This window comes from Amycolatopsis sp. NPDC004772, from assembly GCF_053601215.1.
This window is the reverse complement of record NZ_JBSGBK010000004.1, coordinates 1-210519: the sequence shown is the minus strand read 5'-3', so window position 1 is coordinate 210519 and position 210519 is coordinate 1. Positions and strand designations below refer to the sequence as shown.

Sequence of the window (210519 nt, the reverse complement as noted above, 5' to 3'; positions counted from 1 at the left end):
TCTAGCCGGGGGGGCTCCCGCGCGGGGGCCGCCCGCTTCTCGTCGTGCCCGGGATCAGAACCGCAGGGCGCGGATGATCGAGCACGGGTCGGTGTAGGACTTCCAGCGCACGATCCGGCCGCCGCGGACGGTCAGGCATTCGACGTACTCGATCTCGAACGCCACGCCGGTGCCGCGGGCGATGCCCTTCTCGTGCACGATGCCGACGGCCTGGTCGCCGTCCACCACCAGGCCGCGCAGCTCCTTGCGCTTCACCTCGCAGACGGACGTGAACGCCTCGAAGCTGGCCAGGACGGCGGCCGGGCCGTGGTAGGTGCCGATCCAGGGCATGCAGTCGTGGTGGCCGGGCACGCCGACGAAGTTGACCCACTCGACGTCGTCGCCGAGCAGGTCCGCGGCCTGCGTGACGTCGCCGCCGCACACGCGCTCGAACCACGCCAGCGCGGTGGCCCGGGTGCTGCCGGTGTCCTCCCCGGCGGCCGGGGCCGGCCCGCCGGTCTGCCAGTCCGGGGTGAAGGTGACCGCGGTGATCCGCCAGCCGGTGCCGGTGCGGTGCAGGGCCATCCGGTAGTGGCCGCCGAGCACCCACGGCGGCCCGCCGCCGTCCGGCACGTGCGTGGCCTGGACCTGGCAGCGGCAGACCGCGGTGTCGCCGTCGAGGGCGACCAGGTGGTTGCCGATCAGGTGCTGGGTGGCGGCGAACCCGGCGAACTCCGCCGCCCAGCCCGCCACCGCGTCGGCGGCCGGGACGGTGCCCGCGTCGCCGCCGTGCAGCGCGCGGTAGTCCAGGCGGACGGACTCGGCCAGCAGCCCGGTCATCGCCGTCCAGTCGCGGCGGTCGGCGTACCAGCCGAACCTGTCGCACGCCTCGATCACGTCCAGCCGGTCGTTCGCGGTCATCGCCTGCTCCTGTCGGCCAAGGGCGCCGCGGCCAGGTCGAGCGCCGCGGCGACGGTCGGTTCGTCGTCGTAGAAGTCGAACTGCGTGCCGGTCAGCCAGTGCACTGTGGACGGTCCGGCCAGCCGCGCGAGGAACTTCCGGACGCCGCCGGGCAGGGCCGCGTCTTCGCTGTGCACGAGGACGACCGGCGCGGTGACCCGGCGGGCGGCGGCGATGGGGTCGAACCGCAGCCAGTGCGGCCAGGAGAGCTCGGCGAACCGGTTGGGCCACTGCGGGACGGCCCCACGGGCCGGGTCGAGGTAGTAGGCGAAGGGGCCGGGCATCGCGGCCGTCGCGTCGGTGGTGCTGACGGCGGGGACGTACCGGACGGCCCCGGTCCGCGCGTACTCGGCGGCGGCCGCCTCGCCGCGCCGGATCCGTTCGGCGACCCCGGCGGTGCCGCCGTAGACCTCGCCGACGAGTTCGGCGTCGTGCAGCCAGGGGGCGACCATCGCGAGAGAACCGAACAGGGCGGGCTCCGCGGCCGCCGCGACGGCCAGGTACCCGGCGCCGGCGCAGATCCCCACCCCGCCGACGTGCTCGGTGTCCACAAGGGAGCATCGGCGCAGGAACCCGGCCGCGGCGATCAGGTCCGCCACCTTCCGGTCCGGCAGCTCGGCGTCGCGCGGGGATCCGGCGGAGGCGCCGTGGCCCCGGAAGTCGAACGCCAGCGCGGCGATCCCCCGCCGGGCGAGGCCGCGGGCGTACCGGCCGGCCATCTGCTCCTTGACGGTGGTCCACGACCCCGCCACGACCACGGCGGGTGGGGGCGGGCCGCCGTCCGGTGGGAGGTGGAGGTCGCCGACGAGGGTGTCGCCGCCCGAACGGAACTCGACCTGCCGAACCGTCATGTCCTGCTCCCCTTCGTCTCGCCGCGCACGGCGCACCCCAGCGACGCGCGCCTCACGACGCCTCCGCCAGCACCACGCACCCCAGCTCGGTCAACGCCGCCGGAACCACCGCGCCGGGCCGGGCCGGCCGCACCGGGCCCAGCAGCCCGGCCCGGGCCAGCTCGTGCACCGCGTGCTGGTCGCAGCAGGCCACGCCGTCCACGAACAGGTCCGGCGCGCAGCCGCAGCGCAGGGTGGCGCGGCCGTCGGCCACCGCGCGCAGGATCGCCCGGTCGCGGTGGCTCAGCGGCGTCACCGGAGGTCCCCGCCGGCCGCGGCCAGTGCGGCCCGGGGGTCCTCCCGGGCGATCTCCGCGTAACCGGCGCAGAACGCGTCGCGCGCCACGCCTTCGCCGTCGAGGCCGGTGCGGTCGATCGACCGCAGCAGGCTCGCGACGTCCCGCAGCGGCGACTGCACGGCCGCCTCGGCGTCGAACCCCACCAGCAGCCAGCGGGTCGGCGTGCGCAGGACGTTCCCGAGGTGCAGGTCCCCGTGGATGCGCTGGGCGAGCCCGCCGGACGGCAGCGGTGCCGTCCCGAACCGGTCGGCGAGCGTCCGGTGCACGGACGCGACCGCCCGGCCGAGGACGCCCGCCTCGGCGGCCAGGGCCGGCCCGGCCAGGCGCCGGCCGTCCACGGCGTCCGTGGCGGAGGACTGCAGCAGGGCGAGGACGACCGGAGCACCGTCCAGGTCGCCTTCGATCGAGCCGAGCAGCGGTGCGATGTGCGGGCTGCCGGCCGCGTCGAGGGCGCGGTGCAGCTCCCGGCCGGGGTGGACGAGCCGCCGGCACAGCTTGAGCAGGTAGCGCTCGCCCAGCACCACCGAGGTGGCGCCCCGCTCGGCCGCGGCGGGCCGCCCGGTGAGCCCGCGCCGCGGCACCAGCGCCAGCCCGGCCCGCTGGCGGGGGACGAACCGGACCCGATCACGGGCCGCGCCCGTGCCGATCAGCGCCGTCAGCTCCGCGGTGAGCAAGTCGTCGGCCACGGCGTCGTACACCGCCAGCTCGCCGGTGCTGGTGATCGGGACGACGCCGGGCAGCGGGGTGCGCGGCGCGCGCAGGCCCAGCGGCAGCCCGTAACGCACGACTTCGCCGCCGGTGCGCGCCTCGGCCACGGTGAGCAGGCCGGCTGGACCGCCCCAGGCGAGCTGGTCGGTGAACCGGCCGAGCACCCGGAGCCGGACCCGGTCCACCCGGTGGCCGGCCCAGCGCTGCTCCGGCAGCCAGGTGCGCAGGGCGAGCTCGGTGTCACCGAGCAGGGCGCCGAGGCGGTCGTCGAGGGCGGCGGTCATCAGCGTCCCCTTTCGTCGTGCAGCGAGAACCAGAAGAACCCGTGCCGGGGCAGCACCAACGGGTACGGCTCGGCGCCGATCAGCGGGAAGCGGACCGAACCGGTCAGTTCCACCGGCCGCCGGCCGGCGAACTCGGTCAGCTCCAGCGCGGCCGGCTGCGGGTGCCGGGACAGGTTGTTGACGCACAGCAGCACGTCGTCGGCGCCGTCGCCGACGTGGCGGCGGAGGAACGCCAGCACCGCCGGGTTGCCGGCGTGCAGGTCGCTGTATTCGCCGAGACCGAACGCGGGGTGCGCGCGGCGCACCTCGAGCATCCGGCGGGTCCAGTGCAGCAGCGACGCCTCCCCCGCCAGCTGGGACTCGACGTTGACCGCCTGGTAGCCGTACACCGGGTCGGCGATCACCGGCAGGTACACCCGGTTCGGGTCGCACGCGGAGAACCCGGCGCTGCGGTCCGGGCTCCACTGCATCGGCGTGCGGACGCCGTCGCGGTCGCCGAGCCAGATGTTGTCGCCCATCCCGATTTCGTCGCCGTAGTAGAGCACCGGCGAGCCGGGCAGCGACAGCAGCAGCGCGGTGAACAGCTCCTGGCGGTCGCGGTCGTTGTCCAGCAGCGGGGCCAGCCGGCGGCAGATGCCGATGTTGGCCTTCATCCGCGGGTCCTTGGCGTACTCCGCGTACATGTAGTCGCGTTCCTCGTCGGTGACCATCTCCAGGGTCAGCTCGTCGTGGTTGCGCAGGAAGATCCCCCACTGGCAGCCGGACGGGATCTTCGGCGTGTGCGCGAGCATCTCCGAGATCGGGAACCGCGATTCCCGCCGCACCGCCATGAAGATCCGCGGCATCAGCGGGAAGTGGAACGCCATGTGGCACTCGTCGCCGCCGGCGGCCGGATCGCCGAAGTAGTCGACGACGTCGGCCGGCCACTGGTTGGCCTCGGCCAGCAGCACCCGCCCGGGGAACTCCTCGTCGACCACGCGCCGGACGCGCTTGAGGAACTGGTGGGTCTCGGGCAGGTTTTCGCAGCTGGTGCCCTCCCGTTCGAACAGGTACGGCACCGCGTCCATCCGGAAGCCGTCGATGCCGAGGTCGAGCCAGAACCGCACGACGTCCAGCATCGCGTCGGCCACCGCGGGGTTGTCGTAGTTGAGGTCGGGCTGGTGGGAGAAGAACCGGTGCCAGTAGAACTGCCCGCGCACCGGGTCGAACGTCCAGTTCGACGTCTCGGTGTCGACGAAGATGATCCGGGCGTCGCGGTAGCGGGAGTCGTCGTCGCTCCACACGTAGAAGTCGCCGAAGGGGCCGTCCGGGTCGCGGCGGGACTCCTGGAACCACGGGTGCGCGTCGGAGGTGTGGTTCATCACGAGGTCGGTGATGATCCGCAGGCCGCGCCGGTGCGCTTCGTCGAGCAGCTCGACGAAGTCCTCGACGGTCCCGCCTTCCGGCTGCACACCGCGGAAGTCGCTGATGTCGTAGCCGCCGTCGCGCATCGGCGAGCTGTAGAACGGCGGCAGCCAGAGGCAGTCGACGCCGAGCCACTGCAGGTAGTCGAGCTTGCCGAGCAGCCCGCGCAGGTCGCCGACACCGTCGCCGTCGGAGTCGCTGAACGCGCGCACGAGCACCTCGTAGAATACCGCCCGCTTGAACCAGCCGGGATCGGCGCGCACCGGCGGGATCATGCCGGGCCGACCGAGCCGATGTGCGCCACCGACCGGTGCGGGTCGAGCTTCACGTAGGCGTCGCGGCCCCACTCGAAGATCTCGCCGCTGACCTCGTCGTGCACGGTGTAGCGGTGGTCCGGCGCCAGTCCCAGCGCGGCGAAGTCCCAGTGCACGGTGCCCTCCTGGGTGTGGCAGTGGTCGAGGGTGACCACGCAGAGCACGGTGTCCCCGCTCGCCGGGTCGGTCTTCGAGTAGGCGATGAGGTGGTCGTTGTCGACGTGGTGGAAGCGCAGGGTGCGCAGCTGCTGCAACGCCGGGTGCGCGCGGCGGATCTCGTTGAGCCGGGCGAGCCACGGCTGCAGCGAACGCCCCTCGGCGAGCGCGGCGGCGTAGTCCCGCGGCCGCAGCTCGTACTTCTCCGAGTCGCGGTACTCCTCCGCGCCGAGTGCCTCGTGTTCGTAGAGCTCGAAACCCGAGTAGACGCCCCAGGTCGGCGCCAGGGTCGCGGCGAGCGCGGCCCGCGCGGCGAACGCGGCCGGGTTCCCGCTCTGCAGCTCCGCCGGCAGGATGTCCGGGGTGGTGACGAACAGGTTGGGCCGGGCCTCGTCGGCGTGCTCGACCAGCTCGCGGCCGAAGTCGGTCAGCTCGGCTTTCGTGGTGCGCCAGGTGAAGTAGGTGTAGGACTGGCTGAAGCCCAGCCGCGCGAGGCCGTACAGCCGGGCCGGGCGGGTGAACGCCTCGGCGAGGAACAGGACGTCCGGGTGCGTCTCCTGGACGTCGCGGATCAGCCGGTGCCAAAACGCGGGCGGCTTCGTGTGCGGGTTGTCGACGCGGAAGATCCGCACGCCGTGCCGCACCCAGAGCTCGACGATCCGGCGCACCTCCGCGTAAAGGCCCTCGGGATCCTGGTCGAAATTCAGCGGCAGGATGTCTTCATACCGCTTCGGCGGGTTTTCCGCGCAGGCGATCGTGCCGTCCGGGAGGGCGCTGAACCACTGCGGGTGCGCGTGCACCCACGGGTGGTCCGGCGCGCACTGCAGGGCCAGGTCGAGGGCGACCTCCAGGCCGAGGTCCCGGGCCCGCGCGACGAAGGCGTCGAAGTCGGCGAAGGTGCCGAGCCGGGGTTCGATGGCGTCGTGCCCGCCCTCGGCCGAGCCGATCGCCCACGGCGAGCCGACGTCACCGTCCGCGCCGGTCACGGAGTTGTTGCGGCCCTTGCGGTGCACCGTGCCGATCGGGTGCACCGGCGGCAGGTAGACGACGTCGAAGCCCATCGAGGCGATCCGGTCCAGCTGCGCGTTCGCGGTGGCGAAGGTGCCGTGCACCGGGCGGCCGGTGCTGTCCGTCCCGCCGGTCGAGCGCGGGAAGAACTCGTACCAGGCGCCGTAGCCGCCGCGCACGCGGTCGACGCGCAGCTGGCAGACCCGGCCGCGGGTGCAGAGCTCGCGCACGGGGTGTTCGCGCATCACCGGCAGCACGTACTCCGACAGCGCGGCCGAAAGCCGTTCGCGCACCAGCAGGTCCCGGTTCCGCAACGCGGTGGCCGCGTCGAGCAGCGCCTCCCGTTCGGCACGGCGGTCGGGCCGGTAGGCGACGCGTTCGAGCAGCCGCGCGCCGATCTCGAAGTCGTTGGCCAGCTCGGGCGCGCCGAGCCCGGCGGCGGCCTTGGCCCGCACGGACCGTTCCCACGCGGTCCACGGCTCGCTCCAGGCGTCGATCCGGAAGGTCCAGACCCCGGGTTCGTCGGGGACGACGACCGCCGCGAAGCCGTCCCCGCCGTCGGGCTCCAGCCGGGTCCGCCGGGTGGACCCGTCCGGCCACCGCAGCACCACCGCGGCGGCGACCGCCTCGGCGCCTTCGGCCCACACGGTGGCCGACACCCGCACGGCCTCGCCGACCACGGCCTTGGCCGGATGTTCCGCCGTCCCCACCGTGGGGCGGACGTCCTCGATCACGATGCGCCCGACCACCGCGCTCACCTCCCGCGCCGATACCGCTTCCGGTCTTCAGCGTGACAAGAGCGGTGCCGGCCAAGGGAAAACCCGCGTCGACTTTGGAAACTCGACGCAGTCGGCGCAGGGGTGGATCAGGGCGCGCGCAGGGCGTACCGACGTTCCGCATAGGCCAGGTCGTCCCGCCAGAGGCGGGCGGCGGCCCGGCGCATGAGGGGCCGCAAAACCGGCGCAAACCGTGCAGCGTGGGCGAAACCCGGCCGTTCGGACGCCGCGATCGTCGCCTCGATCACGGCCGTTTCCGGGCGGCCGTCCGGGCCGGGGCCGAGCGGGGTGGCGTGCGTTTCCACGACGCTGCCGACTCCTTCACCGTCCACAATGGTCATCAGGACGGTGCGCGGGCCGGGGCAGGTGAACTCGGCGACCACCGGGACGCCGATCTTCCCGGCCAGGCGGAACGTCACCTCGACGACGAACCGGTCGTCCTCCTCGGCGACGTCGACACCCTGCGGGGCGGACAGCACGCGCAGCCGCGCGAACGAGTACGGGTGGAACCAGGCGCCGTGCCACGGGTCGAGGCGGTTGGCCACGACGTCTTCCGGCTCGCAGACACCGGTGAGCGTGGCGACGGCGTCCACCGTCGTCCCGTCCGGACGGACCGGCACCGGCGGGCGCTCGGTGGGTTCCTCACCGCCGATCCGGTCGAGCCGGACCCACGCGAGCACGCCGTCGTCGAAGGCGGGGAGGGCCGTCCACCCGGGACGGTCCGCGCCGACGCGCAGCCCGTGCCAGCGGCAGACCAGCTCGCCGCAGTGCACCCGCGCCTGCTCCAGCGGAGCGCCGAGGTGGGGGCACGCGCCGGGGCCGACGAGCAGGCCGCCGTCGGGCCCGCGCCAGGCGACCAGTTCGCGGCCGGCCACCCGCACCCCGAACGGCCGGTCGGCGCGCACCTCGCGGGCGGCCGCGAAGACGAACCAGTTGCCGGACGGCCGCGTGCCCGCCCGCTTGACGGCGGCTTCGATGAGCGCGGGACTGCACTCCCGGTAGGTGGGTTCCTGCCGCGCCCAGGCCGGTTCCCGGAACGGCCGCACCGGCCACCGCGCCGGCCAGCGCTCGATCACCTGCCGCTTGAAGTCCACCTGACACACTCCCACCCGAACACGACCGGCCGAGAGGACCGGCTCGCGAGCCATCCTCAGCCATGTGAAGCGATTGCGCAACGCTTCCGGGCCGCGGCCGAGGTCCCGCCGCGAGGGTTCACACGCGGGCGGGACAAGGCCACGCAGTTCAGGTGTACCCGCGGGGTCGCGAAGGGAACCCACGCGCCCGGCCACCACGCCGAGCGGCCCTACGCCTTCAGCCGCTCCGCCGCCACCTCGACCGCCCCGGCCAGATCGTTCACCCACCCGACGTCCCGGCCGGCGAGGTTCGCCCACCCCGGCCCCGCCAGCACCACGTCGACCCCGCGGCCGCGCAGCCGGCGGACCAGGGCGTCGTCGATGGTGCCCGCCGACATCGACCACAGGAACACCGCGGCCGGGTCGAGTTTGGCCGTGATGGCCGCCGTCGTCTCGGCCGGGACCAGCTGGCCGAGGTACACCGCCGGGATGCCGATCTCCACCAGGGCCGCCCGCAGCACCTCCATCGGCAGGCTGTGCCGCTCGTCCGGGCAGCACGCCAGGACCACCGCCCGGCCGGGCGGGATGTTCGCGAACCGGGCGCTGTAGCGCTGGAGCGCCAACGAGATCTCGCCGGTCAGCGCCCATTCGGACTCGAAGCAGACGTCGCCGCGCAGCCAGCGGCCGCCCAGGTGCGCCAGCACCGGCACGAGCACGTCCGTCCAGGCCCGCGAGGGGCCCAGCGCGTCGAGCAGCTCGTCCAGCAACGCCGCCAGCGCCGCGAAATCAAGACCCTCCGCGGCGCCCTCCAGCTCCTCGATGCGCCGGCCGGCCGGGATGTCCGGCAGCGCGTCGGGCAGACCCGAGAAGACCGCCGCGGCGGCCTCGCGGGCGCGCAGGCCCCGGTCGATGAGCCGCTGCATGTGCTGCAGGCGGCGGACGTCGGCGTCGGAGTAGCGCCGGTGGCGCCCGTCGTCGCGCAGCGAGGGACCCACCCCGTAACGCGCGGCCCAGGTGCGCAGCGTCACCGGCGAGACGCCGAGCAGCTCGGCGACCTTGCCGGGCGTCCACGAACCCCGGCCACTCACCGCATCGACGTCCATCAACACCACGTCCTGCCAGCCGAACCCCCGGATCGAAGTTTATCCGGCACGCATCCGGCGACACCCGGGGTGGAGACCCGGGCGCCGCCGGATGCCGGACCCGCGCCGAGGGGAGGACGGCGGGCCCCGCGGGGTGGCGTGTGGCAACACCACCCCGTCCACAGGAAAGTCGCTTCGATGCGGCAGCGATCGGTTCGGGCCGCCGCTGCGTTTTCACTCGTTCAAGTGGACAAGCTACACCCCATATGCAACGGTTGCGAATCGAATAGCCTGAACGTGGGAGGGCGGCGCATGACCGCGACGATGACGCCGGCCGACCGGCTGGACGCCTGGGGCCGGCGTTGCCTGGCCGAGGCGCACGGGTTCGTGACCGAACGGGCGGCCGAGCACTTCGCCGGGCGCAGCGAGGGAGCGCTCGCGGCCACGGCGGTGCCCGAGTTCGTCGCGGGCGGGAAGTGCCTCCGGCCGCTGTTCGCCTACGTGGGCTGGCGGTGCGGGCAGCCGGACTCCGACGCCGCGGTCCGGGCGGCCGCGGCGCTCGAGCTGCTGCACTGCTTCGCCCTGGTCCAGGACGACGTGATGGACGGTTCCGCACTCCGCCGGGGCCGGCCCGCCCTGCACGTCCGGTTCGCCCGGTGGCACGAGGAGCAAGGCTGGGCCGGCTCGGCCGCCCGGTTCGGCGAATCCGCCGCGACGCTGTTCGGCGACCTTTTCCTGGTCTGGTCGGAGCAGCTCCTGCGCGAGAGCGGGCTGGACCCCGCACACCTGGCCCGGGCCTGGCCGCACTACGACGCGATGCGCGCCGAGCTGGCCGTCGGCCAGCTCGCCGACCTGGTCAACGACGCCCGCGCGCTGCCCAGCTGGGACACCCTGCTCGACGTCCTGCGCCGCAAATCCGGCAACTACACCGTGCGGCGGCCGCTGGAATTCGGCGCGGCACTGGCCGGCTGCGGCCCGGAGCTCACCGCCGGGCTGTCGGAGTTCGGCGGCCTGGTCGGCGAGGCGTTCCAGCTGCGCGACGACCTGCTCGGCGTGTTCGGCGAACCGGCCGTCACCGGCAAGCCCGCCGGGCAAGACCTGCGCGACCGCAAAGCCTCCAGCGTCGTCGTGCTCGCCGCGGCGATGGCCGGCCGGCGCCACCAGGCCGAACTCGCCGAACTGCTCGACCTCCCGGTGATCGACGACGAAGCGGTCGAACGCTGGCGGGACCTGATCGTGGCCACCGGCGCCCGGGACCGCCTGGGCGAACTGATCCGCGAACGAGCCGACAAGGCCCTGGTCGCGATCGACCCCGCGGTCGTCCCGCAACCGGCCGCCGACCTGCTCGCCGCGCTCGCGATCCGCTGCACGGACCGCGTCCGATGAAGACCGTGCCCGGACCGGTGGACCGCGTCGTCGTCGTGGGGGCCGGGCTGGCCGGCCTGGCCGCGGCCCTGCACCTCGCCGGACGCGGCCGCGAGGTCACCGTCCTCGAGCGCGACCCGGGCCCGGGCGGCCGCGCGGGCCGCGTCGAGCGCGCCGGCTACCTGCTCGACACCGGCCCGACCGTGCTGACCATGCCGTCGATCCTGCGGGACACCTTCGCCGCGGTCGGCGCCCAGCTCACCGAGGAACTGCCGCTGACCCGCCTCGACCCGGCGTACGTGGCGCAGTTCGCCGACGGCAGCACACTGCCCGTGCACGCGGACGCGGACGCGATGACCGAGGCCGTCCGCGAGTTCGCCGGCCCGGCCGAAGCCGCGGGCTACACCCGCCTTCGCGCCTGGCTGACGCAGCTGTACCGCGCGGAGTTCGGCCGGTTCGTCGACGCGAACATCGACTCCCCGCTCGGCATGCTCCGCCCGGAACTGGCCCGGCTGGTGGCCCTGGGCGGGTTCGGGCGGCTGGACAACCGGGTCGGGCGGTTCCTCTCCGACGAACGGCTCAAGCGCGTGTTCACCTTCCAGGCGCTCTACGCGGGCGAGTCCCCGATGCGGGCCCTGGCGCTGTACGCGGTGATCTCGTACATGGACACCGTCGGCGGGGTGTACTTCCCCACTGGCGGGATCGCCGCCCTGCCGCGGGCGCTGGCCCGGGTCGCGGCCGACGCCGGGGTCAAGTTCGAGTACGGCGACACCGTGGCCGACCTCGAACGCCGGGGCCGCCGCGTCACCGCCGTCCGGACCGCCTCGGGGAGCCGATACCCCTGCGACGCCGTCGTCCTCACCACCGAGCTGCCCGAGAGCTACCGGCTGCTCGGCCGGCACCCCCGGCGGCCGGTGCCGCTGCGGGCCGCGCCGTCGGCGCTCGTGGTGCACGCCGGCGGCCCCTCGGCGCACCCGGACGTCGCCCACCACACGATCTCCTTCGGGCACGGGTGGCGGTCGACGTTCGACGAGCTGATCACGCAGGGACGGCGGATGAGCGATCCGTCGCTGCTGATCACCCGGCCGACCGCGTCCGATCCGGGGCTCGCGCCGCCCGGACGTCAGCTCTACTCCGTGCTCGCGCCGGTGCCCAACCTCGACCGCGGCCAGGCGGACTGGGCGGCCGGGAGCGGCGCCTACGCCGAGGAGGTCCTCGACGTCGCCCGGGCCCGGTTGCTGCCCGGCTTCGAACCGGAGTTCACGTACGTGCTCGGCCCGGCCGAGTGGGCGGACCGCGGGCTGGTCGCCGGGACGCCGTTCAGCTACGCGCACTCCTTCGCCCAGACCGGCCCGTTCCGGCCGCGGAACCTCCCGCGCGGGACGGACAACGCCGTGCTGGCCGGCGGCGCCACCGTGCCCGGCGTCGGGGTGCCGACCGTGCTCATCTCCGGCAGACTGGCCGCCGACCGGATCACCGGAGGGACCCGATGACCCGACGTGAACTCGACGCCGCCGGCATCCGCGCACCGGGCCTGCGCTCGGCCTACACGTGGTGCCGCGAACTCAACGCCCGGCACGGCCGCACGTACTTCCTTGCGACGCGGCTGCTGACCCCGGCCCAGCGGCCGGCGATCCACGCGCTCTACGGCTTCGCCCGCTGGCTCGACGACATCGTCGACGAGCCGGCCGCGGACGCCACCCCCGCCTCGCTCGACACCCGCCTGCGGGAGGTCGAAAAACGCTTCCTCGCCGACCTCGACGCCGGCGCGAGCGACGACCCGCTGCTCACCGCGGTGATCGACACGGCCGCCCGGTACACCCTCGCCAAGGCGTACTTCGAAGCGTTCTTCACCTCGATGCGGATGGACCTCACCGTCACCGGCTACGCCACCCGCGCCCAGCTCGACACCTACGTGCACGGCTCGGCCGAGGTGATCGGGCTGCAGGTTTTGCCGGTGCTGGGCACCGTCGCCCCGCGCGAAGAAGCCGAGCCGCGGGCCGCCGCGCTCGGGAAAGCCTTCCAGCTCACCAACTTCCTGCGCGACGTCGCCGAGGACCTGGAGCGCGGCCGCGTCTACCTGCCGGCCGACGAGCTGGCCGCGGACGGCGTCGACCGCGACCGGCTGACCTGGTGCGCCCGGCAGGGGCGGGCCGACCAGCCGGTCCGGACCGCGATCCGGAACCAGATCGCCCTCACGCGCGAGGTGTACGCCCAGGCCCGGCCCGGGATCGCCATGCTACACCCGGTTTCCCGCCCGTGCGTGGCCACGGCCGCGACCCTGTACGGCCGGATCCTCGACCGCATCGAGGCCGCCGGCCACGACGTCTTCGCCGGGCGGGCGGCGGTGTCCCGGGGGCAGCAGCTGCTGGTCGCGTGCGGGGCGGTCGCGCGGACGCAGTGGGCGCGGGTCCGGCACCCGGCGCCGGCGCTCCCGGTGGCGGTGGGCTGAGGTGGGCCAGCTCGAATACCTCGTCGTGCTGGCGGCCTGCGTCCTGGTGACGCTGCCGCTGGAGCTCGCCGGAGCGCGCGTGTACCGGCAGCCGCGGCGGCTGGTCCGCACGGTGCTGCCGGTGGCGCTGGTGTTCCTCGTCTGGGACGCGCTGGCGATCGCGGGCCGTGTCTGGGACTACGCGCCGGGCCGCGTCACCGGGATCCGCGCGCCGTTCGCCGTGCCGCTGGAGGAGGTCCTGTTCTTCGTGGTGATCCCGATCTGCGGGCTGCTGACCTACGAGGCCGTCCAGCTCACCACGGTGTTCGTGCGGCGGCTCGCGAAGAAGGAGGCGCGCCGGTGATCCCCTGGGGCTACACCGTGCCCGCGGTCGCCGCGGTGGCCGTCGTCGTGCTGCTCGAGGTCTTCGTGCTGCGCACGGGCCTGTTCCGCCGTCCGGCCTACTGGATCGCGATGGCCATCGTGACCGCCTTCCAGATCCCGGTGGACGGCTGGCTGACCAAACTGTCCGACCCGATCGTCCGTTACTCCCCCGAGCACATCACCGGCTGGCGCTTCCCCTGGGACATCCCGGTCGAGGACTTCCTCTTCGGCTTCGCGCTGGTGACCGCGGTGCTGCTGGTGTGGGAACGAACCGGCCCCCGCGAGGAGCGAGCATGAGCCAGCTGGCCAAGGACGGCCTCCCCCGCGGCACGGTGCCGTCGGCCTTCGACACCGAAGCGCGGTGGTACGACCGGCTGGTCGGCGCCAACCCGGGCTACCACGAACACCTCCGGCTCTCGGCCCGGCGGCTGGAGCTGCCCCGGGCCGGGGCGGGCCTGCGGCTGCTGGACGCCGGCTGCGGCACCGGCGCGTCGACGGCGGCGCTGCGGTCCATCGCACCCGGAGCGGAGATCACCGCCTTCGACGCCTCCGGGGAGATGCTGGCGCAGGCCCGGGCGAAGGACTGGCCGGGCAACGTCACCTTCGTGCACACGCCGGTCGAGGAGCTGGCCGGGATTTCCGGCCCGTTCGACGCGATCCTGGCGGCGTACCTGTTGCGCAACCTGACCGACCCGACCGCCCAGCTGCGGCGGCTGCGCGGGTTGCTGCGGCCCGGCGGGCGCATCGCGATCCACGAGTACTCCGTCCGGGACTCGCGGCGCGCCCGGTGGGTGTGGAACGCGGTCTGCGCGGGCGTGATCATCCCGCTCGGGAAGGTCACCACCGGGGACGCGACCCTCTACCGCCACCTGCGCCGCAGCGTCCTCGAGTTCGACGGGATCGCCGCGCTGGCCGGCCGGCTCACCGACGCCGGCTTCACCGACGTCCGCACCGGCACGATGCCGGGCTGGCAGCACGGCGTCGTGCACACCGTCCTCGGCACCAACCCGCAGGAGCAGTCGTGACCCTCGGCACCGACCGCCGCATCGAGACCCGGCCGGCGCCGCCCGGCCTGCCCGACGCCGGGCGGCTCGGCCGGCGCCCGACCGCGGCGGTCGTCGGCGGCGGCATCGCGGGCCTCACCGCGGCCACCGGGCTGGCCGAGCGGGGCGTCACGGTGACGCTCTTCGAGCGCGACACCCACCTCGGCGGGCGCGTCGGCGGCTGGGCGGACCGGCTGCCGGACGGCACCGGCGTCACCATGAGCCGGGGCTTCCACGCCTTCTTCCGCCAGTACTACAACCTGCGCGCGCTGCTCATGCGCACCGATCCCGGGCTCGACCGGCTGGCCCCGCTGGCCGACTACCCGCTGCTGGACGCCCAGGGCCGCACGGACACCTTCGCCGGGCTTCCCCGGACGCCGCCGTGGAACGCGCTGGCGTTCGCCTGGCGCAGCCCGACGTTCACCCCGCGGGACCTCGTGCGCCTCAACGGCCGCAACGCCCTGCCGCTGGCCACGGTGAGCGTCCCGGAGACCTACCACCGGCTCGACGACATCGACGCCGCGAGCTTCCTCGACGCGATCAACTTCCCCGAAGCGGCCAAGCACCTGGCGTTCGAGGTGTTCTCGCGCAGTTTCTTCGCCGACCCGCGCGAGCTGTCCGCGGCGGAGCTGGCGACCATGTTCCACCTGTACTTCCTGGGCTCCAGCGAAGGTCTGGTGTTCGACGTGCCGACCGAGCCGTTCCCGCAGGCGCTGTGGGATCCCCTGGCCGGCTACCTGGCCGACCGCCGGGTGACGATCCGGACCGGCACGCCGGTGGCGTGCCTCGAACGGACGTCCGACGGCTTCGCGGTGACGACGGCCGAGGACACCGCGCAGTTCGACAGCGTCGTGCTCGCGTCTTCGGTGCGCGGGCTGCAGGCGATCGTCGGCTCGTCGCCCACGGTCGGGACACCGGAGTGGCGGGCGGCGGTGGCCGGGTTGCGCACGGCACCGCCGTTCCTCGTCCGCCGGCTCTGGCTCGACCGGCCGGTCGACGCGGCCCGCCCGCCCTTCCTGGGCACCGGGAGCGTCCCGCCGCTGGACAACATCAGCCTGCTGGACCGCTACGAGGGCGAGGCCCACCGCTGGGCGGCGCGCACCGGCGGCTCGGTTGTCGAGCTGCACGCGTACGCGGCCGCGACCGACGACCGCGAGACGCTGGTGAAGGCCGTGGACGACCGGCTGCACGCGATCTACCCCGAGACGCTGGGTGCGGGGGTGACGGCGTCGATTTCGCTGTGGCGCGAGGATTGCCCGCTGTTCGGCTTGGGCGACTTCGCGCGCCGCCCGACGGTCTCCACCCCGGACCCGGCGCTGGTCCTGGCCGGCGACGGCGTGCGGATCGACCTCCCGGTGGCGCTGATGGAACGCGCGGCGACGACCGGCTGGGCCGCGGCCACCACGCTGCTGCAGGGCTGGGGGCTCGCCGGGCACCCGCTGCGGTCGGTGCCCAACCGCGGCCGGATCGGCGTGCTCAACCGGCTCGCCGCGACGAAGTTCTTCAGCCGATGACCGCCGTCATCGTCGGCGCCGGGCTCGCCGGGCTGGCCGCCGCCGTCACGCTGCACCGGGCCGGCGTGCCGTGCACGGTGCTGGAGGCCTCGGACGACGTCGGCGGCCGGGTCCGCACCGACGTCGTCGACGGCTTCCGGCTGGACCGGGGCTTCCAGATCCTCAACCCGGCCTACCCGGCGATCCGGCGCCTGGTCGACGTGGACGCCCTGCAGCTGGGCCGGTTCTGGCGCGCGGTCCGGGTGGCCGACGACGACCGCGTCTCCCTGCTCGGCCACCCCCTCGACACGCCGAAGGCGTTGCGCGACATCGCGGCCCGGCGTTATCTGTCGGCGAAGGACCTGGCGGCGCTCGGCGCGCTCTCGGCCCGCGTCGCCGCCGGACCGGCCCAGGCGATCATCGACCGCGACGACCGCACGACGCTCGCCGAGCTGCGGCACGCGGGAGTGTCGGCGCGGGCGGTGGAGACGGTGTTCCGGCCGTTCCTCTCGGGCGTGTTCCTGGAGGGCGAGCTGGGTACGTCGGCCCGGTTCTTCCAGCTGGTGTGGCGCAGTTTCCTGCGCTCGGCCCCGTCGCTGCCGGCGCTGGGCATGGGCGAGCTCCCGAGGCAACTGGCCCGCGGCCTGCCGACGTCGGCCGTCCACCTGGAGACACCGGTCGAGGAGGTCCGCCCGGGCGAGGTCCGCACCGCCGACGGCACCCGCTGGCCGGCCCGCGCGGTCGTCGTCGCGACCGACGGTTCCACGGCCGCGCGGCTCGCAGGGGTGGAGGAGCCGCGCTGGAACAGCGGGACGACGTGGTATTTCGCGCCCCCGCGGTCCCCGTTGCGCGAGCCGGTGATCGTGATCGACGCGCGCGGCGGGCCGGTGGTGAACACGAGCGTGGTGAGCGAGGTGTGCCGGACGTACGCACCGCCGGGGACGGCCCTGGTGAGCGCATCGGCGTTGACGGCCCTGCCGGAGGCCGAGGTGCGCCGGGCGCTGGGCCGGATGTACCGCACGGACGCGACGCGCTGGCCACTGGTGGCCCGCTACGAGATCACCCACGGCCTGCCGTCGATGCCCCCGCCGCACGCACTCCGGCGCGACGTCCGGCTGGGCGACGGGGTGTACGTGTGTGGTGACCACCGGGACACGAGCTCGCTGCAGGGGGCGCTGGCATCCGGCACCCGGGCGGCGCGCGCGGTGCTCGCGGATCTCGGCCAGGCGGCGCGCCCGGGCCGCTGAACGGCGCCTCGCGCGGCCGCCGACGCGAGACCACCATCCGAACCGCGCCGGGTCAGGGGCGGCGATCCCGGGACAGAAACCCGCCGCGCACCAGCCCTGCCTCCGGCAGCCGGGCGGCGCGCGGTGCTCGCCGACCTCGGCCCGGGCGGCGCGGGCGGTGCTCGCGGACCTCGGTCAACCAGCGCGCGCGGTGCTCGCCGACCTCGGCCAGGCGGCGCGCCCGGGCCGCTGACCCCGCCGCACGAGCGGGACCGGCCGGCCGGTCCCGCGTAAAGTTTGTCCGGGGCGCCCGGGCCGGAGGATCGCCCGGCCGGGCGACCGAAGCAGCGCTGCGCGTTACGACATTCGGGCGGAAATTCGCTCCCCGCGCTGCAAAAATCGACGCGAGGCCCAAGATCATCCGGCACCGGCCGTGCCAGCACGTCACTGAACCGAGTGAACGCCACACCACGGCCTTCGGTGCCCCGGCTCATCCGAACCATGGTTTCCGTAGCCCGGGGCCGCCCCCATGCCCCGTTGAGCGCCTTGACATGCGGCGCTCCGAGTGACGCTCTCCCTGCCTGCTAACGAAAATCCGCGCTTTCCGTCTTCCCGAGGCAACCCGCAGTAATCCGGCCTTCGGAAGGGAAGTCATGTCGCGGAGATCCTTGTTCGTCGCGCTGACCACGGTCAGTGCGTTGCTCACCCCGGCCGCCGTCGCGGCCGCGGCGCCGCCGGGTGTCGATCCGGCCACCGTCGATCTCACGCTCTCCGCCGGGCAGAGCACCACCGTCACCAAGCACGTCACCACCTCCGCCGTCCCCCCGAACCCCGACCTCGTGCTGCTCGCCGACACGACCGGCAGCATGGCCGGCGCCATCGCCAACGTCCGCACGAACGCCGGTGCCATCACCGGGGACGTGCTCGCCGCGCAGCCGACCGCCCAGTTCGGCGTCGCCGAGTACAAGGACTTCACCGACTCCGTGCCCTTCAAGGTCAACCAGGGCATCACCGCCGACACCGCCGCCGTGCAGGCCGGCATCGACCAGTGGTCGGCCAGTGGCGGTGGCGACCTGCCCGAAGCCGACCTCAACGCGCTCTTCGAACTGGCCAGCGGCGCGGTCACCTTCCGCCCGGACGGCACCCGCATCATCGCCTGGTTCGGCGACGCGCCGTCGCACGATCCCAGCGGCGGGCACACCCTCGCCCAGACCATCGACGCGCTCAAGGCGGCGAAGATCCGGGTCGTCGCGGTCAACGTCGGCGCGCTGGACGCCGACGGCCAGGCGAGCGCCATCGCCACGGCCACCGGCGGCGTGCTGCTGAACAACGTGCCGTCGGACCAGGTGTCGCAGGCCATCCTCGACGGCATCAAGTCCATCGAGGTCACGGTCGCCCCGAAGGTCACCAGCTGCGACCCGCAGCTGACGCTCACCAATGCCCCGGCGAGCGTCAAGGTGCCCAGTGGGGACGTCGCGACGTTCACCGAGACCGTCGCCGCCAAGGCGGACGCCGCGCCCGGCACCTACCACTGCACGGTCGACTACCAGGTCGACGGCGTGTCCCGCGGGTACGTCGAGACGACGACCGTGCGGGTGCTCGGCCTGAGCATCAACGACGTCACGGTGAACGAGGGCTCCGGCGGCGCGCCGGTGCCGGCCACCTTCACCGTGTCGCTGCTCGGCGGCGCCGGCCCGAACCCGGTGTCGGTGCACTACGCCACCGCGAACGGCACGGCGACCGCTCCCGCGGACTACCAGGCGGCGAGCGGTGACGTGACCTTCGCGCCCGGCGAGACGACCAAGCCGGTGACCGTCCTGGTCAACCCGGACACCGTCGACGAGCCGGACGAGACGTTCACCGTCACCCTGTCCGCGCCCTCGGGCGCCGGGCTGGTGGACCCGACCGGCGTCGGCACGATCGTCGACGACGACCGGGACGGCGTCTTCTCCTGCACCGGCACCGCCGCGAACGTCATCGGCATCACCGCGGCCGTGGCGAACCCGGCGAACCTGCCCTGCGCCGACGACAGCAAGACCGTCCTCGACGCGACGCTCAACGCCGGCCTGATCAAGGTGCAGACGCACGCGCTGACCTCGTCGACCGACCTGGCCCCCGACAACCAGTCGGCGGCTCCGGCGGCCGGTGACCACGCGCAGGCGTCGGCCAAGATCGACAAGACGGTGATCAGCACGGTCGGGCTGACCATCGAGCTGGGCGTGATCCAGTCCCAGGCGGCGGCGACCTGCCAGCCGGCCCCGGGCGGGCTCGCCCCGGTGCTGACCGGCAGCTCGAACATCGCGTCGCTGAAGATCAACGGCGTCTCGGTCACGGTGGGCTCGGCGCCGCTGACCATCGCGCTGGTCATCGGCTCGCTGAAGCTGAACGGCCAGACCATCGCGAACGGCGTCGTGAAGCAGCAGGCCGTCGCGCTGGAGACCCCGCTGGCGAAGATCGTGCTCGCGGAGTCCCAGGCCGACGTGCACGGCACCGCCGCGCACCCGGCCGGCAACCCCTGCAAGCGCTGATCCGGTGAACCCCGGGGCGGGCGGCTGCCGCCCGCCCCGGGCCTCACAGCTCGTGCGACGTCGTGTCGTCGGTCGTCACCAAGAGCGCGCTCCACGCCGCGGCCGGGCTGATGTTGAGCAGCACCGCGCGCCCGCCGAATTCCCCGGTTTCCCGGGCGCTGGAGAGGTTGAAGAAGACGTCGTTGGGCCCGAGGTGGCCGAAGCGGGCCAGGTTGTCGAAGCACGCCTTCGCGATCGGGACGCCGATCGCCTCCGACCAGTTCCGGAACGCCGCCGTGGACAGGTTCTGCGCGAGGTAGCACGGGACGTCGGCGGGACTCAGGCCGTTGCGGCCGAGCAGGCGGGTGACCAGCGCCCGCAGCCGGTTGCGGGTCTCCACGGCCAGCCGGAACGAATAGACCGCCGGGTCGGTGCACTCCTCCCGCCAGCGCGCGAACTCCTCGTCGCGGTACTCGACGCGGAACAGGTCCGCGTAAGCCCCGTTCGTCTCCAAGAGGACATCCCGGATCCGGAGTTCTCCCTCACGCCGCAACAGAAGCGCGCCACCGCTGTCGCCGTTGACCGTGACGGGGTGGCGGTAGCGCCCCGGCGTCGCGGGCTTGCTGCCGTGCAGGACGAGCACGTTCCCCAGCCCCGGATCGGCGCGCAGCAGCCCGTCCGCGGCGAGCAACGCCGGGGTGAGTGACGCACACCCGAGGCCACCGACGGAAAACGCCATCGCCCGGTCCGCGCCCAGCATCGCCTGCAGCCGGGTCGCTTCCGAGCTGACCAGCGTCTGCGGGGCCCGCGGCTCCACCGTCAGGACGACGTCGACGTCGTTCGCGTCGAGGCCCGCGGTGGCCAGCGCCCGCTCCCCCGCCCGGGCGGCGAGATCGGCCGCGGTCAGCGTGTCGTCGGCGGGGACCCGGTCGATGCCGAGCGCGGTGCAGGTCGCGCGTTCGGCGTCGGACAGCGAGGGCAGCTCGGCGACCGGCAGAAAAGTCTCCGGCAGGTACCAGGCCGAGGCGGCGAGCGCGATCACGGCAGTTCGGTGAAGGCGCCCAGGATTTCGTCGGCCAGCGCGTCCAGGCGCTCCTGGCCGACGCCGCCCGCCACGGCCAGCCGCAGTGCGCCGTCCCGCACCGCGCTGGTGACGACCAGCGGGAACCAGGACGCGACCGCGCGTTTGAGGTTCACCGACAGGTCCCAGCGGGTCCGCAGCAGGCGGACGCCGGAGTCGAACGCGGAGGTGTCGCTCGGCCCGTGCAGCACCAGGACCTCCGGCTCGGGCAGGGCCCGCAACCGGGCGGTCCCGGGCGAGTCCGGCGAGAGGTGGCGCAGCATCCCGTAGCCGACGCCGTCGTTCGGCACCGACCGCGCGCGGTCGGCGATCTCCGGCAGGCAGTCCCGGGCCGTGGTGCCCGGCCCGACCGGCAGCACCAGCGGGTGCAGCGTGGTGAACCAGCCCACCGACGGGCCGCGCCCGGCCAGCCGGAACGGGTTCGGCGTGGCCTCCCCCTCGGTCATCACGAACGCGCTCGGCGCGTCCTGCCACCGGGCCAGGCCGCAGGACACCGCGCACAGCGCCGCTTCCCGGCCCTCGGCGCCGCCGGCCGACAGCAGGGTCGCCACCGCCGGGTCGTCGAGGGTCCGGGCGGTGATGCCGTCGCCGGGCGCGCCGCCGATCGCGCCGGCCGCCGCGCCCGCCCGCAGGGTCGCCGTCCAGTAGGTCAGCTCCGCCGAGAGCTCGTCGGAGGCCGCCATCGCCCGCAGGTGCTCGGCCCATTCGCGCCACCGCGGCGGCCGGGGCGTGAGGGCGGGCGCGCGGCCGGCCGCGAGGTCCGCGAGCAGCACGTCGAGGTCGTCGAGGACGACCACAGTGGACATGTTGTCGAAGACGAAGTGGTTGACCAGCAGGACGAGCAAGCCACCGCGGGCACGGCCGCGGTCGTAGTGGCGGACGCGGAACAGCGGCCCGCGCGCCGGATCCATCTCCGCCTTCAGGGCCAGGCAGTCGTCCGCGACGATCGCGAGTTCCTCGTCGGCGGTCAGCGGCGGGAGCACCTTGGTGTCGAACACGTCCGCCGCGGTGAGGTCCGCGACTTCGAGCCGGGCGCCCAGCGCGTTGCGCCGCAGCCGGTACCGCAGCGGTTCGTGCAGGGCGAGGAGGTGCCCGATCGCCGTCCGGATCGCCGCACCGCCGATCTCGGGGGTGGTTTCCACGGTGTGGACGTCGACGAAGTCGCCGACGTCGTCCGGCATCCGGTCCAGGAAGCTGAGCATGATCGGGGTCGGCGGGATCGCGCGCGGCGGCTCGGAAACCGGCACTTCCGCGGGCGTGGCGACGGCGGGACCGTCGACGACCGCGGCCCGGGCCAGTTCGCCGAGCGTGCGACACTGCAACAGCTGCTGCGGGGTGAAGTGGACGCCGTCCTTGGCCGCCCGCGCGGCCACCCGGACGCCGAGGACCGAATCGCCGCCGAGGTCGAAGAAGTTGTCCTTCGGGCCGACCGGGCCGCCGCCGGTCAGCAGGTCCGCGCAGATCGCGGCGAGGACCCGCTCGGCGTGGGCGGCGGTGTCACTGTCCACAAGGGATGGTGTGGTCATGGCGGGCTCCCGGTGGGTGGGGGCGGGGACCGGCTCGCCGTCGACGGCCGGGAGGGCGGCCAGGGGGCGGCCGGGTTCGCGCAGCACGGCGTCGAGCAGGCCGGGCAGGAGGCGGGCGAGCGCGTCGGCCGTCCCGCGGTCGAAGAGGGCGGTCGCGTACTCGAAGTAGCCGTCCATCGGCCCGTCCTGCTGGTCGATGACGCCGACGGTGAGGTCGAACTTCGCGGTGCCCGGCGCGATCCCGGCGACGGTGCCGGCGTCGGAGAAGCGCGAGCACTCCAGCCCGCCCAGTTCGGCGGTGTCCTGCGGGACGTTCTGGTAGGTGTAGGCGACGTCGAACAGCGGCTGGCGGCCGGGTTCGCGCGGCCCGCACACCGCCGAGACGATCTTCTCCAGCGGGATTTCCTCGTGGTCCAGGACGTGGGCGACGGTGTCCGCACAGCGCCGGACCAGGTCGGTGAACGACAGCGCGCCCTCGACCCGGGTGCGGAACGGCGGCAGGTTGTTGAAGTACCCCATGAGGTCGTGCGTCGCCGGGTGCGTCCGGCCGGAGGTGGCCACGCCGACGACGACGTCGGTGAAGCCGGCCCAGCGGTGCAGCAGCGCGTCGACCAGCGCCAGCATGGTGACGAACGTCGTCACGCCGTGTTCGCGGCTGAACCGGCGGGCGGCCTCGGCGGCCGGTTCGGCGATGGTGAACTCGACGAGGTCGCCGTCGAAGGACTGGGCGATCGGGCGGGGCCGGTCCAGCGGCAGCTGCGCGGCAGGCAGGCCGGCCAGCTCGGCGCGCCAGAACCGCAGGCCGCGCTCGAGGGTCTCCCCCGACAGGCGCCGGCGTTGCCAGGCCGCGAAATCGGCGAACTGGAAGGGCAGCTCCGGCAGCGCGGGCGCCCGCCCGGCCAGCCGGGCCTGATACAGCTCGGTGAAGTCGCGGAAGAAGATCGTCGGCGACCAGCCGTCGAAGACGATGTGGTGGTAGGTCCAGATCAGGACGTGGTCGGCCTCGGCCAGGCGCACCAGGGTGACCCGGACCAGCGGGCCGGTGGCCAGGTCGAACGGACAGACGGCCTCCTCGCCGGCCAGCCGGTGCGCCGCCGCGGTGCGCTCGGCTTCGGGCAGCGTGCTCAGGTCGTGCACGACGAGCCGGGGACCGGGTTCGGCGAGGCGGGTGCACGGCACGCCGTCGTCGTCGGGGATGCAGGTGCGCAGGATTTCGTGGCGGTCGAGGAGGTCCTGCACGGCCCCGGCGAGCGCGGCTTCGTCCAGGGGGCCGGACAGCCGGAGGTCGTGCGGGATGTTGTAGAGCGCGCTGCCGGGGTTGAGCCGGTCGAGGAACCACAGCTGTTCCTGGCCGAACGACAGCGGCAGGGAGCCGCCGCGCGGCAGCACGGCGATGGCGGGGACGTCGTCGGACGGGCGCCGCTCGGCCCGTACGGCCTCGATGCGGGCGGCGAAGGCCCGCACGGTCGGGTGGCCGTACAGGTCGGCGAACGTCAGCTCGATGCCGAAGTCGCGCTCCATGGTGCGCAGCGCGGTGATCGCCGCGATCGACGTCCCGCCGAGGGCGAAGTAGTCCGACTCGCGGTCGAGTTCGTCCTCCCCCAGTGCCCGCGCCCAGACTTCGGCGACCCGGCGCTCGGTGTCCACATCGGACACCACGGCGACCGGCTCGGCCACCGGGGTTTCGACGGACGGCGAGCCTGCCGGGCGGCACCAGCAGCGGACGCCTTCCAGCGGGTAGGCCGGCGCTTCGATCCGCGGCACGACCGTCCCGGCGTAGTGGCGGTCCCAGTCGAGCCGGACGCCCAGCCGGTAGAGCGTGGCCACCTGCCGCAGCACCGCTCGCCGCCCGGGCCCGGCGATCAGTTCGACGCAGCCGAGCTCGGGTGCCAGCCGGCGCATCGTCCGCGAGAGCACGCCGCCGGTGCCGAGCTCGACCAGCACCGCGCCGTCCCGGACGAACCCGCGCACCGCCTCGGCCAGCCGGCCCGAGTCGAGCGCCGAGCCGACGGCCCGGCCCGCCGCGGCGGCCAAGCCGTCCTCGATGGACAGTTCGCCGCGCGCGATCCGCACCGACAGGTTGCCCGCGCCGGACCCGACGAGGTGGGTGTCGGGCAGACCCAGCGACCGGGCCAGCCGGTGCAGCGCGTGGTGGACGGCGACCAACCGGGGGGCCGGTTCGCCGGGCAGCGGGTCGTCGCCGAGGACCGGCCACGCCGCGCAGAGGTCCGCCCAGAGCTCGGGTTCGACCCCGCCGTCGCCGGAGAACAGCAGCACCACGGGTGGGTCGTCCGCGGCGGGCGTGTCCGGGACGGCGGCCGACCTGAGGGCCGTGGCGAGCGCGTCGGGTTCGTCGGCGACCACGGCGATCCGGACGGGGTGGTCGTCGCGGCCGCGGTTCATCGCGTGGCCGACGGCGAGGACATCGTGCCCGCTCGATTCGGCGAAGTCCGCAAGTTCGGCGCGGTAGCGGGCGAGTGCGGACGCCGTCTTCGCCGAGACCGTCACCAGGTGTTCGGTCCCGTCCGGGGCCGCGGGCTTCGGAGCCTCCGGGGGCTGCTCGACCACGGCGTGCACGTTGGTCCCGGTGAGCCCGAACGAGCTCAGGCCCGCGCGCCGCGGTGTGGCGCCCTCCCAGGGGCCGAACGCGGGGTTGACCTGCACCGGGCCGTCGAAGTCGAGCAGCGGGTTGGGGGTCTCGAAGTGCGCGGTCGGGTACCGGACGCCGCGCCGCACGCTGAGCAGCACCTTGACCAGCCCGGCGACCCCGGCGGCGTTGTCGAGGTGCCCGATGTTGCCCTTGATCGAGCCGATCGCGCAGGACGGGGTGGTCACCCCGGCGTCGAGGAACGCCTGGCGCAGGGCCTCGACCTCGACGACGTCGCCGAGCGGGGTGGCCGAGCCGTGGCACTCGACGTACCCGACGGTGGCCGGGTCGACGCCGGCGTCCCGCCAGGCCGCGGTGATCACCTCGGTCTGGGCCGCCCGGCTCGGCGCGCTCATGCTGGCCATCCGGTAGCCGTTGTGGTTGACGGCGATGCCCTTCAGGACGGCGTGCACGTGATCGCCGTCGGCGAGCGCGGCGGCCAGCGGCTTGAGCACGACGATCCCGCCGCCTTCGCCGCCGACCGCGCCGGTGGCCTTCTCGTCGAACGGACGGCACCGGCCCTCGGGCGATTCGACCCCGCGGACCGGGACGTGCCCGGCCTCGCGGATCGGCACCGGCCGCACGCTGATGCCGCCGGCCAGCGCCAGGTCGGCGGCCCCGCTGCGCAGCAGGGCGACGGCGTGGGCGACGGCGACCAGGCTGCCGCTGCAGGCGGTGTCGAGGACGAGCGCGGGCCCGGTGAAGTCGTGGCGGTAACTGATCCGCGCGGCGAGCGAAGCCGCCAGGATGCCGAGAATCTGCTGCGGGTCCTCCTCGTCGAAGAGGTCTTCGTAGTCGCTGCGCGAGCTGCCGAGCACGACGGCGGTGCGTGAGCCGCGCAGGGCTTGGGGCGCGTAGCAGGCGTTCTCGAGGGCTTCGTGGGCGAGTTGCAGGATCAGCCGCTGGTGCGGGTCCATCCAGGCGGCTTCGGCCGGTGGCACGCCGAAGAAGCGGTGGTCGAAGCGGTCGATCCGGTCGAGGTAGCCCATCGGCAGGTAGCCGGGGCCGGGCGCGAAGCCGTTCTCCCGCAACCGTTCCTCGGCCGGCTGGCCGGTGACGTCGCGCCCTTCGGCGAGCAGGTCGTGGACGGCCGCCGGCCCGTGGGCGCCCGGGAGCAGGGCGGACACCCCGATGATCGCCACGTCGTCGGTGCGCACCGGTTCCGGCCTCCTAGAGTTCGTAGTCCCGCGGCGGGTTCAGGCCGCGGTCCACGGCCCGGCCCAGCGCTTCGAGCGTGGGGTGCTCCAGCATCAGGGCGAGAGCGCCGACGGTGGGGTTGTCGAACAACGCCCGCGGCGCCAGCGCGGCACCGAAGTCGGCCCGCAGCCGGGCGGTGACCCGCAGGCACAGCAGCGAGTCACCGCCGAGGGCGAAGAAGTCGTCATCGACGCCGACCTGGTCGACGGAGAGGACCTCGGCCCAGATCCGGCTGAGGGCCCGCTCGGTGGCGGTGCGTGGCGCGAGGTAGGGCGGCTCGCCCGCGGGGGGTGCGACGGCCGGGCGCTCGCGCGGCAACGCGGCGGCGCTGCTTGGCACGCGTTGGCCGGCGGGCGAGCGCTCCCCCGGCCCCGTCAACTCGCGCAGCAGCTCCACGAGCTCCCCCACCAAGGCCTCCGCCGGCCCCCGGTCGAACAGCGCCGGGTCATATCCCAGCCTCAGACTCAGCGGCTCGTCGTCGCGCGCGCTGCCGTGGGCGATCAGCACCAAGGGATAGTTGGTGATCTCGACCGCCGTCATCTCCGCCACGTGCAGGCCGCGCTCGGCCAAAGCTTCGCGGTCGAACGGGTAGTTCTCGAAGACCACGATGCTGTCGAACAGCCCTGTCCGGGCCGGCAGCCCGCTCCAGCGGCGCAGCGCCGCCAATGACACGTGCCCGAAACGGCGGGCCTCGGCCTGGTCGGCCTGCAACCGCCGGAACCAGCCCGGCCCGTCTTCCGCGACCGTCACCCGGACCGGGACCGTGTTGACGAACATCCCCACCATCCGGTCCACGCCGGGCAGTTCGGGCGGGCGGCCGGACACCACCGCGCCGAAGCAGACGTCCGGATCGCCGCCGTGCCGGGCCAGCAGCCGCGCCCACGAGCCCTGGACGACGGCGTTGACCGTCAACCGGTGCCGCCGCGCGAACGCGGCCACCCGGCCGGAGTCCACTGCGGACAGTGAGCGTTCCACTGTGGACGTCGAGCGGGCGCGGTGGGCACGGCCCGGCGGGCGGTCGTACGGCAACCGGGTGGGGGTGAGCCCGGAAAGGGCCTTGCGCCAGTGGGTTTCGGCGACCGCCGGGTCCTGGCGGGCCAGCCAGGCGAGGTGGTCGGCGAACGGGCGGCGGCGTTCGGCGGGCAGCCCGGACAGGTGCGCGAGGACGTCGGTGAGGACCTCGAAGACGCTCCAGCCGTCGAGGATCACGTGGTGGAACGTCCACAGTGTCCGGACCCGGGTGTCGTCCAGCCGGACCAGGGTGACCCGCATCAGCGGCGCCACGGCGGGGTCCAGCCCGGCTTCCCGGTCGGCGGCGAGCAGTTCGGCTTCGTCGTACGAGCGCCCGTCGTGCACGGTCACCGGCAGGGTGACGGCCCGGTGCACGACCTGCACCGGCTCGCGGACGCCGGTCCAGCGGATCGCCGTCCGCAGCGCGGGGATCTCGTCGACCGCCCGCCGCCAGGCGCCTTCCAGGGCCCCCAGGTCGTCGACGCCGGTCAGCGTGAAGCAGACCTGTTCGAGGTAGGTGCCGGGTTCGGACAGGCTGTGGAACAACATCCCGGCCTGCATCGGGGTGAGCGGGTAGACGTCCTCGACGTGCCGGCCGTCGCCGAGGACCCGGTCGAGTTCGGCCTGGCTCGCCGCGGTGAGCGGGAAGTCGGACGGCGTGCGGCCGCCGGCGCCCGGCTCGGCGCAGTGGGCGGCGATCTCCCGCAGCGCGGTCAGCGTCTCGCCGGCCAGGCGGGTGACGGTGCCGGCGTCGTGCGCGCCCGGGGAGTAGGTCCACTCGAATTCGAGTTCGCCGCCCGCGGTGACGGCCGCGGTGACATCGAGGCGCGAGGTGCCGGTGACGTGCGGCGCCCGGCTCAGCCCGATGGCCGAGGGAGCGCCACGGAACAACGCACCGGACTCCGGCTCGGCGTCGAAGCGGCCCAGGTAGTTGACCGCCGCCACCGGGCGGGATTTCGGCAGCTCCTCCTCCCCCAGGTACCGCAACGCCCCATACCCCAGCCCCCGGTCCGGGACCGCGCGCAAACACTCCTTCACCGCCTTCAGCACCGCACCCCACCCACCGTCCCGGGGTACCTCCACCGGGCACGGGTACAGCGTCGTGAACCAGCCCACCGTCCGGGACAGGTCGACCTCCTCGAAGACGTCCTCGCGGCCGTGTCCCTCCAGCTCCAGCAGTACCGCCGCCCGCCCCAGCCAGCCGCCCAGGACCCGGCCGAGCGCGCTCACCAGCACGTCGTCGATCCGGGTGCGGTAGGCGGTGAACGTGTCGCGCAGCAACGCCGCCGTCTCGTCCGCGGCGAGCCGGACCGTCACCGCGCGAGGCGGCCGCGGGTCGCCGTCCGGCCCGGCGCCCGGCGCCGTCCGGCGCCAGAACCCGGCGGCGAACCCGCCCGCCGCCACGTGCCCGGCCAGCCGGCGGGACCAGTCGCCGAACGACGTGGTCCGCGGCGGCAGCTCCACCGGCCGCCCGGCGCGCGCCGCGGCGTACGCGGTGCGCAGGTCCGCCAGGAGGATCCGCCACGAGACGCCGTCGACGACCAGGTGGTGGGCGGCCAGCAGCAGCCGTGAGCCGTCCAGGACCGCGGTGAACAACGGGCCGCCGTCCAGCTCGAAGAAATCCATGGTGGACACCGGACCGGCGCGGAAGGCGGTGAACGGTTCCGTGTACTCCTGCCGCCACTCGCGGCCGGCCCGGCGGAAGCGCAGCCGGAGCGCGTCGTGGTGGTCGACGAGCGCCGCGACCGCGGTCCGCAGTGCCGCCTGGTCGACGTCCGCGGCGAGCTCGGCCGACACCCATTGGGTGAAGTGCCCGGGGTGCTCGGTGATCGTCTCGAAGAACCAGTGCTGGATCGGCGACAGCGGCACCGGGCCGGACGGCCGGGGTGCCTCGCGCGCCGCGGGTGCCTCCCACACCCCCGCCGCGGCCAGCTCGGCCGGGGTCTGCCGGAGGAAGACGTCCTTGGCGCTCAGCCGCAGCCCGAGCTGGCGGGCGCGCGCCACGACCTGGATGCCGAGGATCGAATCGCCGCCCAGTTCGAAGAAGTTGTCCCGCGTGCCGACGTGCTCGACCCCGAGGACCTCGGCCCACACGCGCGTCAGCAGCTCCTCGGCCGGGCTGCGCGGCGCCGTGCGGACTCCGGCGGCTCGCGGCCGCGGCGCCGGCAGCGCCCGGCGGTCGACTTTGCCCTGCGGTGTCAGCGGGAACCGGTCGAGCAGCACCAGCGCGCCGGGGACGAGGTGGCCCGGCAGGCTCTTCCCCAGGAAGTCCCGCACGGCGCCGGGCTCGACCGGGCGGCGGGGCACGACGTACCCGGCCAGCCGCTTGTGGCCGGGGGTGTCCTCGCGCGCCACCACGACGGCCTCGGCGACGTCCGGGTGCCGCCGCAGCGCCGCCTCGACCTCGCCCACCTCGATCCGGAAGCCGCGGATCTTGACCTGGTCGTCGGACCGGCCGAGGAAGTCGAGGACCCACTCCTCGCCGGCGCGCCAGCGCACGACGTCGCCGGTGCGGTACAGCCGGGTGCCGTCGCCGAAGGGGTCGGCCACGAACCGGTCGGCGGTCAGGCCGGGCCGGTCGAGGTAGCCGCGGGCCAGGCCGCTCCCGCCGACGTACAGCTCGCCGGGCACGCCGGCCGGCACCGGCGCGAGGTGGCTGTCCAGCACCAGGCAGCGCGTCCCGGTGATCGGCCGCCCGATCGGCACCGGCCGCCCGCCGTCGCCGTCGCGGACGCGGTGGCAGGCGGTGAACGTGGTGCCCTCGGTCGGCCCGTAGCCGTTGACGAGTTCGAGGTCCGGGCACCGGCGCAGGACCGCCGCGCACTGCCGCGGCGACAGGACGTCGCCGCCGGACACGAGCCGGCGCAGACCCGCGAACACGCCGGGATCGGCCGCCGCCACCTCGTGGAACATCCCCGCGGTCAGCCACAGCGCGGTGACGCCCTCGGCGCGGACGAAGGCGCCGAGGGCCTCGACCGACGGCACGTCTTCCGGATCGATCGCCAGCCGCGCCCCGGACAGCAGCGCACCCCAGATTTCCAGGGTCGAAGCGTCGAAGGACAGCGGCGCGTACTGCGTCGCGACGTCGTCGGGCCCCAGCCGGGCGGATGCGTCGGCGCACAACCGGGTCACCGAGCGGTTCTCGATCAGCACGCCCTTGGGCCGGCCCGACGACCCGGAGGTGTAGAGCACACAGGCCAGGTTCTCCGGCCGGGCCCGGCGCGGCGGGGCGTCGCCGGGCCCGCTTCCGTCGTCCGAGAGCAGCACCTGCGTCCCGCGGGGGACCCGATCGCGTGCCGCGCGGGTCGTGACGACCGTCTTGGCGCCGGAATCGGTCAGCAGCAACGCCAACCGCTCGTCCGGGTAGCGCGGGTCGAGCGGGACGTAGGCGCCGCCGGCCTTCAGGATCGCGAGCATGCCGACGACCGCGTCGATCCCCCGCGGCACGCACAGGCCGATCCGGACGTCCGGGCCGGCGCCGCGGGCGATCAGGGCGTGGGCGAGCCGGTTCGCCCTGCGGTCCAGCTCCCGGTAGGTCACCGCGGTGCCGGCGCCGGTCACGGCGAGGGCGTCCGGGCGTTCGCGGACGCGCTCGGCGAAGACGTCGAGGACGGTCCGGCCGGGCCCCTCCACCGGATTGCGGCCGACGGCCAGGAGTTCCCGTCGTTGCGCGGGCGCCGGGAACGGCAGCCGGGACAGCCGCCGGCCCGGGTCGTCGGCGATGCCGGTGAGGAGGGTGCGCAGGTTTTCGGCCAGCCGCCGGATGGTGTCGGCGTCGAAGAGGTCGGTGCTGTATTCGATGGTGGTGCGGAGGCCGCCGTCCCGCGGCTCGAACTCCAGGGTGAGGTCGAACTGGGCCGAGTGCCGGGGCAGGTCGGCCTCCTCGACGGCCAGCCCGGCGAGCTCCGGCAGCGCCGAGGGCGCGTTCTGCAGCACGACCATGGCGCTGACCAGCGGCGACCGGCTCGCGTCGCGGTCCGGGGCGAGCAGCTCGACCAGGCGGCCGAAGGGGACGTCGTCGTGGGCCATCGCGTCGAGCACGGTCGAGCGGACGCCGGTGAGGAAGTCGGCGAAGGACGGGTCGTCGTCGAGCCGGGAGCGGATCACGACGGTGTTGACGAAGAAGCCGACGAGCCCGGCGAGCTCGTCCCAGGACCGCCCGGCCGTGACGGTGCCGAGCGCGATGTCGCGCTGGCCGGTGTAGCGCGCGAAGAGGACCTGCGCGGCGGCGATGAGGGTCATGAACAGCGTGGCGCCGCGCTGCCGGCCGAGTTCGGCGAGCCGGGTGGTCACGGCCGGGGGAACGGTGAAGCGGTGCGTTGCGCCCGCTGTCCCGCGCACGGCGGGCCGCGGGCGGTCGGTGGGCAGCTCCAGTGCCGGGACCCCGGCGAGCTGCCGTTCCCAGTAGGCGATCCGGTCGTCGAGCTCCGGACCGGCGAGCCGCTCGCGTTGCCAGGCGGCGAAGTCGGTGTAGCGCAACGGCAGCGGGGGCAGCTCGGCGCCGGGGTCCGAGTAGAGCAGGCCGAGCTCGTGGGCGAGCACGCCCATCGACCAGCCGTCGGTGATGATGTGGTGCAGGACCAGGACGAGCAGGTGGTCGTCTTCCCCGAGGCGGAAGACGGTGGCGCGGAAGAGCGGGCCGCGGGCGAGGTCGAAGGGCCGGTGCACCTCGCGTTCGACACCGTCGGCGGCGCGGACGTCCGGCCGGATGTCCGGCGGCGGCCCGACGACCTGGACCCCCCGCCCGCCGACGGTGGGGAAGGTCGTCCGCAGCGACTCGTGCCGCTCGGCCAGCGCGGTGAGGGCCCTGGCCAGTGCGTCGACGGAGAGGGGGCCGCGCAGGCGGAATCCGGCGCTGGTGTGGTATTCGGCGCTGCCCGGGGCGAGCTGGTCGAGGAACCAGAGCCGTTGCTGCCCGGAGGAGAGGGGAAGGGCGGCGCCGGGCGTGGCACGGGCGGGCGCGTGCCCGGAGTGCGCGGCGGGCAGGGCCGCGGCAAGCCCGGCAACGGTCCGGTGTGCGAAGACGGCTTGGGCGGCCAGGGCGGTCCCGAGGCGCCGGTTGAGCGTACCGGCGACTCGCATGGCGAGGATGGAATCGCCGCCGAGCTCGACGAAGTCGTCATCGGTGCTGATGTGGTCCAGGCCGAGCGAGTCCCGCCAGACCTCGGCGACGAGCGCTTCGGCGGGGCTGCGCGGGGAGGTGCCGTGGGGGTGGCCGGGGTCCGGCAGGGCACGGCGGTCGAGCTTGCCGTTGGCGGTCAGGGGGAGGGTGGCGAGTTCGACGAACCGGGCGGGGATGAGGTGCTCGGGCAGGCGGCTGCGGAGGTAGGCGCGCAAGTCGGTGCCGGAATTCGGCTCGGTTCCCGTGTTGGTTTCCGCCCCGAGCTCCGGCCCGCCCTGGGGCGCAGGCCCTGCGCCGGACTTCGGCCCGCCCTCCGCCTCGGTTCCCACGGCGGCACCCGCCCCGCCGGTCTCCGAAGCCGTCCTCCGCACGACATAGGCGACCAACCGGTCATCCCGGCCGGTGCGGCGAGCCACCACCGCCGCTGCCGCCAGGTCCGGGTGGGTCAGCAGGGCCGCCTCCGTTTCCGCCGGGTCCGTCCGGATGCCGCGGATCTTCACCTGGTCGTCGGTGCGGCCGAGGTAGTCCAGCAGGCCGTCTTCGCGGTGGCGGACCTGGTCGCCGGTGCGGTACATCCGCGTCCCCGGTGGTCCGGCCGGGTCCGCGATGAACGCCGCCGCCGTGGCGCCCGGGCGGCCGAGGTAGCCCCTTGCCAACCCGGCTCCGGCCAAGCAGAGCTCGCCCTCCCGGGCCGGGCGCAGTGCGGTGTCCCGTACCTCGGCGCGGGTTCCCGCGATGGGGCGGCCGAGCACCGCTCGGTCCTCCGGCACGGTGTCGCACAGCAGACTGTCCACTGTGGTCTCCGTGGTTCCGTACGCGTTCCACACCACGACCCCGGCGGCGCGCAGCTCGGCCCCGAGGTCCGGATCCACGGGCTCGCCCCCGGCGATGACGAGGCGTGGCCGCGCGGGGCCGTCCAGCAGGCCGGCGAGGATGAGCATCCGGAGGTGGGACGGGGTCACGTCGAGCACGTCGATCCGCGCGGCCGCCAGCGCCGCGACCGTCTCCCGCGGGTCCAGCCGGTCCAGGACGTGCAGTTCGTGCCCGGCCAGCATCCACAGCAGCGGCACCCACGAGGCGTCGAACGACAGCGCCGCGGTGTGCGCCACCCGCAGCCGCTCGCCGGCGGTTGCGAAAAGGCCGTCGCGGTGCGCGGCGAACAGGGCGAGGAGGCCGCCGTGGGTGCCGAGGACGCCGCGCGGGCGGCCGGTGGAGCCGGACGTGTAGAGGACGTAAGCGAGATTCTCCGGCCGGATCCGCGGCGGGGAACCAGCCGAGCAGTCGCCCTCCAGGAACACCGGCACGCACCGGCTCGGCAACTCCCCGGCCAGATCCGGCCGGGTCAGCACCAGCGTGACCCCGGCGTCCGCCACCAGCGCCGCCCGGTGCCGCGGCGGGTGCGCCGGGTCCAGCGGCACGTACGCCGCCCCCGCCTTCAGCACTCCGAACAGCGCCACCACCATCTCGGCCCCGCGCTCCAGCAGGAGCCCGACGCGGGTCTCCAGCCCCGCGCCGCACGACGCCAAACGCCGAGCCACTTCGTCGCTGCGGGCCGCCAGTTCCGCGTACCCCAGCCGGGTCCGGCCGCACACCAGCGCGGTTTCCGCCGGCGTGCGCGCAGCCTGGTGGGTCAGCAGATCGCCCACGCTCTCCGATGGTCCAGTCATCCCCAGAATTCCCCGTGCACGATGCCGGAAATCCCGGCGGTGACGAACTCCGGATACTTCCAGCGGCTTCCTGCGGTCGGCAAGCCGCCGATCGAGGGATCGGCCGTCACGGTCCATAATTGCCGCCGATTAGCACGGAAATTGATCGTCCAATGAGGACAACAAAAGCAATTACGCCGTTCGGCGCCGTCCACGCACCTGAGACCGTGTTAGCTTCGGACGAGGGGCATCGCTCGAGGGAGGGCGCGTGACGAGCCGCCAGCCGGTGAACGCCGACGACATCCTGGCCGAACTGACCCGGTTCTTCACCACCGCCACCGCCGGGAACACTCCCGGCCCCGACGAAGACTACTTCGCGCTCGGCCTGGTGAATTCGCTGCTGGCCCTGAAACTGGTCACGCACGTCGAACGCCGCTTCGGCATCGAAGTCGCGACCGAAGACCTCGACCTCGACAATTTCCGGACCATGAACCGCGTCACCGCCTTCGTGCTCCGGAAACGGACCACAATGGACGGCTATCCGGCGGGGTGAGCCGCGATCGGCAGCAGTTCGAGCGTTTCGGCCGCCAGCCGGTCCGCACCTTCCCGGAAATCCGCGTCCAGCTTGCGGAACAACGTCTCGGCCTCGATCGCGGGCCAGTCCCCGGGCAGGTGCCCGGCCGGCAGGTGCGGGTCGCGGCGGACGACGTGCAGCCAATCCGAGTGCAGCACCAGCCGACGCGTCAGGTCGTCCGGGAACGACGGCTTCCCGCCGTCCCACTTCTCCAGGAAGTCGTGGTAGCGCGAGGCGATCGTCGCCGTGTCGAACGCCTTCCGGACGAGCTCGGCCGCCTCCGTCGGCCTGGCCGGGTGTGCCGTGAAGACCGTGACGTGCCCGTCCACGCCGAGCTGCTCGACGATGGCCGTCACGTCGCGGACGCCGGGAGCGACCCACAACCCGTTCTGCAGCAGGCCGAATCCCGCCCAGGTCAGCTGGCGGCGCAGGTCGTGGCGGTCGCCGCGGCGGGTGTCGGGCAGCGAGAAGCCGACCAGGGTCCAGGCGCCGTCCTCGGCCCGGTTGACCGCGCCCGTCTCCCAGATCCGCCGCCTGCCGTCCTCGAGGACCGCGGCGAGGCGCTCGCTGAGACCGAAGTAGACCTTCCGCCCGTGCCGGTGCCGGGTCAGCAACCCGGTGCCCGCCATCCGGGTCAGCGTCGAACGGACCGCCTCCTCCGAGACGCCGACGCGGCCGAACACGTCGATCACGCTGCCCGAGTAGATCGCGCTCGCCCCGCCGAGCAGGTGGATGCCCAGGAACGTGAGCATGACGGACTTCGGGCGGGGCCCGGAGCCGGTCTCGGCGGAAGACGTCACGAGCGCCAGCGTAACCCGGCCCGGCGACCACTTGATGTTGTGCAGAATATTGACGGCCGTCATGGCCCTGACTAACGTTGAGCTCCGCTCCCCCGTCGTCCGCACCCGGACGAACCTGCCCTCCGCAGTGCCCCGCCCCCGAAGACGAGGGTGAACCCCATGAGCACTCAGCTCCGCAGAGCGGTCGCGTCCAGCTTCCTCGGCAGTCTCATCGAGTACTACGACTTCCTCCTCTACGCCACGGCGAGCGCGGTGGTCTTCGGGAAGGTCTTCTTCGCCGACCTCGATCCGGCACTGGCCACGGTCGCCAGCTTCGGCACGTTCACCACCGGCTACCTCGCCCGCCCGCTCGGCGGCCTGATCTTCGGCCACTTCGGGGATCGCCTGGGCCGCAAGCGGATGCTCGTGCTGACCATGACCCTGATGGGCGTCGCGAGCTTCCTCATCGGCCTGCTGCCCGGCTACGACCAGATCGGCCCGATCGCCCCGATCGGCCTGGTCCTGCTCCGCGTCGTCCAGGGCATCGCGGTCGGCGGCGAGTGGGGCGGCGCGGTGCTGATGTCCGCCGAGCACGCGCGGACGCGCCGCGGCCTGTGGGCCGGGTTCACCAATGCGGGCGCGCCGAGCGGCATGGTCGTCTCGACGCTCGTCATGTCCGCCACCGCCGGGCTGACCTCCGAGGCCGACTTCCTCGCCTGGGGCTGGCGGATCCCGTTCCTGCTCAGCATCGTCCTGCTCGCGATCGGCCTGTTCGTGCGTTCCCGCGTCGACGAGACACCCGCGTTCCTGGCCGCCCGCACGGAAGAACGCCGGCGGCTGCCGCTCGTGGCCGTGCTGCGCGACCACCCGCGCGTGCTGGCGCTGAGCGTCGGTGTCGGGCTCGCCGCGTTCGTCGTCCAGGCCACGCTGACCACCTTCGTGCTCGCCTACGGCGTCCAGCACGGGCACCCGCGGCAGGACGTGCTCAACGCGCTGACCCTGTCGTCCGCGTGCGCGGTGGCCGGAATCCTGCTGTGGTCGGCGCTTTCGGACCGGATCGGCCGCCGCCCGGTCGTGCTGGCCGGGGTGGCCGCCATGGCGGTGTTCGGGTTCCTGCTCTTCCCGATGGTCCGCAGCGGCAGCGGGCTGCTGCTCGTGCTCGCGCTGGTGATCGGCCAGGGCGTCATCCACCCGATGATGTACGGGCCGCTGGCCGCGCTGTACTCCGAGCTGTTCGACACCGAAAGCCGGTACACCGGCGCGTCGCTGGGCTACCAGCTCGCCGGGCTCGGCGCCGGGTTCGCCCCGCTGATCTTCGCCGAACTCCAGCGCGCCAACGGCGGCGGTTCGACCATGCCGGTGTCGTGGACCATCGCCGCCTTCTGCCTCCTGTCGGCCGTCTGCGTGCTGGCACTGCGGGAGACCCACCGCCGCGACCTCACGCCCGAGCCGAGTGTGCCGGCGGCCGTCCAGCGGGAAGGACACCGAGGATGAGCCACTGGCTCCGCCGGGCCGGCGCCCTCGTCGCGACGGCGCTGATCGCGTTCGGCCTCACCACGGCGACCCCGGCCCTGGCCGCCACCCCCGCGCACTACACCGGGCAGCTGCCCGACGGCGCGAGCTGGGTGGCGGACGTGCCGGCCGCCTGGAACGGCACCGTCATCCTCTACAGCCACGGCTTCGGCCCCCTGGAAGCGCGCAACGCCCCCGACGAGCCGACCGGGCAGGCCCTGCTCTCGGCGGGGTACGCGCTGATCGGCTCGTCCTACAGCGGACCGTCGTGGTGGGCGCTCGCCTCCGCCCCGCGGGACCAGTTCGCCTCGCTCGACGCGCTCGTCCGGAAGATCGGCGAGCCCCGCCGCACGATCGCGTGGGGCACGTCGATGGGCGGACTGGTCAGCGCCCTGGAAGCCGAGTCCGGCAACCGGCGGCTCGACGGCGCGCTGACCACGTGCGGCCTGGTCGCGGGCGCGCTGAACCTGAACGACTACCAGCTCGACGGCGAATACGCGCTCTCGCGCCTGCTCGCCCCGGCGCAGCCGGTGAAGCTGGTCCGGTACGCGAGCGCCGACGAAGCGACGGCGGCGGGCGCGGCGCTGACGAAGCTCGTCACCGACGCGCAGGGCACGGCGGCCGGCCGGGCCCGGATCGCCCTCGGGGCGGCGCTGATGAACACGCCGCCGTGGCTGACCGGTGACGCCCCGCCCGGGCCCGCCGACTACGCCGGCCAGGAACAGCAACAGCAGCAGGCGCTCGCGCAGTTCGTGCTCGGGTTCGTGGTGCCCGGCCGCTACCAGATCGAACTGGCGGCCGGCGGGAACAGCGCGGCCAACCGCGGGGTCGACTACCGGGCGCTGCTGTCCGGCAGCCCGCTGGCGCGGCAGGTCCGGGCGCTGTACCGCACCGCGGGCCTCGACCTCGACGCGGACCTGGCCGACCTGACCCGCCACGCGGACGTCACGCCGGATCGGCAGGCCGTCGCCACGCTCGCCCGCACGTCCACCGCGACCGGGCACCTGCGCGTCCCGTCGCTGGCCATCCACACGACCGCGGACCACCTGGTCCCGGTCGAGCAGGAGAACTGGTACGCCCACCGGGTCCGCGCGGCGGGACGGGAACCGCTGCTGCGGCAGGCGTACGTCGAGGCGGCCGGGCACTGCGCGTTCCGGCCGTCGGAGACCCTGGCGGCGTTGCACGCCCTGGAATCCCGCATCGAGTCCGGGCACTGGCCCGACCTCCGGCCGGAGCGCCTCAACGCGGCCGCGGCCGAGCTCGGGGAGCCGGGCCGCTACCTCCGCTACACGCCGGCCCCGCTGACCGGCGCGGACCGCCGCTGAGGCAGGGGGCGGCCGCACTCCTCGGCGGCCGCCCCTTGCGTCACGGTAAATCGATTCTTTCCGAACTTGCATTTGATGTTAAGTGCGAGGGTCCCTAGCGTGGTCGGCATGAACCTCACCGTCCTCGCGGCGTCCGGCCGGACCGGACTCGCACTGACCCGGGAAGCGTTGCGGCGCGGGCACACCGTCACCGCGATCGCCCGGGATCCCGGTCGTATCGACCTTCCCGCGTCGGCTCGGCTGCACAAGGTGGCGGGCGACGTCGAAGACCCGGCCGGTATCGCCATCGCCGCCGGCTCGACCGTCCTTTCCGGACTCGGCACGGACCGGGCGGGGATCCTGCTGGCCGGCGCGAAGGCGGTGGTCGCCGCCGGGCCGTCGCGGATCATCTGGCTCGGCGCGTACGGCACGGGGAAGTCGGCATCGGTGGCCGGGCCCGCCGCGGGGGCCCTCACGAAGCTGCTGGGCGACCGGCTCGGCGACAAGGTCGAGGCCGACGAGACGATCCTCGCGGCCGGCGGCACGGTGTTCCACGCGGGCCTGCTCACCGACGGCCCGGAAAGCCCCCACCGGCGCACGGTCGGGCTGGAAGCCGGGCCCCCGCTGGACTTCGAGGCGGTGATCAGCCGGGCGACCGTCGCCGCGGCGATGCTCGACGAGGCCGAGACACCCCGCTTCGCAGGCACCATCGCGCTGCCGCTGCCGGAATGACCGCTAGTCGGTGATCTCCTCCAGGGCCGCCCGGACCTGGCCGCGGAGCCAGGCGTGCGCGGGGTCGGAGTCGTAGCGCTGGTGCCAGGTGCAGCAGATTTCCGCGGCCGAGGACGCTGCCGGGAGCGGGCGGGTGATCAGGCCGAAGGCGTCGATCAGCGGGCGGCCGAGCACCGCCGTGCAGCTGACGAGCGCGTCACTGCGCACCGCCAGCTGCAACGCCGTCGCGAGCGTCGCCACCGAAGCGATCACCTGGCGGCGCAAGCCTTCCGCGGCCAGGACGTCGTCGATCGGCGCCGTGAGCCGGCCGCGGCGGGAGATCAGGACGTGCGGGTGGGCCGCAAACGCTTGCAGGTCCAGGCCACCGGCCGCCGGGTGACCGGGCCGCATCGCCACCACCAGGGAGTCGTGCCCGAGCACCTCGGAGCGGAACTCGGGCAGGTCCGGCCGGGCGCCACCGAGTTCGACGTCGACGCGGCCGTGCCGGAGGTCGTCGGTGTCGGCGGAGTGCTCGGCCAGCACCCGCAGCCGCACCCCGGGCGCCCGGTCCTGGAGCCGGCCGGCCAGCACCGGGATCACCGACGCCGCGAGCGCGTCGTGGCACTGGATCGTGAACGTGCGGTCCAGGCCGGCGAGGTCCAGCTCGCGGGCCGGCTGCAGGACCGCCTGCGCCTGCCGGACCAGCCGGTGCACGTCCTCGCGGACGGCCACCGCGTACGGCGTGGGCACCATCGTGTGGCCGGTCCGGACCAGGATGTCGTCGCCGGTCACCGCGCGGAGCCGGCCGAGGGTGCGGCTGACCGCGGGTGACGACAGGTGCAGCCGCTCGGCCGCGCCCATCACGCTGCCCTCTTCGAGCAGCGCGTCGAGCACCGTGAGCAAGTTCAAGTCGAGTTGCACGAACGCAAGACAACCACAGGAGTCCCGATGAACCAGGACCTGCTCGCCGCCACCACCGCCGCCGTCCGCGACGCCGGAACCCGGATGCTGGCGCGCTACTCCCCCGCGACCCGCCAGCCCGGCTTGCCCGAGCTGCTGGAAAGCCTGCACGACAACGACTCCGCCGTCGCCGGTGTGCTGCGGCCGGCGCTCGCCGCCATCCGGCCGGAGGCGCGCTGGCTCGACGACGAGCACGGCTCCGGGCCGCTGCCCGCCGGCGAATGGTGGCTCATCGACCCGATGGGCGGCAACGTCAACGCCGTGCACGGGATGCCCGACTGGAACATCGGCGTGAGCCTCGTCCGCGACGGCCGCCCGGTGCTGGCCGTGCTGTACTTCCCGGTGCTCGGCGAGCTGTTCACCGCCACCGAAGGCGGCGGCGCGCACCTCGGCGGCGAGCGGCTGCGGGTCTCCGCCAAGACGGCGCTGGACGGCGCCCTCGCGGGCACCGGCCAGGCCCAGCACGGCCACCGCTTCCTCGAGCGGATGGGCCGGTCGTTCACCGCGATGTCGGAAGCGGCGCTGTACGTGCGGATCTCGGTGCCGGTGACCCACCAGCTCGCCCAGGTCGCCGCAGGCCGGATGGACCTGCACTGGCAGTTCGAGAACGTCCGGTCCCACGCCGCCGGCGTCCTGCTGGTCCAGGAGGCCGGCGGCGTGGTCACGGACCTCGACGGCGGCCCGTGGGACCTGACGAGCGCGGGCTACCTCGCCGCCGCGCCCGGCGTGCACGCCGCCGCGCTGAAGGTCCTCAGCGCCTGAGCGATCACCCGCCCAAGCCGAAGAAGGCGATCGCGGAAGCGGCCATCCCGGCCGAGGGCAGGCTGTGCCCGGCACCCTGGATGCTGTACGCCTCGACCTTGTCGGCGAAGCGGCGGCGGTTCCAGCCGGCCTGCGGGGTGTCGGCCGACGTCGGCGTCTGGCTCAGGCCGAAGACGTTGGTCCACTGCTCGACTTCCTCCTGCAGCAACGCGTACGGCACGAGCGTGTCGGCGGTGCCGTGCCACAGCTGGACGCGCGGGCGGGCGCCGGTGTAGCCGGGGTAGGCCTGGCGGACCGCGTCACCCCACTGCTGGGGCGTGCGGTTCGCGCCGCCGTTGCCGGTGCACCTGCTCGACCACGGCGGGAAGTCCGCGGCGTTCGCGAAGCAGTTGAACGGCACGCCCATGAACGCCGCGCCCGCCTTGAAGACGTCCGGGTAGAGCGCGAGCATCTCGTTGGTCATCATGCCGCCGGAGGACGAGCCGGTGGCGAAGACGCGGTTCGGGTCGCCGCCGTAGCGCTGCTCGGCGTAGGTCACCATCGACACGATCGACACCGGGTCGCTGCCGCCGCCCCGGCGCTTCGCCGCGTCCGACCAGGTGTCGAAGCAGTTCCCGAACCCGGCCTGCTGCTGGGCGCTGGGGTAGATCACGAGGAACCCGTAGCGGTTGGCCAGCGAGGCGAATTCGCTGCCGGAGTAGAACCCGGGACCCGAGCCGCCGCACCCGTGCATGGCGACCACGATCGCGGGGTTGGCCGGGCGCGTGTCCGGCACGTAGACGTGCATCCGCATCCCGCCCGGGTTGTTCCCGAAGCCGGTCACTTCCACCAGCGAAGCGGCCGACGCCGGGGCCGGGACCACGGCCGAGGTGACGGCCAGCAGCAGGGCACTGGCCATGGTCACGAACGCCGTTCTGAATCCACTCATCGGTGACCTCCGGTCGGCGATCCCCCTCGGACCTTGAGGTTAGGCAGATTCAGAACGACCGTCAACAATTCATCAAGTATTCTGGGATGCCGAAACTTTCGAACTCGGTGATATCCTCGAATTGCCGGACAAACGATTGATGATCGTCGGAAAAACAGCGAGGAACGCATGCTCGAAGCGGCCGACTGGGCGGAGGACGAGGCCGCGCCGGGCGTGCGGCCCGAGGCCCTGTTGCTGACGCTGTTCGGCGACCACGTCCTGGACCGCGGGATCGCCGTGTCGACCGGCGGTGTCATCGCCACGCTCGAGCGTCTGAGCGTCGGCGAACACGCGACACGGGCGACGCTGAGCCGGATGAGCCGCCGCGACCTGCTCCACACGGTCCGCCGCGGGCGGCAGGCGTTCCTGGGGCTGACGGCGCACGGCACGGCGGTGCTGCGCGACGGTCAGCGCAAGCTCGACGGCGACGTCGTCGACCGGCACTGGGACGGCCGCTGGACGCTGCTGACGTTCTCGGTGCCGGAAACCCGCCGCGCGGACCGGTACGCGCTGCGCACCCGCCTGGGCTGGTTCGGGTTCGGGCCGCTGCGCAGCGGCCTGTGGGTCTCGGCGTCGGCGGCCGACATCGCGCCGGCGCTGGCCGAACTCGACCTGCTGGACCACGCGGAGGTGTTCCGCGCGGAGCCGTTCATGTGGACCGACCCGGCGCGGATCGCCCGGGAAGCGTGGGACTTGCCGCGGATCGCGGCCGGCTACGAGCAGTTCCTCCGCCGCTGGAGCGGCCGGGCGCCCGGTTCGCCCGACGGGCTGCCCCTCCGGATCCGGCTCGGGGCGGAATGGCTCCTGCTGATCCGCCGGGATCCGGTGCTGCCGCCGGCGCTGCTCCCGGCGGACTGGCCGGGCACACGGGCGGCGGCGTTGTTCCGCTCCCTGCGGCAGCAGTGGGCGGAGCCGGCCGGGGAGCTGGCGGGCGAGCTGCTGGAGTTCCTCGTCGAGGAATGAGGCCCGACGGCGGTTGCCACGTTGCATGCCACGTTGCAAACTGGGGTCCCCGCTCCCCACCCCGGAGGTCACCGGTGACCGGCTTCGATCGACGTGACGTGCTGCGTGCCCTGACCGCGCTGGGCGTGACCGGCGTGACCGCGAGCCTGTTCGGCGGCACCGCCGAAGCCGCCGGTACGGGCCCGCTGGACCTGGAGTTCTCCGTCGCCGAACAGTTCCGGCCGTTCGACCTGATCGCGCGCAACTTCGTCCAGCTCGACACCCCGGCCCGGCCCGGCGCGCTCGTCACGACCGGCATCCGGCCGAAGGCGCCCTACGGGACCGTGACCGTGCAGGTGCTCGACGACCGCGCGCCCGTCGTCGCCGGCCTGGCCGGGGGCGGGGTTTCGGTGCTCGGCACCTACCACGCCGGCCAGGCGGCCATCGAGATCACCACGGCCGCGGGCACCGCCGTGGTCAAGACCGCGCCGGCGCAGCTGCGGGCGCCGTTCGGCTTCGCCGTGGTGGTCAACGAAAACGCGGTCACCGTCCTGGCCGACCAGGGCACCGGCTGGCGGCCGCTGCTGACCGAGCGCGACCAGGTCCGGGCCCGGATCGACCTGCGCGACCCGGCGGTCCTGGGCCGGCTGGGCTACGCCTACGGCAGCCGCGGGCCGGCGCGGCTGGGCCGGGTCCGGGCCGGGTACTACGGCCAGGCCGGCGTCCGCGACCCGCACGTCGTCCAGTACGCCGACGGCCGCCCCGTCATCCGCCACGGCAAGCTCTACCTGACCATGACCAACGCCGGTCTCGGGTTCTTCCAGCAGGCGCACTGGGCGGTCTGGACGCTCGACCTGGCGGATCCCACCAAGCTCGAGCAGGTGGCGACGCTGTTCTTCGCGCGCGACGGAGTGGTGCTCGGCGACCACGCGGGCCAGATCGTCGTCGACGGCGACCGGTTCATCCTGCTGATGAGCTCCTGGGGTGACTTCTCGTTCAACGGCGTCCACGTGCGCCACACGGTCACCCGCAAGGACGTGCTGTCGGGCGTGCACGTCCTGCCGACCTCGCCGCTCCCGCTGCCCACGACGGTGAGTTCCTGGGACCCGGCCCTGACGAAGATCGACAGCCGCTGGCACATCGCGTTCGTCGAAAGCCCGGCCCAGCAACCGGCGTTCGTGTTCCACCCGGCCCTGGCGGCGGCCCCGCGCGGCGCGGACTACGACGAGGGGCTGACGATGCTGGGCGCCGACGTGTCGGTGAAGCAGACGGAGGGCACGATCCTGCAGCGCGTGGGCGGCCGCTGGTACCTGTTCGCCAGCGACGGCGACGCGCGCGAATACCCGGTGTACGACTTGAGCCTGCGGAAGCTGGGAACGCTGAACGCACCGTACGGGACGAACATCCCGCACCCGATGCTGGTGAAGATCGGCAACCGCTGGTGGCTCCCGACGTTCGACGGAACCCAGTACGCGGAGGACGTCCTCGGCTACGGCGGCCACGGCGACTTCATCCTGATGCGGTCGAGCTAGACCAGATCCTGCCCGAACCAGGCGACCCCAGGCGTCAGGCCATCGCCTCGGCCCGGCGCACCACCTCGCGGCACAGCCGCCCGACGTCGTCCGGATCGTCGGTGAACTGGGACGGCTTCAGGCAGAACGTCGTGAAGCCGAGCTCGATCTGCTCCGGCAGCGCGGCCATCGCCTGTCCGAGATCGGCGCACGACCGCGCGTCCGGGAACACCGCCCGGGTGCCGCCGATCAGCTCCAGTTCCCGGCCGGGCAGCGCGGCCCGCAACCGGGACAGGTCCTCTGTGGACGGTACGCCGAGCGGGTGGAAGCCGTGCCCGTAGCGGACGAGCCGGTCCAGGAGCCGGTCGTGCAGGTGCCGGCCGCCGAACCACAGCCGCGGGCCGTCCGGGCGGTACGCCTTCGGCTCGAAGTGGATGTCCTTGAAGGAGAAGAACTCCCCGGCGTAGGAAACCGGCGAGGACCGCCACAGCAGGTCCAGGATCTCGAGCTGCTCGTCGAGGATCCGCCCGCGCCTGCCGAACGGGACGCCGAGCGCGTCGTACTCGTCGCGGCTCCAGCTCACCGTCGGCTGCACGACCAGGCGGCCTCCGCTCAGCAGGTCGAGGGTGCCCAGTTCGCGCGCGAGCAGCAGGGGGTGCCGCAGCGGCGCCAGGATCGCCCCGGCGACCAGGCGGATCCGCGAGGTCACCGAGGCGATCGAGGACAGCAGCGACAGCGAGTGCGGCCACGGCGTGAAGGGATCCTGGTTGCCCGGCAGGGCGTACTCGCGCGGGTTGCCCATGACGCCGTGGTCCGAGGCGTCCGGGCCGAGGACGACGTGTTCGCTGATCATCACCGCGTCGAAGCCGGCGTCCTCGGCCTCGCGGGCCCACCGCACCAGCGTCGGCAGGTCCCGGCCCGGGGTCAGCGTCCAGTTCTCGCTGAGGATCAGCAGCATCCGGGGCGCGGTCATGCGCGCGCCGCCGCGTGCCGGAAGGCCGCCACCAGGCCGAGCACGAAGACCACGGCCGCCACGTAGGGCGCGTAGATGATCGGCGCGCCGACCTTGTACACCGCACCGAAGATCGCGGCACCGGTGACGACGATGCCGACCGTACCCGCGAGGTACACCGCCCAGCGCCGCGGGTGGTCGCGCAGGCCGCGGAGCGCACCCGCCGACATCAGCAGGTAGATCACCGCGAGGGAGAACCCGCCGAAGGTCGAGCCCCAGCTGAACACGGCCACGTAGTGCGGCATCTCCGGCTGCGCGAGCAGGCCGGTCCAGGTGGCGGTGAGGACGAGGACCACCGCGTGCACGGCCACCACGACCGCGGCCGCGGCCAGCGGGGTGCCGCGCCGGCTCACCCGGCCCAGTGCCGCGGGCAGCCGCCGGTCTCGGGCGAGCGCGAACATGCCCCGGGACGCCGCCACCGCGCAGCCGATCAGCACCGCGAGCATGTCGAGCAGCACGACCAGTTCCAGCAGCCGCCGGACGAGAACCGATCCGAACCCGCCGTCGGAGACCGGGCCGGCGAGCCCGAACAGCGGTGCGCCGGCGTTCTTGCCGAGGGTGTCCAGGTCGAAGTGGTAGCCGGCGACCTGGCTGTAGGAGCCGATGACGTAGAAGACGGCCACGGTGAGCACCGAGATGAGCACCGCGCGCGGGATGTCCCGCTTCGGGTGCGTCGTCTCTTCGCCGAGGTTGGCCGCCGTCTCGAAGCCGGTGAAGAGCAGGACACCGTACAGGACACCGAAGAGCACGCCGCCGAAGCCCTGCGGTGACGTACCGGGCGTGAACGCCTTGGGGACGTCGTTGGCGGCGCCGACCTTCGCGATCACCACGACGAAGAAGACGAGCACGACGGCGAAGGAGACCAGCGCCAGGACCAGCTGCGCCCGGGTGGACAGGGCGACACCGAGGTACAGCACGACCGAGAGGCCGATCAGCAGGAGCAGGTCCCAGCCGGCCTCGGGCAGCGGCGTGATGCCGAACTCGGCCTGCAGCGTGTCGTGGATCGTGCCGCCGATCATCACCAGGATCCCGGCGCCGAGGGCGAGGATGCCCGCGTAGTAGAGGAATCCGGCCGCGGCGCCGATGCGCTTGCCGAGCCCGTCGGTGACGTAGTCGTAGAGCGAACCGGCGGCCTGGATGCGTTTGGTGTACTCGGAAACGATCCAGCCGAGGCCCAGCACGCCGACCGCGGCGATCGCCACCGAGAGGGGCGCGGCCGCCCCGGCCCCGCTGCCGGAGGCGTTGAGCCCGACCAGGAGCGGGACCAGGAAGGCGATCGAAAAGACCGGCCCGATCACGCCGACGGACTGCGCGATCGCGTCCACCAGCTTGAGGGAGCCACCGAGCCGGTGGCCGGTGGTGACGCTTTCGGGAACGACGTGGTCGACCATGGGTGCCTCCTCGGCTCCGCCCCCGGCGCGGGAATCGTACGGGTTCAAACGTTTGGATCGCAATAGTCAGCTGGCGAAGATCTCGTTCAGGTAGGCCGAAACCAGGGCTTTCGTGCGACACTGCGCGTCCGGCGCGAGACGGTCGGCGTCCGCGACGAGGTCCGCCGGGTGCAGGCCGAGCCCGCGCGCCTGGGCCGCGCCGCCGTTGCCGATCCAGCGCCGGACGCCGGCCGGGGTGACCTCGGGGTGGAACTGCACGCCGAGGCTGCGGCCGGCCCGGTAGGCCTGCGGGGCCGCGGCGTTGCGGGCGAGCTCGACCGCCCCGGGCGGCACGGTGAACCGGTCGAAGTGCCACTGGAACCACGGACCGGACGGCACCAGGTCCGGCCGGTCGGATTCGACGGCCACCCAGCCGATCTCCGGCGACGGCGAGCGCGTGACCGTGCCGCCCAGGGCCCGGGCCAGTGCCTGCGCCCCGAAGCAGACGCCGAACACCGCGCCGCCGCCGGCCACCGCGGCCGCCAGCCAGCGCAGCTCCGGTGCGAGCCACCGGCCGATCCGTGCGTCGTCGACCCCGGCGCTCCACGGCGCGCCGAGCGGCACCAGCAGGTCGTAGGCCGCACTGTCCGGAAAGGACGGTTCGACGTCCGGCGCGTGGTGGCGGTCCTCGGGCACGACGACGAGTTCGTCGACCTGCCAGCCGAGTTCGCGCAGCGCGGCGCCGACGTACCCCGGGTCCGACAGCGCGTCGTGGAGGACGCACAGCGCGCGCATCAGGTGGTCTCGACCCGCACGGGGAACTGCTTGATGCCGTTGACGAAGTTGCTGCGCACCCGCCGGACGTCACCGGCCCGCTCGATGCGGCGCAGGCGCGGCAGCAGGGTTTCGAACATCAGCCGGATCTCCATCCGGGCGAGGTTGTTGCCCAGGCAGAAGTGCGGGCTGCCCTTGCCGAAGGTGACGTGGTCGTTGGGTTTCCGGGTGACGTCGAAGGCGTAGGGGTCGTCGAACACGTCCTCGTCCCGGTTGCCCGAGGCGAACCACATGACGACCTTCTCCCCCGCCTTGATGTGCTGCCCGCGCAGTTCGACGTCGCGGGTGGCGGTGCGCCGGAAGTGGTAGACCGGGCTCGCCCAGCGCAGCATCTCCTCCACCGCCACCGGGATCCGCGCCGGCTCCGCCTGCAGCAGCGCCAGCTGGTCGGGGTGGTCCAGCAGGGCCAGCATGGAATGGCTGATCGCGTGCCGGGTGGTCTCGTTGCCCGCGACCACCAGCAGCAGGAAGTAGTTGTCGAACTCCGTCGCGGTCAACGGTTCCCCGTCGACCGGGACGCGGTTGACGAGCCGGCTGACGAGGTCCTCGCCGTCGCCGCCGCGGCGCTGCCGGGCCAGCTCGCGCCCGTACTCGAACACCTCCAGCGACGCCGGCGAACGGAACGGCAGGTGCTTGTAGCGATCGCTTTCGGCGTCTTCGAGCAGGACGTCGGCGTAGTCGGGGTCGGTGTTGCCGATGATCCGGTTGCCCCAGGCGATCAGCCGCCCGGTGTCGCGCGCGGGCACGTCGAGCATCCGGGCCAGCACCTGGATCGGGAAGTCGGCGCTGACTTCCTTGACGAAGTCGAACTCGCCGCGGCGCAGGGCGGCGTCCACGGTGGCTTCGGTGAGCCCGCGCAGGAACTCCTCGTACTTCTTCAGCGTCTGGCCGCCGAAGTCGCGTTGCAGCAGTTTGCGCAGCGCGCGGTGGCGGACGCCGTCGGATTCGAGCATGGACCGCCGGAGCTCGGCCAGGTCGTCGTCGTGGACCTCTTCGAGGTTGACGTACCCGGTGGAGGTGAACGTCTCGGCGTCCCGGTCGGCGGCGACGATGTCCTCGTGCCGGGTGAGCGACCAGAAGCCGGAGTTCGGCGCCGGTTCCGGGTTCCAGTGGACCGGCGCTTCCCGGCGGAGCACGTCGAACCGGCGCCAGGCCTCGTTGCGCTCGAAGACGCCGAGGTCGGTGAGGTCGACCTGGTCGACGGTCAGGGGGTGCGCGGTGGTCATGGCGCTCCTCTACAGGTGGTAGGCGTACTCGCGGAACTCCCAGTCGGTGACGTACCGGGAGAACCGCTCGAGCTCGTTGCGCTTGTAGGCGAGGAAAGCCGTGACGAACCGGGGGCCGAGCAGCTCCGCGAACGCCGTGTCGGCTTCGAGGGCGTCGAGCGACGCGCCCAGGTCCGAAGGCAGCTTCGGCGCCTTCGCCGGGTCGTAGCCGTAGCCCTCCAGGGGCGCCGGTGCGGCCAGGCCGTCTTCGATGCCCAGGTAGGCGGCGGCGAGCAGGCCGGCCGTCACCAGGTACGGGTTGGCCGTGGCGTCGCCCTGGCGCAGTTCCAGCCGGGCGGCCCGGCCGCGTTCCGGCGGGATCCGGATCATCGCGCTGCGGTTGTCCAGGCCCCAGTCGATCAGCCACGGCGCCAAGGTGTCCGGGCCGAACCGCTTGGCGGAGTTGACCGTCGGGTTGGCGAGCGCGGACAGCGCCGGGGCGTGCGCGAGGATCCCGGCGATGGCGGCGTGGGCGACCTTCGAGAGGCCGTACTCGCCCGCCGGGTCGTCGAACAGCGGCCGCCCGTCGGCGTCCAGCGTCGAGAAGTGCAGATGGAAGCCCGAACCGCCTTCGTCGTTGAAGGGCTTGGCCATGAAGGTCGCCAGCTTGCCCTCGCGGCGGGCCAGCTCCTTGACCGCGGTCTTGAACCGGAAGGCCCGGTCGGCGGCGTCGAGGGCCTCGGAGTGCCAGAGGTTGATCTCGAACTGGCCGCTGCAGAACTCGTGGTTGGCCGTCACCACGTCGATCCCGTAGTCCGCCAGGGACCGCAGCGAGCGCAGCAGCAGGTTCTCCGGGTCGCCCTTGCTGCCGGAGACGTAGACGTTCCCGGTGGCTTCCCCGTACCGGCGCCAGCCGCCGGCTCCGTCCGGCTCCAGCACGTAGAACTCCAGTTCCGGGCCGACGACCGGGCGCATCCCCAGCTCGGCGAACCGGGCCAGCACCTGCTTGAGGACCTGGCGCGGGCTCTCCGGCGAGGGCGTCCCGTCCGGGTTGAAGACGTCGGCGAGGCAGTGCGCGACGCCGGGCTCCCACGGCACGTCGGTCAGGGTGGCCAGGTCGGGGAACGCGACGACGTCGGGGAGGCCGTCGGCCAGGCCGCCCTCCCCCAGCTCGACGACGTCCCCCATCGGGCTGGTGCCGTAGACCGTGCGGCAGAACGCGACGCCGTCGCCGAGCGTCCGGGCGAAGTTCGCGACCAGCACGTCGCGGCCGCGCTCGGTGCCGATGAAGTCGGGGTAGCCCAGCCGGACGACGTCGATGCCACGCTCGCCCAGCGCGGCACCGGCGGCCGCGAGGGCGTCCTCGTCGAAGTGACCCACGACACCTCCCGGGTTCGTTTGAGTCCGAACGATAGCCGCGGCCGGGGTACCTGACAAGGCTTTCCCCCGGTCGGTTGCCGCGGTATCGTGCGGACCCAAACGATTGAGGAGGGCTCGTGGCCGGTTTCTTCTACCCCCGCACGGCGAGCGGGCGGGCGTCGCTGATCCCCGCCCCGCCCTGGTTCTACTCGGGCGACCTTCTGACCGTGGAGTACCGGACCGACCCCGCCCGCGTCGCCGAGCTGCTGCCGGCGCCGCTGTCGCTCGCCGACGAGGACCCGGGCGCGGTCGCGCTGATCTGGGCCGACTGGCAGTCGTGCTCGACCTCGCGGGAGGAGCTGCTGGATCCGGTGCGCGCCCAGTACAAGGAGGCCTTCGTGGTGGTCCGGTGCGCGTTCGAAGGCCGGACCTACTCCCGGTGCGTGTACATCTGGGTGGACAAGGACTTCGCGATCGCCCGGGGCATCCACCAGGGCTACCCGAAGAAGCTCGGCTCGATCTGGCAGACCCGGCCGCACCCCTTCGCGCAAGCGGCCCCGCAGCTCGGCCCGGGCGCGGTGTTCGGCGCGACCCTGGCGGCCGGCGACCGGCGGCTCGCCGAAGCCGTGCTGACCCTGACGGAGGAGTCGCCGACCAACGGGTTCGTCAACGGGCACCCGATGGCGCACCACCGCGTCCTGCCCGGCATCGGCCGCGGCGAAGGCGACGCGCACGCGGAGCTGATCGAGTCCGGCGCGAGCGCGTTCGAAGGCGGCCAGGCCTGGCGCGGCGACGTCGAGCTGCGGTTGTTCGACGCGCCCACCGAAGAACTGGCCCGGCTCGAGGTCCACGAGCTCATCGGCGGCTACTACCGCCAGGTCGGCGTCACCTGGGACGGCGGGCGGCGGCTGGCCGGGCTGCCATCCGTTTGAGGCCGTACGATCGAGGCATGCCGGACGGATACAGCCTCGCCGAAACCGAAAAGGCGATGTCCGCGCACATCGCCAAGCTGGCGCTCGACCTGCCCGCCGCGGCGGCCCTGTCCAGCCTGTACCGCGCGGCCAACGCCGTCCGCAACCACCTCACCAACGCGGTGCTGCGCGAGCACGACCTGAGCTGGACGGGGTTCGTCGTCCTGTGGTGCGTGTGGATCTTCGACGGCCTCGAGACCCGGCACGCGGCGACCGTCGCGGCGATCTCCAAGGGCACCCTGACCGGCGTGGCCAAGACCCTGGAGGGCCGCGGCCTGCTGCGCCGCGAGGTCGACGCCGCCGACCGGCGGCTGGTGCACCTGGTCCTCACCGGCGAGGGCCTGGCCCTGATGGAGGACCTGTACCCGCGGTTCAACGCGGCCGAGGCCGAGGTGGTGGCCCGCATCAGCGGCGGCAAGCTGACCACGATCACCAACGGCCTGCGGACGATGGTCCAGACGGTCGAGGACAAGGCCTGGGAGACCCCTCAGACCGACTGACCCGCGCCCCAATGTGGCGTTGGGTGCGTCCAACGCACCGAACGCCACATTGGGTGCGTTGGACGCAACCAACGCCACATTGGGGCGCTTGGGTCACTGGTCGTCCTCGAGGCGCTCGGCGCGGCGCAGCTGCCAGCGGGCCAGCAGCGCCATCGCCGGGTAGGGGAGGACCGCGAGCATCAGCCAGGACACCGGAATCCCCAGCAGCCGCACGGTGTCCAGGCCCGGGAAGAGCGCGAAGACGCCGGGGAGGCCGAGCAGCAGCAGGAACATCAGGACCAGAGCGGGGATGCCGCGGCGGCGCTGGGCGGCGTAGAGCGCGGTGGCGCGCTGGGTGTCGCCCGCGGGCAGGCGGGGCTGGCGCCAGCGTCCGCGCGATCGGCGGCGCGCGTGGGCGAGGCGCGTCTGCGGGCTGGTGACGGCGACCCGCCGGATCTTGCTCATCGCGGATCGGACCCGAGCTGGCCGCGCTGGGCCGCTTCGAGCAGCCTGTCCCGCAGATCCCGCGCGTGCCGGCGGCTCACCGGGACGTCACCGGCCTCGGTGTGGGCCAGCAAGCCGCCCGCGGTGTCGCTGCGCAGCTCCAGCACCGCGCCCACGGCCAGCAGGAAACCCCGGTGGACCCGGCTGAACCCGGTCCCCTCCCAATACTCCTCGAGCCGCGAGATCGGCATCCGCACCAGGTGGACCCCGCCGCGGGTGTGCAGGCGGACGTAGTCGCCGTGGGCCTCCACGAACAGGACGTCGTCACGGCGGACGTACCGCGTCCGCCCGCCCGACTCGACCGGCAGCGCCGCCATCGCGTCCGGCGTCGGCCGCGACGCCGGGGTCGCCATCCGCAGCACCTTCGCCAGAGCCGCCGACAGCCGTTCCGTGCGGACCGGCTTGAGCAGGTAGTCGACGGCGCCGATGCCGTACGCCGTCACCGCGTGCCCGTCGTGCGCGGTGACGAACACGATCACCGGCGGCTCGCTCAGCTTCGCCAGCAGCGACGCGAGTTCGAGCCCGTCGAGGCCCGGCATCGAGATGTCGAGGAACACCGCGTCGAAGCGATCCGCCTGAAGCAGCTTCAACGCCTTCAACGCGTCACCCGCTCCGACGACTTCGCCGACTCCGGGCGCTTCGCGGAGCATGCGGCAGAGTTCGTCCAGCGCGGGCGGCAGGTCGTCGACCGCGAGCACGCGGAGCCCGGTCACGGCAGCACCCCCGGCTGGAACCGCGGCACCCGCACGATCACCCGGGTGCCCGCGCCGACCTCGGTTTCCACGGTGAGGCCGTACCAGGCGCCGTAGACGTCCCGCAGTCGCCTGTCCACATTGGCCAGTCCGAGCCCGGCCGGGTCGTCCTCGCCGACGCGCCCGGCCAGCAGGTCCGCGGCCCGTTTCGGGTCCATGCCGACCCCGTCGTCCTCGACGAAGATCACGCAGTCGTTCCCTTCCGCCTGGCCGTGCACCTGGACCTGCCCGGTGCCCGACCGCGGCTCGATGCCGTGCCGGATCGCGTTCTCCACCAACGGCTCCAGCACCAGGTAGGGCACCGCGACGGCGAGGATCTCCGGCGCGACCCGCACCTGGACGCGCAGCCGTTCGCCGAGCACCGCCTTCTGCAGCGCGAGGTACGTCTCGATCGCGCGGAACTCCTCGGCGACGACGGTGTACTCGCCGTGGCGGGCCAGGCTGTAGCGGGTGTAGTCGGCGAAGTCGAGCATCAGGTCGCGGGCGCGGTCGGGGTCCGAGCGCACCAGCGACGCGATGACCGTCAGGGCGTTGTAGACGAAGTGCGGCGACATCTCCGCCCGCAGCGCCCGCAGTTCGGCTTGGGCCGCCTGCTCCGCCGACGCCTCGAGCCGCCCCCGCTCCAGCGCCTGCACGACGAGGTCGGCGGCCTGGGCCGCGACCGCGTCCCGGACGTCCCCGACGACCAGCAGCGCCCCGGCCAGCTCGTCGCGGACGTGCAGCGGCAGCACCAGGACGTCCGGCGCCGAGCCGGGTTCTTCGCTGTGGAGCACGCCGTCGAGCACCGTCGCGACGACCGCGTCCGGGCCCGGCCGCCCCGACCACAGCAGGGACCCGGACAGGTCGGTCAGGCCGAGTCCCGGGAAGCCGAAGAGCCGGCGCAGGCGGTGGGCGGCGCGCCGGGCGGGCATGCCGGACAGGCCGTCGCGCAGGTCGTCGGTGATGCGGCGGGCGGCGGCGAGCACCGGCAGCGGGTCGGCGCGGGACGCCGGGCGCAGGTGCACGGTCGGGCCTCCCCTCGGCGGCGGTGTCCAGGGCAGTAGATCCTACGGCTACGCGGGCCCGTCGCGGTCGGCCAGCACCTGGGCGTGGCGGCGGAACCGGCGCCAGGTCCGGTAGTGGTCGAGCGCCGTCACGGTACCCAGGAGGCTCGCGTTCGCCGGGTAGGGCCGGTCCGGCAACGAAATCCACCCGGTCGTGCGAGTCTCCTTGACGGCCACCGGCACCGGCCGGAACGTCGTCGGGTCCAGGCCGTCGCTGTGCCGGACGACCTCGTCGAAGAACCACGCCGAGGTGATCAGCGCCAGCACGCCGCGGGAGCCCTTGAGCGCCTCCTTCAGCGGCTGGGCCTCCAGCAGCCGGAACGTCTGGTTGATCGCCGGTGCGGTGACGCCGTGGTCGTCGTAGGCGATCTCGCCCGCGTGCAGCGCCATCCGCAGCCGGATCCGGGCGCCGGGGTCGTGCGTGCGGTTGTGCCGGTGCAGCGCGACGGCGAGCGCGGCCGGCAGGAACTCCACGAAGAGCCCCTTGGGGATTTCCGGTGGCACGAGGACGAAGACGCCGTCGCCGCAGTCCTCGCGCCGGCAGGCCGCCCACGGGACGCCGGCGTCGTCGAACGCCCGGCAGAGCGCGCGGTACAGCCCGCGGCGCAACGCCAGCCGGTGTGGGGTGGTCCTGCGCTGGTCGCCGTAGCCCTCGACGTCCACGGCGAAGATCGTCCGGTGCAGAGCCGGTTGTTCGTACTTCATCGCACCCTCCCTGCGATCATGCATCAGGTAGTGCAAATGCATGTGCAGATGAGTGTGTCGTGGGACACCCGTCCGGGGAAACGGGTGCTGCGGTGAGCGGTTCCCCCACCGCGGTGACCGGCAGGCGATGTTCACCGGCGGTGAACACGCTGGTCAGGAGCCTGCGGGCAGTGCGCACACCACCCGCAGGACCCTGACGGACGCCTCAGCAGCTCTGCTTGTAGAAGTACTGCGAGTTGGCGTCCATGTCCGCCTTGGTGATCGAGTGCAGCTCCGCGGTGAGGGTCCGCGTCACCGGCTTGCCCTCGATCGCCGCGACCGCCTGCTGGACGCCCTGGGTGCCGATCGAGGCCGGGTCCTGGGCGATCAGGGCCTGGTACTGGCCGTTCTTGAGGCCTTCGACCTCCGACGGGCTCGCGTCGAAGCCGATCAGGTTGACCGCGCCGACCTTGCCCGCGTTGCGCAGGCCGGTGGCCGCGCCTTCGCCGGTGTTGAGGTTGGTCGCGAAGACGCCGATCAGGTCCGGGGTCGACGACAGGGCCGCCGTCACCTTGGCCGCGGCCTGCTCCGGCTCGTTCTGGGTGAACTGGATGCCGATCGACTTGAGGTTCGGCGAGTTCTTCAGCTCGTCCTCGAACCCCTTGGCGCGCGCGGCGGTCGTGGACGTGCCCGCGATCGTGTCGAGCACCAGCACCGAACCGCTCTTGCCGCCGGCCAGCTTGGCCATCGTCTGGGCCGCGAGCTTGCCGCCCGCGGCGTTGTCCGACGAGATCGACGAGACGGCCACGCCGGTGTCCTTCAGCGCGGTGTCGACCTCGACGATCTTCGTGCCGCGCGCCTTGACCTGCTGGATCGGCGCCAGCATCGCGGTGTCGTCGGTGGGGGCGATGAGCAGCGCCGCCGGCGGGTTCGCGCCGAGGGCGTTGACCAGCTGGGTCTGCAGGGGAGCGTCGAACTTCTGCGGCGCCTGGGTGGTCAGCTCGTAGCCGAGCTTCTTCGCTTCGGCTTCGGCGCCGCACTGCAGCGAGATGTAGAACGGCTCGGCCTGCACGCCCGGGATCAGCGCGAGCTTCTTGCCGCCGACCGGCTGGGCCGAGTCGCCGGACCCGCTCTGCCCGACCGTGCCGGAGCCGCACGCGGACAGCAGGGCGGCGGCGGAGACCACGGCACCCATGGCGGTGAGAGTCTTGGTCAGTTTCATAAGCACCTCGTTGTACTTGGGCGGACGGTAGGTGTGGGACTCAGCGGGAATTGCGGCGGCGGCGGCGGCGCTGGTCGAACCAGACCGCGGCGACCAGGACCCAGCTGACGATGAACATCTGCCAGAAGTCCTGGACGTGGATGATGTTGAAGCCCTTGCGCAGCACGGCGGGGATGAACACCCCGATCACCGTGCCGAGGATCGTGCCGACCCCGCCGAACAGGCTCGTCCCACCCATCACGACCGCGGCGATGGCGTTGAGGTTGTCGGTGGTGTGCCCGGAGATGGTGGTCGAGTTGTAGTAGGCCAGCGAAAGGAACCCGGCGATCCCGGCCAGGAACCCGGTCAGCGTGTACACCTTCAGCAGGTGCCGGGTGACGCCGATGCCCGCGCGGCGCGCGCCCTCGGCGTTGGACCCGACGGCGAAGGTGTACCGCCCGAACTTCGTCGTCCGCAGCAGCCACGCGCCGATCACGGTGATCACGATGGCCACGATCACCAGGTTGGGCACGATGCCGAAGGACGTGCCGTAGCCGAGGGTCTTGGTGAGTTCCGCCGGTACGGTGCGCAGGTCGGAGCCGCCGTTGAGCAGGTACGCGGTGGCCAGCGCGGCCCCCATGGTGCCGAGCGTGACGATCAGCGCCGGGATCTTCGCCACCGCGACGAGGACGCCGTTGATGACGCCCCAGATCGTGCCGGTGACCACGGCGACGACCAGGCCGACGATGATCACGCCCCAGCCCGCCTTCGACGCGTCGCCGCCGGACATCGCCTCCATCACCTTGCCCGCGACCATGCCCGCGAGGATCAGCACCGAGCCGACCGAGAGGTCGATGCCCGAGGTGATGATCACGAACGTCATGCCCACCGACAGGATGAGCAGGACCGAGGACTCGATGAACAGCGTCTGGAAGGTGAACAGCGTCGGGAAGCTGTCCGGCGCGATGGCGCTGAACAGCACGACCAGGGCCAGCAGGACGAGGCCGATCCAGAACGTGTTGGCCTCGATCAGGCGCTTGCCCAGCGGCCGCTTGCCGAAGCCCGCGTCGGGTGCTTCCTGGATGTCCTCCTTCACGGGCGCGCTCATGCCGCCTCCTCCTGCACGAGGGCGCCGGTCATCGCGGCGACGAGGTCTTCGAGCTTCGTGTCCGCCCCGGTGAACCGGGCCACGCGCGTGCCGAGCCGCAGCACCTCGACGCGGTCGGCGACCGACAGCACCTCGGGCATGTTGTGGCTGATCAGCACGACGGCGATGCCCTTGTCGCGCACCTTCTTGATGACGTCGAGCACGCGCTCGCGCTGCACGACACCGAGAGCGGCCGTCGGCTCGTCCATGAACACGACCTTCGACGCCCACACGACCGAACGCGCGACGGCGACGCTTTGGCGCTGCCCGCCGGAGAGCGAGCCGATCGGGACGTCGGTGCTCTGTAGCGTCACGCCGAGGCGCTGGAACTCCTCGATCGCCTGCCGCCGCATCTCGTTCTTGTCGAGCATGCCGAGCTTGCCGAGGAGGCCTTTGCGGTGGATCTCGCGGCCGAGGAACAGGTTGGCCGCCGGGTCGAGCTCGGGAGCGACGGCGAGGTCCTGGTAGACGGTCTCGATGCCCAGCCGCCGTGCGGTCGTGGGGGAGTCGAGGTGGACTTCCGCGCCGTCCAGAAGGATCTTCCCCGACGTCGGCTGCTCGGCGCCGGAGAGGCACTTGACCAGGGTCGACTTGCCGGCGCCGTTGTCGCCGATCAAGGCCGTCACCTCGCCCGCGCGGGCCTGGAACGACGCGCCGCGCAGGGCTTCGACGGACCCGTAGTGCTTGGTCAGGTCGATCGCGTCCAGCAGGATTTCGCTCATCCGTGCCTCTCCTCCGGCGCCGGCGGGCGGCAGCGGATCACCGTCGCCGTGCCGGACAGCTCGGTCTGGCCGGCGTCGAACGGGACGACGTAGGTGTCGCCCTTCGCCAGCGCGTGCTCGCCACCGTGCTCGGTGCGCAGCGTGCCTTCGCCGTCGAGGACGACCAGGACCGCGAACGAAGGATCGAGTGACAACGTTGTCGTCTCGTCGGTGCGCAGCTGTTCGGCTCGGAAGAACCGCTCCGAGCCGCCGGCCAGCAGGTCCACAGTGGACGCGCGGTCGCCCGCGGTGCGCTTGATGATCGTGTCCAGGCGTTCGGCGTCCCAGCCCGAGGTGTCGAGCGCCTCGATGGCGGTGTCGAAGCCGAGGCCGAGGTGGCCCTTCTCCGGCGACGCGAGGAAGTCGCGCCACTCGATGGTGAGCGAGAAGTCGGTCGGCTGCTGCAGTTCGACGACGAACACGCCTTCGCCGATCGCGTGCGGCAGCCCGGCCGGGATGTAGACGGTGTCGCCCGCGGACACCGGGATGCTGTTGAGCGCGCCCAGCATCGACGGCACGTCCTGCTCGCGCGTCCACTCGGACACGGTCGCCTTCGACAGCGTCTCCTTGAAGCCCGGGTAGACGCGCGGGTCGTCGCCGTAGGTGCCGACCACGATCCACGCCTCGGTCTTGCCGAAGTGGGAGTCGAAGTGCCGCTTCGCGAACGTGTCGTCGGGGTGGAAGTGCACCGGCAGCCGCTGGCCCGCGTCGAGGAGCTTGACCAGCAGCCCGGTCGACGTCCCGAGCGCCTCGACGTGCTTCGCGCCGAGCCAGCCGTTGGCGTTGGCTTCGACGGCGTCCCGCAGCCAGGCGCCGTCGGGCAGCCTGGTCAGGCCGTTGGTGTCCTGGCCGAACATGGTGCTCACCGAGGCGACCCAGTCCTCCGGGCCGAACTTCTTGTCCGAAGACGCTCCGCGCAGCGCCGCGATGGCGTCGCCGCCGCGGTAGAACTGCGGCGGCTGGTTGGCGGCGAGCCGGATCGGTTCGAGGGTCACGGGGCGACCTCACCGGAACCACGGGCGACGAGATGCACGGGCAGGACTACCTTTCTGGGCGGGGACTGATCTCCTTGGACGCGGGCGAAGAGCAGCTCGGCCGCGGCGTGGCCCAGAGCGCTGACGTCGTGGGCGACCACGCTGACCGGCGGGTTCAGCAGGTCCGCCAGCTCGAAGTCGTCGAACCCGATCATCGCCGGGCGGTGCTCGGCGTGCGCGAGGGCGCGCAGGAGGTGCACGGCGACCCGGTTGTTGCCCGCGATCACCGCGGTGGCCGCGTCCGGGCCGTCGAGCAGCCGCTTGACGGCGTCGCCGACCGAGTCCGGCGTCGGCGTCCCCATCGAGACCAGCGACTCGTCGTAGGAGATCCCGTTGCGCACGCAGCCCTCGCGGAACCCGCGCAGGCGCTCGGCCGCGGTGAAGATGTCCGGGCTGTCACCGAGGAAGGCGATCCGCCGGTGCCCGTGCCGCGCCAGGTGCGTGACGGCTTCGACGGTGCCGCCGAGGTTGTCCACCAGCACGGTGTCGGCCACGATGTCGCCGGCCGGCCGGTCGATGAACACCACCGGCGTGCCCGCGCGCATCTCCGGCACCAGGTAGCCGTGCTGCAGTCCGGCCGGGACGACGAGGATGCCGTCCACCCGCCGCGCGCAGAACTCCAGGACGAGCTCGCGCTCGCGGTCGGAGTTCTCCTCGGACGAGCCGGTGAGCACCTGGCGCCCGAACGACGTCGCGATGCGCTCGACCGCGCGGTTCAGCTCGGAGTAGAAGGGGTTGCCGACGTCCTCGACGATCAGCCCGATGGTGCCGGTCGTCGACCCGCGGCGCAGGTTCCGCGCACCCAGGTTGCGCCGGAACCCCAGCTGCTCGATGGCCGCCATGACCCGTTCGGCGGTGTCGGGGTGCACCGCCGGTTCGTCGTTGACCACGCGCGAGACGGTCTTGATGCTCACGCCCGCCAGCCGGGCCACGTCGCTCATCGTGGCCCGCCTGCTCGCGGTGCGCGTGCTGCCGTCCCGGTCCCGGCCCAGAGGAGACAACGTTGTCATAGTGACCGGGATTGAACTCCCCGTCCGGCGCCTTGTCAACGCTTGGTGCGTGGATTGTGCCGATTCGGCGCCGCGATCGGCTGAATGCGGGTGTCCGGAAGTGGACAGGTCTTGACGTGTCCCTTGACTGCTTGGTGAGCCGCTGCCCAAGGTGGCCCGGCGCGACAAGGTTGTCATGTCACCGGTTTCGGTCGCGCTGGACGAGGTGGAGAGGCGATGGCCATGGCGCGAGCGCGCTTCAGAGCCGGTTTAACTTTCCTGACCCTGGCGGTGACGGCAGCGGTGGCTCCCGCTGTGCCCGCCGCGGCGGCGACCAGTATCGATTACGCGAAGTGGGTCAACCCCTTCGTGGGCACCCGCCCCGGCGGGGCCGACCACGGCACCGGGGGCGGGGCCGGCAACACGTTCCCGGGCGCGGTGGCGCCGTTCGGGATGGTCCAGTGGAGCCCGGACACGGTGAAGTCCCAGCCGGGCGGCTACTTCTACGACGACAACGCGCTGACCGGGTTCAGCCTGACGCACCTGTCCGGCGCGGGCTGTTCGACCTACCAGGACATCCCGTTCATCCCGTATGTCGGTGAAGTGACGACTTCGCCGGCGACGGACCCGGGGCACTACACGTCGAAGTTCTCGCACGCCAGCGAACACGCGACCGCGGGCGCCTACGACGTCACCCTCGACAGCGGCGCGAAGGTCGAGCTCAGCGCGACCCAGCGCACCGGCTCGGCGCGGCTGACCTACCCGGCCGGCGCGTCCTCGACGCTGCTGGTCAACACGTCGGGCTCGGTCAACGGCACCGACGACGCGTCGATCACCATCGGCAAGGACACCATCAGCGGCTGGGCCACCAGCGGCCGCTTCTGCGGCGCGCGCAACAGCTACCGCGTCTACTTCTCGGCCAAGTTCGACACGCCGTTCGCGTCGATCGGCACCTGGAAGAACGGCGCCGTGACGCCGAACAAGGCCGCCGAAACCGGCGGTGCCAAAGCGAAGGTGGCGCAGCCCAACGGCGTCGACGCCTCGATCGCGCGCACTGCCACCGCCAAGCAGCAGAACACCACCGTCAGCGGCCCGGGCAGCGGCGGGTACGTCACCTTCGCGAACCTCAACGGCGCCCAGGTGAACGTCCAGGTCGGACTGTCCTTTGTGTCCGTCGACGGCGCGAAGGCCAACCTCAAGGCGGAGAACACCGGCAAGTCGTTCGACAAGGTGGCCGCGGGCGCGCGCAAGGCGTGGAACGACCAGCTCGGCAAGATTGCCGTCACCGGCGGCTCCGACGCCGACCTGACGACGTTCTACACCTCGCTGTACCACTCGCTGATCCAGCCGAACGTCTTCTCCGACACCGACGGCCAGTACGTCGGCTTCGACGGGCGGATCCACAAGGCCGACAAGGGCCACGCGATGTACACGAACTTCTCCGGCTGGGACATCTACCGCTCGGAAGCCCCGCTCCTGGCGACGATCGACCCGAAGGAGACGTCGGACATCGTCCGGTCGATGATGGCCTACGCCGAGCAGGGCGGCTCGTGGGACCGCTGGACGGTCGCGAACGACTACACCGGCGTCATGAACGGCGACCCCTACCACATCATCGTCTCCAGCGCGTACGCGTTCGGGGCGCGGGACTTCGACGCCCAGAAGGCGTTGCTGCTCATGATCAAGGGCGCCACCCAGCCGACCCAGGGCTACACCGAACGGCCCGGTCTCGACGACTACCAGAAGCTCGGGTACGTCCCGGGCGCCGGCGCGGACACCCTGGAGTACACCAGCGCCGACTTCTCCATCGCCCAGTTCGCGAAGCGGCTCGGCGACAGCGCGACGTACACGACGTTCATGAAGCGCGCGCAGAACTGGCAGAACCTCTACAACCCGGGGACCGGCCACCTGCAGCCGCGCAACGCGGACGGCTCGTTCTCCGGCACCTACGACCCCGCCAGCTCGCAGGGCTGGGTCGAGGGCAACGGCGCGCAGTACGAGTGGATGGTGCCCTACGACCTCGGCGGCGTCGTGACGGCGTTCGGCGGCAACACCGCGACGCAGTCGCGGCTGGACACCTTCTTCACCCAGCTGAACGCGGGCACCCAGGAGCCGTACGCCTTCATGGGCAACGAGCCGAACTCCAACGCGCCGTACGTCTACTCGTACGCGGGCGCGCCGGCCAAGACCCAGGCGATCGTGCACCGCTCGATGGACGAGCTGTACAACCCGCGTCCGGAGGGCCTGATCGGCAACGACGACCTCGGCCAGATGTCGGCCTGGTACGTCTGGTCCGCGCTCGGCATCTACCCGGAGATCCCGGGCCGCGCCGAAACGCTGCTGGTCACGCCGCGCTTCGAGAAGGCCGTGCTCACCACCGGCGCGGGCAAGAAGATCACCATCAACGCGCCGGGCACCGGTGACTACGTGGGCAGCCTGAAGGTCAACGGCTCGGCCGCGGCGAAGGCGTGGCTGCCGGAGGCGCTGATCTCCGGCAGCGGCACGCTCGACTACACGCGCTCGGCCACGGCGACCGCGTGGGGCAGCGCGGCGGCCGACGCCCCGCCGTCGTTCCGCGAGCAGGAGAAGCCGAGCCTGTCCTTCGTGGACCCGGCCCGCGCGGTGACGCCCGCGGGGTCGGCGTCGAAGGCGTCCGTGGGCGTCCAGGACCTGTCCGGCACCGCCCGGACCTGGACGTACTCCGCGGGCAGCGTCGACGGGATCACCCTGACCCCGGCGACCGGCAGCATCGCGGTGCCCGCCGCGGGCAAGGCCCAGGCCGAGCTCACGGTCAGTGTCCCGGCCGGGCTGGCCGACGGCGCCCGCCGCATCCCGGTGACGTTCTCCGCGCCGGGCGTGGCTTCGTCGCAGGCGGTCCTGACCGTGCTGGTGGCTCAGCCGAACAGCTGGCTGGCCACGGTGAACAACGCCGGCATCTCCCCGGACGCGAACTCCGGCGCGGCCAACTTCGACGGCGGCGGCTGGAGCTACTCGGCCGACGCCCTCGCCGCGGCCGGGGCCACCCCGGGCAGCACGGTCACCAGCGACGGCATCAAGTTCACCTGGCCGTCGTTCCCGGCCGGGGACCCGGACAACGTGGTCGCCGGCGGTCAGACGGTGAACGTGAGCGGCTCGGGCCGGCTGGCGCTGCTCGGTTCGGCGTCGAACGGCAACGCGTCGGGCACGCTGACGGTGACCTACACCGACGGCACGACGTCCACTGCGACCATCGGGTTCTCCGACTGGACCCTCGGCGGCGGGGGCGCGCAACCGGCGTTCGGCAACCGGATCGTGCTGTCGACGCCGTACCGCAACGCTTCGGGCGGCGACCCGCAGCAGATCCGCACGATGGTGTTCGGGACCACCCCGATCACTCTCGCCGCGGGCAAGACGGTCGCCAGCGTGACGCTGCCGGCCAACGTCAGCGGCGGTGCCCTGCACGTCTTCGCGATCGGCATCGGTGCATGAAACGCAAAATGCTGGCGGGCTTCCTGACGCTCACCGCGGTCGCGACGGGGCTCAGCCCCGCCGCGGCCGCGGCCGGCGGGGACGCCCTGGACGCGGTCAACACGTTCATCGGCACGCAGGACGAGGGCAACACGTTCCCGGGCGCCTCGGCCCCTTTCGGGATGACCCAGGTCAGCCCGATCACCTCGCACTACGCCGGCTACCGCTACACCGACACCGCGATCCGCGGGTTCGGGCATTTCTTCCTGTCCGGTGCGGGCTGCTGGGAGCAGGGCGGCCTGGTCTCGACCCTGCCGACGACCGGGGAAGTGGGTCCCGGCAAGGCGTTCGACACGAGCAAGCCGTCCACTTTCGACCAGAAGCAGTACGCGGCGCCGTTCACCCACGACGGCGAGGTCGGCAAGCCCGGCTACTACAAGGTGCACCTGACCGGCTACGGCGGCGTCGACGTCGAGACGACCGCGGCGACGCGGGCCGGGGCCGAGCGGTACACGTTCGCGAAGTCCGGTGACGCCAACGTCTTCGTCAACGTCGGGCAGGCCAACGACAAGGAGCCGGTGACCGGCAGCAGCATCCGGGTCGTTGACGACCGGACCGTCGAGGGCACCGTGGAGTCGCAGGCGTTCTGCGGTGGCAAGGCCTACACGACGTACTTCACGACGAAGTTCGACAAGCCGTTCAAGGCGTTCGGCACGTGGTCGCCGTCCGGCGGCACACCCGGCTCGCGGACGTCGGAAGGCGGCGCGGGCCTGCGGGGCGCGTGGCTGACGTTCGGTGGCGGGCAGGTGACCGCGACCACGGCCATCTCCCAGGTCGACGCGGCCGGTGCCCGGGGCAACCTGGCCTCGGAGCGCATCCGGTCGTTCGACGCGGCCAAGGACGCGGCGCAGCGCACCTGGCGCCGTGAGCTGTCCTCTGTGGACATCAAGGGCGGCACGACCGACGACCGCACGGTCTTCTACACCTCCCTCTACCACGCGCTGTTGCAGCCGCTGACGGCCAACGACGCCGACGGACGCTACTTCGGCTTCGACAAGAAGATCCACCGCGCGGTCGGCTGGACGTACTACGACTTCTTCTCGCTGTGGGACACCTACCGCACGCAGAACCAGCTCCTCGCCCTGCTGCGGCCCAGCCGGGCGAAGGACATCGCGAAGAGCATCCTGGCCATCCACGACCAGGGTGGCTGGCTGCCGCGGTGGGCGTACGCGAGCCAGGAGACGAACACGATGACCGGCGACCCGGTCACGCCGTTCCTGGTCGACCTGTGGCGCTTCGGTGCGTTGTCCGGCGAAGAGATGCACGCCTACCAGGCGCTCCTGCAGAACTCGCGGGAGATCCCGCCGGCGTCCTCGCCGTTCCAGGGGCGCTCGGGCAACGCGAGCTACCAGAAAGACGGATTCGTCCAGTACGACCCGGATTTCCCGAAGAAGGGGCAGGACACCGACCCGAACCACGGGGCGTCGGCCACCTTGGAGTACGCGCTCGGTGACTGTTCGCTGTCGCTGATGGCGGCCGCGCTCGGCAAGAAGGACGACGCGGCGGCGTTGGCGGCGAAGGGCCGGACCTACCGGACGCTGTGGGACGCCACCCAGGCCGACCGCGGCTTCACCGGCTTCTTCCGGCCGAAGGTCCTCGGCGGCGCGTGGTTCTCGCCGGCCGACAAGCCGTACAGCCCGCAGAGCCAGGACGGCTTCCACGAGGGCACGGCCTGGCAGTACCAGTGGCTCGTCCAGCAGGACGTGCCCGGTCTGGTGCAGCGGATGGGCGGCCCGGCGGCCACCGGGAAGCGCCTCGACGACTTCTTCGCCTACGACGAACTGGTGAAGGACCCGGCGACCGCGGTCCGCGAGAACTGGGTGGTCGGCCCGTACGACTATTACGACCAGTTCCGCTACAACCCGAACAACGAGCCGGACCTGCACTCGCCGTGGATGTACGCGCTCACCGGGCAGCCGTCGAAGACGTCGACGGTGGTGCGGGCGGCGCACACGCTGTTCACCAACGCGCCCAACGGCGTCACCGGGAACGACGACCTCGGCACCATGTCGGCCTGGTACGTCTTCAGCGCCCTCGGGCTCTACCCGGCCGTCCCAGGGAGTGGGAATTTCGTGCTCAACGCGCCGCGTTTCGCGAAATCCGTTCTGCACCTGGAGAACGGGCGGGACATCACGATCAAGGCGCCGGGCGCCTCCGGTTCGGCGCTGCAGTACGTGTCGGGCCTCAAGGTGGATTCGCGCGCCAGTGACCGCGTGTACGTCGGCGTGGACCAGCTGAAGCACGGGACGACGCTGGACTTCGGCCTCACCTCCGACGCGACGGCGAAGTGGGGGACGGCACCGTCGTCCGCCCCGGCTTCGCCCTGCGCCGGGTAGCCCGGCGACCGCTCACGGCCGTGGTTCAGACCACAGTGGACCACGGTCGTGAGCATCGTCACGGGCCCCGGTGTTCCCGTGAGGGCCGTCACGCCTCACACTGGTATCAGCACGTCCGACAGCGCCGTTGACGTCCATGGCAAGTCCGCCTTGGACGGTGTGTCGGGCGTTTTCTCGTGCCAGTACCAACGTGGTGAGACCCCACAGGAGGAAGCAGTGTCCAGCAAGGCCGCTCTAGTGTTCCGCGTGGCCGCAGTAGCCGAAGCCCTCTCCTGGGCCGGGCTGCTGGTCGGGATGTTCCTCAAGTACGTCGTCCACTCTTCCGGCGAGGGCGGCGTTCCCGTCCTCGGCATGGTGCACGGCGTGATCTTCGTCCTCTACGTGGTGATCTCCCTGTCCGTGGCGAAGCCGCTCGGCTGGCGCCCGAAGACGCTGGTCCTGGCCCTGCTCGCGAGCATCCCGCCGCTGTTCACCTGGCTGTTCGAGAAGTGGGCGCTGCGCAACGGCAAGCTCGACGGCCCTCAGCGGCTGTCCCACGGCGGTGTCGGCCTGTTCCAGGTCAAGGAACCGGTCGCTGCCTGATCCCGGAATGTGAGAAGGGGCCCGCACTCGGCGAGTGCGGGCCCTTTTCCGTCGTCGAGCGTTTACTCGCTGAAGTCGCCGGCGGCGCGGCGGACCTTGGTCAGCAGGTCGGTCAGCTGCTCGGTCTGCCGTTCGGTGAGGCCGCTGAGCCCGAAGTCGATGGCGGTGACGGCTTCGGTCGCGGCCTCGCGGCGCTTGCGGCCCTCGTCGGTGATCTCCACCAGCGTCGTGCGGCGGTCGGTCGGGTGCGGGACGCGCTTGACGAGCCCGTCGCGCTCGAGCCGGTCCACTATGTTGGTGACACTGGTGGGGTGCAGCTGGAGCCGCTCGCCCATCACCCGCATCGGCAGGCTGGCGCTGCGGGCGAAGGTGAGCAGCACCAGCGCTTCGTACCGGGCGAAGGTCAAGCCGTGCGGCTTGAGCGCGCCGTCCACCGCGGACTGGATGATCTGCTGGACCCGCATCACCCCGGTCACCGCGGCCATGGTCCCGGAGGGCCCGATCCGGTCCTCCCAGATCCGGGCCGCGCGGGCGATCGGGTCGAACGGCAGCGGACGGTTCATGACACGCGAAGTTACCAGCGGGTACCGGCGGGTGTCGCACGACTGGCGGAAATGACCACCGAAGAAGGGACTTCCGAGCATGATCGTCGCGTTCAGCGTGAGCCCGTCCGGCGGGGATCCTGACGGCGGGGTGAGCGAAGCCGTGGCCCGCGCGGTGAAGGTCGTCCGCGACTCCGGGCTGCCCAACTCGACCAACGCGATGTTCACCAACATCGAAGGCGAGTCCTGGGACGAGGTCATGGACGTCGTGAAGCGCGCGGTCGAGGCCGCGGGCGAGGGGTCGTCGCGGGTGAGCCTGGTGCTGAAGGCGGACATCCGGCCGGGCTTCTCCGGCCAGCTCGAGGCCAAGGTGGACCGGGTGGAAGCGCGGCTGCGCGACTCCTGACTAGGGGAGGGGCGGGGTGAAGGCGACCGTCCACCGGCCGTCTTCGCTCGTCACGGTCAAGGGGTAGGCGAACGGCTTCCCGTCGCCGAGCGCGCCGGAGACGGTGGCCCGCGTCGGCTCGCGCGCGTCGGGCCCCAGGTCGACGCGCACATCGTGCACCCCCCGGCCGGCGAGCACGGAGACGTAGTCCTTCGCGAAGTCGTCCCCGCCGGAGCCGGGGTAGTCGAGCAGATCGGCGAAGGCATCGGCATCGTGCCCCGAGAGGGCGGCGGCGAGCTTGTCCCGCAATTCGGCGGGCGAGCCCGCCCCGGGGTCCGGTTCGTGCACGATGAGCAAGGTCACCGCGCCAACCCACACAACGGCGGCCGCGATCGACAAGCCCACCTTCACGTCACGCCGGATGTGCACCCGGCCGAGCCTGCCCCAGCGCCGCCGTCCTGCCAAGCGGACGGGCCGGGAGGTGCGCAAACCCGCGGCGCGCGGTCCGAAATCGTCGGTGCCGGTCGATAGGCTGGATACCGGGGGCCGGAGGCGCCCGCGGCTCGGAACCCACGCAGCCGTCGCGAGGAACCCGGCCGCCGCACCCCGCCGCCGTCCCCACCGCCGGAACGTGCCAGACCCTGGACACCCCGGGCACCCGGTGAAACTCCTCCGGCGCCCGTGCCAGGATGGAACCGTGACACAACCACGCGGATCTGCAGCGAAGTCAGCGGCCCTGTCCGCCGCCCTTTCCGGCGCGGTCGACCTGTCCGCGCTCAAGGCCCGTGCCGAAGCGGCGCAGCGGCAGCCGGCCCCGTCCGCCGGCCCGGCCGGTGGGGGTGACGGGCCGCCGCGGCCCGCCTCGGGCGCGGCCGTGATCGATGTCACCGAGGCCACCTTCCAGGCCGAGGTCGTGGAGCGGTCCCTGCACCAGCTCGTGGTCGTCGACCTGTGGGCCGAGTGGTGCGGCCCGTGCAAGCAGCTGTCCCCGGTCCTCGAGCGGATGGCCGCCGAGTCCGGTGGCGCGTGGGTCGTCGCGAAGGTCGACGTCGACGCGAACCCGCGGATCGCGCAGTTGTTCGGCGCGCAGTCCATCCCGACGATCGTCGCCATCGCCGGCGGCCAGCCGGTCGACGCCTTCTCCGGCGCGCTGCCCGAGCCCGAGATCCGCAAGTGGATCAACGCGCTCCTGGACGCCCTGCGCGACAAGCTGCCGGGCATCCGCGACGCCGAGGCGGCCGGCGGTCCGGTCGAGGAGCCGGAAGACCCGCGCTTCACCGAGGCGGAAGAGGCCTTCGAGCGGGGCGACTTCGCCGCCGCCCAGGCCGCCTACGAGCGCATCCTCGACGTCGAACCGGCGAACGAGCTGGCCAAGAACGCCCTGGCCCAGGTCAAGTTCACCGCCCGCGCCGAAAGCGCCGACCCGGACGCCCGCGCCAAGGCGGACGCCGACCCGTCGGACCTGGCCGCCCAGCTGGACGCGGCCGACCTGGAGATCGCGGCCAACGAGGTCGAGGCGGGCTTCAAGCGCCTGATCGACACGGTCCGCCGCACCGCGGGCGAGGACCGAAACAAGGTCCGCGAGCACCTGGTGGCCCTGTTCGACCTGTTCGACCCGGCCGACGACCGCGTCATGAAGGCCCGCCGCGACCTCGCGAGCGCCCTCTTCTAGCACACGAGAAAGGCCCCCACCGCGTGGTGGGGGCCCTTCTCCGTGACACCTAGGCGTAGGACTTCGAACAGACCGACGAACCCTCGAGGTAGCCCTTGCGCAGCGCCTCGACCCGGTCGAAACCGCTGTCCGGACGTTTCCCGTTGACGTCCGCCGACACGAGGCTCTCCGGCTGCAGCAAGTCCGCGATGGCCTCGTCGAGGTCGCCCGCCGACAGGCGCAGGTCACCCGGCCGGTTCGTGAACGCCGCCCACGCCCCCACCAGGCAGGCCGTGCGCAGGCCCGCGTTCGCGTTGTCGATCGACGCCCCGACGCCCTTCTGGATGCCCAGCGCGTAACGCGCCGCGACCTCCGAGAACGCCGCGAAGTCACCCATGCCGCCCGGGTCCTCGCCCTTCATCTCGGCCTCGCGGTCGATCGGCTGGGCGAGCTGGGCCAGCTTGGCCAAGTCGATGCTCACGGTGTTGTCGCCCGGGCAGTACGACGCCGGCGGCGTGGTCTGGCAGCTGCCGCCGTCGGTGATCTCCGGCGCGGCCACCCCGGCGCCCTTGAACGCCTCGTCGAGGCTCTTCTTCAGCAGCGCGACCGTCTGTTCGTTGAACTTCGCGTCGCCCTTGCCCTTGTCGCCCTTGTCGAACGGGCGCTCGGTCAGCCGGGGCTTGACGTTCTGTTCCGTCATCCCCGCGCACTCCTTGGGTCCCTTCTCGAACCCGGCCTGGAACGCATAGGTGCGGTCGAACGCCGTGCCGTGCGCGCCCTTGTCGGCGGCGCTGGTGCCGGCCTGGTCGCGGATCAGGAACATCGACGCCATCACCTGGTTCAGGCCCTCGGACGTCGACACGCGGTAGTACTTGCTCTTGTCCTCGGCGACCCAGCGGAAGTAGCCGCCGGCGAAGCAGTCGGCCTGCTGCTCCTTGACCACGGTCGGGGTGTTCTTCGCGATCCCCGCCTTGTCGCCGAGCCGGTACTGGACGGCGTGGCCGAACTCGTGCGCGAGCACCACGACCACCGACATCGGGCCGAACCGCTGGCGCAGCATCGGCAGCAGCACGCCGCGGTCCCACGCCACCGAGTCGTCGACCGGGCAGTAGAACGCGTTCACGAGCTTCTTCACGCTGCCGCAGCCGGTCTTCTCGGTGTCGGTCTGCGCGTCGTAGGACAGCAGCGACTTCACCGGCTCGAACTGCTGGCCGAAGTTCGCCGGCAGCATCTCGCCCCAGTAGGTCTGGACGTCGTCGATCGCGGCGGTGGCGAGCTTGTCGTCCTCACCGCCGTCGGCGTTGCGGACGTTGAGGCTCGGCGTCGGCGCGTCCGGCTTGAGGCCGCTTTCGAAGTGCGTCACCGGCAGCCCGGAGACCGAGCCCGCGCCGGTGTCCTTGGCCGGGTCCCCGCTCGCGCCGCCCTTGCTGTTGCACCCGCTCACGGCGACGGCCGCGACGGCCAGCAGCGCGACCAGCGCCCGCCGTCCTCCCCCTGGGATCATCAGTTCCACTCGCTCTCGTGCCCACCCGGTACCCGACGGCAGGACCATACCCAGGGCATACGCGCAGCGTGCAGGTAATCCCCGAACTCCTCCCTGCGCACCGGCGCCCGTGGCCCGATATCGTCGCTTCCCATGCGTGCAGTCCGCCGGTTCACCGTCCGCGCCAGCCTCCCGGATTCGCTGTCCGGCCTGGGCGCGCTGGCCACCAACCTGCGCTGGACGTGGCACCCGCCGACGCGCGACCTGTTCGCGTCGATGGACGCCGAGCTCTTCAACGCCGTGCGCGACCCGCTGCGGATGCTCACCGCGCTGCCGCCGGCCCGCCTCGACGAGCTCGCCGTCGACGACGACTTCCTGGAACGCGCGAGAACCGCCGCCGAGGACCTGGAGAAGTACCTGTCGGAGCCGCGCTGGTACCAGCAGCGCGACGACGACGGCCTGCCGCCGGCGGTGGCCTACTTCTCGATGGAGTTCGGCGTCACCGAGGCCCTCCCGAACTACTCCGGCGGCCTCGGCGTGCTGGCCGGCGACCACCTGAAGGCCGCGTCCGACCTGGGCGTGCCGATGGTCGGCGTCGGGCTGCTCTACCGCAACGGCTACTTCCGGCAGTCGCTGTCGCTCGACGGCTGGCAGGTCGAGCACTACCCGGTGATCGACCCGAACGCCTTCCCCCTCGAACTGCTGACCGCGGGCGGGCGGCCGGTGCTGATCGGCGTCGCGATGCCGGGCGGGCGCGAGCTGTGCGCGCAGATCTGGCAGGCCCGGGTCGGGCGGGTGCCGCTGCTGCTGCTCGACACCGACACCGAGGCCAACGACGAAGACCTGCGCGGCGTCACCGACCGGCTCTACGGCGGCGACGCCGACCACCGGCTGCGGCAGGAGATCCTGGCCGGCATCGGCGGCTTCCGGGCGGTCCGGAAGTACTGCGAGCTGACCGGGCACCCGCAGCCCATGGTGTTTCACACGAACGAGGGACACGCGGGCTTCCTCGGCCTCGAACGCGCCCGCGAGATCGTCCAGGCCGACGGCCTCGCGTTCGACGAGGCCATGCCGGCGGTCCGCGCCGGGACGCTGTTCACCACGCACACCCCGGTCAGCGCGGGCATCGACCGGTTCCCGGTCGACCTGGTGCAGCGCTACTTCGCCGACGGCCGCCTGGTGCCGGACATCGACCCGCGCCGCGTGCTCGCGCTCGGCGCCGAGGACAACCCCGGCCTGTTCAACATGGCGCACATGGGCCTGCGGCTGGCGCAGCGCGCGAACGGCGTCTCGCAGCTGCACGGCCGGGTCACGCGCAAGATGTTCTCCCGGCTGTGGCCCGGGTTCGACCACGACGAGGTGCCGATCTCGTCGGTGACGAACGGCGTCCACGGCCCGACGTGGGTGGCCCGCGAGCTGAGCACGCTGCTCGGCCGCGAATGGGGTCTCGACGTCGGCGAGGGGCCGCTGCGCGACGGCGTCTCGGACGCCCAGCTGTGGGAACTGCGGCGCGAGCTGCGCGAAAAGCTGGTGCACGAGGTGCGGCGCCGGGTGCGCGCGGCGTGGCTGCAGCGCGGCGCGTCGCCGCTGGAGCTGGGCTGGGTGGACTCGGTGTTCGACCCGGACGTGCTGACCGTCGGCTTCGCCCGCCGCGTCCCGACGTACAAGCGGCTGACGCTGATGCTGCGCGACCCCGAGCGGCTGCGGACGCTGCTGCTGCACGAACAGCGCCCGATCCAGGTCGTCGTGGCGGGCAAGTCGCACCCGGCGGACGAGAACGGCAAGCAGCTGATCCAGCAGATCGTCCGGTTCGTCGACGGCGCGGACGTCCGGCACCGGATCGTCTTCCTGCCCGACTACGACATGTCGATGGCGCGCTACCTCTACCGCGGCTGCGACGTCTGGCTGAACAACCCGGTGCGGCCGCTGGAGGCGTGCGGGACGTCGGGGATGAAGTCGGCGCTGAACGGCGGGCTCAACCTGTCGATCCGCGACGGCTGGTGGGACGAGTGCTACGACGGCAGCAACGGCTGGGCGATCCCGACGGCGGACGGCGTCGCCGACCCGCTGCGCCGCGACGACCTCGAGGCCGCGGCCCTGTACGAGCTGCTGGGCCAGCAGATCGCGCCGCTGTTCTACGACCGCTCTTCCGACGGCGTCCCGACCGGCTGGCTGTCGATGGTGTGGCACACCCTGGAGACGCTCGGCCCGCGGGTCCAGGCGTCCCGGATGGTCCGCGAGTACGTCGACAACGGCTACCTCCCGGCATCCCGCACGGTGGCGGCGGCAACGGGCGACGGCTACCGCGGCGCGCTGTCGCTGGCGGACTACCGCACGAAGCTGGAGGTGTCGTGGCCGCGGCTGCGCATCTTCGACTCGGAGCTGCTGGTGGAGGCGACCGAGCCGCTGGTGGTGGGCACCGAGGTGACCATCCGGGCCCGCATCGACCTGGCCGGCCTCGACCCGTCCGAAGTGGACATCCAGGCGGTGGTCGGCCGCGTGGCCGACGACGACGAGCTCCGCGACCCGGTGACGGTCCCGATGACCGAGGACGGCATCGGCGCGTTCGCGGCCCGCGTGAAGCTGCCCCGGCCGGGGGCGATCGGGTACACGGTCCGGGTGCTGCCGAGGCACGGCCTGCTGGCGACCCCGGCCGAGCTGGCGCGCGTGGTCCTGGCCTGACCCGCCCGGCGGGGGCGGCGCGGAGGTCACCGCGCCGGGCTCCGCTGAGGCCGCGCCGCGCCGAGCCGCCGCGGCCGTGCTGCCCGAGCCGCCGCGGCTGTGCCACCCGAGCCGCCGCCGCGGTCGCGACCACCGCAGCCGCCCGTGTTCGCTGGTCCTCGCCCCGAGCCGCCCCTGCGCTGCCGGGCTGGAGCAGCTCCAGCCGGGCAAAATCACGCCGCGCACATCGCTGAGCGAAGCTAAGTTGTACGCATGCGCTTCGGAATGTTCGTCCCGCAGGGCTGGCGGCTGGACCTGGCCGGCATCGACCCCGCGGACCACTGGAAGACCATGCTCGGCCTCGCGAAACACGCGGAGGCGGGCCCCTTCGAATCGATCTGGGTCTACGACCACTTCCACACCGTGCCGGTCCCGACCGAGGAGGCCACGCACGAGGCGTGGTCGCTGATCTCGGCGTTCGCCGCCGCGACGGAGACCGTCCGGCTCGGGCAGATGTGCACCTGCATGGGTTACCGCAACCCCGCCTACCTGGCGAAGGTCGCCGCGACGGCCGACCTCATCTCGGGTGGCCGGGTCGAAATGGGCATCGGCGCCGGCTGGTACGAGCACGAGTGGCGGGCCTACGGCTACGGCTTCCCGACCGCCGGCGAGCGGCTCGGCCAGCTCGACGAGGGCGTCCAGATCATGCGCGACCTCTGGACGACCGGAAAGTCCACTTTGGACGGGAAGCACTACCGGACCGACGGGGCGATCCTGAGCCCGCGCCCACTGCAGGACGGCGGCATCCCGCTGTGGATCGCCGGCGGCGGCGAGAAGAAGACGCTCCGGATCGCGGCGAAGTACGCAAAGTACACGAACTTCTTCCCCGAACCGGAGGCGTTCACCCACAAGTCCGAAATCCTCGCGGCGCACTGCAAGGACGTCGGCACGGACTTCGACGCGATCGTCCGTTCGGGCAACCTCAGCGTCGTCCTCGGCGAAACCGAGAACGACGTCCAGGAGAAGCAGGCCTGGCTGAAGGCGCACTACGAGAAGTACGTCCCGGCCGAGGACGCCGCGCGGGCGGTCGCCACCTTCGCGAGCGGCCCGACGGCGGGCACCCCGGAGCAGGTCGCCGAACACCTCGCCGCCCTCGGCAAGCGGGGCATGTCCTACGCGATCCTGAACTTCCCGGAAGCCGCGTACGACCGCTCGGGCATCGACTTGTTCACCAAGCACGTCGCCCCGGCGCTCGCGGGCTGAAAACTGTCGGTCCCCTTCGGTAGCGTGGAAAACGGGGGCTGCTAAGGCACCGCCGGGCTGCCGCCGTCCTGCACGGGCAGCCCGGCGGCCGCCCACGCCCGGAACCCGCCCTCGAGGTCGGTCGCCCCGGGCAGCCCCAGCCGCTGCAGGTCGGCCGCCGCCAGGCTGGACGAGTAGCCCTCGTTGCACACCACGATCACCGTCGACTCCGGGCCGACCGCCGGCAGCCGCCACTCGCTGTCCGGCGCCAGCCGCCACTCCAGGTGGATCCGCTCGACGATCACCGCGCCCGGGATCTCGCCCTCGGCCGCGCGGTTGGCCAGCGGCCGGATGTCGACCACCAGCGCCCCCGCCTCCTGCAGCTCGCGGGCCCGGGCGGGCGTCAACCGGTCCAAGCCGGACCGCGCGGAAGCCAGCAGCGAATCGACAGCGCTCATGACCGGACGATAGCGGGCAGCGGCGGGATTTCCGCCGGAACGTCGGCGAGCGAGTCGTACTGCCGCGTCGCCACCAGCGGCGGCGAGTACGCGTGGACGCTCGCCGCGGGCCGGTCGCCGAGGCCGGTGACCTGGTGGGCGCGGCCCGCGCCGAAGCCCAGGCCCTCGCCGGCCACGTGCGTCCGGCGCCGGATCGGGCCGCCGGGGTAGCGGTACTCCTCGCCGAGTTCACCCTGCAGGACGGTGAACGAGCCGGACGCGCCGCCGTGGTCGTGCGGCTTCGTGTGCTGGCCGGGCAGCCACGACAGCAGCCACAGCTCGACGCCGTCGGTCAGCGCCAGCCGCGCCCACCAGCGGCGGTCCTCGTCGAAGCGCAGGATGCCGCGCAGGCCCGCGGTCAGCTCGGTGGTGACGGTGGCGGTCAGTTCGGCCAGCTCCCGCGGCGTCCACAGCAGCCGCGCCGGGTGCAGCAGCTCGGGCAGCAGCGGGTCGGTCAGCTGCGGGTGGATCTCGACGGGCGGGCGAACCAGGGACGTGGTCAACGCGGGTGCTCCTCGCAACGTGAAGGGGATCGGACGCGGGGACAGCGCGGCACCGCACGCGTCGCACGAGGACGCGAGGGATCAGCGAAGCCGCGCCCGCGTACACCCGGCCGAAGCGACGAGGAGCAGGTCGATGGTGCGACGGCGCCAGAACGAGCCCCGGGTCACCGGGGTCACGGGCGCGTCGGCGGACATGCGGTGATGGTGCCACACCGCGGCCGTCCGGGCGGCCGTGTTCCAGCTCGTGGAACGGACGCCGACCTGCGTGTTCACCGTCTCACCCGGGCGGGTGCGCACGCGCGCGCGACGGCAGACAGAATGGGCCTCGTGAGCGAGCCGATCCAGCCCAGCGAACTTGACGACCTCGTGGTCCGGATGGCCGGTGTCGGCGTCCGCCGGGGGACCAACGACCTCCTCGCCGGCCTCGACTGGACCGTCGAACTGGACGAGCGCTGGGTGGTGCTCGGCCCGAACGGCGCGGGCAAGACCACCCTGCTGCGCCTGGCCGCGGCCGAGCTGCACCCGACCACCGGCGAGGTCGACCTGCTCGGCGAGCGGATCGGCCGGGTCAACATCTTCGACCTGCGGCCCCGCATCGGCTTCACCTCGGCCGCGATCGCCCAGCGCGTGCCGGGCGACGAGCTGGTCAAGGACGTCGTGGTCAGCGCCGGTTACGCGGTGCTCGGCCGCTGGCGTGAGGAATACGACACCCTCGACACCGCGCGCGCGACCGAGCTCCTCGACGCGATGGGCATCGGGCACCTGGCCGAGCGCACCTTCGGGACGCTGTCGGAGGGCGAGCGCAAGCGGGCCCTGATCGCCCGGTCGCTGATGACCGACCCGGAGATGCTGCTGCTCGACGAGCCCGCCGCCGGTCTCGACCTGGGCGGCCGCGAGGACCTCGTCGCCCGGCTGTCCGACCTGGCGCTGGACGCCGAAGCCCCCGCCCTGGTGCTGGTCACCCACCACGTCGAGGAGATCCCGCCGGGGTTCACCCACGCGCTGCTGCTGCGTGACGGCCACGCGGTGGTCTCCGGGCTGGTCGACGACGTCATCACCAGCGAAAACCTGTCGAAGACGTTCGACCAGGACCTCGTGCTCGAACGCTCCGGGGATCGCTTCTTCGCCCGTCGCCGCTAGGGTGGCCTTACCGACCGGTAGCCTGCTGGCAGATCGTCAACGAGGAGGATGGGCGTGGGAGAGTTCGTAACCCTGGAGGTCAAGGACGGGGTCGGCACCATCCGGCTCGACCGGCCGCCGGTCAACGCCCTGAACGCCCTGGTCACCGCCGAATTCGCCGAGCTGGCGAAGGAGGCCACCGAGCGCGACGACATCCGCGCGGTGATCCTCTACGGCGGCGAGAAGACCTTCGCCGGCGGCGCGGACATCAAGGAGATGGCCGCCCGCAGCTACCCGGAGATCGCGAAGTTCGGCGCCACCCTCACCGGCACGGTCGCGGCCATCGCGAACATCCCGAAGCCGGTCGTCGCCGCCATCACCGGCTACGCCCTCGGCGGCGGCCTCGAGCTGGCCCTGGCCGCGGACTGGCGGGTCGCCGGCGACAACGTCAAGGTCGGCCAGCCGGAGATCCAGCTCGGCGTCATCCCCGGCGCGGGCGGCACCCAGCGCCTGGCCCGCCTGATCGGGCCGAGCAAGACCAAGGACCTCGTCTACACCGGACGGTTCGTAAAGGCCGAAGAGGCGCTGCAGCTGGGCATCCTCGACCAGGTCGTCGCCCCGGACGACGTCTACGCGGCCGCGCACAAGTGGGCGGCCCAGTTCGCGAACGGCCCGGCGATCGCGCTGCGGGCGGCCAAGGCGGCCATCGACGGCGGCCTCGACATGGACCTGCCGAACGCGCTCAAGCTCGAATCGCACCTGTTCGCCGCCCTCTGGGCGACCCAAGACCAGCAGAACGGCATGAAGTCGTTCATCGAAAACGGGCCCGGCAAGGCCACTTTCGAAGGGAAATGACGCCTTGACCGACGTGAACGACCCGGCGCCGAACCCGCACGCCACCGCCGAAGAGGTCCAGGCGGCCTACGCCGACCCGAAGCTGGCGAACGTGCTCTACCACGACTGGGAAGCCGGCACCTACGACGAGAAGTGGTCGATCTCGTACGACGAGCGCTGCATCTCCTACGCCACCGACGTGTTCAACGCCGTCGCGGGCGAGGACGGCCAGCCCTACCAGCACGCGATGGAGCTGGGCAGCGGCACCGGCTTCTTCCTGCTGAACCTGATGCAGGGCGGCGTCGCCAAGAAGGGCTCGGTCACCGACCTCTCGCCCGGCATGGTCCAGGTCGCGCTGCGCAACGCCGAGAAGCTCGGCCTCGACGTCGACGGCCGGGTCGCCGACGCCGAGCGCATCCCCTACGACGACAACACGTTCGACCTGGTGGTCGGGCACGCGGTGCTGCACCACATCCCGGACGTCCAGGCGGCGTTCCGCGAGGTGCTGCGCGTGCTCAAGCCGGGCGGCCGGTTCGTCTTCGCGGGCGAGCCGACCAAGATCGGCGACTTCTACGCCCGCAAGCTCGGCCAGTTCACCTGGTTCCTGACGACGCGGGTGACGAAGCTGCCCGCGCTGCGCGGCTGGCGCCGTCCGCAGTCCGAACTGGACGAGTCGTCGCGCGCCGCCGCGCTGGAGGCCGTGGTCGACATCCACACCTTCGACCCGTCGGAGCTGGAGTCGTGGGCCCGCGGCGCCGGCGCCCAGGACGTCCACGCGGTCACCGAGGAGTTCGCCGCCGCCCTCGCGGGCTGGCCGATCCGGACGTTCGAGGCCGCGGTGCCGTCGGAGAAGCTCACCGTGCGCTGGCGGTTGTTCGCCTACCACCTGTGGCTGCGGCTGTCCGCCGTGGACAAGAAGGTGCTGTCGAAGATCCTGCCGCGCGAGCTGTTCTACAACGTGATGATCACCGGGACCAAGCGGCCGTCCTGAATTGGGTTATTCGTTCAGCCTCGGCGACGTCGCCTACCTGCGCTCCGGCGCGGGGGCGGCGGCGCTCGCCGAGGTTTCGGCGCTGCCGCTGACCGACCCGATCGCGTCGGTGGCGGCCGTCCGTCGTCTCGTCGGCGACGAGCGCGCGGCCGCCGTCCTGGAAACCGTGCTGTTGCGGCGGAAAGCCGTCGGCAAACTGTCCGGTGTGGACTGGCTGTTCACCTCCGACGCGCTTCAGCAGGCGAGCGCGTCGATCGTGGCGCGCCACCGGGCTCTGCGGCTGGCTGGTCTCGACGTCCACGACGTCACGTGCTCGGTGGGCGCGGACCTCGTCGAAATCGCCCGCGTGGCGCGGCGCGCGCTCGGGTCCGATGTGGACCCGGTACGGCTGGAAATGGCCCGCCACAACGGAACCGCCGCGGGGGTCGCGTTCGGCCTCGTCCGCGCCGACGCCCTGCGCCCGGTGAGCCGCTCGGGCGTCGTCGTCGCCGATCCGGCGCGGCGGGACTCCGCCGGGCGCCGGGCGTGGAAACCCGCCGACTTCGCGCCGCCGCTGGACGGCCTGGTCGAGGCGTACCCGGGGCGCGCGCTGTCCGTGAAATGCGCCCCTGGCCTCGACTTCGCGCTCACGCCGTGGGCGGAGGAGGTCGAACTGGTGTCCCTGGACGGCCAAGTCCGCGAGTCCTGCCTCTGGCGCGGCCTGGGCACGGGCGTCACCCGCCGGGCGACCGTGCTGCGCTCGGACGGGACACAATGGACGGTCACCGACGCCGAACCGGACGCACTGCCCGCGCGCGAGCCGGGGGAGTGGATCGTCGACCCCGACGGCGCCGTCGTCCGGGCCGGGCTGGTCCGCCACTACGCGGCGCGGCACGGGCTGTGGCAGCTGGACGAACGCATCGCTTACCTGACCGGTGACACGCCGCCGCCGGGCGTGCGGGCCTTCCGCGTCCTGGAGCAGGGGCCGTACAGCGAGAAGACGCTGAAGGCGGTGCTCAAGCGGCACGACGTCGGGCGGCTGGAAATCCTGGTCCGCGGACTCGACGTCGACCCGGACGCGTTGCGGCGCCGACTGAAGCCGCGCGGGGAAGCGGAAGCTTCGGTGGTTTTGACGCGGATCGGCCGCGCGCCGGTGGCTTTTGTTTGCCGGGCCGAGCGCGTGACGTAGGTTCCCCCGGTCGTCAAGTTCCACTGGAGGGTTCCCCGTGTCCGGAAAATGGTCAAACCTCGTCAAGCTCGCCGCCGCCGCGGCCATCGGCGCCACCGTCGCCTCGGGCGCCACCGCGCTGGCCGGCTCGGACGAATCGACCGCCGCGCGCTCGAAGGAGCCCGCCAACATCGGCCAGGTCAAGCTGGACGTCAAGGCCTACTACGGCGACTACGTCGACGCCGCGGGCAAGCACCACTACTCCGACACCAGCCGGTTCGTGAAGGACACCGGCCGGGTCGTCTCGGACGCGAAGCGGTTCCTGCAGCAGCAGCTGGGCCGGGTGAAGAACCCGGCGATCGTGCTCGACGTCGACGACACCTCCGAGGTCACCTACGGCTGGGAGGCCGACAACGACTTCGGCTTCGACCCGGTCAAGCAGCAGCAGGCCATCGACAACGGCACGTTCGTCGCGAACAAGCCGGTGCTGGAGCTGGCCAACTGGGCGGCGCAGCGCGGCGTCGAGGTCTACTTCCTGACCGGCCGCAACGAGCTCCAGGGCCCGCAGTCGCTGAAGAACCTGGCCAACGAGGGTTTCCCGGCCCCGGCGGGCGCGTTCTTCAAGCCGAAGACGACCGCGCCCGACTACCTGCCGTGCGGGCTGACCTGCACCACCGTCCAGTACAAGTCGGGCACGCGGGCGCACATCGAGGCGACCGGCGCGAAGATCGTCCTCAACCTCGGCGACCAGTTCAGCGATCTCGAAGGCGGCCACGCGCTGCGCCCGGTCAAGCTGCCGAACCCGATGTACTACCTGCCCTGATCGCGGAATAACCGCCGGGCCCGGCGTGCTGCTCCCGGTACACGGAACACTCAGGGAGCTGACATGGCGAAGAAGGTTCTGCAGCCGGGCCCGGACCACCCGATCACCGTCGAGCCGACCAAGGCCCGCGTGGTGGTCAAGGCCGGCGGGCGCGTCGTCGCGGACAGCCGCAACGCGTTCACCCTGCAGGAATCCACCTACCCGGCGGTCCAGTACATCCCGCTGGCGGACGTCGACGCGGGCGTGCTGGAGCGGACCGACCACGAGACGTACTGCCCGTACAAGGGCGAGGCGAGCTACTACTCGCTCAACGCCGGTGACGTGCAGGCGGAGAACGCGGTCTGGACGTACGAGAAGCCCTACGACGCGGTCGCGCCGATCAAGGACCACGTCGCGTTCTACCCGAACGTCGTGGATTCGATCGAGCTGGTCGAGGACTGAGCTGGACCTCGACCTGCTGCGCACGTTCCTGGCCGTCCACCGGGCCGGTTCGCTGACCGGCGCGGCACCGTCACTGGGTCTGTCCCAGCCGACGGTGACCGCGCAGGTCAGAGCCCTGGAGGAGCAGCTGGGCCGGCAACTGTTCGTCCGCCGCGCCCGCGGTGTCACGCCGACGTCGGCGGCCGACGAACTGGCCGCCCGGATCGCCCCGCACGTCGACGCCCTGGCTTCGGTGACCGTCGGGGAGGCCGACCCCTTCGCCACACCGGTGCACCTGGCCGGGCCCGCCGAGCTGACGACCGAGCGGGTCCTGCCCGCGCTGGCGGACCTGGTCGCCCGCGGCCTCCGGCTGCGGGTCACCTTCGGCCTGGCCGACGACCTCCTGGCCGGGCTCGCGCAGCGGCGTTTCGACTTGGTGGTCTCGACGATCCGCCCGCGAGGCCGCGCCTTCACGGCGACGCCGCTGACCGACGAAGAGTTTGTCCTGGTCGGCGCCCGCGGCTTCACGGGCGACCCCCGAACGGCGCCGCTGGTGGCTTACGCCGAGGACCTGCCCATCATCCGCCGCTACTGGCGTTCGGTGCTGGGTGCGCGTCCGGCGGCGGCCCCGGCGGTCGTCGTCCCGGACCTGCGCGGCGTCCTGGCCTGCGTGTTGGCGGGCTTCGGCGTCAGCGTGCTGCCGCGGTACCTCTGCACGGCCGAGCTGGCGTCGGGGGACCTGGTCGCGCTGCTGGAGCCGGAGGAGCCGCCGATCAACACGCTCTTCGCGGTCATCCGGACCGAGCCCTGCCGGGCGGGGCCCGCGGCGGTGCGGGACGCACTGCTCGCGGACGCCGCCCGGTGGTGACTCAGCCGGTGTAGCCGGCGAAGATCTTCGCGAACTCGTACTTCGACTGCGGCACGTTGGTGCACTTGTACAGCGCGCCGGTGCACGCGTTGGCGTCCCGGCCCTGCTCCCAGAACGACAGCATGCCCAGGTGGACCGTCTTCGCGAAGGCCACCAGCGCCTTCGCGTCCTTCTGGTAGAAGATCTCGTTCTGCGAGTCGTTGACGCCGATCATCGGGGTGACGCCGACCTTCTTCCACGCTGCCGCGTCACTCAGCCCGTACAGCGACTTGAGCTGGGCCTGGGTCGCCTTGGCCGCCGAGATCGCCTTCGCGCCCTGGTCGCCGGCGCCCTGGTAGTAGTCCATCGCCATGATGTTGACCAGGTCCAGGTTCACCCCGGCGTTCTTGGCGGCCTTGACGACGTTGAGGCCGTCCGCGGTGAGGCCGTTGGGCAGCACCGGCAGGGTCAGCGAAATCTTGAGCCCCGGGTTGTTGTCCTGGAGCGTCTTCAGGGCCTGGGAGCGGCGGGCGATCGACGCCGGGTCCGCGACGGCCGCGCCTTCGATGTCGAAGTCGGCGTACTTGAGGCCGTAGGCCTTGACGACGGCGTCGTACTCGGCCGCCACCTGCGCGGCCGTGCTGCAGGCCTGGGCCAGCTCGATGCCGGACGCGCCGCCGAAGGAGATTTTGACGTCACCGCCCGCGGTGCGGATCTTGGCGATCTCCTCCTTCTGCCACGCCGTGCGCGGGTCGTAGGCGCCGAACCAGCTGGCCTTGCAGCCGTAGGAGTTGACGAACGCGAGCGTGAAACCCTTGACGCCGCTCGCGGCCGACATCGCCGACAGGCTGGGCGTCGGCCACGCACCCATGTCGACGTAGGGGCCGACCGGGATCGGCGAGCCGGCCGCGGCGCCGGCCGGGGTGGCGACCGCGGAGCTCAGCAGGGCGGCGCCGGCCAGGGCGGCCAGCAGGGTCTTCAGGCGCATGGGAAACCTCCACGGCTGGAAGCGCGGCGGCGGAAAGTTGTCCTCATTGGTATAGACCATTTACTGTGGTGTGGACCATAGGCTGATCGAGCTACCCCGGTCACGCTGCGCGACGCCGTCCCCGGCCGAGCCACCATTCGGCGGCCAGCAGCGGGAGAACCCAGCCGGTCCACGTGGTGATCCCGGCGATCGCCTGGCCCAGGGCGACTTCGCTGCCGCCGAAGGTCGTGTCCAGCTGCGGCGTCAGCACGATCGCCCAGACCACGCCCCAGATCCGGTTGCTGATGATCGACATGCAGAGCGCGAAGCTGCGGATCATCCAGCGGCGGTGTTCGCCGAACCGGCGTGCCCGCGCCATCCGGTAGCCCTGCACGGTGCAGCCGAACCAGAGCACCGCGAGCAGTACGTTCGACACGGCCCCGACCGGCCCGAACGGCGCCGCGAGCGCGATCACGAACCCGGCGATCGAGGCCGGGATCGCACCGGCGAAGACGTAGACGCGTCCGGTGCGGCGGTGCACCGCCGGGTGTGTCTGCCGCAGCCACGGCCAGATCTGCAGCGCGCAGGTCACCATGGCGACGGTCGCGAACGCGATGTGCGTGACCAGCACCGGGTAGTACCAGCCGGTGGGGGCCGGGATCCGCGACCGCGCGGGGTCGAGCCCGAGGTAGGGCGGCAGCGAAAAGACCAGGAACGCGGTGACCAGCAGGCCCAGCGGGAACACCCACGGGCGGCGCACCCACGGCTTCGGGCGGCGGACTTCGGTCGTCGTCATGCTTCCCCCTTTGTACGGTGTATTCGCACCGTATTGAGGTGGCTTCGAGCTCGGCAATCCTCGCCGTCGACATTGGGGGAGTACCCTGAAAGTGTTCTAGGTTCTGCCGGCAACTGTTCTAGTACGGAGTTCCGTGACCGAGGCGCCTTACCTCCGGATCGCGGCGGAGCTGCGCCGCCGGATCACCGCGGGCGAGCTGCGGCCGGGCGAGCGCGTCCCGTCGACCCGGGCCCTGGTCCGCGAGTGGGGGGTCGCGATGGCGACGGCGGCGAAGGCGTTGTCCGCGCTGGGTGAGCAGGGCTGGGTGCGCGCGGTCCCGGGCAGCGGCACGGTCGTCGCGGACCGGACGCCGGTCAAGCCGCCGCTGGGCCGGGACGCGCTGGTGCGCGCGGCCATCGACCTGGCCGACGCCGAAGGCCTGGCGGCGCTGTCGATGCGGCGGCTGGCGGCCGGGCTGGGCGTCGGCCCGATGGCGCTGTACCGGCACGTGCCGGACAAGGAGGAGCTGCTCCGGCTGATGGCCGACGTCGCGCTCGGGGAGGCGGAGCTGCCGGAGCCGGGCCCGGTGCCGTGGCGGCCGCGGCTCGAACTCGCCGCCCGCGCGCAGTGGCGCGCGTACCGCCGTCACCCGTGGCTGGCGCCGATCCTGCTCAATTCCCTGGTGCGCCCGCCGGTCCTGGCGGCGGGCCTGCGCCTGGTCGACTGGTCGCTGCGAGCGCTGGCCGGAACCGGCTTGAAGCGGCGGGTGAAGCTGCAGGTGATCATGACGCTCAACGGCTGGGTCGGCGGGCTGGCGGTGAGCAACGCGTTCGAAATCCAGGCGGAGCAGGACACGGGCATCACGGGCGACCAGCGCCTGGAGGCGGACATGGCGCTGCTGACGCGGTTCCTCGATTCGGGCCGGTTCCCGACGCTGACCGAGGTGATGACCGGCGTCGAGGACGTCGGCCTGGACGAGGCGTTCGAGTTCGGCTTGCGGCGCCAGCTCGACGGGATCGCCGTCCTGCTGGGCGAACACTAGACTGACGGCGGTGCTGATCACCACGGAGAGGCTCACGCTGCACGCGTGGTCCGAAGAGTTCTTCGACGACTTGTTCGCGCTGGCCCAGCTGCCCGAGACGGTCCGCTACGTGGGGACGGGCGAGCCGTGGAGCCACGACTACACGCTGGCCAAGCACCGCGCGACGTTGGCGCACTGGGCCTCGCACGGCTTCGGCTGGTTCGCGGTCTCGGCGGCACCGGGATCGTTCGACGGAGTGGTGTCGTTGGTGCGCCGCACGGCCACGGAGTCGGGCCTCGGCCTGCCGGCGGTGGAGATGGGCTGGTGGATAGCGCCGTCGGGCTGGGGCCGCGGGTATGCGACGGAAGCGACTGCGGCGGTGCGGGACCGGGCGTTCGAGGAGGGCTGGGCGGATCGGCTGCTGGCGGTGTACGAGCCGGTGAACAGGCCCTCGGCTCGGGTGGTCGAAAAGCTGGGGTTTTCGGTGCACAGCAAGTTCGTGCTCGACGGGCGGGTGGAGCAGCGGGCGGTTCTGGACCGCCCGCGCTGAGCCCCGTCAGACGGCCGCCGGTACTGGCCCCACCCACCGGTGCACCGCTTCCGCCAGCCCGGCGTCGCTCTCGCCGGGGGTGCCCACCCAGGCGACGTGCCCGTCCGGCCGCAGCAGCACCGCGTCGATGTCCGAAGTGGACGGACTGGCCGCGACGACCACCTCCACCGCGGCCGACCAGGCCGCGAACGACCCCGTCAGGTCCAGCAGCACCGGCCGCCCGGCGTGCAGCAACGCCGCCAACTGCGTGTCCACCCCCGAAACCCGCAGCGGCACGTCCGGCGCCAGCCGTCCCAGCCACGGGTGCCCGCCCGGCTCGTAGCACGCGTCCAGCCCCGTGATGATCTCCGCCAGCGCGCGGTTCCCCGCCGGGTGCGCCGCCACGCGCCGCAGCAAGTCCGCCCACGGCTCCTCGCCGGCTTCCTCCACGGCCACCTGTGCCCGCGTGTTCGCCAGGATCCGCTCGCCCGCCGCGTGCCGCTCGGCGTGGTAGGTATCCAGCAGGCCCTCCGGTGCGGTCCCGTGCACCGTCGCCGCCAGCTTCCAGCCGAGGTTGAACGCGTCGTCGAGCGCGACGTTCACGCCGATCGCCCCGGCCGGCGGGTGGATGTGGGCCGCGTCGCCCGCCAGGAGCACCCGGCCTTCGCGGTACTTCGACGCCAGGCGGGCCGCGTCGCCGAACCGGCTCAGCCAGCGGGGCGCGCTCAGCTCGACGTGGCGGCCGAGGACCGCGTCCACCTGCGCCTGCAACCGCTCCAGCGTCACCGGCGTGTCCTTGTCCGACGGCGGGTCGTCCTCCCGGACCACGATCCGGACGTACCCCGGCCGCGGGATCACGAACAAGCTCCGTCCGTCCGGGCCCGTCAAAGGACCGTACGGCAGGTCGCATTCGACGTCGCCGAGCAGCGCGTACCAGCGGGCGTCCACGCCGGGGAAATCGATGCCCGCCTGCTTGCGCACCGTGCTGCGGCCGCCGTCGCAGCCGACGAGGAAGCGTGCGTGGATCGTCCGGCCGAAGCGTCCATTGTGGACCACCGTGGCGACGCCGTCCGCGGACTGGGTGAACGAGCGCACGTCGTGGCCGCGCAGGATTTCGGCGCCCAGTTCGCGGGCCCGGGCCTCCAGGACCTCTTCGACGCGCGTCTGCGGGATGCCCAGCGAGAACGGGTGGTCGGTCGCCGTGCCGTCGAGCAGCAGCGGCCCGGGCAGGCCGGTGACCGGCGCGTGTGGCACCCGGTGTCCCTCGGCCACCAGGCTTTCGGCGAGGCCACGGCGGTGCAGCAGGTCCAGCGCCCGCGCGTTCAGGTTGAAGCCGCGGCAGTACGGCGGCCGCTCCGGCCGGCGTTCGACGATCGTGGTGCGGACGCCGGCCAGCGCCAGTTCCGCGGCGAGCAGCAGGCCGGCCGGACCGGCACCGGCGATGAGGACATCGGGATCGGACACGGTTTTTCCCTCAGGAGTGTTCGGGCCACGGCAGCGAGCCGGACCGGATTTCGGCCGCCGTGCGGCGGGCCCAGTCGAGCTCGGCCTGCCAGGCGTGCCGGACGAACTCGACCTCGATCATGAACAGCCGCGGCGCGCCCTTGCCGACCGTTTCGGCCAGCGCCGTCTCCGCGCCTTCGATGCGTTCGGCGAGGTGGCGGGCGCGTTCCTCCAGCGCGTCGGCGGCGCGCTCCGGGCCCAACGCGCCGAGGTAGCTCACCGCCGCGACGAACTTCGGGTACTCCGCGACCGGCTCGCGGACCAGTTCGTCGAGCCAGGCGACGAACTCCTGGCGCCCGAGTTCGGTGTGCGCGTAGACGGTCCGCTCCGGCCGGTTGCCCTCCCGGACCGTCTCGACGGGCTCGATCCAGCGATGCTTCGCCAGCGACTCCACGGTGTCGTAGAGCGAACCCGGGTTGATCTTGAACGTCGAGCCCTTGTAGCGCTCGCGCAGCGTGGACGCCATTTCGTACGGGTGCATCGGGCGTTCCAGCAGCAGGCCGAGCAGGGCCAGCGCGAGGGTGTTGCGGATCTTGCGTGGCACTAGTCGCTCCCTATTAGTCGGAACCGACTATACGGCCGTCGTCAAGTCAGGTTGCCGACGCAGGTGCGCAGGAGGTCGGCCAGGTAGCGCCGCTGGTCGGCCGACAGGTCGCCGAGCATCTGGAGTTCGACCTGCGTGATGAGGTCTTCGGCGGCGGCCAGCCGGGTGCGTCCCGCCGGGGTCAGCGTCACCGGGCGGGCGCGGCCGCTGCTCGCCTGCTCGGCGACGGTGACCAGGCCGGCCGACCGCAGGCCGCCCAGGACGTCTCGCAGCGACTGCCGCGTGACGAAGGTGATCCGGGCGAGCTCCGCCGACGACGCGCCGGGGTGGTCGTCGAGCGCGCGCAGCACGGCGTACTGCGACATCGACAGGCCCAGCGGGCGCAGCCGGTCGGTGCAGGCCTGGTGCAGGGCCTGCTGGGCGCGTTTGAGCAGGTAGCCGGGCCGGTCGCCGGTCGAGGGTTCGCTCATGACAGGAACCTTACGCGTTTGTAAGGACCCTGACACGGTGGCTAGAAGCGCGTGTGGTCCAGCCAGTGGCGGAACAGCGCCGCGTCACCCGACACGGTGAGCCGCGGGTCGTCCGCGGCGATGCGCCGCGTCAGCGCGAGCAGCAGGTCGGCCGCGCGGCCCTCGACGACGACGTCGGCCTCGGTTCCCTCGGCCACCTCCACCCCCGACGACGTCCGCCGGACGAGCCAGCCGAGCCCGGGCTCGGTGGAGCGGAACAGCAGCGTCTCGCCGGTGCCCCGCAGCGACGCCCGGTCCAGCGCCGGGTGCGGCTGACGCGCGAAGACGGCCACGAGTCCCAGGCCCTCGGCGATGCCGTCCGCGGCGAGATCGGCATCGACGTCGTACGGCCTGCCTGTCGCGAAGGCGGCGTCCGCGCGGTGGACGACCGTCTCGTGGGTCAGCCGCCGCGTCCAGAACCCGGCGCGCCGATCGGGGGTCCACGTCGACGTCGGGGTTTCGGCGCCGACCTCGGCCACGGCGGCGACGAGCCGTTCCGCGCCGTCGTGCAGCCAGCCGCCGAGGGCCTCGAACGCGGGCGGGTCGTCGATCGTGACGGCCTCGAACGGCACGTAACCCGTCGGCCGGCTCGCGATGATGGCGGCGGACTTGAGGTAGGCGACCCCGACGTGACAGGCCAGGTCCCGCAGTGTCCACTCCGGACACGTCGGGACCCGCGTGTCCGGTGCGGCGCCCGCGATCGCCGTCCCGAACCGGTCCGCTTCGGCGACGAGGGCATCGGCCAGCCGGTCGTGGCTCAAGGAATGCACCCCGCCACGGTAGACCGGGCGACGGCGGCCGTGGGGTCGTGATCGGCTGCCCCGAAGACGGCCTCCCCGGACCTGGACGGCCGTCTCGGCGCGGGCCAAGATCCGTAGGGTGGCGGGGTGACTGGGGAATTGAAACGCGCTCGGCTCGGGGTTTCCGTCGTGTTCGCGGTGTGCGGCGCCGCGTTCGCGACCTGGCTGGCCCGGGTGCCCGCGGTGCAGGGACGGCTCGGGCTGAGCACCGGCGAGCTGGCGACCGGGCTGTTCGGCCTCGCCGCCGGATCGGTGCTCGCGCTGCTGGCCGCGGGCGCACTGCTCACCCGGATCGGCAGCCGGGCGGCCGTCGTGCTCGGGGCGGTGGTGCTGTGCGCGGGGCTGCCGCTGGTCGCGCTCGCGTGGTCGGCCCCGGTGTTCTTCGCCGCGCTCGTCGTGCTGGGCGTGGGCAACAGCCTGCTCGACGTCGCGATGAACGCCCACGCGGCCCGCGTCGAGGAGGGCTACGGCCGCCCGATCTTCGCGGGCTTCCACGCCTTCTGGAACATCGGCGGCCTGGCGGGTTCGGGCGTCGACGCGCTGATGGAGGCCCTGCACGTCCCGGTGACGGTGCACTTCCCGGTGGCGGGCGCGGTGCTGCTCGCGCTCGCGCTGTGGGCGGCCCGCACCCGGTTCCTCGCCGGCGCCGACCGCGGCCAGGGCGACGCGGCGTTCGCGTGGCCGAGCCGGGCGCTGGTGCCGCTGGGCGTGATCGCGTTTTGCGGCTTCGTCGCCGAAGGAGCGGTCAACAGCTGGAGCGCGGTGTACCTGGCCGACGTCACCGGCGCGACGCCCGCACTCGCCTCGCTGGGTTATTTCGCCTTCTCGGGAACGATGATCGCGGTCCGTCTGGTCGCCGACCGCGTGGTGGCACGCACGGGCCCGGTCCGTTTCGTCCGCGTGGCGGCCGCGATCGCGGTGCTGGGCTTTGCCGTGGTCCTCGCGGCGCCGTGGCCGATCGCGGTGGTGTTCGGCTTCGCGGTCGTCGGGCTCGGCGTGGCCGGGATCGTGCCGATCGCGTGGAGCGTGGCGAGCCGCAAGCAGGCGGACGCGCCGGGCCGGGCGGTCGCTGCGGTCGCGGCCTGCGGGTACGTGGGCTTCCTGGTGGAGCCGGCGCTGGTGGGCGCACTCGCGACGAGTGTCGGCTTGCACTGGGCCCTGTCGTCGGCGGTCGCGGTCACCGTGGGGATCGTCTTCCTGGCGCCCTCGCTGCGGGAACCGGCGTTCACGCGGGCCGGCCCGGCCTAAGCTCACGAGGTGGAGAAGGCCATCCCGATCGACCGGGTGCTGGGCCACACGCCCGCCACGGACGGTCGGATCACCATCGAGCAGCTGGCGTTCGGCTTGCTGACCGCGGGCGCGAGCGTCGCCCTGCGGGTGCTGACGGAGCTGGGCGAGGACCCGGCCACGCTGGCGGACCGGTTCCGGCCCCCACCCGACCCGGAACCGTTCACCCCCGAGTCCTTCATGCGGGCGATCGAGGAGCGAAACCGCGCAGAGCTGACCCCGGAGGCCCGGGCCCTGGTCGATCGCGTCCGCGACGAGAAGGACTGCACCCCATCGCTCCTGCTGGCGCTCGCCGAGGCAGGCGTGGTGCCGGTCTCGCCGGACGACGTCCGGAACCAGTTCGAGAAGTGGGGCGTGGAACCCGAGCCCCTGTTCCCGCCGGACATCCGGAAGCTGAACACGCTGATCGCGTACGCGCGGGAGTGGAAGCGGAAAGCCGTCGACGCGGACCTCTACGAGCGAGCCTCCGAGCTCCGGACCCGCGAGCGCGCGGCGATGGGCCGTCGCGCGGAACTCCTGACGGAATGGGCCGGCGAAGCCGAGCTGGTGGCCATGGTGGAAGAAATCGAGAGCCTCCGCGCCACGGTCCGCCGTCTGCGCGGCGAGGCTCAGCAGGCGCCATGAACACCGCCGCGGCACGCCTCGGGAACCGCTCGCCGATCAAGGTTCTGCCGGGACACGCGGGCGGCGACGAGCAAGAAGAAGCACTCGCCACCGCCCGCACGCACGGGATGAGCCCGGTGCAGGTCCGCCTCGCGTGAGCCAGCCCGCCTCGACGCCCTGCACCCGGCCTCACCGCAGCGGTGAGCCGAACCAGCGGGCGAGGTGGTCGTCCAGGTCCCGTTGGTCGTCGCCGATCCAGGCGACGTGACCGTCGGGACGCAGCAGGACGCCCGGAACGTCGAGGGCCGCGGTGGGGTCCGCGAGGTGGTCGACCCGGTCCGCCCAGCCGCCGGCGGTGAGACGTTCGGTGCGGTCCAGCAGCAGCCCGCGGCCGCCGCGCAGCCGGTCGTAGAGGCGGCCCTGCTTGACGTCGATGTCGCGCAGCCGCCGGCCGAGCAGGTCGGGGCCCTCGCCGAAGTCGTAGCGGATGTCGATCGCGGCGATCTTCTCGATCAGGTGACGGTTGACCACGTCGAGGTCCATCAGTTCGGCGAGCAGCCGGCGCACGGCCTGCGGCCCCGGTCCGGGGGAGGTCAGTTCCATCTGAGCCCGCGTGTTGTCGAGGACGGCCTCGGCGACCGGCTGCCGTTCGGCCTGGTACGTGTCCAGCAGCGGCTCCGGCGCCCAGCCGCGGACCCGCGCGGCCAGTTTCCAGCCGAGGTTGAAGGCGTCCTGGATGCCGAGGTTCAGGCCCTGCCCGCCGGTGGGCGGGTGGATGTGCGCGGCGTCGCCGGCCAGCAGCACCCGCCCGGACCGGTACCGCTCGGCGAGCCGGGTGGCGTCGCCGAATCGCGACAACCAGCGCGGGGAGTGCACCCCGAAGTCGGTGCCGGCGACGGCCCGCAGCTGTTGCCGAAAATCGTCCAGGGTGGGTTCCGCCGCCCGATCGGCCACGCCCGCGGCGGGGACGACGACGCTGTAGACGCCTTCGCCGAAGGGCCGGAGCCAGAACCGCTTGTGGATCTCCCCGACCTCGGCCACCTTGGCGGCGATCTCCGCCGGCGGCGCGCTCACCGCCATTTCGCCCATCAGCGTCTCGGTCCGCGAGGGCTCGCCGGGGAAGCCGATGCCGCTCAGCTTGCGCACCGTGCTGCGCCCGCCGTCACAGCCGACGAGGTAGCGCGCCCGGACGCGTTCGCCGTCGGCGAGCTCGACGGTCACGCCGTCGTCGTCTTGCCGGAAATCGACCACGGCCGCGCCGTGCCGGACCTCGGCGCCGAGGCCGATCGCGTGTTCTTCGAGAATCCGAACGATCACCGGCTGCGGGATGCCCAGCAGGTAGGCGTGCGCGGAATCGAGGTCCCGCGGCGCGGGCTTCGGGATGGCGGCGAAGAACCCGCCGGCCGGCCGCTGCCGCCCGTGTTCGAGGAGGCGGTCCAGCAGGCCGCGCATGGCCATCAGTTCGAGACTGCGGACGTGCAGCCCGACGATACGGACGAACGACGCGGGTTCGGTGTCCTGTTCCAGGACGAGGACGCGTACGTCGTGCAGCCGCAGCTCGGCGGCCAGCGTCGCGCCGGTCGGCCCGCAGCCGGCGATGATCACGTCGAACGAAGGGGGCGAAGAGTCCATGGTGGTGCCTTTCGGGAGTGCCTCTGTCCGGCGCTCCCGGCGACACCTACGTCAATCGCCCGGCCGTGACTGGAGGGGGAGCACCCACATCGATCCAGCGTTCATGGGTCTCACCTCCTCGGGCGGTGTCACGGTCCCCGGCAAGTTACAAGCCCGGCCGCCACCCCGTCCAATCCTTTTGTCGCCTGCGCGACCACGCCCTGGTCAGGCCGTCGGCCGGCCCGCTCCCGCGTAGTCGTCGCCGTCCCGGCGGTAGGAGTGGACCTGCACCGCCTGCCCGGTCTGCGGCGCGTCGATCATCTGCTGGTTGCCGATGTAGAGACCGACGTGGTGGATCTTCGTCGCCGGCTCGCCGTAGAAGATGAGGTCGCCCAGCTGCGGGTCGGTCACGTGCGGCACGCTGCGGAACTGCGTGTCGGCCGTGCGCATCAGCTTGATCCCCGCGCTCCCGTACGCCGCCGTCGTCAGGCCCGAGCAGTCGAAGCCCGGGTCGCTGCCGCCGGTGCCGTTGCCGCCCCAGATGTAGGGGAGGCCGATCTTGTCGATCGCGAAGTTGACCGCGCTGAGCACCGCCGGGTTCGGCGGCGTCGCGCCCTGGCCGACCGTGCCGTAGACGTTGACTGTGGCCAGCGTCCGGTGCAGGAACAGCGGCGCCGCCTGCAGCGTGCTGACCGAGTTCCACCACGTCTGGCCCTGGGACAGGTCGTGGCCGTCGGCGCACAGCGCGCGGCCCGTGGTCAGCGCCGCGTCGTCGATATTTTGGACATCTGGTTTCCCGCCGGACGCGCTCGCCTGGTACTTGCCCCAGACCGCCGGGGCGAGCTGCATCGGCCCGGCGGCGTTCGCCGTCGAGACGACCTTGTTGTAGAAGTCGCGCACCTCGATCGTGCCGAGCGGCTTGTCCAGGACCCCGGTGGTGCCGAACTGCCCGCCCTGCGCCCGGCCGTGGTCCGTGGTCACTTTTCCGACCGCGGCCAGCGTGACCCACGAAAGGTGACACCCGGGGACGTCCTTGCTCAGCTTCGTCGTCGCCTTCGCGTAGCCGACCATCGCACGCAACGGGACGTCGAGCCACTGGCTGGTCTTCGACGCCCAGGCGTCGAACTCGCTCGCTTCGGGCACCTTCGGTGGCGTCGAGGTCTGCGGAGGCGCGGTCGTCGGCGGCTTGGACGTCGTCGGCTTGGCGGACGTCGGCGACGCCGTCGCGGCGGCGTTCGTGGTCTCCTGCTGCTTCGGCGCGAGCAGGATGCCGGCCACCAGGGCCCCCGCGACGACGACCACCGCCGCGATCACGACCACGGGCTTCCGCCGGCGAGGCCTGGGCGCGTCCGCCTCGGTCTCGGTGTCGGCCGGGACGACCTCGGGCTCCTCGTCGCTCACCGGGCCGCTCCGGTGAGCCGGTCGAGGACGAAGCCGCGCAGGCCGTCGAGGTCGGTGTCCATCGCGACCTCGATCGGACGGCCGGGGGAGAACTGCGGATCGTCTTCGCCGAGTCGTCGCCGATCGACCAGGGTCTGGCCGCGCGCCGGGCCGAGGCCGCAGTCGACGTCGACCCGGTAGGTCTCGGTGTGCAGGATGCCCGGCGAAATCGCCTCGGCGACCGCGACGGCGTCGTGCATGACCATCCGGTCCTCGCCGAACACGCGCGTGTAGTGCTGCCGGTAGGTCGAGGTCAGCCCTTCGAGGGTGGCGCCGACGGACCCCGACGACGCGAGCTTCGCCAGCCATTCGCCGTCGACGGCGCAGCGGTGCGTGAGGTCCAGCGGGACCAGCACGACCGGGACGTCCTCCTCGACCAGCACCCGCCGGGCCGCCTCGGGGTCGCTCCAGATGTTGAACTCGGCGGCGGTCGTGCTGTTGCCGAACGTCACGCCACCACCCATGATCACCAGCCGCGCGATCTTCGCCGCCGCGCCCGGGTGGGCCGCGAGCAGCGCGGCGATGTTCGTCAGCGGCCCGATCGGGGCGATGGTCACCGGCTCGTCGGCGGCTTCGAGCAGGTCGAGCATCAGCCGGACGGCGTCCCGTTCCTCCAGCGGACGGCTCGCCTCGGGCAGCGTGTAGGAGTGGCCGGACAGGCCGTCACCGCCGTGGACCTCTTTCGCGTCACGCGGCTTGGAGTAGACGAGCGGCCGCGCCGCCCCGGCGGCGACGGGCACGTCGTCGCGGCCGAACAGCGCCAGCAGCCGGCGCGCGTTCGACGTCGTGCGGTCGAGGGGGACGTTGCCGAAAACCGACGTCACACCGAGGAGGTCGACGTCCGGGGACAGCGCCGCCAGCGCGATCGCCAGCGCGTCGTCGACGCCGGGGTCGGTGTCGATGATCAGCTTCGTGCCCATCCAGCTCCCCTTGCCTGCGAACCCGTCCCGCACACAGGTTACGGTCACGGGCATGACGTCGATGTGGGGTGCGCCCGCGCTGTCGCGGGTGCGGGCCTGGCGCCGTGCCCGGCAGGACCCGCGGCAGGCGAAGTTCCTGACCGCCGACTCGCTGCGCTGGGTGCTGCGCAACCGCGCCTACACGCCGTGGTACCTGGTCCGGTACTACCGGCTGCTCAAGTTCCGGCTCGCCAACCCGCACATCATCCTGCGGGGGATGCTCTTCCTCGGGAAGGACGTCGAGATCCACTGCCGCCCCGGTTACGGGCGCCTGGAGATCGGCCGTTGGGTCCACATTGGCGACGGCAACGCCATCCGCTGCCACGAGGGCTCGCTGCGGATCGGCGACAAGTCCGTGTTCGGCCGCCAGAACGTGATCAACTGCTACCTCGACATCGAGCTCGGCGCGGCCACGCTGGTCGCCGACTGGGTGTACATCTGTGACTTCGATCACGTCATTTCGGACATTCACGTGCCGATCAAGGACCAGGGCATCGTGAAGTCCCCGGTCCGGATCGGCCCGGACACCTGGCTCGGTACGAAGGTCAGCGTCCTGAAGGGCACCCGTATCGGCCGCGGCAGCGTGCTCGGCGCGCACGCGGTCGTCCGTGGTGACATTCCGGACTACTCGATCGCGGTCGGCGCGCCGGCCCGCGTGGTCCGTAACCGCGAAGACGACTACGCGGCCGACGCCGTCCGTCGCGAGGCCGTCGCGGACATGGCCCGGAAGGCGAACAAGGCCCTGCAGAAGACCCTCGGCGAGCAGTAGGACCCTTCGGGCCGCGTGGTCGTTTCGGCGACAACGCGGCGCCGCGGGTGGACCTCGTTCTTCGGGAGCTGCCTCGCGCCGGCCCCCTCGGTTCCGCCGGGGCCGCGCCAGTGCGTCGAGGGCGGCCGCGCCTTTCAGGTGTCTGACCTGCGGTTTTCCGGGTGGTCGAAAATCGGCCACGCGTGTTTCCCGGCCGTTCGGCGGCGATCCTCGGCTGATCGGCCGATCTCCACCACCCCGGACCCCGGAAGCCTGGGGCCATGTCGATCACCCGGTTCGCCGTCCCGCTGCTCGCCGTCGCGGCGCTGCTGCCCGCCGTCCCCGCGGTCGCCACCGCGAGCCCGCTCTCCTGGCGGCTCTGCGCCGAGGTCGCGAACGGCTGGGACCCCGACGACCACCGCACCGAATGCACGCTGGTCCCGGTCCCGGTGGACTACGCCGACCCCGGTGGTCAGAAAATCGACATCGCCGTCAGCCGCATCCGGGCGACCGGGACGCGGACCGGCGCGGTGCTCCTCAACCCCGGCGGTCCCGGCCAGTCCGGTCTCACCATGCCCCGCAGCATCGCCGACAGTCGCGCCGGCGGCCTCGGCGTCCACCACGACCTCGTCGGGTTCGACCCGCGCGGCGTCGGCTACAGCGCCGACCTGCCGTGCCCGGTCGAGGTCCCCGAGCCGGCCCCGGGCGCCGTCGACAAGGAGAAGGCCCGCGAAGCCGCCGAACGCGCCGCCGCCGTCAACCGCCAGTGCGTCGACGCCCACCCGGCCTTCGTCCGGAATCTGACCACGCCGACGATCGCCCGCGACCTGGACCGCATCCGCGTCGCGCTCGGCGAGGACAAGATCGGCTACTACGGCGTCTCGTGGGGGACCGCGCTCGGCGCGCAGTACCGGTCGCTCTTCGACGACCACGTCGACCGGATGCTGCTCGACTCCGTCATGCCGCCGGACCTGGATGTCACCGCGATGGACGACGGCCAGGCGACCGCGGGCGAGAACACCTTCCACGACTTCGCGGCGTGGATCGCCAGGTACGACGCCATTTACCGATTCGGGACCACGGAGCCGGCCGTCGCGAAAGCGCTGCTCGGCCTGCGGGACCGGCACGGCGCGACCGTCAACGACCTGCTCGCCGGCCCCCGCCGTGACTGGGCCCGCTCGGCGAAGCAGCTCGCCGCCATCCGCGACGGCGCCCGGCCCGTCGTCGAAAAAACGACAACAGGCGGCCTGGGCTGGGACGGCGAGCCGTACGCGTTCAACCACTTCCAGCAGACGGCGCTGCTCTGCAACGAGTCACCGAGCCCCCGCGACTTCGAGACCGTCTGGCAGCACCGCCTCGACCGGATGAAACGCCTCCCGGTCGCCGGCGGCTACGGCTTCTACGAACAGCTCTGCATCGGCTGGCCCCTGGCCGCCCGGCCGTGGATGTTCGAGAAAGGGACAAGCCCGCTGCAGCTCGCCGGCCACGTCTCCGAGCCCATCACCCCGATCGGCTGGGCGCTCGCGATGCAGCAGCGGATCGGCGGCGCGCTCATGACCATCGAGGACGACGTCCACGGCTCGCTGTCGTCGCTGCCCTGCGCCGACGCCGTGGTCACTTTCTTCGACACGGGCAAGACGATCTCGGCGTCGTGCCCGGGGGCGCCGATCCCGGCGCCGTGAGTCAGACGCGGGCCCGCAGCTGGTCGCGGACCTCCATCAGCGCGAAGCCGAGCAGGTTCAGCCCGCGCCAGTAGTCCGGCTTGGTCGCGTTCTTCTCCTCGCGCGCGAGGCCGGTGCCCCAGACGAGGTCCTTCTTGGACGCCTCGACGAGCACCGCGTCCCCGGTTCCCAGCAGGAACCGGCGCAGGTCGCGGTGTTGCCGGAATTTGGCCAGGTTGCCGTCGACGACGATGTCGAACCGGTGCCGCTCCCAGGTGGCGGCGTCGAACCCGGCGACCTCGCGGCCGAGCACCTTCGCCGTCTTCGGGTCGGGCGTCGACCGGATCAGCTCGGCCTTCTCGACATCGCCGAACAACAGCGCCTTGCCCGCCATCATGTAGTGCTCGGCGGTCGGGTAGACGACGCCGTCGGCCTCGAACGGGTCGGCCCACCACTGGCTCAGGCAGCTCGCCGTGACCCGCCCGGACTTCGAGGGCGTGTGCCCGTAGAACAGCAGGTACTCGGGCTCCGCACCCTCGTGGACTTTTTCGCGCAACGCCTCGACACTGCGGACACCGTCGACCTTCACCATCCGCCTAGTGGACCACGTCCTCAGAGCAGGAAGTGGAACAGGGGGCTGCCCGGCTCGATCCGCTCCACTTGCAACGGGCTCGCGTCCATCCGGGCCAGCAGCCCGGGCAGGTCGGCCGCCCGGGCGATTTCGATGCCGACCAGCGCCGGACCCATCTCACGGTTGGTCCGCTTCACGTATTCGAAGCGCGTGATGTCGTCTTCGGGTCCGAGGACCTGCTCGAGGAACCGCCGCAGCGCGCCCGGCTCCTGCGGGAACCCGACGAGGAAGTAGTGCTTCAGCCCCTCGTGCATCAGCGAGCGCTCGAGGATCTCGCTGTACCGGCTGACGTCGTTGTTGCCGCCGGAGACCAGGCAGACGACGGTCTGGCCGGGCTCGACCTCGACGACCGTGCCGAGCGACGCCGCGGCGAGCGCGCCCGCGGGTTCGGCGATGATCCCGTCCGACTGGTACATCGCGAGCATCTCGGTGCACACCGCGCCCTCGGCGACCGCGGTCAGCTCGGCGCCGCTTTCGCGGATCAGGGGGTAGGTGACCGCGCCGGCCTCGCGGACGGCGGCGCCGTCGACGAACGAGTCGAGCTCCGGCAGCCGCACCGGCTGCCCGGCTTCGAGGGCCGCGGCCATGCAGGCCGCGCCCGCGGGCTCGACGCCGACGATCCGGACGTCGGGATGCCGCTCGCGCAGCCAGCTGCCGACCCCGGCGAGCAGCCCGCCGCCGCCGACCGGCACGACCACGACGTCGGGCACGAAGCCGAGCTGCTCCACGACCTCGAGCGCGACCGTGCCCTGACCGGCGACCGTGCGCACGTCGTCGAACGCGGGCACCAGGGTCGCGCCGGTGCGCTGGGCGTCCTCGTTGGCCGCGGCGAAGGCGTCTTCGTACGTTTCTCCGACAACGATGACCTCGATGTGCGCGCCGCCGAGCGTCGCGATGCGCTCGCGCTTCTGCCGCGGCGTGGTCCCGGGGACGTACACACGGCCGGTGGCGCCGAGCCGGCGGCACGCGTACGCGACGCCCTGGGCGTGGTTGCCGGCGCTGGCGCAGACGACGCCTCTCGCGCGGACGTCCTCGTCGAGCTGGACGATGAAGTTGTACGCGCCGCGGATCTTGTACGACCGGACGGTCTGCAGGTCCTCGCGCTTCACCCAGACCTGCGCGTCCACCCGGGACGACAGCCGGGCGCTCGGCTCCAGCGGCGTCCGGGTCACCACCCCGGCCAGCCGCTCGGCGGCCTTTTCGATGGTCGCCGCGGTCACCGTGTCGATGTCGTGCACCCCGGTGAATCTACGACTCGAGCGTCCCGGGCAACCGGCCGGGCCTCCGGGCGCATCAGAGGGGTGTCGAACGAGATGGGGGTCGCCGATGGACGCCGGATTCACCGAGTACGTGACCGCGCGGGCGGGATGGCTGCGCAAAGTCGCGTACTTGCTCTGCGGCGACTGGCACCGGGCCGACGACCTGGTCCAGTCGGCGGTCACCCGGCTCTACGCGAACTGGCCGCGGGCCTCCCGCGCCGACAACGTCGACGGCTACGTGCGCCGCACGCTGGTCAACACGTTCCTGGCCGAACAGCGCACGTCGTGGTGGCGGCGAGTGGATTTGCGCGAAAACGACCAGGACCCGCCCGCGCCCGGTGGCGACGTCGAATTGGCCCTCGACCTGCGGGCAGCCCTGGAACGGCTGCCGGCCCGCCAGCGGGCGACCGTCGTCCTGCGCTACTTCTGCGACCTCCCGGTCGCGGAGACCGCGCGGGCGCTGGGCTGTTCCGAAGGCACCGTCAAGAGCCAGACCGCGAAGGCCGTGAACGCGCTGCGCGAGCTGCTGGGCGAACCGATCCGGGAGGGACGAGCATGACCGACCACGAGCTGGCCACCAAGCTGAAGGAACTGGCCGACACGCCTGCCCCACCGCCCCGGATCGACCTCGACCGCGCGCGCCGGGTCGGCGGACGCCGTCGCCGTCTGCGGACCACCGCGCTGGTCCTCGGCTGTGCCGCGGTCGTGACGGCCGGCGGAGTGACGGCGGTGTCGCTGTTCCGGCCGGTCCCGCCGCCGGCGACCACGTCGGCGACCACGCCGGTGGCCACCGCGCCCTCGCCCACGTCCCTCACGCCGGTGCCCACCGACAACCCGATGGTGGCGAAGGCGAGCTTCGGCTGGGTGCCCGAGCAGATCAAGGGCGTCGAGTACGCCGTGGGCGCGCACGGCGACACCGTGCTGGCCGTCGGCCAGGGCGAGCTGGCGCCGATGATCTGGTTGTCGATCTACGACCAGGACCCACCCCTCCCGCACAACCTGGGCGGGCAGCCGACCCGGATCTCGGTCCGGATCGGCGACCGCGACGGCTATTGGCTCACCACCGACCCGGCCGATCCGCTGAACCACGGGAACGCCTACCTGCAGTGGCAGGCCCCGGACGGCCGGTGGGCCCGCCTGAACGCGTACTACCTCGCGGTCCCGGACCTGCAGCAGGTGCTGACGCGGGTCGCCGGTGACGTCAGGTTCGGCACCCGGGCGGTGCCCCTGCCGCTGCACATCACCGGCCTGCCGGGCACGTTCCACCTCGGCGACGGTTACCTGCGGCGCCGCGCCGACCAGGACGGCGTCCCGTGGCGGCTGGTGCTGCAGTACACGTCGGACGGCGCGCTGGTCACGATCAACGTCTCGCCGCCCGGCGGCCCCATCGACGGCCTCGGCGAACCGCAGTGCGTGACGAAGAACGGGCTGAAGGCCTGCGTTTCGTTCGACCAGCCGAAGATTAGCGGCATCACCGCGAAGGAACTCCTGAGCCGGATCACCGTGCTCGGCCCGGACGAGGCGAAGTGGACCACGCACGTGATCGGGTGATCAGCGCGGCGGCGCCTGCGTGTGCTCGGTCCAGCGGGTCCCGTCCCACCAGCGCAGGACGCCGCTGGCGCCCGGGTGGGCGTACCAGCCGGGCGGCGGTCCCTGACGCGCGGCAGGCTGGGCGGTCACCGGCGCGGGGTAGGCGTTGCCGCGGCTCTCGCCGCCGCGGTCGTGGAGGCTCAGCTTGTGCCCGCACGCCCGGCAGTTCGGGGTGAAGGCCTGCACGACCGCGACCCCGCCCGCCGTCGCGACGTTCGCCCAGAGCTTGCCCTGCCGGCGCCCGAATTCGGCGACGGCCGAGTTGGTGCAGCGCTTGCAGTTGTTGCAGCCCGTCCGGACCCGTTCGGCCATGGCGACCCCCTGCCGGTGACGTCGCCGGCGCCCGGTGGCTCGTTACCGGGTGCTCAGCCCTTGGGCACCGCCGGGTACGGGACGAAGGTGCTGGTGTTCTCGTCCACGGTGAGCTGCTTGCCGATCGTCGGGAACGCGCGCTGCGAGCACGCCGGGCGTTCGCAGACTTTGCACCCCATCCCGATCGGCGTCGCGGCGGCGGGTTCGTCCAGGTCGAGGCCGGTCGAATAGATCAGCCGCCCGGCGTGGCGCAGTTCGCAGCCCAGCCCGACCGTGAACGTCTTGCCCGGACTGCCGTAGCCGCCGATGTTGCGCGACACCGTGCGCGCGATCCAGAAGTAGCTTTTGCCGTCGGGCAGGGTGGCGATCTGGGTGAGGATCTTGCCCGGCTGGGTGAAGGCCTCGTAGATGTTCCACAGCGGGCACGCCCCGCCGACCCGGGAGAAGTGGAACCCGGCCGCCGACTGCCGCTTCGACATGTTCCCGGCCCGGTCCACCCGCACGAACGAGAACGGCACCCCGCGCTGCTTGGGCCGTTGCAGCGTGGACAGCCGGTGGCAGACCGTCTCGAAGCCGACGCCGTAGTGGTCGCAGAGCCGCTCGATGTCGTAGCGGAACCGTTCGGCGGCGGCCAGGAACGGCCCGTAGGGCAGGATCAGCGCCCCGGCGAAATAGTTCGCCAGGCCGACGCGGGCGAGCGAGCGGGCCGCCGGGCCGGAGAACGCCCACGAATCGGCCAGCTCGGTGATGAGGTCGTCGTACTCGAGCAGGGCGATCTGCGAAGCCATCCGGAACGCCTGCTGCCCGACCCGCAGGCTCGGCGCCAGCCGCAGCACCCGCGTCACCGGCTCGTAGCGGTGCTGCTGGCCGGCGGCTTCGTCGATGCCCTCGCTGGTCACCTCGACGCCGTAGCGCTGGGAAAGCCGCTCCTTCAGCGCGCCCAGCACCTGCCCGCGCAGCAGCGGGATGTCCGCGGCCATCTTCTCGGCGCGTTCGTCCAATTCCGCGACATAGTTCTCGCGCTCGTAGAAGAAGTCGCGGACCTCCTCGTGCGGCAGCGGCGCGGCCGCGCTGCCGTGCAGGCCCAGGCCGTTTTCCGTGGTCAGCGCGGCGGTGCTCTCGACGGCGTTGCGGTAGCTGCGGTGCAGCTTGACCAGCGCCTGGGCGATCGCCGGGAGGTTCGTGGCCAGGTCGTTGAGCTCGCTGGTCGTGACGTCGATGCCGAGGACCTCGTCGAGCAGGGCTTCTTTGACGTCGGCGACCAGCCGGGACGTGTCGTTGTTGGCGAAGAACTCGGTGTCGACGCCGAACGCCTGCGTGATCCGCAGCAGTACCGGCACGGTCAGGGGACGCGAGTTGTGCTCGATCTGGTTGAGGTAGCTCGGTGAGATCTCCAGCACACGGGCGAGGTCGGCCTGGCTCATCGAGCGGCTTTCGCGGAGGTGCCGCAACCGGGCGCCGGCGAAAGTCTTCTCCATCCGAGGCCTCCTTTCCGGAAGGTTTCCGGCCCTGAACGGTTACGTGAACGGTCAAGAACGCGGATTTTCGATCACTTGCGAACCGGCCGATTCGCAACCTTTGCAAAGAGCGTACGTACCCTTCGCACAAATTGGCAAATTGGACGACTGGACCGAGTTTTCGCTGGCGTGTCAGGGTCAGGCCAAGCAAGGCGAGCAATCGCAAACTTCGCAACACCGGGAGAGTCCGATGACGGAACAGGCCAAGCAGGCGGCCGCGGAGCTGGCCGCGCAGTGGGCGAACGACCCCCGCTGGGCGGGCGTGCAGCGCTCCTACTCGGCTGAGGACGTCGTCAAGCTGCGCGGCAGCGTCGTCGAGGAGCACACCCTGGCCCGCCGCGGCGCGGAGAAGCTGTGGGACCTGCTGCACACCGAGGACTACATCCACGCACTGGGCGCGCTCACCGGCAACCAGGCCGTCCAGCAGGTCCGCGCGGGTCTGCAGGCCATCTACCTGTCCGGCTGGCAGGTCGCGGCCGACGCCAACCTGGCGAGCCAGACCTACCCCGACCAGAGCTTGTACCCGGCCAACTCGGTGCCGGCCGTGGTGCGCCGGATCAACAACGCGCTGGGCCGCGCCGACCAGATCAGCTGGGCCGAGGGCAACACCGACATCGACTGGTACGCCCCGATCGTCGCCGACGCCGAGGCCGGCTTCGGTGGCCCGCTCAACGCGTTCGAGCTGATGAAGGGCATGATCGCGGCCGGCGCCGCGGGCGTGCACTGGGAGGACCAGCTCGCGTCCGAGAAGAAGTGCGGTCACCTCGGCGGCAAGGTCCTCATCCCGACCAAGCAGCACGAGCGCACGCTGAACGCCGCCCGTCTCGCCGCGGACGTGCTCAACGTGCCGTCGCTGATCGTCGCCCGCACCGACGCCCAGGCCGCGACCCTGCTGACCAGCGACGTCGACGAGCGCGACCAGCAGTTCCTCACCGGCGGCCGCACCGCCGAGGGCTTCTACGAGGTCCGCAACGGCATCGAGCCGTGCATCGAGCGCGGTCTGGCCTACGCCCAGTACGCCGACCTGCTGTGGATGGAGACCTCGGAGCCGGACCTCGAGGTGGCGCGCAAGTACGCCGAGGCCATCAAGGCGAAGTTCCCGGACCAGATGCTGGCCTACAACTGCTCGCCGTCGTTCAACTGGAAGAAGCACCTGGACGACGCGACGATCGCGAAGTTCCAGCGCGAGCTCGGCCACATGGGCTACAAGTTCCAGTTCATCACGCTGGCCGGCTTCCACGCGCTGAACTACTCGATGTTCGACCTGGCGCACGGCTACGCCCGCGAGGGCATGACCGCCTACGTCGACCTGCAGGAGCGCGAGTTCGCTTCGGAGAGCCGCGGCTACACCGCGACCAAGCACCAGCGCGAGGTCGGCACCGGCTACTTCGACCAGGTCGCCACCGCGCTGAACCCGGAGAGCTCGACCACCGCGCTCAAGGGTTCCACCGAAGAAGCCCAGTTCCACTGATCCCGGCCGCGGCCTGACGACGGCAACCCCCACCGTCGTCAGGCCGCGACCTTCCCCCTTCTTTCCTTCCCTGCCCACAGCTCGCGGAGGCACCCCATGGTTGATCGGCTGAACTACCGCATCGAGGTCACCGGCCCGGTCGAGGGCCGGTTCGCGGAAATCCTGACCCCGGCGGCACTCGACTTCCTGGCCAAGCTGGACAACACGTTCGCCGGTCGCCGGCGCGAGCTGCTCGACGCCCGCCGCGTGCGGCGCGAGGAACTGCAGTCCGGCGAGAAGCCGCTCGGCTTCCTGCCCGAGACCCGCCGGATCCGCGACGACGAGTCGTGGCACGTCGCCCCGACCGCGCCCGGTCTGGAGGACCGCCGCGTCGAGATCACCGGCCCGACCGACCGCAAGATGACGGTCAACGCGCTGAACTCCGGCGCCAAGGTCTGGCTGGCGGACTTCGAGGACGCGACGTCGCCGACGTGGCACAACGTCATCGACGGCCAGCTCAACCTGTTCGACGCCATCCGCCGCAACATCGACTTCACCACCGAAGCCGGCAAGCGCTACACCATCGGCGACGACCCGGCGACGATCGTCGCGCGGCCCCGCGGCTGGCACCTGGTGGAGAAGCACATCCGCATCGACGGCCGTCCCGTGTCGGCCAGCCTGGTCGACTTCGGCCTGTACTTCTTCCACAACGCGCGCCAGTTGCTCGCCCGCGGCGTCGGCCCGTACTTCTACCTGCCGAAGCTGGAGAACCACCTCGAAGCGCGGCTGTGGAACGATGTCTTCCTGCTGGCCCAGCGCGAACTGGGCATCCCGCGCGGCACGATCCGCGCGACCGTGCTGATCGAGACGATCACCGCCGCGTTCGAGATGGACGAGATCCTCTACGAGCTGCGCGAGCACGCGGCGGGCCTCAACGCCGGTCGCTGGGACTACATCTTCAGCCTCATCAAGAACTTCGCCGCGCACGGCGCCGACTTCGTGCTGCCGGACCGCGCGCAGGTCACGATGACCGTGCCGTTCATGCGGGCCTACACCGAGCTGCTGGTGAGCACCTGCCACAAGCGCCGCGCCCACGCCATCGGCGGCATGGCGGCGTTCATCCCGAGCAAGGACCCGTCGGTCAACGAGATCGCCGTCGAGAAGGTCCGTGCGGACAAGGAACGCGAGGCCGGCGACGGTTTCGACGGCTCGTGGGTCGCGCACCCCGGCCTGGTCCCGGTCTGCCGCGAGGTCTTCGACAGTGTGCTCGGCGGCTGGCCCAACCAGCTCGGCAAGCTGCGCGAAGACGTCCACGTCACCGCCGAGGACCTGCTGGACGTGGCCAGCGCCGGCGGCGAAGTCACCGAGGCGGGCGTGCGCGCGAACATCAACGTCGCGCTGCGGTACGTCGACGCGTGGCTGCGCGGCACCGGCGCGGCGGCGATCCACAACCTCATGGAGGACGCGGCCACCGCGGAGATCGCGCGCTGCCAGGTGTGGCAGTGGATCCGCAACGGCACGAAGCTCGAGGACGGCACGGCGCTGACCCGCGAGCTGGCGGTCGAATTCCTGGACGACGAACTCGCCTCGGTGCGGGCCGACCTCGGCGCGGGCAACCGCCTCGACGACGCCCGCGAGATCTTCACTGAAACCGCGCTGGGGGAGAAGCTGCCGAGCTTCCTCACCACGGGTGCCTACGCGCGGTACCTCACGGACGCCCGGTAGCAGGGGCCCCGGCCTCCCCTACCTGACGAGGGGAGGCCGGATTCCACACTGTTGGGATGGTGTGGGTCCGGACCGGTCCGGTGACGGCGGCTCCCCGTCACCGGACCGGTTCACGTCCGTCGCAGCACGAAGACCCGCCGGCGTCACGAAAGCCGCGGGCGATTCGCAGCAGGAGTCGTCACTGACAGGTGTGCCTTCAGCAGGACTTTCGCGGCCTCGCCCGCCGTGTCCGCCTCGCGCGGGTCCCCGGTGATCGCGGCGAGCACGGTCGCGCCCTCCATGAGTGCGAACAGCTGGTCCGCGACGCTCCGGTCCGGCACCAGACTGTGCAGGTAGGCCCGGACCTCATCCTTGTGCTGGCGGATCGCGGCGGCGATCCCGGGGGTGGGCTCGCCGAATTCGCCGAAGGAATTGATGAACGCGCAGCCGCGGAAGCCCGGCTCGGCGAACCAGTTCTTCAGCCAGGCGAACACGGCTAAGGGGTCGTCGCCGCGGGCGTGGACGAAATTGCGCAACGAGCCGCGCCAGCGTTCGTCGCGGCGCAGCAAGTAGGCCTCGACCAGGTCGTTCTTCGCCGGGAAGCACTGGTAGAGCCGCTTGAGCGAGACGCCGGAGCGTTCGCGGACCGCGTCGATCCCGACTGCCTGAACGCCGTGGGCGTAGAAGAGGTCCTCGGCGGCCTCCAGTAGCCGGTCGGTCGCCTCCGTGGAATCCATGTCACCTGCCCCTGGCGCTGAGAATGATCGTTCTCTAGTCTAGCGGGAGCAGCGGAGAACGCACGTTCTCTGCGTCCGGAAGGAGCCCCCATGAGCCCGCGCCCGCCGTTCCCGCCGTTCGACGAGGACACCGCCCGCCAGAAGGTCCAGGCCGCCGAAGACGCGTGGAACACCCGCGACCCGGAGCGCGTCTCGCTCGCGTATACCGAGGATTCGGTCTGGCGCAATCGCGACCAATACGTCGTCGGGCGGGCCCGGATCGTCGAGTTCCTGACCGCGAAATGGGCGCGCGAACTGGACTACGCCCTGCGTAAGGAGCTGTGGGGCTTCCGCGGGAACCGCATCGGCGTCCGGTTCCAGTACGAGTCCCGGACCGCCGAGGGGCAGTGGTTCCGCAGCTACGGCAACGAGCTCTGGGAGTTCAGCGACGAAGGCCTGATGCGCCGCCGCGAAGCGAGCATCAACGACGTCCCGATCGCCGAAGCCGACCGCCGCATCTTCGGCCCGCGACCGGAGTCGGAGCACGGTGTCCTGCTGCCGGTCTTCTAGATCCGCCCTGAGCGGAACCGGCCGCGGCCGGCCAGGTCGGCGGGCATGGTCGGAAAAGTGACGACATCGGCGTTCGGCGGCGAAGTGAGCGAGTTCTACCAGCGGTTCCGCCGCGGCTACCCGCCCGAGGTCGCGGACCGGCTGGCGACGGCGTTCGCGCTGACCCGCGACGACCTCGTCCTCGACCTCGGCTGCGGCACCGGCCAGCTCACCCGGGCCCTGGCGCCCCGCGTCGGGGCGGTGCTGGGCATGGACCCGGAGCCGGCGATGCTGGCCGAGGCCCGGAGGGCGACGGCGGAGCCGAACGTCGCCTGGCTGCTCGGCGCGGACTCCGACGTCGCCGCGCTGTCGGCCGCCCTCGGGCCGGGGCACCTGGCCGCGGTGACGGTAGCGCAGGCGTTGCACTGGATGGACCACGAGCGGCTGTTCGCGGCGGTCCGTCCGCTCCTGCGGCCCGGCGGCGGGGTCGCGGTGGTGACCAACGGCGAGCCGCTGTGGCTGCAGGACACGGCGTGGTCGGCCGCGCTCCGGGACGCCCTCTCCGCCTACCTCGGCACCCCGCTGCACCGGACCTGCGGCACGGACGACGCGAGCCAGGAGCGGTACGCGCACGCCCTCGCGGCTGCCGGCTACGCCGTGAGCTCGACGGTCGTCGAGTACTCCGCGCCGCTGAGCGTCGAGGAAATCGCCGGTGGCGTTTTTTCGGCAATGAGCCCCGACCAGCTGCCCGGCCTCGACGCGAGGCCGGAGTTCACCGAGCGCATCCGGGCGGTGGTCGCCCCGCACGGCCCGCTGCGGGAACGCGTCCGGGTCCGGCTCCTGACCGGAACCCGGTGAGGACCTAGACCTCCGGGATCTCGGCCGGGACCGGCTCGAAGGCGTTGCCGGTGGCGATCTTGGGCCGGGGCAGCTCGACCGGTTCCCCCGGCTTCGTCCGCCGGTAAACCTCGGCGGTCGCCTCGGCGATCCGGCCCCAGTCGAAGTCGGCGGCCAACCGGGACTGCGCGGCCCGCGCCCGTTCGGCTGCGGCCTCGGCGTCGGAAAGCACCGTCGTCACCGCGTTGGCCAATTCCGCGACATCGCCGGGACTGAACGCCAGCCCGGTCTCGCCGTGCACGACGACCTCGCCGAGCCCGCCGGCCGTCGACGCCACCAGAGGCGCCTTCGCGGCCGCGGCCTCCAGGGCGACGATCCCGAACGGCTCGTACCGGCTGGGCAGCACCACGGCGTCGGCCGCGGCGAGGGCCGCGCGGAGGTCGCGGTCGGAGAGGTGCCCGACGAAGTCGACCGCGCGCCGCACCCGCAGCTTCCGCGACTGTTCGACCAGCTCGTCGAAGTGTCGTCCTTTTCCGGCAACGACCACGCGGGTGCCCGGGTGGCGGCGCCGGATGCGGGGGAGAGCGGCCAGCAGGTCCTGCACACCCTTCTCCCACTCGAGTCGTCCGAAATAGAGCAACAGCGGCGCACCGGCCGGGCTGTAGACCTCGCGGGCGCGCGCGATCTCGTCCGCGGGCACCTGCCAGCCGCGCTCCTCGATGCCGTTGTGAATCACCGTGACGTCGTCCGCTTCGACCTCGAAGAGGTGCGCGACCTCGCGGCGCATCGCCTGCGAGCAGGTGATCAGCGCGTCGGCCCGGTTCGCCAGCCACCACTCGACCGAGTGAACTTGCTGGTTCAGCGGGTGCGACAGCCAGCCGGAGTGCCGCCCGGCCTCGGTCGCGTGGATCGTGCCGACCAGCGGCACGCGCGCGGCCTCGGCGATCGCGATGGCCGGATGGGCGACGAGCCAGTCGTGCGCGTGGACGACATCGGGCTGCCAGGTGCGCAGCAGGTCCTGCGCCGCGCGGATCATGGCGTGCCCCATGGCCAGCGTCCAGGCGACGAGGTCCCGTTCGAAGGTCACGTGCATCGGGTCCTCGGCGACCCGGATGATCCGCACGCCCTCGACGACGCGGTCGGTGCGCGGGTGCGTCCCGGCGTCGGTGCCCGCCGCGTGCCGGCAGAGCACCACGACGTCGTGGCCCTGGCGGGCGAGGTGGGTGGCGAGCGCGTGGACGTGCCGGGCCAGGCCCCCGATGGCCACGGGCGGGTACTCCCAGGACAGCATCAGCACTCGCATGGGCAGAGGTTACTCGCGAGTCAGAAGGCGTCGGCGCGCCCGTGCTCGCGAAGTGTTCACATGTGATCCCGATCACTGATCCGGGTGTGGATCTCTGCCACCATCGACCGGGATGACACCTCCCGAGGGCCCCGGCTGGCGCCGGCTCGACCCGCCCCTGCCGACCCCGTGGAGCGGCGACGTCGCTCCGGACAACGCCCTGCCCGAGTACCCGCGACCGCAGCTGACGCGGCCTCGCTGGCTCAACCTCAACGGGGTCTGGGAGTACGCGGGTTGGCCGTCGTCGCCGGACGAACCACGGCCGTCCGGTTACGCCGAGCGCATCCTGGTCCCCTTCCCGCCGGAATCGGCGTTGTCCGGAATTCGACGACGCGACGAAGTCCTCTGGTACCGGCGCCTGTTCGAAGTCCCCGCCGACTGGCGCGGCTCGCGCGTCCTCCTGCACTTCGGCGCGGTCGACCAGACGGCGAAGGTCTGGGTCAACAACCAGCTCGTCGCGACCCACGAGGGCGGCTACACGGCGTTCAGCGCGGACGTCACCGATGTCCTGCGTGCTTCGGGGCCGCAGGAGCTGACCGTCCGAGCCGAGGACCGCACCGACATCGAGCCCTTCCCGGTCGGGAAGCAGCGCAACGCGCCCGGCGGGATCTGCTACACGCCGTCGTCCGGAATCTGGCAAACGGTGTGGCTGGAGCCGGTCCCCGAGGTCCGGATCGAGCGGCTGGACCTGACCCCCGACCTGACCGGCGTGACAGTGTTCCCGCAGGTCACCGGCGGCGCCGAGGTCGTTGTCGTCATTTCGGCAAACGACGTCGAGGTCGCGCGGGCCTCGGGCGCGGCCGGGACGCCGGTGCGCGTGGACGTTCCTTCCCCACGCCTCTGGACCCCCGACGACCCGCACCTCTATTCGCTGCGCGTCCGGCTGCTCGACGAGCGTGGTTCGATTTCGGACGAGGTCGGCAGCTACGCCGGCCTGCGGACGATCGGCCTGGTCCCGGACGCGCAAGGCCGCCCGCGGATCGCGCTCAACGGCCGGGTCACCTTCCTGCACGGGCCGCTCGACCAGGGCTACTGGCCGGACGGCATCTCGACCGCTCCCACCGACGACGCCCTGCGGTTCGACCTCGAGAGGACGAAGGAACTGGGCTTCAACTTCGTCCGCAAGCACGTCAAGGTCGAGCCGGCCCGCTGGTACTTCTGGGCCGACACGCTGGGCTTGGTCGTCTGGCAGGACATGCCCTCGCTGACCGTGTCGTTCGACGGCCCGCCCGGGATCGCGCCGGACCCGGTCCCGCGGGCGCGCGAGCGGTTCAAGGCGGAGCTCGCCGAAATGGTGACCCAGCTGCGCGCGGTCCCGTCGATCGTGGCCTGGGTCCCGTTCAACGAGGGCTGGGGCGAGTTCGACACCGAGCGTGTCGCGGAAATGGTCAAAACCCTCGACCCGACGCGGTTGGTGATCGCGAACAGCGGCGTCAACTGCTGCTTCTCGCGGCCGGATAGCGGCGCGGGCGACGTCTACGACGACCACACGTACGTGGGCCCGGGTACGCCGTCGGTGCGCGACGGCCGCGCGATCGTCGACGGCGAGTACGGCGGTCTTGGTTTGATTTTGGACGACCACCGCTGGCCCGGCCCGCCGAACGCGTACGAAATGACGCCTACCCGGGAGCGGCTCACCGAGCGCTACGCCGAGGTGAGTGCCGCCCTCGAGCGGGTGGTGGCCGAGCGCGGTTTGTCCGGTGCCGTCTACACCCAGACGACGGATGTCGAAAACGAGGTCAACGGGCTGCTGACCTACGACCGTCGCGTGGTCAAGGTGGATCCGGTGGTGGTCGCGAAGTGCGTGCGTGCGGTGATCGAAACGGGTTCGTCCTGATTTCGGCAATTGCGTGACGGTGCCGGGGCGGCGGCCGCCCCGGCACGGCCGGGACCTAGAGGGACAACCGGAGGTGGAGGCCCAGGAGGTGGAGGTGCCTGTGGTGATGGTGGTGGCCGTCGCACACGACGGCCGCTGTTTTCCGTCGATCCGGTGAATTTCGGCGACGGCGGGGGAACGGCGTCCCCCGCCGTGGTTTCACGCCGGCAGCGCGGCCTCGATGGCCTTGACGACCGTCTCGTCCTCGGGCTCGGTGCGCGGCCGGAACCGCGCCAGGACCTCGCCGTCGGCGCCGACGAGGAACTTCTCGAAGTTCCACTGGACGTCGCCCGCGGTGCCCTCGGCGTCCGCGGTCTCGGTCAGTTCGGCGTAGAGAGGGTGCCGGCCCTCGCCGTTGACGTCGATCTTCTCGAACAGCGGGAACGTGACGCCGTAGGTCGTCGAGCAGAACGTCTGGATCTCGTCCGCGCTGCCCGGCTCCTGCCCGGCGAACTGGTTGCAGGGGAACCCGACGACCGAAAAGCCCTGCTCACCGAAGCGTTCCTGCAGCCGCTCGAGACCGGAGTACTGCGGGGTCAGGCCGCACTTCGACGCGACGTTGACCACGAGCAGCGCCTTGCCGGCGAACTCGCCCAGCGAGCTGTCCCGCCCGTCGAGGGTCTTGAGCGGAATTTCGTGGATCCCCATGAAGGTCCCTTTCAGTCGTGCTTCAGTGCCCGGGCGTCGAGGTGCCCGAACGGTCCGTCGTCGGCGCGGTAGGCCGCGGCGAGTTCCTCGGCCCGCGCGCGATCGCCGCGGCGCAGCAGCCCGGCCAGCGCGTCGAAGCGCTCGGTGTGGACCGCCGCGCGACGACGGGCGTAGTCCGCGGCCGAGTCCTTGGTGACCATGAACGCCCAGTCGCTTTCCAGCGCCAGCATCGCCTCGGCGACGGCCTGGTCGGCGACGTTGTCGCGGGCCGTGGTCGCCAAACCGGCAACGAGGTCGAGCAGCCGCTCCTGCAACGCGCTGTTGGCGGCGACCATGTCCTTGACCTGCTCGCCGTCCCACACGCGCCAGTCCTTGCCGGATCCCCACGACGAGGCGGGCAGGTCGATCGGCTCGCCGACGTGGCCGGCTTCCATCGCGCCCTTCAACGTCGTCACCCGCACCCCGGCCTCGGGGAGCGCGCGCAGCACGCCCTCCAGCCACGCCGGTCCTTCGTGCCACCAGTGCCCGAACAGCTCCGTGTCGTACGCGGCGACCACGAGCGCCTCACGCCCGTGTTGCCGCTTCAGCGACCGCAGCCGCGTCACCACCGTCTCGACGAAGTCCTTGACGTGCGTCCCCAGCACGTCCGCGGCGAGCGCCGGATCGTACGGCGCCTTGTCCTGCGGCTCGACCGTCTTGCCGGTGACCCGCGCCGCCTTGAGGCCGACCTCGTGCTGCCAGGTGTGGAAGTCGCGGTAGGCGGCGTGGCCGGGGTAGCCGGCTTTCGGCGACCAGACGCGGTAGGTGACCTCGAGGTCCCGGCCGAACGCGAGCACGTCGGAGCCGCCGACCGGCCGCGCGGCCCAAGTGTCGCCGCGCAGCGACGGGCCGTCGACCAGGAACCGCCGCACGCCGGCGGCGGCGTAGTCGTTTTCCATACCAGGCGCGTAGCCGCACTCCGGCGCCCAGATTCCCTCGGGCCGCGTGCCCAGCCGCAGAGCCGTGTCGGCGAGGCCGGCATTCAGGGCGAACGCCCGCACCCGCGGGTCCAGCAGCGGCTGGAACGGATGCGCGAGGGGCCCGCCGAGCAGCTCGATGGTCGAATTGTCGACCAGGGACCGCAGGACCGGGGAGAAGCCGTGCCGCCACCGCGTCCCGAGCTCTTCGGCCGCGCGGACGGCGGTCCGGTGCTCGGCCGCGGCGAGCTCGCGCAACAGCGGGTCGCCGCGCCACAGCGTCGCCGCGTGCTGGGCGCGCAGCTGCCAGTGGCCGAGCCAGTCGTGGAACGCGCGGATGCTGTACGGGTCGTCGAGCTGCGCGGCGAGCACTGGCGTCACGCCCAGCGTGAGCACGTCGCGGCGGCCTTCGTCGGCGAAGCGCTCCAGGAGTTCGACCATCGGCAGGTAGGAATGCGCCCACGCCTGATAGAGCCACTCCTCACCGACCGGCCAGTTCCCGTGGTGCGGTAGCCACGGCAGGTGGCTGTGCACGACGAGGCAAAAGGTGCCCTCGCTCATCGGCGCACCGCCACGGCGATCAGGTCCAGGCTCGCGTCCAGGTCGTCGCCGTGGATGTCGAACCCGGTGGCCTCGATCGCGGCGACGTCGGCGAGCAGCGCGTCCGGCCACTCGGCCTGCCCCGGCAGCTTGCCCATGACCACGTCGAGCTGGGCGTCGATGATCGAGCCGCCGTACCGCTCGTCGAGCGCGCGCACGGCCTCGCCGTGGTGCAGCCCGTGCAGGGTCTCGACGTCGAAGCCGGCGTCGGTGAGCAGCCCGGCGAGCTCGGCCGGCGCGAGCTCGCGGGTGTGGAACGGGTTCAGCGGCGTGTCGCTGTCTGGGGTGAAGGTCAGCCGGTTCGGCGTCGTGACCAGCAGTTTGCCGTTTTCCGGTAACACCCGCCGACACTCTGCGAGGAAGCCTGCCTGGTCCCACAGGTGCTCGATGACCTGGAAGTTCGCCACGACGTCGACCGCGCCGTCCCGGACCGGGAGGAAGGCCAGGTTCGCCCGCGCGACGGCGACCTCGGGGTAGCGGCGGGCGACGTGTTCGGTGGTCGGGACGTCGTAGTCCAGCGCGAGCACCCGGCGGGCCGTGGCCGCGAGGAGGCTCGCGCCGTAGCCCTCACCGCAGCCGGCTTCGAGCACCGTCGCGTCCGCGCAGTGGGGGAGCAGGGCGGCGTACGCGGCTTCGTGGCGCCTGAACCAGTAGTTCTCCTCGGCGATGCCGGGGACGGTCCGTTCGCCGGTCAGGTGCAGCGCCTCGGCCCGGGTGGCTGGGGTGGTCACCTCCGCGACCCTAGCGGGTGTCACATCCGGTCCGGCCCTCTCGTTCCGTGGTCATGCAACGGACCATCACCCGCGTACTGCTCGTCTTCTTCGGCCTGGTCGAGGCCGTGGTCGGAATTTGGCCACTGGTCTCACCCACCGGCTTCTACCAGGACTTTCCCGGCTTCCGCACCGGCTGGGTGGCGATGGACGGGCCGTTCAACGAGCACCTCCTGCGCGACTTCGGCGGCCTCAACCTGACGCTCGCCGCGCTCCTGATCGGCGCCGCCGTGATCGGCACCACAGCGGTCGCGCGGCTCGCCGGCGTGGCGGGGCTACTGTTCGGCCTGCCGCACTTTCTCTAACACCTCGGCCACGTGTCGCATTTCGAACCAATCGACCAGGTGCTGATCATCGCGACGACCGCGCTGGGCGTCGTGGTCCCGCTGGTCGTGCTGGCGGTCCCGGGACGCCGGGTCAGCCCACCGGCGACACCGTGATGCCGAGCGCACCGGGGCCCAGGTGCGCGCCGATGACCGTGCTCGCTTCGACGACCATGCTCTCGGCCATCGCGGGTACCCGGCGTTCGATCTGCCGGCCGATCTCCAGCTCGTGGTCGCTGGCGCCGAACCGGGTCACGGCGATGTCGGCGCGGAACCCGCCGGACTTCTTGACCGCGAGATCGACCATCTTGGCCAGAGCGCGCCGCGTACCGGGGACGCGGGCGAGCGGTGCGACCTCGCCGTCCTTGACCGTGAGCAGCGGTTTGATCGAAAACGCGCTACCGAGCATCGCCTGCGCGGCGCCGATCCGGCCGCCGCGGCGGAGGTACTCGAGGGTGTCGACGTAGATGAACTCGGTGCTGGTCGCGCACCGGCGTTCGGCGGCCTCGATGACCCGGCCGGCGTCCCCGCCGGCCGCGGCCGCCCGTGCGGCGGACACGGCGGCGAAGCCGAGGCTCATGCCGGTGGTCCGGCTGTCCAGGACGTGCACCGGGATGCGGACCTGCTGGGCGGCCTCCCGGGCCGCGCGGACGGTGTCGGACATGCTGCCGGAGATGTGGATGCTGACGATCGCGGTCGCGCCGGCGGCGGCCGCTTCCTGGTAGGTCCAGAAGAACGCCCCCGGGTCCGGGGGCGCCGTGGTGATCACCTGCCCGGCTCTCATGGCGTCGATCACTTCGCCGCGGTCGAAGCGGTTTTCGTCGTCGTAGTGGCTACCCAGGCTCAGCTGGATCTGGACGACACCGATGGCCCAGCGAGAAGCGACGAGGTCGGGCAGGCAGGAGCTCGAGTCGGTGATGACGGCGATGCGCGCGGGCATGGTGGGGGAGGTTAATGCCTGACACCCACCACCAGTAGGCCGTGGTTGGTCCGATCGGACGAACGGCAGTTCGGGTGGGGTAACCGGTCGACTACCGGGACGATGGTCCCAATAGATTGCGCATCCAGGTGAATGGCGTCACCTCGACGGGTCCTGCGCGCCGATTGGCCCTAATCTACCGGCCAGTAGAGCACTGTCCCGTGGTCGACCGCGGGCCACGAACCGGGAGGTCGAAGCAGACCCATGACCAACATCGTCGTCCTGGTCAAGCAGGTACCGGACACCTACTCGGAGCGGAAGCTCAACGGGTCCGACCACACCCTTGACCGCGAATCCGCCGACGCCGTGCTCGACGAGATCAACGAGAAGGCCGTCGAAGAGGCGCTGAAGATCAAGGAAGCCGGCGAGGGCGAGGTCACCGTGATCTCGGTGGGCCCCGACCGCGCGACCGACGCCATCCGCAAGGCGCTGTCCATGGGCGCCGACAAGGCCATCCACGTCTCCGACGAGGCCCTGCACGGCTCCGACGCGATCGCCACCGCCAAGGTGCTCGCCGCCGCGATCGGCAAGGTCGAGGGCTTCGACCTGGTCATCGCCGGCAACGAGTCGTCCGACGGCCGCGGTGGCGCCATCCCGGCGATCCTCGCCGAGCTGCTGGGCCTGCCGCAGGTCACCTACGTGCGTGAGCTGACCGTCGACGGCTCGACGCTCAAGGCCACCCGCGAGACCGAGGACGGCCTGACCCACCTCGAGGCGAGCCTGCCCGCGATCGTGAGCGTCGGCGAGAAGATCAACGAGCCGCGCTACCCGTCCTTCAAGGGCATCATGGCCGCGAAGAAGAAGCCGGTCGAGACGTTCACCATCGCCGACCTCGGCGTCGACGCGGGCGAGGTCGGTCTCGCCAACGCCTGGTCCGCGGTGACCGAGTCCTCGCCGAAGCCGCCGCGCACCGCCGGCGAAAAGGTCGAGGACGAGGGTGACGGCGGCACCAAGGTCGCCGAGTACCTGGTCGGCCAGAAGCTCATCTGACAACGGCTCTTCGAGGAGGAACAAGAACATGGCTGAAGTACTCGTCCTCGTCGACCACGTCGACGGTGAGGTCAAGAAGGTCACGCTCGAGCTGCTGACCGCCGCCCGCGCGCTCGGTGAGCCGTCGGCCGTCGTCGTCGGCCCGACCGGGACCGCCGCCAAGGCGAAGCAGTCGCTGGCCTCGCACGGCGCCGCCAAGGTCTATGTCGCGGAAGGCGACGACGCCGCGAACTACCTGGTCACGCCCAAGGTCGACGTGCTCGCCGCGCTCGCGCAGCAGGCGTCCCCGGCCGCCGTGCTCGTCACCGCCAGCGGTGAGGGCAAGGAGGTCGCAGCCCGCCTGGCCGTGCGCCTGGGCTCCGGCCTGATCTACGACGCCGTGGGCGTCAACGGCGACGGCGTCATCGACCAGTCCATCTTCGGTGGTGCGTTCTCGGTCAAGTCCAAGTCCGCCAAGGGCGCGCCGGTCGTCTCGATCCGCCCCGGCGCGGTCGAGGCCGAGCCGGCCGAGGGCGCGGCGGCCGAGGAGACCGTCGAGCTCCCCGCGGTCGACGCGGCCAAGGCGACTCGCATCACGGGCGTCGAGCCGGTCACCGGCGGCGACCGCCCGGAGCTGACCGAGGCCTCGATCGTGGTCTCCGGTGGCCGCGGCGTCGGCTCGGCGGAGAAGTTCGACGTCGTCGAGAAGCTGGCCGACTCGCTCGGCGCGGCTGTCGGCGCCTCGCGTGCCGCTGTCGACTCGGGCTACTACCCGGCGCAGTTCCAGGTCGGCCAGACCGGCAAGACCGTGTCGCCGCAGCTGTACATCGCGCTCGGCATCTCCGGCGCGATCCAGCACCGCGCCGGCATGCAGACGTCGAAGACGATCATCGCCGTCAACAAGGACCCGGAGGCGCCGATCTTCGAGATCGCCGACTTCGGCATCGTCGGCGACCTGTTCAACGTCGCGCCGCAGCTGACCGAGGCGGTCGAGAAGCGCAAGGGCTGATTCCCCAGCTCGCAGGGGCCTTCCGGGACTTCCCGGGAGGCCCCTCGCGCGTTTTCGGGACCTGAGAGAAGCCTGAGAACCCGCCATTAACTGAACGTGCACTAATCGGTCATCGGATGGCACTCTCCGCGGCTTCCAACGCGCAGGTACACCTTGACCATGACGACGTCACAGCTCCTCGTCAGCACTGATCAGGCGGGTGCCGAGCTCCCCGCCGACGCCCCCCGGTACTCGCTTCTCGTCGCGCACGCGAACGACGAAGTGGTCGCGGCGCAGAAACTGCGCCACCGGGTTTTCGCCGAGGAAATGGGTGCGCGCCTCCACTCCCCGCGGCCCGGTCTCGACGTCGACGAGTTCGACGAGTTCTGCGACCACCTCGTCGTCCGCGACGACAACACGGGCGACATCGTCGGCTGCTACCGCATGCTGCCGCCGGAGCGCGCCGCCCAGGCCGGGAAGCTCTACGCCGACAGCGAATTCGACCTGACGGCGATCGACGGCCTCCGCCCGTCGCTGGTCGAAACCGGCCGATCGTGCGTGCACCCGGACCACCGCAGCGGCGCCGTCGTCAGCTTGGTCTGGGCCGGGATCGCCCGCTACATGCTCTTGTCCGGCCACCGCTACCTCGCCGGCTGCGCGTCCGTCCCGCTGGTGGACGACGGCTCCTTCGCCGCCGGCGTGTGGGACGTCCTGCGCGCCAAGCACTACTCGGACGAGGGCACGCGCGTCACGCCGCTGATCCCGTGGGACGCCTCGGGCATCGAACGCCCGGCGCGGCCCACGCTGCCGCCGCTGATCAAGGGCTACGTCCGCCTCGGCGCCAAGGTCTGCGGACCGCCCGCGCTCGACACCGACTTCGGCGTCGCGGACTTCTTCGTCCTCCTGGACCTGCACAACGTCGACGAGCGGTACCTCAAGTTCTTCCTCGGGACCCAGGGATGAGCCACGCCTGGATGCCGGCCTCGCCGTGCGGCGACGGCTGCCTGACCACCGACGACCCGGTGGTCGGCCTTCCCCGACGGATCCTGCGCTTCGCGGCGGCGATCTCGGTCGTCGTCGCGGCGCTGGTCTCCGCGCCGCTGCTGCTGGTCGCCCCGGGCCGCCAGCGCCTGCTCCGGCTGATCTTCCGCGGCATGCTGCGGGCGTTCGGCGTCCGGTTGGACATCCGAGGGGGCGCCGACTTCCTGACCGCGCCCGCCGGCCGTGGCGCGCTGGTGGTCAACAACCACATCTCATGGCTGGACATCGTCGCGATCAACGCCCTGCGGCCGATGCGCGCACTGGCCAAGAAGGAGATCGCGGGCTGGCCGGTGCTCGGCGGCCTCGTCCGCCGAGGCGGCAGCATCTTCCTCGACCGCGAGCGGCTCACGACGCTGCCCGCCACGATGGCGGCGCTGGCCGACGCCCTCCGGACGGGTTCCCTGGTCAGCGTCACCCCGGAAGGCACGACGTGGTGCGGCCTGGCCTCGGGTCGCTTCACGACGGCGACGTTCCAGGCGGCCATCGACGGCGGTGTCCCGGTGCGTCCGATCGCGCTGCGCTACCGCCTCGCCGACGGCCGCGAGACAAGCCGCCCGGCGTTCATCGGACCGGAGTCGCTGATCGCGTCCCTGCGCCGGGTCGCGGCCCTGCGTGGTCTCGTACTCGAGATCCACGTCTGCCCGGAGATCGCCCCGGGCCGCGCGGAAACCCGCCGCGAACTGGCCGCCCTCGCCGAGTCGGCGGTCCACTCCGCGCTGGGCACGGTGCAGATCCCGGTCCAGCAGCGCCGCCGGACGCCGCGCCGTCAGGCGGCCCCACTGGCTTCGCCTCCCGCGAAGTGATCCGGGCCCTGTCGCCGCGATCCGGCGACAGGCCCGGATTGGCCCCTCGCTCACCCGACGGCGATGGTCAATTTTCCGCCAGGGTGCCCGCCCTCGCTTTCGACCTGCGCCGCGGCCGCCTCGGCCAGCGGATAGCTCTTGCCCTGCGCGATGCCGACCCCGCGATCGGTCACCCAGCCGGCGATCCCGGTGAGGACCTCCCGGGTCTGCTCGCCCCCGCTGGAGAACGGGATCCCCAGCTCGAACGCGGCGGCATCGGCGATGGTGACGACCCGGTCCTTGCCACCCCGCAGCTCGACGGACCCCGGCAGCACCCCGTGCCCGGCCGCGTCTAAAACGGCGTCGATCGGCCCGGACGCCGCCTCGCAGACCCGCTCCACCCAGCCGTCGCCGTAGAGGACGGGCACGACGCCCAGCGACTTGAGGTCGTCGAGGCTCCGGCTTCCCCCGGTCCCGACGACGGTCACCCCCTGCGCAACGGCCACCTGAGCGGCGAACCGCCCGACCGTGCCGCTGGCGCCGTGGAGCAGCAGCGTCTCGCCCTCACGGACCCCGAGCAGCCCGAGGACGCGAAGCGCGGTCTCGCCGGCGACAGGCAGCGCGGCGGCATCCGCCCACGAAAGGCTCGCGGGCTTCGGCGCGATCGTCTGCGCGAGCGCGTACTCGGCGTAGGCGCCGGTCTCCGACCAGCCGAACACTTCGTCGCCCACGGCGAAGTCCGCGCCCTCCCCGACGGCGTCGACGACGCCGGCGACCTCGAGGCCCGGGATGTGCGGGAACGGGACCTGGAAGTTCTGCTGCATGGCGCCGTTGCGGATCTTCCAGTCGATCGGGTTGACCCCGGCGGCCCGCACGGCCAGCCGAACCTGCCCCGGGCCCGGCTCCGGCGTCGGGACGTCGGACAGCTGCAGGACTTCCGGCCCGCCGTATGCGGAGAAGGTGATCGCTCGCATGGTGATGTCTCGCTCCTTGGTTCGTGACCTTCGGTTCGAATGTCCTCCCCGGGAAGTCAACTCGCCCGCCGGAGCCGCCGAACCGTCCGGACGAGCAGTGTTCACTAGCCGGACGAGCAGGTCGCCGGATCCTGGTCGCGCCTACCTTGGAGGCCATGGACGCTTCCTGGTCGGATCCGCGACACGTGCTGGACGTCGTCGAGCACCTCCTGTCGGCACCGCGGCCCCAGTTCCTCAGCCGGTTCACCGCCGAGCTGGGCAAGCTGATCCCGCACCGAGCGGCGGCGATGCAGACGGGCGACTGTCCCCGCAGCCCGCTCAAGTCCATCGGCGACGAAGCGATCACCCAGGCCGTGACGAGTGTCGAGCTGCAGCGGCTGGCCGACCGCAGCGAGCCGGACAAGGCCCTGCTGATCGACGGCGTCCTCGGTGGCGTCGAGCGCCGCCTGGTCCTGCTCGCTTCGACACCGGCGGTCGGCCAGGGCGCGGTGATCGCCGTGGTGCCGGAGGCCGCCGAGCCGCCGTCCGCCGAGCTGGAGCTGGCGGCCCGGCTGTGGCACATCGTCAGCACCGACGCGGGCCAGCGGGCGACGGATCCGGGGCCGGACGTCCTGGCCAGCAGCCTCGCCGCGGCGTCGGCACGCGCTCAGGCGATCACCGACCTCGGCCAGACGCACGCGGCAACCCTGGTGACACTCCTGTCGGTCCTCCGCTCCGGCCGGCTCTCCGACGCCGTCGCCCGCCGCACCGCGGTCGACCTCGCCGCCGACGCCCTGCTCGAGCTCAAAGGCGTCGTCAACCGTGACCAGGCCCTGTCCGCGGAAGAGACGGCCGCGGCGTTCACCGTCCTCAAGACCCAGCTGGTCGACCTGATCCGGCACACGGAGGTCGACGTCGACCTCATCGACCCGATCGGCGACGCGTCCCTCCCGCAGGACATCGCCCACACGGCACGCACCCTGACCCGCGGCCTGGTGCTCGCGGCCTTGGACCGCCCCGCGACCACCCGCTTGAGGGCGTCTTGGCGCGTGGACGGCACGGTGTTGCGGATCACCGTCCGCGACGACTGTCCCGAAGTCGCCGACGCAGTCCCGCCCCGAGGCCTGACCGAGCGGCTCACGGCCTTGGGCGGCCACTGGGAGGTCGACGCCGTGCCGGCCTGGGGCACGACGGTCACCGCAGTCCTTCCGCTCGGCGTGGCCGAACCGCCGGAGCTGCGTCCGCTCGACCGGCTCAACCCGCGCGAACTGGAGGTCCTGTCGGGCATCTCCCAGGGCTTGCGCAACCGGCAGATCGCCGAACAACTGCAGCTCAGCGAGCACACGGTGAAGTTCCACGTCCGCAACATCCTCGACAAGCTGGACGTGACTTCCCGCGGCGAAGCGGCCGCGCTGGCTCGCGACCTGCCGCTGGAGCCGGTGCACCGGTCAGCCTGAGCCGCCTTGACCTCCAGCGGACTGGAGGTTGCACGCTGCTGATCATGGCCTCGACGATCGACTCCGCACCCCGTCGCCGCAGTGTGCTCTGGAGCGCGGAACACCGGCTGACCACGATCGCGCTGCTGCTCGTGGTCACTTTGGTCGCGTTCGAGAGCATGGGCGTGGCGACGGCGATGCCCACCCTGGTCGCCGACCTCCACGGGCTGTCGCTCTATTCGTGGCCGTTCACGATCTTCCTGATCTCCAGCGTGGTCGCGACGGTGCTGTCGGGCCGGATCGGTGACCGCCGCGGCCCGGCGCCGGCCCTACTCGCCGGGCCGTTGCTTTTTGCGGCCGGTCTCGTGGTCGCGGGGACGGCGACCGGAATGCCGATGCTCCTCCTCGGCCGCGCGCTACAGGGTTTCGGCTCGGGGCTGCTGCTCGTCTCGGTCTCGCTCCTGATCGCGCTGACGTTCACCGACCACGAACGCCCGGTCATCTACGCCGCGAATGCGGCCGCCTGGGTCCTGCCTGCGGTCATCGGGCCGTCGGTGGCCGGAGTCGTGACGGTCAGCATCGGCTGGCGCTGGGTCTTCCTCGGCTTGGTCCCGCTCGTGGCCGTCGGCGTGCTCATGCTGGTCGTGGTCGTCCGGCGCTTATCCGCGCACGAACCTGCCCCGGGCGGCCGACGGGCGAGCGTGGCCCAAGCGATCATCGCCGCACTCGGCGTCGCGGCGTTGACCTGGGCGGCTCAGCACCAGTCGCTGGTCGCGCTCGGCTACGGCGCGGTCGGGCTGATCGCGCTGGGTTACGCGCTCCGCACCCTATTGCCGGCCGGGACGTTGACTGCCCGCCCTGGCCTGCCGACGGTCATCGCTTCCCGAGCCCTGATCGCCGGGGCTTACGCCGGGATGGAGGCATACCTCCCGCTGACGATGAGCGCGGTCCACGGTTACAGCCCCGCTTTAGCGGGCCTGCCGCTGACGATCACGGCTTTGGGCTGGTCCGCGGCGTCGGCGGCCCAAGGCCGCTACCTCGGCTGGTCGAGGGAGGCATCGCTGCGTACCGGATTCTGGCTGGTCGCGGCAGGCCTGGTCTGCTTCGGCCTGGTTTCGCAGCCGTGGTTCCCCGGGTGGATCGCATTCGTGGCCTGCGCGGTGGGCGGCGCAGGTATGGGGATCGCGATGCCCGCGATCTCGGTCCTTCTCCTCCGCTACTCGCCCGAAGGCGAGCGAGGATTCAACACGTCAGCGATGCAGCTCGCGGACTGGGTCGGCTCCGCCCTGCTCATCGGCCTGGGTGGTGTGCTGCTCGGGGTGGTCGGCTCGGTTCTCGACCCGTCGCCGGCGATGGCCCTGCTCACGGTGGCATTGGTCGCTCTCGCGATGGTGGGTGTCCGGCTGACCGGGCGGTGGCCGTCAAAGGTGTGACAGCCCACTTCCAGAGCCAGGGTGGACTTCGTCACGCGCTGGAGCGGACTACCCTGGAACAGCGATGACCTATCTCGACCATGCGGCAACCACTCCGATGTTGCCCGAAGCCATAGCGGCGATGACCGAGGCGCTGTCCACCGTGGGCAACGCCTCGGCGCTGCACTCTTCGGGCCGGAGAGCTCGGCGGATGGTCGAAGAAGCCCGCGAAACCATCGCCGAGGCACTGGGGGCTCGGCCCTCCGAGGTGATCTTCACCGGTGGAGGCACCGAGAGCGACAACCTCGCGATCAAGGGCATCTACTGGGCCCGCCGCAGCGAGCGGAAGCAGCGTCGCCGCATCTTGTGCGGTGCCGCAGAGCACCACGCCGTGCTCGACACCGTGGAATGGCTCGAGGCCCACAGCGGCGCCGAAGTCACTTTGCTCGACGTCGACAGCCAGGGCCGGGTGTCGCCTGAAGGCCTCCGGGCGGCCATCGCCGCGGATCCCGAGGATGTGGCGTTGGCCACCGTGATGTGGGCAAACAACGAGGTCGGCACGATCAACCCGATCGCCGAGCTGGCGGCAGTGTGCGCCGAGTTCGACATCCCGTTCCACACAGACGCCGTCCAGGCCGTCGGGGCTGCTCCGGTGGATTTCGCCGCCAGTGGCGCCGCCGCACTCACCCTCACCGGACACAAGCTCGGCGGCCCATTCGGAGTGGGAGCGCTTCTGCTCGGACGTGACGTGCCTTGTGCCCCTTTGCTGCATGGCGGAGGCCAGGAGCGCAACGTCCGCTCAGGCACCTTGGACGTCCCGGCGATCGTGGGATTTGCCGCTGCTGTCCGAATCAGCGTCGCGACCCGACCTGAGTACGCGAAGCGCGTCGAGGAACTCCGGGACGAGCTCGTCGAGGCTGTCCAACGCGAGGTTCCCGATGCCGTACTGAACGGTGGAGACGGCGAAAGGCTGCCCAGCCATGCCCACTTCACTTTTCCCGGGTGCGCTGGAGACAGCCTGTTGATGCTGCTCGACGCCAAAGGCATCGAATGCTCGACAGGATCCGCGTGCACAGCTGGCGTCGCCCAACCGAGCCACGTTCTGCTCGCCATGGGTGCCGACCCGGCGGCGGCTCGTGGTTCCCTCCGGTTCTCTCTCGGCCACACTTCCACCGCCGCGGACGTCGAGGCCGTGGCTGCGGAGATCGGTGGCGTCGTCATGCGCGCCCGGCAGGCCGGCCTCGCCGGAATGCGCAAGCAGACCCAGAAGCAAGAGGTGTAAGAAAATGCGGGTTTTGGCCGCGATGAGCGGAGGAGTGGACTCGGCGGTCGCCGCGGCGCGCGCGGTCGACGCCGGGCACGACGTCGTCGGCGTGCACCTGGCCCTGTCGGCCGAGCCGGGGACTCTGCGGACCGGCTCGCGCGGATGCTGCACGATCGAGGACTCGCACGACGCCCGGCGGGCCGCTGACATCCTCGGAATCCCTATCTACATCTGGGATTTCGCCGAGCGCTTCACCGAAGAGGTTGTCGAAACCTTCGTCGGCGAGTATGCCGCCGGGCGCACCCCGAACCCCTGCGTCACCTGCAACGAGAAGATCAAGTTCGAAGCACTGCTCGAAAAGGCGATGGCGCTCGGATTCGATGCGGTCGCGACAGGCCACTACGCGCGTCTCGCCGTGGTCGACGGTGTGCCTGAGTTACGTCGTAGTGCGGACAGCGGCAAGGACCAGTCCTACGTGCTCGCGTCGCTCACACCGGAACAGCTCAGCCACGCGATGTTCCCCCTGGGCGGATCGTGGAAGACCGACGTGCGGGCGGAAGCGGAGCGGCGAGGCTTGTCCGTCGCCAATAAGCCGGATAGCCATGACATCTGTTTCATTCCGGACGGCGACACCAAGAAGTTCCTGGAAAACCGGCTGGGGCAACGTCCCGGCGAGCTCGTTGACGCCGAAACGGGTGCGGTGCTCGGCCGGCACACCGGGGTGCACGGTTTCACGGTCGGCCAGCGGAAGGGCCTGGGCATCGACGCTCCGGCGCCGGATGGTCGTCCTCGATACGTTCTTTCGCTCGAACCGGTGTCGGGTTCCGTAAAGGTCGGCTCCGCGGCCGGGCTCGGCGTCAAGGTGATCGAAGCTGAGCGCGCGATCTGGCCCAGCGGCCGGCCGCTGACCGAACCCACCGAATGCGTCGTCCAGGTCAGGGCTCACGGAGGCATCGTGGATGCGGTCGCCGACGTGGACAACGACACCATGACCGTGCACTTGCGCGAGCCGCTGCGCGGAGTTGCTCCGGGGCAGGTCGTCGTTCTCTACCGACCCGATCCCGACGGTGGAGACGTCGTCCTCGGCAGCGCGAAGATTTCAGGCACCCGCTGATCACTTCCGCGGCCGGTTCGACCGTCGGCCGGGGTGCATTGATGGCGGCGTTGTCGATTGGACCTGGCCCGTCGGCGTAGTGACGTTGACAGTGCCGTCTGGCGTGACTTCGTAGTCCCAGCCAGGCAGTCCCGTCAGCTTGCTGTGCCGCGAGCAGAAGGTAACTGCCTGGTCTGCAATGCCTTCGGCCTCACCCTTCGCGGGAGTCGCTTTGACCCCGCAACTCTGTGCAGGACGGGTGCATCCCGGGTGCCGGCACTCTTGGTCGCGAACCCGGATGAACTCGTTCTGATCGATCGGGTAGCGCGTCGGCGACAGTTCGGCCGCGTGACCCGTTCGCGGGTCGGTAAGCACCCGGCGCAGCGTCGTGCCAGGGCCGCCGATGATCTGTCGAGCCAGCGCAGCCGCGATGGGTCCGCGACCGGACAATGCTGCCGGAGTCTGGTTGAGGCCGAGGTAGGTGGCCAGGTCGATGTGCAGGAAGACCTCGGTGCGTTCGCTCGGCCCTCCGGTACCGCTGAGCAGCAGATCGATGGCCACGTCTGCGCGGAGCTGGTCCAGTGTTCGCGGTTCGTCCGGCGTCTTCAACGCCCGGGCGGCCTGGTCGACGCGAGCGTAGGCGGCGGTCGCCTTCTCGGTAGGTGCATTGTTGACCGACAGATGGGTCACGCCGGTGTCCTGATGGTGCAGGGTGAGCCGCCGCTCGACGAGCTTCCGCTCATTGCGGAGCGCTGCGCCCTCGGGGTCGGCCTGTGCAGCTGCGTAGGCCGCGGCACGGCGGACCTGGGTGGCATTCCGGCCCGGAACGCGGTCCTCGAGCGTCTCGTCGACGACGCGCACATGGTCTCCAGACAGCCATGACGTCGCGTCGGTGACCTTCATGGCGCGGTAGAGGTCGAGCCGGCCGTCGTCCATCAGGTTCAGCATGCGGGGAAGGCGGGCGATCAACGCGTTGGCCGCAGAAACGATGGCGCTGGCGCGGTGTTCCGTTATGGACAAGGCCAACGCGACTTCGGATGACGCGCTGGGCGCCCGTCTCCGGCGTACGCTCAGGTCGGCGATCGCTCTCAATTGAAGTGCTTGCAGCTTCGAGATTTCCGCGTCGGTGTCGCGGATCAGATCGACGACCTGCTCGTCTTTCATGCGCTGCAACGTGTTCGGGTTGGCGCGAATCGATCGCAGCACGAAGGGGAGTACGAAGGGAAGCTCGCCGTCGGCGCTCTGGGTGGGTGCAGGGACGAGGTTGCGGATCGGTTGTGAAGATGTCATGAGCACGACGGTACGACGGCTCGCAAGGAAAGTCATCGAAAGGGAGCGAACGGTCCATTCGTGCCATTCGCTTGACGAATCGCCGTTGCTTCGGGATCGTGCGCAGGTATGGACATCCGCTTCGCGAACGAAGGAGTACCAGTGTCCAAAGTGGATGAGCGCAGCCGCTGTGTGCTTGATAGTCGTTGCTGCCTAGAGCTTGAGCTTGAATCCTGTGTGGCTGGGTACGAATCCGAGGCGCTCGTAGAACCGGTGCGCTTCTGCCCGGGACGTGTCCGACGTGAGTTGCACGAGGGCGCACCCGCGCCGCCGCGATTCGTCGATCGCCCAGCGGACGAGATCGGCTCCCAGTCCGGTGCCCCGATGGTCGGCGTGGATTCGGACGGCCTCGATCTGGCCTCGGAGCGCGCCGCGCCTGGCGAGGCCTGGAATGATCGTCAGCTGCAAGGTGCCGACCGGCTTGTCGTCGAACGCGACGACGATCAAAAGCTGATGGGGATCCGCGTCGATCTCGTCGAAGGCGCGTAGGTATGGGTCGAGGTCGCCGGGGTCGTCCCGGGCGGCGCCGAGTTGGTCGTCCGCCAGCATGTGCACGATGGCGCCGATGTCTTCACGCTGTGCCTTGCGGATGGTGTAGTCGGCCACGACGCCAGTATCACAGGACGCGGGTGAATCCCTGGTAGCTGTACTCGAAACCGAAGCGTCCGTAGAAGTCTCGTAGGTCGCCGCGGTTCAGCCCGGAGTCGAGATGGATGCGCGTGCAACCGCGCCGACGGGCTTCGTCGATGCCCCAGGTCAGGAGCGCGCTGGTCACTCCGCGTCGGGCGGCGCGGATGCCTTCGAGCAGGCCGCGGGGCGCGCCGTCCCAGGCGAGGCCCCGGAGCAGCGTCAGCTGTGCAGTGCCCGCGACGCCGTTGTCGTCCTCGGCGACGACCAGCGTGACGTGCGGAGTGTTCATGAGTTCCCGGAGCGCGACTGCCAATGGTTCGCCCGGAGCGCCGAACAGGCGTACGAGCGCCTCGATGTCCGTTGCCCGGGCGCGTCTGATGACCTCCATTTCACCCAGTATGCAGCAGGTTGGAGGGTGGGCCTAGCTGCAACGGGGCGGCTACGCGCAGTGCTGACCGCGTGTCTCAGGGCAGCGCGTAACGGCGAATGCCGTCGACAACCTGGGCCTTCAGTTTTCCTTGCGACACTAGGAGGTCGAGGTGCGCCGCGGTTTCCAGGACCGCGAGCATCTGATTGAACGAGTCCATTTCGGACAGTTTGCGGTTGCGGCGGGTCCAGCCGATCCGGTGCGCGGCCTCGTACGCGCTGGTCGCGCCGGCCACGATCTGCGAGGCGATCGTCTCGAGCCGCTGACGGTGGTGTTCCAGCAGTTCGTCGACCCGAGTGTGCACGCTTTCGGACACCGGGCCGTGCGCCGGAAGCATGCGGCGGTCCGGCATGGCCCGCACCAGGCGAAGGGAGTCGATGAAGTCGTTGAGCGGCAGCTCGGCCGGCACCGGCTGGAACCCGATCGAGGGCGTGATGTGCGGCAGCACGTGGTCGCCGGAGAACAACAGATCGGCAGTGTCGTCGACGAAGACGACGTGCCCGGAAGTGTGTCCCGGGGTGGCGACGACGTCGAATTCGCGCCCGGGCAGGATTGACCTCGGCCCTGGCGTCAGCCATTCGTCAGGAGCCTCCCAAAGGTTGGCTTCCGTGTGCCGGCGGTTTGTGCCGAACTGCTGGGCCAGCGCTTCCACGACTTCGCCGGCCCCGGCCTGGAACAACAGGTCGACCTGGGCTTCCATCGGCAGGCGGTCAGGATTGCCGGACGCCTTGAGCGACGGCTCTTCGTCCTGGCCGAGGGCGATCTTCGAGCCGAAGTCACGACGGAGGACCACCGCCTGCGAATAGTGGTCCCGGTGCACGTGGGTGACGAGGAACTCGCTGACGTCGGCGAGTTCGGCGCCGATCCCGCTCAGGGCTTCGGCAAGCTGTTGCCGCGCCACGGTCAACGCCCAGCCGGAGTCGACCAGGACCAGTTTCTCCCCGTCGGTGACCGCGTAGACGTTGACCGCGCGCAGGGCGTCGTTGGGCAGCGGCAACGGGATCCGGTAGACGCCGGACGAGACCTCGTAGATCCCGGGCTCGGTCCAGTTCCTGTCGCTGCTTTCCGGCAACGGTTCCACGGTGACCTCCGTCCCGGCGAGACTGCGGCGTCCCGGCCTTTCTTCACCCTGAGCCGTGCCGGGCCTGCTGTCCACCGGGAGGAGATGAGACGCCGGTCACTTGCTCAGTCGGTGTCCTGCTTCAAGGCGGTGTCGATCGTCAAGGCCGCGGCGACCACCATGCTGGCGAGCGGATCCGGCAGCGGGTGGGGGATCTCTACGACGTAGTTGTCGGCCGTGGTGAAGGCGGCTTTGAGGAACCCGCCCCAGGTCTTGGTCACCCGGGCGACCTCGGTGCCGGCGTGGTCGCGAATCGAGAAGTTCCAGGCGCGCCAGTTCTCGGCGAAGATCCCGCCGACCGTCTGGCCGTCGACGATGAAGCCGAACCGGATCTTGCCGAAGACGTTCTCCTGGACGATCTCGCCGATCGGCGTCTCGTCAGCGCGGGTGACCAGGAACCGCGACTTGAACACCTTCGCCGGCCGGGTCACCTTGAGGACGGTGCTGTGGTTGGCGTCGCGGACCTCGAACTTGTGGTTCAGGAACTGGTCGTAGTTGGTCAGCAGCCGGATCGCCTTCTTCAGCGTGCTCTGGCCTACCTCGACGACCCCGCCGAGCTGGTTGCCGTGCTGGTCGAAGACGCCGAATTCGTTGGCCATCTCGATCAGCTTGGCGCGCTGGTTGACCACGAGCACCGGTTCGCTGAACAGGGTTCCGCCCCCGGCGCGCGTGCCGCCTCGGCCGCGTGTCGCGCGATTGACCTGGTTCTGGATCCGGGCCGGGTCGTGGGCGCGCTCGATGTCCAGCTCGATCGGCTCGGAATCGCTCGGCGGTGGGAAGGCATGAGCCGGCCGGGTGTCGGCGGTCCAAGCCTGGCCGTCCCACCATCGGTGCAGACGGGGGTCCCGCGCGTCCGGGTACCAGCCCGGCTGCGGTGGCGAACTCGTCATGGCCGGTCAGCCTAACGTCGCGGACGAGCTCATGGTGCCAGTCAAGGGAAATGCGGTGAATGTCCGCATCGCGGTGCCCCGGCCGGTGTTCGTCCTCGGAGATCGACCAGAATCGGTGGTCGTGAGTGAGCGAATCTGGCCCAGTGGAGCCGCGACGGCGATCGGCTCGATGCCGGGCACCGATCCAGCCGAAGCGGCCGCAGTCGTGTTCGGGGAACTGCCCGACTTCCCGCACCTGCCCGAGCTGCCGGCTCGCGGCGTCGGCGCGGACATGCTCGGCCGGACCGCCGCCCTGCTCGTCGACCTGGCCGTCGACGTCGTGCCGAGTGGTTACCGCGTTGCCTCCCGGCCAGGGCACGAGCATCGCCGGGCCGTCGATCTGCTTCGCTGGGATCTCGACGCCGTGCAAGAGGCGCGTGAAAAGGCCGGTGTCACGCCGCCGGTCTTCAAGGTCCAGGTGGCCGGGCCGTGGACCCTCGGAGCCGGAATCGAGCTGCCCCGGGGGCATCGGGTGCTCACCGACCGCGGGGCCTTGCGAGACTTCACGTCGTCCCTGCTGGACGGCCTCGCGGAGCATGTCGCGGAAGTCCGAGCCAGGACCGGCGCGCCGGTGGTGGTCCAGTTCGACGAACCGTCGTTGCCCGCGGTGCTGGCCGGCAGCCTTTCGACGCCGTCCGGATACGGGAACGTCGCCGCGGTGCCGGCGCCCGAGGCTCGTCAGCTGCTCACCACGGTCATCGACGGCGCCCGGCGGATCACCGATCGCCCGGTGATCCTGCACTGCTGCGCTGCAAAACCGCCCCTCGGTCTTCTGCGCGAGGCGGGAGCGGACGCCCTGGCCTTCGACCTCGCCGCGCTCGACGGTGCCTCCGCCGCGTTCCTCGACGAGATCGGCGAAGTGTGGGACGGCGGGGCAACGCTGTTCCTCGGCGCGGTGCCGGCCACGGCGTCCGGGGCCGCACCGAGTCTGAAGGACGTCGGTGAGCCGGCGTTCCGGCTGGCCGACCGGCTCGGATTCAACCGCAGCGTCCTCGCCGAACGGGCGGTGCCGACGCCCGCCTGCGGTCTCGCCGGTGCGACTCCGGAATGGATGCGCCGTGCCCTCTCGCTCACACGGGACCTCGGCAAAGCCTTCGTGGAACCGCCGGAGGGCTGGTGACGAAATCCGGCGACTCACCGACGTTCGCCTTCGCTGGCAAGTAGCGTTGGCGAGGTAGCCGACCGAACGAGGACCACCCGAAACCATGCGTCTGTTCCGCCGCAAGAACGCTCCCGCCGATCCGCCCGACCCGCGCACAGCGTGGCCCGAGCAACCCGTGCCGGACGACCCGGCCGCCGCCGCGGAGGCGTTCTGGCACGGTTGGTTCGAGCTGCTCCCGATGGTGAGCGCGGCTCTCGGCGAGGGGGAGCCGCACCGCGTCGAGTATGAGCTCTGCCAGCTGGTCGAGGCGCTGCACCCGCGCCTGCACTTCTCGCTCGAACGTGGTCGCCAGGCGATCTACGCCCTGGTCGTGACCGGTCAGGAAGACCCCGAAGTACGGCCGTTCACCGACGCGTGGCGCGCTGCCGCGCCGCCGGACGACGCGATCTGGGAGTACCACGACTCGGTTCCACCCGTGCCCGATCCGACCGAAGTCACGGTCAACCTCGGCGAGCACCGGATCGCGCTGGCCGACGTCCGGGTCGTCGCGCAGGTGGACGACGACGAGCACGTGGTCGACGTCGCCGTTTTCCACCCACGCTTCGGCGACCTCGACGACGCGACCCGGCGGACCATGACCTTTCTGCCGCTCGACGCGACATTGGGTGAACGACTCGCCGCCGAACGGTTACGGCGCGTCGAGACCGCGGAGGCCGAACCGGCCGGCTCCATCACCCTTCTGGAGTTCCGTGAACTGGTCCGCGGACTGGGCAGCGGACCGGACGAAAATGTCGGTACCTCCGGCTAGGGTTACCACCCGTGAGCAGCACCGAACTTCCCCAGGACCAGGTTGCGGCGGTCGACGCCCCGGTGGCCGCGGAGGACGTCACCGACGTCCCGGCCGACGTGCGCGAGCGGCACAGCGCTCTCGCCGAGGAGCTGCGCGACCACCAGTTCCGCTACTACGTCCTGGACTCGCCGATCATCTCGGACGGACAGTTCGACGAGCTGCTGGGCGAGCTGCAGCGGCTCGAGGACGAGCACCCGGCGCTGGTCACGCCCGATTCGCCGACCCAGCGGGTCGGGGGCACGTTCTCGACGGAGTTCACCGCGCACGACCACCTCGAGCGCATGCTCAGCCTCGACAACGTATTCGACCCGGACGAGTTCCTGGCATGGGTGGAACGCGTCGAGAAGGAAGTCGGGCGCACCGAATTCCTCGCCGAGCTGAAGATCGACGGTCTGGCGATCAACCTCCTGTACGAAAACGGCCACCTGACCCGGGCGCTCACGCGCGGTGACGGCCGGACCGGCGAGGACGTCACGCTCAACGTCCGCACCCTCGACCAGGTGCCGCTGACGCTGGCAGGCACCGACGAGTTCCCGGTGCCCACCCTGGTCGAGGTGCGCGGCGAGGTCTTCTTCCGTGTCGAGGACTTCCTCGAGCTGAACGCGAAGATGGTCGAAGCCGGCAAGCCGCCGTATGCGAACCCGCGCAACACCGCGGCCGGCTCGCTGCGGCAGAAAGACCCCAAGATCACTCGCGAGCGTCGGCTGCGGCTGATCTGCCACGGACTCGGCAAGCGCGAGGGCTTCGAGCCGCAGCGTCAATCGGAGGCCTACGACGCGCTGGCCGCGTGGGGGCTGCCGGTGTCGCCGCACAGCAAGGTTCTGACCTCGGCTGACGAGCTCACAGCGCACATCGCCTACTGGGGCGAGCACCGGCACGACGCCGAGCACGAGATCGACGGCGTCGTCATCAAGGTCGACCAGGTGGCGTTGCAGCGGCGGCTGGGCACGACCTCGCGCGCGCCCCGCTGGGCGATCGCCTACAAGTACCCGCCGGAAGAGGCGATCACCACACTGCTCGACATCCAGGTCGGCGTCGGCCGCACCGGTCGGGTGACGCCGTTCGCCGTCACCGAGCCGGTGACGGTCGCGGGGTCGACCGTGGCCAGGGCCACCCTCCACAACCAGGAGGAGGTCAAGCGCAAGGGCGTGCTCATCGGCGACCGGATCGTCATCCGGAAGGCCGGCGACGTCATCCCCGAGGTGCTGGGGCCGGTGGTGGACGCGCGCACGGGCGACGAACGCGAGTTCGTCATGCCCACCCACTGTCCGGAATGCGGTACCGAGCTCGCCTATCAGAAGGAAGGCGACAAGGACATCCGCTGCCCGAACACGCGGTTCTGCCCCGCGCAGCTGCGGGAGCGCCTGTTCCACCTGGCCGGGCGCGGCGCCTTCGACATCGAGGTCCTCGGGTACGAGGCGGCGGTCGCGTTGCTCGACGCACGGGTCGTCGCCGACGAGGGCGACGTCTTCGATTTGAACGAAGACAGCCTCGCCGAAGTCGAACTGTTCCGGACCAAGGCCGGCGAGCTGTCGGCGAACGCGCGGAAGCTGCTCGCCAACCTCGATGCCGCGAAGGACAGGCCGCTGTGGAAGGTGCTGGTCGCCCTGTCGATCCGGCACGTCGGGCCGACCGCGGCGCAGGCGCTGGCCCGTGAGTTCGGTTCGATCGAGCGGATCGAGCAGGCCACCGAGGAGGAGCTTTCGGCGGTCGACGGCGTCGGCCCGACCATCGCCCACGCGACGCAGGAGTGGTTCGAGGTCGCTTGGCACCGGGAGATCGTCGAAAAATGGCGACGGGCCGGCGTGCGGATGGAGGAGGAACGCGACGAGTCGATCCCGCGCCACCTCGAGGGGCTGTCGATCGTGGTGACGGGCTCGCTCGACGGGTTCTCCCGCGACGAGGCGAAGGAAGTCATCATGGCGCGCGGTGGCAAGGCCGCTGGGTCCGTGTCGAAGAAGACGGCGTTTGTCGTCGTCGGGGATGCGCCTGGTTCGAAATACGACAAGGCGGTTCAGCTCAAGGTGCCGGTGCTCGACGAGGCCGGCTTCCGCGTCCTGCTGGAGCAGGGCCCCGAAGCGGCGCGGGAGGTGGCGCTGCCGACCGGCGATGAGACCGCCGCAGAAGAAGCTGGGGGAGCGGAGGGGTGAGTCGAGGTCCTCGTCGCAGTGGACGGAGCGGGTGAGGTGCTCGGCACCGTGACCGTCGTGCACCCGGGGTCCGAGTACGCCGAGATCTCGCGTCCGGGAGAGCTGGAGTCAAAGCCGTGTTCGACCGCGCACGCGCCCTGGGGCTCCGGAAGGTGGTGCTGAGCAGCCTCGACCGGATGCACAGCGCGCACCGGCTCTACGAGCGTCTCGGGCTCACGCGCCTGGCCGAACGGGACTGGCGGCCGTTCCCGAACATCACGCTCATCGCCTCTCAAATCGACGTCTGACCTGGGCCTTGTCGAAAAGGGACGAACCCGTGAAGGGTTCGTCCCTTTTCGACGACGCGCGAGGGCTAACCGTCGAGGACGACCGCGACGATGCCGGCGAGGTGGGCGAGTCGGGCGACCTCGGCGGCGCGGAAGTTCGGGCCGCCTGGCCGGGCGACGAGCAGTGCCTTGCCCGGCTTGCCGAGCGGGGTCGCGGCGAGCTCGGTGCCGAGCTCCTTCCACGTCTCCGGGATCCAGGCTTCCTCGCTGTCGAGGACCGTTGCGCGTTCCAGCGGCAGCCAGGGCAGGTCGGTGATCGGGGTCTCCGGGGCCGCGCTCGATGACGCCAGCCGGACCGCGCCGGTCTCCGAATGCTCGACGATCATCGCCCAGCCGGCGCGCACGATGCGGGGGACGCCCTCGGCGAGGATGTCGAGCCCGGACTTCGGCTGCGCGGCGATTTCCTCGACGAGCTCGAGCTCGCGGTGCGTGTCCAGGACGCCCGCGTAGGGACGGACCGCGTCCACTTCGACGCCCTCGACGCTCTCCGCGGCCGTGATCAGCGCGTCGGGCAGGCGGCCCGACGGGAGCTCGACCACCAGGTCGTCGACGGCGACCCCGCTGCCGCGCTCGACGACGTCCACGCTGAGGATGTCGGCGCCTACCGTGCCGAGCGCCGTGGCGACCGCGCCGAGGGTCCCCGGGCTGTCCGGAAGGAGGACCCGGATCAGGAACGACACCACGCGCCCCTCTCACCTCTGGCGTCCCAGCCTTGCCGTGGGACGCTCGATGCCGGTCGCCGATTGTGACAGACCCACCCGGCTCGCGGGACCTGCTGTCCGCCGGGCGGGATGTGAGCGTCGCCGGACGGCAGCCGGCCTGCGCCGGGCGTAACCCAGTCGAGTCCGCCCGCGCCGCCACCATAGACTTGCAGCTTCCGAGACAACCCGCACAGCACAACCCGGGAGTCACCCGCGTGCCCAACATTTCCCGAGACGAGGTCGCGCACCTCGCGAAGCTGGCCAGGCTGGCCGTGACCGACGACGAACTCGACGTCTTCGCCGGCCAGCTCGACCAGATCCTGGACTCGGTGGCCAAGGTGAGCGAGGTCGCCGCCGCCGACGTGCCGCCCACGTCGCACGCCGTGCCGCTGACGAATGTCTTCCGACAGGACGTCGTCGTCCCCGGGCTGACGCAGCAGCAGGCGCTGGCCGGTGCGCCGGCCGCCGAAGAGGGCCGGTTCCGGGTGCCGCGGATTCTGGGGGAAGAGCAGTGACCGAGCTCATCAAACTGACCGCCGCCGAGCTGGCGGGCAAGATCCACGCGCGCGAGGTGTCCGCGGTCGAGGTCACCCGGGCCCACCTGGACCGGATCGCCGAGGTCGACGACCACATCCACGCGTTCCTGCACGTCGACACCGAGGGCGCGCTGGCCGCGGCCAAGGCCGTCGACGAAGGCCTCGCCGAGGGCAAGGCGCCCGCGTCGCCGCTGGCCGGCGTGCCGCTCGCGCTCAAGGACGTCCTGACCACCGAGGGCGTGCCGACGACCTGTGGTTCGAAAACGCTCGAAGGCTGGCTGCCCCCGTACGACGCGACGGTGACGCGCAAGCTGCGCGAGGCCGGTGTCGTCATCCTCGGCAAGACGAACATGGACGAGTTCGCCATGGGCTCGTCGACCGAGAACTCGGCGTACGGCCCGACGCACAACCCGTGGGACCACGCCCGCATCCCAGGCGGGTCGGGCGGCGGCTCGTCGGCGTCGATCGCGGCATTCGAGGCCGCCATCGCCATCGGCACCGACACCGGCGGGTCGATCCGGCAGCCCGGCTCCGTCACCGGCACCGTCGGGGTCAAGCCGACCTACGGCGGGGTGTCCCGCTACGGCCTCGTCGCTTTTTCGTCCTCGCTCGACCAGGCCGGGCCCTGCGCGCGGACGGTGCTCGACGCCGCCCTGCTGCACGAGGTCATCGCCGGGTACGACCCGCGGGACTCGACGTCCATCGACGCGCCGGTGCCGCCCGTCGTCGCCGCTGCGCGCCAGGGCGCGAACGGTGACCTGAAGGGCGTCAAGGTCGGCGTCGTGAAGGAGTTCGGCGGCGACGGTTATCAGCCGGGCGTGCTGCGGTCGTTCGAGGCCGCGGTCGAGCAGCTGCGGACGCTGGGCGCCGAGGTCGTCGAGGTCTCTTGTCCGCATTTCGTCTACGCGCTGCCCGCTTACTACCTGATCGCGCCGAGCGAGTGCTCGTCGAACCTCGCGCGGTTCGACGCCATGCGCTACGGCCTGCGCGTCGCCGACGACGGCACGCACAGCGCCGAAGAGGTCATGTCGCTGACGCGCGAGAAGGGCTTCGGCGCCGAGGTCAAGCGGCGGATCATGCTGGGCACCTACGCGTTGTCGTCCGGCTACTACGACGCCTACTACGGCTCGGCGCAGAAGGTGCGCACGCTCATCACGCGTGACTTCGACGCCGCCTTCGAACAGGTCGATGTCCTCGTTTCGCCCACGACGCCGACCACGGCGTTCAAGATCGGCGAGCGCGTCGACGACCCGATGGCGATGTACCTCGCCGACCTGTGCACGATCCCGTCGAACCTCGCCGGCAACGCCGCCATGAGCGTGCCGAGCGGGCTGTCCGACGAGGACGGGCTGCCGGTCGGGCTGCAGATCATGGCCCCGGCGCTCGCCGACGACCGGCTCTACCGGGTCGGCGCCGCCTACGAGGCCGCTCGCGACGCCGCCGCCGGCGGGGCGCTCATCCACAAGGTCCCGGAGCTGGGAGGAACGAAGTGACTGCCGTGGCCGAGTTGATGGACTACGCCGACGTCATCGAACGCTTCAACCCCGTCCTCGGGCTCGAAGTGCACGTCGAGCTGAACACCAACACGAAGATGTTCTGCGGCTGCCCGAACGAGTTCGGCGGCGAGCCGAACACCAAGGTCTGCCCGACCTGCCTCGGACTCCCCGGCGCGCTGCCGGCGGTCAACGGCAAGGCCGTCGAGGGGGCCATCCGGATCGGTCTCGCGCTCAACTGCGAGATCGCCGAGTGGTGCCGGTTCGCCCGGAAGAACTACTTCTACCCGGACATGCCGAAGAACTTCCAGACGTCGCAGTACGACGAGCCGATCGCCTTCAACGGCTACCTCGACGTCACGCTCGACGACGGCGAGGTCGTGCGCGTGGAGATCGAGCGCGCGCACATGGAGGAGGACACCGGCAAGTCGCTGCACGTCGGCGGCGCCACCGGCCGGATCCACGGTGCCGAGCACTCGCTGCTCGACTACAACCGGGCCGGCGTGCCGTTGATCGAAATTGTGACGAAGCCGATCGAGGGCACCGGTGAGCGGGCGCCCGAGGTCGCGCGGGCCTACGTGAGCGCGTTGCGCGACCTGCTCCGCGCCCTCGACGTGTCGGACGTCCGGATGGACCAGGGTTCGCTGCGGTGCGACGCGAACGTCTCGCTGATGGCGAAGGACGCGACCGAGTTCGGGACGCGCACCGAGACGAAGAACGTCAACTCGCTGCGCAGCGTCGAGCGCGCCGTCCGCTACGAGATGACGCGGCAGGCGGCGATCCTCGCCGAGGGCGGTTCGATCAAGCAGGAGACGCGGCACTTCCAGGAGGCCGACGGCACCACGTCGTCGGGCCGGACGAAGGAGACCGCCGAGGACTACCGGTACTTCCCGGAGCCCGACCTGGTCCCGATCGCGCCGTCGCGTGAATGGGTCGAGGAGCTGCGCGGGACGCTGCCGGAGATGCCCTCGGAGCGGCGGAAGCGGATCCAGCAGGAATGGTCACTTTCCGACGAAGCCCTGCGTGATCTGCTGAACGTCGGTGCGGTCGACCTCGTCGCGGCCACCGTCGAGGCCGGTGCTTCGCCGGACGAGGCCCGCGGGTGGTGGGTCAACACCCTCGCCCAGGAGGCCAACGCGCGCGAGGTCGAGTTGACCGACCTGCCGATCACGCCGAAGCAGGTGGCCGAGGTCATCGGGCTCGTGTCGTCCGGTGAGCTGACGAACAAGCTCGCCAAGGAGGTCGTCCAGGGCGTGCTCGCCGGCGAGGGTGAGCCGCGGGAGGTCGTCGAGAAGCGCGGGCTGAAGGTCGTCTCGGACGACTCGGCGCTGCTCGCGGCGATCGACGAGGCCCTGGCGGCGCAGCCGGACGTCGCGGACAAGATCCGCGGCGGGAAGGTCGCCGCGGCGGGCGCCATCGTCGGTGCGGTCATGAAGGCGACCAAGGGGCAGGCCGACGCCAAGCGCGTGCGCGAGCTGATCATCGAGCGCGTCGGTTCCTGACGTTGCCGGGATTCGTCAAAAGCGTCACCTGGCGCGAGTGGCTCGGCCTGGCGGCCGGGCTGCTCGCGCTGGGGTCGACGTTCCTGCCGTGGACCACGCTGACCGCCACCAGGCCGGACATCGAAGACATCCTCGCGCAGCTGCCTCAGGGTGACGTCGTCCGCGACGCGTGGCACTCGAGCTTCTTCGCCTGGTGCCCGCCGCTGCCGTTGCTGCTGGCCGGGCTGGTCGTGGTCGTTTTCGGGCGAATCCGGACTGTGCGCGTCAGCGGGCTGCCGCAGCTGTGGCTGGTCGTCGCCGCGGCTTCGCTGCTGCTGATGGTGCTGGGCTGGGTCACGCTGGACTGGGAGTTCGACGCCGACCACCGCGGCATCTTCGAGGCCGCGGGGGTCGCCATCAGACCCGGACTGGGCCGGTTCGTCGGGTTGTTCGCGGCGCTGGTGTCCGGCGTCGTCGCTTTTCTAGACATGCGGGCGATGCGGGCGGAGAGCCGGCAGCCGCGGAAGACTCGCAGCAAGAGCGGCTGATCTTCGCGCCCCTTCGGTAAGAATCCTGCCGCTGGAGAATTTTCGACCGGGTTCGGGAGTCGTCCGACCGGTGAATCGCGCTCGTTGACAACGTTGACATCGTGGTCGGCCGTTGCGTGAGAAAGCGCTTTCTGGAACGGTCGGAGAGGCGCAGCCCCGCCGCGGAGATCGCCGCCTCCGCAGGTGGACGGGCTGCGCGGATCGGCGCTGCTGGGGCGTCGGAACCGTGGAGGGAGACCCCGGTTGGCTCAGGGAAAGCGCTTACGGGTGGCCGTCATCGGGACCGGGGCCATCGCGGAAAGCCACCGGACCGCCTTCGAGGTCCACCACGAAGACGTCGACATCGTGGCCGCCGCCGACGTCGACGAGGCGCGGGTCGCCGCTTTCTGCGCCGGGACCGCGCACGCCAAGCCCTACCACGATCTGGGCACCTTGCTGGCCGAGCAGGAACCGGACCTCGTGTCGATCTGCACGCCGCCGAGCCTGCACGTCGAGCAGACGAAGAAGGCCCTTGGCAATGGCGCTTGGGTCTGGTGTGAGAAGCCGCCTTGCCGGTCGCTCGCCGAGTACGACGAGATGACCGTCGCCGAGCGGGAGGGTGGGCCTTACGCGGCCTTCGACTACCAGCAGCGGTCCGGATCGGCCGCCGCTCACTTCCGGGAGCTGCTTGCCGACGGAGAGCTGGGGCGTCCGCTCGTCGCGCACTGCCAGACCACCTGGTACCGCGATGCCGCCTACTACTCGGTGCCGTGGCGGGGACGCTGGGAGACCGAGGGCGGCGGGCCGGCCATGGGGCACGGCATCCACCAGATGGATCTGCTGCTCCACCTGCTCGGCGAGTGGGCCGAGGTGCGGGCGATGACCGCGCGGCTCGTGCACGACGTCGAGACCGAGGACGTCTCGACCGCGCTCGTCCGGTTCGAGTCGGGGGCGCTGGCGACCGTCGTCAACAGCGTCCTCTCGCCGGACGAAGTCAGCCGGATCCGGATCGACTGCGAACGCGCCACCGCCGAGCTCAGTCACCTCTACGGGTACGGCGTCAAAGACTGGCGCTACACGCCGGCGCCGCATGTCGCCGAAGTGGACGTCGAGCGGTGGCACACCCCGGCCGCCGACGTCGACAGCTCGCACGCCGCCGCTTTTGCGCCGATCCTCGCCGCCTATCGGGCCGGGCGGCGGCCGCCGTGCAGCGGGGATGACGGGCGGCAGGTGCTGGAGTTCATCGCCGCGCTCTACAAGTCCGCCGCCACCGGGCTCGGCGTGCGCCGCGGGGAGATCGGGCCGGGTGATCCCTTCTACCGCTCGATGGCGGGCGACCAGGCAGGAGGCCGCGGATGAGCGCGCCGATCATGGTGACCCACCGGCATGGCGAGAGCGTGTCCGTCGAGGCGGGCGGCGTCCAGCTTATGTCCTATGTGTACAAGCCCGATCCGGTGGCCTTCGAGTCGCGCAAGCCCTACGCCCACCCGCTGCGGACCCTCGGCGGCCGGCACGTCAGCGGGTACCGGCCCGCCGACCACCGGTGGCACAAGGGGCTGCAGATGACGTCGAGCCACCTGTCCGGGCAGAACTTCTGGGGCGGCCACACCTACGTCCCCGGCGACTGGTACCAGGAGCTGCCCGACCGCATCGGCTCCATGCGGCACGACGGATTCGCCGCCTTCGCCGTCGAACGCGATCGGCTGGCCTTCACCGAGGACCTCACCTGGGTAGCCAACGGCGGGGACGAGTGGGCGCGGGAGCGGCGGGACATCGTCGTTCACTCGGTCGAGCCGGACGACGGGTCCTGGGCACTCGACTGGGCGATCGAACTGACCAACCTCCGTGACGTCCCGCTCGTCTTCGGCAGCCCGACCACCGCCGGCCGTGAGCTGGCCGGGTACACCGGCCTGCACTGGCGCGGGCCGCGGGACTTCGGCGGCGGGCAGGTGCTGGGCCCCGGGGATCTCGAGGGCGAGGCGATGATGGGCGCCCAGGCGCCGTGGCTCGCGTTCGTCGGCGAGCACGACGACGTCGATGCGCATTCGACGCTCGTCTTCGCCCATGCGCCCGAGAACGACAAGGCGATCCACGAGTCGCACTGGTTCGTCCGGGCCCAGGAAGCGCCCATGGTCGCCTTCTCGTGGGCGTTTTTCGAAGAATTCGACGTGCCGCCGGGCGAAGGCTTCGCCTACCGCTACCGGATCGTCGTCGCGGACGGGGCTTGGGACCGCGATCGGGTGACCGGCTACCTCGACGGGCACGGCTGGTCATGACCTACTTTCCGCTCCCGGGTGGCGTCGGCATCTCGCACCTGCGCGCCTACGACTGGGCGGCCGAGGACGGCGTCTGCGGCGGCAGTCCGCACGTCCACCTCGCCTGCACCGAGGCCTATGTCGTCACCGGGGGTCACGGGGCCGTCCAGACGCTGAGCGCCGGCGGCTATGCGGAGACGCCGCTGGAGCCCGGCGTGATCGCGTGGTTCACGCCCGGCACCGTGCACCGGATGGTGCAGGGCGACGGCCTGCGCGTCACCGTCCTCATGCAGAACAGCGGGCTGCCGGAGGCCGGTGATGCCGTCTTCACGTTCCCGCCCGATGTGCTCGCCGACCCGGCCGCCTACGCCGAGGCCGCGGCGTTGCCGAAAAACGACGACGCCGCTCGACAACGCCGTGACCTGGCCATTCGTGGGTATCTGCCGCTGCGTGACGCTCTGCGGGATGGCGATCCGGAGCCGCTGCGGGCGTTCCACCGGGCGGCCGTCGCGCTCGTCGCGCCGAAAGTCGCAGAGTGGGTACCGCGCTGGCAGGCCGGGGCGTTGCGGGCCGCCGAACTGACCGGTGCCCATCTCAAGGCGCTCGCCGACGGCGACGGGAGCCACCTCGACCGGTCCGGCCTGCGGGTCACGACTCCGTCGAACCCGGACGGTTACGGCATGTGCGGGCGCCGGGCCGAATACGACATCCCATGGGACGGATCCGACCAGGAAGGCTTGCAGTGATGAACCAGTCCAGCATCGGAGTGCTGCTCAACGGGGTGACGGGCCGGATGGGCTACCGGCAGCACTTGCTCCGGTCGGTCCTGGCGATCCGCGAGCAGGGTGGCGTCACCCTGCCGGACGGCAGCCGCGTGCAGCTCGAGCCGATCCTCGCCGGGCGCAACGCCGCGAAGCTCAAGGACCTCGCCGACCGGCACGGCCTGACCGCGTGGACCACCGACGCCGATTCCGCGCTGCAGGACGTCGACGTCTACTTCGACGCGCAGCTGACGTCGGCGCGCGAGCCGTCGGTGCGGGCCGCGATCGCCGCGGGCAAGCACGTCTACGCCGAGAAGCCCCTTGCCGAAAAACTGACATCGGCGCTGGAGCTGGCCGGGCTCGCGCGGGACGCCGGGATCTGCCACGGCGTCGTGCACGACAAACTGTTCCTGCCCGGGCTGCTGAAGCTGCGGCGGCTGGTCGACGGCGGGTTCTTCGGGCGGGTCCTGTCGGTGCGCGGCGAGTTCGGCTACTGGGTGTTCGAGGGCGACTGGCAGGAGGCGCAGCGCCCGAGCTGGAACTACCGCGCCGAAGACGGCGGCGGGATCGTGCTCGACATGTTCTGCCACTGGAACTACGTGCTCGAGAACCTCTTCGGCCGGGTCGAGGCCGTGACCGCGAAAGCGACAACGCACATCCCGCGCCGCTGGGACGAGCAGGGCGAGGCGTACGCGGCGACGGCCGACGATGCCGCGTACGGCATCTTCGAACTCGAATCGGGGGTCGTCGCGCAGATCAACTCCTCCTGGTCGACGCGGGTCTTCCGCGACGAACTGGTCGAGTTCCAGGTCGACGGCACCGAGGGCAGCGCGGTCGCCGGGCTTCGGCGCTGCCGCGTCCAGCACCGGTCGGCGACGCCGAAGCCCGTCTGGAACCCCGACCTGCCGGCGACCGAGCCCTTCCGCGACCAGTGGCAGGAGGTGCCGGACAACGCCGAGTTCGACAATGGCTTCAAGACGCAGTGGGAGGAGTTCGTGCGGGACGTCGTCGCCGGACGGCAACACCGCTACGACTTCTTCTCGGCCGCCCGGGGGCTGCAGGTCGCCGAAGCCGGGCTGACGTCGTCGGCCGAGGGGCGGCGGGTGGAGCTGAAGCCCCTCGCCTGAATCGAGCTGTCACGCGCTCGGGCGGAGCCACGCGGATCGGCCGGCCGGGCGCGCGACGACCGGTGCGGTTTTGCCGTGGTCGAATATCGGCGACGGCGGAAAACCGCAGGTCAGTCCTTGCCGTTGCCGCCGCCGGACGTGGCCGGAGTGATCAGCACGACGCGGTCGTCGCTGGAGACCGGGGTGCCGCCGTCCTTGTTGACCGTGCCCGCCACCGCCAGCTGCGGGTTGATCATGCTCATGCCGGCGAGCCGCCCGTACGTCACCGGCGGCTTGCCGGTCTTGCCATCGAGACTGACCGTCGGCTTGCCGCTGATCGCGCCCTCCGGGGTCACCGGCAGGTTCTGCAGGCTGCCCGCCAGTGACGTGCCGATCGAGAGCGAGCCGTTGGCGTCGACGAAGTCGGCGCAGCCCGCGACACCCGGCTTGTCCGGCCACGTCCACGCCGGCGTCGTCAGCGGCTGGCCGCCCTGGACCCGGTAGAGGGCGTCCTTGTCGGCGAGGTGGTCGGTGACCCAGACGCGCCCGCCGTCGGCCGACGCGCACACCCCGCCCGGCGAATGCAGGCCGGTCGCCACCACGAGCGCGCCGTTCGGGTTGCCCGCCGCGGCCTTGCCGGAGGTGTCGATCCGCAGCAGCTTGCCGGCGAGGGAGTTCGGGTCGGCCGCCGCGCCCGGGTTGCCCGCGTCGCCGGTCGCGACCAGCAGCGCGCCCCGGTTGTCGGTGCCGATCGTGCCGCGGTTGCCGGACGCGCCCTTCGGGATGCCGGTGACGACCGGCTTGGGCGCCTGGCCCTTGGCGAAGCGCACGACCCGGTTGTCGGTCGCGGTCGTGATGTAGGCGAAGACCAGCTGGTCTTCGACGTACGACGGCGACAGCGCGAGCCCGGTCAGGCCGCCGTCGCCGGCCGCCTGGACGTCGAGCTTCGCGAAGTCCGTCGCGTCCTTGCCGCCGGTGGCCAGCAGGACGCGGCCGCTCTTGCGCTCGCCGGCCAGCGCGCTCGGCGCGGAGCCGTCGCCGGGCAGGCCGGCCACCGCGGCGACGGTGTCCAGGCACGTCGCGATCACCGCCGGATCGAAGTCCTTGCAGCCCTGCGGCGGCGGCACGGGCGCGGCCGACTGGCCGGGCCGCGCCTGCTTGCCGTCGCTCCCGGAGTCCGCGCCGGGGCCCTGGACCTCGGGCGGCGACTCGGGGCTCGGCACAGGGGCGGGGCTGAACGTCTGGCCCGCCGCGGTGTCGTCGAACCGCGCGCACCCGGCGGGCAGCAGGACGCCGCAGGCCAGGATCGCCAGCAGGGCCGAGCGGTAGCGGGTGCGCATGATCCCCCAGCCTAGGGGCCGGTGCGTGAACCATGGGTGAGTACTCCTCGATTACGTTGGGGATCATGACGCTGACCGTGCTGGTGCCCGACGACGAGGGCCTGACCGTGCTCGCCGAGGTTCCGCGGGTCCTGCCCGTGCGCTACCAGTGGGGCGAGCCGGTGCCGCCCGAGGCCGCGAAGGCCGAAGTGCTCATCCCCGGCAAGCACCCGCCGGGGGAGCAGCTGTGGCGGACGGTGCCGAACCTGAAGCTGATCCAGCTGCTGTCCGCCGGCGCCGAGGACTGGGTCGGCAAGGTGCCCGACGGCGTCCTGCTCTCCACCTGCCGCGGCGCGCACGGCGGGAGCACGGCCGAGTGGGTCGTCGCCGCGCTGTTGTCCATTTACCGGAAATTGGACGTCTTCGCCGCGGCGCAGCGCGAAGGCCGCTGGGACCGGCAGACGGCGGACACGCTGCAGGGCAAACGCGTGCTCGTCATCGGCGCCGGCGACCTCGGACGGCACCTGCGGCGCCGGCTCGAGCCGTTCGACGCGCGCTGCACGATGGTCGGGATGACCGCGCGGGAGGGCGTGCACGGCGTGCGGGAGCTGCCCGGCCTGCTGGAGCTGCACGACGCCGTGGTGCTGATGGTGCCGCTGACGTCCCGGACCCGCGGGATGGTCGACGCGGAGTTCCTGGGGCGGATGCGCGACGGCGCGGTGCTGGTCAACGTCTCGCGCGGCGCCGTCGTGGACACGGACGCTTTGGTCGCGGAATTGACCACGGGCCGGTTGCGGGCCGCTTTGGACGTCACCGATCCCGAGCCGCCGCCGGCCGGGCACCCGCTGTGGACGGCGCCGGGGCTGCTGCTGACGCCGCACGTCGGCGGGGCGGTGCGCGGGGTGCGGGGGCGTTCGTACGCGGTCGCCGCGGCGGAGATCGCCCGGTACGCCGGTGGCGAGCTGCCGGACAACCTCGTCCACGGTGAATACTGAGCTCGCCAGGCCCGCGCGATTCCCCTAACCTGCGCGGGTGAGCAGTGGAGACGACTTTTCGCAGCAGCCCACCAGCCTCCTGTCGGGCGTCGAGGACGATCGGTCGGACGACACGCCGCGCCAGGGCGGGCTCGGCCTCGGCCTGCTGATCCTGCGGCTGGCGCTCGGCGTGACCATGGGCGCGCACGGGCTGCAGCACCTGTTCGGGTTGTTCGGCGGCCCGGGCATCGGCGGGTTCGCGCGGGTGCTGGAGACGTTCGGCTACCACAAGCAGACGACGCTGCTGTCGTGGATCACCGGCATCACCGAGGTGGCCGGCGGGGTGCTGGTGGTCGTCGGGCTGTTCACGCCGCTGGCCGCGGCCGGGCTGCTCGGGGTGGCGGCCAACGCGGTGTACGCGAAGTTCCACGGCGGGTTCTTCGAGGGCTCGGGGCAGGGGTTCGAGTTCGAGCTGCTGCTGGCGGCTTCGGCGTTGAGCCTGCTGTTCACCGGGGCGGGGCCGATTTCGCTGGAGCGGAACACGCCGTGGCGGAAACGGCCGTTGCCGCTGGGGCTGGTTTCGCTGCTGCTGGCCGCCGCGGCGGCCGTCGTGGTCATCGTTTTGACGAGGTAGCGACCCTGGGGACAACTCGGCGGCCTCGGGCAGCCCTGTGGACAACTCGGCTTCGGCGGGCGGGAACTGTCGGTCGGTTTCGGTAACGTTGAAATCGGGGGTCCCCCGAGCGGCGGGGGTGTGCTGGACGTGGAAAAGGCCGCCCCGGTGAGCCGGGACGGGCTTTTCGGGGACCTCGAGAACGCCGCGCCGGCGGACCGGGACGGGCTTTTCGGGGACCTCGAGAACGCCGCCCCGGCGGACCGGGACGGCCTTGTCGAAAGACTTACTTGTTCACGTCCCGGACCGCGCCCGTGTCCGCCGAGGTGGCCATCCGGGCGTACGCGCGCAGGGCCGCCGTCACCGGGCGCTGGCGGTCCTTCGGCTGCCACGGCCTCTCCGACGCCTCCATCTTCGCGCGGCGCTCGGCCAGGATCGCGTCGTCCACCAGGAGCTCCAGGCGGCGCTCGTGGATGTCCAGGAGGATCCGGTCGCCGTTCTCGACCAGGCCGATCAGGCCTCCCGCCGCCGCCTCGGGGGAGATGTGGCCCACCGAAATGCCCGAGGAGCCGCCCGAGAAGCGGCCGTCGGTGATTAAGGCGCACTTCTTGCCCAGGCCCGAGCCCTTCAGGAACGCCGTCGGGTGGAGCATCTCCTGCATGCCCGGGCCGCCCGCCGGACCCTCGTAGCGGATCACCAGGACCTCGCCCGGCTGGATCTCCTTCTTCAGGATCGCCGACACCGCTTCCTCCTGGCTCTCCAGGACCCGGGCCGGGCCCTCGAAGTGCCACAGGTCCTCGTCGATGCCCGCGGCCTTGATCACCGCGCCGTTCTCCGCCAGGTTGCCGCGGAGGATCGCCAGGCCGCCGTCCTTCGTGTACGCGTGCTCGACGTCGCGGATGCAGCCCTCCGCGGCGTCGGTGTCCAGGGACGACCAGCGGTTCGACGTCGAGAACGCCTGCGTCGTGCGCACCCCGCCCGGCGCCGCGTGGAAAAGCTCCACGGCGGAAGCGGAAGGCGACGATGCCCGGATGTCCCACGCGGAAAGCCACGACTCGAGATCACGCGAGTGGACCGACCACACGTCCGTGTTGAGCAGGCCGCCGCGGTAGAGCTCGCCGAGGATCGCCGGGATTCCGCCCGCTCGGTGGACGTCCTCCATGTGGTAGTCGGAGTTCGGCGCCACCTTCGACAGGCACGGGACCCGGCGGCCGATCGCGTCGATGTCGGCGATCGTGAAGTCGACCTCGCCCTCCTGGGCGGCCGCGAGGATGTGCAGCACCGTGTTCGTCGAACCGCCCATGGCCGTGTCCAGCGCCATCGCGTTCTCGAACGCCGCCTTCGACGCGATCGAGCGGGGCAGGACCGACTCGTCGTCGTTTTCGTACCAGCGGCGGCACAGCTCGACGACCGTGCGCCCGGCTTCCTCGAACAGCGCCCGGCGCGCGGCGTGCGTGGCCAGCGTCGAGCCGTTGCCGGGAAGCGACAAACCGAGGGCTTCGGTCAGGCAGTTCATCGAGTTCGCGGTGAACATGCCGGAGCACGACCCGCACGTCGGGCAGGCCGAACGCTCGACGACGGCCAGCCCGTCCTCGTCGACCTCGGGGCTCGCCGACGCCGCGATCGCGGTGATCAGGTCGGTCGGGGCCTGCGCGACGCCGCCCACGACCACGGCCTTGCCGGCCTCCATCGGGCCGCCCGAGACGAAGACCACCGGGATGTTCAGCCGCATCGCCGCGTTCAACATGCCCGGGGTGATCTTGTCGCAATTGGAGATGCACACCAGCGCGTCGGCCTGGTGCGCGTTGACCATGTACTCCACCGAGTCGGCGATGATCTCGCGCGACGGCAGCGAGTAGAGCATGCCGGAGTGGCCCATCGCGATGCCGTCGTCGACGGCGATCGTGTGGAACTCGCGCGCGACGCCGCCCGCTTCCTTGACCGCCTCGGCGACGATCTCGCCGAGGTCCTTCAGGTGCACGTGGCCCGGCACGAACTGCGTGTAGGAGTTGGCGATCGCGACGATCGGCTTGCCGAAGTCGCTGTCGGTCATGCCCGTGGCGCGCCAGAGCGAGCGGGCGCCCGCCGCGTTGCGGCCGTGGGTGGTGGTCCGGGAACGGAGAGGCGGCACGGGAACTCCCAGGTCAAAGGGTGGCCGGCGAAACTGGTAGAACCAATTTACGCTGCCGGGCGAAGCCCGTCCGTTGAGGGTGGGGGCGGGGACCGGGTTACGGCCGCGCCCGGCCCGCCGCGAGGGTTACTCGGCTGCCGGCGTCCCGGGCTTGATGTCCTCGTCCTGCAGCACCCCGCTCGGGTCCGCGACCAGGCCCTCGCTGACCAGCGACAGCACCGGCAGGTGCCGGGTCCGCACGGTCGGCAGCGGCACCTTCGTGTCGTCCTGCAGCACCGCCTGCACGCGCGCCCTCTTCGTGATCGCGAGCCCCTTCAGTGCCGACCACGGGATGTCGCGGTGGCCGAACACCGTGCGGACCGCCAGGCCCGAGCGCGTCGCGACGGTGCGGTGGCGGACCACGAACACCGCCAGGGCGATCGGGAAGATGTAGAGCCACTGCAGGTACGGGATCTCCCCGAGCGCGATCGGCGTCACGCAGATCGTCAGGAGGGCGATCGCCATGAAGGACGTGCGGGGGACGCGGAAGACGGCCTTCCGGCCTTCGTCCTGCTGTTTTTCGGCCACCCGGAAATGGTGCACCGCGCCGCGGAGCGGCCCGGACCCGGGTCGCGCCGGTGTGACCCACGTCCACCATGCGGACACACCATCCCGCAGAGTTGACACCCGGCGGGCGTTCGGTCTAGCGTCATCGCCGTGACACCGCTGACCGGCCTCGTACTTCCCAAGCGCGTCGACGCTTAGGGAAGACTTTCCGCTGCGTCGACGCGCGAACCCTCGTGCGACCTTACGGTCGGCGAGGGTTTTTTGTTGCCCTAGGGAAGCAATTCCCCGCCCCACCGCACCGATAGAGCTCAAAAAAGACCCGAACGAGTGACACCGAGACCCACGAGGCAGATCCGATGACCAGTGCGACGTCGCGCAGCGACGCGAAGCCCGGGCCGACGCCCGGAACGCCCGGAGCACGTCCGAAGCCGGCCCCACCGGCGGGAACGCCGGTGCGCGTCACCGGCGCCCAGTCCCTCGTGCGCTCGCTCGAGGCCGTCGGCGCCGAGGTGGTCTTCGGGATTCCGGGCGGCACCATCCTGCCCGCCTACGACCCGCTGCTGGACTCGACGAAGGTCCGGCACGTCCTGGTCCGCCACGAGCAGGGCGCCGGCCACGCCGCCACCGGGTACGCGCAGGCCACCGGCAAGGTCGGCGTCTGCATGGCCACCTCGGGCCCGGGCGCGACCAACCTGGTCACCCCGCTCGCCGACGCGAACATGGACTCGGTCCCGGTCGTGGCCATCACCGGGCAGCAGTCCCGCGCGCTGATCGGCACCGACGCGTTCCAGGAAGCCGACATCTGCGGCATCACCATGCCGATCACCAAGCACAACTTCCTCGTCACCGACCCCGCGGACATCCCGCGGACGATCGCCGAGGCGTTCCACCTGGCCGCGACCGGCCGCCCCGGCCCGGTCCTGGTGGACATCCCCAAGGACGTGCTGCAGGAGATGACCTCGTTCTCCTGGCCGACGGAGCTGCGGCTGCCGGGCTACCGCCCCACGCTGCGCCCGCACGGCAAGCAGGTCCGCGAAGCCGCGAAGCTGATCGCGAAGTCGCGGCGCCCGGTGCTCTACGTCGGCGGCGGCGTCATCAAGGCCGAAGCGCACGAGCAGCTCAAGCAGCTCGCCGAGCTGACCAACATCCCGGTCGTCACCACGCTGATGGCGCGCGGCGCGTTCCCCGACTCGCACCCGCAGCACCTCGGCATGCCAGGCATGCACGGCTCGGTCGCCGCGGTCGCCGCCATGCAGCGCGCCGACCTGCTGATCGCGCTCGGCGCCCGGTTCGACGACCGGGTCACCGGCCAGCTGTCCTCGTTCGCGCCGGACGCCGCGATCGTGCACGCCGACATCGACCCGGCCGAGATCTCCAAGAACCGCAAGGCCGACGTCCCGATCGTGGGCGACTGCAAGGAGATCATCGGCGAGCTCATCACCGCCGTGAAGGCGGAGTTCGACCACGGCGGCCGGCCGGACCTGGCCGACTGGTGGACCCAGGCCGACGACTGGCGCAAGACCTACCCGGCCGGCTACGAGTGGCCCGACGACGGTTCGCTGTCGCCGCAGTACGTCATCGAGCGGATCGGCGAGCTCGTCGGCCCGGACGCCGTCTACGCCGCCGGTGTCGGCCAGCACCAGATGTGGGCCGCGCAGTTCGTCAAGTACGAGAACCCGCGCACCTGGATCAACTCCGGCGGCCTCGGCACCATGGGCTTCGCGGTGCCCGCGGCGATGGGCGCGCAGTTCGGCGTCCCGGACACGCAGGTGTGGGCGATCGACGGCGACGGCTGCTTCCAGATGACCAACCAGGAGCTGGCCACCTGCGCCATCGAAGGCGCGCCGATCAAGGTCGCCGTTATCAACAACGGCAACCTGGGCATGGTCCGGCAGTGGCAGAACCTCTTCTACTCGGAGCGGTACTCCAACACCGACCTCGGCACGCACAAGCACCGCATCCCGGACTTCGTCCTGCTGGCCGAGGCGCTGGGCTGCGCGGGCCTGCGCTGCGAAACCAAGGAAGACGTGGACGCCACCATCCGCCGCGCGATGGAAATCAACGACCGCCCCGTCGTGATCGACTTCGTCGTGGGGAAGGATGCCCAGGTGTGGCCGATGGTCGCGGCCGGCACCGGCAACGACGAGATCATGGCGGTCCGGGGCATCCGGCCGCTGTTCGACGACGACGAGGTGTCGGTCGAGACGACCGAGGCCGCCGCGGAAGCCGCCGGAGAGGGTGAGCGCTAGAGATGAGCGTCCACACGCTGAGTGTCCTGGTCGAGAACAAGCCGGGTGTGCTCGCGCGCGTCTCGGGCCTGTTCTCCCGCCGCGGGTTCAACATCGAGTCCCTCGCCGTCGGGCCCACGGAGAACCCCGAGGTGTCCCGCATGACGATCGTGGTCGCCGTGGAAGAGCTACCGCTCGAACAGGTGACGAAGCAGCTCAACAAGCTGGTCAACGTGATCAAGATCGTCGAGCTGGAGCAGTCGACCGCCGTGCAGCGCGAACTGCTGCTGGTGAAGGTGCGCGCCGACAACACCGTGCGCAGCCAGGTCCTCGAAACCGTCCAGCTCTTCCGGGCCAAGGTGGTGGACGTCTCTCCCGAGGCACTCACCGTCGAGGCCACCGGGACGTCCGACAAGATCGGTGCGCTGCTGCGGATGCTGGAGCCGTATGGCATCCGCGAACTCGTGCAGTCCGGCATGGTCGCGGTCGGGCGTGGCGCCCGGTCCATCACCGCGACCTCCCCGCGCTAAAAGCAAGTAAGTCAGGAAAGGAAGCAGTACCCCCATGGCAGTGGAAATCTTCTACGACGACGACGCCGACCTCTCGATCATCCAGGGGCGCAAGGTCGCTGTCATCGGCTACGGCAGCCAGGGCCACGCCCACTCGCTGAGCCTGCGCGACTCCGGCGTCGACGTCCGCATCGGCCTGCCCGAGGGGTCCAAGTCGCGGGCGAAGGCCGAGGAGCAGGGCCTGCGCGTGCTCACCCCGGCCGAGGCGTCGGCCGAAGCCGACCTGATCATGATCCTGGCGCCGGACACCAAGCAGCGCTTCATCTACGAGCAGGACATCGCCCCCAACCTCAAGGACGGCGACGCCCTCTTCTTCGGGCACGGCTTCAACATCCGCTACGACCTGATCAAGCCGCCGGCGAACGTCGACGTCGCGATGGTCGCCCCGAAGGGCCCGGGCCACCTGGTCCGCCGCCAGTTCGTCGACGGCAAGGGCGTCCCGGCGCTCATCGCCGTGGAGCAGGACGCCTCCGGCAACGCCCAGGCGCTCGCGCTGTCCTACGCGGCCGCCATCGGTGGCGCCCGCGCCGGTGTCATCAAGACGACGTTCACCGAGGAGACCGAGACCGACCTCTTCGGCGAGCAGGCCGTGCTCTGCGGTGGCGCGTCCGCGCTGGTGCAGACCGGCTTCGAGGTGCTCACCGAGGCCGGCTACGCCCCGGAGATCGCCTACTTCGAGGTGCTGCACGAGCTGAAGCTGATCGTCGACCTCATGTACGAGGGCGGCATCGCGCGCCAGCGCTACTCGATCTCCGACACCGCCGAGTACGGCGACCTGACCCGCGGCCCGCGCGTCATCTCGCCGGCGGTCAAGGAAGAGATGAAGAAGATCCTCGGCGAGATCCAGGACGGCACGTTCGCGCGTGAGTGGGTCGCCGAGGACGAGGCCGGCCGGCCGAACTTCACCAAGCTCGAGGAGCAGGGCAACCAGCACCCGATCGAGGCGACCGGCAAGAAGCTGCGCGACCTGATGTCGTGGGTGGACCGGCCGATCACCGAAACCGCCTGACCTTTCACCCGAGGCCGAAGGGGACGCTCGCTGCCGGGCGTCCCCGTCGGTGTCTCGTTACGCTGACCGCATGACCGATGACAAGGAGCACATCCGGCACCACCTCGACCTGTCGCGGGCCGAGTGGATCCGGGGTGAACCTGCGGGCGTCACCCTCGAAGAGGTCGTCGAGTACGCCTTCGTGCCGCACACCGACGGCGTCACCTACGTCGCGATGCGGAAGTCGACGGATCCGGACGGCGTCGTCCTGGTCTTCACCCCGTCGGAATGGGACGCGTTCCTCAAAGGCGTCGACGACGGCGAGTTCGACCTGCCCTAGGAAAGTTTCGCGGCCAGCTCGGGGATCCGCCCGAGGTCCCCGGCGATGCCGAGGTGGTCGCCGTAGTCGCGCGATTCGACGACCAGGCCGTTCCGGATCCGCATGGCGAAGATGTTCGCGATCCGCACCGGCCTCCCGCCATGATTGCCCTGGTAGGCGAACTCGCCGATCAGCACCTCGGGATCGGTGCCCTGGTAGGTGACCAGGTCCGCGACCGAGAACCCCGGGTTCAGCGCCTTGCCCGCCGCGAAGTGGGCCCGCAGCTCGTCGCGGTTGCGTAGCACCTCCGAGCCCGGCTGGAACGGGTGCGTGACGTGCGTTTCCTCGGCGTACAGCTCCGGCAGCTCGTCCCAGCGGCCACCGGCGACGCCGTGCACGAGCCGCTCGAACACCGTGTCCGAGCTTTCCGGCGTGACCGGGGACAGTTCCCGTGGCGGCGCCTGCTCGTAGGCCTTCACCAGCTGGTCGACGCCGTCGCGGATGACCGCGAGCCGCAGGTAGTCGTGGTAGTCGCGGGAGTGGACGATCAGGCCGTCGCGCACGCGCAGCACCTGGATGTTGGCCGCCGGGATGGTCCGCCCGGTCTCGACGGATTCGGCGTCGTAGTCGTATTCGGCGACGATCACCTCGGGGTCCGTGGTCTCGTGCACGACGACGTTCTTGCGCTTGAGCCGCAGGGTGCGGGCGAGGGCGCCGGTGAACCGTTCGTGGATCGCCGCGCGGCCAATGAGGCGGGTGGGCCGCGGCACGGCCTGGGGGTGTTCGACGACGGTGTCTTCGGCGTAGAGCGCGGAGAGGTCTTCCCAGCTCCCTTCGCCGATGCCGTCGGACAGCGCGGCGAAGACCTCGCGGGGTGTGGTCACGAATCCTCCCAGTGGGCAAAACGGAGTCAGTAGTCCGCCTACGACGATACGGACTACTGACTCCGGTTGTCTACCGGAGCAGGTCGCGCGCGGCCGGCTGCCCGCACACCTCCGCCCACGTCTCGGGGGTGCTGCCGAAGATTGCGTCCCGCGCGCCGGCGTCGGCCCCGTTCTCCACGAGCACGCGGATGACGTCGAGGTGGCCGGACTGGGCGGCCAGGTGCAGGGCCGTGACCCCCTCGCCGTGGTTCGGGCCGCCGAACGTGCCGGCGAAGTTCACGTCGGCGCCGAGCTCCAGGAGCGTGCGGACGGCGGCGAGCTTGCCCGACGCCGCCGCCCAGGCCAGCGCCGTGCCGCGGTAGACGTCGGCGTTCACCTCGGCGCCCCGCGCGACGAGTGCCCGGAGAGCGTCGGCGCGGTCGTTGCGGGCGGCCCAGGACAAGGCTTCGTTCCGGACTTCGGCGGGGTCGTCGGTCGGCTGCCAGGCCGGGAAACCGCTGTGGGGCCGGTAAAAGCCCCGATGTTCGCCGCCGCGGCCGGACGTCAGGAGGTCGTCGACGGCGTCGACGTCGCCGAGCCCGGCCGCGACCCGCAGGTTGCCCGGCGCCCGGCTGTGCCCCGCCAGTTTCTCCGCGGCCGCGCGGTGGCCCCAGAACAGGGCGACCACCAGGGGAGTGCCACCGTCGCCGCGAGCGGAGACGTCGACCGGCGCGCCGTGCTGCAGGAGCAGGTCGAGCAGGAGCGGCAGATTGCTGTAGGCGGCCTGGTGCAGGGGTGTCCAGCCGTGGACGTTGCCGCGAGCGGGGTCGGCGCCGTGGTCGAGCAGGATCCGGCTGAGCCGCTCGTCGTGCGTGGCGCCGGCCATGCCGAGCAGGTCGTTCCCGTTGGTACCGCGCGCCTCGACGAGCCCGGGAAACTCACGCAGGAGCGTTTCGAGGCGCTCGGGATCCCGGTGCTCGATCGCCCGGTACGCGCGGGCGAACGGCTCTCCACTGTCCACAAGAGACTTGACGTGCTCGCGGAGTGCTTTCCAGGAACCGAAACCGTGCTCGTGGGCGACGACCGCGCGGGCGCCGTCCCGGGTGAGCGGCCGGCGCCACCGGTCGAACGGCTCCCTCGCGCCAGGCGTGTCGTCTTCGGCCGAGGCGAGCAGGCCGAGGGCTCGCTCGGCGTAGTACTCGACGTCCTGGTGGTACGGGTGCTGCAGGTGCTCGCCGTGTTCGGTGACGCGCCGGACGTACGCCCGGAGTTTCGGCCAGCTCGGGAAACCGTGGTCCCGCGCGATCCGGAACTGCGCTTCGGCGAGTTTGACGCCCTCGGCGCGCGCGAGTTCCTTCGCGCGCTTGCGCAACTGCTCCAGGCTGGGGTTGGCGGGCAGCGTGCCCATGGTGCCTCCTTCCCTCGTCGCCCGTGGTCCGCCGGCACCGGGCAGGAAAGAAGGTGCGGAGCTGGTGGTGCGGTGAAGCGAGGGTGGGCTCGGCCCTTTCCGCGGACGGGACGCGGCCCCGGCCGCGCCCCGCCAGCGTACCCCGGTCAGGGCAGCAGGTCCGCCAGCCTGCGGTAGGACTTCTCCGTGCGGGCCAGGACCTGGACGCAGACGTGGTCGGCGCCGGCGTCGAGGTGGGCCCGGATCCGGTCCGCGATCGCCTGTTCGCCGGTCACGACGATGGCGCCGACCAGCCGGTCGCTGCCGCCGTCGGCCAGGTCGTCGTCGGTGAACCCGAGGCGGCGCAGGTTTTCCTGGTGGTGCTTCGCGAGCCGCACGTACCCGTCGACGTGCTCCCGGGCCGCCTCGGGCGCCGGATCGAGCAGGACCGCCTGTTCGACGGCGAGGTACTTGCCCGGCCCGAGCCGCTCGCGCGCCATCGCGGTGTGCTCCGGCGGGACGAAGTACGGGTGGGCGCCGTCGGCGCGTTCGGCCGCCAGGTCCAGCAGCTTCGGGCCCAGCGCCGCGAGCACTCGGCGCGGCCGCGGCGACGGCTGCGGCAGGCCCGGCAGTTCGGCCGCGTCCATTCCGTCGAGGTACTCGCGCAACGCCGTCAGCGGCCGCGCGCCCGGCCGGTGCCCGCCCAGGCCGGCGATGAACCGGCCCGGGTACGCCTCGCCCAGGGCCCGGACGGCGCCTTCCGCGGCGAGCGGGGAGCGCTGGTCGAACCGCGCGACCCCGGTGGCGACGGTCAGCTTCTTCGTCGCCGCGAGCAGCAGGGCCGCCTGCGTGAACGCTTCCCGGCCGGCGTACTCGCCGAACCAGATCGCGTCGAAGCCGAGTTCTTCCACCTCGGCGGCCGTTTCGCGGAGCGCGCCGACCGGGGCGCCGTCGAAGAACCGCCAGATCCCGACGCTCATCGGACGGCCCCCAGACCGTCCACAATGGATTTCACGAACAAGATTCCTCCAGTAAGGTGAGGCTGCCTCCGGTTAATATACGGAGGCAGCCTCCGATTGGCTACCCGGTAAAGTCGGGAGCGCGATGACCGACGTCAAACCGATGCGCGCGGACGCCCGCCGCAACTACGAGCGCCTCCTCGACGAGGCCAAACACGCCTTCACCGAGCACGGCGTCGAGGCGTCCCTGGAAGACATCGCGCGCCGCGCCGGGGTCGGCATCGGCACCCTCTACCGGCACTTCCCGACCCGGGACGCGCTGCTCGAGACGCTGCTGCGCGCCCGGTTCGACGCGCACGCCGAGCGGGCCCGCGAACTGCTCGCCCACCCCGAGCCGCTGACGGCGCTGCAGAGCTGGCTCACCGGCCTCGGGGACGCCACCGGCACCTTCCGCGGCCTGGTCGAGCTCACCGCGGACGCGCTGAACGACGAATCCTCCCGGTTGTACGAGTCGTGCCATCGCATGCGCGAGGTCGGTTCCCAGCTGGTGGAACGCGCGAAGCGCGCGGGCGAACTGCGCGAGGACGTCACCGCGGAGGAGCTGCTTCTGTTGCTGCACGCCGCATCCTGGGCGGGTGGGCACCTGCCCGGCGAAGGGGGCATGCAACGCCTGCTGGCTCTTGTTTTCGAGGGATTACGGGCGAGTTAACGCCGGGGGACGCCAAGGGGCGCCACCGCGCGTTAAACTCCGGCTCGACCGGGGCACAACGACGTGCTTTGACCGTTTGTCGACACAGAGCGTCCTGGAAGTGACCAGATAGTGGGAGCCGCATCGTGAGCAAGCCCAATAAGCCCGTCGTCCTCATCGCGGAGAAGCTCGCCCCCTCCGTGCTGAGCGTCTTCGGTGACGAGGTGGAGGTCCGGCACGTCGACGGCACGGACCGGTCCGCGCTGCTCGAGGCGGTGAAGAGCGCCGACGCGCTCCTGGTCCGCTCCGCCACCCAGGTGAACGCCGAAGTCTTCGCGGCCACCACGCAGCTGAAGGTCGTCGCCCGCGCCGGGGTCGGCCTCGACAACGTCGAGGTGCCCGCCGCGACCGAGCGCGGTGTCCTGGTCGTCAACGCGCCGACGTCGAACATCGTCTCCGCCGCCGAGCACGCCGTCGCCCTGCTGCTGTCGGTCGCGCGCCGCGTCCCGGCCGCCGACCAGAGCCTGCGCGGCGGCGAGTGGAAGCGCAGCTCGTTCTCCGGCGTCGAGCTGCAGGGCAAGACCATCGGCGTGGTCGGCCTCGGCAAGATCGGCCAGCTGTTCGCCCAGCGCCTCGCCGCCTTCGACACGAAGCTCATCGCCTACGACCCCTACGTCTCGGCCGCCCGCGCCGCGCAGCTGGGCATCGAGCTCGTCACCCTCGACGAGCTGCTGACCCGCGCCGACGCCATCTCCATCCACCTGCCGAAGACGCCGGAGACCAAGGGCCTCATCGACGCCGAGGCGCTGAAGAAGACCAAGCCGGGCGTCATCATCGTGAACGCCGCCCGCGGCGGGCTGATCGTCGAGCAGGACCTGGCCGACGCGCTGCGCTCGGGCCACGTCGGCGGCGCCGGCGTCGACGTCTTCGTCACCGAGCCGACCACCTCCAGCCCGCTGTTCGAGCTGGAGAACGTCGTCGTGACGCCGCACCTGGGCGCCTCCACGGCCGAGGCGCAGGACCGCGCGGGCACCGACGTCGCGAAGTCGGTGCTGCTGGCCCTGCGCGGCGACTTCGTGCCGGACGCGGTGAACGTCACCGGCGGCGGCGCGGTCGGCGAGCACGTCCGCCCGTACCTGTCGCTGGTCCAGAAGCTCGGCCAGCTCCTGACCGCGCTCAACCCGACGTCGCCGACGACGGTGACCGTCCAGGTCAAGGGCGAGATCTCCAGCGAGGACACCGGCGTGCTGCAGCTCGCGGCGCTGCGCGGGGTGTTCACCGGCGTGGTCGAGGACCAGGTCACCTTTGTCAACGCGCCGCAGCTGGCGGAGAAGCTGGGCGTGCAGGTCGAGCTGGAGACCGAGCCGGAAAGCCCCAAGTTCCGCAGCCTGGCCACGGTGCGCGCGGTGCACGCGGACGGCTCGGTGCTGACCGTGTCGGGTTCGGTCACCGGCCTCGACGAGGTCGAGAAGCTGGTCGAGGTCAACGGCCGCGGCTTCGACCTGCGCGCCGAGGGCACCGTCCTGCTGGTCGAGTACCCGGACCGCCCGGGCGTGATGGGCCGGGTCGGCACGCTGCTCGGCGAGGCGGGCATCAACATCGAGGCCGCCCAGATCAGCCAGACCACGGACGGCTCGGACGCGGTGATGCTGCTGCGCGTCGACCGCCACATCGACGCGCACCTGCTGGAGCCGATCGGGGCCTCGGTCGGGGCGCACACGATCCGCGCTGTCGACTTCAACTGACGTAACCCTTTCGAAGGCCCCCTGCCACCCGGTAGGGGGCCTTCGAGCGCAATCACAACTACATAACGGAGTCCTTTGCCTACGTAAGTAGGTGTTTTGGGGCATTAGGTTCTCTGCGCGAGGTCGAACCACGCGCCGTCGAGGGCACGGCGCTGTGCCGCGCTTCACCGTCGGGGGTGTCCGGAGCGGCAGGCAGGTTCGGGTCCAGACCTCGAGTAAGGGGCCGACTCATGAGCAGATCCCGCCTCCCCGCGCGCGCCACGACGGCGGCCTTCGCCGTCGTTCTGGCGGCCGCGCTCGGGGCGCCGGTCGCGAGCGCGGCCGATGTGCCGCTCGCCGACGGCGTCGCACCCGCCAAGATCGACGACGCGAAGCTGCAGGGCAAGCTTTCGCCGCGCCTGGGGGCCGCGCAGGGCCGGGTCACCGCGTTCGTCGAGCTGGCCAAGAAGCCGGCCGTCGACGCGTTCGCCGCTGCGCAGCCGCAGGGCAAGGAACAGGCCAAGCGGGCCGCCAAGGCCGCCAAGGCCGACACCGCCGCCGCGGTGGACGCCGTCGTCGGGCAGCTGCGCGCGGCCGACGCCAAGCCGCAGGTCGTCACGCAGACCGCCAACGCCGTTCCCGGTGTGGTCGTCACCGCCGACGCCGCGAAGCTGCGCGAGGTCGCGAAGCGGGCCGACGTCGTCGCCGTGCGCACGGTCGTCCCGAAGACCCGCACCAACGCCAGCGCCGAGCAGCTGACCAACACCCTCGCCGCCTGGCAGCAGACCGGGAAATTCGGGGACAACGTCCGCGTCGGCGTCATCGACGACGGCATCGACTACACCCACGCCGACTTCGGCGGCCCCGGCACGCAGGCTGCCTACAAGAGCGTCGACTCGACCAAGCCGACCCCGCTCTTCCCGAGCGCCAAGGTCGTCGGCGGCACCGACCTCGTCGGCGACGACTACGACGCCGCCACGGCCGGCAAGACCACCCCGAAGCCGGACCCCAACCCGCTCGCCTGCGGTGAGCACGGCACGCACGTCGCCGGCACCATCGGCGGCTTCGGCGTCACCGCCGACGGCAAGACCTTCAAGGGCGACTACAAGAAGCTCGACGCCAAGAAGGTCGACGCGATGCAGATCGGCCCGGGCACCGCGCCGAAGTCGCTGCTCTACGCGATCAAGGTGTTCGGCTGCACCGGTTCGACGAACGTCACCTCGCAGGCCCTGGACTGGGCGCTCGACCCGGACGGCGACGGCGACTTCACCGACCACCTCGACATCGTCAACCTCTCGCTCGGCTCCGACTTCGGCGCGCCGGACGACCCGGACTCGCTGTTCGTGCGCAAGCTCGCCGCGAACAACGTGCTCCCGGTCATCTCCGCGGGCAACGGCGGCGACATCAACGACATCGCCGGCTCCCCGGGCAACACCCCCGAGGCGCTCACCGTCGCCAGCACGCGCGACGCGGGCGTCCTGCGCGACGCCGCCGAGGTCAAGGCCCCGGCGACCGCCGCGGGCCAGAAGACCGGCCAGTACAGCCAGAACTACACCGGCTACGACACCCTCGACCTGACCGCGCCGGTCGTCACCCTGTCGGCGGCGAACGCGGCGGGCTGCGGGCCGTACTCCGCCGAGGACAAGGCGAAGGCCGCCGGCAAGTTCGTCTTCCTGGAGTGGGACGACAACGACTCGACCCGCGCCTGCGGCTCGGCCGCCCGCGCCAACAACGCGCAGGCCGCCGGGGCGAAGGGCGCGCTCCTTTCGTCCACTTTGGAGCACTTCAGCGCGGGCATCGCGGGCAACGCGGCGATCCCGATGTTCCAGTTCACCGGCTCCGCCACGAAGACGCTGCGCGCGGCGCTGACCGCGGGCACGCTGCAGGTCCGGCTCTACGGCACCGGCCGTGCCTCGATCCAGACCTACGACAAGAAGATCGTGGACACGCCGAGCTCGTTCACCTCGCGCGGCACCCGCGGCCCGGCCCTCAAGCCGGACGTCGCCGCCCCCGGTGACACCATCACCTCGGCCTTCCGCGGCAGCGGCAACGGCCGCACCGTGCTGAGCGGCACGTCGATGGCCGCCCCGCACACCGCGGGCATCACCGCGCTGATCCGCCAGTCGCACCCCGACTGGTCGGTCGAGGAGGTCAAGGCCTCGGTCATCGACACCGCCGGCCACGACGTCTCCGACGGCGCGGGCCACACCTACGCGCCGCAGCGCGTCGGCAGCGGCCGGATCGACGCGAAGGCGGCGCTGGACAACCAGGTGCTCGCCTACGTCGTCGACGACCCGGGCGCGGTCAGCGTCAGCTTCGGCACGGTCGAGGCGGCCGGTCCGGTGACGCTGTCGAAGACGATCAAGCTGGTCAACAAGGGCGTCACGCCCGCCGAGTACTCGGTCGCCTACCAGGCGGTCAACGCGCTGCCGGGTGTCGAGTACACAGTGGACAAGCCGGCGGTGAAGCTGACCCCGCGCGGCACCGCCAAGGTCAAGGTGACGCTGAAGATCACCGACGCCAAGGCGCTGCGCAAGGTCATGGACCCGACCATGCAGGCCACCCAGGCCGGCCTGGCCCGCCAGTTCGTCGCGGACGCCTCCGGCCGCGTCGCCTTCACCCCGGTCAGCGGGGCCAAGGTGCCGCTGCGGGTGTCGGTCTACGCCGCGCCGAAGCCGGTGTCGACGATTTCGACGCCGCCGTCGGTGAAGTTCGCTCCGGACGCGACCCAGGCCGTGCTGAACCTGACCGGCAAGGGTGTCGACCAGGGCACCGGCGCGCAGCGGTACCGCTCGCTGATCAGCGTGCTCGAGCTGCAGGCGGAGTCCCCGCAGCTGCCCGAGTGCGACGCGGACGTGGTCACCGACTGCACGCTGAACAAGACGGCCAAGGGTGGCGACCTCCGCTACATCGGCGCGGCTTCCACCGCTCCGCTGGCGAAGGCGCAGGGCGAGCCGGAGAACGCGATCCTCGCGTTCGGCCTGTCCACCTGGGGTGACTGGGCGAACATCGGCAGCAACACCTCGCCGTTCGTCGACATCGACACGACCGGGGACGGGCAGCCGGACTTCGAGACCTACGTGACCAAGGCGACCTCGACCGACGTCCTCCTGGCCACCACGGTCGCGCTGACCCCGGGCTTCCCGACCGTGGACGTCCAGGCGGTCAACGGCCAGCTCGGCGACGTCGACACCAACGTGTTCGACACGAACGTGCTCACGCTGCCGGTTTCGCTGGCCGCGCTGGGCATCGACGCGAACGCCGAGTCCCACCGCATCTCCTACACGGTGGGTGTGAGCGGTTTCTACGTCGCGCCGGGCACGACGAACGGGCTGATCGACTACGTCGGCACGCCGCTTTCGTTCGACGCGCTCGCGCCGGGCTACGCGGTGCAGGGCGGCGGCGACGCCGCGCTGGGCTACGTCGCGAAGCCGGGCACGGCGCTGGTCGTCACCCGGAACGCGGCCTCGGCCGCGGCCGACAACGCGCTCGGCCTGCTGGCCATCGAGCACCACAACGCCGCGGGCAACCGGGCGAACGTGGTCAAGGTGGACGCGACGCAGGGCGCCCGGCCGGGGAACGAGCGTCAGCCGATCGGGGCTGGTCGCGGCTAGTTCGCGGCAAGATCGATTTGTGCAGGACTAGGGGCGTCTCCGGCGGATTTCCGCCGGGGGCGCCCCGCTGGCGTTCACCCGATTGGGTGTCTCACCCCGTGGGAGGATGCGGCATAAGGGTGGTGCGGCTACGGCGGTTTGTCTACGGCCGGTAACCTTCCGGCTGCTGGCGTTTTGTTGCGGTGGGCCATCGGTGCGGCCGGTGGTCCGGTCGACGGAGGTGTGTGGATGCGGCTCGCGGTGATCCCAGGAGACGGGATCGGGCCCGAGGTGGTCTCCGAGGCGCTGAAGGTGCTCGGCGAGGTAGTACCGACGGCGGAGATCACGAACTACGACCTCGGCGCCGCGCGGTGGCACTCGACGGGTGAGCTCCTCCCGGAGTCGGTCCTCGGCGAGCTCCGCCAGCACGACGCGATCCTGCTGGGCGCGGTCGGCGACCCGACGGTGCCGAGCGGAATCCTGGAGCGCGGCCTGCTGCTGCGCCTGCGGTTCGAGATGGACCACCACGTCAACCTGCGCCCGGCGCGGCTGTACCCGGGTGTCCGGGGGCCGCTGGCCGACGCGGGCGACGTCGACATGGTCGTCGTGCGCGAAGGCACCGAAGGCCCGTACGCGGGCACGGGTGGCCTGATCCGCAAGGACACCGAGCACGAGATCGCGACCGAGGTCAGCGTCAACACGGCGTTCGGGGTCCGGCGCGTGGTCGCGGACGCGTTCAACCGCGCCGAGGCCCGCCCGCGCAAGCACCTGACGCTGGTGCACAAGACCAACGTGCTCTCGTTCGCCGGCTCGCTGTGGTCGCGGATCGTGGAAGAGGTTTCGCTGGAGCACCCGGACGTGACGGTCGCGTATTCCCATGTGGACGCGGCGACCATCCACCTGGTGACGGACCCGTCGCGGTTCGACGTGATCGTGACGGACAACCTGTTCGGCGACATCATCACCGACCTCGCGGCCGCGGTGACCGGCGGCATCGGCCTGGCGGCCAGCGGCAACCTGGACATGACCCGCCGCAACCCGAGCATGTTCGAGCCGGTCCACGGGTCGGCCCCGGACATCGCGGGCCAGGGCCTGGCCGACCCGACGGCGGCGGTGCTGTCGGTGGCGCTGTTGCTGGACCATCTGGGCCAGAAGGAAGCAGCCCGGCGGATCGAGGCATCGGTGGCGTTCGACCTGGCGACACGCGACCAGTCGTCGCCGGGAGCGACCCAGGCGATCGGCGACCGGCTCGCGGCTCTGGTTTCTTCGAACGTGCGTACTGCTTGATTTCTTCGGGAGAGCCCCGCGCCCTTTGGGGGTGCGGGGCTTTTCCGTGCCCCGTCCGGGGGCTTGTCCACAACGTTGGCGTGGTGTGGACCGGTCAGCTGTGGAGGCCCTTTTCGGCCGGGTTCGTCGGTGGGTGGCGGTAGGCTGGACCGGGGTCAGCCCCCAGGGAGCGGTGGGGCTTGGTCGGTGGGGGTGCTGTGGCCCGCAACGTGCGGGGAAGGCCAGCCGGCAGCCCCGCTTCCACCACGCGGCAGCCGGCTCGAACGGCAGGCTGACTGCGGGACTTGCACCCCGCCCAGACCTGCCCCGCCACCCCGATCCGAAGCCAGCACGCGGACGGTGGTGCCGGGTCAAGGCACGCTTTCCCGCCTTGACGCGGTACCACCGGCCGTAGTGACAATTCCGGCTTCGGGGTGGTGGGCATCGAGAATCGCCCGAGTCGGCTGTACCCGCTTCCACCGCGCAGCAACGGCCGGCCGCTCAGCCGCGGCAGGCCTACGTGGGGCGAGCCCGCGCGCTGTGGCACTTCCTCGCTGGCGGAGGCCAGCCAGGTTCCCGAATGGTGGGAGCTCGCTCCAGCTTGTGGACTTCCGCGGAACCCCTGTGGCATGATGCGACCGTGACCAGCTTCGCGATCATTATCGACGAGCGCGCCGGACGATAGCTTCACAAGAGCCCCCGGCGCGCAACCTCTCGCACCCATGCGGGAGGTTTTTTTGTTGCCTTGAAACGCCAGGAAGACGCCAGAACCGCTAGGAGAAGACCGTGACCCGCAAGGAGCCCGCCGATACCCCGCTCGGCGACGCCTTCCACCTCTACGACACCACCCTGCGCGACGGTGCGCAGCGGGAGGGCATCTCCTACTCCGCCCAGGACAAGCTCGCCGTCGCGCGGTTGCTGGACGAGCTGGGGGTCGGGTTCATCGAAGGCGGCTGGCCCGGGGCGCTCCCCAAGGACACCGAATTCTTCGCCCGCGCCGCGAAAGGCGAGCTGAAGCTGAAGCACGCCGCGCTCGTCGCGTTCGGCGCCACGCGGAAGGCCGGCCTCACCGCCGAGGCCGATCCGCAGGTCCGGGCCCTTCTCGACAGCGAAGCACCCGTCGTCACCTTGGTCGCCAAGTCCGATCTGCGGCACATCGAACGCGCCCTCCGCGTCGACGTCGACGAAGCCTGCGCGATGGTGCGGGACACCGTCGAGTTCCTCACCGGCGAAGGACGGCGCGTCTTCCTCGACGCCGAGCACTTCTTCGACGGCTACGCGTATTCCCCCGAGACCTCGCTCCGGGTCCTGGACGCCGCCGCGCACGCCGGCGCCGACGTTCTCGTCCTCTGCGACACCAACGGCGGCCAGCTGCCGCTCGGCCTGGCCGAGACGGTCGAAGAAATCAAGGAGAAGACCGGATTCCGGCTCGGGATCCACTGTCAGGACGACACTTCCTGCGCCGTGGCGAACTCCGTCGCCGCGGTGCAGGCCGGCGTGACGCACGTCCAGTGCACCGCCAATGGTTACGGGGAACGGGCCGGCAACGCCGACCTCTTCGCCGTGACCGGGAACCTCGTGACCAAGCTCGGCATGGACGTCCTCCCGACCGGAGGAGCGGCCGAGCTGACCCGGGTCTCCCATGCCCTTGCCGAAATCGCGAACATCGCCCCCTACACCCACCAGGCTTACGTAGGGGCGTCGGCCTTCGCCCACAAGGCGGGACTGCACGCGAGCGCGATCAAGGTGGATCCGTTGCTGTACAACCACATCGATCCGTCTTCCGTCGGCAACGACATGCGGGTGCTGGTCACCGAGATGGCCGGCAGGGCCAGCCTCGAGCTCAAGGGACGTGAGCTCGGGGTCGACCTTGCCGGCCGGCCCGAAGCGCTCACCAGCGCCATCACCAAGGTCAAACGGCTCGAAGCCGAAGGCTGGTCCTTCGAAGCCGCCGACGCCTCCCTGGAACTCCTGCTGCGTCAGGAAGCCGACGTCCCGGTGGAAGCGCCGTTCCAGCTCGAGTCCTACCGCGTGGTGCTCGACCACCGCCCGGACGGCGAGGTCATGGCGGAGGCCACGGTCAAGGTGCACGTCGGCGGCGAGCGCGTGATCGCCACCGCCGAGGGCATCGGGCCGGTGCACGCCCTCGACGCCGCCCTCCGGAAAGCGTTGAGCCCGCACCTGTCCTGGTTGGACAGTGTGGAGCTGGCCGACTACAAGGTGCGCATCCTCCAGGGCCACCCCGGCACCGACGCGGTGACGCGCGTGCTGGTCGAGAGCACCGACGGCGAACGTGAGTGGACCACCGTCGGCGTGCACGGCAACATCGTCGAGGCCAGCTGGCTGGCCCTGTGCGACGCGCTGGTGCACAAGAGCACCACCGTGAACTAGCTCACCGGCCGGGCGCACGTAGACTGGCTGCGTGCGCCTAGCCCGAATTGCTCATCCCGGTGGTGTCGCGTTCGCCTCGATCGAAGGCGACGGTGACGACGCCCAGGTCCTCGAAATCGCCGAACACCCCTTCGGCCAGCCGAACTTCACCGGCAAGCGGTGGCCGCTGGCCGACGTCCGGCTGCTCGCGCCGATCCTGCCGTCCAAGGTGATCGCCGTCGGCCGCAACTACGCCAAGCACGCCGCCGAGTTCGGCAACGAGGTGCCCAGCGCCCCGATGCTGTTCCTCAAGCCGTCGACGACGGTCATCGGCCCCAACGCGGCCATCCGCCGCCCGGACGTCGGCCGCGTCGACTTCGAGGGCGAGCTGGCCATCGTCATCGGGCAGCCGGTGAAGAACGTGCCCGCCGCCCGTGCCGCGAGCGTCATCCTCGGCTACACGGTCGCCAACGACGTCAGCGCCCGCGACCTCCAGAAGTCCGACGGCCAGTGGGGCCGCGCCAAGGGCTTCGACACCTTCTGCCCGATCGGCCCGTGGATCGAGACCTCGATCGACGCCTCGGACCTCGCCCTGAGGGCCGAGGTCGACGGCGAGCTCAAGCAGGACGGCCGCACGTCCGACCTCGTCCACAAGATCCCCGAGCTGGTCGAGTTCGTCTCCGGCGTCATGACGCTCCTGCCCGGCGACATCATCCTCACCGGCACCCCCGAGGGCGTCGGCCCGATCGAGGGCGGCCAGAGCGTCTCGATCACCGTCGAAGGCATCGGCACCCTGACCAACCCGGTCGAGAACGTCTAACCCCGGGCCACCGGCTCCATCGGCCGCCGGGCGAACGCCGGAGCGTGCTCCGGCCGCAGCCCGAGGCCGAGGAGCCGGGCCGGGAAGTACGACAGCCGCGGGAACCGCGCGAACGCCTTGATCATCGGCAGCGGCGGGCCGTTGCGCTTGCCGCTCATCACCCCGCGCACGACGGTCCGGTGCATCAGGCGCTGCAGCCCCTGCACCATCAGCGTCGGCGCCAGCCGGCGCGAGCGCACCTTCGCCAGCTCGGCCTCCGTCGGACGGCCCCGGCGCAGCGGTTCGGCCAGCAGCGTCGCCGCCGCGACCGCGTCCTGCACCGCCAGGTTGATGCCCACGCCGCCGATCGGCGACATCGCGTGCGCCGCGTCGCCGATGCACAGCAGCCCGTCGACGTGCCACTTGCGCAGCAGGTTCAACCGCACGTCGAGGAACTTGACGTCGTCCATCGTCTCCAGCTCGTGCACGCGGTCGTGGAACTCGGGGCAGATCTGCGTCACGTTCTCGCGGAACGCTCCGATGCCTTGCTTGCGGAGGTCTTCGCCCTTCGGCGCCAGGTAGGCGACCTGGTAGAAGTCCGGGCGGGGGAGCGGCACCGCGAACCGGCGGTCGCGCATCTTCGGCAGCAGCATGCCGCCTTCCTCGTCTTCGCCGCGCGAGAGCCGGAACCACCAGACGTCGAACGGGCAGTCGTACTGGCGGGGCACCAGGCCGGCTTCGCGGCGTGCCAGCGACCAGCGGCCGTCGGCCGCGATCACCAGGTCGGCCCGGATTTCACCGGTCTCGCCGGCCGCCGTGCGGTAGGTGATGCCGGCGACGCGGCCGTGCTCGCGGACCAGGCCGGTGCACTCGGTCTCCATGCGCTGGACGAACGTCGGCTCCTTGCGGGCGCTTTCGGCCAGCAGGTCGAGGAAGTCCCACTGCGGCACCATCGCGATGTAGGGGTGCGCGACCTTGAGCCGGGTGAAGTCGGCCAGCTTCATCAGCGTGCCGTCCTCCTCCGGGAAGCCCGCCGCGGTCAGCTCGCTGTGCGGCAGCGCGTGGAACTTCTCGCCCAGGCCCAGCTCGTCGAGCAGCGTCAGCGTCGACGGGTGGACCGTGTCCCCGCGGAAATCGCGCAGGAAATCGGCGTGCTTCTCCAGCACCGTCACCTCGACACCCGCCCGGGCCAGCAGCAGCCCCGTGACCATCCCGGCCGGCCCGCCACCGATGACGACGCAGGTCGTGCGCTCGGTCATCTCGACCATCTCCCTTATTCATCGCTTGTTGAATAAGATGAGGATGCACCCGCCCGGCACCGGCGTCAAGGGGTGTGACCGGAGATACGCTGATCGGGCGACGGCCGCGTGCACGCCGCCCGGTTGCCCGAAACCGTCCACACGCGACAGTTGGTCGACCGTGCACCGGACGGGTGCGGGTGCGGCGGCGGAATGCGGACCTGCCCTTGTGGACGGAGCGGATTTCCAAGCAGGACAAGGGGTTTCGGCGGGGAATCGATTGCCGCACGGTGGCCCCGGGTGGGGCTGGCGCGTGCGGCCGTATAACCGAACGGGGACGGCGCACCGACTGGGAGTAGAGCCGGTGCGCCGGAACAGGGGAGCGGCAATCACCTCTTTGGCAGCGTCGCGAACGCTGCGGTTGCCCTAGCCTCACTGGGTGGATTTCGCCCTGGCACCCCGGACCCCGTCGCGAACCGCCCCGCCCGCCGCGGCGGCGTCCGAGCCCTGGGCGCCGCCCGAGCTCCGGCTGGTGTGCCTGGACATCGACGACACGCTCATCGACTGCACCGCCGCGATCCGCCGCAGCCTCCACATCCTCACCGGCCGGGGCGACCTGTGGCCGCTGTGGGACCTCATCACCGAAGAGCACGTGGCGCTCGTCGTCGCGGGCGAACTCGACTACGCGACGATGCACCAGCGGCGCACCGACTGCTTCCTCGCCGAGATCGGCATCTGCGCCGACGCCGAGCAGGTGAGTTCGTTCGAGCGCCGCCGAAGAGAACTGCTCGACCACTCGTGGCAGCTGTTCGACGACGTCCTCGACTGCCTGGAATGGCTGCGCGCGGCCGGCCTGATGCTGGCCGCGGTGACCAACGCCTCGGGAGGGCACCAGCGCAAGAAGATCGCCGATCTGGGGCTGGCGCCGTTCTTCGACCACGTCGCCATCGCCGGCGAGCTCGGGGTGGCCAAGCCCGACCCGGTGATGTTCCACACGGTGTGCCTCGGCCTGGGCTGCGCGCCCGCCCAGGCGGTCCACGTCGGCGACAAACTGGACACCGACGCGATCGGCGCCCGCGACGCGGGCCTGGGCGCGGTCTGGCTCGACCGCGACCGCATCGGCGAGCGCGCGCCGGAGGGCGTCCACACGGTGGCCGGCCTCGCGGAGCTGCCTGAGCTGCTGGTTTCGGAGTACGCGACGATCGGCGTCCCGGCCCAGCGCGGCGGCGGCGCCTCCACGGGCACCCCCGCGTTCACCGTCCGGAACGGCGTGCTCTAGTATTTCTCCTCGTGCGGTGCTGAACCGGCCAGCCGGAGCGGTACCTCACTGGGGTATGGTGTAATTGGCAGCACGACTGGTTCTGGTCCAGTTAGTCTAGGTTCGAGTCCTGGTACCCCAGCTGCGGAGAGTGACCCCCCTGCGAAGCGGGAAATCGCTTCTGGTAGGTTCTCTCCAGCAAGAAAAACCGAAAAGCCCCTGGGAAACCAGGGAAGATCCTAAGCCCCCGTCGTCTAGCGGCCTAGGACGCCGGCCTCTCACGCCGGTAGCGTGGGTTCGAATCCCATCGGGGGTACCAGCAGTAACCGAGCCCGTCTGACCCAGGTCAGGCGGGTTTTTTGGTGCGCGCTGACGTGGCGGTGAAGGCGTTGGCGGAGCCGCCCCGGCCTTGATGACCGAGCCCGTCTGATCCAGGTCAGGCGGGCAGGCCGTGGTCGTCGGTCTCGAGGACCTGGGTCTTGAACTTCGTCAGGAACGCCGTGAGCTCGCCGGTGACCGACTGGATGATCGTGCCGCCGTCCTGCCAGGTGCCGTCGAGGTGCTGGAACCGGCCCGGCGGGTCGCCCTGGTTGTAGTGGATGTCGTGCACGCCCAGGCCGTGGCTGTAGGGCGCGCCGAACACGGAGACCCGCCGGCAGTTCGCCAGCCGCTGCTCCAGGAGGTCCAGCGCGTTGTCCGCGGTGCTCTCGACCCAGCCGAACCGGGGCGAGCGCAGGATCCCGTTGACCACCGTGGCCAGCGGACTGGCGACCAGCGTCAGGCAGCCACGGCCGCGCAGCAGCGGGGACCGCAGGTAGTCCAGCGCGCCCGAAGTGGCATCGCGGGTGAGGCGGTGCCAGCCGGGGCCGAGGCCGGCGACCGGGGCGAACAACGTGCCGTCGAGGTTGCGGACTTCGCGGTACTGCACCGGAACCCCGCTCGGGGCCGACACGTCGACCGCGCATTCGTAGCGCCCCAGCGGCGCCTCCACGGTCATCTTGCCGTGGTACCAGGACCCGAAGTCGGTCGGGTCTTCGCGGGTGAACGAGATCAGCGTGCCGATCAGGACGCCGTAGTCGGCCAGCGGCATCGGGTTCTCCTCCCGGTCAGCGGAACAGCAGCCGCTGGCGGTAGCCGGGGGTCCTGCGGTCGTAGTAGCGGGCCGCCCAGCTGTCGTCGGGGACGAGGTGGGCGACGTCGGGGGAGTCGTCGCGGAGTTTCTGCCGGAGGTACCGGAAGTAGAAGTGGGTGAACAGCCGCATGAACTCGCCGAGGTAGATGTCGGCGACGCGGGTGTCGCCGCGGATGACGAGCATGTTCTCGTCGTTCTCGTGGACCGAGGCGTCGCTGAAGTTGCCCGAGCCGGTGATCACCAGGGGGTCGTCGCCGAGCGGGTCGGCGAGCAGGAACTTCGTGTGGGTGTAGCGGACGTGGAAGTTCAGGCCGGTCAGCTGTTCCTTGGTCCAGCGGTCGAGGATGTCGGTGCTCAGCAGCGACCCGACGGCGACCTTGACGTCGTTGTCGCGGGTGAATTCGACGTCCCCGCTGTCGGGCGGTTCTTCGAGCACGAGGTAGCGCAGCACGTCGGACTCGGCGGCGATGGCCTCGGCGATCTTGTCGTGCACGCCGAACGCCGCGGTCATGAAGAAGGACTTCTTCGCGCGCCCCGCAACGCCCGCGTACCAGTCGATCAGGTCGAGGGTGGTTCTCGGGCTGAGGACGGGCGAGGTCCCGGTCGGCGGCGGCGTGGTCGGCGTGGGGGTGGCACTGGTGTTGGCGGGCCGGATCTCGTCGTAGCCGGGGTCCGCGGACAAGCGGGTCCAGTAGGCCAGGTACTCGGCGGCGACCGCGGGGTCGCGGACGAGGTGCCCGACGTTGGACTGCCCGAACAGGCCACCCCAGGTGATGTTCGTCGAGCCCGTCCAGACGGCCTGCGGAGTGCCGTCGTGCAGCAGGATCAGGAACTTGTTGTGCGAGATGGCGCTGTTGGTCTTCCGGGGGATCATGCACGCGTCCAGGCCGGCCGCGGCGATGGCCGGTTCCGACTGCTGCCAGACCTTGGCGCGCTTCGGATCCGTGCTCGCCCGGCCGCGCCGGTCGTAGACCAGCTTGACGTCGGCGCCGCGATCCACGGCGGCCTTCAGGGCGTCCAGGACACGCGGGTAGGAGAACTCGTAGACCGAGCCACGCAGCGCGTACCCGGGCCCGGTGGCCGCGCCGATGAACTTCAGGAGGGCTTCCTCGAGGCCGCGGGAGAGCCAGTCGTAGGCGGGATCGCCGCGGTCGCCGTCGCGCGGCGGGCGGCCGAATTCCTGCGCGTAGGCCTGGCTGGCGGCGACCCCGCGGTTGAAGTGGACGGCGTGGGTGCCCGTGTCGACCGGTTCGGTGTGGACGGACACCGTGACCTCGCGGCGCACCACCAGGTTCTTCGGGGTGCCGTACAGGGCGACGACGCGGTACTCGTAGTCGTGGTCGGGCTCGGCGGTGTAGTCGCCCCACTGGAAGGACTGCAGCGGGTGGTCGCGCAGGCTGACCGAGGTGCCGGGCGGGATCCCGCGGGAGGTTTCCTCGAACACCTTCAGGCCGCGGAGCCAGTAGCGCTCCTTCTTGGCGCGGTCGGTGCGCTCGATGGCGAAACCGAGGAGGTTCTTGGTGAATCGCTTCGGCAGGTCGATCCCGAACAGCACGACGTAGGATCCGGCCACGGCATGGACTTGCAACGAATCGGCGGTGTTGCGGCTCCGCATGGTCGTGCCTCCACCCCCGCCGACCCCCGGGGGCCGGCGAATCTCTCCCGGCACTCAAGGGTCGCGTGGCGCACCGAGGTCGTTACGCCCGCGCCGCGATTCGGTTGCGGCCGAGGGTTTTCCGATGCTTCGACGTCGATCAATTGTTCGATTTTGCGAACGCGTCGCCGGAACGCTCGTGGTGTCGGGCACAGGCCAGGACCTGTCCTATGAGGACTTCCCCGGCTCCGGGCCGGTGTCACGCGAAGGAAAGCCGCAGGTCACGGCTCCGGGGTCGGGTGCGGGGCCGCCGGTGCCGGTCCGCGCGGGCCGGAATCCCGCGCGACACAACAGAGTTAAGCTGCTTCCGCTGTTTGGATTTGTGCGGCTTTGGTAATACCCTGTGCGCTGTCGGCCGTTGGGCCTGACGGGTAGTTCCACTACGGAGGACTGGAATGACGAACAAGGCCCAGCTGATCGAGGCGCTGTCGGAGCGTCTGGGCGACGACAAGAAGGTGGCTGCGCAGGCCGTGGACGGTCTGGTGGACATCATCATCCGGACGGTCAACAAGGGCGAAAAGGTCAACATCACCGGCTTCGGGGTGTTCGAGAAGCGCGCTCGCGCGGCCCGCACCGCGCGCAACCCGCGTACCGGTGAGGCCGTGAAGGTGAAGAAGACCAACGTGCCCGCGTTCCGCGCCGGCACCACCTTCAAGGACGTCATCTCCGGCACCAAGAAGCTCCCGAAGGCCACGCCGGTCAAGCGCGCCGCCGCCGGCACGCGGGCGACGGCCACGAAGACCGCCGCGGCGGCCGCGCCGGCCAAGGCGACCACGACCCGCACCACCCGCGCCGCGGCGGCCAAGCCGGCCGCGACGACCACGCGGACCCGCGCCACCGCGGCGAAGCCGGCCGCCAAGGCCACCGCCACCAAGGCGGCCCCGAAGACCACCGCGGCGAAGACCACGGCGGCCAAGGCCACCACGGCGAAGGCGACCCCGGCCAAGGCGACGACGACGCGCACCCGGACCGCCGCCGCCAAGCCGGCCGCGGCCAAGACCACCGCGGCCAAGACGACCGCGGCGAAGGCCACGGCCGCCAAGGCTCCGGCCAAGCGCACCTCCGCGGCCAAGAAGAAGTAGTAACCCGGTCTTTCCCGAAGGGCCTCGCACCGAGCCGGTGCGGGGCCCTTCGGCATTTCCGGCGCCGTTCGCTCGTGCGACCACATAGGACTCTTGCGGGGCTGGGTGAACTCGTGAGACGGCCTCCGCCCGGCGGGCGAGGTCTGCGCAGGGTGCTCCGACCGGCAGGTCCCCCGGCTGAAGCGAGCAGGGCCGACGGGGCCGGCGAGGAGCCGGGCGTCCCCTCGCCGGAGGCCGGAAATCGGCCCACCGTGTCCACTGTGGACTTCACGGGGGCTTGACATCCACGGGTGGTCATTCATACATTCGATGTCTGTTTGTATGAATGACGGGAGTTGATCCGCATGCGGCTCGGCAAGACCGCCGTCGTCCTCGGGGGCAGTGCCGCCGGCCTGTGCACGGCCGGAGCGCTCGCCCCGCACTTCGACCGGGTGCTGGTGCTGGAACGCGACGAACTGCCCGACGGCGCCGAACACCGCCGCGGCGTCCCGCAGAGCAAGCACCCGCACTTCCTGCTCAACTCCGGGCGGCGCGCGATCGGCGCGCTGTTCCCCGGGTTCGAGGAGGACCTCATCGCGGCCGGCGGGCTGCTGCTGATGCCGTCCATGGACGCCGCCTACCTCGACGGGCCGGGCTGGTCGGCCCGCAAGCGCAGCGCCATGACGATGGTCTACGGCTCGCGGATCCTCATCGAACGCGTGCTGCGGGACAAGGTGCGCGAGCTGGCGAACGTCGTCGTCCGCGAGGGGGTCTCGGTGCGTGGCTTGACCACCTCGGACGGAGAGGTCACCGGAGTCGAGCTCGACGAGGAGCACGTCGACGCCGACTTCGTCGTGGACGCCATGGGCCGCGGTTCCCCGGTTTCCGGCTGGCTCGCGGCGGCCGGCTGGCCCGAACCCGAGGTGCAGACCCTCGACGCCAAGGTCACCTACACCTCGCGCTGGTACGACCTGCCCGCCGAGCGCCCCGCCTCCTGGTGGTGGCGGCACCTGGTGATCATGCCGACGCCGGACAAGGGCGACCACCCCGCCGAGCACGAGTTCCTGGTCAACTTCTTCCCGATCGAAGGCAATCGCGTCATCGCCTGCATGGGCTCGTGGGGACTGGAGATGCCCAGCACCACGGCCGCCTTCGCGGAGACGGCGCGCCGGGTGCGGACGCCGTTGTTCGCCGACGCCATGGACCGCTGCGTCCCCGCCTCGCCGGTCCACCTCACGCGGTCGACCGGCAACAAGTGGCGCCGCTACGACCGCCTGCGCACGCGGGCGCGGCGGCTGGTCTTCGTCGGCGACTCGATCTGCGCGTTCAACCCCTTCTATGCCCAGGGCATCAGCTCCGCGTCGGGATCGGCGCTGCTGCTGCGCGAGCACCTGGCCCGCGCGGAGCGGCTCGACGCGAAGTTCTCCGCGCGCTTCTTCGCCGCGCAACGCCGATTGCTGCGGGTGCCGTGGAGCCTGGCGATGGCCCGCGACCAGGGTTACGCCTGCGCGGTCGGCACCGAGCAGCTGCCGGAGTGGCGGCGGCGCATCGTCGCGGCGATGTCGGCACCGGCGTTCCGCCTCGTCGTCGGCGCGGCCCGTGAAGACGAGGTGGTCGACGAGCACTTCGCGAAGGTGTTCAACCTGGACGAATCGCTGGGGCGGATGCTGCGCACCCCGCGGGTCCTCGCCGGCCTGGTGCGCTACCGCGTCCGCGCCGCGCTGGGCCGCCACCGCGTGCCGTTCGGGTTCGACCCCCAGGCGGAACCACCGGCCACGGACTACTCGGCGGCGACGGCGACGGCGCGATGAGCACGGCGTGCGGACCGGACGCCGAAGCCGTCACCCGCGGGCTGGGGTTCGACTGCCACGACGTCTCGCCGGTGGTGTCGGTCCGGCCGCCGTGGGCGCTCGCCCACTGGACGATGCCGCTGCTGGAAGTGCTGATCGTCGGCGGCGCGGTGTTCGCTCTGGTGCACGCGCTGCGCCGGCGTCGTGCCGGCGACCCGGTGAACCTGGCGCTGTGGTGGGCTTCGCTGGTCTACCTGTTCGTCACCGAACCGCCGCTGTACTTCCCGGAGTGGTTCGGGCTCGACCGGCTGTACGGCTTCATCTTCGCCCACAACCTGTTCACCGTGCAGTTCATGGGGGACCGGCTGCCGCTCTACATCGTGGCGTTCTACCCGGTGATCAGCCAGCTCGCCTACGAAGTCGTCCGCTCGCTCGGGCTCTTCCGGCGCGGGGCACTGCGGGGTTCGGTGGCGGTGGCCTTCACCTGCCAGGTGTTCTACGAGGTCTTCGACCACCTCGGCCCGCAGCTGAAGTGGTGGGCGTGGAACCCGGCCAACACGATCGTCAACCACCCGGCCTTCGCGTCGGTGCCGCTGAACAGCATGCTGCTGTTCGCTTCCGTTTCGATGGCCGCGATGACCTACCTCGTCGTCCGCCTGACCCGCGGCCGGCGCCGGCTGACCCTGCGCATCCTGCTGGCCGGTGTCCTGACGCCGCCGGCCATGGCGATCGCCGGGATTCCGTCGGGCTTCGCCGGCGACAACGTCACCGCGCGGGCCTGGATCCTCGGTGTCGAGCTGGGGCTCCTGTGGGTGGCCGGCGGCTGGATCGTCGTGGCGCACCTGCGTTCCGGGGAACCGGGCGAGCCCCTGTCGGCCTTCACGCGGTGCTACCCCGCCGTTTACCTGGGTGCGATGGCGGTGTTCTGGCTCTCGGCGCTCCCGGCCTACTTCGCGGCGAAGGACGGCGTCACGGCGGACGGTACGCCGATCGGCAGCGGGCTGTACGCGCTCGCCTGCTTCGCCGGGGCCGGTCTGCTGCTGGTGGCGCTGTCGCGGCGCGTCCGCGCCCCTGTCCCGGGCTGAGCGCTCCGCTCGGGGAAGATGGCGGCATGGGGCACCACGGATGGCAGGGCAACCCGCCCGGCACCGAAGACGAGGCACGCCGGCGGATCGTCGAAGCGGCGACGGCGTGCCTCGACCGGGCCGGCCTGGCCAAGACGAGCCTGTCCGACGTCGCCGCCGAAGCGGGCGTCACCCGGCAGACCGTCTACCGCTACTTCCCGGGGCTGAAGGACATCCTGCGGGCCGTCGCGCTGGACGGCGTCGAAGAGTTCGCCGGGCGGATGGAGCGGCACCTGGCCGCGTTCGGGACGGCGGCCGAAGCCGCGGTGGAGTCCGTGGTGTTCGCCGTCCGGACGCTGCCCGGGGAGCCGCACATGGGCCTGCTGCTGCAGGCGGGCGAAGCGGACTTCTTCACCGACGGCGTCGTTTCGCCGCTGGCGTTTTCGTACGGGGCGCGGATCCTCCGGAACCTGCCGGTGGACTGGGCGGGCGCCGGGATCGCGTCCGACGAGGAGCTCCAGGGCCTCGCCGAGGTCCTGATGCGGCTGTTCCTGTCGTTCCTGCAGTACCCCTCGACACCGCCGCTCAGCGATGACGAGCTGCGCGCCCTGGTCCGCCGCTGGATCGGGCCGGCGCTGCGCGGCTGACGTTTCCGGAAACGCCGCCGGGGGATGCGATGACAATTCCTGACAACGCGGGGAAGTGTGACGTCTCCCACGCGGAGTCGGTGGCGAGGGGTTTCCGCCCTCGCCACCGACGGTTGCGGTGATCTCTCCCCAGTGATCTGCCGCCCACGGCGTTACTTCTTGGCGGCGGCGACCTTCTTGCGCGGGGCGCGCTTGCGCGGCGGGGCGGCGGGCGCCTCGGCCTCTTCGACCTGCGCCTGCTCGTAGGCGGCGATCACCTCGGAGGAGAGGCGGCCCCGCTCGGAGACCTCGTAGCCGTTCGCGTTGGCCCAGGCGCGGATCTGCTGGTTGCGCTCGCGGTCGGTGGTGCTGGTGGTGGTCGACTGCCCGGTGGCGACGCGCACCTTGCGGCCGCCGATGCGCCGCCCGGCGGCGATGTAGCGGGCCAGTTCGTCGCGCAGGGCGGAGGCGTTCTCGTCCGAAAGGTCGATTTCGTAGGTGACGCCGTCGAGGCCGAACTGAACGGTCTGGGCGGCGGTGCTGCCGTCGATGTCGTCCAGGATCTCGACGAGGACTTTCTGGGCCACGGGAATGCTCCTCAGCTGGATGTGCGTCCGGGGGAACGCGACGTGTGACAAGTTGCACAATGGTCGGCGTTCTTCGGTGGAGTGTATCCACCCGAGGAGACGTACGGCAATTTCCTCCCGGATTCCGCGGAACGGCGGCGGCCCGGGGTGGTCCTGAAAGGACTGGGCCGCCGCCGTCCCGGCTGTTCGCCGGGCGGGGGAATTCAGGTTCCGGAGGGTGTGGAGCCCTGCTCGCCGTGGTGGTAGGGCGGATCCGTGGCGAGCGCCTCGTCGGCGGCGCCTTCGGCGGGATCGGCCAGCTGGGCCTCCCGGGCGGCTTCTTTCGCCTCTTTGATGAGCTGCCGGCTGTGGTCGAGGTCCGCTTCGGGCCGGTTTTCGTTCTCCGTCATCGCGACTCCTTGCGGTCGGATTGCGTTCCCTGCCGCACGGCTACCCGCGAAGCCCCGGACGCAACCGTCGCGGGAGGCGGGGGTGTTCACCCCAACGAGTGGGCGAGGTGAATTGTTCGGCGGCCGGCGGGGGATCGGGTGAGGCGCTGACCGGGACCGGTTCCGCGGGCGGGAAAAGCACGGCCGGAAAACGGCTGGGCGCTTGGTGGGCGACATTCGTGGCGATGCTCGGCGGGCCCGGGGGCGGCGATCTCAGGCCGGTTTGCGGGATCGGTCCGGCGGCTCTGGGCGCATTTACCGGCCGCTGAGGAACGCCGGAGGCTCGTGTGGCCGGCTTGGAAGCGCTGGTGGCTGGTAGGGCTGTTCGGAGCGCTGGAGGCTTGTGGGGGCCAGCCTGGCAGGGCTGCAGGCTTGTGAGGGCCGAAGGCGGCCGCATTCGCCGCGGCCTGCCCGGGCTCGCCGGAAGCCCCGCGGCGACCAACCCCCGAAATGCCGGAAGGGCCCCGCACCAGCCTGGTGCGGGGCCCTTCCGATCGTCGCGAGGGTGTTACTTCTTCTTCGCGGCGGAGGTGCGCTTGGCCGGGGCCTTGGCCGCCGTGGTCTTCTTCGCCGCGGCGGTCTTGGTTGCGGCCGGCTTGGCGGCGGCGGTCTTCGCCCGCGTGGTGGTCGCCTTCGCCGTGGTGGCCTTGGCCGCCGTGGTCTTGGCGGCGGTCTTCGGGGCCGCCTTGGTCGCGGTGGCCTTGGCCGCCGGCTTCGCGGCCGCCGTGCGGGTGCGGGTCGTCGTCGAACGCGTGGTGGCCGGCTTGGCCGCCGCCGCCCGCGTGGTGCGGGTCGTGGTGGCCTTGGCCGGGGCCGCCGCCGCGGTCTTGGTGGCGGTCGCGCGGGTCGACGTCGCCGCGGTGGCGCGCTTGACCGGCGTGGCCTTGGGGAGCTTCTTGGTGCCGGAGATGACGTCCTTGAAGGTGGTGCCGGCGCGGAAGGCGGGCACGTTGGTCTTCTTGACGCGGACGGCCTCACCGGTGCGCGGGTTGCGGGCGGTGCGAGCGGCGCGGGCGCGCTTCTCGAACACCCCGAAGCCGGTGATGTTGACCTTTTCGCCCTTGTTGACCGTCCGGATGATGATGTCGACGAGACCGTCAACGGCCTGCGAAGCCACCTTCTTGTCGCCCAGACGCTCCGACAGCGCCTCGATCAGCTGGGCCTTGTTCGTCATTCCAGTCCTCCATAGTGGAACTACTAGTCACGGCCCATCTCGGCCGACACTGCACACGGTATTACCAATACCGCACAAAATCCAACCGGGGGTCGAAATATTTCCTTGTACGGGGGCGGGTTCCGCCTCCTCAAGACCCCCTTCCGGACGCGACCCGTATCGCAAAGCGAACCGCCGCCATGCCTCTGAGCAGGCAAAACACGGTACTCGCGCCGTCCACTGTGGTCGTCCATATAGGACCCGAGGCCCTTCCGGAGAACTTTTCCCGCGACACGCCGAAGCAGCCCCCTCGGCGGGTGACCGGCCCCACCCGCCCCCGATCCCGTGCGGCGGCCGGGGATCGCGGCCCGCCCCGGCAGCCCCGGCGTTGCGGCGCAACCGGTACGCCCCGCCGAATGCCCGCGGCGGGGGCGAAAGGCCGTCCCCGAAGGGTGAGCTCACTCGTTCGGCGCAGTGCCGGCCTGCGTGAACCCCCGTGGCGGCAGCGCCGTGTTGGGCGCGGGACTGTCGTACCGGCGGGCTAGTCTGCCGCGGGAGGAAGCGCCGGGTGAGACAGGGAGAACCGTGGACCAGGAGACGCTCACCACCGTGGTCGGCCGGGTGGCAGGCACCGAGGACTCGACGCCGCTGCAGTTCTGCGTGGCCATCGATCCCGATGCCTACCTGCAGCTCGACGACGTCGTCGTCACGCGCAGGGAACTGCCCGGGCTCGGCGAAGTCACCTCCTACGGCGTCGTGACGCAGGTGACCGCGCGGCACGAAGGCGCCAGCTTCGGCAGCGACGTCTTCCTGATCTCCGACGGGGTCCTGCCCGCCCAGGTGCAGGAGATCGCCGAGATCGCCACCACCCGCGTCGAGCCCGAGTGCTACGTGCCGCCGAAGCCGGGCAGCCGGGTCGAGCGGGCCGTGGGGGAGGATCGCGCGCAGGCGCTGTACTTCGACAACATGACCCGCCAAGTGGCGGTGGGCCTGGGCCGGGACGGCGAACCCGTCTACCTCAACATGGACTTCCTCGACGGCACCCGCGGCGCGCACGTCAGCATCAGCGGGGTCTCCGGCGTGGCCACGAAGACGTCGTTCGCGTTGTTCCTGCTGCACTCGATCTTCCGCGGCGGCGCCCTGCCGAACGCCCACAACGCCAAGGCCCTCGTCTTCTCCGTCAAGGGCGAGGACCTGCTGTTCCTCGACACCCCGAACGTCCACCTCGACGAAAACCTCAAGGCCGAGTACGCCAAGCTCGGCCTGCCCGCGGAGCCCTTCGCCTCCGTCGGCTTCTACGCGCCGCCGACGCCGTCGGACACCACGGGGAAGCCTTACGTGACCGGGCGGACCTCGGGCGTGGGCGCGTTCTGGTGGACCATCGCGGAGTTCTGCGCCAAGGACCTGCTGCCCTACGTCTTCGCCGACGCCGAGGACGAGCGCAACCAGTACACGATGGTCATCCACCAGGTCGCGAACCGGCTGCGCCTGGACAGCACGCCGGCGGGCAAGGACGGCGCCGCGAACGTCGACGGCGTCCTGTGCCGCACCTACGCCGAGCTCGTCGACGTCATCTGCGAGCGCGTCACCGACGAGGAAACCCGGGCGAGCTGGGCGGGTGCGGTCACCGGCGCGGGCACGGTCAACGCCTTCATCCGCCGCCTGCGCTCGAGCCAGCGCGCGCTGTCCGGCCTCATCCGCGGCGACCTCGCCGACCACCCCGCTCGCTCGCTGTCCACGGAGAACCAGCAGGTGACCGTGGTGGACATCCACAACCTCGTCGAGCGCGCGCAGCGGTTCGTCGTCGGCGTGACGCTCGCGACCGAGACCGCGCGCAAGGAGGCGGCCGGCCCCGGCGGGCTGCTGTTCACCATGCTGGACGAGCTCAACAAGTACGCGCCGCGGGAAGGCAGCAGCCCCATCAAGGAGGTGCTGCTGGACATCGCCGAACGCGGCCGTTCCCTGGGCGTCATCCTGATCGGCGCGCAGCAGACCGCCAGCGAGGTCGAGCGCCGGATCGTCAGCAACAGCTCGGTGCGCATCGTCGGCCGCCTCGACGCCGCCGAGGCTTCCCGGCCCGAGTACGGCTTCCTCCCGGCCAGCCAGCGGGTCCGCGCGACCCTGGCCACGCCGGGCACGATGTTCGTGAGCCAGCCGGAGATCCCGGTGCCGATCGCCGTCGGCTTCCCGTTCCCCGCCTGGGCCACGCGGCTTTCCGAGGCCGGGACGATCCCCACGGCCACGGCCGCATCGAAGAAGTCCGATCCCTTCGCCGGCCTCCCTTCGCGCGGCAGCGACCCCTTCGGTGACGACCCGCCGCCGTTCTGAGCCCACCGCCCACCACTCGAACGGAAGGACGAAGGGTGAAGTTCCTGCACACCTCCGACTGGCACATCGGCAAGACGCTCAAGGGGCGCAACCGCCTCGACGAGCAGCGGGCCGTGCTCGGCGAAATCGTCCGGATCGCGCGGGACGAGGCGTTCGACGCGATCCTCGTCGCGGGCGACCTGTACGAGACGTCGGCGCCGTCGGCGGCCGCGCAGGAACTCGTGGTGCGGGCGCTGATGGCGCTGCGCGAAACCGGTGCCGAGGTGCTCGCCATCGCCGGGAACCACGACCACGCCGCGACGTTCGAGGCGTACCGGCCGCTGCTGCGGGCCGCGGGTATCCAGCTCACCGGCGATCCCCGCCCGGTCCACGACGGCGGGGTCCATTCGTTCGACGCGCGTTCGACGGGCGAGCGCGTCAACGTCGCCGTGCTGCCCTTCCTTTCCCAGCGCTACGCGGTGCGCGCCGCCGAACTGCTCGCCGGGACGCCGGCGGACAACGTCGGCCAGTACGACCAGCGCGTGCGCGACATCCTGGAGCACCTCAAGACCGGGTTCACGCCGGGCGCGGTGAACCTCGTCATGGCGCACCTGACGGTCACCGGCGGGGCGATGGGCGGCGGGGAGCGGGCGGCGCAGTCCATCTTCGAGTACCACGTGCCCGCCACGGCGTTCGGCGCCGATCCGCACTACGTGGCGCTGGGCCACCTGCACCGGCGCCAGTCCCTGCCCGCCGCGTGCCCGGTGCACTACAGCGGTTCTCCGTTCGCCGTCGACTTCGGCGAGCAGGACAACACCAGCGTCGTGCTCTCGGTCGAGGTGAGCCCCACGACACCGGCGAAGATCACCGACATCCCCCTGAAAGCGGGCCGGAAGCTGCGCACGGTCCACGGCACGGTGGCGGAGCTGATCGCGCGCGCCGCGGAGTTCGGCGAGGACTACCTGCGCGTCTACCTCCGTGAACCGACCCGGGCGGGCCTGCGGGAGGAGATCCAGGAAGCCCTGCCGAACGCGCTGGAAATCCGCATCGACCCGGAGTTCGCCGCGCCGGTGACGACGTCGAACGGCGACCGCGCGGTCGCGGACCGTTCGCCGGGGGAGCTGTTCGCGAGCTACTGCGCGGAACGCACGGTCGAGGACAAGCGCGTGCAGGCGCTCTTCGCGCGGCTGCACGACGAAGAGACGAGCGGGGTGTGACATGCGGCCAGTGCTGCTGGAGATGACCGGCTTCGCGTCCTTCCGCGAGAAGACCGAGATCAGCTTCGAAGACACCGATTACTTCGCGCTCGTCGGGCCGACCGGTGCGGGCAAGAGCACGGTCATCGACGCGCTCACCTTCGCCCTGTACGGCTCGGTCGCCCGCTGGGACCACGAAGGCCTCGTCGCCCCCGCGCTCGCCCCGACGGTCAACCGCGCCACCGTGCGGCTGGTCTTCGACGCCGGCGGCGCCCGCTACCACGTCGTGCGGGAAGTCCGGCGCAGCGGCGGCAAGAAACCCACGGTCAGCGTCAAGAACGTCCGCCTGGAACGGCTCATCGACCCCGCCGCGCTCGGCGGGCCCGAGGACGACGCCGACGCGGTCGCCGCGGACTCCGAGGTCACCCCGGCGGTCGAACGCCTGCTCGGGCTGACGTTCAAGCACTTCTGCACCTGCGTGGCGCTGCCCCAGGGCGACTTCGCCGAGTTCCTGCACGCGAAGGCCGCGGACCGGCAGAAGATCCTCATCAAGCTGCTGGGCCTGGAGGTCTACGAGCGGATCGGCCGCCGCGCGGGCGTGACGGCGGAGCAGCAGAAGCAGCGCGCCGCCGTCCTCACCGAACAGCTCGGCAGCTACGCCGACGCCACCGAGGAAGCCGTCGCCGGGCTCGCCGCGCGGATGACGGCCCTGGAGGAGCTCGACGCGCGGGTGACCACGGCCCTGCCGGGGCTGAACGAGGCCACCCGCACGCACGACGAAGCCCGCCAACGCGTCGCCAAACTCGCTGCGGAACTGGAAGTCCTCGACGGTGTGGAGCGCCCGGACGGCGTCGAAGACCTCGAAACCCGGCGGCGCGCAGCGGCGGACGCGGTCACCACGGCCCGGACGGCGTTGGAGACGGCGGAAACGGCGGACGAAGCGGCCCGGGCCGCCCTCGCCGCGGCTCCCGCGCGCAGTGAGCTGGAACGGATCCGCGCCGCGCACACCGAACTCGCCGACGTCGAGCAGGCCCTCCCACGGCTCGGCGAAGCAGCGGAAGCGGCGAAGCAGGCGAAGGAAGCTGCCGCCACGGCTGCGAGCGAAGTGGTGTCCGTCCTCGACGCGGCCCGGGAAAACCGGGACCGGACCGCTCGGGCGGCGGAGGACACCGCCGCCGAAGCCGCCCGCGCCCGGCAGGAGCGGGACAAGCTCGCCGGTCTGCGGCCGCCGGAGGATCTCGGGGACCTGTCGGCGGAAGCGGCGCGGGTGGCGAAGCGCACCGCGGCCGCCGACGAACGCCTGCGGGCGGCGGAGGCCGCCGACGCCGAAGCGCGGGCGGCGCTGGGCGCCCAGCCCGATGTCGCGCCGCTCGCCGCGGCCCGTTCGGATGCCCGCACGTTGTATGCGTTGTGCGAGGCGCAACGGAAGGCCGCGCCGGAGCAGGCCGCTCGCCAGGCGGAGCTGGAAGCCGCGCGCACGGCCTTGGCCGCCGCCGACACCGAGCTCGCCGCGGCGAAGACCGCGGTGGCCGAAGCCGAGCAGGCCGGTCAGGCGCTGGTGCTGCGGGCCGGGCTCGCCGTCGGGCACCCGTGCCCGGTGTGCGAGCAGGAAGTGACGGCCCTGCCGGACGCCGGCGGCCACGCCCACCTCGCCGAGGCTCGCGAACGCCTCGACCGCGCCGAACGCGGCCGGTCGTCGGCCGAATCGGGCGTGCGCAAGCTGGAACGGGCCGTGGACCGCGACGCCGACGCCCGCGCGTCGGCGGCGGCGCAGGCGGAAGAACTCCGCGCGGTGCTCGCCGAGGTCGACGGCCCGCCGGAGTCGGCGCCCCTGCTGCGGCCGGTCGAGGCGTCCTTCTCCGGGCAGGACTACGCGGATCTCGTCGCCGCCGTCCGCGAACGGGGTGAGTGGCTCTCGGCGACGATCGAGGGCCGCACCCGGGTCGCCGAAGCCGCGCGCGCCGCCGACGCGGAACTGGCCGCGGCTCGCGCCGAACGCACGAAGGCCCAGCAGGAGGCCGAGGTCGTGGCGAAGTCGTTCGCGGCGGCCCGCGAGGCCTTGCGGGCCGCCCGCGATCCCCTGGTGGAGCTGGGAGCGCCGGCGCTCGACGGCGACGACGTCCCGGCGGGGTGGCAGCGCCTCACCACGTGGGCGGCTTCCGCGCTGGACGAACGGCGCACCGCGCTGGCCGCCCTCGAAGCGGCCGCCGAGGCCGCGGGCAAGGAAGCTGTCGTGGCGGCCGAAGATTTCCGGACCGCCGAGCGGGACGCCGAGCAGCGGCGCACCCGGGCGGTCGACGCGGGGCTGGCCGAGCAGGCGGCGCGCACCGAGCTCGCCACCGCCCGGCAACGGCAGGCGGACCTGGTGGCGGCCCTCGACAGCGCACCGGCCGCCGACGTGGTCACCGAGCAGCTCGCTCGCGTCGGGGAACTCGAGCAGGCGGCGAAAACGGCGGACGCCGGGCTGAGGAAGGCCCGCGCGGCCGCGAAACAGGCCGCCGACAACCAGGCGGGCATCGCGCAGGAGGTCGACGCCGCGCGGCAGCGGCTGTCGCGGGCGCGCGACCCGCTCGTCGGCCTCGGCGCGCCGCCGATCGACGCTCTTTCGGGGATCCGGGTGGCGGAGCCCCCAGCCCAGGGCGAAGCCCCGGTTCCCACAGCCGGTGAAAGTCTCCTCGCCGCCTGGACCGCGCTCACGGATTGGGCCGCCGGCCAGGCGAAGGACCACCGCGAGCGGCTGGCCGTCGCGGAGACCGCCGAGGGCGAAGCCGCGGAAGCGTTGCAGGCGGCCGAACGCGCGGTGGCCGACGACGTCACCGCCCTCGGCGTCGCCCTGCCCGAGGGGCCGGTGCGTGATCGCGTCCCGGTCGTCGTCGCCGCGGCCCGGGCCCGCGCCGAAGCCGACCACAGCGACCTGAAACGGCGGGTCGCGCGGGTGGCCGGCCTGCACGAGGACATCGCGGCCGCGGAGTCCGAAGCCCAGGTCGCGCGGCTGCTCGCGGATCTGCTGCGCTCGGACAAGTTCCCGCGCTGGCTGATCGCCGGGGCGCTCGACACGCTCGTCGCCGAGGCGTCGGCGTCGCTGCTGGAACTGTCCGGCGGCCAGTTCGAGCTCACCCACGACAAGGGCGATTTCCTGGTGGTGGACCACAACGAGGCCGACGCCCGGCGCCCGGTGAAGACGCTGTCCGGCGGCGAGACGTTCCAGGCGTCGCTCTCCCTCGCGCTGGCGCTGTCTTCGCAGCTCGGGGCCATGGCGGCGGAAGGGGCGACGCGGCTGGAGTCGATCTTCCTCGACGAAGGCTTCGGGACGCTGGACGAGGCCACCCTCGACGTCGTGGCGTCCACTTTGGAGAACCTCGCCGCGTCCGGCTCCCGGATGGTCGGGGTGATCACGCACGTGCCGGCGCTCGCCGAGCGCGTCCCGGTGCGGTTCCTGGTCACCCGGGACGGCGCGGGCTCGCACATCGCCAGGGAGGGCGCATGACCGCGGTGGCCGGCATGAACTTCAGCATCGACGCCTGGGACCCGGGCTACGGCAGCTCGATGGAGGCCGAGGAGCTCGGCCGCTCCCAGGCCGAGGTCGAACTCGACATCGAGGTCCCCGAGGCCGAGTGGGCGCCGATCGACCCGTCGCCGGTGACACCGCCGGAAGCGGTGCTGTTCGTCGACGGCGTCCGGCGGATCGACGCGCGCGTCTGGATCGACGACCCGGCCGGCACGAACTCGGCGTCCATCGGCATCTGCGCGTCCTACGCGGCGGGGGTGGTGTGCTGCTGCGAGGGTCAGGCGCACGTCGTCGGCACCGACGTCCGGCGCGGGCTGTTCACCGTCGCCCCGCAGGCCGACGACATCGCCACCCCGGCCGGGATCTACACCGCGCACCGGGCGGCGGCCAAGGAGGACAAGCCGCTGCCGGTGGTGCTGTCGTCGGCGTTGCAGGAGCAGCTGGCCGAAACGGAACTGGAGACGGCGATCCGGGCGCGCACGGCCATCCACGGGCACGTCGGCCACGACCTGCTGGTGGTGGACGGCCCGCTGCGCGGCCGGGCGCACCTCGAGCGGGCCGTCGGGTTCATCAAGAGCCACCAGACGACGTACCTGCCGGGAGAGCTCAACGCGCTGGTCGGCCGGCTCGGCGCGCACCAGCGCACGCCGGTGTTCCTGATGGGCACGACCTGGGTCCGGCACTCCTGGTACCTGCGCCTGCCGTCGGCAGGCGGGCCGCCGTGGTCCGGGGTGGTCCGGGTGGAGGCGGCGCCGCACCTCGGCCGCGAGCAGGTCGCCGAGCTGGCGAACGTCACCCAGTCGGTCCTCGGCCGGTTCGCCTCGGTCCCCTACAAGGACTCGCGCGCGCCGCAGAACCTCTACCCGATCGCCGGGCTGGAGCGCGACCTGCGCCACCGCCTCGGCGACCAGCAGTTCGTCTACCGGGCGCTGAGGCTGGCCGCGGCCCGCTGACCCGCCGCTCACGGCGGTGGCGGCCGGTGCGCGCCGGGGGCCCCGGGACGGCGGCCTGGGGAACGCGCCGGCCCGGGGTGTCCTCTGTGGAGGGTCAGCCCAGCGAGCCGTCCCCGGTCTGCGGCGCCCCGGCCGGCTTGACCGCCACCTGCGGTTTCGCCGGTTTCGGGGGCTTCGGCTTCGGCTTGGCGGTCGACGGCTGGGGCTTCGTCGTGGGCGGCTTCGGCGAGGTGGCCGGCGGCGTGCCCACGATGGTGAACGTGACCGTCGGCTTCCGGCCGTCCTGGCACGGGAACGACGCGGTGTACCGGCCGGGCCGCTTGCTCGCCGTCGTCCTGCCGCCCAGGTGGCCCCAATTGCCCAGCCCGACCCACTCGATCGGCGCGGTGAACCCCGCCGACGTGACCGGCCCCGCCGGCGCGCACCCGTGGCCCGTTCCCCCGTACATGTCCGCGTCGATCCGGCCTCCGGGCTCGACCTTCGGGGTCAGGCTCCACCAGACTTCGTCGGCGGCGCTCGCCGGCGCCGACAGCGCGAGCGTCGCCGCGCTCGCCGCCATTAGGCCGATCAGGGTTTTCTTCGGCATGGTCGGTCCCCTCTCGTCAGTGCTCCTCTCACGCCTGAGCCGGGAAAATGGTTGAGTCCAATCCATGTTCAAGTACGTGAACGTAAATCGCGTCTATGTTTCTGTGTCACGTATGGATTAGCTTGGCCGGATGCGCACCGGCCCGCTCGTTCTCTCCGTGGTCCTGGGGTTGTCGCTGACGACGCCGGCGGCCGCGCAACCGCAACCCTGGCGCGACGCCCGGCAGTCACCCGATCGCCGGGCCGCCGAGCTCGTCGCGGCGATGACCCTCGACGAGAAGATCTCCCAGTTGCACCTGCAGCCCGACGCCGAGCACCAGCGGTTCGTGCCGCCGATCCCGCGGCTCGGCGTCCCGGGCTTCCGGATCGCCAACGGCCCGGCGGGCATGGGCCCGGCCGACGACAAGCCGCAGAAACCGGCGACCGCGCTGCCGGCCACCATGGCACTGGCGTCGACGTTCGACACCGGTGTCGCCCGCCGGTACGGCCGGCTGATCGGCAGCGAAACCCGCGCGCTCGCGCACCACGTCTCCGAGGCGCCCGACATCAACATCGCCCGCGTTCCGCGCAACGGCCGGACGTTCGAAGGCATGGGGGAGGACCCGTTCCTCGTCGGCGCGCTGGCCGCCGCCGACATCCGCGGGATCCAGGAGAACGGCACCATCGCCGAGGTCAAGCACTACGCGGCCAACAACCAGGAGACCCAGCGCTTCAGCATCGACGAGCACATCGACGAGCGCACGCTCAACGAGATCTACCTGCCGCACTTCGAGCGGGCGGTCACCGAAGGCCGGGCGGGCTCGGTGATGTGCGCCTTCCCCAAGATCAACGGCGTGTTCATGTGCGAGAACCCGGCCCTGCTGCAGGGCAAGCTGCGCGACGACTGGGGGTTCACCGGGTTCGTCCAGTCGGACTGGGGTGCCGCGCACAGCACCGTCGGCTCGGCGAACGCGGGCATGAACCTCGAAATGATCGACGGCACCTGGTACGGCGACAAGCTGAAGCAGGCCGTGCTGGCCGGGCAGGTCACCGAACAGCGGGTCGACGAGCTGCTGCTGCCGCGGTTCCGGACCATGTTCGCCTTCGGGCAGTTCGACCACCCGCCGGTGCTTTCGCCGCTGCCGACGGCCCGGCACGACGCCGCCGCGAAGGAGTTCGCCGAACGCGGCATGGTCCTGCTGCGCAACGAACAGGCGCAGCTCCCGCTCGACCCGGGCGTGCGGTCGATCGCGCTGATCGGGCCGTTCGCGACCAAGGCCAAGACCGGCGGCGGAGGCAGCTCGGCCGTCATCCCGACGTCCACGGTGGACCCGTTGCCGGGGCTGCGGCAGCGGGTTCCCGGTGCTCTGGTGACGCTCGACGACGGCGGTGACGTCGCGCGCGCGGCCGCGCTGGCCCGGACCGCCGACGTCAGCGTGGTGATGGTCGGGGACGACGAAACCGAGGGCAAGGACCGGCCGAGCCTGGCCCTCGACGGCAACCAGGACGCCCTGGTGGCGGCGGTCGCCGACGCCAACCCGCACACGGTGGTCGTGGTGAAGAGCGGCGGTCCGGTGCTCATGCCGTGGGCCGCGCGCGTGCCGGCGATCCTCCAGGCGTGGTACCCGGGCCAGCAGGACGGCGCGGCGGTGGCGGGCGTGCTCTTCGGCGACGTCAACCCGTCGGCGAAGCTCCCGATCACGTTCCCGGCGGCGGACGCCGACACCCCGGCGAACACCCCGGCCCAGTTCCCCGGCGTCGGCGGCGTCGCGACGTACTCGGAGGGCCTGCAGGTCGGTTACCGGTGGTTCGACGCGCAGGGCCGGGCCCCGCTGTTCCCGTTCGGCCACGGCCTGTCGTACACGACGTTCGCCTACTCGGGCCTGTCGGTGCGTGGCACCGGCGACGGCGCCACGGCGACGTTCACGGTCCGGAACACCGGGCAGCGGGCGGGCGCCGAGGTCGCCCAGCTGTATCTGGGCTTTCCGGCGGCCGCGGGCGAGCCGCCGCGTCAGCTGAAGGGCTTCGAGCGGGTCTCGCTGGCGCCGGGGGAGGCCCGGCGCGTGACGATCCGGCTGGACGCGCGCGCCTTCTCCGTCTGGGACACGGTGAGCCACGCGTGGCAGCCCGCGCGGGGCGCGTTCACCGTGTCCGTCGGTGGTTCGTCGCGGTCCTTGCCGTTGCAGGCGCCGCTCGTGCGGCGCTGAGGGCTCAGGCCTTGCAACCGGGCGCGGTGGCGGCGGCGAGCATCAGCTCCGGGGAGTCCTTCACCGCGCCGACCGGGTCGTAGACGCCGTCGACGTCCTGCTGCGCCTGCGCGACGGCCTGGGCCGCCGGGTTTTGGGACGCTTCGTTGCCCGGCTTGGCGCGGTCGAGCGTGGCCTTCGCCTCGGCGGCGTGGTCGCGGGCGCTGGTGAACTTCGTGACGAAGGCCTGGCGCACCTTGTCGCCGAGCGGCACCGGCGCGGGCGGCAGCGCCGTCAGCTTGTCGACTACCTCGCCGGTGCGGGCCGCGATGCCGCCCAGCGTCGCGCTGAGCGCCTCCTGCGCCTCGGCGACCGACTTGGGCGTCGGCCGGCCGGTCTCGGCTTCCCGGTTGGTGCGCTCCCGGTAGCCGTGGACGGCGGCGCAGAAGCCGTCCATCCAGCGCACGGCGGCCGGGTCGGCGGTCGGCGCGGACGTGACGGTCTGCACCGGGGCCGGGTTCTGCGGTGGCGGGGCCGCGGACGGCGTGTTCCCGCACGCGGTCAGCAGCAGGCCGGCACCCAGCAGGGCAGTGGCGATCTTCATGGAACCCCCTCGCGTTGTGCCGGGTACACGCGCGAGCGGGCCGGAAGGTTGAGTCATGCGGCGGCGAGAGTTCCGCCCAATGCCCGGAGGCCCGCCGCGGTGAGCTCGGCCCGCGTCCACTGCCCGACGGCGACGGCCCGCGCGGGCCGGATCAGCCCGGCCCGCGCCAGCTGGTGCGCGGTGGCCTGGTCGCAGCAGGGCAGGCCGTCGACCCGCAGGTCGGGCTCGCAGCTGCAGGTGAGTTCGGCCCGCCCGGCCCCGACGGCCCGCAGCATCGCCATCGCCCGGCGATTCAGTTCGGTGGTCATTTCGGTCATCCCCCTCTGGTGGTGCTGTCCAGGAGGAGACGTGGCCGGCGTCACCGAATACGCGACTTCGCGCAGGGTCACCCGATCGGCTCAGGTGCGCTTCCCCCAGCGCCGGTCGTCGGGATCCTCGCCGCGGCTCAGGGCGTCGAGGTAGGCCCGGTCGACGGCGAACCGGGCGGCGATTTCCGCGCCCCGGGCGACGGCGCCGTGGCCGGGGATGAGGACATCGACGTCCTCGGCGACGTCTTCCAGCCGGTCGAGGACGGCTCGATAGGAGCCGGGTTGCTCGTCGCGGCGGGGGTCGAGGAGCGGGATCAGGACGTCGGAGAGCAGGTCGCCGGCGATCAGGACGCCCCGATCGGCGAGCAGGAGGGCGGCGTGCCCGACGGCGTGGGCGTCGTGCTCGATGACTTCGCCGGGGAGCGGGTTGCCGGTTTCGGGCAGCGGGGTGAGCCGCGCGATCGGTTCAAGGGGAATATCCGGCGCGGTTTCCCGGGCCATGGCCTGGGCGCGTTCGCGGGCTTCGCCGGCGATGCGCGCGTTGGCCGCGGTGGCGTAGCGGGGGACGTCGCCGAAGCGCGGGTGCCAGAGCAGGTGGTCGAAGTGCGGGTGGGTGGAGAAGCCGGCGACGACGGGGGCGCCGAGCCGCTCGAGGTCGTCGGCGAGTTCGTTCAGTTCCGCGCCGCGGATGCCGGGGTCGACGAGGACGAGCCCGGCGTCGGTTGCCACGACGGTGGTGTTGCTCCAGACCCAGTCGCTCTGCCGCACCCAGACCCCGTCGGCCACCTGGTTCAGCATCGGGTCAGAGCCGTTCCTGCAGAGCGTCCGCCGCGGCCAGGAGATCCGCCGCCCAGCGGGCACCCGGCTTCCGGCCGATCCGCTCGATCGGCCCCGACACCGAGACCGCCGCCACGACCGTGCCCGCCGAATCCCGCACCGGCGCCGAAATGCTCGCCACGCCCGGCTCGCGCTCGGCCACGCTCTGCGCCCAGCCGCGGCGCCGGACCTCGAGCAGCGTGCGCTCGCCGAAGACCGCGTCGGCCAGGATCGTGCGCTGCGTGTGCGGGTCCGCCCAGGCCGCCAGGACCTTCGCGCCCGAGCCCGCCGTCATCGGCAGGCGCGAACCCACCGGCACCGTGTCGCGCAGGCCGCTCGGCGGCTCCGCCGTCGCGACGCACACGCGCTGGACGCCGTCGCGCCGGTACAGCTGGACGCTCTCCCCGGTGACGTCGCGCAGTTTCGGCAGCACCACGCCCGCCGCGTCGAGCAGCGGGTCCGTCGAACCGCCCGCGAGCTCGGCCAGCGCCGTGCCGGGGCGCCAGCGGCCGTCCGGACCGCGGCGCAGCAGCCGGTGCACCTCCAGGCCGACCGCGAGCCGGTGCGCGGTGGCCCGGGGCAGGCCGGTCCGCGTGCACAGTTCCGCGAGGCCGCAGGGGTCGTCCGCGACCGCCTGCAGGACGGCCACTGCTTTGTCGAGTACTCCGATACCGCTATGCTGTCCCACGACCCGATACTAGCGTCCCGCACTTTGGGAAGTCCAGCATCTGGGAAAACCCTGAACTCGAGCTGCGCCCCTCCTTCGCGGCTCGCACCCGATCTCGCAGGTGCGCGCCCGAGTTCGTCGACGAACCGTGGAAGGAGCCGGAGATGACCAGCCCGACCGGCAAGGCCCGCACGCTGGCGGAGAAGGTGTGGGACAGCCACCTCGTGCGCCGAGGCGAAGGCGCCGAACCGGACCTGCTCTACATCGACCTCCACCTGCTGCACGAAGTGACCAGCCCGCAGGCCTTCGACGGCCTCCGCCTGGCCGGGCGGCAGCTGCGCCGCCCCGACCTGACCATCGCGACCGAGGACCACAACGTCCCGACCGTGGACATCGAGCTCCCCATCGCCGATCCGGTCTCGCGCACCCAGGTCGACACCCTTCGCCGCAACTGCACGGAGTTCGGGGTCCGGCTGCACCCGATGGGTGACGCCGAGCAGGGCATCGTGCACGTCATCGGCCCCCAGCTCGGCCTGACCCAGCCCGGCATGACCGTGGTCTGCGGCGACAGCCACACCTCGACGCACGGCGCGTTCGGCGCCATCGCCTTCGGCATCGGCACGTCCGAGGTCGAGCACGTCATGGCCACCCAGACGCTGCCGCTGCGTCCGTTCAAGACGATGGCGATCACCGTCGACGGGCAGCTGCGCCCGGGCGTCACGGCGAAGGACATCATCCTCGCGGTGATCGCCAAGATCGGCACCGGCGGTGGCCAGGGCTACATCCTGGAGTACCGCGGCGCGGCCATCGAGGCCCTCTCGATGGAGGCCCGGATGACCGTCTGCAACATGTCGATCGAGGCCGGCGCCCGCGCCGGGATGATCGCCCCGGACGACACGACGTTCGAGTACCTGAAGGGCCGCGCCCACGCACCGCAGGGCGCGGACTGGGACGCGGCGGTCGAAAACTGGCGGCAGCTGCGCACCGACGACGGCGCCGAGTTCGACGCCGAAGTCCACCTCGACGCGAGCGCGCTGACGCCGTTCGTGACCTGGGGCACCAACCCCGGCCAGGGCCTCCCGCTGGGCGCCGAGGTGCCCGACCCGGAGGCGATCCCGGACGAGAACGACCGCATCGCCGCTGAAAAAGCCCTGTCCTACATGGACTTGAAGCCCGGCACGCCGCTGCGTGAGATCGCTGTCGACACGGTCTTCCTCGGCTCCTGCACCAACGGCCGGATCGAGGACCTGCGGGCCGCGGCCGAGGTGCTGCGCGGGCGGAAGGTGGCGGAGTCGGTCCGGATGCTGGTGGTGCCCGGCTCGATGCGCGTCCGCAAGGCCGCCGAGGCCGAGGGGCTCGACCAGGTCTTCACCGAGGCGGGCGCCGAGTGGCGCCAGGCCGGCTGCTCCATGTGCCTGGGCATGAACCCGGACCAGCTGAAGCCGGGCGAGCGCAGCGCGTCGACGTCGAACCGCAACTTCGAGGGCCGGCAGGGCAAGGGCGGCCGGACGCACCTGGTCTCGCCGCTCGTGGCCGCCGCCACGGCCGTGCGGGGCACGCTGTCGTCGCCGGAAGACCTGCTGACCGCCGCCCGCTGACCCACCCGAGGAGCTACAGCCATGGAACCGTTCACCCAGCACACCGGCGTCGGCGTCCCGCTGCGCCGGTCCAACGTGGACACCGACCAGATCATCCCGGCGGTCTACCTCAAGCGGGTGACCCGGACCGGGTTCGAGGACGGCTTGTTCGCCGCCTGGCGAAGCGACGAGAACTTCATCCTCAACCAGGGGCCGTTCAAGAACGGGAGCGTGCTGGTCGCGGGCCCGGACTTCGGAACCGGTTCCTCCCGCGAGCACGCCGTCTGGGCGCTGATGGACTACGGCTTCAAGGTCGTCATCTCCGCCCGGTTCGCCGACATCTTCCGCGGCAACTCCGGCAAGGGCGGCCTGGTGGCCGCCCAGTGCGAGCAGCACGACGTCGAGCTGCTCTGGAAGCTGCTGGAGAACGAGCCCGGCACCGAGGTCACGGTCGACCTGGAGACCAAGACGGTGCAGGCGAAGGACTTCACCGCGCCCTTCCAGATCGACGACTACGTGCGCTGGCGGCTGCTGGAAGGTCTCGACGACATCGCGCTGACGTTGCGCCATGCCGGTGAGATCGACGCTTTCGAGGCGAGCCGCCCGTCCTGGAAGCCGACGACGACGCCGGTCGCCGCCGGTTAGTGGTATCGGGGGCGGAACCGCTTGCCAGGCAAGCGGTTCCGCCCCTTTTTTGTTTCGCTCGAACGGCCCTCCGCGAGCCTGTTGTCGCGGTTCGGCGTTCGCCGGAACCCGTCCCAGGGCAAGGGAAAGTTCCGCACGCCGGTTGGAATCGCGCTGCCTTGGTAATACCGTTGTGGCCAGCCGGCCGACGCGGCCGTGGATCCTTCCTGGAGGACTGGACATGGCCAACAAGGCCCAGCTGATCGAGGCGCTGACCGAGCGCCTGGGCGACAAGAAGGCCGCTGCCGAGGCGGTCGACGGTCTGGTCGACATCATCATCCGGACGGTCAACAAGGGCGAAAAGGTCAACATCACGGGCTTCGGAGTGTTCGAGAAGAGGGCCCGAGCCGCCCGGACGGCCCGCAACCCGCGCACGGGCGAAGCGGTCCGCGTGAAGAAGACGAACGTGCCGGCGTTCCGCGCGGGGACGACCTTCAGGGACGTGGTGTCAGGGGCGAAGAAGCTACCGAAGGCGACGCCGGTTCGGCGCGCGACAGGGACTGCGGCTGCTTCGCGCGCGGGTGCGGCGAAGCCGGCTGCGGCGGGTGCGGCTGCGGCTGCGGCGAAGCGTTCGACGGCTACGCGGACCAGGGCAGCGGCTGCGAAGCCGGCGTCGACGCGGACGGCGGGCACCCGGACGGCGGCGACTCGGACGGCGGCCACTCGGACGACGGCGGCGAAGGCGGCGGCTGCGAAGCCGGCGACGACCCGGACTCGCGCTACGGCGGCGAAGTCGGCTACGGCTGCGAAGTCGACCACCGCGGCGAAGTCGACCACGGCTGCGAAGTCGACGGCTGCAAAGTCGGCTACGGCCGCGAAGCCGGCCACGGCGGCGAAGACGACCACGGCTCGCAAGACCCCGGCCGCCAGGACCACCGCGGCGAAGACCCCGGCCCGCCGAACCTCGGCCGCGGCGAAGAAGGACTGAGCCGCCCGAAACTGTCGTACCCCTGCGGTAACGTGAAATCAGGGGGACCCCCTGGGGGCGACCCCCTGCTAGACGAGCAGCTTTTCGGCAGGGCCCCGCGCGACGTGCGTGGGGCCCTGCCGCGTGTCCACGCCCTGCGGCGGAAGAGATTCACGCCCGGAGGGGCGGTCGGCGCGCTGGGATGGTCGGCTTGCGCCCCTTGGCGGTCGGATCGCGCGCCTCGGCGGAGGGGCCGCGCGCGGGCAGTCGGCTTCCGCGTCTGGACGGTCGGATTCGCGCCCGGAGGATCGGATCGCGTACCTGGTTGGTCGGCTTGTGTACCCAGGTGGTCGGCTCGCGCGCCTCGGCGGTCGGCTTGCGTGCCTGGTTGGTCGGCTTGTGTACCCAGGTGGTCGGCTCGCGCGCCTCGGCGGTCGGCTTGCGTGCCTGGCTGGTCGGTCCGTGCACCAATGTGGTCGGCTCGGGTACTTGGCGGGGCGGTTCGCGCCTCGGCGGTCGGCGCCCGCGCCCGCGCCCGGATGGTCGTTCGCGTGTCTGGGTCGTCGGGTCCCGCACCGGCATGGCCAGCTCGGGTACCGGGCGCGACTGTCCGCGTACCCGAGGCGTCGGCTCGCGTCCCCATAGAGTCGGCTCGCGGACCCGGACCGTCGGCTCGCGGACCCACGGCGTCGGATCCTCGCGAGCCCGGACCGACCAGCCGCCCGAGCCGGAACCAAACCGGCGCCCCGCAACCGATCCCCGCCGGGCGTCCCACCGACTCCGCGGGACGGATGGGAAGTCACCCACCGCCTGCGTCGGTGCAACGGTCGGCGCCGGGACCGGTTCCGTCCAATTTTGCGAAGTTGCTTGAGCGCCCGGCCGAGTGATGCCACGCTGCGTTCCTCGGGCCCGCGTCCGGCGGGGCCGGCCGTGGGCGAGGCGAACCTGGGGGCGAACCACCATCGACATCCGGCTGCTCGGCCCGTTCCAAGTGCTCGTCGACGGTTCGCCGGTCGTGCTGACCAGTTCCCGCCAGCGCGCCCTGCTCGCCACGCTCGCGCTCGCCGCCGGGCGGCTCGTCTCCATCGATGCCCTCGCCCGGGGCGTCTGGGGCGAGACCCCTCCCGCGCACATCCGGGGCAGCCTGCAGACCTACGTCATGCGCCTGCGCCGGCTCTGCGGCGAAGACACCGTCGTCACCGAACCGGACGGGTACCGGCTGGTCGTCGACCCGTCCCGGGTGGACGCCCTGCGCTTCCTCCAGCTGCTCGACCAGGCCGCCGCCGCGGCGGAACCCGCCCGCCGCCGGGAACTGCTCGCCGCCGCCCTCGACGGGTGGGGTGTTCCGCTCGAAGGGGTCGGCTCTCCGGCGCTGGCCGCCGAATGGGGGCCGCTGCTGACCGAGCGGTACCTCTTCGCCGTCGAACAGCGGATCGACCTCGACACCGGGCTCGTCCCCGATGCGCGGCTCGTCGCCGAACTCACCGACCTCGTCGCCCAGCACCCGCTGCGGGAGTCGTTGTGGGAACGGCTGGTGCGCACCCTCGCCCGGTCCGGGCGCCGCGCCGAAGCGCTCGCCCGCTACGCCGGGCTGCGGGCGTTGCTGGCCGACGAACTGGGCGTCGAACCCGGCGAAGACCTCCGCCGCCTGCACGCCGAACTGCTCGCCGCCGACGCCGATCCGGCCGTCCACACCGTTCCGCGGCAACTGCCCTTCGACGTCGCCGGCTTCACCGGCCGCGGCCCCGAACTCGCCGAACTCGACCGGCTGCCGCCCGGGGACGGCTCCGGCATCGTCGTCATCGAAGGCACCGCCGGCGTCGGCAAGACGTCGCTGGCCGTGCACTGGTCCCACCGCGTCCGCGAGCGCTTCCCCGGCGGCCAGCTGTTCCTCGACCTGCGCGGCCACTCCGCCGACACCCCGGTCACGCCCGGCGCCGCGCTGGCCGGCTTCCTGCGCGCCCTCGGCGTCCCGGCCGAGACGCTGCCCTCCACTGTGGAGGAACGCTCGGCGCTGCTGCGCAGCAGGCTGGCCGGCAGCCGCACCCTCATGCTGCTCGACAACGCCCGCGACGCCGACCAGGTCCGCCCACTCCTGCCCGGGTCCGGGAACCTCGTCGTGGTGACCAGCCGCAACCAGCTGCGCGGCCTCGTCGCCCGGGACGGCGCCCGCCGCATCGCCCTGCGGTCCTTCGACGACCGCGACGCGGCCGCGCTGCTCGCCGGCAGCGTCGGGCCGCAGCGCCTCGCCGCCGAACCCGACGCCGTCGCCGAACTCGTCCAGCTCTGCGGCCGCCTGCCGCTGGCCCTGGCGCTGGCCGGAGAACGCGCGTCCCGGTTCTCCGGCGTCTCGCTCGCCGGAATCGTCGAAGAACTGCGCGACCAGCGGCTGCGGCTCGACACCCTCCGCGACCCGCAGGACGCCGGCACCGATCTGCGGGCCGCGTTCTCCTGGTCCTACAAGGCACTGCGCCCGGCCGCGGCGCGCTTCTTCCGGCTGCTCGGCCTGCACCCCGGCCTCGGGTTCAGCCTGGCCTCGGCCGCCGCGCTGGCCGGCGCCGACCTGCGGGAAGCGCGGGAACTCGCCGACCAGCTCGCCGCGGCCCACCTGCTCAACCAGCCGGGCACCGACCGCTACCAGTTCCACGACCTGCTGCGCGTCTACGCGGGCGAGCTCGTCGAGTCCGAGACGACCGAAGCCGAACGCGCGGCGGCGCTGCGCCGGCTCGTCGACTGGTACCTCGCCAGCGTCGCCGAGGCGAACAAACTGGTCCGCCCGGACCTGCTCACCGAGGACATCACGCTCGACCCGCCGCCGGTGCCCGCCGTCCGCTTCGCGCAGCACGAGCAGACGATCGCCTGGTACACCACCGAACGCCAGGCCCTCACCGCGCTCGTCGGCGTCGCCGCCGAGCACGGCTGGACCGCGCACGCGTGGAAACTCGCGTGGCTCCTGCGCGGGTTCTTCGCCGAGCGCCACGACCGCGACGACTGGATCACCACCGCCCGCGCGGCCGTCGCCGCCACCCGGGACGCCGGCGACGGCATGGGCCTCCAGTACAGCGCCAACAACCTCGGCTCGGCCTACCTGCGCACCCTCCAGCCCGACAAGGCGATCGAGGCGCTGGAGGAAGCGCGGGCGGCGTCCGAGGGCGGCGACGGCACCGCGCTGACGGTCGCGATCCTGTCCAACCTCGCCGGCGCCTACTACGTCCGCGCCGAATACGCCGAAGCCGAGCGCTACGCCCTCAAGGCCGTCCACCTCGCGCGCGACCACGGCCAGCGCACGTTCGTGCCGCACGCGCTGCTCAACGTCAGCGCCAGCCGCATCGGCCTCCGCGACTACGACCACGCGGCCGAAGCCGCCCAGTCCGCCCACGAAGCCTTCGCGGAACTCGGCGACCGCTACCACGCGGCGCTCGCGCTCGGAAACGTCGCCGAAGCCCTCGAAGGAGCCGGCCGGCACGAAGAAGCGGAACGCGCCGGGCTCGACGCGCTCGCCGAACTGAAGGAGCTGAACGCCGACTACGGCACGATCGACGTCCAGATCACCCTCGGCCGGCTCAAGCACCGCACCGGCCGCGCGCACGAGGCGGGCGGCCACTGGGCCGAGGCGCTGACCGTCAGCCAGCGCCTCGGCGACCCCCGCGCCGCGGAGGTCCAGGCCCTGCTGGCCACGGTGCCGACAGAAACCCCCTCGCCCGGGGATGCGCCGTACCCCTAGCCCGGCGCAGCCCAGCGGGACCCGGGACAAGTACACCAAGATCGACTGTCACGCCGCTGTCTCGTCGTGACAGCGGGGGTGCGCCGCCTCAGGAGTGGCTGGGGGAGGGGGCCGGGAGGGCGCTCGGGTGGTAGTCCGCGGCCAGGAGCACCGGGCCTTCGGAGTCCGTCGGCGCGCGGAACGACAGCACCCAGAACGAGCCCTTCTTGCTCGGCACCACGCCGCCGCGCGCGGCCGAGACCTCGACTCCGTCCCGGTCGGCCAGCGCGCTCACCAGGTCCGGGATCACGCCACCCTGGCTGCACACCACCGGCGTCCCGCCGTCGCCGGCCACGGCCAGCAGGCGTGCCACGCCCAGGACCGGGTCCGGCCAGTAGCCCTCTTCCGAGAACAGCGGCTCGTGGCGGACCTCCGCCGGGACGTCCTCCGCCACCCCGTGGACCGTCTGCACGCACCGCAGCCGCGGGGCCGAGAGCACCCGGTCCGGGCCGAACAGCGACAGCACCCGGCGCAGCGCCGCCGCCTGGCGCTGACCCGCTTCCGACAGGGGCCGGAGGTCGTCGTCGCCGGACCACTCGTCGCGCTTGCCCGCCTTGGCGTGCCGCACCAGCAGCAGCGTCGTCAGGCCCACCGGGAGCTCGCAGAACGCCCGCAGCACCCGGACGTCCTCCGGGCGCGTCAGCAGCTTTTCCGCCGCCGTCGAGTCCAGCCAGCGCAGCTCGTCGACCTCGTCGTTCGCCGCGAACTCGCCGGAAACCGCTTCCGCGGCGAAGTAGTCGACCGTCTTCGGCACCGTCCCGGAGCCGTTCCGGGCGGGCACCGGGTACGCCGACCGGACCAGGTAGCGGCCCAGGACGGCGGTGAACCCGGTCTCCTCCCGGACTTCCCGCACCGCGGCCTCGGCGATCGTCTCGCCCTGGTCGAGCTTCCCCTTCGGGAACGACCAGTCGTCGTAACGCGGGCGGTGCACCAGCGCGACCTCGGTCACGCCCCCGGCGAGGCGCCACAGTACCGCGCCGGCCGCCCGGACCTCCTGGGTCATCCGGCGGCTCCGTGCAGCTTCGCCAGCTCCAACTGGTGGTCGCGCACGCGCGAGCCGTCGGCGGGGAACGGCGACCACTCGCCGCTCGCGGTCAGCACCCAGCAGCGCGTCGCCGGGTCCAGGGCCGAGTCGAAGATGTTGTCGAGCTGCGCGGTCAGCTTCGGGTCCTTGACCCGCACCAGCGCCTCGATCCGCCGGTCGAGGTTGCGGTGCATCATGTCCGCGCTGCCGATCCAGTGCGTGCCGCCGGCGCGGAAGTTGAAGATCCGCGAATGCTCCAGGAACCGGCCGAGGATCGAGCGGACGTGGATGTTCTCCGACAGCCCTTCGACGCCGGGCTTGAGCGTGCAGATCCCGCGCACCACGATCTCGACCGGCACCCCGGCCTGCGACGCGTGGTAGAGCGCGTCGATGACCTGCTCGTCGACCAGCGAGTTGCACTTGATCCGGATCCCGGCGTCCTGCCCGGCCCGCGCCAGCTCGATCTCCTCGCCGATCGCCCGCACGATGCCGCGGCGGATGCCGTGCGGCGAGGTGAGGATCGTCCGGTAGGTGTCCTGGCGGGAGTAGCCGGTCAGGACGTTGAACAGGTCGGTGACGTCGGCGCCGATGCTCGGGTCGGCGGTGAACAGGCCGATGTCCTCGTAGAGCCGCGCTGTCTTCGGGTTGTAGTTGCCGGTGCCGATGTGGCAGTAGCGGCGGATGGTCGAGCCCTCCTGGCGGACGATCATCGACACCTTGCAGTGTGTCTTCAGCCCGACCAGGCCGTACACGACGTGCACGCCCGCGCGCTCCAGCGTCCGCGCCCAGGTGATGTTGGCCTGCTCGTCGAACCGCGCCTTGATCTCCACCAGCGCGACGACCTGCTTGCCCGCCTCCGCGGCGTCGATCAGGGCGTCGACGATCGGGGAGTCACCCGAGGTCCGGTACAGGGTCTGCTTGATCGCGAGGACCTTCGAGTCGGCGGCCGCCTGCTCGATGAACCGCTGCACGCTGGTCGAGAACGAGTCGTACGGGTGGTGCACCAGTACGTCGCCCTCGCGCAGCGTCGCGAACACGCTCTTCGGCGTCTCGCGCTCGCCGAACGCCGGGTGCGTCGCCGGCACGAACGGCCGGTCCTTCAGCTCCTTGCGGTCCACAGCGGACAGCTGGTGCAGGCAGGTCAGGTCGAGCAGCCCGGGCACCTCGACGACGTCTGCCGGGTCGACGTCCAGCTCGCGCAGCAGCAGCTCGAGCATGTGCTCGCTCATGTCCTGCGCGACCTCGAGGCGCACCGGCGGGCCGAACCGGCGCTGCGCCAGTTCGCGTTCGAGGGCCTGGAGGAGATCCTCGTCGCGGTCTTCGTCGACCTCGAAGTCGGCGTTGCGGGTGACGCGGAAGACGTGGTGCTCGGTGACGTCCATGCCGGTGAACAGCTCGCCCAGGTGCGCGGCGATGAGCTCTTCGAGGGGCAGGAAGGTCGCGGTCCGGCTGGTGCGCTCGGTCTCGACGCGCATCAGGCGCGGCACGTTGCTCGGCACCTTGACCCGGGCGAAGCGCTCGGTGCCGCCTTCGGGGTCGCGGACCGTCACGGCGAGGTTGAGCGAAAGGCCCGAAATGTACGGGAACGGGTGCGCCGGGTCGACGGCCAGCGGCGTCAGGACCGGGAAGATCTGCTCGGAGAAGTAGCTGGACAGCCGGAGCTGGTCGGCGCCGGCCAGGTCGGCCCAGCCGACGATGTGGATGTCCTCCTCGGCCAGCTGCGGGCGCAGGTGCTTCTCGAAGGCGCCGGTCTGCCGCTCGACGAGGTCCTGGTTGCGCTTGGCGATGTAGCCGAGCTGCTCGCGCGGGGTGAGGCCGTCGGCGCTGCGGACCAGCAGGCCGGTCTCGTCGCGGCGCTTCAGGCCGGCGACGCGGACCATGTAGAACTCGTCCAGATTGGACGCGAAGATGGCGAGGAACTTCGCCCGCTCGAGCAGCGGCTGCGACTCGTCCTCGGCCAGCGCGAGCACGCGGGCGTTGAAGTCCTGCCACGAGAGTTCGCGGTTGAAGTACCGGTCGTCGGGCAGCGTCTCGACGGCGGTCGGCGCGACGGTGACCGCCGGCGGCGCCGAGGGCACGGCCCGGAACTCCTCGGCGTTGCGGGCGTTGCCCTGCGTGGCGCTGCGGCGCCGCGTCGTGGCCGGGGTGGCTGCGGGCGACGTGGTCTTGCGGGTTCTCGCCTTGCCGGCGGTGGCACGGGCGGCGGTGTCGCGCGCGGTGGACTTGGACGGCACCTTCTTGGCGGTGGTGCTCTTCTTCGCCGTCTCCGAAGATTCGCTGGCCGGGTTCCGTCGCCTCCGCGGTGCGGGCGTGCCGCCGTCGTCTGTGCTCACGGCCCCCATTCTTCACTACGTCAGGCGGAATTGCGCAGACCGCGGTGAAGGTCAGATGAACAGCTCGGCGCGGTAGACCGAGGTGTGTTTCCCGACACCCAGGGCCCGGACGTGAGCGAGATCATCCGGGGTGTCGACATCACTGCGCAGGGTCGGCAGGGCCCCGAGCAGGGGGACGGCCCCGGAGGCGGCGTGCAGCCGGGCCGAGCCGGGCCCGAACCGGGGATCGAGGGCGGCCCCGGGGGCGGCGAGCAGGAGGGTGGTGCCGGTGCTCTGGCGATCGGCGACGAAGGCTCGTTTGCCGGCGGGTCCGGCTGCGGTTCGGGCTGCGGCTTCGGCCGTGGTGGTGGTTGCGGCCTGGGCTGCGGTTGCGGCCTGGGCTTCGGCTTCGGCCAGGGCGGCGGTGAGGTCGCCGGCGCGCAGGGCGGGGAGGTCGGCTTGGAGTGCACCGACGGCGGCGCCGGGATCGTCGGCTTTGAGCAGGGCTTCGCCGTACCGGAAGGCGGCGTTGAGGCTCTTTTCATCGGGTTCGCCGACGACCTCGACACCGAGCTCGGCCAGCTCGGCAACGGCCCCCGGATCAGCGGCGACAACCAGCACCCGCCGAACCCGAGCACTGGAGGTGACGGCGGCGAGCGTGTCTTTGGCGAAGGCGAGGACCAGGCCGGGATGGTGGGCGGGTTCAACGGCACCACGCAGCCGCGACTTGCCATCGCGGGGGTGCTTGAGGGGTACGACCAGGTCCACGTCCACATGTCCATCTTTACCCGAAAGCCGGAGCGGGCGTGGCCCGGTGGGGTGGGTTGTCCACAGGCGACGAGGGTTGTGGACAGAATTGCGCGGGGTGGGGCTGAGAGCGGGGTCTGTCGGGTGGGGGCGGGCGACGCCGCCCGAGAGCAGCCGCACCTTTCCTGCTGGGCTCCGGCGAAGCCGGAGCCCAGCAGGAAAGACCTCAGTGGCCGGAAGGGGACGTTGACGCCGGACTTGCACCCCGCCCAGTCCTGCCCCGCCACCCCGATCCGAAGCCAGCACGCGGACGGTGGTGCCGGGTCAAGGCACGCTTTCCCGCCTTGACGCGGTACCACCGTCCGTAGTGACAATTCAGGCTTCGGGGTGGTGGGCACCGAGCTGATTGGCGGGCTCGGTGGGGCGGGTGCTTCCTGCCCAGGCGATGAGCTCGCTGGAACCGGCCCGAGCCTCGGCGAGGCGGCGAGGCTTGCGGGCCTCGGGGACCCCGCACCAACAGACTGTGCCGGGCTCTGGCCGCGGAAGGGCGGGCTGTGCGTTGGCGGCCCGGGGCCAGGCTGAGCCGACCCTCGCCGGGGGGCGGCACGGCTCGGCATAACCCAGCCCAGCCCAGCCCAGCCCGGCTCGGCCCGGGTCGGCCCGGGTCGGCCCGGCTCGGCCCGGCCCGGCCCGGCTCGGCCCGGGTCGGCCCGGCTCGGCCCGGGTCGGCCCGGCTCGGCCCGGCTCGGCCCGGCGGCTCGGCTCGGCCCGGCGGCTCGGCTCGGGTCGACTCGGCCCGGCCCGGCCCGGCCCGGCTCGGCCCGGGTCGGCCCGGCGGCTCGGCTCGGCCCGGCGGCTCGGCTCGGCCCGGCGGCTCGGCTCGGGTCGACCCGGCACGGCACGGCCCGGCTTGGCTCGGCCCACCCCGGCAAGCACCCCCGAAAAGCACCCCCGGCCTGGCCGACAACCCACCGAACCGACCCTCCCTGGACCGGACCGGACCCGGCGCGGCAGGATCAACCCCCGGATGTGACGTGAGCTAGGAGGACATCGTGGCCCGGCGTGAGAAGGGCGGCTTCTGGGTGGGGTTCGCCGCCGTACTGTTCTACCCGCTCACCGGTATTGCGCGGCGGGTCTACGTCGGGGCCGAGAAGATTCCGCGGCAAGGGCCGGCTCTGCTCGTCATGAACCACATCTCGCACCTCGATCCCGCCGTCGACGCCGTCTTCGTGCACCGGCAGAAGCGGGTTCCCCGGTTCCTCTTCAAGGAGAGCCTGCTGCGCGCTCCGGTCCTCGGCCCGATCGTCGGCGGGTCCGGGCAGATCCCCGTCTCGCGGGGGTCGGCCGCCGCCGGGGACAGTCTCAAGGCTGCCCACCAGGCCCTCGAAGACGGCAAGATCGTCGTCATCTACCCCGAGGGCACCATCACCAAGGACCCGGCCGGCTGGCCGAAGGAGTCCTTCACCGGCGCCGCGCGGCTCGCGCTGCAGAACGACGTGCCCATCATCCCCGTCGCCCGGTGGGGCACCAGCCAGATCTTCAACGGCTACACGAAGAAGTTCACGCCGTTCCCGCGCAAGACGATCACCCACTCCGTCGGCGACCCGATCGACCTGTCCGCCTACCGCGGCGGCAACACCCGCAGCGCCACGAAACTCCGCGAGGTCACCAAGGTCATGATGGACGAGGTGACCCGGCTCCTCGCCGAGATCCGGCACGAGGAACCGCCCGCCGCAAAGCCGGAAGACCCCGCCTGATGCGCGCCGACGTGCAGCGGGTCACCGTGCTCGGGGCCGGCTCGTGGGGCACCGCCTTCGCCAAGGTGCTCGGCGACGCCGGCCGGGACGTCACCGTGTGGGCGCGCCGCGAGCAGGTCGCCGAAGACATCCGGGAGCGGCACACCAACAGCGCCTACCTGCCCGGCGTGACCCTGCCCGCGACCGTCACCGCCACCAGCGACCCCGCGGAAGCGACGAAAAGCGCCGAAGCCGTCGTCCTGGCCGTGCCCAGCCAGAGCCTGCGGGCCAACCTGACGGCGTGGCGCGGCCTGCTGCCGAAGGACGCCATCCTGGTCAGCCTGGCCAAGGGCGTCGAGCTCGGCACGCTCAAGCGGATGAGCGAGGTGATCGGCGAGATCGTCGGGATCGAACCCGATGAGGTCGTCGTCGTGACCGGGCCGAACCTGGCCAAGGAGATCGCCGCCGGGCAGCCGTCGGCCTCGGTGCTCGCCTGCGCCGACCACGAACGCGCCGTCGCGATCCAGCGGGCCTGCGCCAACTCCTACTTCCGCCCCTACACCAACACCGACGTCGTCGGCTGCGAGCTCGGCGGCGCCTGCAAGAACGTCATCGCGCTCAGCACCGGGATGGCCGCGGGCCTCGGCCTCGGCACCAACACGATGGCGACGCTCATCACCCGCGGCCTCGCCGAAATGGCCCGGCTCGGCGCGAAACTGGGCGCCGACCCGCTGACCTTCGCCGGGCTCGCCGGGGTCGGCGATCTGGTCGCGACCTGCTCGTCGCCGCTTTCGCGCAACCGCACCTTCGGCGAGCGCCTCGGCCGCGGGGAGACCCTCGAACAGGCGCAGGCGGCCGCCGGCGGGCAGGTCGCCGAGGGCGTCATGTCGTGCTCGTCGATCCGGGCGCTCGCCGTGAGCCTCGGGGTCGACATGCCGATCACCGACGCCATGCACCGCGTCTGCCACGAAGGCGTCGACCCCCGCCAGGCCGGCGCGGAGCTGCTCGGACGGTCCCAGAAACACGAATGGTCCTGATCCGTGGGACGGCTTGACCGGGAAGGACGCGGCTGCGACGCTGGTCGCATGTTCGCGTACGCCATGTCCGAGTCGCGGGGCCGCCTGAGCCTCCACTCGTGTGTGCGCGCGTGTCGCTGTTGTCGGTGAACCCAGCCCCGGCCCAGCTCGACACCCTTTTCTTTCCCGTGAGGACCCTCATGTTCGCCGTTCCGGACAACACCCTGCTGCGTCCCGAAAACCCCGCGCTGCGCCACCCCGTGCGCGTCGCCCTCGAGGTCGCCGCCGACCGCGACCGCTGGCGCCACCTGCTGCGCTACGACCCCGACGAGCGCTTCGCGACGCTGGTGTCGAAGGACGAGCAGCAGGAGGTGTGGCTGATGAGCTGGCTGCCCGGCCAGCGCACCGACCTGCACGACCACGCGTTCGCCAGCGGCGCGTTCACCGTGGTCGGCGGCCACCTGACCGAAGCCGTGGCGCGCCGCGCGCCGGACGGCCGCGCGGTCACCGAACTGCACGCGCTGTCCGCGGGGCAGTCGCGGGTCTTCGGACCCGGGTACGTGCACGAGGTCCGCAACGACGGCCCCGACCCGGCGATCTCCGTCCACGTCTACCGCGACGCCGGCCGCGCGATGCGCCCGTACCACCTGGACCCGGTCGAGGGCCCGATCCCGGACTGATCAGTCCAGGTCGCCGCGCGCCCGGAACTCCCGCTCGATCCGGGACCGGCCGGCACCGGACGCCAGCAGGGCGTGCAGCAGGATCCGCGACTTCCGCGCGTCGAGCCAGCCCGCCATGGTCGCGCCCATCGCGATCAGGCTCGACTCCGAGCCGTGGAAGCCGTACGTCGAGCGCAGCGTCGGGCCCGCGCCCGTCCGCGACGCGACGACCACCGGCAGCGACGGCACCAACCGCGCGATCACGTCGGCCATGCCGGACGACACGTGCCCCACGCCGGTCGCCGCGACCACCACGCCGCGCACGTCCGGCTGCGCGGCGGCGTGCTCCAGAAAGGCGCCCGAGTCGTCCAGACCAGCTTCCACGATCGGGACCAGGCCGCCGAAGTCGTCCCCGGACAGGGACGGCAGCCGCGGCGGCGACGGGTGGAACCAGTGCACCGCGTGCTCGACGACCATGCCCAGCGGTCCCGCCGGGGCCGAGGAGAACGCGTCCAGGTGACTCGAATGCGCCTTCCGCACCCAGCGTGCCGCGTGGACGTCGTCGTTGAGCGTGACCAGGACTCCCCGGCCACGGCTGCGCGGGTCGGCCGCGACGGTCAGCGCGTTGCGCAGGTTCGCCGGGCCGTCCGGGCTGAACAGGCCGGCGTTGCGCATCGCCCCGGTGACGACCACCGGCGTCTCCGACGGCCAGTGCAGGTCCAGGAAGTACGCCGTTTCCTCCAGGGTGTCGGTGCCCTGGACGACGACGAAGCCGTCGGCGTCCTGGCGCAGGCCCCAGTCGCGGCAGCGCCGCAGGGTCGCGAAGTCCAGCGACGCGCTGCCGATCCCGGCCAGCGTCTCGGCCAGGACGTCCATCGGCAGGTCGCCGAGGCCGCCGAGCAGTTCGGCCGCGCCGAACCGCGGGACGGCGCCGCCGTCGCCGTCGCCCGGGGCCATCGAGATGGTGCCGCCCAGCGTGGCGACGGCGATCAGGGGACGTGCCATGAAGCCACCCTATTCAGCGGTTCTCAATCGGCCGTCGCCGCGCGCTCGGCGGCGCTGCGCAGCACGCAGAACTCGTTGCCCTCCGGGTCGGCGAGGACCGCCCAGCCCGTGCCGTCCGGGTTGCGGCGGTCGTCGAACATCGTCGCGCCGAGGCCGAGGAGCCGCGCGACCTCCTCGTCGCGCGGGATGTCCGGCTGCAGGCACAGGTGCAGGCGGTTCTTCACCGTCTTCGGTTCGGGCACGCGCAGGAACAGCAGCGTCGTGCCGTCGTTCAGTTCGAAGCCCACCTCGTCGTCGCCGGGCTGGTCGGTGTCCGGGATCGGCTTTCCGGTGACCTGGCTCCAGAACTGGCACAACGTGTACGGGTCGGCACAGTCGACGGAGACGTTCAGCACGGACGACGGCATGGCACTCCTCGAAGTCGGATGCCGTCGAGTCTGGCCCAGCCGCGTCGCGAGGGCGAACCGATTTACGACGCCAGCGCCAGCCCCGCCGTGCGGTGCACGCGGCGGCTGTCGTCGACGATGAGGATCTCGCAGTCCGGCCGGTCGGCCGCCCAGGTGATGCCCTCCGCGCCCATCGCGAACGCCGCCGTGGCCAGCGCGTCCGCCGTCACCAGGTCGCCGGCCACCACGGTGACGCTCATCAGGCCGGTCGCCGGCGTTCCCGAACGGCCGTCGAGGATGTGGGAGCCGCGCTCGTACGCCGCCGACGTCGCGATCGCGCCGTTGCGCGACTCCAGCACCGCGCACACCGCCAGGGGCTGCTCGGGGTGGCGCACCCCGACCCGCCACGGCCGGCCCGGCTCCGGTTCGCCCGCCGTGACGACGTCGCCGCCGGCGTTGAGGCAGAACGTCCCCGCGCCCTCGGCCTTGAGCATGTCGGCCGCGCGCTGCACCGCCCAGCCCTTGACGACCGCGCACGGGTCGAGGCCCCGCCCGGGCAGCCGCGCGCGGAACGCACCGCCGGAGAGCTGCTCGTAGTACGCGCAGAGCTCCAGCACCTCCAGGAGGTCGTCGCTGAGTTCCGCGGCCGTCAGCTCGCCGCGGTCGTACCGGCTGACCTCGCTGTCCTCCTTGAACGGGCTGAACCGCGCGTCGACGTCCCGGAACCACGCGAAGACGTCGTCGACGACCTCCGCGAAGTCCCCGTCGTCCCGCAGGTCGAGGGAGATCGGCAGGCCCATCACCTGTTCGACGCGAGTGGTCATCTCTTGCCCCGCGCGTCGATCGCGGCCTGCAGCGACGTCTTGTACGACTCGCTCGTCTCGGTCGCGCCGGTCACCGTGTCGATGTTCGCGCTCTGCGCCTGCATCGCCGCCTCCTGCAGCTTCGGCAGCGCGGTGACCGCCCGCCCGTGGTCCGGGGCCTGCAGCAGCGTGATCGCGGTGAGACGGCTGCCGGAGAACGTCACCTGGACCTGCACGATCCCGTACACACTGGACTCCGCGGTGCCCTGCGTGGTCACCACCCCGCCCGCCGGGTCCGAAGTGGACGGTCCAGGCGCCTTGTTGTCCGAAGAGGACGGTGCCGAGGGTGTCGCCGACGGCGCCGTGGAAAGCGGTGGTGCGGTGATCGCGGGCGGTGGCTGGGCGGCGGCGGTGTTCTGCACCGGTCCGGGTTCGAACCGCCAGACCGCGATGAACCCGGCGATCGACAGCGCGACGACGAAGATGGTCTTCTTCACAACGTTCCCCTAGGCCGCGAGACTGAAGCGTTCGGCGTGGACCTGGGAGTTCGGCACGCGCAGCTCGCGCAGGCTGCGCAGCACGGCCGAAGTCATCCCCGGCGGGCCGCAGACGAACACGTCCCGCTCGTGCACGTCCGGCACCATCATGTGCAGGTTCGCCGGCCCGAGCAGCACGCCGCGCGGGCCCACCGCCTGGTCCGGCCCGGTGAGCACGTTGACTACGGCGCCGCGCGCCTTGGCCAGCTCGTTCAGTTCCGGCAGCAGCACGGCGTCGGCCTGATTGCGGACGCGGTAGAGCACCACGACGTGGCCGTCGATGTCCTCCAGCAGCGCGCGGATCGGCGTGATCCCGACCCCGCCCGCCACCAGCAGCGCGTCGGGCCGCCGCTGGTGGATCGTCGTGAACGCGCCGTACGGGCCCTCGGCGAACACGCGCGTCCCGATGGGCAGGTTGCGCAGCCCGGCGCTCGACTCGCCGAGCGCTTTCGCCGTCAGCCGCAGGGAACGGCCGTCCGGCGCGGCCGACAGCGAGAACGGATTGGCCTGCCACCAACGGTCCTTGGTCAGGAACCGCCACAGGAAGAACTGCCCCGCCTTGGCCGGCAGCTTGTCCAGGTGCCTGCCGGACATGTACACCGAAACGACGTCCGGGGATTCGGAAACCACCGCCGTGACACGCAGCTGGTGACGCAGGTTCCGCCACAGCGGCAGCACGACGCGCCCGGCGAGCACGGCGGCCCCGGCCCCGAGCCAGAGCGTCCACCAGTACGCCTTCGCCGCTTCCGTGCCGGCGAACGACTGGCCCAGCGCGATCTGGTGGGTGAACGCGAGCAGCACCGCGGCGTAGGTGTAGAGGTGGATGAAGTGCCACGTCTCGTAGGCGAGCCGCTTGCGCGCGAACTTCGCCGAAACGGCGCCGACGACGAGGATCACGGCGAAGGCGACCAGTGCCCGCAGGATGCCTTCGAGCGTGTTGGCCATTTCGACCAGTTCGTCGACGACGCCTTTGTCCGAAACCTCGGCATAGCCCATGGTGATGAACACCAGGTGCGCCAGCAGGGTCCACAGGAGCGTGAAGCCGGTCCACCGGTGCCAGGTGGTCAGCCGGTCCATCCCGAGCCGGCGGTCCAGCCAGGGCAACCGGGCCACCAGCAGCAACTGGAACGCCATCGCCAGCGCGCCGTAGAGGCCGGCCAGCCTGCCGATCGTGATCAGCACGTTCTGCGAAACCCCGGCCTGCACGAACAGGACGGTGACGGCGGCCACATTGGCGCCGAGGAAGAGGAAGAGGCCGGATTTCGCGGCGATCCGGGGGCGGATCGCCGGGCGCGCGGCCTCGACGGTCTGCGTCATGGTGCTCACACGGATCCCCCTTTGATTCGGTTCACAAGGCTAGCGTCGGCACCGAGCCTGTGGGGAGGCTTTGCCCCGACTGTCGGAATACTGTCGGCGGGTCCTCCGGGCACGCCGATCGGCGCGCGCCGGGAGATGATGCAGTGGTGCAGACCCCCGATCCCGTGCGCCTGCTCGTCGTCGACGACGAGCCGCACATCGCCGACCTCGTCGCCACCGTCGCCCGGTACGAGGGCTGGCAGGCGGTCACGGCCGGGACCGGCCAGGCGGCGCTGACCCGGGCCGCGGAGTTCGGGCCGGACATCGTCGTGCTCGACCTGATGCTGCCCGACCTCGACGGCTTCACCGTGCTCGACCGCCTGCGCGGCGGCGGCAACGCGGTGCCCGTGGTCTTCCTCACGGCCAAGGACGCGACGGCCGACCGGATCGCCGGGCTCACCCGCGGGGGTGACGACTACCTGGTGAAACCGTTCTCCGTCGAGGAGCTGATGGCGCGGCTGCGGGCGGTGCTGCGGCGCAGCGCCGGCGTCGCGAACCGGCCCGAAGCGCGCGGCGCCGTGCTGCGGGTCGGTGACCTGACCCTGGACGAGGACACCCGCGAGGTCCGCCGCGGCGACGTCTCGGCCGAGCTGACGCCGACCGAGTACGAGCTGCTGCGCTACCTGATGCGTCGCTCGCCCGCGGTGCTGACCAAGGCGCAGATCCTCGACCACGTCTGGGAATACGACTTCGGCGGCCGGTCCAACGTGGTGGAACTGGTCATTTCGCACCTGCGGCGCAAAGTGGACGCGGGTGACGGCGAACCGCTGATCCACACCGTGCGCGGCGTCGGGTACGTCGTGCGGCAGGCCCACCGGTGACGCGCGCGGTCCGCCGGTGGTACGGGGCGTGGCAACGCACCCGCCTCGGCACCCGCATCACCCTCGGCCTCGGCGCGCTCGCGCTGGTCGTGTTCGCGGCCGTCGGCGTCACCACGGTCGGGATCATGCACGACTACCTCGACCGGCGGCTCGACGAACAGCTGTCCAAGAGCCAGAACACCCAGCTGCCGCTGCTGCGCGAAACGCACGGCTCGCCGCAGTCGGTGTACTCGTGGTACTCGGCGCTGTACCAGGTCCAGGGCGGGATCGCCGTCCCCGAGCCGGGCGGACGGCTGCCCGGCGACGCCAAGCAGCTGGCGAAGATCGCCGCCGAAGCGGTGAACGGCGACGTCACCCGCACCGTCTACCTGCACGACGACGGCCCGTACCGGGTGCGCGCCTGCCCGGTGGACCCCGATTCGGTGCTGCTGTCCGCCGCGCCGCAGCAGGACCTCGACGCCACGGTCCGGCAGCTGATCGGGGTCGAGGTCGGGGCGTTCGCGCTCGCGCTGGGCGTGCTGGTGGTCGTGGGACGGCTGGTGCTGCGCCGCGGCCTGCGCCCGCTGGCCGACATGGCCGGCACCGCGCACGACATCGCCTCCCACGACCTCACCGCCGACCCGGACCTGCCGGTGCGGGCGGCGGGCACCGGCGGCGGCGCCGAAGTCGAAGAGCTGCGGACGGCGTTCAACGTGATGCTGGCCCACATCGACACGTCACTGGCCGCGAAGACCGAGGCCACCGAGCGGCTGCGCCGGTTCGTCGCGGACGCCTCGCACGAACTGCGCACGCCGCTGACGTCGATCCGCGGGTACGCCGACCTCTTCCGCTACGCGGCGGCGAACGAGCCGGCCGAGCGCGAGGCGCACCTGGCGAAGATCCGCGAGGAGACGGCCCGGATGACCGTGCTCGTCGACGACCTGCTGCTGCTGGCCCGGCTCGACGCGCGGGCGGCCGAGACGCCGCTGCGGCCCGAGCGCGTCGACCTGGCCGAGCTGGCCGGGGACGCGGCGGACGCGTTCGCCGCCGGCCGGCCCGACCACCCGCTGACCTCGGCGCTGTCGGCGGCCTTCGTGGACGCCGATCCGGTGCGGCTGCGGCAGGTGCTGGACAACCTGCTGGCCAATGCGGCTGTGCACACCCCACCCGGGACATCGGTGCACGTCTCGGTGGCGGCTTCGGGGGGTTTCGCCGTGGTGGAGGTCACCGACAGCGGGCCCGGCATCGCCCCGGCGGACCAGGAGCGGATCTTCGACCGGTTCTTCCGGGTGGACGACTCCCGCACCCGCGGCAACGGCGGCACCGGGCTGGGGCTGTCGGTGGTCCAGTCCTTGGTCACCGCGCACGGCGGCACCGTGGCGGTGTCCTCGGTGCCGGGCCGGACGACGTTCACGGTCCGGCTCCCGCTCGCCCGCCTGTCGTGAGTGGTAAGGCGGGTTATTAGCACCCCTAACACACAACACCCCTGGCGGGGGGCGGGGTAGGACCCCCGCGGGGGGGGGGCGCCGGCGGGCCGGGCGGGCCGG

General features: G+C 71.8%; 183 protein-coding genes, 2 tRNA genes and 1 pseudogene. 100 read left to right on the top strand and 86 right to left on the bottom strand.

From position 1 onward, the window contains the following. Positions 1-54: 54 nt before the first annotated feature. The 8 genes from ACWEF6_RS04585 to ACWEF6_RS04550 form a co-directional block, all read right to left on the bottom strand. The gene (locus tag ACWEF6_RS04585) at positions 55-900 is read right to left on the bottom strand and encodes a nuclear transport factor 2 family protein (RefSeq protein ID WP_449681641.1); all 846 of its coding nucleotides are present in this window, start codon (positions 898-900) and stop codon (positions 55-57) included. Beyond that, entirely contained in the window at positions 897-1790 is an 894-nt protein-coding gene (locus ACWEF6_RS04580) for an alpha/beta hydrolase (RefSeq protein WP_449681640.1), read from the bottom strand. The genes ACWEF6_RS04585 and ACWEF6_RS04580 overlap by 4 nt, the downstream gene beginning before the upstream one ends. A gap of 52 nt (positions 1791-1842) precedes the next feature. Beyond that, a complete protein-coding gene (locus ACWEF6_RS04575; RefSeq protein WP_449681639.1) occupies positions 1843-2085 on the bottom strand; it encodes a hypothetical protein in 243 nt (80 codons plus the stop codon). Continuing rightward, a complete protein-coding gene (locus ACWEF6_RS04570) occupies positions 2082-3119 on the bottom strand; it encodes a maltokinase N-terminal cap-like domain-containing protein (RefSeq protein WP_449681638.1) in 1038 nt (345 codons plus the stop codon). Before ACWEF6_RS04570 ends, ACWEF6_RS04575 begins: the two co-directional genes overlap by 4 nt. Then, positions 3119-4798, bottom strand: coding sequence for a maltose alpha-D-glucosyltransferase (gene treS, locus ACWEF6_RS04565; protein WP_449681637.1), 1680 nt, complete (start codon positions 4796-4798; stop codon positions 3119-3121). The genes ACWEF6_RS04570 and treS overlap by 1 nt, the downstream gene beginning before the upstream one ends. Further along, positions 4795-6750 carry a maltotransferase domain-containing protein gene (locus ACWEF6_RS04560; protein ID WP_449681636.1) on the bottom strand — a complete coding sequence of 652 codons (1956 nt, stop codon included), beginning with the start codon at positions 6748-6750 and terminating at the stop codon, positions 4795-4797. The genes treS and ACWEF6_RS04560 overlap by 4 nt, the downstream gene beginning before the upstream one ends. A gap of 116 nt (positions 6751-6866) precedes the next feature. Next, positions 6867-7871, bottom strand: a complete 1005-nt coding sequence (locus ACWEF6_RS04555) for a DUF5914 domain-containing protein (protein ID WP_310969912.1) — start codon at positions 7869-7871, stop codon at positions 6867-6869. 209 nt (positions 7872-8080) lie between these two features. Then, positions 8081-8953, bottom strand: a complete 873-nt coding sequence (locus tag ACWEF6_RS04550; protein ID WP_449681635.1) for a MerR family transcriptional regulator — start codon at positions 8951-8953, stop codon at positions 8081-8083. 291 nt (positions 8954-9244) lie between these two features. On the opposite strand from ACWEF6_RS04550, the gene ACWEF6_RS04545 reads away from it, so the two are divergent. From ACWEF6_RS04545 to ACWEF6_RS04505, 9 genes are all read left to right on the top strand, one after another. Continuing rightward, entirely contained in the window at positions 9245-10318 is a 1074-nt protein-coding gene (locus ACWEF6_RS04545) for a polyprenyl synthetase family protein (protein WP_449681634.1), read from the top strand. Next, on the top strand, positions 10315-11790 hold the full coding sequence (gene crtI / locus ACWEF6_RS04540; RefSeq protein WP_449681633.1) for a phytoene desaturase family protein: 1476 nt from the start codon (positions 10315-10317) through the stop codon (positions 11788-11790). Before ACWEF6_RS04545 ends, crtI begins: the two co-directional genes overlap by 4 nt. Next, the gene (locus tag ACWEF6_RS04535) at positions 11787-12749 is read left to right on the top strand and encodes a phytoene/squalene synthase family protein (protein WP_449681632.1); all 963 of its coding nucleotides are present in this window, start codon (positions 11787-11789) and stop codon (positions 12747-12749) included. The genes crtI and ACWEF6_RS04535 overlap by 4 nt, the downstream gene beginning before the upstream one ends. Before the next feature lies 1 nt (position 12750). Beyond that, positions 12751-13092, top strand: coding sequence for a lycopene cyclase domain-containing protein (locus ACWEF6_RS04530; RefSeq protein WP_310969907.1), 342 nt, complete (start codon positions 12751-12753; stop codon positions 13090-13092). Further along, positions 13089-13409: a lycopene cyclase domain-containing protein gene (locus tag ACWEF6_RS04525; RefSeq protein ID WP_310969906.1), complete on the top strand. Its 321-nt coding sequence runs from the start codon at positions 13089-13091 to the stop codon at positions 13407-13409. Before ACWEF6_RS04530 ends, ACWEF6_RS04525 begins: the two co-directional genes overlap by 4 nt. Further along, positions 13406-14137: a class I SAM-dependent methyltransferase gene (locus ACWEF6_RS04520; protein WP_449681631.1), complete on the top strand. Its 732-nt coding sequence runs from the start codon at positions 13406-13408 to the stop codon at positions 14135-14137. The genes ACWEF6_RS04525 and ACWEF6_RS04520 overlap by 4 nt, the downstream gene beginning before the upstream one ends. Further along, the gene (locus ACWEF6_RS04515) at positions 14134-15669 is read left to right on the top strand and encodes an FAD-dependent oxidoreductase (RefSeq protein ID WP_449681630.1); all 1536 of its coding nucleotides are present in this window, start codon (positions 14134-14136) and stop codon (positions 15667-15669) included. Before ACWEF6_RS04520 ends, ACWEF6_RS04515 begins: the two co-directional genes overlap by 4 nt. Then, positions 15666-16895: an NAD(P)/FAD-dependent oxidoreductase gene (locus ACWEF6_RS04510; protein WP_449681629.1), complete on the top strand. Its 1230-nt coding sequence runs from the start codon at positions 15666-15668 to the stop codon at positions 16893-16895. Before ACWEF6_RS04515 ends, ACWEF6_RS04510 begins: the two co-directional genes overlap by 4 nt. A gap of 632 nt (positions 16896-17527) precedes the next feature. Continuing rightward, entirely contained in the window at positions 17528-19402 is a 1875-nt protein-coding gene (locus tag ACWEF6_RS04505; protein WP_449681628.1) for a Calx-beta domain-containing protein, read from the top strand. A 43-nt stretch (positions 19403-19445) separates the two neighbouring features. Here the strand turns inward: ACWEF6_RS04505 and ACWEF6_RS04500 are convergent, their stop codons facing one another. The 4 genes from ACWEF6_RS04500 to ACWEF6_RS04485 are packed head-to-tail and all read right to left on the bottom strand — an operon-like array spanning position 19446 to position 33826. Beyond that, positions 19446-20423, bottom strand: coding sequence for a 3-oxoacyl-ACP synthase (locus tag ACWEF6_RS04500; RefSeq protein ID WP_449681627.1), 978 nt, complete (start codon positions 20421-20423; stop codon positions 19446-19448). Next, entirely contained in the window at positions 20420-25792 is a 5373-nt protein-coding gene (locus ACWEF6_RS04495; RefSeq protein WP_449681626.1) for a condensation domain-containing protein, read from the bottom strand. Before ACWEF6_RS04495 ends, ACWEF6_RS04500 begins: the two co-directional genes overlap by 4 nt. A gap of 13 nt (positions 25793-25805) precedes the next feature. Further along, positions 25806-33611, bottom strand: a complete 7806-nt coding sequence (locus ACWEF6_RS04490) for an amino acid adenylation domain-containing protein (protein WP_449681625.1) — start codon at positions 33609-33611, stop codon at positions 25806-25808. 17 nt (positions 33612-33628) lie between these two features. Beyond that, a complete protein-coding gene (locus ACWEF6_RS04485; RefSeq protein WP_449681624.1) occupies positions 33629-33826 on the bottom strand; it encodes a hypothetical protein in 198 nt (65 codons plus the stop codon). Between the two features lie 53 nt (positions 33827-33879). Here ACWEF6_RS04485 and ACWEF6_RS04480 point away from each other — a divergent pair, with 53 nt between their 5' ends. Beyond that, a complete protein-coding gene (locus ACWEF6_RS04480) occupies positions 33880-34164 on the top strand; it encodes an acyl carrier protein (protein ID WP_449681623.1) in 285 nt (94 codons plus the stop codon). Here ACWEF6_RS04480 and ACWEF6_RS04475 read toward each other — a convergent pair. Next, the gene (locus ACWEF6_RS04475; protein ID WP_449681622.1) at positions 34149-34985 is read right to left on the bottom strand and encodes a PaaX family transcriptional regulator; all 837 of its coding nucleotides are present in this window, start codon (positions 34983-34985) and stop codon (positions 34149-34151) included. The genes ACWEF6_RS04480 and ACWEF6_RS04475 overlap by 16 nt on opposite strands. A gap of 159 nt (positions 34986-35144) precedes the next feature. On the opposite strand from ACWEF6_RS04475, the gene ACWEF6_RS04470 reads away from it, so the two are divergent. The 3 genes from ACWEF6_RS04470 (at position 35145) to ACWEF6_RS04460 (ending at position 38512) form a co-directional block, all read left to right on the top strand. Further along, complete coding sequence (locus tag ACWEF6_RS04470; RefSeq protein WP_449681621.1) at positions 35145-36458, top strand: MFS transporter; 1314 nt, start codon at positions 35145-35147, stop codon at positions 36456-36458. Then, positions 36455-37801, top strand: coding sequence for an alpha/beta hydrolase (locus ACWEF6_RS04465; protein ID WP_449681620.1), 1347 nt, complete (start codon positions 36455-36457; stop codon positions 37799-37801). The genes ACWEF6_RS04470 and ACWEF6_RS04465 overlap by 4 nt, the downstream gene beginning before the upstream one ends. Before the next feature lie 108 nt (positions 37802-37909). Continuing rightward, on the top strand, positions 37910-38512 hold the full coding sequence (locus tag ACWEF6_RS04460) for an NAD(P)-dependent oxidoreductase (protein WP_449681619.1): 603 nt from the start codon (positions 37910-37912) through the stop codon (positions 38510-38512). A gap of 3 nt (positions 38513-38515) precedes the next feature. On the opposite strand, the gene ACWEF6_RS04455 is transcribed toward ACWEF6_RS04460, so the two are convergent. Continuing rightward, positions 38516-39412, bottom strand: a complete 897-nt coding sequence (locus tag ACWEF6_RS04455; RefSeq protein WP_449681618.1) for a LysR family transcriptional regulator — start codon at positions 39410-39412, stop codon at positions 38516-38518. Between the two features lie 27 nt (positions 39413-39439). Between ACWEF6_RS04455 and ACWEF6_RS04450 the strand changes: the two genes are divergently transcribed. Next, on the top strand, positions 39440-40213 hold the full coding sequence (locus ACWEF6_RS04450) for an inositol monophosphatase family protein (RefSeq protein WP_449681617.1): 774 nt from the start codon (positions 39440-39442) through the stop codon (positions 40211-40213). A gap of 4 nt (positions 40214-40217) precedes the next feature. On the opposite strand, the gene ACWEF6_RS04445 is transcribed toward ACWEF6_RS04450, so the two are convergent. Beyond that, complete coding sequence (locus ACWEF6_RS04445; protein WP_449681616.1) at positions 40218-41141, bottom strand: extracellular catalytic domain type 1 short-chain-length polyhydroxyalkanoate depolymerase; 924 nt, start codon at positions 41139-41141, stop codon at positions 40218-40220. A 168-nt stretch (positions 41142-41309) separates the two neighbouring features. Between ACWEF6_RS04445 and ACWEF6_RS04440 the strand changes: the two genes are divergently transcribed. Then, positions 41310-42143, top strand: a complete 834-nt coding sequence (locus ACWEF6_RS04440) for a PaaX family transcriptional regulator (RefSeq protein ID WP_449681615.1) — start codon at positions 41310-41312, stop codon at positions 42141-42143. 74 nt (positions 42144-42217) lie between these two features. Further along, a complete protein-coding gene (locus tag ACWEF6_RS04435) occupies positions 42218-43654 on the top strand; it encodes a hypothetical protein (protein WP_449681614.1) in 1437 nt (478 codons plus the stop codon). 34 nt (positions 43655-43688) lie between these two features. Here ACWEF6_RS04435 and ACWEF6_RS04430 read toward each other — a convergent pair whose 3' ends face one another. The 5 genes from ACWEF6_RS04430 to ACWEF6_RS04410 all read right to left on the bottom strand — a co-directional run bounded on the left by ACWEF6_RS04430 (position 43689) and on the right by ACWEF6_RS04410 (position 49434). After that, positions 43689-44606 (bottom strand): TIGR03619 family F420-dependent LLM class oxidoreductase, encoded by a 918-nt coding sequence (locus tag ACWEF6_RS04430; RefSeq protein WP_449681613.1) that lies wholly within the window; start codon positions 44604-44606, stop codon positions 43689-43691. After that, positions 44603-46036 carry an APC family permease gene (locus tag ACWEF6_RS04425; protein WP_449681612.1) on the bottom strand — a complete coding sequence of 478 codons (1434 nt, stop codon included), beginning with the start codon at positions 46034-46036 and terminating at the stop codon, positions 44603-44605. Before ACWEF6_RS04425 ends, ACWEF6_RS04430 begins: the two co-directional genes overlap by 4 nt. 66 nt (positions 46037-46102) lie before the next feature. After that, positions 46103-46810: a type 1 glutamine amidotransferase gene (locus ACWEF6_RS04420; protein WP_449681611.1), complete on the bottom strand. Its 708-nt coding sequence runs from the start codon at positions 46808-46810 to the stop codon at positions 46103-46105. After that, positions 46810-48075: a cytochrome P450 gene (locus ACWEF6_RS04415; RefSeq protein ID WP_449681610.1), complete on the bottom strand. Its 1266-nt coding sequence runs from the start codon at positions 48073-48075 to the stop codon at positions 46810-46812. The genes ACWEF6_RS04420 and ACWEF6_RS04415 overlap by 1 nt, the downstream gene beginning before the upstream one ends. A gap of 9 nt (positions 48076-48084) precedes the next feature. Further along, on the bottom strand, positions 48085-49434 hold the full coding sequence (locus tag ACWEF6_RS04410) for a glutamine synthetase family protein (protein WP_449681609.1): 1350 nt from the start codon (positions 49432-49434) through the stop codon (positions 48085-48087). A gap of 116 nt (positions 49435-49550) precedes the next feature. Here ACWEF6_RS04410 and ACWEF6_RS04405 point away from each other — a divergent pair, with 116 nt between their 5' ends. Both ACWEF6_RS04405 and ACWEF6_RS04400 read left to right on the top strand, forming a co-directional pair. Further along, positions 49551-50345: an acetoacetate decarboxylase family protein gene (locus ACWEF6_RS04405; RefSeq protein ID WP_449681608.1), complete on the top strand. Its 795-nt coding sequence runs from the start codon at positions 49551-49553 to the stop codon at positions 50343-50345. 17 nt (positions 50346-50362) lie between these two features. Then, positions 50363-50884, top strand: coding sequence for a MarR family winged helix-turn-helix transcriptional regulator (locus ACWEF6_RS04400; protein WP_449681607.1), 522 nt, complete (start codon positions 50363-50365; stop codon positions 50882-50884). A 93-nt stretch (positions 50885-50977) separates the two neighbouring features. Here the strand turns inward: ACWEF6_RS04400 and ACWEF6_RS04395 are convergent, their stop codons facing one another. The 9 genes from ACWEF6_RS04395 to ACWEF6_RS04355 all read right to left on the bottom strand — a co-directional run bounded on the left by ACWEF6_RS04395 (position 50978) and on the right by ACWEF6_RS04355 (position 58930). Further along, positions 50978-51328 (bottom strand): hypothetical protein, encoded by a 351-nt coding sequence (locus ACWEF6_RS04395; RefSeq protein WP_449681606.1) that lies wholly within the window; start codon positions 51326-51328, stop codon positions 50978-50980. Then, a complete protein-coding gene (locus ACWEF6_RS04390; protein WP_449681605.1) occupies positions 51325-52080 on the bottom strand; it encodes a LytR/AlgR family response regulator transcription factor in 756 nt (251 codons plus the stop codon). Before ACWEF6_RS04390 ends, ACWEF6_RS04395 begins: the two co-directional genes overlap by 4 nt. Beyond that, positions 52077-53123, bottom strand: a complete 1047-nt coding sequence (locus tag ACWEF6_RS04385; RefSeq protein WP_310977537.1) for a sensor histidine kinase — start codon at positions 53121-53123, stop codon at positions 52077-52079. Before ACWEF6_RS04385 ends, ACWEF6_RS04390 begins: the two co-directional genes overlap by 4 nt. 48 nt (positions 53124-53171) lie before the next feature. Beyond that, complete coding sequence (locus ACWEF6_RS04380) at positions 53172-53867, bottom strand: hypothetical protein (protein ID WP_449681604.1); 696 nt, start codon at positions 53865-53867, stop codon at positions 53172-53174. Between the two features lie 205 nt (positions 53868-54072). Beyond that, positions 54073-55068, bottom strand: coding sequence for an ABC transporter substrate-binding protein (locus ACWEF6_RS04375; protein WP_310977535.1), 996 nt, complete (start codon positions 55066-55068; stop codon positions 54073-54075). Between the two features lie 40 nt (positions 55069-55108). Further along, positions 55109-56155 (bottom strand): ABC transporter permease, encoded by a 1047-nt coding sequence (locus ACWEF6_RS04370; protein ID WP_449681603.1) that lies wholly within the window; start codon positions 56153-56155, stop codon positions 55109-55111. After that, entirely contained in the window at positions 56152-56916 is a 765-nt protein-coding gene (locus tag ACWEF6_RS04365) for an ATP-binding cassette domain-containing protein (RefSeq protein WP_449681602.1), read from the bottom strand. Before ACWEF6_RS04365 ends, ACWEF6_RS04370 begins: the two co-directional genes overlap by 4 nt. Further along, positions 56913-57950 carry a class I mannose-6-phosphate isomerase gene (locus ACWEF6_RS04360; RefSeq protein WP_449681601.1) on the bottom strand — a complete coding sequence of 346 codons (1038 nt, stop codon included), beginning with the start codon at positions 57948-57950 and terminating at the stop codon, positions 56913-56915. Before ACWEF6_RS04360 ends, ACWEF6_RS04365 begins: the two co-directional genes overlap by 4 nt. Further along, positions 57947-58930 carry a LacI family DNA-binding transcriptional regulator gene (locus ACWEF6_RS04355; RefSeq protein WP_449681650.1) on the bottom strand — a complete coding sequence of 328 codons (984 nt, stop codon included), beginning with the start codon at positions 58928-58930 and terminating at the stop codon, positions 57947-57949. Before ACWEF6_RS04355 ends, ACWEF6_RS04360 begins: the two co-directional genes overlap by 4 nt. Before the next feature lie 291 nt (positions 58931-59221). Here ACWEF6_RS04355 and ACWEF6_RS04350 point away from each other — a divergent pair, with 291 nt between their 5' ends. The 3 genes from ACWEF6_RS04350 (at position 59222) to ACWEF6_RS04340 (ending at position 65403) form a co-directional block, all read left to right on the top strand. Continuing rightward, positions 59222-62446, top strand: coding sequence for a GH92 family glycosyl hydrolase (locus tag ACWEF6_RS04350; RefSeq protein ID WP_449681649.1), 3225 nt, complete (start codon positions 59222-59224; stop codon positions 62444-62446). Beyond that, entirely contained in the window at positions 62443-64821 is a 2379-nt protein-coding gene (locus ACWEF6_RS04345; protein WP_449681600.1) for a GH92 family glycosyl hydrolase, read from the top strand. The genes ACWEF6_RS04350 and ACWEF6_RS04345 overlap by 4 nt, the downstream gene beginning before the upstream one ends. A gap of 216 nt (positions 64822-65037) precedes the next feature. Next, positions 65038-65403 (top strand): DUF3817 domain-containing protein, encoded by a 366-nt coding sequence (locus ACWEF6_RS04340; protein WP_449681599.1) that lies wholly within the window; start codon positions 65038-65040, stop codon positions 65401-65403. Between the two features lie 62 nt (positions 65404-65465). Here the strand turns inward: ACWEF6_RS04340 and ACWEF6_RS04335 are convergent, their stop codons facing one another. Further along, positions 65466-65966 carry a MarR family winged helix-turn-helix transcriptional regulator gene (locus ACWEF6_RS04335; protein ID WP_004562932.1) on the bottom strand — a complete coding sequence of 167 codons (501 nt, stop codon included), beginning with the start codon at positions 65964-65966 and terminating at the stop codon, positions 65466-65468. Positions 65967-66045: 79 nt separating this feature from the next. Here ACWEF6_RS04335 and ACWEF6_RS04330 point away from each other — a divergent pair, with 79 nt between their 5' ends. Then, positions 66046-66351: a thiamine-binding protein gene (locus tag ACWEF6_RS04330; RefSeq protein WP_449681598.1), complete on the top strand. Its 306-nt coding sequence runs from the start codon at positions 66046-66048 to the stop codon at positions 66349-66351. On the opposite strand, the gene ACWEF6_RS04325 is transcribed toward ACWEF6_RS04330, so the two are convergent. Beyond that, on the bottom strand, positions 66352-66741 hold the full coding sequence (locus ACWEF6_RS04325; RefSeq protein WP_449681648.1) for a hypothetical protein: 390 nt from the start codon (positions 66739-66741) through the stop codon (positions 66352-66354). 286 nt (positions 66742-67027) lie between these two features. Between ACWEF6_RS04325 and ACWEF6_RS04320 the strand changes: the two genes are divergently transcribed. Continuing rightward, the gene (locus ACWEF6_RS04320; RefSeq protein ID WP_449681597.1) at positions 67028-68002 is read left to right on the top strand and encodes a tetratricopeptide repeat protein; all 975 of its coding nucleotides are present in this window, start codon (positions 67028-67030) and stop codon (positions 68000-68002) included. A gap of 49 nt (positions 68003-68051) precedes the next feature. Here ACWEF6_RS04320 and ACWEF6_RS04315 read toward each other — a convergent pair whose 3' ends face one another. Next, complete coding sequence (locus tag ACWEF6_RS04315; protein ID WP_449681647.1) at positions 68052-69485, bottom strand: neutral zinc metallopeptidase; 1434 nt, start codon at positions 69483-69485, stop codon at positions 68052-68054. Positions 69486-69617: 132 nt separating this feature from the next. On the opposite strand from ACWEF6_RS04315, the gene glgP reads away from it, so the two are divergent. Then, positions 69618-72146, top strand: coding sequence for an alpha-glucan family phosphorylase (gene glgP, locus ACWEF6_RS04310; RefSeq protein ID WP_449681596.1), 2529 nt, complete (start codon positions 69618-69620; stop codon positions 72144-72146). A 252-nt stretch (positions 72147-72398) separates the two neighbouring features. After that, positions 72399-73388: an LLM class F420-dependent oxidoreductase gene (locus ACWEF6_RS04305; protein ID WP_449681595.1), complete on the top strand. Its 990-nt coding sequence runs from the start codon at positions 72399-72401 to the stop codon at positions 73386-73388. Positions 73389-73429: 41 nt separating this feature from the next. Here the strand turns inward: ACWEF6_RS04305 and ACWEF6_RS04300 are convergent, their stop codons facing one another. From ACWEF6_RS04300 to ACWEF6_RS04290, 3 genes are all read right to left on the bottom strand, one after another. Continuing rightward, complete coding sequence (locus ACWEF6_RS04300) at positions 73430-73825, bottom strand: rhodanese-like domain-containing protein (RefSeq protein WP_449681594.1); 396 nt, start codon at positions 73823-73825, stop codon at positions 73430-73432. Beyond that, positions 73822-74367 carry a cysteine dioxygenase gene (locus tag ACWEF6_RS04295; RefSeq protein WP_449681593.1) on the bottom strand — a complete coding sequence of 182 codons (546 nt, stop codon included), beginning with the start codon at positions 74365-74367 and terminating at the stop codon, positions 73822-73824. The genes ACWEF6_RS04300 and ACWEF6_RS04295 overlap by 4 nt, the downstream gene beginning before the upstream one ends. Before the next feature lie 81 nt (positions 74368-74448). Then, positions 74449-74640: a hypothetical protein gene (locus ACWEF6_RS04290; protein ID WP_449681592.1), complete on the bottom strand. Its 192-nt coding sequence runs from the start codon at positions 74638-74640 to the stop codon at positions 74449-74451. Positions 74641-74685: 45 nt separating this feature from the next. Here ACWEF6_RS04290 and ACWEF6_RS04285 point away from each other — a divergent pair, with 45 nt between their 5' ends. The 7 genes from ACWEF6_RS04285 (at position 74686) to ACWEF6_RS04255 (ending at position 80569) form a co-directional block, all read left to right on the top strand. Continuing rightward, positions 74686-75507 (top strand): ABC transporter ATP-binding protein, encoded by an 822-nt coding sequence (locus tag ACWEF6_RS04285; protein ID WP_449681591.1) that lies wholly within the window; start codon positions 74686-74688, stop codon positions 75505-75507. Positions 75508-75561: 54 nt separating this feature from the next. After that, complete coding sequence (locus ACWEF6_RS04280) at positions 75562-76341, top strand: enoyl-CoA hydratase/isomerase family protein (protein WP_449681590.1); 780 nt, start codon at positions 75562-75564, stop codon at positions 76339-76341. A 4-nt stretch (positions 76342-76345) separates the two neighbouring features. Next, entirely contained in the window at positions 76346-77311 is a 966-nt protein-coding gene (locus tag ACWEF6_RS04275; protein WP_449681589.1) for a class I SAM-dependent methyltransferase, read from the top strand. A 1-nt stretch (position 77312) separates the two neighbouring features. Then, positions 77313-78479, top strand: a complete 1167-nt coding sequence (locus ACWEF6_RS04270) for a THUMP-like domain-containing protein (RefSeq protein ID WP_449681588.1) — start codon at positions 77313-77315, stop codon at positions 78477-78479. A gap of 37 nt (positions 78480-78516) precedes the next feature. Further along, entirely contained in the window at positions 78517-79281 is a 765-nt protein-coding gene (locus tag ACWEF6_RS04265) for an HAD family acid phosphatase (RefSeq protein ID WP_449681587.1), read from the top strand. Positions 79282-79344: 63 nt separating this feature from the next. Beyond that, entirely contained in the window at positions 79345-79722 is a 378-nt protein-coding gene (locus ACWEF6_RS04260) for a DUF427 domain-containing protein (protein ID WP_449681586.1), read from the top strand. Next, positions 79697-80569, top strand: a complete 873-nt coding sequence (locus tag ACWEF6_RS04255; RefSeq protein ID WP_449681646.1) for a LysR family transcriptional regulator — start codon at positions 79697-79699, stop codon at positions 80567-80569. The genes ACWEF6_RS04260 and ACWEF6_RS04255 overlap by 26 nt, the downstream gene beginning before the upstream one ends. 1 nt (position 80570) lies before the next feature. Here the strand turns inward: ACWEF6_RS04255 and ACWEF6_RS04250 are convergent, their stop codons facing one another. Next, positions 80571-81536 carry a chitinase gene (locus tag ACWEF6_RS04250; RefSeq protein ID WP_449681585.1) on the bottom strand — a complete coding sequence of 322 codons (966 nt, stop codon included), beginning with the start codon at positions 81534-81536 and terminating at the stop codon, positions 80571-80573. A gap of 100 nt (positions 81537-81636) precedes the next feature. Next, positions 81637-82311: a DUF2306 domain-containing protein gene (locus ACWEF6_RS04245; RefSeq protein WP_449681584.1), complete on the bottom strand. Its 675-nt coding sequence runs from the start codon at positions 82309-82311 to the stop codon at positions 81637-81639. A gap of 133 nt (positions 82312-82444) precedes the next feature. Here ACWEF6_RS04245 and ACWEF6_RS04240 point away from each other — a divergent pair, with 133 nt between their 5' ends. Both ACWEF6_RS04240 and ACWEF6_RS04235 read left to right on the top strand, forming a co-directional pair. Beyond that, positions 82445-83332: a TetR/AcrR family transcriptional regulator C-terminal domain-containing protein gene (locus tag ACWEF6_RS04240; protein WP_449681583.1), complete on the top strand. Its 888-nt coding sequence runs from the start codon at positions 82445-82447 to the stop codon at positions 83330-83332. Positions 83333-83342: 10 nt separating this feature from the next. Next, the gene (locus ACWEF6_RS04235) at positions 83343-83861 is read left to right on the top strand and encodes a GNAT family N-acetyltransferase (RefSeq protein WP_449681582.1); all 519 of its coding nucleotides are present in this window, start codon (positions 83343-83345) and stop codon (positions 83859-83861) included. A 6-nt stretch (positions 83862-83867) separates the two neighbouring features. Here the strand turns inward: ACWEF6_RS04235 and ACWEF6_RS04230 are convergent, their stop codons facing one another. The 4 genes from ACWEF6_RS04230 to ACWEF6_RS04215 are packed head-to-tail and all read right to left on the bottom strand — an operon-like array spanning position 83868 to position 87166. Then, on the bottom strand, positions 83868-85304 hold the full coding sequence (locus ACWEF6_RS04230) for an FAD-dependent monooxygenase (RefSeq protein WP_449681581.1): 1437 nt from the start codon (positions 85302-85304) through the stop codon (positions 83868-83870). Between the two features lie 10 nt (positions 85305-85314). Beyond that, a complete protein-coding gene (locus tag ACWEF6_RS04225; protein WP_449681580.1) occupies positions 85315-85887 on the bottom strand; it encodes a PadR family transcriptional regulator in 573 nt (190 codons plus the stop codon). Positions 85888-85928: 41 nt separating this feature from the next. Beyond that, positions 85929-86357 carry a MarR family winged helix-turn-helix transcriptional regulator gene (locus ACWEF6_RS04220; protein WP_449681579.1) on the bottom strand — a complete coding sequence of 143 codons (429 nt, stop codon included), beginning with the start codon at positions 86355-86357 and terminating at the stop codon, positions 85929-85931. 41 nt (positions 86358-86398) lie between these two features. Beyond that, positions 86399-87166, bottom strand: a complete 768-nt coding sequence (locus ACWEF6_RS04215) for a maleylpyruvate isomerase family mycothiol-dependent enzyme (RefSeq protein ID WP_449681578.1) — start codon at positions 87164-87166, stop codon at positions 86399-86401. Positions 87167-87283: 117 nt separating this feature from the next. Between ACWEF6_RS04215 and ACWEF6_RS04210 the strand changes: the two genes are divergently transcribed. Genes ACWEF6_RS04210 through ACWEF6_RS04200 form a run of 3 tightly spaced genes read left to right on the top strand, consistent with a single transcriptional unit; the run spans position 87284 to position 89244 of the window. Further along, positions 87284-88444 carry an MFS transporter gene (locus ACWEF6_RS04210; protein WP_449681577.1) on the top strand — a complete coding sequence of 387 codons (1161 nt, stop codon included), beginning with the start codon at positions 87284-87286 and terminating at the stop codon, positions 88442-88444. A 9-nt stretch (positions 88445-88453) separates the two neighbouring features. Continuing rightward, positions 88454-89107 carry a hypothetical protein gene (locus tag ACWEF6_RS04205; protein WP_449681576.1) on the top strand — a complete coding sequence of 218 codons (654 nt, stop codon included), beginning with the start codon at positions 88454-88456 and terminating at the stop codon, positions 89105-89107. Further along, positions 89104-89244, top strand: a complete 141-nt coding sequence (locus ACWEF6_RS04200; RefSeq protein WP_449681575.1) for a hypothetical protein — start codon at positions 89104-89106, stop codon at positions 89242-89244. Before ACWEF6_RS04205 ends, ACWEF6_RS04200 begins: the two co-directional genes overlap by 4 nt. Before the next feature lie 31 nt (positions 89245-89275). Here ACWEF6_RS04200 and rox read toward each other — a convergent pair whose 3' ends face one another. The 3 genes from rox to ACWEF6_RS04185 form a co-directional block, all read right to left on the bottom strand. Beyond that, the gene (rox, locus tag ACWEF6_RS04195) at positions 89276-90718 is read right to left on the bottom strand and encodes a rifampin monooxygenase (RefSeq protein ID WP_449681574.1); all 1443 of its coding nucleotides are present in this window, start codon (positions 90716-90718) and stop codon (positions 89276-89278) included. Positions 90719-90922: 204 nt separating this feature from the next. Beyond that, positions 90923-92017, bottom strand: coding sequence for a C40 family peptidase (locus tag ACWEF6_RS04190; protein ID WP_449681645.1), 1095 nt, complete (start codon positions 92015-92017; stop codon positions 90923-90925). A gap of 77 nt (positions 92018-92094) precedes the next feature. After that, complete coding sequence (locus ACWEF6_RS04185) at positions 92095-93057, bottom strand: nucleoside hydrolase (RefSeq protein WP_449681573.1); 963 nt, start codon at positions 93055-93057, stop codon at positions 92095-92097. A 52-nt stretch (positions 93058-93109) separates the two neighbouring features. Here ACWEF6_RS04185 and ACWEF6_RS04180 point away from each other — a divergent pair, with 52 nt between their 5' ends. Beyond that, the gene (locus tag ACWEF6_RS04180; protein WP_449681572.1) at positions 93110-93865 is read left to right on the top strand and encodes an acyltransferase; all 756 of its coding nucleotides are present in this window, start codon (positions 93110-93112) and stop codon (positions 93863-93865) included. A 260-nt stretch (positions 93866-94125) separates the two neighbouring features. Continuing rightward, entirely contained in the window at positions 94126-95526 is a 1401-nt protein-coding gene (locus tag ACWEF6_RS04175) for an alpha/beta fold hydrolase (RefSeq protein WP_449681571.1), read from the top strand. 1 nt (position 95527) lies between these two features. Here the strand turns inward: ACWEF6_RS04175 and ACWEF6_RS04170 are convergent, their stop codons facing one another. Then, the gene (locus ACWEF6_RS04170) at positions 95528-96097 is read right to left on the bottom strand and encodes an NADAR family protein (RefSeq protein WP_449681570.1); all 570 of its coding nucleotides are present in this window, start codon (positions 96095-96097) and stop codon (positions 95528-95530) included. Positions 96098-96117: 20 nt separating this feature from the next. Further along, positions 96118-97374 carry a threonine ammonia-lyase IlvA gene (gene ilvA / locus ACWEF6_RS04165; RefSeq protein WP_449681569.1) on the bottom strand — a complete coding sequence of 419 codons (1257 nt, stop codon included), beginning with the start codon at positions 97372-97374 and terminating at the stop codon, positions 96118-96120. Between the two features lie 88 nt (positions 97375-97462). Between ilvA and ACWEF6_RS04160 the strand changes: the two genes are divergently transcribed. Together ACWEF6_RS04160 and ACWEF6_RS04155 are read left to right on the top strand one after the other, a co-directional pair. Beyond that, positions 97463-97954, top strand: a complete 492-nt coding sequence (locus ACWEF6_RS04160) for a SigE family RNA polymerase sigma factor (protein WP_449681568.1) — start codon at positions 97463-97465, stop codon at positions 97952-97954. Further along, positions 97951-98946 (top strand): hypothetical protein, encoded by a 996-nt coding sequence (locus tag ACWEF6_RS04155; protein WP_449681567.1) that lies wholly within the window; start codon positions 97951-97953, stop codon positions 98944-98946. Before ACWEF6_RS04160 ends, ACWEF6_RS04155 begins: the two co-directional genes overlap by 4 nt. On the opposite strand, the gene ACWEF6_RS04150 is transcribed toward ACWEF6_RS04155, so the two are convergent. Then, positions 98947-99297 (bottom strand): DUF2510 domain-containing protein, encoded by a 351-nt coding sequence (locus tag ACWEF6_RS04150; RefSeq protein WP_449681566.1) that lies wholly within the window; start codon positions 99295-99297, stop codon positions 98947-98949. Between the two features lie 53 nt (positions 99298-99350). Then, the gene (locus tag ACWEF6_RS04145) at positions 99351-100775 is read right to left on the bottom strand and encodes a short-chain fatty acyl-CoA regulator family protein (RefSeq protein WP_310974721.1); all 1425 of its coding nucleotides are present in this window, start codon (positions 100773-100775) and stop codon (positions 99351-99353) included. Between the two features lie 229 nt (positions 100776-101004). On the opposite strand from ACWEF6_RS04145, the gene aceA reads away from it, so the two are divergent. Together aceA and aceB are read left to right on the top strand one after the other, a co-directional pair. After that, a complete protein-coding gene (aceA, locus tag ACWEF6_RS04140; protein WP_310974720.1) occupies positions 101005-102285 on the top strand; it encodes an isocitrate lyase in 1281 nt (426 codons plus the stop codon). A 96-nt stretch (positions 102286-102381) separates the two neighbouring features. After that, positions 102382-103989: a malate synthase A gene (gene aceB, locus ACWEF6_RS04135; RefSeq protein WP_449681565.1), complete on the top strand. Its 1608-nt coding sequence runs from the start codon at positions 102382-102384 to the stop codon at positions 103987-103989. A 143-nt stretch (positions 103990-104132) separates the two neighbouring features. Here aceB and ACWEF6_RS04130 read toward each other — a convergent pair whose 3' ends face one another. Continuing rightward, the gene (locus ACWEF6_RS04130) at positions 104133-104705 is read right to left on the bottom strand and encodes a TetR/AcrR family transcriptional regulator (protein ID WP_449681564.1); all 573 of its coding nucleotides are present in this window, start codon (positions 104703-104705) and stop codon (positions 104133-104135) included. Between the two features lie 90 nt (positions 104706-104795). Here ACWEF6_RS04130 and ACWEF6_RS04125 point away from each other — a divergent pair, with 90 nt between their 5' ends. Together ACWEF6_RS04125 and ACWEF6_RS04120 are read left to right on the top strand one after the other, a co-directional pair. Further along, positions 104796-105254 carry a nuclear transport factor 2 family protein gene (locus ACWEF6_RS04125; protein WP_449681563.1) on the top strand — a complete coding sequence of 153 codons (459 nt, stop codon included), beginning with the start codon at positions 104796-104798 and terminating at the stop codon, positions 105252-105254. 45 nt (positions 105255-105299) lie between these two features. Continuing rightward, a complete protein-coding gene (locus ACWEF6_RS04120) occupies positions 105300-106091 on the top strand; it encodes a class I SAM-dependent methyltransferase (RefSeq protein WP_449681562.1) in 792 nt (263 codons plus the stop codon). A 4-nt stretch (positions 106092-106095) separates the two neighbouring features. Here ACWEF6_RS04120 and ACWEF6_RS04115 read toward each other — a convergent pair whose 3' ends face one another. Continuing rightward, on the bottom strand, positions 106096-107373 hold the full coding sequence (locus ACWEF6_RS04115) for a glycosyltransferase family 4 protein (protein WP_449681561.1): 1278 nt from the start codon (positions 107371-107373) through the stop codon (positions 106096-106098). 112 nt (positions 107374-107485) lie between these two features. Between ACWEF6_RS04115 and ACWEF6_RS04110 the strand changes: the two genes are divergently transcribed. Beyond that, entirely contained in the window at positions 107486-109249 is a 1764-nt protein-coding gene (locus tag ACWEF6_RS04110; RefSeq protein WP_449681560.1) for a glycoside hydrolase family 2 protein, read from the top strand. A gap of 198 nt (positions 109250-109447) precedes the next feature. On the opposite strand, the gene ACWEF6_RS04105 is transcribed toward ACWEF6_RS04110, so the two are convergent. The 3 genes from ACWEF6_RS04105 to ACWEF6_RS04095 are packed head-to-tail and all read right to left on the bottom strand — an operon-like array spanning position 109448 to position 112223. Continuing rightward, positions 109448-109936, bottom strand: coding sequence for a glutathione peroxidase (locus ACWEF6_RS04105; RefSeq protein WP_449681559.1), 489 nt, complete (start codon positions 109934-109936; stop codon positions 109448-109450). An 11-nt stretch (positions 109937-109947) separates the two neighbouring features. Continuing rightward, entirely contained in the window at positions 109948-111453 is a 1506-nt protein-coding gene (locus ACWEF6_RS04100; protein WP_449681558.1) for a 1,4-alpha-glucan branching protein domain-containing protein, read from the bottom strand. After that, complete coding sequence (locus tag ACWEF6_RS04095; protein WP_449681557.1) at positions 111450-112223, bottom strand: methyltransferase domain-containing protein; 774 nt, start codon at positions 112221-112223, stop codon at positions 111450-111452. The genes ACWEF6_RS04100 and ACWEF6_RS04095 overlap by 4 nt, the downstream gene beginning before the upstream one ends. 53 nt (positions 112224-112276) lie before the next feature. Here ACWEF6_RS04095 and ACWEF6_RS04090 point away from each other — a divergent pair. Then, positions 112277-112702, top strand: a pseudogene (locus tag ACWEF6_RS04090) (hypothetical protein). Here ACWEF6_RS04090 and ACWEF6_RS04085 read toward each other — a convergent pair. After that, a complete protein-coding gene (locus ACWEF6_RS04085; RefSeq protein WP_449681556.1) occupies positions 112680-113525 on the bottom strand; it encodes a DegV family protein in 846 nt (281 codons plus the stop codon). The pseudogene ACWEF6_RS04090 and the gene ACWEF6_RS04085 overlap by 23 nt on opposite strands. A gap of 243 nt (positions 113526-113768) precedes the next feature. On the opposite strand from ACWEF6_RS04085, the gene ACWEF6_RS04080 reads away from it, so the two are divergent. The 4 genes from ACWEF6_RS04080 to ACWEF6_RS04065 all read left to right on the top strand — a co-directional run bounded on the left by ACWEF6_RS04080 (position 113769) and on the right by ACWEF6_RS04065 (position 117365). Further along, complete coding sequence (locus tag ACWEF6_RS04080) at positions 113769-114554, top strand: electron transfer flavoprotein subunit beta/FixA family protein (protein WP_449681555.1); 786 nt, start codon at positions 113769-113771, stop codon at positions 114552-114554. Between the two features lie 28 nt (positions 114555-114582). After that, a complete protein-coding gene (locus tag ACWEF6_RS04075; RefSeq protein ID WP_449681554.1) occupies positions 114583-115542 on the top strand; it encodes an electron transfer flavoprotein subunit alpha/FixB family protein in 960 nt (319 codons plus the stop codon). 159 nt (positions 115543-115701) lie between these two features. Then, on the top strand, positions 115702-116484 hold the full coding sequence (locus ACWEF6_RS04070; protein ID WP_449681553.1) for a GNAT family N-acetyltransferase: 783 nt from the start codon (positions 115702-115704) through the stop codon (positions 116482-116484). After that, a complete protein-coding gene (locus tag ACWEF6_RS04065) occupies positions 116481-117365 on the top strand; it encodes a lysophospholipid acyltransferase family protein (protein ID WP_449681552.1) in 885 nt (294 codons plus the stop codon). The genes ACWEF6_RS04070 and ACWEF6_RS04065 overlap by 4 nt, the downstream gene beginning before the upstream one ends. 50 nt (positions 117366-117415) lie before the next feature. On the opposite strand, the gene ACWEF6_RS04060 is transcribed toward ACWEF6_RS04065, so the two are convergent. Next, entirely contained in the window at positions 117416-118318 is a 903-nt protein-coding gene (locus tag ACWEF6_RS04060) for an NADP-dependent oxidoreductase (RefSeq protein WP_449681551.1), read from the bottom strand. Positions 118319-118473: 155 nt separating this feature from the next. Between ACWEF6_RS04060 and ACWEF6_RS04055 the strand changes: the two genes are divergently transcribed. From ACWEF6_RS04055 to mnmA, 4 genes are all read left to right on the top strand, one after another. Next, complete coding sequence (locus ACWEF6_RS04055; RefSeq protein WP_449681550.1) at positions 118474-119754, top strand: helix-turn-helix transcriptional regulator; 1281 nt, start codon at positions 118474-118476, stop codon at positions 119752-119754. A 44-nt stretch (positions 119755-119798) separates the two neighbouring features. Further along, positions 119799-121166, top strand: a complete 1368-nt coding sequence (locus ACWEF6_RS04050; RefSeq protein ID WP_449681549.1) for an MFS transporter — start codon at positions 119799-119801, stop codon at positions 121164-121166. A gap of 64 nt (positions 121167-121230) precedes the next feature. Further along, positions 121231-122427, top strand: a complete 1197-nt coding sequence (locus ACWEF6_RS04045) for a cysteine desulfurase family protein (protein ID WP_449681548.1) — start codon at positions 121231-121233, stop codon at positions 122425-122427. Positions 122428-122431: 4 nt separating this feature from the next. Beyond that, positions 122432-123523 carry a tRNA 2-thiouridine(34) synthase MnmA gene (gene mnmA, locus ACWEF6_RS04040; RefSeq protein WP_449681547.1) on the top strand — a complete coding sequence of 364 codons (1092 nt, stop codon included), beginning with the start codon at positions 122432-122434 and terminating at the stop codon, positions 123521-123523. Here the strand turns inward: mnmA and ACWEF6_RS04035 are convergent, their stop codons facing one another. The 5 genes from ACWEF6_RS04035 to ACWEF6_RS04015 all read right to left on the bottom strand — a co-directional run bounded on the left by ACWEF6_RS04035 (position 123524) and on the right by ACWEF6_RS04015 (position 127898). Then, positions 123524-124792 carry a DUF222 domain-containing protein gene (locus ACWEF6_RS04035; protein WP_449681546.1) on the bottom strand — a complete coding sequence of 423 codons (1269 nt, stop codon included), beginning with the start codon at positions 124790-124792 and terminating at the stop codon, positions 123524-123526. It abuts the gene before it with no gap. A gap of 192 nt (positions 124793-124984) precedes the next feature. Beyond that, positions 124985-125437, bottom strand: coding sequence for a GNAT family N-acetyltransferase (locus ACWEF6_RS04030; protein WP_449681545.1), 453 nt, complete (start codon positions 125435-125437; stop codon positions 124985-124987). A 10-nt stretch (positions 125438-125447) separates the two neighbouring features. Beyond that, the gene (locus tag ACWEF6_RS04025; RefSeq protein ID WP_449681544.1) at positions 125448-125849 is read right to left on the bottom strand and encodes a GNAT family N-acetyltransferase; all 402 of its coding nucleotides are present in this window, start codon (positions 125847-125849) and stop codon (positions 125448-125450) included. A gap of 76 nt (positions 125850-125925) precedes the next feature. Further along, entirely contained in the window at positions 125926-126969 is a 1044-nt protein-coding gene (locus ACWEF6_RS04020; protein ID WP_449681543.1) for an MBL fold metallo-hydrolase, read from the bottom strand. A 104-nt stretch (positions 126970-127073) separates the two neighbouring features. Continuing rightward, positions 127074-127898 carry a phospholipid scramblase-related protein gene (locus ACWEF6_RS04015; protein WP_449681542.1) on the bottom strand — a complete coding sequence of 275 codons (825 nt, stop codon included), beginning with the start codon at positions 127896-127898 and terminating at the stop codon, positions 127074-127076. A 121-nt stretch (positions 127899-128019) separates the two neighbouring features. Between ACWEF6_RS04015 and ACWEF6_RS04010 the strand changes: the two genes are divergently transcribed. The 4 genes from ACWEF6_RS04010 (at position 128020) to ACWEF6_RS03995 (ending at position 132326) form a co-directional block, all read left to right on the top strand. Further along, entirely contained in the window at positions 128020-129057 is a 1038-nt protein-coding gene (locus ACWEF6_RS04010; RefSeq protein ID WP_449681541.1) for a methionine synthase, read from the top strand. 85 nt (positions 129058-129142) lie between these two features. Further along, a complete protein-coding gene (locus ACWEF6_RS04005; RefSeq protein WP_449681540.1) occupies positions 129143-129847 on the top strand; it encodes a hypothetical protein in 705 nt (234 codons plus the stop codon). An 11-nt stretch (positions 129848-129858) separates the two neighbouring features. Then, positions 129859-132039: an NAD-dependent DNA ligase LigA gene (gene ligA, locus ACWEF6_RS04000; protein WP_449681539.1), complete on the top strand. Its 2181-nt coding sequence runs from the start codon at positions 129859-129861 to the stop codon at positions 132037-132039. Between the two features lie 116 nt (positions 132040-132155). Beyond that, positions 132156-132326 (top strand): hypothetical protein, encoded by a 171-nt coding sequence (locus ACWEF6_RS03995; RefSeq protein WP_449681538.1) that lies wholly within the window; start codon positions 132156-132158, stop codon positions 132324-132326. 65 nt (positions 132327-132391) lie between these two features. Here the strand turns inward: ACWEF6_RS03995 and ACWEF6_RS03990 are convergent, their stop codons facing one another. Further along, positions 132392-133045, bottom strand: coding sequence for an ACT domain-containing protein (locus ACWEF6_RS03990; RefSeq protein WP_043781008.1), 654 nt, complete (start codon positions 133043-133045; stop codon positions 132392-132394). Between the two features lie 236 nt (positions 133046-133281). Between ACWEF6_RS03990 and gatC the strand changes: the two genes are divergently transcribed. From gatC to ACWEF6_RS03950, 8 genes are all read left to right on the top strand, one after another. Continuing rightward, on the top strand, positions 133282-133581 hold the full coding sequence (gene gatC / locus ACWEF6_RS03985; protein ID WP_086842257.1) for an Asp-tRNA(Asn)/Glu-tRNA(Gln) amidotransferase subunit GatC: 300 nt from the start codon (positions 133282-133284) through the stop codon (positions 133579-133581). Beyond that, positions 133578-135095, top strand: a complete 1518-nt coding sequence (gatA, locus tag ACWEF6_RS03980; protein ID WP_449681537.1) for an Asp-tRNA(Asn)/Glu-tRNA(Gln) amidotransferase subunit GatA — start codon at positions 133578-133580, stop codon at positions 135093-135095. The genes gatC and gatA overlap by 4 nt, the downstream gene beginning before the upstream one ends. Further along, on the top strand, positions 135092-136597 hold the full coding sequence (gene gatB, locus ACWEF6_RS03975) for an Asp-tRNA(Asn)/Glu-tRNA(Gln) amidotransferase subunit GatB (RefSeq protein ID WP_310974689.1): 1506 nt from the start codon (positions 135092-135094) through the stop codon (positions 136595-136597). The genes gatA and gatB overlap by 4 nt, the downstream gene beginning before the upstream one ends. Further along, positions 136594-137124: a hypothetical protein gene (locus ACWEF6_RS03970; RefSeq protein WP_449681644.1), complete on the top strand. Its 531-nt coding sequence runs from the start codon at positions 136594-136596 to the stop codon at positions 137122-137124. The genes gatB and ACWEF6_RS03970 overlap by 4 nt, the downstream gene beginning before the upstream one ends. A 267-nt stretch (positions 137125-137391) precedes the next feature. Further along, on the top strand, positions 137392-138462 hold the full coding sequence (locus tag ACWEF6_RS03965) for a Gfo/Idh/MocA family protein (protein ID WP_449681536.1): 1071 nt from the start codon (positions 137392-137394) through the stop codon (positions 138460-138462). Then, the gene (locus tag ACWEF6_RS03960; protein ID WP_449681535.1) at positions 138459-139379 is read left to right on the top strand and encodes a DUF6807 domain-containing protein; all 921 of its coding nucleotides are present in this window, start codon (positions 138459-138461) and stop codon (positions 139377-139379) included. The genes ACWEF6_RS03965 and ACWEF6_RS03960 overlap by 4 nt, the downstream gene beginning before the upstream one ends. After that, positions 139376-140104, top strand: a complete 729-nt coding sequence (locus tag ACWEF6_RS03955) for a cupin (protein ID WP_449681534.1) — start codon at positions 139376-139378, stop codon at positions 140102-140104. Before ACWEF6_RS03960 ends, ACWEF6_RS03955 begins: the two co-directional genes overlap by 4 nt. After that, on the top strand, positions 140104-141246 hold the full coding sequence (locus ACWEF6_RS03950) for a Gfo/Idh/MocA family protein (RefSeq protein WP_449681533.1): 1143 nt from the start codon (positions 140104-140106) through the stop codon (positions 141244-141246). Before ACWEF6_RS03955 ends, ACWEF6_RS03950 begins: the two co-directional genes overlap by 1 nt. Before the next feature lie 110 nt (positions 141247-141356). Here the strand turns inward: ACWEF6_RS03950 and ACWEF6_RS03945 are convergent, their stop codons facing one another. Next, positions 141357-142565: a PQQ-dependent sugar dehydrogenase gene (locus ACWEF6_RS03945; RefSeq protein ID WP_449681532.1), complete on the bottom strand. Its 1209-nt coding sequence runs from the start codon at positions 142563-142565 to the stop codon at positions 141357-141359. A gap of 65 nt (positions 142566-142630) precedes the next feature. Here ACWEF6_RS03945 and ACWEF6_RS03940 point away from each other — a divergent pair, with 65 nt between their 5' ends. Together ACWEF6_RS03940 and ACWEF6_RS03935 are read left to right on the top strand one after the other, a co-directional pair. Beyond that, entirely contained in the window at positions 142631-143539 is a 909-nt protein-coding gene (locus ACWEF6_RS03940; RefSeq protein WP_449681531.1) for a 2-hydroxyacid dehydrogenase, read from the top strand. A 37-nt stretch (positions 143540-143576) separates the two neighbouring features. Continuing rightward, positions 143577-144152, top strand: a complete 576-nt coding sequence (locus tag ACWEF6_RS03935) for a DoxX family membrane protein (protein ID WP_449681530.1) — start codon at positions 143577-143579, stop codon at positions 144150-144152. A 265-nt stretch (positions 144153-144417) separates the two neighbouring features. Here the strand turns inward: ACWEF6_RS03935 and ilvD are convergent, their stop codons facing one another. Then, entirely contained in the window at positions 144418-146262 is a 1845-nt protein-coding gene (ilvD, locus tag ACWEF6_RS03930) for a dihydroxy-acid dehydratase (RefSeq protein WP_449681529.1), read from the bottom strand. A 126-nt stretch (positions 146263-146388) separates the two neighbouring features. Beyond that, positions 146389-146829: a PH domain-containing protein gene (locus ACWEF6_RS03925; RefSeq protein ID WP_449681528.1), complete on the bottom strand. Its 441-nt coding sequence runs from the start codon at positions 146827-146829 to the stop codon at positions 146389-146391. 335 nt (positions 146830-147164) lie between these two features. On the opposite strand from ACWEF6_RS03925, the gene ACWEF6_RS03920 reads away from it, so the two are divergent. The 4 genes from ACWEF6_RS03920 to ACWEF6_RS03905 all read left to right on the top strand — a co-directional run bounded on the left by ACWEF6_RS03920 (position 147165) and on the right by ACWEF6_RS03905 (position 150933). Then, positions 147165-149057: an acetolactate synthase large subunit gene (locus ACWEF6_RS03920; RefSeq protein WP_449681527.1), complete on the top strand. Its 1893-nt coding sequence runs from the start codon at positions 147165-147167 to the stop codon at positions 149055-149057. Positions 149058-149059: 2 nt separating this feature from the next. Continuing rightward, positions 149060-149566 (top strand): acetolactate synthase small subunit, encoded by a 507-nt coding sequence (gene ilvN / locus ACWEF6_RS03915; RefSeq protein WP_003080760.1) that lies wholly within the window; start codon positions 149060-149062, stop codon positions 149564-149566. A gap of 34 nt (positions 149567-149600) precedes the next feature. After that, entirely contained in the window at positions 149601-150614 is a 1014-nt protein-coding gene (ilvC, locus tag ACWEF6_RS03910) for a ketol-acid reductoisomerase (protein WP_191309919.1), read from the top strand. Positions 150615-150684: 70 nt separating this feature from the next. After that, the gene (locus ACWEF6_RS03905; RefSeq protein WP_310974678.1) at positions 150685-150933 is read left to right on the top strand and encodes a DUF397 domain-containing protein; all 249 of its coding nucleotides are present in this window, start codon (positions 150685-150687) and stop codon (positions 150931-150933) included. On the opposite strand, the gene ACWEF6_RS03900 is transcribed toward ACWEF6_RS03905, so the two are convergent. The 3 genes from ACWEF6_RS03900 to ACWEF6_RS03890 form a co-directional block, all read right to left on the bottom strand. After that, positions 150930-151796 (bottom strand): nuclear transport factor 2 family protein, encoded by an 867-nt coding sequence (locus tag ACWEF6_RS03900; RefSeq protein WP_449681526.1) that lies wholly within the window; start codon positions 151794-151796, stop codon positions 150930-150932. The genes ACWEF6_RS03905 and ACWEF6_RS03900 overlap by 4 nt on opposite strands. A 70-nt stretch (positions 151797-151866) precedes the next feature. Continuing rightward, on the bottom strand, positions 151867-153183 hold the full coding sequence (locus ACWEF6_RS03895; RefSeq protein ID WP_449681525.1) for an ankyrin repeat domain-containing protein: 1317 nt from the start codon (positions 153181-153183) through the stop codon (positions 151867-151869). A 146-nt stretch (positions 153184-153329) separates the two neighbouring features. Next, positions 153330-154142 (bottom strand): TIGR03620 family F420-dependent LLM class oxidoreductase, encoded by an 813-nt coding sequence (locus tag ACWEF6_RS03890; RefSeq protein ID WP_449681524.1) that lies wholly within the window; start codon positions 154140-154142, stop codon positions 153330-153332. Between the two features lie 124 nt (positions 154143-154266). Here ACWEF6_RS03890 and ACWEF6_RS03885 point away from each other — a divergent pair, with 124 nt between their 5' ends. The 6 genes from ACWEF6_RS03885 to ACWEF6_RS03860 all read left to right on the top strand — a co-directional run bounded on the left by ACWEF6_RS03885 (position 154267) and on the right by ACWEF6_RS03860 (position 164582). Then, on the top strand, positions 154267-154830 hold the full coding sequence (locus tag ACWEF6_RS03885) for a TetR/AcrR family transcriptional regulator (RefSeq protein ID WP_449681523.1): 564 nt from the start codon (positions 154267-154269) through the stop codon (positions 154828-154830). 125 nt (positions 154831-154955) lie between these two features. Further along, positions 154956-156554, top strand: a complete 1599-nt coding sequence (serA, locus tag ACWEF6_RS03880) for a phosphoglycerate dehydrogenase (RefSeq protein WP_449681522.1) — start codon at positions 154956-154958, stop codon at positions 156552-156554. 230 nt (positions 156555-156784) lie between these two features. Then, positions 156785-160147, top strand: coding sequence for a S8 family peptidase (locus ACWEF6_RS03875; RefSeq protein ID WP_449681521.1), 3363 nt, complete (start codon positions 156785-156787; stop codon positions 160145-160147). A gap of 228 nt (positions 160148-160375) precedes the next feature. Continuing rightward, positions 160376-161413, top strand: coding sequence for a 3-isopropylmalate dehydrogenase (locus ACWEF6_RS03870; protein ID WP_086842303.1), 1038 nt, complete (start codon positions 160376-160378; stop codon positions 161411-161413). 765 nt (positions 161414-162178) lie between these two features. Next, complete coding sequence (cimA, locus tag ACWEF6_RS03865) at positions 162179-163783, top strand: citramalate synthase (RefSeq protein ID WP_449681520.1); 1605 nt, start codon at positions 162179-162181, stop codon at positions 163781-163783. Between the two features lie 31 nt (positions 163784-163814). Continuing rightward, positions 163815-164582, top strand: coding sequence for a fumarylacetoacetate hydrolase family protein (locus tag ACWEF6_RS03860; RefSeq protein ID WP_449681519.1), 768 nt, complete (start codon positions 163815-163817; stop codon positions 164580-164582). Here the strand turns inward: ACWEF6_RS03860 and ACWEF6_RS03855 are convergent. Continuing rightward, positions 164579-165829, bottom strand: a complete 1251-nt coding sequence (locus tag ACWEF6_RS03855) for an FAD-dependent oxidoreductase (protein WP_449681518.1) — start codon at positions 165827-165829, stop codon at positions 164579-164581. The two genes, ACWEF6_RS03860 and ACWEF6_RS03855, sit on opposite strands and share 4 nt — an antisense overlap. Before the next feature lie 409 nt (positions 165830-166238). Here ACWEF6_RS03855 and ACWEF6_RS03850 point away from each other — a divergent pair, with 409 nt between their 5' ends. The 3 genes from ACWEF6_RS03850 to ACWEF6_RS03840 all read left to right on the top strand — a co-directional run bounded on the left by ACWEF6_RS03850 (position 166239) and on the right by ACWEF6_RS03840 (position 167376). After that, entirely contained in the window at positions 166239-167078 is an 840-nt protein-coding gene (locus ACWEF6_RS03850) for an HAD family hydrolase (protein WP_449681517.1), read from the top strand. Between the two features lie 49 nt (positions 167079-167127). Beyond that, a tRNA-Gln gene (locus tag ACWEF6_RS03845) sits at positions 167128-167199 on the top strand. A 101-nt stretch (positions 167200-167300) separates the two neighbouring features. After that, positions 167301-167376: transfer RNA gene (locus ACWEF6_RS03840), tRNA-Glu, on the top strand. A gap of 117 nt (positions 167377-167493) precedes the next feature. Here the strand turns inward: ACWEF6_RS03840 and ACWEF6_RS03835 are convergent. Together ACWEF6_RS03835 and ACWEF6_RS03830 are read right to left on the bottom strand one after the other, a co-directional pair. After that, positions 167494-168147, bottom strand: coding sequence for a DUF2278 family protein (locus ACWEF6_RS03835; protein ID WP_449681516.1), 654 nt, complete (start codon positions 168145-168147; stop codon positions 167494-167496). A gap of 16 nt (positions 168148-168163) precedes the next feature. Beyond that, positions 168164-169762: a phospholipase D-like domain-containing protein gene (locus ACWEF6_RS03830; protein WP_449681515.1), complete on the bottom strand. Its 1599-nt coding sequence runs from the start codon at positions 169760-169762 to the stop codon at positions 168164-168166. A gap of 476 nt (positions 169763-170238) precedes the next feature. On the opposite strand from ACWEF6_RS03830, the gene ACWEF6_RS03825 reads away from it, so the two are divergent. The 4 genes from ACWEF6_RS03825 (at position 170239) to ACWEF6_RS03810 (ending at position 174405) form a co-directional block, all read left to right on the top strand. Then, complete coding sequence (locus ACWEF6_RS03825; RefSeq protein WP_449681514.1) at positions 170239-170925, top strand: HU family DNA-binding protein; 687 nt, start codon at positions 170239-170241, stop codon at positions 170923-170925. Positions 170926-171269: 344 nt separating this feature from the next. After that, the gene (locus ACWEF6_RS03820) at positions 171270-172715 is read left to right on the top strand and encodes an FAD-dependent oxidoreductase (protein ID WP_449681513.1); all 1446 of its coding nucleotides are present in this window, start codon (positions 171270-171272) and stop codon (positions 172713-172715) included. After that, on the top strand, positions 172712-173779 hold the full coding sequence (locus tag ACWEF6_RS03815; protein WP_449681512.1) for a hypothetical protein: 1068 nt from the start codon (positions 172712-172714) through the stop codon (positions 173777-173779). Before ACWEF6_RS03820 ends, ACWEF6_RS03815 begins: the two co-directional genes overlap by 4 nt. A 26-nt stretch (positions 173780-173805) precedes the next feature. After that, positions 173806-174405, top strand: a complete 600-nt coding sequence (locus ACWEF6_RS03810; protein ID WP_449681511.1) for a TetR/AcrR family transcriptional regulator — start codon at positions 173806-173808, stop codon at positions 174403-174405. 152 nt (positions 174406-174557) lie between these two features. On the opposite strand, the gene ACWEF6_RS03805 is transcribed toward ACWEF6_RS03810, so the two are convergent. The 3 genes from ACWEF6_RS03805 to ACWEF6_RS03795 all read right to left on the bottom strand — a co-directional run bounded on the left by ACWEF6_RS03805 (position 174558) and on the right by ACWEF6_RS03795 (position 176573). Further along, positions 174558-174971, bottom strand: coding sequence for a histone-like nucleoid-structuring protein Lsr2 (locus ACWEF6_RS03805; protein ID WP_086848477.1), 414 nt, complete (start codon positions 174969-174971; stop codon positions 174558-174560). 203 nt (positions 174972-175174) lie between these two features. Then, the gene (locus tag ACWEF6_RS03800) at positions 175175-175360 is read right to left on the bottom strand and encodes a hypothetical protein (RefSeq protein ID WP_449681510.1); all 186 of its coding nucleotides are present in this window, start codon (positions 175358-175360) and stop codon (positions 175175-175177) included. Positions 175361-175907: 547 nt separating this feature from the next. Beyond that, the gene (locus ACWEF6_RS03795; RefSeq protein WP_310974659.1) at positions 175908-176573 is read right to left on the bottom strand and encodes an HU family DNA-binding protein; all 666 of its coding nucleotides are present in this window, start codon (positions 176571-176573) and stop codon (positions 175908-175910) included. A gap of 564 nt (positions 176574-177137) precedes the next feature. Here ACWEF6_RS03795 and ACWEF6_RS03790 point away from each other — a divergent pair. From ACWEF6_RS03790 to ACWEF6_RS03775, 4 genes are read left to right on the top strand one after another with little or no spacing between them, the layout of a single operon-like run. Beyond that, positions 177138-178880 (top strand): ATP-binding protein, encoded by a 1743-nt coding sequence (locus ACWEF6_RS03790; RefSeq protein WP_449681509.1) that lies wholly within the window; start codon positions 177138-177140, stop codon positions 178878-178880. 35 nt (positions 178881-178915) lie between these two features. Beyond that, positions 178916-180076: an exonuclease SbcCD subunit D gene (locus ACWEF6_RS03785; protein WP_449681508.1), complete on the top strand. Its 1161-nt coding sequence runs from the start codon at positions 178916-178918 to the stop codon at positions 180074-180076. Between the two features lies 1 nt (position 180077). Then, the gene (locus ACWEF6_RS03780) at positions 180078-183542 is read left to right on the top strand and encodes an AAA family ATPase (RefSeq protein WP_449681507.1); all 3465 of its coding nucleotides are present in this window, start codon (positions 180078-180080) and stop codon (positions 183540-183542) included. Further along, complete coding sequence (locus ACWEF6_RS03775) at positions 183539-184516, top strand: hypothetical protein (RefSeq protein ID WP_449681506.1); 978 nt, start codon at positions 183539-183541, stop codon at positions 184514-184516. Before ACWEF6_RS03780 ends, ACWEF6_RS03775 begins: the two co-directional genes overlap by 4 nt. A gap of 94 nt (positions 184517-184610) precedes the next feature. On the opposite strand, the gene ACWEF6_RS03770 is transcribed toward ACWEF6_RS03775, so the two are convergent. After that, entirely contained in the window at positions 184611-185102 is a 492-nt protein-coding gene (locus ACWEF6_RS03770) for a hypothetical protein (protein ID WP_449681505.1), read from the bottom strand. 130 nt (positions 185103-185232) lie between these two features. On the opposite strand from ACWEF6_RS03770, the gene ACWEF6_RS03765 reads away from it, so the two are divergent. Beyond that, positions 185233-187287 (top strand): glycoside hydrolase family 3 C-terminal domain-containing protein, encoded by a 2055-nt coding sequence (locus tag ACWEF6_RS03765; protein ID WP_449681504.1) that lies wholly within the window; start codon positions 185233-185235, stop codon positions 187285-187287. Positions 187288-187291: 4 nt separating this feature from the next. On the opposite strand, the gene ACWEF6_RS03760 is transcribed toward ACWEF6_RS03765, so the two are convergent. From ACWEF6_RS03760 to ACWEF6_RS03745, 4 genes are all read right to left on the bottom strand, one after another. Next, positions 187292-187870, bottom strand: a complete 579-nt coding sequence (locus ACWEF6_RS03760) for a hypothetical protein (protein ID WP_449681503.1) — start codon at positions 187868-187870, stop codon at positions 187292-187294. A 53-nt stretch (positions 187871-187923) separates the two neighbouring features. Continuing rightward, positions 187924-188178, bottom strand: a complete 255-nt coding sequence (locus ACWEF6_RS03755) for a hypothetical protein (protein ID WP_449681502.1) — start codon at positions 188176-188178, stop codon at positions 187924-187926. 90 nt (positions 188179-188268) lie between these two features. Further along, complete coding sequence (locus ACWEF6_RS03750; RefSeq protein ID WP_449681501.1) at positions 188269-188976, bottom strand: MBL fold metallo-hydrolase; 708 nt, start codon at positions 188974-188976, stop codon at positions 188269-188271. A 4-nt stretch (positions 188977-188980) separates the two neighbouring features. Further along, the gene (locus ACWEF6_RS03745) at positions 188981-189682 is read right to left on the bottom strand and encodes an IclR family transcriptional regulator (RefSeq protein ID WP_051183801.1); all 702 of its coding nucleotides are present in this window, start codon (positions 189680-189682) and stop codon (positions 188981-188983) included. A gap of 143 nt (positions 189683-189825) precedes the next feature. On the opposite strand from ACWEF6_RS03745, the gene leuC reads away from it, so the two are divergent. The 4 genes from leuC (at position 189826) to ACWEF6_RS03725 (ending at position 196553) form a co-directional block, all read left to right on the top strand. Continuing rightward, positions 189826-191259 carry a 3-isopropylmalate dehydratase large subunit gene (leuC, locus tag ACWEF6_RS03740; protein ID WP_449681500.1) on the top strand — a complete coding sequence of 478 codons (1434 nt, stop codon included), beginning with the start codon at positions 189826-189828 and terminating at the stop codon, positions 191257-191259. 21 nt (positions 191260-191280) lie between these two features. Then, entirely contained in the window at positions 191281-191883 is a 603-nt protein-coding gene (gene leuD / locus ACWEF6_RS03735; protein ID WP_449681499.1) for a 3-isopropylmalate dehydratase small subunit, read from the top strand. A gap of 220 nt (positions 191884-192103) precedes the next feature. Then, positions 192104-192850: an HU family DNA-binding protein gene (locus ACWEF6_RS03730; protein ID WP_449681498.1), complete on the top strand. Its 747-nt coding sequence runs from the start codon at positions 192104-192106 to the stop codon at positions 192848-192850. Between the two features lie 994 nt (positions 192851-193844). Then, complete coding sequence (locus ACWEF6_RS03725) at positions 193845-196553, top strand: BTAD domain-containing putative transcriptional regulator (protein WP_449681497.1); 2709 nt, start codon at positions 193845-193847, stop codon at positions 196551-196553. Positions 196554-196641: 88 nt separating this feature from the next. Here the strand turns inward: ACWEF6_RS03725 and ACWEF6_RS03720 are convergent, their stop codons facing one another. The 3 genes from ACWEF6_RS03720 to ACWEF6_RS03710 are packed head-to-tail and all read right to left on the bottom strand — an operon-like array spanning position 196642 to position 200702. After that, complete coding sequence (locus tag ACWEF6_RS03720) at positions 196642-197595, bottom strand: NUDIX hydrolase (RefSeq protein WP_449681496.1); 954 nt, start codon at positions 197593-197595, stop codon at positions 196642-196644. Next, on the bottom strand, positions 197592-199958 hold the full coding sequence (locus ACWEF6_RS03715; RefSeq protein WP_449681495.1) for an RNA degradosome polyphosphate kinase: 2367 nt from the start codon (positions 199956-199958) through the stop codon (positions 197592-197594). Before ACWEF6_RS03715 ends, ACWEF6_RS03720 begins: the two co-directional genes overlap by 4 nt. A 42-nt stretch (positions 199959-200000) precedes the next feature. Beyond that, positions 200001-200702 carry a 2-phospho-L-lactate guanylyltransferase gene (locus ACWEF6_RS03710; RefSeq protein ID WP_449681494.1) on the bottom strand — a complete coding sequence of 234 codons (702 nt, stop codon included), beginning with the start codon at positions 200700-200702 and terminating at the stop codon, positions 200001-200003. Between the two features lie 1025 nt (positions 200703-201727). Between ACWEF6_RS03710 and ACWEF6_RS03705 the strand changes: the two genes are divergently transcribed. The 3 genes from ACWEF6_RS03705 to ACWEF6_RS03695 all read left to right on the top strand — a co-directional run bounded on the left by ACWEF6_RS03705 (position 201728) and on the right by ACWEF6_RS03695 (position 204107). Further along, positions 201728-202432: a lysophospholipid acyltransferase family protein gene (locus ACWEF6_RS03705; RefSeq protein ID WP_449681493.1), complete on the top strand. Its 705-nt coding sequence runs from the start codon at positions 201728-201730 to the stop codon at positions 202430-202432. Continuing rightward, entirely contained in the window at positions 202432-203448 is a 1017-nt protein-coding gene (locus tag ACWEF6_RS03700) for an NAD(P)H-dependent glycerol-3-phosphate dehydrogenase (protein ID WP_449681492.1), read from the top strand. Before ACWEF6_RS03705 ends, ACWEF6_RS03700 begins: the two co-directional genes overlap by 1 nt. 179 nt (positions 203449-203627) lie before the next feature. Beyond that, on the top strand, positions 203628-204107 hold the full coding sequence (locus ACWEF6_RS03695; protein ID WP_310974639.1) for a cysteine dioxygenase: 480 nt from the start codon (positions 203628-203630) through the stop codon (positions 204105-204107). Here ACWEF6_RS03695 and ACWEF6_RS03690 read toward each other — a convergent pair whose 3' ends face one another. The 5 genes from ACWEF6_RS03690 to ACWEF6_RS03670 all read right to left on the bottom strand — a co-directional run bounded on the left by ACWEF6_RS03690 (position 204108) and on the right by ACWEF6_RS03670 (position 208133). After that, positions 204108-205091 carry an asparaginase gene (locus ACWEF6_RS03690; protein ID WP_449681491.1) on the bottom strand — a complete coding sequence of 328 codons (984 nt, stop codon included), beginning with the start codon at positions 205089-205091 and terminating at the stop codon, positions 204108-204110. Between the two features lie 23 nt (positions 205092-205114). After that, complete coding sequence (locus ACWEF6_RS03685; protein WP_449681490.1) at positions 205115-205498, bottom strand: VOC family protein; 384 nt, start codon at positions 205496-205498, stop codon at positions 205115-205117. Positions 205499-205560: 62 nt separating this feature from the next. Then, positions 205561-206301 (bottom strand): FAD:protein FMN transferase, encoded by a 741-nt coding sequence (locus ACWEF6_RS03680; RefSeq protein ID WP_449681489.1) that lies wholly within the window; start codon positions 206299-206301, stop codon positions 205561-205563. After that, complete coding sequence (locus ACWEF6_RS03675) at positions 206298-206777, bottom strand: FMN-binding protein (protein WP_449681488.1); 480 nt, start codon at positions 206775-206777, stop codon at positions 206298-206300. The genes ACWEF6_RS03680 and ACWEF6_RS03675 overlap by 4 nt, the downstream gene beginning before the upstream one ends. A gap of 9 nt (positions 206778-206786) precedes the next feature. Next, on the bottom strand, positions 206787-208133 hold the full coding sequence (locus ACWEF6_RS03670) for a ferredoxin reductase family protein (RefSeq protein WP_449681643.1): 1347 nt from the start codon (positions 208131-208133) through the stop codon (positions 206787-206789). 146 nt (positions 208134-208279) lie between these two features. Between ACWEF6_RS03670 and ACWEF6_RS03665 the strand changes: the two genes are divergently transcribed. Both ACWEF6_RS03665 and ACWEF6_RS03660 read left to right on the top strand, forming a co-directional pair. Continuing rightward, complete coding sequence (locus ACWEF6_RS03665; RefSeq protein ID WP_449681642.1) at positions 208280-208993, top strand: response regulator transcription factor; 714 nt, start codon at positions 208280-208282, stop codon at positions 208991-208993. Then, positions 208990-210417 carry a sensor histidine kinase gene (locus ACWEF6_RS03660; protein WP_449681487.1) on the top strand — a complete coding sequence of 476 codons (1428 nt, stop codon included), beginning with the start codon at positions 208990-208992 and terminating at the stop codon, positions 210415-210417. The genes ACWEF6_RS03665 and ACWEF6_RS03660 overlap by 4 nt, the downstream gene beginning before the upstream one ends. Positions 210418-210519: the final 102 nt, after the last annotated feature.

What these genes read in the sequence shown, in the direction of transcription:
- ACWEF6_RS04585 (WP_449681641.1), bottom strand. Translation starts at nt 900, where the DNA reads ATGACCGCGAACGACCGGCTGGACGTGATCGAGGCGTGCGACAGGTTC.
- ACWEF6_RS04580 (WP_449681640.1), bottom strand. Translation starts at nt 1,790, where the DNA reads ATGACGGTTCGGCAGGTCGAGTTCCGTTCGGGCGGCGACACCCTCGTC.
- ACWEF6_RS04570 (WP_449681638.1), bottom strand. Translation starts at nt 3,119, where the DNA reads ATGACCGCCGCCCTCGACGACCGCCTCGGCGCCCTGCTCGGTGACACC.
- treS (WP_449681637.1), bottom strand. Translation starts at nt 4,798, where the DNA reads ATGATCCCGCCGGTGCGCGCCGATCCCGGCTGGTTCAAGCGGGCGGTA.
- ACWEF6_RS04550 (WP_449681635.1), bottom strand. Translation starts at nt 8,953, where the DNA reads ATGGACGTCGATGCGGTGAGTGGCCGGGGTTCGTGGACGCCCGGCAAG.
- ACWEF6_RS04545 (WP_449681634.1), top strand. Translation starts at nt 9,245, where the DNA reads ATGACCGCGACGATGACGCCGGCCGACCGGCTGGACGCCTGGGGCCGG.
- crtI (WP_449681633.1), top strand. Translation starts at nt 10,315, where the DNA reads ATGAAGACCGTGCCCGGACCGGTGGACCGCGTCGTCGTCGTGGGGGCC.
- ACWEF6_RS04535 (WP_449681632.1), top strand. Translation starts at nt 11,787, where the DNA reads ATGACCCGACGTGAACTCGACGCCGCCGGCATCCGCGCACCGGGCCTG.
- ACWEF6_RS04520 (WP_449681631.1), top strand. Translation starts at nt 13,406, where the DNA reads ATGAGCCAGCTGGCCAAGGACGGCCTCCCCCGCGGCACGGTGCCGTCG.
- ACWEF6_RS04510 (WP_449681629.1), top strand. Translation starts at nt 15,666, where the DNA reads ATGACCGCCGTCATCGTCGGCGCCGGGCTCGCCGGGCTGGCCGCCGCC.
- ACWEF6_RS04505 (WP_449681628.1), top strand. Translation starts at nt 17,528, where the DNA reads ATGTCGCGGAGATCCTTGTTCGTCGCGCTGACCACGGTCAGTGCGTTG.
- ACWEF6_RS04470 (WP_449681621.1), top strand. Translation starts at nt 35,145, where the DNA reads ATGAGCACTCAGCTCCGCAGAGCGGTCGCGTCCAGCTTCCTCGGCAGT.
- ACWEF6_RS04465 (WP_449681620.1), top strand. Translation starts at nt 36,455, where the DNA reads ATGAGCCACTGGCTCCGCCGGGCCGGCGCCCTCGTCGCGACGGCGCTG.
- ACWEF6_RS04460 (WP_449681619.1), top strand. Translation starts at nt 37,910, where the DNA reads ATGAACCTCACCGTCCTCGCGGCGTCCGGCCGGACCGGACTCGCACTG.
- ACWEF6_RS04450 (WP_449681617.1), top strand. Translation starts at nt 39,440, where the DNA reads ATGAACCAGGACCTGCTCGCCGCCACCACCGCCGCCGTCCGCGACGCC.
- ACWEF6_RS04445 (WP_449681616.1), bottom strand. Translation starts at nt 41,141, where the DNA reads ATGAGTGGATTCAGAACGGCGTTCGTGACCATGGCCAGTGCCCTGCTG.
- ACWEF6_RS04440 (WP_449681615.1), top strand. Translation starts at nt 41,310, where the DNA reads ATGCTCGAAGCGGCCGACTGGGCGGAGGACGAGGCCGCGCCGGGCGTG.
- ACWEF6_RS04430 (WP_449681613.1), bottom strand. Translation starts at nt 44,606, where the DNA reads ATGACCGCGCCCCGGATGCTGCTGATCCTCAGCGAGAACTGGACGCTG.
- ACWEF6_RS04425 (WP_449681612.1), bottom strand. Translation starts at nt 46,036, where the DNA reads ATGGTCGACCACGTCGTTCCCGAAAGCGTCACCACCGGCCACCGGCTC.
- ACWEF6_RS04420 (WP_449681611.1), bottom strand. Translation starts at nt 46,810, where the DNA reads ATGCGCGCGCTGTGCGTCCTCCACGACGCGCTGTCGGACCCGGGGTAC.
- ACWEF6_RS04415 (WP_449681610.1), bottom strand. Translation starts at nt 48,075, where the DNA reads ATGACCACCGCGCACCCCCTGACCGTCGACCAGGTCGACCTCACCGAC.
- ACWEF6_RS04400 (WP_449681607.1), top strand. Translation starts at nt 50,363, where the DNA reads ATGCCGGACGGATACAGCCTCGCCGAAACCGAAAAGGCGATGTCCGCG.
- ACWEF6_RS04395 (WP_449681606.1), bottom strand. Translation starts at nt 51,328, where the DNA reads ATGAGCAAGATCCGGCGGGTCGCCGTCACCAGCCCGCAGACGCGCCTC.
- ACWEF6_RS04380 (WP_449681604.1), bottom strand. Translation starts at nt 53,867, where the DNA reads ATGAAGTACGAACAACCGGCTCTGCACCGGACGATCTTCGCCGTGGAC.
- ACWEF6_RS04375 (WP_310977535.1), bottom strand. Translation starts at nt 55,068, where the DNA reads ATGAAACTGACCAAGACTCTCACCGCCATGGGTGCCGTGGTCTCCGCC.
- ACWEF6_RS04370 (WP_449681603.1), bottom strand. Translation starts at nt 56,155, where the DNA reads ATGAGCGCGCCCGTGAAGGAGGACATCCAGGAAGCACCCGACGCGGGC.
- ACWEF6_RS04365 (WP_449681602.1), bottom strand. Translation starts at nt 56,916, where the DNA reads ATGAGCGAAATCCTGCTGGACGCGATCGACCTGACCAAGCACTACGGG.
- ACWEF6_RS04355 (WP_449681650.1), bottom strand. Translation starts at nt 58,930, where the DNA reads ATGAGCGACGTGGCCCGGCTGGCGGGCGTGAGCATCAAGACCGTCTCG.
- ACWEF6_RS04350 (WP_449681649.1), top strand. Translation starts at nt 59,222, where the DNA reads ATGGCGCGAGCGCGCTTCAGAGCCGGTTTAACTTTCCTGACCCTGGCG.
- ACWEF6_RS04345 (WP_449681600.1), top strand. Translation starts at nt 62,443, where the DNA reads ATGAAACGCAAAATGCTGGCGGGCTTCCTGACGCTCACCGCGGTCGCG.
- ACWEF6_RS04335 (WP_004562932.1), bottom strand. Translation starts at nt 65,966, where the DNA reads ATGAACCGTCCGCTGCCGTTCGACCCGATCGCCCGCGCGGCCCGGATC.
- ACWEF6_RS04330 (WP_449681598.1), top strand. Translation starts at nt 66,046, where the DNA reads ATGATCGTCGCGTTCAGCGTGAGCCCGTCCGGCGGGGATCCTGACGGC.
- ACWEF6_RS04315 (WP_449681647.1), bottom strand. Translation starts at nt 69,485, where the DNA reads ATGATCCCAGGGGGAGGACGGCGGGCGCTGGTCGCGCTGCTGGCCGTC.
- glgP (WP_449681596.1), top strand. Translation starts at nt 69,618, where the DNA reads ATGCGTGCAGTCCGCCGGTTCACCGTCCGCGCCAGCCTCCCGGATTCG.
- ACWEF6_RS04305 (WP_449681595.1), top strand. Translation starts at nt 72,399, where the DNA reads ATGCGCTTCGGAATGTTCGTCCCGCAGGGCTGGCGGCTGGACCTGGCC.
- ACWEF6_RS04300 (WP_449681594.1), bottom strand. Translation starts at nt 73,825, where the DNA reads ATGAGCGCTGTCGATTCGCTGCTGGCTTCCGCGCGGTCCGGCTTGGAC.
- ACWEF6_RS04285 (WP_449681591.1), top strand. Translation starts at nt 74,686, where the DNA reads ATGGGCCTCGTGAGCGAGCCGATCCAGCCCAGCGAACTTGACGACCTC.
- ACWEF6_RS04260 (WP_449681586.1), top strand. Translation starts at nt 79,345, where the DNA reads ATGGCGAAGAAGGTTCTGCAGCCGGGCCCGGACCACCCGATCACCGTC.
- ACWEF6_RS04250 (WP_449681585.1), bottom strand. Translation starts at nt 81,536, where the DNA reads ATGCGCCTGAAGACCCTGCTGGCCGCCCTGGCCGGCGCCGCCCTGCTG.
- ACWEF6_RS04245 (WP_449681584.1), bottom strand. Translation starts at nt 82,311, where the DNA reads ATGACGACGACCGAAGTCCGCCGCCCGAAGCCGTGGGTGCGCCGCCCG.
- ACWEF6_RS04220 (WP_449681579.1), bottom strand. Translation starts at nt 86,357, where the DNA reads ATGAGCGAACCCTCGACCGGCGACCGGCCCGGCTACCTGCTCAAACGC.
- ACWEF6_RS04200 (WP_449681575.1), top strand. Translation starts at nt 89,104, where the DNA reads ATGAACACCGCCGCGGCACGCCTCGGGAACCGCTCGCCGATCAAGGTT.
- rox (WP_449681574.1), bottom strand. Translation starts at nt 90,718, where the DNA reads ATGGACTCTTCGCCCCCTTCGTTCGACGTGATCATCGCCGGCTGCGGG.
- ACWEF6_RS04185 (WP_449681573.1), bottom strand. Translation starts at nt 93,057, where the DNA reads ATGGGCACGAAGCTGATCATCGACACCGACCCCGGCGTCGACGACGCG.
- ACWEF6_RS04180 (WP_449681572.1), top strand. Translation starts at nt 93,110, where the DNA reads ATGACGTCGATGTGGGGTGCGCCCGCGCTGTCGCGGGTGCGGGCCTGG.
- ACWEF6_RS04175 (WP_449681571.1), top strand. Translation starts at nt 94,126, where the DNA reads ATGTCGATCACCCGGTTCGCCGTCCCGCTGCTCGCCGTCGCGGCGCTG.
- ACWEF6_RS04170 (WP_449681570.1), bottom strand. Translation starts at nt 96,097, where the DNA reads ATGGTGAAGGTCGACGGTGTCCGCAGTGTCGAGGCGTTGCGCGAAAAA.
- ACWEF6_RS04160 (WP_449681568.1), top strand. Translation starts at nt 97,463, where the DNA reads ATGGACGCCGGATTCACCGAGTACGTGACCGCGCGGGCGGGATGGCTG.
- ACWEF6_RS04155 (WP_449681567.1), top strand. Translation starts at nt 97,951, where the DNA reads ATGACCGACCACGAGCTGGCCACCAAGCTGAAGGAACTGGCCGACACG.
- ACWEF6_RS04150 (WP_449681566.1), bottom strand. Translation starts at nt 99,297, where the DNA reads ATGGCCGAACGGGTCCGGACGGGCTGCAACAACTGCAAGCGCTGCACC.
- ACWEF6_RS04145 (WP_310974721.1), bottom strand. Translation starts at nt 100,775, where the DNA reads ATGGAGAAGACTTTCGCCGGCGCCCGGTTGCGGCACCTCCGCGAAAGC.
- aceA (WP_310974720.1), top strand. Translation starts at nt 101,005, where the DNA reads ATGACGGAACAGGCCAAGCAGGCGGCCGCGGAGCTGGCCGCGCAGTGG.
- aceB (WP_449681565.1), top strand. Translation starts at nt 102,382, where the DNA reads ATGGTTGATCGGCTGAACTACCGCATCGAGGTCACCGGCCCGGTCGAG.
- ACWEF6_RS04130 (WP_449681564.1), bottom strand. Translation starts at nt 104,705, where the DNA reads ATGGATTCCACGGAGGCGACCGACCGGCTACTGGAGGCCGCCGAGGAC.
- ACWEF6_RS04125 (WP_449681563.1), top strand. Translation starts at nt 104,796, where the DNA reads ATGAGCCCGCGCCCGCCGTTCCCGCCGTTCGACGAGGACACCGCCCGC.
- ACWEF6_RS04120 (WP_449681562.1), top strand. Translation starts at nt 105,300, where the DNA reads ATGGTCGGAAAAGTGACGACATCGGCGTTCGGCGGCGAAGTGAGCGAG.
- ACWEF6_RS04115 (WP_449681561.1), bottom strand. Translation starts at nt 107,373, where the DNA reads ATGCGAGTGCTGATGCTGTCCTGGGAGTACCCGCCCGTGGCCATCGGG.
- ACWEF6_RS04110 (WP_449681560.1), top strand. Translation starts at nt 107,486, where the DNA reads ATGACACCTCCCGAGGGCCCCGGCTGGCGCCGGCTCGACCCGCCCCTG.
- ACWEF6_RS04105 (WP_449681559.1), bottom strand. Translation starts at nt 109,936, where the DNA reads ATGGGGATCCACGAAATTCCGCTCAAGACCCTCGACGGGCGGGACAGC.
- ACWEF6_RS04100 (WP_449681558.1), bottom strand. Translation starts at nt 111,453, where the DNA reads ATGAGCGAGGGCACCTTTTGCCTCGTCGTGCACAGCCACCTGCCGTGG.
- ACWEF6_RS04085 (WP_449681556.1), bottom strand. Translation starts at nt 113,525, where the DNA reads ATGCCCGCGCGCATCGCCGTCATCACCGACTCGAGCTCCTGCCTGCCC.
- ACWEF6_RS04080 (WP_449681555.1), top strand. Translation starts at nt 113,769, where the DNA reads ATGACCAACATCGTCGTCCTGGTCAAGCAGGTACCGGACACCTACTCG.
- ACWEF6_RS04075 (WP_449681554.1), top strand. Translation starts at nt 114,583, where the DNA reads ATGGCTGAAGTACTCGTCCTCGTCGACCACGTCGACGGTGAGGTCAAG.
- ACWEF6_RS04070 (WP_449681553.1), top strand. Translation starts at nt 115,702, where the DNA reads ATGACGACGTCACAGCTCCTCGTCAGCACTGATCAGGCGGGTGCCGAG.
- ACWEF6_RS04065 (WP_449681552.1), top strand. Translation starts at nt 116,481, where the DNA reads ATGAGCCACGCCTGGATGCCGGCCTCGCCGTGCGGCGACGGCTGCCTG.
- ACWEF6_RS04060 (WP_449681551.1), bottom strand. Translation starts at nt 118,318, where the DNA reads ATGCGAGCGATCACCTTCTCCGCATACGGCGGGCCGGAAGTCCTGCAG.
- ACWEF6_RS04055 (WP_449681550.1), top strand. Translation starts at nt 118,474, where the DNA reads ATGGACGCTTCCTGGTCGGATCCGCGACACGTGCTGGACGTCGTCGAG.
- ACWEF6_RS04050 (WP_449681549.1), top strand. Translation starts at nt 119,799, where the DNA reads ATGGCCTCGACGATCGACTCCGCACCCCGTCGCCGCAGTGTGCTCTGG.
- ACWEF6_RS04045 (WP_449681548.1), top strand. Translation starts at nt 121,231, where the DNA reads ATGACCTATCTCGACCATGCGGCAACCACTCCGATGTTGCCCGAAGCC.
- mnmA (WP_449681547.1), top strand. Translation starts at nt 122,432, where the DNA reads ATGCGGGTTTTGGCCGCGATGAGCGGAGGAGTGGACTCGGCGGTCGCC.
- ACWEF6_RS04035 (WP_449681546.1), bottom strand. Translation starts at nt 124,792, where the DNA reads ATGACATCTTCACAACCGATCCGCAACCTCGTCCCTGCACCCACCCAG.
- ACWEF6_RS04025 (WP_449681544.1), bottom strand. Translation starts at nt 125,849, where the DNA reads ATGGAGGTCATCAGACGCGCCCGGGCAACGGACATCGAGGCGCTCGTA.
- ACWEF6_RS04015 (WP_449681542.1), bottom strand. Translation starts at nt 127,898, where the DNA reads ATGACGAGTTCGCCACCGCAGCCGGGCTGGTACCCGGACGCGCGGGAC.
- ACWEF6_RS04005 (WP_449681540.1), top strand. Translation starts at nt 129,143, where the DNA reads ATGCGTCTGTTCCGCCGCAAGAACGCTCCCGCCGATCCGCCCGACCCG.
- ACWEF6_RS03960 (WP_449681535.1), top strand. Translation starts at nt 138,459, where the DNA reads ATGAGCGCGCCGATCATGGTGACCCACCGGCATGGCGAGAGCGTGTCC.
- ACWEF6_RS03955 (WP_449681534.1), top strand. Translation starts at nt 139,376, where the DNA reads ATGACCTACTTTCCGCTCCCGGGTGGCGTCGGCATCTCGCACCTGCGC.
- ACWEF6_RS03950 (WP_449681533.1), top strand. Translation starts at nt 140,104, where the DNA reads ATGAACCAGTCCAGCATCGGAGTGCTGCTCAACGGGGTGACGGGCCGG.
- ACWEF6_RS03945 (WP_449681532.1), bottom strand. Translation starts at nt 142,565, where the DNA reads ATGCGCACCCGCTACCGCTCGGCCCTGCTGGCGATCCTGGCCTGCGGC.
- ACWEF6_RS03940 (WP_449681531.1), top strand. Translation starts at nt 142,631, where the DNA reads ATGACGCTGACCGTGCTGGTGCCCGACGACGAGGGCCTGACCGTGCTC.
- ACWEF6_RS03920 (WP_449681527.1), top strand. Translation starts at nt 147,165, where the DNA reads ATGACCAGTGCGACGTCGCGCAGCGACGCGAAGCCCGGGCCGACGCCC.
- ilvN (WP_003080760.1), top strand. Translation starts at nt 149,060, where the DNA reads ATGAGCGTCCACACGCTGAGTGTCCTGGTCGAGAACAAGCCGGGTGTG.
- ilvC (WP_191309919.1), top strand. Translation starts at nt 149,601, where the DNA reads ATGGCAGTGGAAATCTTCTACGACGACGACGCCGACCTCTCGATCATC.
- ACWEF6_RS03905 (WP_310974678.1), top strand. Translation starts at nt 150,685, where the DNA reads ATGACCGATGACAAGGAGCACATCCGGCACCACCTCGACCTGTCGCGG.
- ACWEF6_RS03895 (WP_449681525.1), bottom strand. Translation starts at nt 153,183, where the DNA reads ATGGGCACGCTGCCCGCCAACCCCAGCCTGGAGCAGTTGCGCAAGCGC.
- ACWEF6_RS03890 (WP_449681524.1), bottom strand. Translation starts at nt 154,142, where the DNA reads ATGAGCGTCGGGATCTGGCGGTTCTTCGACGGCGCCCCGGTCGGCGCG.
- ACWEF6_RS03885 (WP_449681523.1), top strand. Translation starts at nt 154,267, where the DNA reads ATGACCGACGTCAAACCGATGCGCGCGGACGCCCGCCGCAACTACGAG.
- ACWEF6_RS03875 (WP_449681521.1), top strand. Translation starts at nt 156,785, where the DNA reads ATGAGCAGATCCCGCCTCCCCGCGCGCGCCACGACGGCGGCCTTCGCC.
- ACWEF6_RS03870 (WP_086842303.1), top strand. Translation starts at nt 160,376, where the DNA reads ATGCGGCTCGCGGTGATCCCAGGAGACGGGATCGGGCCCGAGGTGGTC.
- ACWEF6_RS03855 (WP_449681518.1), bottom strand. Translation starts at nt 165,829, where the DNA reads ATGGTCGAGATGACCGAGCGCACGACCTGCGTCGTCATCGGTGGCGGG.
- ACWEF6_RS03835 (WP_449681516.1), bottom strand. Translation starts at nt 168,147, where the DNA reads ATGCCGCTGGCCGACTACGGCGTCCTGATCGGCACGCTGATCTCGTTC.
- ACWEF6_RS03825 (WP_449681514.1), top strand. Translation starts at nt 170,239, where the DNA reads ATGACGAACAAGGCCCAGCTGATCGAGGCGCTGTCGGAGCGTCTGGGC.
- ACWEF6_RS03820 (WP_449681513.1), top strand. Translation starts at nt 171,270, where the DNA reads ATGCGGCTCGGCAAGACCGCCGTCGTCCTCGGGGGCAGTGCCGCCGGC.
- ACWEF6_RS03815 (WP_449681512.1), top strand. Translation starts at nt 172,712, where the DNA reads ATGAGCACGGCGTGCGGACCGGACGCCGAAGCCGTCACCCGCGGGCTG.
- ACWEF6_RS03810 (WP_449681511.1), top strand. Translation starts at nt 173,806, where the DNA reads ATGGGGCACCACGGATGGCAGGGCAACCCGCCCGGCACCGAAGACGAG.
- ACWEF6_RS03800 (WP_449681510.1), bottom strand. Translation starts at nt 175,360, where the DNA reads ATGACGGAGAACGAAAACCGGCCCGAAGCGGACCTCGACCACAGCCGG.
- ACWEF6_RS03795 (WP_310974659.1), bottom strand. Translation starts at nt 176,573, where the DNA reads ATGACGAACAAGGCCCAGCTGATCGAGGCGCTGTCGGAGCGTCTGGGC.
- ACWEF6_RS03780 (WP_449681507.1), top strand. Translation starts at nt 180,078, where the DNA reads ATGCGGCCAGTGCTGCTGGAGATGACCGGCTTCGCGTCCTTCCGCGAG.
- ACWEF6_RS03775 (WP_449681506.1), top strand. Translation starts at nt 183,539, where the DNA reads ATGACCGCGGTGGCCGGCATGAACTTCAGCATCGACGCCTGGGACCCG.
- ACWEF6_RS03770 (WP_449681505.1), bottom strand. Translation starts at nt 185,102, where the DNA reads ATGCCGAAGAAAACCCTGATCGGCCTAATGGCGGCGAGCGCGGCGACG.
- ACWEF6_RS03765 (WP_449681504.1), top strand. Translation starts at nt 185,233, where the DNA reads ATGCGCACCGGCCCGCTCGTTCTCTCCGTGGTCCTGGGGTTGTCGCTG.
- ACWEF6_RS03760 (WP_449681503.1), bottom strand. Translation starts at nt 187,870, where the DNA reads ATGAAGATCGCCACTGCCCTGCTGGGTGCCGGCCTGCTGCTGACCGCG.
- ACWEF6_RS03755 (WP_449681502.1), bottom strand. Translation starts at nt 188,178, where the DNA reads ATGACCACCGAACTGAATCGCCGGGCGATGGCGATGCTGCGGGCCGTC.
- ACWEF6_RS03750 (WP_449681501.1), bottom strand. Translation starts at nt 188,976, where the DNA reads ATGCTGAACCAGGTGGCCGACGGGGTCTGGGTGCGGCAGAGCGACTGG.
- leuC (WP_449681500.1), top strand. Translation starts at nt 189,826, where the DNA reads ATGACCAGCCCGACCGGCAAGGCCCGCACGCTGGCGGAGAAGGTGTGG.
- leuD (WP_449681499.1), top strand. Translation starts at nt 191,281, where the DNA reads ATGGAACCGTTCACCCAGCACACCGGCGTCGGCGTCCCGCTGCGCCGG.
- ACWEF6_RS03730 (WP_449681498.1), top strand. Translation starts at nt 192,104, where the DNA reads ATGGCCAACAAGGCCCAGCTGATCGAGGCGCTGACCGAGCGCCTGGGC.
- ACWEF6_RS03720 (WP_449681496.1), bottom strand. Translation starts at nt 197,595, where the DNA reads ATGACCCAGGAGGTCCGGGCGGCCGGCGCGGTACTGTGGCGCCTCGCC.
- ACWEF6_RS03715 (WP_449681495.1), bottom strand. Translation starts at nt 199,958, where the DNA reads ATGGGGGCCGTGAGCACAGACGACGGCGGCACGCCCGCACCGCGGAGG.
- ACWEF6_RS03700 (WP_449681492.1), top strand. Translation starts at nt 202,432, where the DNA reads ATGCGCGCCGACGTGCAGCGGGTCACCGTGCTCGGGGCCGGCTCGTGG.
- ACWEF6_RS03695 (WP_310974639.1), top strand. Translation starts at nt 203,628, where the DNA reads ATGTTCGCCGTTCCGGACAACACCCTGCTGCGTCCCGAAAACCCCGCG.
- ACWEF6_RS03690 (WP_449681491.1), bottom strand. Translation starts at nt 205,091, where the DNA reads ATGGCACGTCCCCTGATCGCCGTCGCCACGCTGGGCGGCACCATCTCG.
- ACWEF6_RS03685 (WP_449681490.1), bottom strand. Translation starts at nt 205,498, where the DNA reads ATGCCGTCGTCCGTGCTGAACGTCTCCGTCGACTGTGCCGACCCGTAC.
- ACWEF6_RS03680 (WP_449681489.1), bottom strand. Translation starts at nt 206,301, where the DNA reads ATGACCACTCGCGTCGAACAGGTGATGGGCCTGCCGATCTCCCTCGAC.
- ACWEF6_RS03670 (WP_449681643.1), bottom strand. Translation starts at nt 208,133, where the DNA reads ATGACGCAGACCGTCGAGGCCGCGCGCCCGGCGATCCGCCCCCGGATC.